Here is a 185,863-nt window from a genome sequence, read left to right as displayed (position 1 = left end):
ATGCCGACGCGGCGTTGCAGGAACTGGGGTCCGACCAGATCGGACAAGCCTTTGTCACAGCGACCATCACTGTCTGGGACCTGGATCCCAATGCGGCCGACGAAAAGCTCCGCCTGGTCGAGAAGGTCATTCAAGGCCGCGATTTCACCTGCATGATCGAGACGGTGAATGCCGTCGAAGCCTGGCTCGGTGGTTTGCCGGGCCATGTGTACGCTAATGTGCGGCAGCCACGCACAATATCGCGCAGCGCGTCGGCATCCCACTGCCCCGACCCAGGATCGCCTGCTGGCGCCACGGGCTGGATCGCCGGCCGCTTCCGCCCGCATCCAACCCGTCTTGCGCGGCTCGTTGCCCCACAGTCCGTCGAGAAACTGTCCCGCCGCGGCCGCGACCCGCTCCTGCGTAAACAGCGGACGGATGCGTTGCTTGGCATCGCGCAACGACGAAGCCCACGGCGTCAGCGTATCTGGCGTGCGACGCCGCATGAGGCCTTGCCCTGTTTCAAAAAGCCGGTCTCATCGATGACCAGAACCGCGTCCTCATCGCCGAGCGTTTCCAGCGCGTATTCACGCACAATATCGCGCAGCGCGTCGGCTCGTTGCCCCACAGTCCGTCGAGAAACTGTCCCGCCGCGGCCGCGACCCGCTCCTGCGTAAACAGCGGACGGATGCGTTGCTTGGCATCGCGCAACGACGAAGCCCACGGCGTCAGCGTATCTAGCTCACCGCCGGCCAGCAGGTGCAGGACCAGTTCACGGTCACCAGCCAGGACGGCACCGCGAGCGGCACGGTGACGGTGACCATCACCGGCACCAACGACACTGCCACGGTCTCTTCGGACTCGAAGTCCGTCACGGAAGGTGACACTGCCGCCGCATTGAACGCCTCCGGTCAGCTGACGATTGTGGATCCCGACACGGGTCAGGCCCATGTCGTAGCGCAGAGCAATGTTCCCGGGACCTACGGCGACTTCACGATCGATGCCAACGGCGCCTGGAGCTACACCGGCAATGGCGCCCCGTTCTGGCCCACGACGAGGACCAGAGCATGAAGCGTAGCCGCTTTACGGAAGAGCAGATTATCGGGATCTTGAAGGAGCACGAGGCCGGGGTGTCGGTCGCCGATCTATGCCGCAAGCACGGCGTGAGCGACGCCAGCATCTACAAATGGAAGGCCAAGTACGGCGGGATGGACGTCTCCGAGGCCAAGCGGCTGAGGACGCTGGAGGAGGACGAGAACACGAAGCTGAAGCGGCTCCTGGCTGACGCCATGCTGGACAATGCGGCGTTGAAGGACCTTTTGGGAAAGAAGTGGTGACGCCCGCGGCCAAGCGGAAGGCTGTCGCGCATCTCGAGATGCTGTCCAGGATGCCGAAGGCACCGGCAAAGCCGGCGCGCAGCGTCCTGGACTGCATCGAGCACGGCGCTACCATATTGCCCTATAAGGACGTTCCCCTTGACCAAGGGTAGGAGGTCCTACGAGACTGTGAATCTTTTGTACCGCGCGTCAGACGAATGTGATTCTCTGGGCAGACTGATCTGCTGGAGAGGATGATGGCTGACGACGGACTTTTTGGTGAATTGCCGGAGCAGTCGGCACGAACCGAAGCGGTGCCGCAAGGCGCACCTCGGCTGCGCGAGCCTGTGCGCAATCAGGTCGAATTGCGAGCGGTCGATATCGACAGCCTACTCCGGATTGCCCCGGTCTTCGGCTTCTTCGAGGCGAAGGAGGGCGGGTTCACCCAGCTCAAGGCGCATCCGCTGCCGTGGCTCGTCGAGATTCTCAATGGCGTCGAGCACGCCAATTTCTTCGAGGGGCGCGCCACGGAGTACTCCAAGGCGGCGAGCCGCGGCAGCTGGGACGGCGAAGACGGGGTGTGGGCGACTTTCGGCCGTATTCTAAACGACTGAGGCGGAATCGCATTCGTCGTTGTGGACGTTTTGGGATTGCAGGGTTTTGATGCTTCGGGCATCGGAACCTTGCAAATTCATTTTCGGGATTCCGTCGAATCGCCATTCCGTGGTCGCGTAACACCGCGCGCACCTGTGCGCGCTCCCCCAGCACGGTGATCCGCGAAACCTTGGTCAGGTCGATCCCGGTCGGCACGTCGCCAATGCTGCGCTGGGTGTCGAGCAGGCTGCGTAATGCACTGTGCGACACCGGTTCCAGGTCGATCTCGTCGGCGGTGTCGTTGACTCGCAGCGTAGTAGCCAGCGGTACCGTGTGCCGGCCGGCCCGCAACACCAAAAAGTCGGGGTCGTGCGGGTCACGCTCCCATTGGCGACGTGACCCCGGCACCGACGCCAACGCCGTCGGGTCAGGATGAGACCACAACGCGCTGGCCCGCTGCTCGGCGGCCTGGGCCCGAATGTTGTCCCGCACCACCGATAGGTAACGTAGGTAGTGAACGGTGTCGACGCCGGGGCGTGGACGTGCGCCTGGTAAGCCGCGACCGTGCTGTCGCGCGCATCATCCACGCCTGCGGATACGGCGACGTGCTGCCCGTACACCCGACCACGGAGTCCGCGCTGTCAGCGACATAAGTGGCGGCCTGCCCCAAACGCACTTTTGCTTTTCCGGCAAGCTGGTAGGGCACGTTGATAACCTGGTTGCGTTGCCTGGCGAATTGGTCTGCGCACGTTGACCCGTTTGCTACATCGGTCCGTAGGAGGGACGGCCAAATGGCGGCCGAAATGGACTGGGACAAAACGGTCGGTGCGGCCGAGGATGTACGACGCATTTTCGAGCACATCCCTGCGATTCTGGTTGGCCTCGAGGGGCCTGACCATCGCTATCTGTACCGGGCCGTCGACAGCCGGGGCCGCACTGTCGATTTTTATCTCTCCTCCCGTCGTAACAGCAAAGCTGCATACCGGTTTCTGGGTAAAATCCTCAACAACGTGAAGAAGTGGCAGATCCCGCGATTCATCAACACGGATAAAGCGCCCGCCTATGGTCGCGCGCTTGCTCTGCTCAAACGCGAAGGCCGGTGCCCGTCTGACGTTGAACACCGACAGATTAAGTACCGGAACAACGTGATTGAATGCGATCATGGCAAACTGAAACGGATAATCGGCGCCACGCTGGGATTTAAATCCATGAAGACGGCTTACGCCACCATCAAAGGTATTGAGGTGATGCGTGCACTACGCAAAGGCCAGGCCTCAGCATTTTATTATGGCTTTTACCGAAAACGGAATCCGGCTGCAATCCGGACGCGAATTGGCGGCCGACATCAGCATCACTGCCACCGGCCTCAATCTGTTGGCCTTCGGTGGCATCAACCTCTCGGTCGACGGAGTCGCCGTGGACGTTGCCGAGAAGGTGGCATTCAAGGGTTTCCTGCTCAGCGACGTGTCCAACTTCGCCGGCCCACATGGACGCACCCGGGCACACCATCTGCTGTCCGCAGCTGCCCGCAGCCATGCCGACCCGGCCGCTGCAGGGCGCCGAAGCCCCCTGGCGGACCTCAAGGTGTTGCGCGAGGGCCCGGTCGACGACGATCACCTGCGCTTTACGACGTCGGCTTCGGCGAGCCGGCTGACGGTGAAGCGCATCACCAGGAGCACGCGCGTGCTGCAGGTCGTCCACGTAGCGCAGCGCCATCCACGCGGCCGTGCCGAAGGCGGGGATGTTGATCAACGCCAGGTAGCGCCACATGGGCTGCGCCGCGACGATGCCCAGGCCCACGCTCAGGCCCATGAAGAGCACGCCCGCGCCCAGGCCTCCCCAGAAGAATCGGTTCTCCGTGAGCGGCGGAACCTTCAGCGACGCATCGTCCTGCTCCGGCTCGCGGTCCGTCTCCAGCCGCGCCAACGCCTCGTCCCGCCGCGCCACTGCCTTCGGGTAGCGCTTCACTCGCGAGAGGATGTCCAGCGGCAGCCCCATCGACTCCGGCGAGGGCGCCGCGCGCCAGGCGGCCTCCGCGCGCGAGATGGCCTCCTTGAGGCCCTCGCCGCCCTTGGTTCTGGCCGTACCCAGCTATCAAACTCGGCTTCGCTAAGATACCCCAGCGCAAGGGCCGCAGCTTTTAAGGTCAGCCCTTCTTTATGCGCTTTTTTGGCGATCTCCGCGGCTTTGTCATAACCAATGTGGGTGTTAAGCGCAGTCACCAGCATCAGCGATTCATTGAGTAATTGATTGATTCGCTCACGATTCGGTTCAATACCCACTGCGCAGTGTTTGTTAAAACGTTCCATGCCATCTGCCAGCAAGCGCACCGATTGCAGGAAATTGTGGATCACCATTGGACGGAAGACGTTCAGTTCAAAGTTACCGGAAGCGCCCCCCATGTTGATCGCCACGTCGTTCCCCATCACCTGACAGCAGAGCATGGTTAATGCCTCACACTGTGTTGGATCGTTAGGTTCCGCCGTACAGGTATTGGTTTTGCTGGCAATGGGACTGGTGATTTATTTAGCCACCAGTAAATACGGCAATATTCGTCTTGGCGAAGGAAAACCGGAATACAGCACGCTCTCCTGGCTGTTTATGTTTATTTGTGCCGGTTTAGGTTCTTCTACGCTTTATTGGGGGGTTGCTGAATGGGCCTATTATTATCAAACGCCTGGATTAAATATCGCACCGCGTTCACAACAGGCACTCGAATTTAGCGTCCCTTACTCCTTCTTCCACTGGGGCATCAGCGCCTGGGCAACTTATACGCTGGCCTCATTAATCATGGCTTATCACTTTCATGTGCGTAAAAACAAAGGTCTGAGTCTTTCCGGCATTATTGCCGCGATTACCGGCGTTCGCCCGCAAGGCCCAGCAATTGTACCCATTCCTTTTTTTGACGTGGTAGTAGATTTGGGAATTTTGTCACAGCTTATTCCCGATATTAATTCCCGTTTTGGTTTAGCGCCTGAACATGTCAGTGTCTATGATCCAAAAACAAAAACAATTCATTGGGATGAATTACGAAAACGCGGCTTTCAATTTTCAGGCTTTGTGGTCGCTCGCACTACCGTTAAAAAAACCTTTAACGGTTTCTTTGGAAAGATTGTTACCAAACAAGTGACAAAATTCGTTCCGCTAGGTGGGCAACTTGTTGCAGCAAGTTTAGGCTATTTTATGATGAAAAAAATAGCCCAAACTCATCTAAATGACAGCTACAACCTTGCTAAACGTATTCAACAAAAAAGTCGTGGCACGGTTGTAAACTAAAATCCAACTTATGGCTGAGAGTTTAATCCCAGCCGTGTCGGTCACAGGGATCGACGCCGTGATTGGGCCGTCAGTCAGCCCGGACAGATCAACCGCGCTAGAGCCATCGCCGCCAGGTCCACGAACAACATCGTGGAGAGGATTGCCATCCGAGAACCTCACCATCGCAACCGCATCAGGATCAACACCCACAATCGTGAAACCAACTGCCGCCTTCTCTGCATCGCTGATGAAGCCGTCACCGTCGTTGATCGTCACAGACGCTGTTGGCGATGCATCCGCCGTCGTGTCCTTCGTGGAGGTATCGCCGGTGCCAGCAGCCGTATTGCCAGCCGTGTCGGTCACAGAGATCGACGCCGTGATTGGGCCGTCAGTCAGCCCGGACAGATCAACCGCGCTAGAGCCATCGCCGCCAGGTCCACGAACAACATCGTGGAGAGGATTGCCATCCGAGAGGTCAGGCCGGGGCTCGACTCGGCCATCTTGGTCAGCCCGAGGTTGATCGCATCACCGAGGATTGCGGACAGCAGCAACGTCCTGTCTTTGGCCTCGGCCCCGTCCTTCAAGTGGGTGAAGTGGCGGCTGAAGCCCGTCCAGTCGTCCACGTCCATCAGCAGTTCGGTGATCTTGATGCGCGGCAGTAACTGGCTGGTTTGGTCGATCAGCGCCTGCGCCCGATCCGGCACCGCCGCATCCAGCGGGGTGATTTTCAGCCCTGACTCGGTGAGGATGGCATCGGGCAGCTCGTTGTCCTTGGCCAGGCGGGTGACGGTGGCCAACTGCTCGTCCAGCAGCTGCAAACGCTCTTCCAGGTACTGGTCGCTGTTCGGGTTGATCGCCAGGGGCAGGGCCTGCTCGCGCTTGAGTGCGGCGAACTTCTCGGCTGACCTTGCCCCCAGATTTTATCCAGTTCTGAGTTCGCTCAAGCCATTGGATTTGCCCAGTTGGGCGGTGGTAGCGACGGGAGCTGGCGCGGAGCCATCGGCATAGCGCAGCGCCAGATCCCGGCGCGGGTGGCAGGTGAAGGCGAACTCGGAGGGTGTCTTCCATCCGAGCTGTGAGTGCGGTCGTGTGTAGTTATAATCGGCGCGCCAGCATCCGAGCGCGACGCAGGTCTGAGCCAGCGACGTGAACAGCGTCTCGTTCAGCAATTCATCCCGGAGCCGACCGTTGAAGCTTTCGATGAAGCCATGCTGCATGGGCTTGCCCGGAGCGATATAATGCCAGGCGACGCGGCTCCGATCGGCCCAGGTCAGGATGGCGTTGCTGGTAAGTTCGGTGCCGTTGTCGCTGACCACCATCTTTGGCTTGCCGCGCTCCGCGGCGCGGAAGAGCTCGACGGGACCTGCGTAGGGGCCGGCGGGGATGTAGCCGCGGTTGGCTTCACCGAGCCGTTCGTGGACGGCGAAGAGGCGCTCAATCTGTCCCGGCTCCAGTCCGCCCGCGGCGGGCAGGTTGCGCAGCAGATGGATCATCCGCGAGAGCAACGCTTCGCCATGGAGGCTTTCCAGTTGCTCGAGTTCAGAGGCGGGGACTTCATGGACGGGGAGCCCGACCATCTTGCCGAACGCGGCCAGTCGGATGAGCGGCGGCGGCTCCGGATCCGGTTCGCCCGAGGGCGCGATGCTGTCGAGCAGCGCCAGGAACTCCACCTGTTCGCCCAGGGCCTGGAACTGTCGCGCCATCTCGTAGACCACGAGGCCGCCGAAGGACCAGCCCACGAGCCGGTAGGGGCCGTGGGGCTGCACGCCGCGCACCTGCTCTTCATATATTATGTTGGAGATATACTCCGCTGGTATCATTGGATGCATCTGTTTGTTCTTTGCTCCTTTCGGTTGATGACGGCTGTTGTCGCGTATGGCAATGTCTGCTGTGCCGGTTTGGTCTTCAGCTAGATCAGTGCAAGGTTGTGCTGTTTTGGGCCTCGGCGAGCCGACACGCCTCGGCGTTCTCAGCTAAGCGCTGCCTAAACCATGCCTAACCCGGTGACGATGCTCTATGGCCGGAAAGCTGATCTGGTGATACTGCCTCATGTGCTGGCGGAGGAGCGGCCTCATCCCTATTCGACACCGGGTCGGAAGCGGGGGGCTCAAATAGCGTTGACCACCGGGATCGATGCCTTAGCGTCCTTTGCGCCACAAATCGTGAATCCCCGACACGGACTTAGCCGCGTTGTCCAATGCCTGGGGGGTTGTGAAAATAAAAGACGGACAGTCGACTTGGCTTCCTTGGGGCCAGTCGAACGATCGGTGACAGTCTCGCGCTGCTTCCACTTCGCGACAGCCTTCTGGTTGATCCCGTAGCGCTTGGCGAGACCTCTCAGGCTCTCTTGACTGTTTTGTATTGCTCGACGGACTGCCTCCGTCGTGGTGGCGCAGCCGTGTAAAATCTGTCCCATAGCGCTTCCTTCGAATCGTGCGACAAGGATGCACCATCAAAGTCTGGGACTAAACACCTAGCATTACAGTTGCATTGTCTTGAAGGTTCTGAATCCATGGGCTGGGACCATGATTCGGGATCTGATGATTGGTGGCGCGTCGGTTGAAGATACGCTGACGCCGTGGGCTTCGTCGTTGCGCGATGCCAAGCAACGCATCCGTCCGCTGTTTACGCAGGAGCGGGTCGCGGCCGCGGCGGGACAGTTTCTCGACGGACTGTGGGGCAACGAGCCGGGGTGAGACTTCTAATTACCCTGCGGCCCTCAGGGTCCACTCATGGACACTCCCTTCAAACAGACGCAGGACGGCGGCGCGGCGGGTGACCCCTTCGCCCAGGTGGTTGACGGACTTCGGGCGGGACAGCGCGTCCGGACGCAGGGGCTCAAGGGGGCCGCGCGCGGGCATGTGCTCGCCCGCCTGCATGGCGCGCTGAAAGCGCCGCTCGTCTGCGTGGCGGTGGACGAGGAAGCCGCCGACGCGCTCGCGGCCGACCTGTCCTTCTTCCTGGGCGGCCAGGGCAGCCTGCTGGCGCCGCGCGTGCTGCGGCTGCCCGCGGACGAGGTGCTGCCCTACGACGAGGTGTCTCCCGACGCGGCGGCCGTCACGGAGCGGCTGGGCGCCCTCTTCCACCTGGGCCAGGGCACGCGCTTCCCCGCGCTGGTGCTGTCGGTGCGCGCGCTGCACCGCAGGGTGCTGCCGGGCTAGCGCCAGCCGTTGACCTGCCGCCAGGTAGAGCGTGTTTTCACTGCCCTGCATTTGATAACCCTGCAACAGAACGATCGGCTGTTTGCCACTGGCATCAACGACGGTGAGATCGGTACCAGGATTCACGGTAGCCAGCTCGCCTATGCGAGAAGTTTTGAAAGGATAAATATGTGCGCCATTAGTCACTGAAGTAGCGGCCTGACTTTCCAGCTCATGCGCCGCGTTGTCATCCATTTTTATTTCTGGCGGAAAATGGGCAATGCCTTTATGACAATCGATACAGGTTTCGCCGCCCTTTTGTGCTTTGTTATGCATTTTCTGCGCAGATTCACTTTGCGAGGCAATATCCATGGCATCAAAAGAATGGCAACTACGGCACGTTGCAGAGTCAGTTGCTTTTAATTCTTTCCATACTGTTTCGGCCATTTCCTGGCGATGAGTTTCGAACTTATCGTCACTGTCTATTTTCGATCGCACCAGCAAGTTCGCGTTCGTGCAACTGGCCAGGAAGACCGGAAGGACCTCGGCCGCGGCCTTCCTCGAAGCCCTTATTGCGGCCGTCCCCTACAAGATCCACACGGTTCTCACCGACAATCGGATCCAGTTCACCTTCCCACCGCGCTATGCGGACGGCCCGACAGCAAGATACGCCACGCATATGTTCGACATGCGCTGCCGGGAGAACGGGATCGAGCATCGGCTGATTAAGATCAAGCATCCCTGGACCAATGGCCCACTTAGGATCAGTCTTGGGAGCTTCATGGAAGCTGTCCGGTGCCTCAGGATAAATGACATTCCACGTGAGGTGGTCACCGAACTCCGCCATGCGTATCATACGCGCGATCCTTGCCGGCGAGCGCGATCCCGAGGCGTTGGCGTGCTTGCGCCACTACAGTTGCCACTCCAGTGCCGAGACGATTGCGAAGGCGCTCACCGGGAGCTACCGCGCCGACACCTCAATGATCGCTTCGTCTTCGAGGTAGCCGGCAATCGCGGAGCCGAGCGCGCTACGCAGCATTCGCGCACCGCGCGAACTCGTCTCCGATTGAATGGAATGGATTGCCACCGCTCGCCCCCACCGAGTGAGAGCGTCCACAGACAGCCCTCAGATGGGGATGATTAAGAAAGGCACCAACGGACTTGGTGCAACAATCGCTTTCAGTGGTCGTAGATTAGCGTAGAAAAAGAAAGACAAAGAACTGATCTCTGAGGCCTGCTCAATCGTAATGCGAGTTACTGCTCACCAGTCAGCATTATCATCCGCGGGTATGAGGACCACCGAATTCTCATACGAGCGCATCCAGGACGCTCGTCAGGATTCGTCGGCCGATTCCTGGCGACGGATATCTTCCGGAATCTCGCGCAGAAAGCTTTGCCCCTTTTGCAAGCGGCGCCCGAGTGCCTCAACAAATCCTTCAAACCGCTCCCGACCCTTTGCCTGCGCGGCCGCCTGCGCGTCGTTGGGTAGGGGCGGCGTAATCGTCAGCCAAAACCCCCCGGAACTTCGCCGTCCGCTGGAACGAGCCGTCCTTGTTCAGGATGATTCCCTCGTCGACCAGGGCTGCCCAGGGCAGGAAGTCGGCGAGCCGCGCGTTGGAATGGCGATATTCGGCAAGGTTCAACATGACCGATAACTCAGAGGTTGAGATGGCCGGGAATGCGCAGATGTCGGCGCACCACATCGACGAACGCGGGATCGCGCTTGGCCGCCCAGACGGCGGCCATGTGGCCGATCAACCAGAGGACGAGACCCGCGATCCAGAGCCGCAGTCCGAGTCCAAGGGCTGCCGCCAGCGTGCCGTTGACGATCGCGACCGACCGCGGCGCGCCCCCCATCAGGATCGGCTCAGTGAGTGCGCGATGAACGGGCACGAAAAAGTTTGCCACCTGATCATCCATCAGATCACCACACCGCCGCCGAACGAGAAGAACGACAGGAAGAAGCTCGAGGCGGCAAACGCGATCGACAGACCGAACACGATCTGGATCAGCCTGCGGAAACCACCTGACGAGTCCCCGAAAGCGAGCGTGAGTCCGGTCACAACGATGATGATGACGGCGATGATCTTGGCGACCGGCCCTTCCACTGACTGCAAAATCTGATTGAGCGGCTGCTCCCACGGCATGTTCGAGCCAGCCGCCCATGCGGGCTGAATTGCCAAAAACATGGTGCCGTAGGCGGCCAACGATGTACCTCCTGCATGGGCTTGCCCGGAGCGATATAATGCCAGGCGACGCGGCTCCGATCGGCCCAGGTCAGGATGGCGTTGCTGGTAAGTTCGGTGCCGTTGTCGCTGACCACCATCTTTGGCTTGCCGCGCTCCATGACCAGCCGATCCAACTCCCGCGCCACCCGGGCCCCGGAGAGCGAGGTATCGGCCACCAGCGCCAAGCACTCGCGGGTACAGTCATCGACCACGGTCAAGATGCGGAAGCGGCGGCCATCCGTGAGCTGATCGGAGACGAAGTCCAGTGACCAGCGGTCGTTCGGTGCCATCGGCACCGTCATCGGCGCCCGGGTCCCGATCGCCCGCTTGCGGCCGCCACGGCGGCGCACCACCAACTTCTCTTCCCGGTACAGCCGGAATAGCTTCTTGTGGTTGATCGCAAAGCCCTCCCGCTTGAGCAGAACATGCAGGCGCCGATAGCCGAAGCGGCGGCGCTCCTGGGCGATCGCCTTCATGCGCTGGCGAACGCCGGCATCATCCGCTCGGGTCGTCCGATATCTCATGGTCATGCGGCAGCAGCCGATGGCTTTACACGCCCGCCGTTCGCTCATCCCGTGGGCATCCACGAGATGCGCGACAGCCTTCCGCTTGGCCGCGGGCGTCACCACTTCTTTCCCAAAAGGTCCTTCAACGCCGCATTGTCCAGCATGGCGTCAGCCAGGAGCCGCTTCAGCTTCGTGTTCTCGTCCTCCGTCAGGCCCATGTCGTAGCGCAGAGCAATGTTCCCGGGACCTACGGCGACTTCACGATCGATGCCAACGGCGCCTGGAGCTACACCGGCAATGGCGCCCATAACGAGCTCACCGCCGGCCAGCAGGTGCAGGACCAGTTCACGGTCACCAGCCAGGACGGCACCGCGAGCGGCACCGTGACGGTGACCATCACCGGGACCAACGACGCTGCGACCGTGAGCTCCGACTCCAAGGCGGTGACGGAGGGCGACATTGCGTCCGCGCTGAACACCTCCGGGCAGCTGACGATTGTGGATCCCGACACCGGCGAAGCCCATGTCGTCGCCCAGACCAACGTCCACGGGACCTATGGGGACTTCACGATCGATGCCAACGGGGGCTGGAGCTACACCGGCAACGGTGCCCACGATGAGCTCACCGCCGGCCAGCAGGTCCAGGACCAATTCACGGTAACAAGCCAGGACGGCACCGCGAGCGGTACCGTGATGGTGACCATCACCGGGACCAACGACGCCGCGACCGTCAGCTCGGACTCGAAGGCGGTCACCGAGGGCGATACGGCGGCGGCGCTCAACACCAGCGGTCAGCTCAGCATCACCGACCCGGATACGGGCGAAGCCCATGTCGTGGCGCAGAGCAACGTCCACGGCACCTACGGCGACTTCGCGGTCGATGCCAATGGCGCCTGGAGCTATACCGGCAACGGTGCGCACAATGAGCTCACCGCCGGCCAGCAGGGCCGACGCGCTGCGCGATATTGTGCGTGAATACGCGCTGGAAACGCTCGGCGATGAGGACGCGGTTCTGGTCATCGATGAGACCGGCTTTTTGAAACAGGGCAAGGCCTCATGCGGCGTCGCACGCCAGTACACCGGCTCGGCGGGCAAGATCACCAATTGCCAGATCGGAGTGTTCGCCGCCTACGTGTCGCGGCATGGCCATGCCTTCATCGACCGGGCACTCTACCTGCCAAAGGACTGGACGGACGACCGCTCGCCTGAAGGCCGCGCATGTCCCGAGCGATGCGGGCTTTGCCACGAAGCCCAAGATCGCGCGTCACATGATCGCTCGCGCGATCGCCGCCAAGGTGCCATTCTCGTTCGTGGCGACGGGCGAGATCGAAACCCAACTGCGCAAGGCGGGCAAGGGCTATGTTCTCGGTGTTGCTTCCAATCATGTGTTCCGATCCTGGGGCAAGCCGCAGCCTGTCGCCGGCACCGCCGCCACGATCGCGCAAAACCTTCCCAAGAAGGCCTGGCGCCGCCTGTCATCCGGCGGAGGAACCAAAGGTCCGCGCTGGCACGACTGGGCCTATCTCGAATTGGCCGATCTCGAAGCCAGGGAATACAACGATGACCTTGCCGGGGAATGGACGCGGGGTCTTCTGGTCCGCCGCAATATCGCTGACGGCAGCTTGGCCTTCTTCTCCACATGGTGCCCCAAAGGCACGTCCATCCAGAAGCTGGTGTCGGTGGAAGGCCATCGCTGGGCCATCGAGGACAGCTTCGAAACCGCCAAGAACGAGCTCGGTCTTGACCACAACGAAACTCGCTCCTGGCTACTGATCTTTCCCGCCATAGACGCCACCGAACCAATTCGATGGCACCGACCCAATCATCGGCGAGAAGTTGTCCAGTAACATTCTGGGTGAGGCAATGCGGGGTCAAATTTGCAAGCCGATTGACACGATTGAGCTAGAATCGCATTTGTCGTTGTGGACTGTTTTGCGTTTGCAGGGGTTTGATGCTTCGGGCGTCGGAACCTTGCAATTTCATTTTCAGGATTCCGTCGAATCGCCAACCATGATTCCGTCATCGCATCGGAGGTGGCGATGCGACCGAAGAAGCACAGGACGACGGGATCGGGCGATCTGTTCCGGGCCAGGCTGGACCAAATCATCAATATGAAGCACGAGCTGGTTCAGCTCGCCGGCAAGGTCGATTGGGACTGGATCGACGGCGAGATCGCGCCGCTCTATAGCGAGAATGGTCGGCCCGGGATCGCGAGCCGCTTCATGATCGGGCTGTTGCTGCTCAAGCACATTTACGGGCTGTCCGATGAGGGGGTGTGCGAGCGCTGGGTCCACGACCCATATTTCCAGTACTTCACCGGCGAAGAGTTCTTCCAGCACGCATTCCCGCGCGAGCGCTCGGACCTGAGCCACTGGCGCAAGCGGCTCGGCGACAAGCTGGAGCTGTTGCTGGCCGAGAGCTTGCGGGTGGCACACGAGGCCGGCGCGTTACGCAGCCAGGACATCAAGCGGGTCACAGTCGATACCACCGTGCAGCCGAAGGCGATCACCTTCCCGACCGATGCCAAGCTCTTGCACGCGGCGATCAAGGGACTCAACCGTCTGGCGAGGAAGCACGGGGTCAAGCTGCGGCAGTCCTATCTGCGCATAGAGGCCGAGGTCGCGCCTGCGGCCAAAGCCCCATTCGATGCCGCCGCCATCCTTCACGACGCCGGTCACAAGCTGGCCGAGTCTCTTTTCGAGGTCGCGCGACCAGGGCACGAGCTGGAAGCCGAGCCCGTTGTCGATCATGGCGAAGCGTCCCGAGGCGAGCGTCAGCCGCTGGCGATACGTGCCCGCCACATGCTCCGCAGGGGCGGCGTTCACATGAGGCAAGCCGGTGTCGGCTGAGACTTTTGCGGCCGCCTCGTCCAGTTCGCGCCGGCGCAACGTGTTCAGGAGGTCGCGCTGCAGGATAATGCGCTGGCCCTGCCGCCGCGCCAGACCCTGCTGGATCAGATGCTCGGTACGGGCTTCCATGGCGTCGCGGGTCTCGCGGCCGAATCCACCCATGGCGAGCGGCATGGGGTCGCGTTCGACGAGCCTGTGGTCGAGCCAGGTGGCCCCTTTTGCAGTGACCTGCCCACCGAGATCGAGATCGGAACGGGTGGCGAGCACCACGGTGGGGCGCGGATCGCCGGGTGAACCCAAGCGTCGAACCTCGACGATGCCGCCGACCGGCGGTGCATGTTCGAGGGCCTCAAGGCCTCGAAAGCGCACATGGTGCGCCCGTCCATCTGTTCCGTCGATCAGGGCATAGGCCTCGCCAGTCAGTTCGTCATGCAGTCCCCGGTCGACCAGCCGTCCGACAAGCTGGGATGTCGGCTGGCCGCCCTCGATGACGAAGTCGGCAACGCTGCGCGCTTCCCCCCGCTCGGTAAAGGCGCGGTGCATGGTTTTGATGATGTCGCCGCGCATGCCGAGATCGCGCAAGCTACGCTCGGTCTCAAGCCCGACCATCCATTCGCCCGGTGCAGCGGAGGTGGCAAGGCCCATCGTTTCCAGATGCTGAAGGCGACCGACCATAAGGCGACGGATCTCGGGATCGGACTTGCCGGGATTCTCGGGGCGAAGATCGATATAGCCGGTCTCATAACTGCTCGCCGGCGCACCAGCCTCCCCACCTCCGCCGAGTGCGGCGGCTGCACGACGCAACGGGCTCATGGCGGCCGAGGCGCCAGCCTCCGCAACGCCAGCCATGCCTCCGCTTCGATAGGCGGCCGATGCTCCGCTTATGACAGCGCCGCCACCGCGCGCGGCGCCTGCAATCGCACCGCCAGCGAGACCGGCACCGCCAGCGGCAAGTCCCGCGCCCGCCGCAACAATGCCACCGGCAGCAAGGCCTGTTCCAACCACGGCACCCGCGCCGAGTTGGGGTCCGCCAGAGACCAAACCGTTTGCGATTCCGGGACCAAAGATACCGAGGCCCAGCAAGGAGAGCGCAGCAAGGACCAGCGTCATCGCGTCTTCTATGGTCGGCTGATTGCCACCAAAGCCAGCGGTGAACTGCGAGAACAGGGTCGATCCAATGCCGACGATGACGGCCAAGACCAAGACCTTGATTCCGGAGGATATGACATTGCCCAGAACCCGCTCTGCCGCAAAGGCGGTCTTGCCAAACAAGCCAAAGGGAATGAGCACGAAGCCGGCCAGCGTCGTGAGCTTGAACTCGATCAGGGTGACGAAGAGCTGGATCGCCAAGATGAAGAAAGCAAGCAGCACCACGACCCACGCGAACAGCAGAACGACGATCTGGATGAAATTCTCGAAGAAACTGATGTAGCCCATCAGGTTGGAGATCGAGTCGAGCAACGGCCGGCCGGCATCAACCCCGACTTGAGCAATCTTTCCAGGTCTCAGGAAATCGGATGCGGTCAGGCTTGCGCCCGATGCTTTTAGCCCAAGACCGGCGAAGCTCTCGAAGACGATGCGCGCCAGGCTATTCCAGTTACCGATGAGGTAGGCGAAGCCCCCCACGAAGAGCGTCTTCTTGACGAGGCGCGCGATGATGTCCTCGTCCGTTCCCCAACTCCAGAACAACGCTGCGAGCGTAATGTCGATCGCAGCAAGGGTCGTTGCGAGGTATCCGACCTCGCTCCCCAGCAATCCGAATCAACTGCTCGCCGGCGCACCAGCCTCCCCACCTCCGCCGAGTGCGGCGGCTGCACGACGCAACGGGCTCATGGCGGCCGAGGCGCCAGCCTCCGCAACGCCAGCCATGCCTCCGCTTCGATAGGCGGCAGACGCACCGCTCAAGACGGCCCCCCCACCGCGCGCGGCACCTGCAATCGCACCACCAGCGAGACCGGCGCCCCCGGCGGCGAGGCCTGCCCCCGCCGCAACGATGCCGCCAGCAGCAAGGCCTGTTCCGATCGCGGCACCGGCGCCGAGTTGCGGTCCGCCCGACACCAGGCCATTTGCGATTCCGGGACCAAATATACCAAGGCCCAGCAAGGAGAGTGCAGCAAGGACGAGCGTCATCGCGTCTTCGATGGTCGGCTGAGCGCCGCCGAAGCCAGCGGTGAACTGCGAGAACAGAGTCGAGCCGATGCCGACGATAACGGCCAGAACCAAAACCTTGATCCCTGAAGACATGACGTTGCCCAGAACCCGCTCTGCCGCGAAGGCGGTCTTGCCAAACAAGCCAAATGGAATGAGCACGAAGCCGGCAAGCGTCGTAAGCTTGAACTCGATCAGGGTGACGAAGAGCTGGATCGCCAGAATGAAGAAGGCGAGCAGCACCACGACCCACGCGAACAGCAGAACGACGATCTGGATGAAATTCTCGAAGAAACTGATGTAGCCCATCAGGTTGGAGATCGAGTCGAGCAACGGCCGGCCGGCATCAAGCCCGACTTGAGCAATCTTTCCAGGTCTCAGGAAATCCGATGCGGAGAGGCTTGCGCCTGATGCTTTCACGCCAAGACCGGCAAAGCTTTCGAAGACGATGCGCGCCAGGCTGTTCCAGTTGCGGATGAGGTAGGCAAAGACCCCTACGAAGAGCGTTTTCTTGACGAGGCGCGCGATGATGTCCTCGTCCGTTCCCCAACTCCAGAACAACGCTGCGAGCGTAATGTCGATCGCAGCAAGGGTCGTTGCGAGGTATCCGACCTCGCTCCCCAGCAATCCGAATCTGAACCTTGCCGAATATCGCCATTCCAACGCGCGGCTCGCCGACTTCCTGCCCTGGGCAGCCCTGGTCGACGAGGGAATCATCCTGAACAAGGACGGCTCGTTCCAGCGGACGGCGAAGTTCCGGGGGCCTGACCTCGACAGCGCAGTGCCGGCTGAACTTGTCGCCGTCGTCGGTCGCTTGAATAACGCCTTGCGTCGCCTCGGATCCGGCTGGGCCGTGTTCGTTGAGGCGCAGCGGCACTTTGCAGGAGCCTATCCTCCGAGCACCTTTCCGGATGTCGCATCCGCGCTGGTCGACGCGGAGCGCAGAGCTCAGTTTGAAGAGGCGAGCACCCACTATGAGTCCAGCTATTTCCTGACCTTCCTCTATTTGCCGCCGGAGGTGGGGGCTGCCAAGGCAGAACGACTTCTCTATGAGGGCCGGGATCGCACGGTTGGAGCAGACGCGCGTGAGGTTCTCCGCGGATTTATCGACCAAACCAACCGCGTGCTTCAACTCGTCGAAGGGTTCATGCCGGAATGCGCCTGGCTCGATGATCAGGACACGCTGACCTATCTGCACTCGACGATCTCGACCAAGCGCCATCGCGTTCGAGTACCCGAAATTCCGATGTACATCGATGCGCTGTTGGCCGACCAGCCGCTGACCGGAGGCCTCGAGCCGATGTTGGGCCCAGCCAACCTCCGGGTTCTGACGATTGTCGGCTTTCCGGGCGCCACGACCCCGGGAATCCTGGACGACCTGAATCGTCTGGCATTCTCGTATCGCTGGTCGACGCGCGCGATCATGCTCGACAAGACCGACGCCACCAAGCTGCTGACCAAGATTCGGCGGCAGTGGTTCGCGAAGAGAAAATCCATCGGGGCCATCCTCAAGGAGGTCATGACTAATGAGGCGTCGACGCTGCTTGATACCGACGCCCACAACAAGGCGCTTGATGCCGACGCGGCGTTGCAGGAACTGGGGTCCGACCAGATCGGACAAGCCTTTGTCACAGCGACCATCACTGTCTGGGACCTGGATCCCAATGCGGCCGACGAAAAGCTCCGCCTGGTCGAGAAGGTCGTGCCGCCCTGCAGATAGACCGTCGAGTTGCCGTTGCCGTCGGTGAGGACGTTACCGCTGGCACCATAACCGGTCGGAACGCTCGGAGCACCGGTCGAGCCCGGGATCGGCGCGTTCTTGAAGGAGATGACGTGGCCGTTGACGTTCAGCGTCGAGCCGTCGGTGATCGTCGCACCGAGCGAGGTTGAGCTCGTGGTCCGGTTGACGCTCACGGTGGCGTTGCCGCCGCCCACCGAGGTGGTCAGGCCGAGCGCCTTGAGCAGGTCGGCCTTGCCGGTGACGCTCAGGTCCGCACCCGTCGAGCTCTTCAGCGTGACGGCGCCCGCACCAACGCTCGAAGCGGTCTGGTTGACGCTGGTCGCGATCGTCGCAGCACCCGAGCTGATGGACACCGTCTTGACGCCGCTGGCCAGATCGACCGCGGTCAAGAGATCGCTGACGGTCGCAGCCGGCGTGCCGGCGGTGCCGAGATAGACCGTGGTGTTGCCATTGCCGTCGGTGACGAGGTTGCCGCTGACGCCCGAGCCGGTCGGAACGGCGGTCGAGGCCGGAGCAGAGCCGCTGCGGAAGGTGATGGTCTTGCCGTTGACGGTCAGCGTGTCGCCGTCGGCGGGCTGGGCGTTGCTGGCGAGGCCCGTTGCAGTCGTGCCGTTGGTGGCGATCAGGGTGATGGCGCCGGTCAAGGCCGTGGTGCCGTCGCCGGCCGTTCCCGCCGTACCCGTGAACGAGCCGATGGTGGCACCGAGCGTCGTGGTGCCGGTCGCCGCGGTGGTGCCGCCGGCCGCGCCGCTATACACGACGTTGCTGCTCGCCGTGGCGCTCGCATAGGAGGTCGTGCCACGCAGGTCGGCCGCTGTCGCACCGGAGATGGTGGTGGAGACGTTCGACTTGGTGGAATAACCCACCGTGGTCTGCAGCGCCTGGTTGGCGATCGACTTCGCGGAGTCGATCAGCTTCTGCAGCGAGGTGATGCCGGTGTTGGCAGCCTGCAGCACCTGCACGCCGTTGGCGATGCCGTCGAGCAGGTTGTTGATGTCGCTGGCGCGGTTGTCGAGCGACTGGGCGGTGAAGAAGTTGGTGGGATTGTCCAGGGCCGAGTTGACGCTCTTGCCGGTCGACAGACGGCGACCGGCCCTTCCACTGACTGCAAAATCTGATTGAGCGGCTGCTCCCACGGCATGTTCGAGCCAGCCGCCCATGCGGGCTGAATTGCCAAAAACATGGTGCCGTAGGCGGCCAACGATGTACCTCGAAGAAAGCGAAATTGCTGACGCATGTCAGTCTCCTGCTGTTGAAAGGCTGTAGTCACCGGTGGCATCCAGCCCTGAGACGGCGGCGAGTTCAGCGAGGCGGCGGTCAGCGCCGCGGCCTGCAAGCACGGCGACGAGGTTGATGGTTTCGGCGATCAGAGCACGCGGAACCGTGATGACGGCTTCTTGGATGAGTTGCTCGAGCCGCCGCAGCGCGCCGAGCGCAGTGCCAGCATGGATGGTACCAATGCCACCGGGATGGCCGGTGCCCCAGGCCTTGAGAAGGTCGAGTGCTTCAGCGCCGCGGACTTCGCCGATCGGGATGCGGTCAGGACGCAGTCGGAGGGACGAGCGGACGAGATCCGACAGCGTCGCCACACCGTCCTTGGTCCGCAGCGCAACAAGATTGGGCGCCCTGCACTGTAGCTCGCGGGTGTCTTCGATCAGCACGACCCGATCGGAGGTCTTCGCCACCTCGGCCAGAAGTGCGTTCGTCAACGTGGTCTTGCCCGTCGATGTCCCGCCAGCGACAAGGATGTTCTTCCGAGAGGCGACCGCGTTCTGCAGGGTCTTGGCCTGCTCCGAAGTCATGATGCGCCTGGCGACGTAGTCGTCGAGCGTAAACACGGCGACGGCGGGCTTGCGGATAGCAAAGGCCGGTGCTGCAACGACCGGAGGCAACAGACCTTCGAAGCGTTCGCCTGTCCCGGGCAGTTCGGCCGAAACCCGTGGCGCGCCGGCGTGCACCTCGGCGCCGACATGATGCGCAACCAGGCGAACGATGCGTTCGCCATCCGCGGCCGACAGAGTTTCGCCTGTGTCGATCAGGCCGTTCGACAACCGGTCGATCCACAGCCGCCCATCCGGATTGAGCATCACCTCAATGATCGCTTCGTCTTCGAGGTAGCCGGCAATCGCGGAGCCGAGCGCGCTACGCAGCATTCGCGCACCGCGCGAACTCGTCTCCGATTGAATGGAATGGATTGCCACCGCTCGCCCCCACACGGACAGATGAAGCGAGCAAGGTTCACGGAAGAGCAGATTATCGCGGTATTGAAGGAGCATGAGGCTGGGGCGAAGACAGCCGACCTGGCTCGCAAGCACGGTGTTTCCGAGGCGACGATCTACAATTGGAAGGCCAAATTCGGCGGCATGGACGTTTCCGAAGCGAAGCGGCTGAGGGCCTTGGAAGAGGAGAACGCGAAGCTGAAGAAGCTTCTGGCCGAGCAGATGCTCGATGCGGCCGCGCTTCGCGAGCTCCTTTCAAAAAAATGGTAGGGCCCGCCGCCAAGCGCGCTGCGATCGCGCATCTGCAGGCCGTCATGAGCCTGTCGGAACGGCGGGCCTGCTCGATTGTGGGGGCGGATCGGAAGATAATCCGCTATCGCTCCAGCCGCCCGCCGGACGCAGTTCTGCGTGGCCGATTGCGCGATCTCGCCAACGAGCGGCGGCGTTTCGGCTATCGCCGGTTGTTCGTCTTGCTGCGGCGGGAGGGCGAGCCATCGGGGATCAACCGGATCTACCGGCTTTACCGCGAGGAAGGGCTCACCGTCCGCAAACGGCGGGCTCGCCGCAAGGCCGTGGGGACCCGTGCCCCGATCCTGGTCGAGGCGAGGCCGAACGCGCGCTGGTCGCTGGACTTCGTCCACGACCAGTTCGCCAATGGCCGACGCTTCCGCATCCTCAACATCGTCGACGACGTCACCAAGGAATGCCTGGGCGCCATTCCGGAGACGTCGATCTCGGGGCGGCGCGTAGCCCGCGAACTGACGGCAATCGTCCAGCGACGCGGCAAGCCAGGAATGATCGTGTCCGACCATGGCACCGAATTCACCTGCAACGCCATGCTCGCTTGGTGCAAGGACGCAGCCATCGATTGGCACTTCATTGCGCCGGGAAAGCCGATGCAGAACGGCTTCGTCGAGAGTTTCAATGGCCGGATGCGCGATGAGCTACTCAACGAGACCCTGTTCTTCGATCTCGATGACGCCCGCGCCAAGATCGCCAACTGGGTCGCCGACTACAATCTCCAGCGTCCCCACTCGTCGCTGAAATACCTGACCCCCGCGGCCTACGCCGCCCACCTCACCGCAACGGACGATCGGCTGCGCAACCCCGACCAGCTCCGCCGATCGTCCGTTGCTCCATCAGAGCTGGCTCCGGAAATCTGGACAGGGCGATAAGTGGAGTTTCTGCCTGATGGCGGGCAAGATTGACCCGCGAATCAGGAGAGACGATGAGCAGACGAACCCGTCGGCACCACGCACCGGCATTCAAGGCGAAGGTGGCGTTAGCCGCGATTAAGGGCGAGATGACGCTGGCCCAGCTGGCTGAGCATTTCGACGTGCACCCGAACCAGATCACGCAGTGGAAGGCCCAGCTTCAGGAAGCGGCGGCCAATGTGTTCGGTCCTGGCGGAGGCAACCGGATGAGCGAGCCCGCGGTGGACGTGAAAGCGCTGCACGCCAAGATCGGGGAGCTGACCCTGGAGAACGATTCCTAAGAAACGGCATCGCCGACGTTCGGCTCGAACGGCTGGAGAACGAAGCCGAATGCCTTGGCACGCCGATGCAAATTGTTGACCACTCGCGTCCGGTAGCGCGTCTCGTATGACGAGGCCCCGGGATCGACATAGTCCATTCCGTATCGCACAGCATTGTAGAACAGAACTGCGATCTTGCGGGCCGTGGCGGTCACTGCTTTGGCCTTGCCGACGCGCGATGAAAGTCGCCTGTAAAAGGCGCCGAGCGCAGTATCGGTGCGTCCGACGGTGACGGCAGCAAGGCGCAGAAGCGCCGCCGCCCGGCCGCCGGATCGGCGTGTTCGGGACGAGAGCCTTTTGCCGCCGGAGACCTTGTTGCTCGGCGCCAGTCCCAGCCAGGAGGTAAAATGCTTTGCACTTGGCCACGAGGAGAGGTCGTCACCGCATTCAGCGATCAGCTTCAGCGAGAGGTAAGGACCGAGGCCGTCGATGGTGGTGATGTCTTTTCCCAGCAACGCGAACAGCGCCTCGCGGACGTCGAAAGCTAGAGCGTTCGACTGAATCGGTTCGATTCCGACGCAGCGATGCCCGCGGTGCTGGTCCATGGCCACGACCGCGATGGTTACTCAGTTCCTTCAACACGGCTTCGATCCGGGCGTCGCAGGCAGATGCCTTCTCGTGGTAGGTGTCGTAAAGCGCAAGTGCCTGCTCGAGCGCAAACAGATGCTCGGCGCGGTAGCTCCCGGTGAGCGCCTTCGCAATCGTCTCGGCACTGGAGTGGCAACTGTAGTGGCGCAAGCACGCCAACGCCTCGGGATCGCGCTCGCCGGCAAGGATCGCGCGTATGATACGCACCACGCCGTTCCGGCAATGTGCCGCAGCCGGGCCGCCGCTAAGTTGAGACAGGATTGACCGTCGGGGAAGGCGCCGACGACACGGGTTCGTCGCCGGATCTCCTTCATGATGCGCTCGAGCGGATTGTTCGTTCGAATCTTCCGCCAATGGATGTCCGGAAAGGCATAGTAGGCGAGCGTCTCGTGAACCGCCTGCTCGACGAGATCAGCAGCTTTGGCCATACGGCTGGCCCGCAGATCCGCGATGACGGTCCTGGCTTTCTCGTCGGCCGCGGCGCGGCTCTCCTGGGCATGAATGGCCTTGAGCATGTGGCTCACCTCGCGGACCCGGGTCGACGGCACGTGGCTGAAGACATTGCGATAAAAATGCACCATGCAGCGTTGATAGCGTGCCTCCGGCAGATAATCCGCAACGCTTTCGACAAGACCTCGGCACGCGTCGGAAATCACCAGCTGCACGCCCTTGAGACCGCGATCGACGAGATGCCGCAGAAACGAGGACCAGCCGGATTTGTCCTCCTTGGCGCCTTCACAGATGCCGAGGATCTCCCGGAACCCCTCAGCATTGACCGCCGAGGCCACCAGCAGCGACACGTTGCGAACCTCACCAGCCCAGCTGCGCTTCATCACGATGCCGTCGAGGTAGAGATACGGATGCTCGCCTTCGATCCTGCGATTCCGCCACGCCTCGATCTTGGTATAGATCTTTCTTGTTCAGGTTCGACACTGTGCTCGGGCTGACCTGGGTGCCCCACAGCGCCTCCGTGATGTCTTCGACCCGCCGAACCGAAATCCCGGCCAGATACATCTCGATCAGCGCCTCCTCAACCGAGCTCTCCCGCCTCCGGTAGCGCTCGATAATCGCCGTCTCGAAGGTTTGCCGCCGTAGCTTCGGAACCTTCAGATTGACGTCGCCCGCCTTGGTCTGCAGCGTTCGCTCGTAGCTGCCTGCCCGCGTGTCCTGCCGCGCCGGGCTGCGCTCATACCGCCCAGCACCGCACAGCTGGTCCGCTTCGGCCTCCAGCATCGCGTTCAGTGTCTCTTCCACTGTCCCGCGGACCATCTCGCCCAGGTGATCTCGAATCCGGGCCTCATCAATTTGGATCACCTGACCCATGGCATTCCCATCGTTCATTCAAAGCTCCTTCATTCTAGAAGAAGCCGTCAATCCTGAAAGTGCGAAAGACTCTGTACGTTATCCCGCGGTCTGGGCCGCCAAGCGCGACCCCGCTTTTGTCGATGTGGTGCGCCGACATCTGCGCATCCCCGGTCATCTCAACGCTTGAGCTCTCAGTCATGATGAACCTTGCCGAATATCGCCATTCCAGTGCACGCCTCGCCGACTTCCTGCCTTGGGCAGCCCTTGTCGACGAAGGAATCATCCTGAACAAGGACGGCTCGTTCCAGCGGACGGCAAAGTTCCGGGGACCTGACCTGGATAGCGCAGTGCCCGCTGAACTTGTCGCCGTCGCCGGCCGTCTGAACAACGCGGTCCGTCGCCTCGGATCCGGGTGGGCCGTATTCGTTGAGGCGCAGCGTCATTTCGCTGGGGCCTATCCTCCGAGTACATTTCCGGATGTCGCGTCCGCGCTGGTCGACGCGGAGCGCAGAGCTCAGTTTGAAGAGGCGGGCACCCATTATGAGTCCAGCTATTTCCTGACCTTCCTCTTTCTGCCATCGGAGGAGGGGTCTGCCAAGGCAGAACGACTTCTCTATGAGGGCCGAGATCGCAGCGTTGGAGCAGACGCGCGCGAGGTTCTCCGCGGATTTATCGACCAAACCAACCGCGTGCTTCAACTCGTCGAAGGATTCATGCCGGAATGCGCCTGGCTCGATGATCAGGACACGCTGACCTATCTGCACTCGACGATCTCGACCAAGCGTCATCGCGTTCGAGTACCCGAGATTCCGATGTACATCGATGCGCTGTTGGCCGACCAGCCATTGACCGGCGGGCTGGAGCCAATGCTGGGCTCAGCGAATCTTCGGGTCCTGACGATTGTCGGCTTTCCGGGCGCCACGACCCCGGGGATCCTGGACGATCTGAATCGCCTGCCATTCTCTTATCGATGGTCAACCCGCGCGATCATGCTCGACAAGACGGATGCCACCAAGTTGCTGACCAAGATTCGTCGTCAGTGGTTCGCAAAGAGAAAGTCCATTGGCGCGATCCTCAAGGAAGTCATGACGAACGAGCCGTCGACGTTGCTCGATACCGACGCCCACAACAAGGTGCTTGATGCCGACGCGGCGTTGCAGGAATTGGGGTCCGATCAGATCGGACAAGCCTTTGTCACGGCGACCATTACCGTCTGGGACCGAGATCCCAATGCTGCCGATGAAAAGCTCCGCCTGGTCGAGAAGGTCATTCAAGGCCGCGATTTCACCTGCATGATCGAGACGGTGAATGCCGTCGAAGCCTGGCTCGGTGGTTTGCCGGGCCATGTGTACGCTAATGTGCGGCAGCACGACGGACTTTTTGGTGAATTGCCGGAGCAGTCGGCACGAACCGAAGCGGTGCCGCAAGGCGCACCTCGGCTGCGCGAGCCTGTGCGCAATCAGGTCGAATTGCGAGCGGTCGATATCGACAGCCTGATCGGGCAGGATCATCCAGCGCGGGTGATCTGGGCTTATGTCGAAGGGCTGGACCTGAGCGAGCTGGAAGATCGCGTCAAGGCACGGGAAAACAGGCCGGGCCATCCGGCGCCATCGCCACGGTTGTTGCTGGCGCTTTGGCTGTACGCCGCGAGCGATGCCGTTGGCAGCGCGCGGGCGCTGGACCGGCTCTGCGACAGCCACGACGTCTACCGCTGGCTCTGCGGTGGCGTGTCGTTGAACCATCACGGGCTGTCGGACTTCCGGGTCGGCTGTGCCGACTTGCTCGACCGTTTGCTGGTTGAACATCTGGTGGCCCTGAACGAGGCAGGGCTGGTCGATCTGGAGAAGCTGACCCAGGACGGGGTGCGAATACGAGCGAATGCCGGGACCGGATCTTTCCGGCGGGAGGCGACGCTGGATCGGCAGATGGCGCAGGCCGAGGCCATTGTGGAAGAGCTCAAGCGCGAGGTCGATGCGGACCCGGAAGCCAGCAATCGGCGGATCCGGGCCGCCAAAGAGCGGGCGGCGCGCGAACGCAGCGAGCGGGTGCAAGCCGCGCAGGCCGCGCTGGCCGAGATCAAGCGCAAGCGAAAACAGCTCGACGACAAGGGCGGCAATGGCAAGAAGCCGAAGGAGCCTCGGGCCTCCACCACCGACCCGCAGGCCAGGGTGATGAAGATGGCCGATGCCGGCTTCCGTCCGGCCTATAATGTGCAGGTGGCTAGCGCGGCTGGCGAACTGATCGTGGTCGCGATCGATGTCGACAACAGCGGCTCAGATCGTGGCTTGATGCGCCCGATGCTGGAGCGAACGCGCGCTCGGCTGAAGCGCTTGCCACGCCGCTACCTCGCCGATGGCGGGTTCTGCACTGGCGACGACATCGAATGGGCGCATGGCGAGGGCATCGAGGTTTACTGTCCACCGCCCCAATCCAGGAGCGGTGTCGATCCCTTCTTACCCCGGAGCAGCGACGGTCCTGGCATAGCGGCCTGGCGTGCTCGCATGGCCAGCGAAGCCGGCAAGGCACAGTACCAGGCCCGTACCATCTGCGAATGCATCCATGCCCGCTGGCGCAACTGGGACCTCAGGCAACTGACCGTGCGCGGCATCGAGAAGGTCCGTGCCGTCGTGCTCTGGTACGCTCTCACCAACAACATCCTGCAAGGGCATCGTCTCGCAAAAGCATAGATAACCAACAGCCTGACGCCGCCGGCTTCCCCCATCAAGGGGCGATACCACCCCTTGATGCCGAAGCCGAAACAAAACGAATTGGCTCACAGGCTCTACGGCCGCCTATCGAAGCGGAGGCATGGCTGGCGTTGCGGAGGCTGGCGCCTCGGCCGCCATGAGCCCGTTGCGTCGTGCAGCCGCCGCACTCGGCGGAGGTGGGGAGGCTGGTGCGCCGGCGAGCAGTTCGGCCGAAGGGCAGCCAGATTGGGCGCGGCGCATGAAGCGTGCCGAAACTATTCGGCACGGTGCATCGGCAGCCGGCCATGCGGTCCGCTCAGGCGATCACGGAGGCAGCGGCTCATCCGTCGATTTGTCCGAAGGAGAGCGCTGACACAGTACTGCGCTTTTCGCCACGCGCTAGCGCCTCAACCGGATACCGCACGACTCAAAGCCGATCACTTGATCTCAGGGGCAACCATCGATGTTCAAACGACCATCAGTTCACTATGGGCGCATGCCCGAGCCGATCACGCCTTATCAAAAGGCCGCGCAGGTCTGGGACGAACGCATTGGATCAGCGCGCGTGCAAGCCAAGAACTGGCGCCTGATGGCGTTCGGCTGCTTGTTGCTGTCGTCCGGTCTTGCTGGCGGCCTTGTCCGGCAGTCGAGCCAAGGCTCGATCACGCCCTGGGTGGTCGAAGTCGATCATCGCGGTCAGGTCCAAAGGGTCGCGCCCGCCAATATTGACTATCAGCCTACAGACGCTCAGATCGCCTACCATCTGGCGCGCTTCATCGAGGATGTCAGAGGTCTGCCAGCGGACGGCATTGTTCTGCGCCAAAATTGGCTCCGGGCCTATGATTTCACGACTGATCGCGGCGCCGCTGCGCTCAACGACTACGCGCGCAACAATGATCCTTTTGCCAGACTGGGCAAGGCGCAAATCTCCGTCGACGTATCGAGCGTCATACGCGCATCGTCGGAAAGTTTTCGGGTCGCGTGGGCTCAACGCACCTACGACAACGGCTCGTTGAGCTCGACTGAGCGCTGGACCGCAATTCTCACGATCGTGATTGAGACACCGCGCGATGCCGAACGCCTGCGCAAGAATCCCCTTGGCGTCTACGTCCGCGCCATCAACTGGTCAAAGGAGTTGAGTCAGTGACCAAGACGCCGTTTGACGTTCGATCGAAGCATCCAGCCGCGCAGAGTAGGGTCAATTCAGCTTGGACCGAGTTCGTGAGCTCGAAGCGTGCACTTCTGTCCGCTCTTCTGCTTTGTTCGTCTGCGCTCGGTGGGTGCGCGACCTACATTCCGCCGGAGATCAGCTATGACGCTGAAGTTCCTCCGCCACCGCCGACGCCAGTGGCTCTCGACGACAGATCGCGACCGCTTCACGTTCCGCCCCTGTGGAAGCCGGCTCTCGGCGGCAAGTCAGGCGGGAAAGAAGACACCGAGCCGGTGAGCCGGGTTGAGACCGCAAACAGCGCTGCGCGAGTAGAGCCTCGCAAGAGGGGATATTTCAATGCGGCGCAGATCTACTAAACGACTGAGGCGGAATCGCATTCGTCGTTGTGGACGTTTTGGGATTGCAGGGTTTTGATGCTTCGGGCATCGGAACCTTGCAAATTCATTTTCGGGATTCCGTCGAATCGCCATTCCGTGGTCGCATCGGAGGTGGCGATGCGACCGAAGAGGCACAGGACGACGGGATCGGGCGATCTGTTACGGGCGAGGCTGGACCAGATCATCAACATGAAGCACGAGCTGGTTCAGCTTGCCGGCAAGGTGGACTGGGACTGGATCGACGTTGAGATCGCACCACTCTACAGCGGGAACGGCCGGCCCGGCATCACGACCCGCTTCATGATCGGGCTGCTGCTCAAGCACATTTACGGCCTGTCCGATGAGGGGGTGTGCGAGCGCTGGGTCCACGACCCGTATTTCCGGCGAAGAGTTCTTCCAGCACGCCTTTCCGCACGAGCGTTCGGACCTGAGCCACTGGCGCAAGCGGCTCGGCGACAAGCTGGAGCTGCTGCTGGCCGAGAGCCTGCGGGTGGAGCACGAGGCCGGCGCGTTACGCGGCCAAGACCTCAAGCGGGTCACCGTCGATACCACGGTGCAGCCAAAGGCCATCACCTTCCCGACCGATGCCAAGCTGCTGCACGCGGCGATCAAAGGGCTCAACCGTCTGGCGAGGACGCACGGGATCAGGCTGCGGCAGTCCTATCTTCGCATTGCCAAGACCGCGGCCATGATGGCGGGGCGCTACGCTCATGCCAAGCAATTCAAACGGCATCAGCGGCAGTTGCGCATCCTGCGCAGCCGCTTGAGCCGGATCATCCGCGATATCCGCCGCAAGATCAAGGTCAGGCCGTGCTCGAGAACGCCTTCGCCCTCCCGCTCGGCCGGGCCTCCCAGATCCGCTCGCAGCAGCAACGCCAGCGCGGCTGCAAGCTGTATTCCTTCCATGCTCCGGAGGTCGAGTGCATCGGCAAGGGCAAAGCAGCCGCGCCTTACGAGTTCGGTGTCAAAGCTTCCATCGTCACCAACAACAGCCGTGCTCCCGACGGGCTGTTCGTGCTGCACGCCAGGGCGCTACCCGATAACCCGTACGACGGTCACACCTTGCGGGACATCATCGACCGCACCGAGACACTCACCGGCTGTGCGATCGAGCGGGCCTATGTCGACAAGGGATACCGTGGCCATGACGCGCAGAACCCGCGCCGTGTCTTCATCTCCGGCCAGAAGCGCGGGGGTCTTCGGCGTCATCAAGCGCGAGCTGCGCCGCCGCTCTGCCATCGAACCCATCATCGGACACCTGAAGGCCGATGGTCACCTCGGCCGCTGCTACCTCAAAGGACGCGCCGGTGATGCGGCCAACGTCATCCTCTCTGCCGTCGGTCACAACTTCCGCCGTATGCTCGCTTGGCTGAGAGCTCTTTGGTGCCTCTTCCTGGCCACCCTCATCGCAGCCGCCAGCGACCCCTTACCGCTGAAATCAGTTTCTTAACGGACGACTCGTAGGACCTCCTACCCTTGGTCAAGGGGAACGTCCTTATAGGGCAATATGGTAGCGCCGTGCTCGATGCAGTCCAGGACGCTGCGCGCCGGCTTTGCCGGTGCCTTCGGCATCCTGGACAGCATCTGCGGGCGGCGCTCTGGCGCTCGGCAGGTCGGGACGAAGGAATGGTCGCCCGGCCGAACAAAGGAATGGGGCTCACCCGTTCGCGGAGTTCTTTGTGCCGTTATGGTCCGCATCGTATGGGGTCTGTCGCTTGAGCGTCGTGCACAGGGCAAAAAGCAAGCGATCTCCCACGCTGCGCAGAGCCCGCGCGTGACCGTGTCCTTTTCTGCGCAAGGCATCATACCGTCGCCTGCTGGCAGCGTCGTGTTGGATGGCGACACGCGACCAGTGATGGACGGCGCTCTGTAGCCGCCTGTTGCAGGCGAGGCGGCGGATCACGAAGCGTTGTTTGCCGCTTTGCCGCGTCACCGGCGCAGCCCCTGCCAAGGCGCGCAGAGCATGGTAATCTCGTCTGCGCAGGGGCTCTGCGGCCTCGGCGAGCAGTGTGGCGAGATTGATCCTGCCGATTCCTGGCCAGGAGCGTAGGATCGTCACGTCGCACTGCTCCGAGCTCTGCCCCGACGGCTTCTCCTCTCCTTCGAACTCGGCACATAGCCGGTCCAGGTTCTGATGAGCCTCTTTGATCTGCCGATTGACCAGGTGCAGACGTGCCGCCAGGCTGCGGATGTGAGCGCAGGCTGCCTCCGTCGTGCCGGGGGCTACGAACAGCGGTGCCTCGCGCAAAGTCCCGAGCACCGTCGCCGCATTGAGACGGCGGATACGATAGTCCCTGAGAACACCTGCGATGGCCTTCTCGCTGGCCTTGACCGCACTGGCGGGGGTCGGCACCTTCTGCCAAAGCGCCAGGAACCATTCGTCGGCGACATCGTCGGTCAACTTGGTGGCCTGGGGATAATATCGCCACAACTGCTGACGCAAGCGGTTGGCAAGCCGCGTGCGTTCCTGCTGCAGTTCGTCCGCCAGGCGCGACCACTCCCGTAGCTCAATCATCGCCGCATCGTCTGCCACAAGCCGACGGAAAGCAGCACGGTCAGTGCGCAGCGAGGCGCCGAGCACATGAGCATCGCGGCGGTCGTCCTTGGCACCGGCCACCGTGAAGCGATCGCGGAAGCGATCCAGTTGCTTGGGATTGATGGCAAACACCGCAAACCCGTGCTCGAGCAGCATCTCCACCACCGGGCCGTGCGGCATCTCGATCGCCACGGCGATCTGTCCCGGTGCGGCCTTGGTCTTCTCCAGCAGCCAGTCACGCAACTCCGTCAGCCCGGCGCCGCCATGGTCGAACTCGTGCTGCGCAACCTGTCTTCCCGCGGCATCCAGCAGGCAAACGCTATGGCTCCGCGTTGCCCAGTCGATCCCGACGAACCAGCGTACATCTTCGATCATTGTTGAGACCTCCTTGCTCGCAAGGCGGGCCACCACGATCCTGATCAGTCCCTGTACCGGCGCTCTTGGCGCGACCTCCTACCGGATCTCGATCGCGGTCGCTCCGCCGGGGCGCGGTTCCTACGTCGGTGCTCGAGGCACAGGTGGACAAGGCTGCTCCCGGCGGATCGGCCCGGACGGCCAGTCTACATCCGAAGGCCGCCACGAACCCCACAAGGGTACAGGGTGGCTCCTTCAAGAACGCGCCGATCCCGGGCTCGACCGGTGCTCCGAGCGTTCCGACCGGTTATGGTGCCAGCGGTAACGTCCTCACCGACGGCAACGGCAACTCGACGGTCTATCTGCAGGGCGGCACGATCAATGACGTCTTGAAGGCGATCGACCTCGCTACCGGCGTGCAGACCGCGACGGTCAATGCCAACGGCACCGCGACGCTCGCGACGGCCTCCGGCCAGACCAACTCGTCGATCAACGCCTCCGGCCTGCTCAAGATCTCGACCGGCGTCAATGCCGACCTGTCGATCACCGGCACCGGCAACGCGCTGAACGCGCTCGGTCTCGCCGGCAACACCGGCACGGCGACCGCCTTCACGGCGGCGCGCACCTCCGGCATCGGCGGCATCACCGGCAAGACCTTGACCTTCTCCTCCTTCAACGGCGGCACGGCGGTCAACGTCACCTTCGGCGACGGCACCAACGGCACGGTCAAGACGCTCGATCAGCTCAACACCAAGCTGCAGGCCAACAACCTGACGGCGACGATCGACGCCAACGGCCTGCTGACGATCTCGACCACCAACGACTACGCGTCCTCGACCATCGGTTCGAGCGCCGCAGGTGGTGCGATCGGCGGCACGCTGACCTCGTCGCTCACGTTCTCGACGGCTTCCACCCCCGTCCAGGATACGGTTGCCCAGACGGCGCGTGCGAACCTGGTCAATCAGTACAACAACATCCTGAACCAGATCGACACGACCGCGCAGGACTCCTCGTTCAACGGCGTCAACCTCTTGAACGGCGACCAGCTCAAGCTGGTGTTCGACGAGACCGGCAAGTCGAACCTCAGCATCACCGGCGTGACCTACAACTCCAAGGGTCTTGGCCTCGCCGCGCTGACCAGCGGTGTCGACTTCATCGACAACGCTGCCACCAACAAGGTGCTGACCAACCTGAACGCCGCGTCGAGCACGCTGCGCTCGGAAGCCTCGAGCCTCGGCTCGAACCTCTCGGTGGTGCAGGTCCGTCAGGACTTCAACAAGAGCCTGATCAACGTGCTGCAGACCGGCTCGTCCAACCTGACCCTGGCCGACACCAACACCGAGGCGGCCAACAGCCAGGCGCTGTCGACCCGCCAGTCCATCGCGGTCTCCGCGCTGTCGCTGGCCAACCAGTCGCAGCAGAGCGTGCTGCAGCTGCTCCGCTAACAAAGCGGACGACATCGCAAGCAAGATCCGGCGGCGGGGCTTCGGCCCCGCCGCTTTCTTTTTGCGCCGGCATCTAAAGTGCTGCCCGGCGGGGTCGAAAGGGTGCATTCGATGCAGTCAATCGCTCACTCTCAGTTATGGTTGACAAGTAGCAAACGCTTCACCGGTGCATGAAAAACATCATCCGATCATGATGATAGGGGCCGAGCCCATCTGGCTGCATCGCTCTTATGGTGAATCCGGACGAGGACTGCCGCGACACGCTTCATGCTTTGTTAGCCCACAACGTTCACCGTCCCGAGCATCGATTAATCCTAATCGAAGTTTGTTGCGTTGCGTACCAGAAGGGTAACACTCAATGTCCGGTATTGTTCTCTCCGCATCGGTTCGTCAGAACCTGCTCTCCCTCCAGTCCACCGCTGATCTACTCGCCACCACCCAAAGTCGTCTGTCGACCGGCAAGAGCGTCAACTCGGCCCTGGACAATCCCACCAACTTCTTCACCGCCCAGTCGCTCGACAACCGCGCCAGCGACATCAACAACCTGCTCGACGGCATCGCCAACGGCGTGCCGCATTGCCTCACCCAGAATGTTACTGGACAACTTCTCGCCGATGATTGGGTCGGTGCCATCGAATTGGTTCGGTGGCGTCTATGGCGGGAAAGATCAGTATGGGCGCGCGGCGCGAGGTGGTGTCGGCGGTAACGGAGCGTTACCGGTCGGCCAAACGAGCGGAGAAGGGACGGATCCTCGACGAGCTGTGCGCGACGACTGGCTGGCATCGCAAGCATGCGGTGCGCGCGCTCCGGCGACGCGAGGCGGTTGGACCGGGCGTGGTCGAGGCAACAAGAAAGCGACGACGCAGATATGGCGCGACGATCAAGGACGCACTGACGGCGCTGTGGGAGGCGTCGGATCGGGTGTGCGGCAAGCGGCTCAAGGTGATGATCCCGACCTTGCTGCCGGCCCTTGAGCAACATGGCCGATTGCAGCTTGGCCAGTCGGACCGTGATCGTGTTCTGGCTATCAGCGCCGCCACCATCGATCGCCTGCTCGTCGATGTGAAGATCGCGGCGAGCGGTGGCAGGCGGCGCCGTGCCGGGTTCTATTCGGCAATCCGGCGCGAGGTCCCGATCCGCACGTTCAATGACTGGAACAGCCCGGTGCCCGGCTTCTGCGAGGTCGACATGGTCGCCCATGGCGGCACGTCGGTGGCTGGCTCGTTCATCCAAACCCTCACGATGGTCGATGTCGCGACCGGCTGGACGGAGTGCCTGCCGTTGCTGACGCGGGAAGGTTCGCTCGTCGTCGAGGCGATCAACCGCGCACAGAGCCTGTTCCCCTGGCTGTTGCGCGGCGTGGACTTCGACAACGATAGCGCCTTCATGAACGATGTCGTCGTGCCATGGTGTCGCGAACAGAAGCTCGAAGTCACTCGCTCGCGCGCCTATAAAAAGAACGATCAGGCGTTTGTCGAGCAGAAGAATGGTGCCGTCGTCCGCCGCCTCATGGGCTATGGCCGCTTCGATGGCGTCGAGACGGCGCGTATGATGGGCCGCCTCTATGCGGCGGCACGGCTCTACGTCAACTTCTTCCAGCCGTCGTTCAAGCTGAAGGAGAAGTGTCGCGAAGGGGCTAAAGTGATCAAGCGCTATCATCTCCCATCGACGCCCTATGAGCGTGCCTTGGCGCATCCCAAGGTGACCGCGGCCGTGAAGAAACGGCTACGCGATCAGTATCGCTCGCTCGATCCGGTTGCGCTGTTGGCGCAGATTCGCGCGACCCAAGAGGAATTAGGCAATCGCGTCGATCGTCGTGCCGGACAGGCGCGCGGCCTGCAACCCGCTCACACTAGCATCCTGCCAGTGACCGCGGCGACGTTCGCGAAGACGCTCGGCAAGACCGCGACGGTCGGCGAGCCGCGTGCTACGCACCGGCGAACTCGTCGGCCCTATAAGACCAGAGTTCGCATGCCGTCCAAGCTCGACCCGCATATTGCCGCGATCGAAGCCTGGCTCGCAGAGCAGCCGCAGCTGACGGCGCTCGCAATTGTCGGCCGGCTGCGCGAGAAATACCCCGAGGAGTTCGGAATGAGACAGCATTCGATTGTGCAACGTCGGCTGAGGGCGCTCAGACAGAGGGCTGCCGAACGGTCGGTCGCCCAGGGCCCGCTCGACGACGCCACGACCGCTGCCCCATTGCCCGGGGTTGTGGACGGCTCGGGCTATGTAGGGCCCGACCCGACCACAGCCCCTCTCGTCGAGCAAGCCGGGAAAGCCATCTGGCGCGACCGATTAATCGACATCGGATCGTCATCGGCAATGGCGCCATCACGGTAACATTCGCAGATGCGGCAACACCTCAATGATCGCTTCGTCTTCGAGGTAGCCGGCAATCGCGGAGCCGAGCGCGCTACGCAGCATTCGCGCACCGCGCGAACTCGTCTCCGATTGAATGGAATGGATTGCCACCGCTCGCCCCCACGAATGAGGACGCCCAAAGTGCGTCCTCAGATGGGGATGATTAGAAAAGGCACCAATGGACTTGGCGCAACAAGCGCTTTCGGTGATCGTAGACTGGCGTAGAAAAAGAAAGAGTGAGAACTAATATTAGAGGGCCTACTCGATCGAGTGGTTACTCACCACTCCGCATCGTCATGCACGGGCAGAAGGATGATCGAATCCTCATACAAGCCAGCCGGCTCAACGGCGTAGGAAACATCGGCCGGCTTGAAGACGAGGATTGAACTCATCCAGGAAACGATGGATAGGCGCCAAGGCAGCACGAACCAGACCAAAGCCGCGATCTGCAATGCTACGTTGACGCCGAACGCGACTTGATAGGCTTGGACGGTCCTATGGCCATCATTCGGAGACAATTGCTCCAGGATCAGTCCTGTCGCGTATTGCGCCAGAAATGCCCAACCAAAGTGCAAGACGTTCAGAGCGCCATTGGCACGACCGGCAAGCTCCGGCGGAAAGTAATCCGCTATCACCGCGAAGCTGACCACGGTTGCCGTTCCTACAATTGCGACAATGGACCAGGGCAAGAAGGAGGGCAGAGGCGCTCGCAGGACTAAGGCTAACTCGGCCGCGATGAACAGCATTGCAACCAAGGCCAATATTGCCTCCGCCCCGATTCCTCTTCGTTTGATGTGATGGACGGCCATACCGAACATCCAGGCACCCCCGCTAAGTACAATCGCCATTATGAGGAGCAGTCTGACGAGGCTTGGGCGATCAAGCCCCTCTACGTCTGTTAGCCACGGGGATGCCCACAACCCCTGTAGCGACCAGGACGATCCAACGCAAGTCGCTGACAACGGAGCAATTCGCCAGAAGCGCGAATCGCGAAAAACGGAGCTAAGGGTGGCGCGCGCTATTGATGGGATAGTGCCTCGTTCGGGCACCACCACATAGATGAGAACGGCTGTACCAGCGGTAGCGGCCGCCAGGATCTCAAAGAGCTGCCGCCAGCCCATCCTAGCGAGCAGGTGTTCGACGGGAGCAGTAGCGGTCACCGCTCCTAGCGAGCCCAGCATGACCATGTAGCCGTTCAGCAAAGCGACCCGCTCCCTGGGGAACCAAAGGACGATAGACTTCAGTCCTGCCGTCAGCGCCGCCGCCACGCCAAGCCCGATCATTGCGCGCGCTATCAAAAGTAACAGGAATCCGGTCGATACCGCGAACAGTGCGGCGCCTGCGGCGGCGACCAAAAGCAGAGCACTCTGAACGCGACGCGGACCAAAGCGGTCCAACAATATGCCGACGGGCATCTGAGCCGCCGCGAATACCAGGAAATACGCTGAAGTAAGCAACCCGAGGTCGGCATTCCCAATGCCCAGTATCCGAGCTGAGATGACTGGCGATCAAAGCGTTGATGGTTCGAAACAGGTACGAAAGATAGTAACCAGCAGCAAACGGGAGAAATACGCGCGCGGTGAGACGCCATGCCCCTGAAACTTGCATGCTGGCCCTTCTTGCTCCTCAACTCATTGGAGCCGATAGCGTGTCCAGCTTTTTGTCAGTTCGGCTAAATCGCTGCGGTCGTAGGCTGGCGTAGAAAAAGAAGGGACGTCGCGATAGCGCATCAAGACAATCAGTCAAGTTTCGCCTGCCGGTTCCTGATGGCGGATATCTTCTGGAATCTCGCGGAGGAAGCTTTGCCCCTTTTGCAAGCGGCGCCCGAGTGCCTCAACAAATCCTTCAAACCGCTCCCGACCCTTTGCCTGCGCGGCCGCCTGCGCGTCGTTGGGTAGGGGCGGCGTAATCGTCAGCCAAAACCGACCACGGAATGGCGATTCGACGGAATCCCGAAAATGAATTTGCAAGGTTCCGATGCCCGAAGCATCAAAACCCTGCAATCCCAAAACGTCCACAACGACGAATGCGATTCCGCCTCAGTCGTTTAGCAGCTCTTCACGGACGACTGCTTAGAGTCTCGCCGGTCGGCGACGTCCTTCCTCCAGCGCTACGCTTTCAGAATAGCGTGATGTGCGACAGTAGAACGTTGGCGGCTTCAAACAATTCTGTACGCACATCTCGTCGCTGCCCAGCGGAATCCTGCCCATGATGTCCTTTTCTCCCGATTGGTATATCTTTGGCGTGAGCCCAAACAGCGCGCCTGCCTCTTTGCCCACTTGTAGGCCTGGCACTCGCGCCCGGATAACTCAGTCGCTGCGCCCAGAGGAGAGGCGAAATTTTAGCATCGGCATGGCTGTCAACGGGCGCGAAGCTTCACGCCCTGCTCTCTGCTGGCCATGCGCGCGAGATCGACTCGTTCGTACGGGGCGTTAGATGCCATCATCAACCTGACCATGGAAACGTGACGAGGAGAGACAGGCAGCATCAGTTTGTCACGACGGCCCCTTCCGAACGGCTGTCAAGTCGCTGGAAGAGCAGCTACTTCGCCAAACGATACTAATTCCTATTGGCGACCGCCGCCTACATGCGATGCTGATGGCCCAGGCGCCTCTATCTCCAGTCAGTTTTGCCGGTCTCGGCAGCCTTCAGCTGTTGACTCTTCGCACGATGATAGTGCCTCCTGGCTCTTTGGCTGGCCAATAGATGGGTCATTCCAATTAGGCGGCGTCTGTCTGAGGATATTCAAAACGAAAAAATCGAGGAGCTTGAGCAGACTGTAAGACCCGGGCGTTCCGTGATCCGCACCTGGCACCACAAGCATGTCGAAGTATTTTCCTGCTCGAATAAGCCGGTCAGCTAGTTGAAATGTAGAGGATGGATCGACATTGCGGTCCAATTAGCCCACGATGAGCAGCAACTTACCTTGCAATCTATGAGCGTTGTCGACCGAGGAAGACTGCGAATATTCAATACCGACCGGCCATCCCATCCACTGTTCGTTCCACCAGATCTTGTCCATACGATTATCGTAGCAACCGCTGTTGGCGACGGCCACCTTATAGAAATCGGAATGAAAGAGCAGTGCGCTCACCGCGTTTTGACCGCCGGCCGAGCCACCAAAAATGCCGACATTCGAGACGTCGTACCACGAAAACTCCGCGCTCGCCGCCTTGTGCCAAAGGATTCGGTCGGGAAAGCCAGCATCTCTCAGGTTTTTCCAGGCAACGTCGTGAAACGCACGCGACCGATTGTTCGTGCCCATTCCATCGATTTGAACGACGACAAATCCAAGCTGTGTGAGCGGCTCCACGACAGGCGAGAAAGACTTCGGAACGAAAGAACCGGTCGGGCCGGCGTAAATCTTTTCAATGCCGGATATCGGCGGCTTCGGTCGAAGTTGATCGGGAGATGAATAATCCCCCATATTTCGGTCTCGCCGTCCCGGCCCTTTGTATGGAACGTCAGTGGCGGCTGCCAGCCAGCGGCTACGAGCGCGGAAATATCGGCGCTCTCGACCAGCACGAGCTCCGAATTGTCAATGGTTCGGTACAACATTAGGCGTGGCGGGAGATCGCTGCGTGAGCATAAGTCTAGGTAGTAGCGGCCGTCTGGCGAGAACTGGACGTGATGATTCGCCCTTTCGGGCGTTAGCGACGTCAGTCCCGTGCCATCGAAGTTGATGCGGTAGGCGTGGACGAAATACGGATCTTCCCCTTTATTCATTCCGCTTGCACTGAACCAAATCTGGCGCTCGATAGGATCTACGTAGTGGACGGAACGGACTACCCAAGCTCCACGCGTGATCTGGTTTTTAAGCTCGCCAGTGTATCCATCGAACAGGTACAGATGCTCGTATCCATCGCGTTCTGAGGCCCAGATGATCTCCCGCCCGTCCTCAACGTCGTTGACCTTGCCCCCAGATTTTATCCAGTTCTGAGTTCGCTCAAGCCATTGGATTTGCCCAGTTGGGCGGTGGTAGCGACGGGAGCTGGCGCGGAGCCATCGGCATAGCGCAGCGCCAGATCCCGGCGCATGGACGGCCTCACCCTGGCGATCAGCCAGGGCTCGTTGCGGCGCGGCTCGGCGGCGGTCTATCTTGATATCCACCATCCCGAGATCGAGGAGTTCCTCGAGATCCGCAAGGCGTCTGGCGACTTCAACCGCAAGAGCCTCAACCTGCATCACGGCATCAACGTCACCGACGAGTTCATGCGTGCCGTGGGTGCCGGCACCGCAGTCGCTCTGCGCAGCCCGAACACTAACGAGGTTGTCCGCGAGATCGATGCCCGCCAGCTGTGGCAACGCATCCTTGAGAACCGGCTGCAAACCGGCGAGCCTTATCTCTTGTTCATCGACACCGTGAACCGCGCGCTCCCCAAGCACCAGCGCGAGCTAGGCCTCAAGGTCTCGACCTCCAACCTGTGCAGCGAGATTACCCTGCCGACCGGCATCGATCATCGCGGCGAGGAGCGCACAGCGGTGTGCTGCCTGTCGTCGCTCAACCTCGAGACCTGGGACCAGTGGAATAAGGAGCCCGGCTTCATCGAGGACGTCATGCGCTTCCTAGACAACGTGCTCACCCACTTCATCACGGTGGCGCCGGACGGAATGAAGCGTGCCCGCTACGCCGCCCTGCGCGAGCGCTCCGTTGGCCTCGGCGTCATGGGCTTCCACTCGTTTCTCCAGGCCAAGGGCATTCCAATGGAGGGTGCCTTGGCCAAGTCATTCAATCTGAACATCTTCCGAAAACTTCGTCGCGATGCCGATGCGGCATCCGTGGCGCTCGCTCGCGAGCGTGGCCCGTGCCCGGATGCCCTGGAACGCGGCGTGATGGCGCGCTTCAGCCACAAGATCGCGATCGCGCCGACCGCCTCGATCAGCATCATCTGCGGCGGCACCAGCGCCTGCACCGAGCCGATTCCGGCCAACATCTACATCCACAAGACGCTATCCGGCGCCATCTCGGTGCGCAATCCGCACCTCGCCAAGGTGCTGGCCGCGAAAGGCGCCGACACCTCGGCGACCTGGCAGTCGATCATCGCGCACGAGGGGTCGGTCGCCCATCTCGACGTCCTGTCGGAGCACGAGAAAGCGATCTTTCGCACCGCCTTCGAGATCGACCAGCGCTGGATCGTCGAGCTTGCCGCCGACCGCGCCGCGTTGATTTGCCAGAGCCAGTCGATCAACCTCTATCTGCCGGCCGACGTCGATAAGTGGGACCTCCACATGCTGCACTGGACAGCGTGGAAGCGTGGGGTGAAGAGCCTCTACTACTGTCGATCAAAGTCGATCTCGCGCGCGGCGTTCGCCGGCAAGATTGCCGAGGATGCAACGCCGACGCAGCAGCGGGGGCGGCAGCGCACGGACTATGAGGAGTGCCTCGCATGTCAGTGATCGATCTGTCGCGCTTCGATCCGCGCACGTTAATCGGCAAGGGGCGCGTCGGGCTCCTTGACTCCACCGGCAGCTATGACGTCGATCGCTATGCCTGGGCTTACGAGTTCTGGAAGCGCCAGCAGCAGACCCACTGGATGGGTGAGGAGGTGCCGCTCGGCGCCGACCTCAGGGACTGGGCGTCGGATCGCGTCACGGTCAGCGAGCGTGCGCTGCTTACCCAGATTTTCCGCTTTTTCACTCAATCGGACATCGAAGTCGGCGACAACTATTTCAAGCGGTACATTCCGATCTTCCAGCCACTCACCGTCCAGATGATGATGGCCGCTTTCACTAACATGGAGACGGTTCATATCGACGCCTATGCCCTGCTGCTCAAGACGCTCGGTATGCCCAAGACCGAGTTCGAGGCATTCCGCGGCTATGCGCAGATGCGCGCCAAGGCGGACTACATGCATGAGTTCGGCGTCGACAGCGTGGCGGATGTCGCCCGCACCCTGGCGATGTTCGGCGCCTTCACCGAAGGCATGGCCTTGTTCGCCAGCTTCGCCATGCTGCTGAACTTCCCACGCCACAACAAGATGAACGGCATGGGACAGATCGTAAGCTGGTCAGTGCGCGACGAGAGTCTCCACTGCGAGGGCATCATCAAGCTATTTCACGAATGGCACCGCGAAACCGGCGCGGTGACGCGCTCCGTCCGCGACGACATTGTCGACGTCGCCAAGACCATGGTGAAGCTGGAGGAGAACTTCGTCGAGCTCGCCTTCGGTCTTGGCAAGATCGAGGGCATGCTGCCTGAGCATATCCACGCCTACGTCCGCTACGTCGCCGACTGGCGACTGGCCCAACTCCGGATTGCCCCGGTCTTCGGCTTCTTCGAGGCGAAGGAGGGCGGGTTCACCCAGCTCAAGGCGCATCCGCTGCCGTGGCTCGTCGAGATTCTCAATGGCGTCGAGCACGCCAATTTCTTCGAGTGAAGTCGCCAGACGCCTTGCGGATCTCGAGGAACTCCTCGATCTCGGGATGGTGGATATCAAGATAGACCGCCGCCGAGCCGCGCCGCAACGAGCCCTGGCTGATCGCCAGGGTGAGGCCGTCCATAACGTGGATGTTGGAGCTTCAGTACGACGGCTCTTTTCCTCGCGTCGAAGTCGACGCGGTGTGGTACCCAAGATGGGAATGCCGTCATGCGCGTTTGCGCAAACAAGGGGTGGCAGCGTCAGTCACGACCCGTCGGTTGAGCTCTTGAGACTGGACGAGGCCACAGCAGCTAACATCACGAACGTTGGCTCTGCCGCTCCTCGCCCCGGCTACCGCAGAAACGATCGCGTCATGGCTCAGATCGTCTGCCGACTATAAGCGACAATCGCACTGCGGCAACGGTCGCGCAGAATTACGCTGTTTGTTTGTAGGGCCTGCGGGCATCCATTAGGACCAGGGCGAAAGCAGCTTTGCGATTACCGCCGCGGTCAGCAGCGTAGCGTGACCGTCGGGCGCAATGGCGTAAATGATCGCGCGCCGGGTAAAGGCGGCGGGATCGCTCTCGATCTCGCGGGCGGCTTGCATCGCGGCGATGACGGTCGATCGCTTCTCGATGCGGTACTTGCCGCGCCCGAGGAAGATGGATGCGGTGAAATGATCCGCCTTGCGGATCGCCATGCTGCGCGCTTCATTAGGGCAACGAGCCGACCTGTGTGGCGCAAGTTGAACCGAAATCCCGCAGTGATAGTGGGGCGCGCACCACTACGTCTTGGCTGACGCGCGAAATTTTTCAGCATTCTCAGCGGCCACAGCTAAGGATCTAGATAACTCACGTGCCTGCCCCGGCGTCACTTGGAGGTGAACGCCGACGACGCCCGCAATGGCAATGGAGATTTCATCATCCATCTGCTCAACTAAGATGGCAGCCGACTTGTCGATCTCGATCTCGGCAATACGTCCAATGACAACATCCTGTTCATTCGCCATCACGAGACGCCCATTTATGATCGGTTCGGCTGGAGCTGGAGCGGCGGGACCCTATCCGTAGAATCGAATCAAAAAGCGGATAGCAAAGAACGCGCCCGCGGCTACCACTGCCGTGGTGGCTATCGCGAAAACTATTCTAGCGGCTTGGATGGCGGTCTCTTGCCGTTGATTTGAGGCTAGCGATCTTGGTGGGCAGTTTCACATGCTTCCTCCCTTACGAGCGACGGTCCCTATGAGGCATTATCCCCGAAGGCGAACTGCGGCGCACCTACCAGGATGGTGGGGTCTTATGAAGATTTACCGGCCTTGCTGTGGCAATACCATTCGGCTCAATCCTGCTTTTTGACAAACTGAAGGACCACACCGGCAGGACTTTTGTCCTTACACGATCGTCTTTAGACAACGCCTCCACCCCAGCCACGACAATGCTTTCTGCGGCGAGCGGCCACAGGCCTGCCATAGTCGTTGCACCATTGTCGTCTCTCCACAGGTGAGGCCAGCAGTGCCATCCAATGCCCGGAAAACTACGGGTCCAACCGCGAAATCACGATTGCCACAAACGGTAGTCGTCCGGAATTCCCTCAACCTGAGGATCGCTCTACAGAAGTTATCGCGATGGTTGTTGAGTTTCGGATCATGTGGGAAGCGCCAACCAGAATAACGGAGAATGAGGGACATGAGCCTGGAGCGCCAGTACCGAGAGCTAAAGGATTTGCAAGAAAAGGTCCGTCAACGGGAAGGGAAGAATTGGTCCCGGCGGTCCCTCGAAAGGCAGTCGGAGTGGCGAGAGGTTCTTCTCTCAATTCCAGGACACATCACCTCCGAGCCATGCCTGGTGCGTGATCTATCCAGTAGAGGGGCTGGCATTCAGCTTAACGGACTCACGCTTCTGCCTATGGAGTTTTCGATTTCTTTCGATAGGTTTCGCACCTCCTATCCTTGTCGCCTCATCTGGCGACAGGGAGACTTCATCGGGGTGGCGTTCCAAAACATTGACCGTTATTCAGCCCTCGTGGAACCAAATACGAAGCCTGCTTTGCGGTAGAGCTGCATAGGAAATCGAACCCTGATTTGTGAGCTTTGGTTTGAGCTTGGAAATGGAAGAAAAGACCAGAAGTAGAGCCAAGAATCGGAGCTTTCAATCGTACTCAAGTTAGCCGGGATTAGTCAGCCTTTATCGCTTTTTGGGCAACCCGTGGGCAACCACGTACGTATTACTAGCAAGAACGGTACGGCAAAAGTGATGGAGCATAACGCAAAAGCCGCCATGTGGCGGCTTTTGCATTGGAGGGTGTGACCTTGCCCCCAGATTTTATCCAGTTCTGAGTTCGCTCAAGCCATTGGATTTGCCCAGTTGGGCGGTGGTAGCGACGGGAGCTGGCGCGGAGCCATCGGCATAGCGCAGCGCCAGATCCCGGCGCAAGCTTTGCCCCTTTTGCAAGCGGCGCCCGAGTGCCTCAACAAATCCTTCAAACCGCTCCCGACCCTTTGCCTGCGCGGCCGCCTGCGCGTCGTTGGGTAGGGGCGGCGTAATCGTCAGCCAAAACCGTATGAAGAGTGCCAAGCTTTCGGCCGTCAAACCCACGTCACGCTCCAGCCTCTGCATCTGACGCGACAGCCGATCGAGGCGCCGGGCGAACGCTGCCTCCCGCCTGTCCGCGCCGTCCGGTGACAAAAACGAAGCGACAGCCGCTTCCACGATCGCAGACCGGGAAAGCTTCTTGCGATCGGCGAGCTCTGTTTCAGAAGCTCTGGTGGGAAGTAGACGTTCATCCGGTCGCGCATATTGCCTCAGAGCTCTATCCCGTCATTCGGGTCCATGGCGACTTGACGGGTGACACCGCGCATCTGTTGGCGTATGAGCCGGGACTGGCGGACAGCATCCTCGTCATCGTCAAGAACGGCGGCAAATTCCTCTGCCGGTGTCGATTCGATTGTTTCCCTGACGATAGCGACGTGATCGGGGAGTTCGGGTTCACGACGGAGCCCGCTGTTCGCCGTGTCTTCCTCGGCCTCCGCGGCTTTGTCGGTTGGACCTCCCGTCGGCTCCAGCGCTCCGAGCGCTGACCATCCGTCCGTTCGCGAGGATCGACCGGCCCTCGCCGAATCCGGCGGCGGCAAAACCCGCTCAGTGAATCGCCGATCCTCGTAGTAGCGGACCTTCTTCGCCCGTATCGGCGCCGTCCCTGCCACCATGACGATCTCGTCCATCGGCGGAAGCTGCATGACCTCACCCGGCGTCAGCAGCGGCCTCGCAGTCTCCTGCCGTGAGACCATCAGGTGCCCAAGCCATGGGTTCAACCTGTGCCCGGCGTAGTTCTTCATCGCGCGCATCTCGGTCGCCGTGCCCAGCGCGTCGGACACCCGCTTGGCGGTCCGCTCGTCGTTGGTCGCGAAGCTGACGCGGACGTGACAATTGTCGAGAATGGCGTTGTTAGGCCCGTAGGCCTTTTCGATCTGATTGAGCGACTGAGCGATCAGGAAACTCTTGATGCCGTACCCGGCCATGAAGGCGAGCGCGGACTCGAAGAAATCAAGCCGCCCGAGCGCCGGGAATTCGTCGAGCATCATCAGGACTCGATGAAGGCGGTCGCGGGCGTGCAGATCTTCGGTCAGGCGCCGGCCGATCTGATTCAGCACCAGGCGGATCAGCGGCTTGGTCCGGGAGATATCCGAAGGTGGCACCACAAGGTACAGCGTTGCAGGGCGGCTATCTGCGATCAGATCGGCTATCCGCCAGTCGCAACGGCGGGTCACCTGGGCCACCACGGGATCGCGATAAAGTCCGAGGAACGACATCGCGGTGGACAGGACGCCGGAGCGTTCATTCTCGGACTTGTTGAGGAGTTCGCGCGCGGTCGAGGCGACAACGGGATGGGCGCCCTGCTCGCCAAGATGCGCGGTTGTCATCATCGCCTTCAGCGTCGCCTCGATCGGCCGCTTCGGGTCGGACAGAAAGGCCGCCACGCCGGCCAAAGTCTTGTCCGCCTCGGCATAGAGGACATGAAGGATGGCGCCGACCAGGAGGGAATGACTGGTCTTCTCCCAATGGTTTCGCTTGTCGAGCGAGCCTTCGGGGTCGACCAGGACGTCGGCAACGTTCTGCACATCGCGAACCTCCCATTCCCCGCGCCGAACCTCGAGCAGCGGATTGTAGGCCGACGACTTTGGGTTGGTCGGGTCGAACAACAGGACGCGGCCATGCCGCGAGCGAAAGCCGGCCGTCAGTTGCCAGTTCTCTCCCTTGATGTCGTGCACGATGGCCGAGCCGGGCCAAGCCAACAATGAGGGAACGACGAGTCCGACACCCTTGCCGGAACGCGTGGGAGCAAAACACAACACGTGCTCCGGCCCATCATGGCGGAGGTAGTCGCGATCGAGCTTGCCCAGCACCACACCATCCGGACCGAGAAGTCCGGCCGCTCGAACCTCCTCCAGACCAGCCCAGCGCGCCGAACCATAGGTCTCGACATTCTTGGCTTCGCGCGCCCGCCAGACCGACATGCCGATCGCCACCGCGATCGAAACGAAGGTCCCTGACGCTGCGATGAAGGCGCCCTCTACAAAAACCTGCGGCGCATAGGCATCGTAGACGAACCACCAAAAGAAGAAGACTGGCGGGTAATAGATCTTGAAGCCCACCAGCTCGAACCACGGTCGCCCAAGCTCCGGTTGATAGGCGAGCCGCCACGCCGTCCACTCGGTTGCTCCCCAGATGGCCAGCAAGACGATCAGGCAAACAACGATCACTTGCCCCCAGAGTATTTTGGTTCCGGACATTCCGAGCGTCCTTCCGCAACTGAATTGGCGAGATTGCTAGAGGCCGAGGTCGCGCCTGCGGCCAAAGCCCCATTCGATGCCGCCGCCATCCTTCACGACGCCGGTCACAAGCTGGCCGAGTCTCTTTTCGAGGTCGCGCGACCAGGGCACGAGCTGGAAGCCGAGTTCTTGACGAGGCGCGCGATGATGTCCTCGTCCGTTCCCCAACTCCAGAACAACGCTGCGAGCGTAATGTCGATCGCAGCAAGGGTCGTTGCGAGGTATCCGACCTCGCTCCCCAGCAATCCGAATCCGTTGTCGATATAACGCGTGAACGTTTCAAGGAACTGGTCGATGATCCCCGTACCGGTCATGGCTTGCTCGCCTCAGGGGTTGCCAAGTTCGGATATCCCTGAGGGATCCGGCTTTGATCCTTTGGAGCGAGCGCCACGCCGGCGGCGGATTCGTCGCGGCCTGGAGCTGCGGCACCGTCTATCTTGCCAAAGAAGCGACGGCGGTTTTCGGCCCAAACCTGCTTGCAACGCTCATAACCCTCTGTTTGCTCCGCAGTGACGCTGCGGCAGCGCGCGAGGTCTGAGCTCGTTGCGTCTGTCGTCTGCTCCGCTTTCGGCGGCGGAGGACCGTCTCCGCCACGAAGCTGAATCGTGCAGGCCGTGACGACCAACACGCCAATTGTCGTAAGCAGCGATAACGCCTTGAATGCCCGGATGTCGGTCATCAGTGGAACATCTGCACGTTGGATGATTGATAGCCCTGCCCTGGGTTGAGAAACCGCCGGAGCTGTTCGCGGCCCTGGTCCTGGGCCGCCGCGCGTTGCGCGGCGTCAAGGCCTTGCGCCCTGCCCTGCGCCGTCACTACCGCGGTGAGGTCGGCGAGCTGCTGCGCATTCAGTGCGAGAATCTGATTGCCGGCCTGTGTTGCCTGCAAGGCGCCGCTAGCGCCCTGGCTAGATATGACGAGCGCGGAGGTCTGGGCACGGTTGGTGTCGAGGTTGCCAACGATGCCGGCCTGGACACGAAGCGCGTCTTGCGTTGCGGCATACGAATTCTGCCAACGCGATTGAGCGTTTGAGATCAGTAACTGGTTCGATTGGCTGCTGGTCGCTGGCGCGTAGCTGGTCGAGAACGCGCGATCGATCTGATCGACGTCGTAGGCGATCCGCTGGGCCTGGGCCAGCAATTGCTGAGTCCGCTGGATGGAAGATTGCAGTTGCTGTAGCGACGAGTAAGGCAGGTTTGCCAGGTTCTTCGCCTGGTTGATCAACATCTGCGCCTCGTTCTGTAACGACGTGATCTGATTGTTGATCTGCTGCAGCTCACGGGCGGCAGTCAGGACGCTCTGGACGTAGTTGTTGGGATCGAAGACAATCCACTGCGCCCGCGCGGGCACCGTGAGGTCGAGCGTCAGCGCGACCACGCCAGCGGCCGCCAATAGGCCAAGACGCCTCATAGCGATTTCTCCAGATTGACGAGATTGGGGATCAGGTCGAGGGCCCAGGCGACGCCACGGTGCTGTAGCCAGGCCGGCAGGAAGCCGTCAGGTCCATGTTCGGCGAGGAGTTGCGAGATGGCTGCCTGGTCTGTCTTGGAAGAGGCTGCGGTAAAGGCCAGAGCGACCTCGCCAAGGCCAAGTTCGAACATCCGGTTGCCGCGGCGAGATTGGCAGTAGTAGTCGCGCTTGGGCGTAGCGCGGCTCAGAAGCTCGATCTGGCGGTCATTGAGGCCAAAGCGGCGATAGATCGCTGTGATTTGCGGCTCGATCGCCCGCTCGTTCGGCAGCAACAGCCGGGTTGGGCAGCTTTCGATGATCGCCGGCGCGATCACGGACCCGTCAATATCCGAAAGCGATTGGGTGGCAAAGATGACGGACGCATTCTTCTTGCGAAGCGTCTTCAGCCATTCCCGGAGCTGGCCGGCAAAATCTTCGTCATCGAGGGCAAGCCAGCCTTCATCGACAATCAAGAGTGTCGGCCGGCCGTCGAGGCGGTCCCCGATGCGATGGAAGAGATACGCCAGCACGGCCGGCGCAGCACTCGTTCCGATCAAGCCCTCGGTCTCAAATGCCTGGACCGACGCCTCGCCGAGGCGCTCGAATTCGGCATCGAGCAAGCGTCCAGAGGGACCACCCAGGCAATAGGGTTGCAGGGCTCTCTTCAGGGAATTGGATTGCAGCAAGACCGAGAGGCCTGTGAGGGTGCGCTCCTCCCTCGGCGCCGAAGCAAGAGAGGTGAGCGCCGACCACAGATGATCCTTGACCTCCGGCGTGATTTCGACCTTTTCCCGGGCCAGGATCGCGCCAATCCATTCCGTGGCCCATCCGCGCTCTGAGGGATCATCGATCCAGGCCAATGGTTGCAGAGCGACAGGGTTCTCGTCCCCGTCAGACAGTCCACCGCCGAGATCATGCCAGTCGCCGCCCATAGCAAGCGCGGCCGCCCGGATCGAACCGCCGAAATCGAACGCAAAGACCTGCGAGTTCGGGTAGCGCCTGAATTGTAACGCCATCAGCGCAAGCAGGACCGACTTGCCGGCACCTGTCGGCCCCACCACGAGCGTGTGGCCGACGTCGCCGACGTGGAGGGAGAATCGGAACGGCGTTGATCCCTCGGTCTTCCCAAACAGGAGCGGCGGACCCTTGAAGTGCAAATCCCTCGCCTCGCCGGCCCACACGGCCGACATCGGAATCATGTGGGCGAGGTTGAGGGTCGACACCGGTGGCTGCCGCACATTAGCGTACACATGGCCCGGCAAACCACCGAGCCAGGCTTCGACGGCATTCACCGTCTCGATCATGCAGGTGAAATCGCGGCCTTGAATGACCTTCTCGACCAGGCGGAGCTTTTCGTAACCGGCATGAGCTCCCACGTCTGCAGTGATCAGCGCGCGCGAGCGTAGCGGGTCGGCATCCAGTACTGGCGCATGGCCTCGACGACGTCCGGAATGTCGGTATGGGCGTTGCGCAGGAATTCCTCGGTCTCGCGGCCTTTCCTTGGTGGTCCAAGCAGTGGACGCCCCTGATCGTCGACGCAATGCAGCAGGATGGGCAGGAGCAAGCCGTGGTTTATGTTGCGGATGTCGAGCAGCGGGGTCCATGCCGTTAGTCTCAGTCGCATGGCGGCATGGAATCCCTGGCACCATGGCCGCGCATCAACGTCGCCATTCGGCTTGCGGGCATGGGTGGGCGCGAACCGATGTGGCGCGGTGGAAAGAACGTTACTAATGTCGTTGTGGCGCAGCGCGACGGCCGAAATCGCAGCGAACTCAGGCGTGCCGCCATGGTTGAACGCATCGGCGTCGATGGCGAGTAACGGACAGATCCAGTCGGGCGGACTTATCGACACCGGCCCGGCCACGATCGCGGCGACATAGCCGTCGAGCATAGGAAGACTCGTGGCGATGGGATGCTGCGCGGCGCGAGCCTGCAGCCAAGGCTCAAGTTCGTCGAGCGGCATCGCGGCTGCCGCCATCGATGATGAAGATGATGATGAATGGCGGCGCCGGCTCATGCAGCCTCCCGTGCGCTGAGCTCGCGCGCCGCCTTCCAGTTCCAGGCGAGAAGTTCGTGCAACTGGTGGCTCTTGGTCTGGCCGGAGATGATGCGCTCCAGCACATCGGCCAGATAGACCTGCGGATCGAGTTCATGGAGCTTTGCCGTATTGACCAGCGATGCGAGGATTGCCCAGCTCTCAGCACCGCTCTCGCTGCCGCTGAATAATGAGTTCCGCCTTCCCATCGCAATCGGGCGCATTGAACGCTCGACAGTGTTGCTGTCGACCTCAACGCGGCCGTCGCGGAGAAACAGCGTCAGCCCATCCCAGTGATTGAGCGTATAGTTGATAGCCTCCGCCAGCTTCGACTGGGAGAACAGCTGGTCGAGCATCGAGCTCAGTCGCGCCTTCAGCACCTCCATCAGCGGTGCGGCCCTGGTGCGGCGGGCGGCAAGCCGCTGTTCGGCGCTCGAGCCGCGGATCTCGGCCTCGATGGCGTAGACCGCTTGCAGGCGCTCGATCACTTCGTGAGCGAACGGCGACTGCATCGTCTTGTACACTTCGACGAATTTGCGTCGGGCATGGGCGAGACAAAAAGCGAGCTGGATCGCGCCGCCATGACCGCGGGCAAGCGCTTTGTAGGCGGCATAGCCATCCACCTGCAGAATGCCGGAGAAGCCGGTCAATTGCCCGGCGATCTCCTCGGTGCCGCGGCCATCGGCAAACACATAGGCGACCGCCGGCGGCGATGGGCCGCCCCATGGGCGATCATCCATCGCATGCGCCCAGAACTGGCAGATACGAGTGCGATGTCGTCCGGGATCGAGCACCGGCATCGGCGTCTCGTCGCAGAACAGCCGCGGCGAAGCCTGGATCGTCCGCAGCTGAAGCTCATAAAAGCTCTTGAGCCACCATGCCGCACGCTTCACCCAGCCGGCGAGCGTTGCGCGGTCGAGATGAATGCCCTGGCCAGCCAGGATCTGCACTTGGCGGTACAGCGGCAGATACCAGGCGAACTTCGAGACCACCACGTGAGCCACGAGTGCCGTCGATGCCATTCCGCCTTCAACCAAACGCGGCAGCACCTTCGCCTGGACCACGCCGTCGGTGCAACCGCGGCAGGCGTATTTGGGACGAACCGTGCGTAGTACCCGCAGGATCGCCGGGATCACGTCCAGCACCTCGCTCACATCCTCGCCGATCCTGTGCAGAGCGCCCTGACAGCACGGGCACGCTGTCGTGTCCGGCTCGAGCACCTGCTCGCAGCGCGGCAAATGCTTGGGCAACGCACCGATGTTGCGCCTCGCCTTCTTGCGCGGCTTCCCAGCCGGCTTCGTCGCAGGTAGATCGTCGTTGGCTGACGCAGGTGGTGTGACGCCGGTCGCGAGATCGTCCAGTTCGAGCGCGAGCTGCTCGGCCACGATCGCCACCAGCCGCTCCGAGCGCTTGCCGAAGATCATCTCCTTCAGCGTCTGCATCGCCACACGCAGCTTCTCGTTCTCGGCGTCAAGCGCGAGCACCATCTCGGTCAGAGCCGCTGCGTCGGTCGGAAGAGCTTCGGGGCGAATCGCCATGATCGAACGATATATCCGCGCATCACAGGCTCCAGCAAAATCTTCGCCTCTCAGCCGACAACGGCCGGCTGCTTCACAGGCTTGGGTGAGACACGCGTCCACTCCAGCCCGTCGAGCAGCATCGCGAGCTGCGTCGCACTGAGATGCACCGCGCCATCGCGGATCGGCGGCCAGGTGAAGCGCCCCTGGTGCAGCCACTTCGTCACCAGCACCATGCCGCTGCCGTCCCACGCCAGAAGCTTCACTCGGTCCATGCGCTTGCTGCGGAACACAAAGACGTCGCCGCAATACGGGTTCGCACGCAGCGCTTCGCTAACCAGCGCCGACAGCGTGTGCACCGACTTGCGAAAGTCGACCGGCTGTGCCGCCAGCACCACCTTGAGGTCAGACCGTAATGCAATCAACGGATGCCCCGAAGCGCCGATAGCACTGTCGAAAGCGTCGCCAGCTCCACTCCGGGCTCGACCCGGATGCGTGCCCCGCCCACCTCGATCTCAATCATCCCGCCAAGCTTGCCTGGGGGCGATGCCATCTGCGGCAGCACCTTATGCGCGGACGCGAACCGGTCCGGTTCGTCTGCCGTCGCCGGACCGCTCTCGGAAGCAATCCGGACCGGCACGAAGCCTGGCGCCTGAAAGCTCGCTGCCGTCGCGAACTTGCGCCGCCACACCGTCAGCAGCCCACGGACAACGCCATGGCGCCGAGCGACCTCGGAAATATTGGCCCCTTCCTCGAAGCTCTCCGCCACGATCTGGGCCTTCTCTTCCGCCGTCCAGTGCCGTCGCCGACGCTGCCCCGTGATCACCTCGATCCGACGATAGGAGCCGCCTTCCTGCCTGGCATCAAGCATGGCTTCATGCATGGCATCTGCCATAGCCCACCTCCAAAAAAACAGGTCATACCAGGCTGTATCGCAGCTCATTCGCGCGATGCCCAGGTGGGGGCTTTACTTCGACACTCTCGTTCCATTAGCCCGAACACACGGTCAGCCGAAATTAGACTTCGCAACACCGGGAATGGGTGGAGTTGATTTGATCGCGTTGATCAGTTGTCGCGCGGGCTTGTCCGGGCCAATCGACAGCTTGTCGGCAACGGCATGGGCCAGTCCAATGAAGTCTTTCAGCCCAGCTTTGGCCCGCGAGACACCCGCGCCACAAAAGAGAACAACTCGCCCCTCGTCGCGAGCGACGAGCAATTCATCGGCGAAGTTTGGGCCATCTTTCGTAAAGCGCAAGTGCGTTGTTCCTTCGACTACGCTAGAACGCGCTTCCGAAGAAGCTCGTAGCGGAACTCCAGAGAGCAGCTTGAAGTCCGGCCAATCTATATTATCGAGCAATCGCTCAACGCTCCGCTTCGCGAGCGGCAATAAATGGCTGGCGGGGACAGCGCCTGACACCGCGCAGCCGAACGGCGCCGAGTTGCGCCCGCACTACCGGCGATCTGGGATGGACAAGCATCACGGACACTCAGCGAGTGAAAGAAGATTGTCTGGCTGAATGCCGTCGGCCGTCGTCTTGATGTACTTGTGCCCTTCGTGTTTGGCCACGATCAAACCAGCAGTGAGCCCGTCTTCCTGGACATAGAATTCCCACGCGCCGCTTTCGATGTCTCTGATCGTCTGAACGACAGATTGCTTCCAGTGACTTCCGTTCGAATATACCCCGCCGATGCTGCTAATTCTCTCGTGTGGATTCGTGCTGTCGGTCTTACTGACGCAACGAACGCGTGCGAGTCTGGCCACGGGGTCTCTTCTTCCGCATGCAAAAGGAGCAACAAGGTTAGCGTTCAGTGGCGGACCGTGCCGCCGACCAATTCAGGTAGGTGCCTCGGTTACTTGTCTGCGCCATGATCTGGTGGCGCCTCGGGAATATGTCTCTGGAGCAAAGGTGGCCAACCACAGTCTTCATAGAGGGGGCTCGGCCACCGGCGCTTAGGCGCTTGCGAAGCGTACCCTAAGGGTAGCTACAGGCCAACGGATGCACATATTCGAGCGGTACATCACGTCCCTACGCTCACAGGCGCTTGCGGTGCTTGCAGCCAATCAGGCCCGCGCGGCCGATCAGTCTTTGAGCCTGGCAGATCGCCAAGTCGCGACGTTCGATGCCGAGGACGCTCAGGAAATGCTAGGCATCCTCGATTGCGTGAAACTCGACCCCGGGCCGGAGGAGGCACGGAAGATCGCTGCGCGCATACGCACGCTTCTAGAAGGGAAGAAGTGAGCCGCCAAGTTGACGGCGCGAAGGCTACGTCCATCCGGCGTCGTAGCTGCCGGCGCGCGTGTCCTGCCGGGCCGGGCTGCGCTCATAACGCCCAGCACCGCACAGCTGGTCCGCTTCGGCTCCAGGATGGCGTTCAGTGTCTCTTCCACCGTCCCGCGGACCATCTCGCCCAGGTGATCTCGAATCCGGGCCTCATCAATTTGGATCACCATGACCCATGGCATTCCCATCGTTCATTCAAAGCTCCTTCGTTCTAGAAGAAGCCATCAATCCTGAAGGAGTGTCCGTCGTCAGATAATTTGAGACTGGTCAGGCTTTTTGAGAACGGAGGCTCTGGCTCATCAGGGTTAGAGTTTAAGCGGCCTGCAGTTGATGCTGCAAGCGGCGGTTTGGTGTCGCGCTTGATGCGGTTTCGTTCTGCGAGGATCGCCTCAGCCCTGCCGAAGTAGACATCGGCTGGCGTGAGGTTGTCGATGCTCTCATGATAGCGGACGTGATTATAGTATTCGACGAAGACTCCTACTTGACGCTCGAGATCACCGGGTAGGTAATAGTTGTCGAGCAGGATACGGTTCTTCAGCGTCTGATGCCAGCGCTCGATCTTTCCTGAGCAGCCTTGGCCGGTGCGCGACGGCGATGTGGTCAAGCGAACGGCCAGCGTCCATAGAAGCAAGAACACCACCTTCGCATCAAGCGCCGCGCGAGACGATACGCGCCACAGAAGCTTATTGCCGACGGTCGCCGGAGATTCGTTTCCGTGCCTTGACCAGACCAGATCCTCCCTGACCGCCGCTGGAAATGGAACTATCTACCAAGTTGTGAAGCGATTTCTGCAGCTAGGGAGGGAGCTGTGGCCCACGTTGAAAATTGGGTGATGCTGCAAGAGCAAGAACCGGCCGAACAAGAGAAGATGTCTGAGGAAGCCCATCGGCAAGCCACAGAACGGATCAAGGCGTACGAGGAGCAGATTGTCACCGTCCTCAAAGGTCGCGTCGTCGGAGAGTTCTCGACCAACTACGCGATCCTCATCGGCAGACTGATCAAGTTGAGCGCCGCCGGCAACGACGATCCGCTGATCAGGTTCGCCGGCATGTTCGCTGCGGCCGACCCGTCCGACCGACTTCAACGCGGTGGCCAAACGCGCCAGAGGAGTGTCGATGATCATCGGAAGCGGACGACCACTCGTCCACGCGAGGCCCCGTAGGTGATGCGCTCCGGAACGTTGTCATGACCAAGAGTCACACCGTAGAAGAACCTCAACGCGCAGACGATTTGTTCCGCGAACCTAGTACCCACTTTTCTTGGATCGTGAGTCGTGATTCAAGATCGGGATGACACCCTAAGCAAGAGAGGTCCACCTTTCCATTCAAAACGCCGTCGCCGTGTCGAGTTTCTCGACTTCATGAACAGCGTCACCGTGGCTTTTCCGGACCGGAAGCTTCACGTCATCCTCGACAACCTCAACACCCACAAAAAGGTGCGTCCTGGCTCAACCAGGTCGAGGTGTGGTTCTCAATCTTGCGGGGGGGGCAGTCGCTCAGCGGCACCTCCTTCACAAGCCCCAAGCAGCTTCAGGAACACATCGATGCCTACGTCAACGCGTACAATGACAAAGCTGAGCCCTTCGTCTGGACCAAGAAAAAGATCCGTCAACGCCATTTCAAAGGGCGCCGTATCACTCAGCTCTGATTCCGGGTACTAGATCAATCCGCTCGAGCGCATCATGAAGGAGATCCGGCGACGAACCCGTGTCGTCGGCGCCTTCCCCGACGGTCAATCCTGTCTCAACTTAGCGGCGGCCCGGCTGCGGCACATTGCCGGAACGGCGTGGCCGACCAAATGCTACATGAACATGCGACCGCTCTATCAGCCACAACTCTCTGAAACCGGAGCCGTCGCCTGATCAAAAGTGCGAAAGATTCTGGACAGTACCGCCCATCTCGCTCCCGGAATATATGCAGGGGTGGGACTGTCATACATTCATAACCCGACAAGCATCACGCACACTCCCCAGACTAAAGACGCGCTCAATCTGTTGCTATCTACGTTGATATTCTTCTGATCGTCGCAACCGCCATTCTGCTACGACCTCCTCGTGACCCAAGGGACTTGAGCTCTTTGAAAGGATCCGCCGCATCTGCGCTAGCCAAGCATTGTTGCTCGGCTAGACGGGAAGTCGCTGACCCCACGGTGACGTGCGCGAGTTCAGCGGGGACGCTAATAGCAACAGACTCGTTAAAGCATTAGAGTATCTACGGACCTTTCGCTCGACGGGGGGATCGTCGTGCCCATCGTGCGTCCAAGGCGCACTCGCGCTAATCTCAATCCTTCCCCCACAGAACCGGACTCAATCCCGAAGACGCCATACCGACGGACACGCATCGATGGCTCCCCTGTGCAGGACCGCGCGCCGCACGAGGCTAATCGGCTGGAGGAGCATCAGGGTGGGCAGGATAATACGCCCGCACCGTCGGCTCTCCACGAAGGACAGGTCCTTGTCGGTCCAGAGCAGCTTCTTAAGAGCAGCTTCGCTGCCTACTGGATCATCTGAACCAACAATCCATACCCTTGCCATGTGGCGTCCCTTCAAAGGAGCTTCAGCAGCTCGAAAGGACTTACGTGACGAGGTTCAACGGCAATGGGAGAATCCCCTGGCTCTCATTTTTCGTTGATCCGGGTTTATTGTTGACGAGGAGCAGTTCTCGAGGGGAGCTCGACGCAGAGCAGAGCTCTCGGGAGGAACCCTCGGGTAAGTGTTGCAGGGGACCCTATCGATCGGGGTACACACGGCGTTGTCGAGAGACAGTCGTCTTCGAAACCAACCTCGTGTCTGAGTAGGAGCACTGGAGTTGTAGCACGATAAACCGACCGCCAGCACCATCGCCGACGTCACGCCTCACCTCTGCAATCTACATCGACTGGATCCATGGCCCATCAAGCGCGACGTGAGCGAAGGCCGCGCGCGAACTGCCCGACGAGCATTTGGAAGCAGTCAAGTTTGGTTCTTCAGCCACGTTCGGGATAGACGCGAACGCGGCGGCGTCCCTCGCTTTCGACCAACTCGCCCCTATAAGGCACTCCACGGATCTCGAAATAGGTCGGGCGCCCGACTTCGGGCATGATGCGCTGGCCTTCAAGGACGCGGACAAGGTAATCGGGCAAGAATCGCTCCCGGTGCTCCCATCCGCCCCGAATCAAGTACCCAAGATCGACTGTACCTTGGTCGGGTCGCGCGGCCCTGACGATCTGCGGGGGACGATAGAGGGGCTGCGATGGGCCAGCTTCGTTGGTCCCGCCAGCCCGCGGGTGATGGATCAGGCGAACATCCATGGGGCCTTCCGGCCCGACAGTCGCGGAATAGTGCTCCCCATTGATCGCGAACTGACTTGGCCCGAACTGGTTTGGCAGCAGATTGATGTTGCTCAATACGTCGATCAACACGTCTGAAGCCGCCTTGGAGCCGTGGCGCCAGTCGGCGCCAACGATCGGTCCGATATCCCGCAGCTCCGGAGCCAGCCCCGGCGGTCCTGCGAACCACGAGGTGGCTGCAAATTCAGGTGCTGGCGCAGAGCGCGCATCGTCACGCAAGTCGTGCGGCGTGGGTGGATCCAGATCAACGAAGGAGTCGAGACCGCCATAGATGTTTGACGATCGGGGCCTCACCGATGACGGCGGTGCGGGTTCTTGCATTTGCTGCCCAAGCCAGGCCCAGGCTCCCTGGCTGGGGGTGGCCGGAGTAGCAGGAAGCTCGAGCGGCGGATGAGCTTGCGCGGCCCAGTGCGGCGCTGGCACTGGTGAGGCGGGTTCGTGGATTTGCTCGCCAAGCCAATCCCGGGCTGCCGCGCTCGGCGTTGCCGGGGTTTCGGGAAGCTGTTGCGACGAACCGGCCTGCCAATCGCTGGGCGCTCGCATCGATGTTGTGGGCCCGTGGATCTGCTCGCCAAGCCAATCCCAGGCTCCCGCGCTCGGGGTAGCTGGCGTTGCAGGAGGCGCCTGCAGTGAGTGCCTCTGTCGAGCGGCTTCCCAAGAACGCTGGCCCGGATCCTCAGGAGGCAGCAATGCAAGTGCCCTGTTCGCCTCCCGGATTTGCTGGTATTGGCCAAGCTTGACTAGATCAGCCTTGATCTTGCCGTCCTTGGTTTCCCGCCTGTACTTCTCGACATCCTGCTCAAGGGCTGGGGTGGAAAGTCTGCCAGCCATTGGCGGCCGATCATGCGTTTGCAGCCACTCACTGAGCCTATACATGCGGCGAGCTTGCCTGTCGATCGTCTCCGGCTCGATCCTGTGCACTGCCTTTTCCGCCGCCGACCACATGTCGATGAGGGTTGCGTCCGCGCGGTGGGGGGCCAGTCGGCGGAGATCAGCCGCCAGAGCGTTTCCGGCACTGACCTCACGGAGCTTCTTCAACGCCGCCTTGATGCGTCTGCTTCTGTCCTGTGCGTAGGTATCGACATCCTCATCCAGCTCAGCTTCCAGCTGATGGTTTTCCACCTCCGGGTTGTCCTGCTGCGCGTTTTCTGATTCCCGTTGAATTCGATCGGCAATTGAGGGCCTGCCAGCGGTGCTCAGGCGCGCGCTCAAATGGCGCAAATCGGCTGCGGCATTCTTGATCGTGCCGTCGGTGAGGTTACCCGCCGCCTTGTTTCTGAAATCTCTTATTAGCGCCTCGTCCTCCTCTGGGACAGCGCGCGTCCGGCCCGGCTGCCGAGCATAGTCAATGCGAAGATTCGTGGAAAAGGCATCCCCCTGCCCCGCGTTGCGCGAGTACTTTTCGCTGCTGCTCCCGCCAAAAGCCTTGCCGATTCCCGACTTGAAGCGTGACCATAATCCGCCGCCTTTTCCGCTCTTGGCCGACGCGGCAGACTCTGCCTCCGGAAAGCTGTAGCGCGCGCTGCTGAACAGATCATCTCGCAAGCTGGACTGCGGCACTTGCGCCGAAGCGGGAAGCTTGAAGCTGGGAATGTCTACGCTCCGCCGCGTGCCGCCCAGCGCACTCTCCCTAAAAGTGGAGTCCGGCGGCACCCGCATCGAACCGCCGAAATCCTCCCGCCGGACTGCTCGACGTCCTGCGGGAGCCGGATTGGACGAATTTGAGTTGCTTTCATCTGACGGATCGAGACTCAAATCCTCCAGCTGCCGTTCGAAACCGCCGTGCTCCCTTCGGTTGTCTCCTCGCTGCGCGGCCCGCTCTTGCAGGGCAGCGTACTCCCGCATCCAGGCTCCTGAATCGAAGAATGGGTCAACCGGATCCACCCTGCTCTCCTCATGTTTGTATAGGCCCGACAGCAATCGGTACGTCTAGCAAGAAACAGATTGTGGATTGTTGTAGCCGCAACCTTTCGAAAAGCTGACGAGATTAGGACATTGCTGCGCGATTGACGGCCTCGCATCGGCCGCCGCCTGGCGACAGCCGCTCCAATCTTTCGCACCTCTTCGCCTAGCCTGTTCCAGTCGAGGAATTCGTAAAGCGATGATACCAATGGGTGGTCCTGACGATCGTGCGAGGAATTCAAGCATCAGGCCGGAATTCCTCGGCCGCTAACAAAGGTCATGCGTGACGAGCATCTTCTCCGCAACTTTGGCGCTCAGCTTATCCTGCTTCAATGACGGACAGCGACCTCTCCTTGACGCAGACCGGGAGGCGTTCTGGTGACCTGGGCTTCCATTTGTTGGTTTCGACTACGCTTATGAAGGACCGAATTGGCCTACTGCGGTTTACCAGGTCCGGCGCATTCGCTCGGATGCAGAACGTCCCTTTTGGGGGCTTACCGCGCATCCGCCGTTTCCGGGAAAACGTGGATCACATAGGGCTGCCCATGAGGGAGCGTAGTCGCCTAGACGAGAGGAACAGCGCGTTCAGACATGAAATCGCCCAGACAGCTTTTTCAAAATGATGTGCAGGTTGTCCTGAGTTCTCGGTAGTCATCCCGAGCGCCTCTCGGCGCTCGGGATCGGACAGGCAGCGCGCAGTTCGAGGATGAGCTTGGCTGTCATTCGGCCTGCAATATTGACCCCCGTGTTGCCGCATCTGCGAATGTTACCGTGATGGCGCCATTGCCGATGACGATCCGATGTCGATTAATCGGTCGCGCCAGATGGCTTTCCCGGCTTGCTCGACGAGAGGGGCTGTGGTCGGGTCGGGCCCTAGGGCCCGACCCGACCACAGCCCCTCTCGTCGAGCAAGCCGGGAAAGCCATCTGGCGCGACCGATTAATCGACATCGGATCGTCATCGGCAATGGCGCCATCACGGTAACATTCGCAGATGCGGCAATACGGACGGTGATAATTTGAAGCTTATCGCCTGGGCGCCGGCGCGGGAGAAATTCCAATGCTTCGCGCGGCCGTGCGGTGGCTAGATACCCGCGCAACTCATGAATCTGGCCCAAGGTATAAGATCGGCGTCCGCCAAGGCCCGTCCCTGGGGTCGGTCCAAGTCCGTCGAGAGAGAGCTGCCGAAGGTACCCATCCGACACACCCGCAATTCGCGCAACCTCCCCTGAGGTGAACGACCGGAGCTATTTGCTTGCTGAAGGCGGGAACAGTGTCTTGGCGAGCGAGCGAAGCTGGCCGGAAAGGATGCCGGCATGCCGTGAGATCCGCGCAGACGCAGTCTCGCTCATCGTAACCGAATCTTCCGCTAAGATCGCCATTTGCCTTCCCGAGACGGTTTCTGCGCGTCAGACGCCTGACCTCCGTTTTGAGAGATGGCCACGATTCTATGATTGGTGCAAGAAATAAAGGGTTAACGAGTTCTTAACGCCACATGGCGGACCCAACAGCAAGCAGCGGCTTGTTGGGCGCATCGCCTTGCTGTTGTCAGCTGACAACAATGCCCCCCAACCGGTGGAGCGAGTCCCTACTATAGCGTGAGTCAGCTAGGCTGTGCGGATTCCCAAACCTCATTCTGTACCAAGCTACCTGCCGCTCCGATCGGTGTTGCTACCGTGCGGAGCGCCGGCGCCTCCTTCGATGCGCAGCAACCCTCGCTTCTTGGTGTCGAGCCAGCGGAGTCGTTGCGTGTGGTGCCGCGTCTGCACTGTACGCATACGACATACGACGGAGGCCGCCTGATAGACGCATGCGCGCGGGCCTGGCGAGCTGTATGACAGCGTTGGGTGAAGGATCAGGCGGCTTGCTGATCGTCGGGGTTGCCCACTTGGCGCAGAAGCTTCCATTCCCAGGGCAGCAGTTCCTGCAGACGCGATGCAGGAAGATCGGCGATACGGGCTAGGACGTCGGCGAGCCAGGCCTTGGGATCGACGTCGTTCAGGCGACAGGTCGTGATCATCGTCAGCATGATGGCGGCGCGGTCAGCGCCGCGCAGGCTGCCGGCGAAGGTCCAGTTGCGCCTTCCCAAGGCAATGCCGCGTAGCGCTCTTTCAGCGGCGTTATTGCTGAGGCAGATCCTGCCATCGTCGAGGAATCGGGCAAAGTCGGCCCAGCGCCTGAGCATGTAGTTGATGGGCTTCAGGACCTCGGAGGAGCGCGAGAGGGTTTCTCGCTCGAGCAGCAGCCACGCGTGCATGTCGTCGAGCAGCGGCTTGCTTCGCTCCTGGCGCACGGCACGGCGCTCGTCGGCGCTGCGGCCGTTGATGGCACGCCCTCGATCTCGAACAACGCATCGAGGCGTCTAACCGCCTCCCGCGCGATCGGAGAGACCGGTTTGCCCTTGCTGCCTTCCCTGGCGTTCTCCTCGATGTCGGCCAGCTCGAAGAAGCCCCGCCGCGCATGGGCGAAGCAGAATGCCGGCGTGATCGGCATCGCTTTCCTTTGCGGGTCGACGTCGCCAGCAATTGTGGACCGATGCCATGGAACGGTGCTGGCGGCTGGCTGATCTTCTCGCAATCGCGGCAGGTGAACTTTTCCCGTACCGTCTCGATGACCTTGAACCGGCGCGGGATCTCCTCCAGGGTCTCGGTCACATCCTCGCCCAGCTTCGCAAGGCGCGCCCCACCGCAGCAGGCGCAGATCGTTGGAGCCTCAATAACGACGCGCTCGCGTTCGATATCATCCGGCCAGGGCTTGCGCGCCGGCCGCCTGCGCATGAAGGCGCGCACGCTCTGGACTTTCGCCGCCGCGGCCCGCGCGGCCAGTTCATCCTCGCTCGCCGTGGTGACGAGTTCTTCGAGCTCCAATTCCAGCTGCTCGAGCAGCCGTGAGTTGCGCTCGGAGCGCTGCCCGTACAGTTCGCGCTTGAGCTTGTCGATCCGCAACTCGAGATGCGCGATCAGCGCCGCGTTATCCGACAGCTCAGCTCTCGCGCTGGCAGCCATCGCCTCGGCTCGCAGCCGCGCCTCACGCTCAGCCTGCAACGCTGCCAGGGCGCTTGCAAGGTCCGATGGAAGATCGTCCGGCCTCGATATCATGAGGTCATTGAGTCAGATCAAGCCGCAGATTCCAACCACAAAACGCTATCCGACCCGCGTTGGACGCTGAGTTTCTTGTGGGTTGCGCCAATCGATCCCGGACAGCAAATAGCTCAACTGCGCCGGCGAGATCGTTACTGTTTCACCGGCAATCGATGGCCAAATGAACCTTCCTCTCTCGAGCCTTTTGGTAAACAGGCATGCTCCCTGGCCATCGTGCCAGATCATCTTCACAAGATCGCTGCGGCGACCACGGAAGACGAACAGATGACCGTTGAGCGGATCTTTGTGCAGCACCTCCTGCACTTGGAGTGCCAACGAGGGAAAGCCTCTGCGCATATCGGTGTAGCCTGTCGCGAGCCACACTCGCGCGCCTGTCGGAACCGGGATCATCGGCGCACCAGGGCATCGACAACGCGACGCAGCGCGTCTCCATCAACGTCGCCATCGACCCGGATGCGGTGTCCGCTACCCAGATCAATCTCGATGATGCCCTGGCTCCTCCGCCGACGCGCCGGCGCCGTCGTCAACGGCGCCTCGGTCAGATCCCGCGGCGGCACAGACGGTCCAATCTCGACCGGCACGAACGGAGCTATACTCGTCTCACTGTACTTGCAAATCTCTTTGCGCCACCTGAACAGCTGACTCACATGAAGGCCGGCCATGCGAGCCACCTCGGAAACAGTGGCTCCGGGCTCGAGCGATGCTGCAACTAGCCGTTCCTTCTCATCTCGCGACCACCGGCGTCGCCGCTCGACCGATGTGATCACCTCTGCCCGCGAAATCGTCATAGCGCTTCTCCTAGGATTCCCCCTAGGACCTGCCGCGCTCGCCTTCGTCAAACAAGACGGTCCTCAATGGAGGGATACTCTGCATTCAGCGATTACTCGCACTCTTTTCCTGACTTGTTGAACGTAAACGTGTTCTTTGAAGGCGACGGAATAGAGAAGACGATTCAAAGCATGTCGGACGACGATATAACAAAACTCAATCTAACATCTGATTGGAAGCAGCGGAAAAAGGAGTACTACACGAAGATCAACAACGAACTGCAGGAGCTAGGAATACCGTTCAAGTTCCGTGATGCCCCAGGGCAAACATCGGCAACCGGGCAGTTAAGATTTCGAACCCAACCCAGACAGCGGCAATGTGTTTCGCTAGCCAAATGAGCAGATGCTCAGTCGTGAGCACCGTCATATCGTGGTCGGATCGAAATCGCGAGGTGTCCATTCCTCGCCGGGTTCTAGGTCAGCTAGTTCAATTACATGACCCGTCCCTTTAACCGGCCACCCTCCCATCTTGGCTGCCCCGTCGTAGGTGGCCATGCGCCGGGAGATAACCACTTCATCTGTAGCGATGTTGTAGAGCTTTACTTTGTAAACGGTCGTCCTGGCCATCTCTATTTCAATTTCCTCTTGATCTGCGTCGTGGGCGTATCCCCGCACATGAATCACCGCTAAGTTGCCCCGCCAGGGCAGCGGCGCAAGCTTGTCGAGGATGTACTGCGGGGCTCCTTCTTTGATTTCTACGCCGTATGCGTAAACCAGCCCATCGTCGTTGGCGATCTCGTTTATCGTATACTCGATTTGATTCAATTCATCGAGCGTGAGGTCAAGTGCCGCGGCAATCGCCTCGGCTTCCTCGGCGTCGCACTCATCTTTAAGCTGTCTGCTGCTCATTGTACACAACTCATCATCCCGACTGCCATTCCTAAAGATCAACTTCGTCTGCATCGGCTATCAGCATATTGCTCCAACGCCTTTTGCATAATGAGTGAGCGGTGAGATTCGATCGAGTATCCTGGGCGGCGCTCGCGACTGAGGCGTTTGGCAAGGCTCCATATTCTCAGCGAGCGCGGATCAGTTCACGTCTCGAAGGTAATTCAGCATACTGTTGCACGCATTCTCGGCCTCAGCGAAGCTTTGGAGCGGCCAGCCGAGAATCCTGATCGAGCCACGGCTCTGGTCAAGCGGACGCCACGAGGCGACGTAGCCCGACCTTCCGCGGAAGCCACGACCAGTCGGGCTCTGGAAGCTGATCACGAACGAATAGCCGTCGCTGTTCGCACTCCATATTTCCATGTCTTCGGCAGCGCGATGGAATTGCAGGAGCATCAGGCTCCGTTCGCCTAGTCAACCCGAGAACGAAATGCTTCGGTCGAACGTCGTAACGGGTCAATACACGGCAGCTCTCGCCGGCAAATTGCGTTCCCTCGTCAAGCCATGGCATGCATCTGGAATCACCAGCGCTCGGCTTGTCCGTCCAGCCACCCGCCTCGATCCCGCGCTTGAAAACTACAGATGTGAAGGTGTTTAGCGACGCGGAAACGCATTCCTTGGCATCGATTTGTCCTATGTTTGTCGCTTCGATCAACTGCCTAAGCAGGTAGTTGACTGTGACACGAGATGCGCTTGATGACCAGCGAGTTCTGGCAAATGGTCCGACACCCCAGTTTGGGAGTTTAAATCACAGGCGTTCGTCAAAATGCAACGCCCCCCCCCGACCGCCGACCCTCTGGTTGGGTGTGACCTTGCCCCCAGATTTTATCCAGTTCTGAGTTCGCTCAAGCCATTGGATTTGCCCAGTTGGGCGGTGGTAGCGACGGGAGCTGGCGCGGAGCCATCGGCATAGCGCAGCGCCAGATCCCGGCGCACAATCTCCAGCGTCCCCACTCGTCGCTGAAATACCTGACCCCCGCGGCCTACGCCGCCCACCTCACCGCAACGGACGATCGGCTGCGCAACCCCGACCAGCTCCGCCGATCGTCCGTTGCTCCATCCGCGCCACTTGGCGTACAAAACCCCGAGACTCTAACTGCCGCTGGATGAAAATGCAGTGGCAGGTCACGATCGTTCCGTCTTCTTCCTGACGTGCAGTTGATACTCTCGCGTAGATGGCAACTGGCGTTGTGACATTTGTCGATTGCGGTACGTTCATAGTTCCATACATATACATAAAGTCTAACTCTTGGGACTTGTACCTGTCGAATCGGGTTCCGCGGCCAAGTTGCGATCAAATTGTACGAAGGGCCGGACCCGTTACGACATGCTCAAAGAGAACATCAAATGCGGCGTCGAGACACCGTCGATGTTCGGGCCCCAATTGCTCCAGCGTGCAGTAACGAATTTCCATTCGGCCATCGTGCGCCGTTGGTAATCCCGCGAACAGGGAGTAAAAGTTGAGCAGGTGGCACCGATTAGACGCTCATCGCGCCTCTCGAACTGCGCAGGGGCGCGGCGTCGGCTGGCGGATAGGACCAGCGGTGCAACTCGAACCACATCCGCGTTGGGAGTCGACGAGGACAGTAGAACTTTGAATGGTGAAGGTGCCAAGTGGGCACAAGACTTGTGGCGCGAGCTACAAACCGAAGACGGCCAGCACATCTTGCAAAATACTTCAACCTCACTCCTGCCGATGTCTACTTCGGCAGGGCTGAGGCGATCACTCGCCGAACGAAGACTCATCAAACGCAACACCATCGCAAACCGCCGCTTGCAGCATCAAGTGCAAGCAGCTTAATTCTAACCCCTGATCAGCCAGAGCCTCTCCTTCTCGAAAAGCTGATCAGTTTCAAATTATCTGACGACGGACAATCCTAGTCCTCAGCGAGAACGCGAGCAGCCGCCTCCAGGACGAGCCCACAATCCCGGATCGCAACACCAGTACGCTCCGCGTGGATTTCCGCCACACCGGCCACTCCTAATTCCTTCAGTGATCATCGCGACGCGACGCTCATATTCCTGCTGCTGGCGTTGTTGTTCAGCGCGCCGCATTTGCTCTTCAAGGTGGCGTCGCTGTTCGACTTTCCGCCGTTCTTCGTCCTGCTACTGTTCCCTCTGTCGACGGACAATTTCAATACGACGCTGTTCTTCCAGTCTGGCTTCAACATTCGTCGAACGATTATCCCACAGATACCACACGACTATTCCTATCAGGGCGAGCACTGCGAAACCAACTCTTCTCCAGAAGAGATTTTGAGTACGTGTGTGCTCATCGATGGTCTTTGTTTGTGGCTCATTTTCTCTCGCGGAGTACCTCGCTTCGTCTCGGGTCTGCATCTGGGAGTTCTCGCGAACGAACCAACGTGCAAGCTGACGGGCACTCTCAAGTGCCTTTCGCGCATCTTTACGCGTAGGTGTTTTGTTTTCGTCGTCGTGCGCTCCCTTGTTGCCCAGCTTGTTGACGGCGTAGAAATGCTCGATGGTTTCCCGGGGAAGAATTGATTTGAGTTCTCCCAACAAATCCGAGGTCGACTTGAGTTCATCGCCAAAATCATCATCCACGGTTAAGCTGATGTCGTATCTCTCGGCAGTCAACCTGGTCAGACGCTCGCCGATTGTTGATGGCCTGGAATGATTGTCTTTCCGCGGTGAGAAAGCGTTCGCGCAGGGTTGCACAATATTGTCTGCCAACTGCACGAGCGGGCGGTATGACCCCGACACATTTCGCTATCGTCAAAACTTGTCGTCAAAACTTCTATTAGGGCGCTACTCATTCGCCGAACGTGAGGAGGTCGCCACATCGAGTGGACGCCAAGGACCATGTTTCGCTCGACGGATGAGCGGGGATTCCCTCCGGTCGTCATCGATTTCCAAAAAACCGAGTTGGTATTGGCAGCAGATTCCCATCGGTAACTTTCTGGGTCGCCCAACCGTGGCTTCGGCGTAAAAGTTCCCGTTCGGTAACCTTTTTGCCTCTTTATGTCGGAACTGCGTAGAAAATCCCGCTCGGTAACTTTTCGCTGGACATTCTCCGTTCCAGCTCATAAAGTTCCCCATCGGTAACTTTGTGACGAGGGGAGCTATGAACACGCCTCCAAAGGGTACTCCCCCCTCATGGCGAAAGGACGCTCCTGGCGAGACCGGTGTCGCGCGCCAAGCCGCCGAGTTCGCTGCAGCATTCGGTCGCCTCATCCAGGAAGAACGCAAACGCCAGGGCCTCCGGCAGGACGAGCTGGCCATGGTGAGTGGGACAGGAAAGCGCTTCATCGTCGACCTCGAGGCCGGAAAAAGCACCTGTCAGCTCGGGCGCAGCCTGCACGTGGCAAACGTGCTCGGGCTGCGCATCGAGGATGTTCTCAAGGACGCCCAAGCCCGCCGCGCGAACACTTCCGAGACACCGGACATTCCCGAGAGCGACGAGGAGGAGCCTGATGGACCGTCTTCCGGTCTACTTTGAGACGCGAGAGGTCGGCTGGATCACGACCGCTGACGAAGCGTCAGGCTTCACCTATGCCGAATCCTGGCGCGGGCTGACCGGCGCCTTCCCTGTGTCGCTCACCATGCCGCTCTCGCGGGCGTCCCACGATGCCTCGGCAATTCTGCCATGGGCGGCAAATCTGCTGCCGGAAAACGCAACTCTCGGGATCGTAGGTCATATGCTCGGCAAGTCGCCGGCCGATGTCATCGGTCTTCTTGCCGAGATGGGCCGCGACACCGCCGGCGCGCTCTCCGTCGGACAGCCTGGCACCGGGCTGATCGCCGGAAAATGGCGAGAGATCCCCGACAAGGCCGCGCTCGAGCGCATCCTCAATGAGCTACCCCACAAGCCCTTCCTCGTCGGCGAAGATGGCGTGTCGATGTCGCTTGCCGGTGTGCAGACGAAGCTCGCCGTCGCTCTGAATGGCGACACCCTGTACATACCGATCGACGGCGCGCCATCGACCCACATCATCAAGCCCGATGGCGAGCACTTACCTGGCGCCGTCCAGAACGAGGCATTCTGCCTGACGCTCGCGCGCATGATCGGAATCCCGACGCCGAAGGTGACGACCGGAACGGCAGGCGAACGTAGCTACCTGCTGGTTGAGCGCTATGACCGCCGTCATGACGGCAAGAGGTGGCGGCGGCTGCATCAGGAGGACTTCTGCCAAGCCCTCGGCCGACCGCCAGCTGCCAAGTACCAGAACAACGATAGAGGCCTAAAAGGACCATCATTGGCCGACATGGTCGGCGTGACCCAGCGCCACATGACAGCACATGAGACCGCCCGCTTCGTCGACCTTGCCATCTTCAATCCAATGGTGTGGAACACGGATTCCCACGCCAAAAATTACTCGCTGATGCTATCGGCGCGCGGCGCCGCCATGGCGCCAAGCTACGACATCGTCTGTGCGGCGCCATATCCGAAGATCACACGCAACATGGCGCAGAAGATCGGCGGGCAGAAGCAGGCTGATCAGCTTGGACGCAACCACTGGGAGCGCTTCGCCATCGACTGCAAGCTCTCTCCAACACAGACGATCCGCCGCGTCTCCGAGATTGCTCAGGCCGTGACACACCATGCAATGGTGGCCAAGGCCGAGGTCGAAGCCATGCCTGCCCGCGGCGATCCCGTCCTGGACACTGTCGTGGAGGCGGTGATTTCGCGCGCGCGCGGCTACCTAGAGCGCCTGAAGCAAACGGAGCCAGCGCCGAAAGGCGCAGCAGCCCTATGGCCCTAGCATTACAGTTGCTATTTTCGGTGAGTTCTGAATCCACGGGTGGGACCATGTTCGGAATCTGATGATTGGCGGCACGTCGGTTGAAGATACGCTGACGCTGTGAGCTTCCTCGTTGCGAGATGCCAAGCAACGCATCCGTCCGCTGTTTACGCAGGAGCGGGTGGCGGCCTCGGCGTGGCGGTTTCTCGACGTACTGTTGGGTAACGAGCCGCGCAAGACGGGTTGGATGCGGGCTGAAGCGGCCGGCGATCCAGGCCCGTGGCGCCAGCAGGCGATCCTGGGTCGGGGGCAGTGGGATGCCGACGCGTTGCGCGACATTGTACGTGAGTACGCGCTGGAAACGCTTGCCGATGAGGACGCGGTTCTGGTTATCGATGAGACCGGGTTTTTAAAACAGGACAAGGTATCGTGCGACGTCGCACGCCAGTACACTGGCTCGGCGGGCAAGATCACCAATTGCCAGATCGGAGTGTTCGCCTCCAATGTGTCGCGGCATGGCCATGCCTTTATCGATCGCACGCTCTACCTGCCGGAGGAATGGACGGACGCCCCCGCTCGCCTGAAGGCACCGCATGTACCGAGCAATGTGGACTTTGCGACCAAGCCCAAGATCGCGCGTCGAATGATCGCTCGTGCGATCGCCGCAAAGGCGCCGTTCTCGTTCGTCGCGGCGGACAGCCTGTATGGCACGGGCGAGATCGAAATCCTGCTGCGCGAGGCGGGCAAAGGCTATGTTCTAGGTGTTGCTTCCAATCATGTGTTCCGTTCCTGGGGCAAGCCGCAGCCTGCCGCCGGCACCGCCTCCGCGATCGCGCAGAGCCTTCCCAAGAAGGCCTGGCGCCGCCTGTCATCCGGCGGAGGGACCAAAGGTCCGGCTGGCACGACTGGCCTATCTCGAGTTGGGCCGATCTCGACGTCAGTTGACCTGCCACTGCATTTTCATCCAGCGGCAGTTAGAGTCTCGGGGTTTTGTACGCCAAGTGGCGCGGATGGAGCAACGGACGATCGGCGGAGCTGGTCGGGGTTGCGCAGCCGATCGTCCGTTGCGGTGAGGTGGGCGGCGTAGGCCGCGGGGGTCAGGTATTTCAGCGACGAGTGGGGACGCTGGAGATTGTACACCACCTCGCGCCGCGCGCCCATACTGATCTTTCCCGCCATAGACGCCACCGAACCAATTCGATGGCACCGACCCAATCATCGGCGAGAAGTTGTCCAGTAACATTCTGGGTGAGGCAATGCGCCGTCGCGAACTTCAAAGACGGCTCCGCCAAGACGACGAGGGCATTGTATCTTTCGCAATCCCTCGCCCTGGCCGGCTTTCGGGTCCTCGCGATTGACCTCGATCCGCAAGCTTCGTTGTCAGCAATGTTGGGTATCAACCCGAGTTCGACATCGCGGCGAACGAAACTCTCTACGGCGCCATTCGATACGACGAACACCGGCGGCCAATGCGGAAAGTTGTCCAACCGACTTATTTTGACGGGTTAGTGCTCGTTCTGGAATGCTGTAATCGGAAGTCTTGCGGCCGTAGGCGTCAGCGTGGAACGCGAAGTTGTCGGCGCCTGCATCGACCAGCAGACCGCCTTCGACACCGCGGTCGACTGAGCTGAACGCTGTGCGCGTCTCGACCGTAGTGCAAGATGCTTCCGGCATGGCAAGAGGTGTGGGCTTGCCGTAGCTTTGGAACGGCAGTGTCGCACAAATCGGCAGTGCGTCGGGGATTCGGTTGTTGGTCGCGCTCACGACTCCACCGATCGAGGTCGACCCGTAGCGCAACGCGGCGGGCCCCCGTACCACTTCGATCTGGTTGATCGCGAAGGGGTCGATCGGGACGAAGTGATCTTCACCAAGGTCCGACGCTCCGCCGCCGTTGATGCCATTCTCGGTGACGCCGACACGGTTGACGTCAAGGCCCCGGATGATCGGTCGGCTAGAGGCGCCCGGCGCGAAGCTCGAGCCGGTGATGCCGGGTCTGGAGAATAGGAGATCACCCAGCTGACCGCCGCCTCCGATGCGGATTTCCTCGTTCGGCAGTACCGTGACTGTTGCAAACTGGTTGGCCACGATTGGCAGCACGCCTTGCTGAGTCACCACAGGGGAAGGCGTAGACGCGACGTCCGGACCTCGACTGCGATTGTGTGCGGCTCCGCGCGCGTTTCTTGATGTAGTGCGTGTGGGAGAAGACTGCCGCCGCACGATGGGGCTGGGCGCGGTTACGGTGACCGCTGGTAGTTCCGTCCGCGGCTTGTCCTGCGCCATCGCTTGTGTGCTCGAGATGCCGAGCAGAAGCCAGCTAGCGCCAGTCACATGCGGTGTGAGAAGTACACGAAGTCGGCTCGTTTCCAAACAGGGGACAAGGGGCCACCCGCCGTCGCGATGCGACGGAGTTTGAGTTCGACTGTTGCCGGGGATCGTCCGCGGGCGAATGCATGACGAGCCGAGCGTTAATCAACCGTTGGAAATCAGAAGGCGGGTGGCGCGCGCGGCTGAAACGTGGTGCACGCCAATCTCAAACCGACGAGACAGACATGGCCCAGCGCCTTGACGAGACAGTGGTCCGGTGGGGCTGAACCAAACAGCTACAGCACGAAACATGCGAGCCAAGTGCCGCACTTAGTGCTCGACCAAAACCACTTCATCTAGAAACGCGCCCCGCCTCACCGCGGAACAAAATGTTCCAGCGATGTAACCCGGTTCGTGTCAAGGTGCGATAGGCAGGAATCGCATCTCGAAAAAAACAGCGCGAAATCGATTGACTACATCGCAAACTTGCAATTACATGCCTGAAATCGATCATTATAAATCGCACAGCGATAAATGGCAGAACAAGCTTACGATCCACTAGTCGATGATTATCCAGCCCCAAGCGTGCTGGATCCAGAAACCTATTGGGCGTCCGTCGCGGGCCCACCACCCCAAGACGACGGAGCCATTCAAGAAGGTGTGGAAGTCGACGTCGCGGTAATAGGAGGCGGCTATGCCGGGCTGAGCGCAGCCCTGTCACTTGCGCGCGACTACGGCATTAGAGCGATCGTCCTTGAAGCCCGTTCAGTCGCTTGGGGCTGCAGTGGGCGCAACGGTAGCTTCGCGCGCATTTCGGGCGGACGCATGCCTATTGCGAAGTTGATCAAAGTCTACGGAGAAGAAGTCGGCAAGGCCTACTTCAACGAGATGCTTCAAGCACTGAATGGGGTACGAGCGATAATCCGTGAAGGCGAAATTGATTGCGACGTGCAGCCTGACGGCGTCTACAAGGTCGCGGCGTTTAACGCTCACGTTGAGGCGCTAAAGCGCGAAACGGAACTCTACAACGATCTCGTTGGATATCCAGCTCGTTTTGTGCCCAAACAGGGTTTAGCCGGAATTCATCATGGCGCGGAAGCGCATGGCGCCATGTACTTCCCTGACGGCTTCTCAATGAACCCGCTTAAGCTGGCGCGCGGCATTTGCCGACTCGCTCGTCGTTATGGTGCACGCGTTCACCCAAACTCCCCGGTGATTGGTTGGCAGCGCTACGGTGGAGTGCACCATCTGAGGACGCCAAGCGGTCTAGTCAAGGCACGCAAAGTCATCGTTGCAACCAACGGCTATACATCCTCGCGCCTTAATCCGTCGCTCGCTGCCCGCATTCTTCCCGTGCATTCGCAGATTATCGTTTCGGCGCCGATGGACGAAAAGCAGATTGCGGGAAGTTTACCTTCAGGCAACTGCATGTTCGATACCCGCGGACTCCTATTTTACTATCGACGCTTGCCCGACGGACGAATGATGTTTGGTGGGCGAAGCGCGATCACGGGCAAGGATGCCGAAAACCCAAGACACAAGGCCTACATGATTGATGCGATGCGGCGAAAGTTTCCGGCATTGTCGCAGGCAACCGTAGATTACTGGTGGGGTGGATGGGTTGCTGTGTCGATGAATTCGCTGCCGTTCGTTTACGCCGTTCCCGGCCAAGACCAGGTATTCTGCGGTGGCGGCTATGCTGGAAGTGGCGTGTCATTCTCCGTTCATGTCGGCAGTAAGCTCGCCATGATGGCCGCTGGTCGGACATTTGCGACTGGGGCGTCATTTCTAACACGTGAGCCGCGCAAATATCCATTCCCAGCCTTCATGAGATTGGGCCAGCGCATCGCCTATCGAGTGATGCAACGAAAAGACACGCGCGAGTCCTCAAAGAGAGCCTGTCATTGTTCAACATCAAATGAAGCGAGGTAATGAGTATGCCTAAGATTGCTGCGATTCTCTGGCTCGGCGCGTCACTCGTTCTCAACGGTACGGCATGGGCTGCGGAAAAGATAAAGGTTGGCGTCACGACCACGGGCATACCGTTTACATTTGTCGACCCCGAGAACCATGAAATCAAGGGTGCCATGGTCGACCTTGCAAAGGCGATCGCGGCCGACAACGGATGGGAAGTGTCGTTCGAAATCGTAGCATTTTCCGCGCTGATTCCGAGCCTCAATACCGGCAAGATAGATCTGATCTCCGCCGGCATGTTGGTCACCGACCAACGCAAGGAGGCTGTCAGCTTCGCCGATCCCGTCTTCGCCTATGGCGAGGCTATGTTTGTCGCGGCTGACGATAGGAAAAACTATACGCTGGAAGCGCTGAAGGCTCAGCCTGTAGGAGCCCAGATAGGCAGTGCTTTCGTAGAGCCACTGAAGGGACTCGGTCTGTTCAGCGACGTCAAGCTTTACGATGGCATAGCCGACATCATGCGCGAAGTTAAGCTTGGTCGTGTCAAGGCAGGCTTTGGCGACCAGCCGATCGTTGCCTATCAGATTGTCCATAACCCGGCGCTCGGTGTGCGCCTTGTAGAAGGCTACAAGCCGCTGAAGAGTAGCGACGTTGCTCCAGCCGTTGCGAAACAGAATGTCGACTTGTTGCGGAGGGTCAACGCATCGATCGGTAAGTTGAAGGCAAGCGGCGAACTGGCGCGCATCTTCGCAAAATACAACCTCTAAGTCCGCGGTGTCGAGGCGTCAGCGTCCTTTTCACTGCTTCGGCGAGGGACGTGTATCCACAATGGAGGGTGCTTCAAGTGAATACCTTTCTCTCCCGGTTTGCCGACTACTTGCCCTTCCTGATAAAGGGCTTATGGCTAACGATTGCTGTAACGTTAGCAGCTCTAGCGCTCTCTACTCTGCTGGGGCTGCTTTGGGCGCTGCTTCGTACTTCTGGCGTACGCTACCTCTCCGGCCCCACGCGAATCTTTGTTGAATTGATGCGCGGCGTCCCAATCTTGGTCGTCTTGTTCTATCTCTATTTTGTCATGCCTGATCTCGGAGTTGATCTCACAGCGTTTCAAGCAGGTGTCTTGGGACTTTCGCTCACGTACTCCTGCTATATCGGCGAGACGTTTCGTGCCGGTATCGAGGCGATCGACCGCGGACAAACCGAGGCGGCCAAATCGATTGGCATGAAGCATAGCTTAATGATGCGGCGGGTAGTGCTCCCACAAGCGGCGCGTGTTGTAATGCCGCCCTATGCCAACAACATGGTCATGCTGCTAAAGGACTCCTCCCAGGTGTCTGTGATCTCGGTAACCGAACTGACGATGCAGGGAAAAATGCTTGCGTCGTCGAATTTCGACAATCTTACTGTCTTCAGCCTGGTGGCAATTCTCTACCTATGTCTTGTGGTTCCTCTTAATCTGACAATGCGGCGTGTCGAGCAAAAACTGAGGCTGGCCTGATGATCCGCTTTCAAGCAGTTCACAAGTCCTACGGAACTGCGCAAGTGCTGCGAGGTGTCGACGTAGACATTGCGAAGGGTAAGGTGGTTTGTCTCATCGGACCTTCAGGGTCTGGCAAATCAACTATGTTGCGCTGTATCAATGGGCTTGAGAGCTATCAGTCTGGCAGCATCTTTATCAATAATATGGAAGTTGATGCCCGATCGTCTAAGATTCATGAGGTTCGTGCTCGCGTTTCAATGGTGTTTCAGCGCTTCAATCTTTTCCCACACAGAACGGCGCTTGAGAACGTCATGGAGGGACCGCTTTACGTGCTCAAGCAAGGCAGAAAGGAAGTCATCGACCGCGCCGAGGAGCTACTCGTGCGTGTCGGACTCGCGAGCAAACTCGAATCATATCCAGCATCGCTGTCAGGTGGCCAGCAGCAGCGTGTGGCGATCGCACGGGCCCTGGCGATGCAGCCCGACGCCATTTTGTTTGACGAGCCGACCTCCGCCCTCGACCCCGAAATGGTTGGCGAGGTTCTGCAGGTCATGCGCAGTTTGGCGGAAGGGCATATGACCATGCTAGTGGTTACACATGAAATTCACTTCGCACGGGAAGTTGCCGATCAGGTCCTATTCCTCGATCGTGGACAAATATTGGAGCAAGGATCCGCCCAAGACATCTTGCGTGAACCTAGCCACGAGCGCACGAGGGACTTTCTGCGGCGGGTCACACATCCGGTCTGATAGTGACGGCGGAAAGTGACGTGAGTTCAATCGGAACCGAGCAATGACTACAGCGACCAACGAGAAAGAATCGCCATTGTTTATTACTTCGTTCGCGAAGGGATTGATGCTTCTTTCATCCTTTCGTGGCGAGTATTCCAGCCTGAGCCTTGTCGACATGGCCGAAATTACCGGCATGAACAAGAGCACGGTGCAACGTCTGGCGTTCACGCTCGAAACACTAGGCTATTTCGCCAAAGATCCCCAAACTCGTCGGTATCGATTGACACCCAAATCACTCGAAATCGGTACGGGGTATCTCCAGACCAGTGAATTGGTCGAGCGAGCTAACCCTTATCTCCATGAGCTCAATGGGACGACCGGAGAGAGTTGCAATCTCTTGGAGCCGTGCGAAACGGACATGATCTATGTGTCTCGATTTGCCGGACATAAGCAAATCTCGGTGCCGATCGCGCTAGGCCAACGTCTGCCGATGTATTGCTCCTCGGCAGGACGGGCGTTTCTTGCCGCGCTGTCCCCTCCAGCCAGCGATGCAATCCTTGCGCAATCGAAATTACAAGCGTTCACACATAAAACAGAAATCGATCCACAAGCTCTCCGCGCCGTCATCCAGGAAGCGCGTGCAGCGGGCTACGCAACCTCGAACGAGCAATACTACATCGGAGATATCGCCGTGGCGGCCCCGATCGTTAACGCTCAGGGCGATCCGCTAGCCGCGGTCAATGTCGCCGTTCCATTCAGTCGCTGGACCCTCGATTCCGTGATTGAGCAACTGGCGCCGCAAGTCGTCAATACTGCTCGGGCGATTTCGAACGCTGCGCGATCGTTACATCCGCTCACTGACCAGTATTGTTAAACAACACAAAGAGTGTAAACCTTGAATATTCAACGCTACGACGCCAATGGCAAACGTCTCTCTCACGTCCTCGTTTACAACGGAATTGCCTTCATCACCGGGCAGACCGCCGTCGACCGCAAGAAGGACGTAGTCGGCCAAACGACTGAAGTGCTGAACAGGATCGACAATCTGTTGGCAAAGGCCGGCAGCGACAAGTCTCGTATCCTGTTTGCGCAGATCTGGTTGAAGAATGTCGTGAAGGACTTTGGCGCACTGAATAGTGTGTGGGAAGGGTGGATTCCTTCGAACGCGTTGCCAGCGCGTGCCACGGTCGAAGCTAATCTCGCAGCCGAGGACATCCTGGTCGAGATCGCCCTTCAGGCCGCAGTTAACTAGTATTTTGAGAAAGCCTGAACAGTCTACGATCACGACTGCATCACAAATTGTCAGTCTAGGGTGAAGCTGGGAACGTCCATCTTGCTCGATGGCAAGTTTCGAGTTTTGCGCGGAGCGATCATCCCGTACGAAGCTGTTGAGCACAGGGCAATTACGTGGACAGCATTAAGGCGTGGAGGCTCGTGCTGGGATCTGTCGAACGTAATCGACGTGACGCAAAAGTTGCGGGAATCGGAAGCAACTATCTAGTGGTCAAGCCCGCGTCGCCCGGAGGGCCGACTGGAGTGGGCTATGGCCGATGACCTTGCCCCCGGGGCTTAATCCAGTTTGAAGTTCGTTCTGGCCCACGACGAGGACCAGAGCATGAAGCGTAGCCGCTTTACGGAAGAGCAGATTATCGGGATCTTGAAGGAGCACGAGGTCGGACCAATGGCCAGGTCGAACGAATGAACCGCACGATCAAGGAAGCGACCGTCCAACGCTATTACTACGATCGACACGATCAGCTCGAAGCTCACCTTGCCGACTTCATCAATGCCTACAACTATGCTCGGCGGCTGAAGACCCTGAATGGCCTCACACCCTACGAATACATTTGCAAATGCTGGACTTCCCAGCCAGAACGATTCAAACTCAACCCGCTCCAGCAAATGCCGGGACTAAACACCTAGTGGATGCGAGCTTAGGGACGCGCGGCTCGGCGACAGATTCCGTAAACTGCTCACGCAGATTGGAAGCGCCATGGGACAAGGCATTCCGCTCGCCTGCCACGATTAGGCGAATACCAAGGCAGCCTACCGCTTCCTCTCTAATGACCGGTCAGCGAAGCGGACATTCTGGCCGGCCATTTCCAATTGACAAGTGATCGCGCCGCAGCCACTGAAGGCGCACGCCCGACGAGGTTTACTTCGGCACGCAAGCTATGGTGATGGCGGCATGACTGTCGCCGACGATATTGTCGTCGCTCTGGTCGGGCTACGCCCGACGCAACAACAATATCGTAAAGCCCCGCGTTCATCATAACCCGGCAGGAATCCACTTAAATTCAACGGGCGCTGTCCAAACCAACGGGGCCAGCTCTAGGTAAGCCGGCGGGTTCTCGTCCAAAGTTTCGCCATCCAGGCCGCTGCAGCACTTTTCCGTGACGTCGGCCGCAGCCTTTGAAGAAAGAGCCGAGAAGTCCCTTAGACTCGCTTGCATACGACTGCGGGGTCTTGTCGTGATGGTACTGTCCAGAATTTTTCGCACTTTTGATCAGGCGACGGCTCCGGTTTCAGAGAGTTGTGGCTGATAGAGCGGTCGCATGTTCATGTAGCATTTGGTCGACCACGCCGTTCCGGCAATGTGCGGCAGCCGGGCCGCCGCCAAGTTGAGACAGGATTGACCATCGGGGAAGGCGCCGACGACATGGGTTCGTCGCCGGATCTCCTTCATGATGCGCTCGAGCGGATTGTTCGTTCGACTCTTCCGCCAATGAATGTCCGGAAAGGCGCAGTAGGTGAGCGTCTCGTGAACCGCCTGCTCGACGAGATCAGCAGCTGGCCATACGGCTGGCCCGCAGATCCGCGATGACGGTCCTGGCTTTCTCGTCGGCCGCGGCGCGGCTCTCCTGGGCATGAATGGCCTTGAGCATGTGGCTCACCTCTCGGATACGGGTCGACGGCACGTGGCTGAAGACATTGCGATAAAAATGCATTATGCAGCGTTGATAGCGCGGCTCCGGCAGATAATCCGCAACGCTTTCGACAAGACCTCGGCACGCATTGCAAACCACCAGCTGCACGCCCTTGAGACCGCGATCGACGAGATGCCGCAGAAACGATGACCAGCCGGATTTGTCCTCCTTGGCGCCTTCACAGATGCCGAGGATCTCCCGGAACCCCTCGGCATTGATCGCCGAGGTCACCAGCAGCGACACGTTGCGAACCTCACCAGCTCAGCTGCGCTTCATCACGATGCCACCGAGGTAGAGATACGGATGCTCGCCTTCGATCCTGCGATTCCGCCACGCCTCGACCTTGGCATAGATCTTCTTGTTCAGGTTCGACACTGTGCTCAGGCTGACTCGGGTGCCCACAGCGCCTCGGTGATGTCTTCGACCCACCGAACCGAAATCCCGGCCAGATACATCTCGATCAGCGCCTCCTCAACCGAGCTCTCCCGCCTCCAGTAGCGCTCGATAATCGCCGTCTCGAAGGTTTGCCGCCGTAGCTTCGGGACCTTCAGATTGACGTCGCCGGCCTTGGTCTGCAGCGTTCGCTCGTAGCTGCCGGCCCGCGTGTCCTGCCGGCCCGGGCTGCGCTCATAACGCCCAGCACCGCACAGCTGGTCTGCTTCGGCCTCCAGCATCGCGTTCAGTGTCTCTTCCACCGTCCCGCGGACCATCTCGCCGAGGTGATCCCGAATCCGGGCCTCATCAATCTGGATCACCTGACCCATGGCATTCCCATCGTTCATTCAAAGCTCCTTCATTCTAGAAGAAGCCGTCAATCCTGAAAGTGCGAAAGAATCTGTACTTTATCGCCGAGATCGGTAATCCGCTTGATGTGTCACTCGCGGTTTGGAGCGTGCACAGTGAAGGGCCCGATCTTCGCACACGGGGGGCCCTGATGGTGATGCCGCGCTTGGCTGCGATCTTCTCCATCTCGACAACGTAAGGATGCATATCGCGCATCTTCTTGATCAGCGCCTGGCGCATGCACGCGCCGACGTAATCCTAGGGCGGTTCATCCAGAGGTCGAAGAACGTGAGATCATCGTCTTCGAGTACCTTGGTTAGGCGAACACGTGATTGTTGTCAGCATGTGAACTCCGCAAACTCGCGGAAGCCGAGGGCGTGATCACTGCCATTGTGCACCACACGGACAAAGCGCCGCTGCCGGGTCACGCGGAAGCTACGCGCTGTTTGCCGAGGTTGATTTTGAGTTGGAGCTGATGACGTTCGACACGGCGCAGAAGAAAAAGCTGGGCATCGAAATCAAACCGAACCATATCGCGATCCTCTCGAACAAGATGCGCATGGCGCTAAGTGCGCATCTGTTCGAGTTAGAGGTAGGCGAGCTAGGGTTGAATAAATGGGGTAACATGGCGACATGAGTTGATCTGTGTGCCAGGCGAGCCCTCTTGAGTCGGTGAGGCGTTCGGTGATGTATTTTCAGACGCGGCCAATGATCCCGTCATGTCATGGCGGCCTGCGACACGTTGGGAGATTACATTGTCGAGCACATCGGTAGGACGGTTGCAGGCGCGCGCGATGCGAAGGCGGTCCCCACATTTCTCTCTGGCGATCTGCGCGAAGCGCTCTCGGAGGGCACTAGACCACTTCGCCCCAGCCTCGGAGCTAAAATGAAGGAATCTGCGCGGCCTAGAGGCGCGGCGCAAACAGCTTGGTCGGGGCGGCAAAGCATCCTGCGCTTCGTATGGCGAGAGACGTATCGGGCTGAGACGCATTGCGAGACGGTGAGGCTGTAGGGCGGTCCAAACAGGCCGCCCTTTTGCTTTGGCGGCTCGCCAGAACGACTGAAAGCCTCCACGCCGGTACATTTGGAGCCGCGCTTGGCGCGGCGGCGATCTGACCTTGTCGGGCGTCGAGGCTTTCAGTCGTTCGGGCGTTCAGGCGTGGAGCCTTCAGGCGGGAGGGGGATAATGTGCTCCGGAGTGCCATCTGGAGAGAATGGAGGGTCATTTGTCCGGGTCACGTCCGGGTGGAAATTCCGAAACGTCCGCGTTACCCCAGTTGAAAAGAGATGAAAAAGGCAAGCCCAGACGGGCCGGGACTTTTGTCCGGGTCATGCCCAAACCCTTGAACGTCCCGCCACAAGCGTTCTACTCTGGGGCGGATAGGATGGCGGATGAGGAGGAAAATTATCTTATCGCCTGTCCGACCTGAAAGTCTGATCGAATGAGGGTGGGGTTACCCCCGCACCGGAGTGTCGCGGTCGGTGCTTTTCACGAGTTCGATGACCGCAAGGCAATCGGCTCTGTTGTGATAGCCCTCGCCAGACTCAGCGATCTTGCGCATATTTCCAGCGAGTAGCGTCCAACGCCACTCATCGCGCGTGTCGCGGTAAATTTGAAAGTACACGGCCTACCTCCTGCGTGGGTGTCCCCGATGCCCGGCAGGGTACTGCTAAAAGCTTGCAGTAGTACCTACCGGGGCTGGTGGGGGGGAGCCTCACGTTAGTGGTCCCCGCCCGGTTCTCTCGGAAAACCTGGGCAGACAGAGCACCGTGGGTTGAGGGGCTGACAGAGCCCGTTGTTCTCCAACGAGACATTTTGGCGAACGGGACTGCGAGCGAGTGTTTCGTAGGGCGAACACCCGTTACTCAAGCCGTCGGTCAAAGGCGGGGCTAGAAGTGCTCCGCGTCTCGTGCGCTGTGGCTTAAAGCTTTATCAGATCAGTGGCTTAGGGACGGGTTCCGGCCGGTGCGCGATTCTCAACGTCGCATCGCCAGTAGATCGGGCCGCATTCCGCGGGGGGTGGGCGTCCTTTTTCGGTGGCTGGCCGAGCCTGTCAACCCCGTCTACACACGAAAGACCTGCCAGCATGATCACCGACGACAAGGCGCCGGCCTTGGAGGACGCTTTGCGCAATCAACCATTGTTCACGACCCGATCGCTAGCCGACGCAGCCGATGCGCTCGCGGGCGCCGCTGGACCGCTGCTCATCCTTGGGCTGCGAAACGCCAAGGCCGCTGAGCACACCGCGACGCGACCGAACGGCTCGCGAACTCTATCGAGACGATTACCGCACTTTTCGCGTCCTGCAACGGACGCGGTGATGCGTGCCTGCGCGATACAGAGAAGGCCCCGCTTGTGGTGCGCAGATGTCGCACGCTTGTCGTGCCAGGAAGCGACGGCTTGCCGGTCGCCCCACGCCTGTTTGTCGGTCATTGTTCGTCATTCATTTAGTGGGCAGGCGCCGTGTAAGGCAGCCCGTCAGCCAATAGCTGTTTCTGGATCTCCTGCGGCATGCGCGCAGCGAGCTGGGCGTTCGCCTCTTTCTCTCACCCCTCACGCGCTGCGGCGCCATCTTGCCCCATCGCTGAGCCCGGATGCTCCGCGTACAGGGCCTTGATCGGGAGTCGCGAGTGATTCTTTCTATATGCGACGTAGGTGTGCCGCCTTGCGCAGTGCGAACAAGGAATGCATTCTTGATCTGCAACGAAGCAGAGCCGTCGCCAGTCAATCGATGCGTGCTCGCGGTAGGTCCGCCGGCGCCCACTTTCGCGCCGCTAGTGGTGAGAATGCCCACGCGAACCGTCGAGGCCGTGAACGACGCTACAAGTCGCCCTGCGTCGTGCGCATGAGCTTGGTCACGCCCGGCCTGGGTCTCGCAACCGGGACACCGATGTCTTTCCCGATGATATCGAGCGCGACCTTACGCGCGGCTGTTGCTGACTTATCGACGGCGCGACGGATAGCGTTCTTAAGGCCGCACGTGGACAACACAGTCGCCCATTGTTCTAGCGTACTTCCGTCCAGATCAACTTTGAGCACACGACATGTGTTGTCCCTCTGTTACAGGTTTACTTCAACGGCCCGCTCGGCACGTCAATGCACGGACCTGGCGACAACTCGGTGAAGTCCACTCAAGGGCCGCCGACAGGGTCACAAGAATCGCGGCCATAGAAAAAACATGGGCGAGCCCGTTGAACCTTCTCCGAATGAGTGGGCACCTGTAGTAGGCTCATCGAGCCCGGAGGTGTCGAATGGAACGTCAACGTCGGTCATTTACCGACTACAAGCGCCAAGCCGTTGAGTTGGCTTTGAGTCGGGTCTGTTGCCAAGGAACTCAGTCTGCATGACTCGGTGCTGCGGCGCTGGGTTGACAAGCTCCGGCAGGAGCCGACATCGGCGGCGTGGCGCCCCACCACGCAGGCGACGCCGATGTCGGCGGACCAGGCTCGGAGATCGCTCGTCTGCGCCCGGAGAACGAACGGCTGCGCATGGAGCGCGACATCTTAACAAAGTCGATCGCGATCTTCGCCGGAACCCGGACATGAGCTTCCGCTTCATCGAAGACCATCGCGACGCCGATCCGGTGCGGCTGATCTGTGCCGTGCTCGAGGTCTCGCCGGCCGGCTATTACGCCTGGCGTGATCGCCCGGTCAGTGAGCGGACCAAATCCAATGCCAGCCTCCTGGCCGCGATCCGGCAAGTCCATCAGAGAGTTGTGGCTGATAGAGCGACGCATGTTCATGTAGCATTTGGTCGACCACGCCGTTCCGGCAATGTGCCGCAGCCGGGCCGCCGCCAAGTTGAGACAGGATTGACCATCGGCGAAGGCGCCCACGACAGCGAGGGTGTTCCGCAAGGTGGCGTGCTGTCACCGCTCTTGTCCAACATCATGCTCCATGAGTTTGATGCGTGGCTGGAGGCGAAATACCTGAGCGACAAGGCTCGCAAGGACCGCTGGGCATGGAACTTCGGCATCAAGCTGGGCCGCCCTATTGCGCTTCGAGAGAACCGGCAATGGAAGCCGGCGGTTGCTTATTGCCGATACGCTGACGACTTTGTCGTCATCGTAAAAGGGACCAAAGCTCAAGCAGAGGAAATCCACCAAGAATGCCGCGCCTTCTGGAAGGCAAGCTGAAATTGACGCGACGCTGAATTTGGAGAAAACCCATATCACCCACGTCATGACGGCTTCGTCTTTCTAGGGCACAGATCATTCGCAAGCGAGGGTCGCACGGGCGCATGTCCGTCGTCACAACGATCCCCAAGGAAAAGGCGAAGGGTTTGTTCGCAGGCTCACTGAAGCCCTTTTCCGGAAATCATAGTGTCAGCACGGTCGACATGATCGCTGGCCTGAACCGTCAACTGGCGGGATGGGCAGCGTTCTACAAGTTCACCGACTTCACCGCGCACGTATTCCGGCGCATCGACCACGTCGTATTCTGGAAAATCGCGCATTCGCGGGGGCACAAATACCGATCTCGCATCAAACCTTTGATGCGGAAATGGTACCGAGCCCCGGAGCCGGGCAAGGCGAAAACCTGGTTCGTGTTTGGTCGGAATGAACGCGGCGGGCCGCACGGAAAAGCACTTCACCGGCTTGTCTCAAGTCCGAAGGCGCAGTTCCGGTGGCGCAATCCGAGGATAATCCATACATCTTCCGAAAAGAAGCCCGCAGCACTGTCACCTCGCATTATGAGGACGTTGCTATGGCCATGGGCCAAGCTTGAACAGAGAGCCGTATGCGCTGAAAGGTGCACGTACGGTTCGGGGAGGAGAAGCGCGCTCGCGCTTTTTACTCCACTCCCGACCGCGGAGGGCTGGCAGTATCTGGCGGCCGTCATGTGATCTGTTCAGCCGAAAGATCGTCGGCTGGGCCATGCAAGACCATATGCAGGTCGAACTCGCGTCCGCGGCGCTGACTATAACCATCCAGCAGCAACGGCCGCAAACTGGATTGATCCACCACTCCGATCGCGGCGTGCAGTATGCCTCACACGCCTATCGCAAGGTCCTCACCGGAGCCGGCATCATGGCATCAATGAGCCGCAAGGCCGATTGCTCCGACAATGCCCCGATGGAGAGGCTTCTTCCATACCTTGAAAACCGAGCTGGTCCATCATCGCGACTACAACACCCGTGCCGAGGCCAGCGCGATATCTTCGCCTTCATCCAGGGCTTCTACAACCGAACCCGCCTCCATTCCGCGATCGGATATGTCGCCTCGATGGAAATGGAGCTAAAAGCCGCTTAACCCGTCCACTTTTTCGGGGGAAGATCACTTTGCCCTGGCCGCGGATGCAGGGCTATCGCATCACGCACGGGTGAAGCCTTTTGAGATGACCGACATTAAGTCACATAGCGTCGCGCGTACCGAAATCAACGTCGTAAGGCTTGGCAGGGGTGTAGAGTGATCTGGGTAGCAAAGCTACAGTTCGCGCCGCGCACTGCCCATCTCGAAACTGATTGTTCCGATGTCCTGGCTCACGCGCTCGCGAAGCTGAGGCGATGCGGGGGCGATGCGATCAACGACCTGCGTCTGACGAGGAGCTGCCTAAAATCGTGTGGCCGTTCCTTGCTTGGGCGTCTTTACGACGGCAGGACATTCCGGCTCGCGCCATCAGGGTCGTGATGAAATGCTGCGGTGAGCCGATGGTTGAGAGGGCGCTCGGTATCCATCGCTTGCGGCAACTGAAACAGAGATATGGGGAGGTCAGCGCAACGTTCGCGTCGGCCTGATCGTTCTGAAGACTGACAGGCTGAGCGGCGTTAAGTCGCTCAGTCGTCTGCTCTGCATAAACACCAATCCTGGTAGGTCACTTAAGGCCGCTCCCTCGCTAAAGTCACTGCCGGGGTTAGCGGCACGTGAAGGGACAGCGCCTTCCTTCCTCCAGCGGAATGCGCCGAGTCATGCGCCGCTAACTTCACCCGCAGTGCGGATGCGGCTGGGGATAGCGCCTTTCAAGACCCGCCGATGTAGGCGCCGAGTCGCATCCGCCTGTTCTGAGCCGACGAGGAAAGCGTATGTTCAAGCGACAAACGACGGCATCAAGGGCTAAGCCATTAAGACATTTGCGCGCGCGGAAACTGATCCCGACAGCGCGGGACCTTGCTGAAGCGTTCAATTTCGCAACGCGCGTATTCTACAAAAGAGTGCCGGCAACGGGCGTGTGGTTCGAGATAAGAGATCGTATGGTCAGAACAGCCGAAGGGCAGTTCTATCTTATCGAAGATCATCCCATTAAGCTTGGCGGCCATGAAGTCGCACGGCCTTACAGTCTAGCGAGCGTCTTTGCGTGGCTGCAGGATTCCCCACAACAGATTGAGCGCACTGTCGTCAAAGGCGGCTAAGCTTTGAACAGCCCACGCGACCTTTTTTTCGTTTCGTGGATGCCGCGCAGGTCTCGTCGGCCTTTCGTCAGCCAGCGCGGATACGGAGCCCTTGGGTTAGCGACACGCGCCAGGGACAGCGCAATGGCACCAGAGACCTCGAGCACGGCACAGATCAGCCGCACCGGATCGGCGTCGCGATGGTCTTCGATGAAGCGGAAGCTCATGTCCGGTTCCGGCGAAGATCGCGATCGACTTTTTTAAGATGTCGCGCTCCATGCGCAGCCGTTCGTTCTCCTGGCGCGGAGGGCTGGCTATACTTGGCGGCCGTCATGTGATCTGTTCAGCCGAAAGATCGTCGGCTGGGCCATGCAAGACGATATGCAGGTCGAACTCGCATCCGCGGCACTGACTATGACCATCCAGCAGCAACGGCCGCAGACCGGATTGATCCACCACTCCGATCGCGGCGTGCAATATGCCTCACAGCCTATCGCAAGGTCCTCACCGGAGCCGGCATCATGGCATCAATGAGCCGCAAGGCCGATCGCTACGACAATGCCCCGATGGAGAGGCTTCTTCCATACCTTGAAAACCGAGCTGGTCCATCATCGCGACTACAACACCCGTGCCGAGGTCCAGCGCGATATCTTTGCCTTCATCGAGGCCTTCTACAACCGAACCCGCCTCCATTCCGCGATCGGATATGTCGCGCCGATGGAAATGGAGCTAAAAGCCGCTTAACCCGTTCACTTTTTCGGGGGAAGATCAGTCTCCCATTTCGGCAAGCTGTCGGACCAGCTTAGAGAGTGTCTGAAGACGTGGGGCCGACCGATTCTGGTAGTTGTGCCGCAGCTTTTTCCGATGGATGTATCCCACGTCAGCTTCTTCCGCCGCTGAGGCTGGCTGTGTGGGAGTTAGCGGCTCGTGGTAGGGACAGCGCTTCTTCTCTCTCATCGAGCGCCGAGCCACGTGCCCGCTAGCTTCAACCATAGGGCCAACGGATGCACATATTCGAGCCGCGTCACTGCGGTCGCAAGCGCTTGCGGTGCTTGCAGCCAATCAGGCCCGTGCGGCCGATCAGTCTTTGAGCCCGGCAGATCACCAAATCCCGACATTTTATGCCGAGGAGGCTCAGGAATTGTTAGGCATACTCGATTGCGTGAAACTCGAGCCCGCATGACTTAAACGCATGGTAGATGTGACCTTGCCCCCAGATTTTATCCAGTTCTGAGTTCGTTCAAGCCATTGGATTTGCCCAGTTGGGCGGTGGTGGCGACGGGAGCTGGCGCGGAGCCATCGGCATAGCGCAGCGCCAGATCCCGGCGCGGGTGGCAGGTGAAGGCGAACTCGGAGGGTGTCTTCCATCCGAGCTGTGAGTGCGGTCGTGTGTAGTTATAATCCCGACCTCGTGCTCCTTCAAGATCCCGATAATCTGCTCTTCCGTAAAGCGGCTACGCTTCATGCTCTGGTCCTCGTCGTGGGCCAGAACGAACTTCAAACTGGATTAAGCCCCGGGGGCAAGGTCACCATTCTTTGTGAACTCCGGGGATGGTGAGCACGCGCCCCTCTCGCCATGCTCGCTGCAGCCTTGAACTGCAAAACTGACCGCCCTCGCTTCCCGTGGGCGAAGTCCAGCCCACAGGATGCCGCCGAGTTGTATCGGCGAAAAGTCTCCCCGGCACCTACCTGGATTGGTTGGGCCGCCTGGGCCTCAAGGCTGACGTCGAAGCTGCCCGCGTCGCGCATTCTATTTCTTCGACGGCGTTATGTAGTCCCGGTGAAGGACGGTTGACCATATCACGGCGATCAGCATTTTTATGGCTGCTCGTTCCGCTTCGAAGCCGAGCAACTTCGCAAAGATGGAACGCAGTTGCTGAAACATCGAGGAATGATCGCGCGCCCAAAGTCCTCTGAAGGTCTCATCAACGCCGAGTATCGCAACAACCACATGCTTCTCGAACGAAAAAACGAGGGTGCGCAGCTCAGCCGTCGATGCTCCGGTCTGCCGTGTTCGGCCTGTCCGCCTTACGACATGCATGTCGTGAACCCAACCTGTGCGTGCGGTCGCCGACCTGCTGAAAAGCAGGCATACGAGCGCTTTCACATCAACGAACGAGCGTCGCGCTTTTCAACCAGCAGCTTGATGAGTTTTGTGGTGGCACGCTTATTGCTGCAAATATGGCGAGGCCCAAATGGCCTGGGATCGATACACGATCAAGGGCAAATTGCCTTCGTTATAGCTCGAAAGGAGTGAAAGATGTCGAGCTTTCTCATCAAGTACGCGAGCGACCCAAACTTCGTGCTCGGAGTGGAGGAGAAGCATGAAAATGCCCGTGTTGTACTTCGCAAGGTGACCTCCAGCCTTAAATATATCCTTTGGGACATCAACTTTGACAACGGTGCCATCAGGTTGAATTCAGGAGGACAACTAGCAATCGCGCCAAAGGACGGCAAAATTGCACAAGAGGTTCCGCTCTTGCTCAAGTTCTACAACGCTTCAGATGCTACCCAACATTGGGAAATTTCCGGCAACACAGGCCTTATTCTCGCCGCGCTAAACGAGCGGTTCTGCATCGACAACCATGGGGGTGTGAAGAAAGAAGGCAACACAATTCAGCTATATCCGAAACACGGCGGAGACAATCAGCAGTGGCAGCTTGTAGCCCTATCTGACCTTAAGGTTACTCTGGAATCAGCGGCGGGTGCGTAAACTTGTCTCGATTGAAGAGGTGGCTGTCGCGTGCGGCGGCGCTTGCTGCGCACGTCGGCAGTTCGTTACAAGTGACGCGAGGAGTAGCCCAGCAGCAGAAAGGCGCGGTATTTGTCCCCAACGACGCAGCGCCACCTTTTCACGTACAGCAGCGCGCAATTAAGGACGTAGCCAACCTACTCTAGGCGCGATCACAGCTTCGAGAAAGGCCGAGGCCCTTCCCATTTCTTTTCTTGTTCGGAGTTCGTGGCGCCCAACTCGATGCGGCGGTGATTCTGAAGCGAGATCGCTCGCTCGCACAGCAGAATTAGCGTCTCACGCGCGCTAAATGGCTGGCGCCCTACAAGCTTTGGCAGGCGCCGCAACTGTTTCAAAAGCGAAGTCGCACCCGAACGACTCGAAGAGCTTGGACGCATATGTGCCGATCGCGGCAGACCGTGCCGCGTCTGGCGCGCTCCGCCTCTCACCCGTTCTTCAGTGCTCGGTCAATGATCATCCGAACGCGTCGGACTGCGAGGAGTCCAAGCCTCGTTTGGACCGTACCGGACTTTACCTTGTTGGCGAACGAGAATGAGTAATTCCAGCGGTCGATGCTTTCGCGTTCGAGGGTGTAAGAGGCGCCGCGGTGAAAACCGCTAAAGCTGGTTGATAAACTTGCGTCAGGCATGCGCAGAGCCGAAAATACAATCGAGCGAGAAATCGCCGCAGAATACTCAGTAAACGTGCTCACGCCGAGCTCAGCCTCGGCTTGTCTGCATTAGGGCCTCAGAGGCGGGGCCATCGTCTTGATGTGCTCGTGCCCGTTGTGCGCGGGCCACACCATCGACCCTGCGGCCGTTTTCTTCGATATAGAACTCTCATTCGTCGCTTTCGATATACGCCGCCGACACTTCTAACCCTCTCGTGGGGATTCGTCCTTTCGGTCTTGTTGATGCAACGAATGCGTGCGAGTCTGGCCACTCTGGTCTCTCCCACATACATCCATACGGCCTGAGTGACCAGTTAGACGTCGGCTGTGGTTTAACTGCCCACCATTACTGGTAGGTGCTCGGCTTTCGTTCTCAGCGATACAACTTAGCGTCGTTCGCTTGTGGCAGGCTGACCACCGAAGCTAGTGGCGCGTGGCAGCACGCGATGATTTCGAGAGCTGCGCCTTTGCGATCTGAGCGAGCATCTCACCGAACTGTGGGCGGCCAGGTTCTTTGGCGCTGAACGACTCTTCGTAAACCCCAACAACTTCGCTGTCAGAGTTGTCGCCGAATGTTCGCTTCAACGTCGTCAACTGCGATTCGATTGACGCGACCTGCCGAGCGGGGCTTGCGGCCCCCTTCTTGGGAAGGGACCTTTCATAGACTTGCGCTCGGACGGAACGACCGGCGCCAAAACTCGTCGCCAAAGAAGTCCTCGAACAAGCGATCCACCTCGTTGCGCAATGCCTCGAACGGACGCCATGCTTCCTGGAACTAAGAGAAGTCAACCGTGTATAACATTCACTCTGAAATCACCCGGATGTTGTAGGCTCTCGGCCATGGCAAACAGCATAATCGTCCCACAAAGAGTTCGCTGGGTTCCCGTTGATGGAGGCCCGGCAGGCATCCGCGTATTAGATGAGGACGAGGCTGAGGTAGACTTCATAGCTTGGTCTGTCTTGGAGCGCGAACTCAACCAGAGACTCATGCCGCAACTGTTCTCCTACCCACCAGCCTTTAGGTTTGAGATGCGCGATCACCACGGCAAAACGGATTGGCTCGTGCAGCTTGTCAATGATCAGGACGATCGGTTTTGCGATGTGTGGTTTGGCGTCAATCCTGGCGACGGCTGGGCCTTTGATGGATCAGTGCAATTTGGAGACCCCGATGCCGATCCGCTCGTTTGGCACCGGCTGCCTTCATTTGCGTCCAGCCTCGATCAGTTCAAGCAAGCGACTAAGGGGTCATGACAATCAGTCCCATGCTATACTTCCGATATGACGAAGAAGGAGTCCGATTTCGACAAGCTGCCCGACTTATCAAAGAAGAGGGTGAGGATATTCGGGCAGAGATTCGTAACGAGATAAGGAGATTGACCACGCACTCGAGAGAATCGCGGCGATAGAAAAACATCTCGGAATTGGCAAGAAGTTGGTTGCCTAGGCCCGATCCTCATCAAAGCCGCTCGTACTTCTGGCTCGCTCGGCTGAGCGTCGATAAGATCCTGGCAACATTGAAGCGTCAATGAATGCGAGGGGATATATCCAGCGTGGCATAATCCCAGTCTATGAATCATGAGCGGCCTCGAGAAGATACCGGCATGCACCCTCTGGCCACAGGGTCTCACCCGACCGCATCGAAGGACTTCGACGCATATACAAGGAGGTCTCGGGAGAAGAGGTCACGAGAGCGGAGGCGAGTGAAATGGCACATCGTCTCCTCGCGCTCTATCGTCTCTCTTTCCCAACCTTTGCTCAGCGAACACCAGAAGCTTCCTCCTTCGCCCCCCGCTCACGAAGAACTCTGATATTGTGCAAAATGTGCTGGCCGTCTTCGGTTTGCAGGTCACGCAGCATTTCTTGTGCCTACTGGGCACCTTTACCTTGCAAAGTTCGAACGTCCTCGTTCAACTCCCATCCTGGAGTCTTCTGAACTGCTCTGGCTCGAAGTGTCACCGAAGAAGTTTGATGTTGTGCTCAACGCAGCGGTTGTATAGTTGATTCGACCTATTCTGGGAGCACTAAATCGACCGCGCCTCAACGGGGCAATCGCAGTTCGGGAAATTCGCTTCGACAAGGTAGAACTCGTTCTAAGGTAACATCCGTATCCGTGCGACCCCAGCGTGAGGTAGTAGTTCGCGTTGTCGTGCCTCTTATAGACGATCCTTCTCCGGTAAGCTTACGTGATTGGCTTCTTCGCTCGAGGCCCGAGATGCTCGCCGTATGCAAGAGATAGTTGAGTTTTCGCTCGTCGGGGATCTCGACTCTCGTCTGTACCTTTTTGAGCGGAGCTTCACAGCGATGTGAGTTCATAAAGTTCTGAATATTTTCAGAATAGAGCCCGGCTGGAAATAGTGTTTGTGCATCAAACCACTGAGCACTCCCGCCAGCGGTTGGGCATCGTTTGTCCCTGTTGGTCGTGCGTGAACGGCTCCCTCAAGTGAGGCAATCTCATTGTAGATTAGGAACACATGGCCCGATCGCTGCTCCATCATCTCAGCGAGTTGGCGCATAAACGTCGATGAGTAGCGACCACGAACCATTTGAAGATCAAGCCAACCTCGAACCTCTTCCTCGTACTCCGCCCTGCCCAAGCTATATGTCCTATATTGCCAATATCGAATCCAAGTAACAAACCAATCCACGTGGTCCCACAGATTGCGGAGCTATGGCGGAATCTGGGTGATGACGGTGTGAGGAAGGCGGCGTATCGAGGCGGGTGACGAGCCTGCCAGAACCTCTTGAGGAGAGCGATACGCCATGACCGAGATTACCAATGTTCTTGCTTTCCGTCAGCCGTCCGCGGTGATGATCCACTGACCGATATCGTTCGAGCCGGCGCGCGGGACCTGCTTGCTAGGGCGATCGAGATCGAGGTTGGCGCGTTTCTGGCCAGCACGGCCAATCTGACGCTGCCCGACGGTCGGGCGCGCCTGGTCCGACATGGGCACGGTCCGGTGCGCGAGATTGCGACCGGCATCGGTCCGGTGGAGGTCCGCTCGCGCTGCTTCCAGTTTGCGCGAGCGCCGGGGTTTTGGACTGTCTAGGATGGACAAGCATCACGGACACTCAGCGAGTGAAAGAAGATTGTCTGGCTGAATGCCGTCTGCCGCGTCTTGATGTACTTGTGCCCTTCGTGTTTGGCCACGATCAAACCAGCAGTGAGCCCGTCGTCCTGGACATAGAATTCCCACGCGCCGCTTTCGATGTCTCTGATCGTCTGAACGACAGATTGCTTCCAGTGACTTCCGTTCGAATATACCCCGCCGATGCTGCTAATTCTCTCGTGTGGATTCGTCCTGTTGGTTTTACTGACGCAACGAACGCGTGCGAGTCTGGCCACGGGGTCTCTTCTTCCGCATGCAAAAGGAGCAACAAGGTTTAGCGTTCAGTGGCGCACCATGCCGCCGACCAATTCAGGTAGGTGCCCCGGTTATAGCTAGAGACACCATGAGTTTTATCGTATGAAAACGTCTTCTCTCGGACCGATTGCATTGGTGAATTCAAACCGTGTCGCTGTCTATAAAGCTATCGGATGTAGTCTGGCTTCGGCCGCCCTTTTTACCATTATGGTGGCGCTTATCAAAGGAATGGGTTCACAGTATCCAATTGGACAGATTTTGTTCGTTCGTAGCTTGTTCGCTATGGTCCCAACGTTGTGGTTGGCATATCGGCTGAGCGGATGGCAGGAGCTGCGCACTAGGCGGATTAGCGCTCATCTCTATCGCTCGGGTGCTGGCATATGCTCGATGTTCTTCACTTTCACCGCTCTCAGCATGATTCCGTTAGCAACAGTCATGGCGCTAAGCTATGTTGCACCGTTATTCGTTACGATCCTAGCTATTCTCATGCTTGGCGAAACCGTACCGCTCCATCGCTGGGCCGGCGTGATCATCGGCTTTGCTGGCGTTCTTTTGGTCGTTCATCCAGATGTTAGCGGCATCTCGCTCGGCGCTGTTCTGTCGCTGGCCGGCGCGTTGACTGCCGCCCTCGCGATGATTTTTATCCGCAGGATGGCTGATACCGAGTCAAGCACTGCGACCGCTTTCTATTTCACACTGGCGGGAGTCGTCGTTGGCGCAGCCACCTTGCCCTTTGCAAATGTTTGGCCAGAACTCGCTGATATACCGATTTTGATTGCTATCGGGCTCGTCGGCGGCATCGGGCAGATCCTCGTAACGATGGCTTACCAGTTGGGGGCTGCTTCGATGGTCGCGCCCTTCGGTTATGTCTCGTTAGTTTTCTCACTTGGTATCGGTTTTATTATCTGGGGTGAACTTCCTACCATGATCGAATTATTTGGTATCGTTGTTATAACTATCTCCGGCTTTGTCACTGCTTTCTACGAGCGACAACGATGAACTTTGCACTTCACAACGGGCTTTGCGGAGATCAAGAATGCCGACGGAACTCACCACGTAACCCTGACATCATTGCTGAGAGGAATGCGCTGCAGGCCATAGATTGCGCGGCTTTCAACAGCGTTCGCCGATCCTTCGGCTATGCAGCCGCCCGCCCAGCAGACGAATCTCTGTCACTACGCTCGCGAGATCCGCTTTGGGGCACTATCCTCTAAAATCATAAATAGAACTCTACGCCATGAAAGAGGATATCATATGGGCAATCATAGGTGGAGGACATGGTGGTCAATCCATGGCTGGTCATCTAGCCATCATGGGATGTCGCGTTAGATTGTACAATAGAACGGCGAGAACAATTGAAGAGATAAACAAACTTGGTGGGATTAATATTGACGGCGCTCTCCAAGGTTTTGGCGGACTTGAACTCGCGACTACGGACATCGGCGAAGCGCTCGCAGGGGCCCACGTTGTGGTGGTGGTCACCCCAGCAACCGCGCATGCTGAGGTAGCAACCAAGTGCGCTTCGCACTTGGTTGACGGGCAGATCGTTTTCCTTCATCCGGGTGCGATGTGCGGCGCTATAGAATTCCGCGAGATTCTCCGAAATGCGGGTTGCACCGCAAATATCCCCGTTGCGGAAAGCAATCATCTTCTCTACGCGTGCAGAAGTTCAAAACCTGGTTACGCCGAAATCCTTGCCATCAAGAAGGATGGATTACTTGCCACGTTGCCGGCAAACAAGAATCACGAAATCCTGGAATTGCTCAACGAGGTCTTCCCGCAGATTCGGGGTGGAAGAAATGTCCTGGAAACAGGCCTGTCCAATGGCGCTGTCATAATGCATCCGGCCCCCACGATCTTTAACCTCTCCATGATCGAATCTCAGCACGACTGGCTCTACTATTCAGAAGGTATCACCCCGACCATTGGAGCCTTTGCGGAAGATATCGACCAGGAACGCGTAGCTCTTGGCAAGTCGTTCGGCTTTGACTTGCCCTCTGTGCGCGAGCTGTACCGATTAATTTACGGCGTGCAGGGCGAAAGCCTTTCCGAAATTTGTCGCAAGACCCCGGCCTACGAGAAGATTAGGGGGCAGAAAGACCTGCGGACGAGATATATTCTTGAAGATATCCCGTTCGGCCTCGTTCCCATGATCGAATTGGGCAGGATGCAAGGATTGTCGATGAGCCGAATGAAGTTGATCGCAGAACTTGGCCAACATCTGCTAAGAGACAATTCATTCTTGTCACATGGGCGTACCCTGGCGAACCTGGGCCTCGGCAACATGACATCTGAAGAGTTTGCCATGTTCGTTCAAACGGGTGAGCGACCCGCTCCAACTCGGCCGCTATGGCTCTCAACCCGTTCAAGGAATTGTCCGCGGAGCGGGGATTGAGTGCTGAAAATGGCGATTAATCGCTCAACAGCGCTACAGAACGGTCGAGCTGCGCAGTGCGCAGGAGTAGTCAATAACAAGCCAGAGAAGATTGTTTTTGTCAGTTCTTTGGGCAACCCGCGGACAACGAATCTTGGTCGCTTGGCCACGAAATTACTGGCAAAGAGCAGTGCAGGAGAGAATTGATGAAGCGATACACAAATGCCGCCCAAAAGGGCGGCATTTGTTGCGACCTCCCCTCGCACGCAGAGGGTCATCTTAGCCCGCACCGAGAAGGGGAGGATCATCTCCTCTGCGCCGCAGCCTACGGCAAACGGATTACACTCGTGAGGCGGCGCAAGAGAACGTCTCCATTTTTACTATTCATTTCACCACAGCGTTTGTTGCTTGAGTGGCTTACGCGCCTCCCCGGTTCACCCCTTTTCCGAACTATCGAGAGTGTCTACGTTCAGGCACAAAAGAGCATGGACCGAATCAGACGTCTCCATTTCTTGCATAGGCAAGCTGCCTGATTTCTCCGCGCGCTCTCTTTCCGCTTCTGGTTACCAGAGTGTCTGTTGTTTGAGTGGCCGGCGCTCCGCCCGCATCTCGCGCCCATCAGGCTGATCGGCTGGATGAGCTGCTAACGGCGCGCATCCTTTCGCTTCGACTTTCACATTGGTTTGGAACGAACGCTATGTAAAGTTCATGCTCGCGGCCGAGCGTACGGTGTTACCCATACCTATTTTGCACTTGTATACTCTGCAGCGGACTTGCATCTAACTCTCGAGGACGCGGACGACAATTCCGTCATGCAGGAGATGATTTTATTGTCGCGTGAGACCGCTTTGTCACTGAATTGGTTCATGATCGGCTTCGCGAAAGCAGATCTACTCCCATGCTGAGGCCCCCGTTCAGCACCACCCGAAGATGCTTCGCGGCGGGACACGCCAAGTGACGGGCATCGGGGGAACTCGGAACTGTCTTTTGGCGACGCTGCCGCCAGCCGACTTCGATCTGCTGGCGCCATCATTGGAGACTGTTGCGCTCGCTCAGGACGAGGTGATTTCGCGAGAGGGTGACCGAGTCGACTATATCTTGTTCCCTCATAGTGGTGCCATCTCGCTGATGGTCGACTTTGCGGACGGCGAGACCGCTGCTACCGCTATAGTTGGGCGCGAAGGAGCAATAGGCACTCTTTCAGTGTTCGGACCAGCGCCTTGTGCGCTCACCGCAATCGTCCGTGCGGGAGGCATCGCCTCGCGAATCCCGGCACCGCGATTTCATGCCGCATTCGGCCGCAGCCCCGCAATCCGGCAAGCGATCCAGATCCACGTCAGGGCGATGCTGGCCCAGCTTCAACGCGGCGGAGCCTGCAATGCCCGGCATCCGGTGCAGGCACGGATGGCGCGTTGGCTTCTCCACATTCGCGACCGCATCGATGACGATGTGCTCCCGCTCACTCAGGAGGCGCTGTCGCAAATACTCGGCGTGCGACGAACGACGGTAACGTTACTGATGCGCCGTCTACGCGCGTTCGGAGCGATTAGATCCGAGCGACGAGGGCATATAGAGATAGATCGACTGAAGCTCGTCGCAGCGGCCTGCGAATGCCACGGCACCATGCGTCGCGAAGTTGAGGCGATCTTCTCGATGAAGGCGGCCTGTCCGTCCGCCGCGGTTCCGTCGTTCGGCGCAGGTGTGAACGATTAGCAACTCGGAGAATACTGACGCTTCGCGGACGGCTTATCTTAGATCGCGATCAGAAGGGTTGAATCCGAACAACTTCGGGCGCAAACCAAGACGCGCTCCATACCAAATCGCGGGGCGGCACTTTTTAAGTATTCTTTCGGCGTAGGCCGCAGCGTCACCGCGCGCGCCCTCTCTTTCCGCTTGCCCTGACCTCGCCCCCGGGGCTTAATCCAGTTTGAAGTTCGTTCTGGCCCACGACGAGGACCAGAGCATGAAGCGTAGCCGCTTTACGGAAGAGCAGATTATCGGGATCTTGAAGGAGCACGAGGCCGGGGTGTCGGTCGCCGATCTATGCCGCAAGCACGGCGTGAGGGCCCGACCCGACCACAGCCCCTCTCGTCGAGCAAGCCGGGAAAGCCATCTGGCGCGACCGATTAATCGACATCGGATCGTCATCGGCAATGGCGCCATCACGGTAACATTCGCAGATGCGGCAATACGGGGGGTCAATATTGCAGGCCGAATGACACTGATTCCCCCACTTTCAACCTGAAACACGTGACGGTGCTGCTCCAGCGGGGCCCGAAGGGCACCTTCACCAGCGCGCAATACCGCGCGATGGCTCAACTAGTGCGCGTGGCCTTGCAACAATATGGATTTGCCAGAATCGTATTCGACCTAGGAGCGTCGCCTTGGGCGCCCGACTGTTTGCCGGGTTATGACGAGCACCAGACGACGGTGACCGAGGCCATGCGCATACGTCCAACAAAGTGCGCGAAGATAATGGTGCGCAAGAAGCCTTTGCACCCGGTCATCAGGCAGAGGCGAACTGAGTTGCGGCAAGGACTTCAATGAGCGTTTTTCGTACCCTTTTCCGATTTGCTTTTCCCTCAGCGAGGCAGTTGCTGCGGTGGTACGACCCATTCCTGCCCACTGAACCGAAGTGGCTTGAACCTGCTCTGTGGGTCACGCTTTCGGCTTTGCCCCTGGCGCTGTACGCCATCATCCTCCTCTAGTTCGTCGTACATCCTATCAAGAGTGATGTCTGCCACGGGTTAGCACCGCAAAACGGCTGCACGGGCCAGCCATGCGCTTGGAGCCTGCAGAGCGTGGTAGCTTGACGGTGCCGCGAGGCGAATGGCCGCTACGTTGATCAACAAAAAGAAGGCGAGAACCATGAACCTCCGTGGCACGCTCGCTTTATGGCTGGGCTGGCTGAGGATCTATCTCTCAGTTCGGATCAGTCAATAAAGCAACAGGGGCCGTTACAGCGGCCCCTGTGTTCGTTGATCAACAATCAGGCGATACACGCAGCATGAGTCATACTGCAGCTCTCGTCAACTCGTAATGGAAGCTTAGCCGTCGGTAAGAGCGCTTCGTCCGCGCTGGATTTCAGAACGCTGACTCGCGCATTATGAGAACGAACAAAGCGGAATGGTCACGGCCTGTTCGCGGTTTGAGTCGGGTTTGGTCAGGGTGTGTGGGCAAGCAATAAAACTGTTGGGCCGCGCGGCTTCGCGTTTTGTTCCAGTGAAGCTATTGCCGTGAGTTGCGACGACAGTTTGCATACATTCGGAGTCGGCCAGTGGCGCCTGGCGAGCGATGAAGCTACAGTCACCGCTTCTGTGACAAAAATGGATTTGATGCGCCACCGCGCAGTAGATGACGATAGCCAGTTTCGGTCATCCATTGCGCGCGGAGCAGATGCGATTCCCATGCCCGTCGAGCCCGATGAGGTTCGGCATCCGGATCAATATGGAGCACCATTCTGGCTACTTCTTTCCAATCTGCTTCCTCAGCATTGGCATCAAGCAGTCGCAGGTACGTGATTATGTGCTCCTCATCGTAAACGGTGAGTTCTTCACATTCCGGGGCCTTATCGGCAACGTCGGGATGACGCGGCGGTCTTTGCATGAAATGCTTCCGTGAGGTAACTCATTTCCCACGAAAATAGCGGCCATTCTGAGGTGCGGAAGTCCCCAAGAAGGCATCGCGTGATGCGTCAAAGTACCAAATGGCCCTTGATGCGGACACGCCGGGATTCATTAGGCCCCAGCTCGCTACGCTCAGGAGCAAGGCGCCGCAGGGCGAGCAGCCGAAGACTCCTGAAGATGAAGCTGCAAAATCTGGGTTGGGCCCGGCAGTTGGCCGTCGCAGCTTCTGGCTGTTGACTCACCTAACGCTTCTGTTTCGGATTTTTCGCCATCTCGCTGACTTCTCGGGCAGTCATCATCTTCGGGGGCATTTTCGGGGACACGAGGCCCCCCTTTCTCCAGTCCGTGATCACTTCACCGTGCGTGTCGTCTCTTGTGTACACGATCTGACCCGCCCCGTATTCCTTTGGGTTTGCCGATATCGCTAGCTCGCAACTATCGCTCATGACGCTATCGAGGAAGTCATCGCGCGACTTCGATTGGTATCGCTTCTGGGAACGCAATAGGGCGAGCATCCCCGAGACGTAGGCGGTTGCTGGAGAAGTACCAAAACACTTCCCCTTCGGCCCAGTTCCGACGCATTCGGTCACCGACTTTTCGCGCAACTCGCCGCCTGGGGCCATCAGATACCACTTATGTTGAACGGTGCCGTAGTTGCTGAATGTGGAGCGCTCACCCGCGCTGTTGACCGATCCGACGGCGACAATGTCTGGATGGGCGGCGGGAAAGTTGAACGCAGTGGTGCGGCGCTCATTCCCTGTAGCGGCTACATAGATTGGAGGACCATCGGCAGCGGAGAAAGGCGCTTGAGCAATCCCTTCCAGCATTTTTCGAAAAGCGACCATCCTGGTCTTGAAGGTGGCCCCACAGCCGGGGCACTCCAACGGGATATCACGCAGGCCAAGGCTCAAGTTGATGATGTGCGCCCGACAATCGTACGCGGCCATCGGAATAGCGGCGAGCAAGTCCCACAGGGTTACGTTGCCCCATTTGCCGGTTGCCCGAACCGCCTGAATCACCGCATTCGGCGCGACTGCATTGATAAGTGTTGCCATCGCGGTGCCGTGCCCGTCGTCATCGCCGGGTACAGGGTACGGTCCTGCTTCGAGGTAGCTCGCCTGAGCGATTCCGGCTCTCGGGCACAGACCGCTATCGATGATGGCAATCCGAATGCCCGCACCGGTATCGTCAGCGGATCTCTGGTCAAGCTTCATTTGCCTGAGATACTGCGCGTGTTTGCCGTCAAGCTTGAGTGGAACACCGATGCCCGATAGCGTGAAAATCTCATTTGGCTCTGCGCCAATGACAAGGCCGTGCTCCTCGGACTCGCCGTTGTGCCGATCCAGGATGCGATTGGCGACCGCCATTTCGTCTCCTCTACGAACCGATACTAGATGATAGCCGTATCGATGCCTCGAAAGCCGCTCGCGACTTGCTGGACCGAGCCGATCGATCAGGGCGCCGACATAACTGCAGCCGAGATTGGCCGGTCCGCTGCTACTCAGTTGCTGGATCGCTCTCTCTCCGCGCACATCACAATTAGGAATTGTAAGGACGAGAGTCGCTTTCGCACGCACATGGACGACAACGATGGCGATGCCAATTGCCGCAGTGGCAAGAAATAGCCATAACGCGGCGGAACCTAACCCTGCCGTCTTGTCCCCGATCACGAATAGCACGAGGACCGGAATGGCCGCGGAGATAAGGACGACCGCCGCCGCCGTCAGTAAAACGATGGTCCGATTGCGGCCGCAGAGCATTCGAACCTCGCCCTGATTTCAGAATGCGATCCGATACAATGCACCAGTCTCCGGATAGTCTTTGCGGATGAGAACGTTCTCTTTGACGAGGTTGGACAGAAGATCGCCCAAGCCCACCGGCGGGAATTGCGGAGGCTCTCTCTCTCTGAAATAAGCCTCAATATCTTGCTCACCAACCCCGTCCTTGTGATCGCGCTGTTTTTCTGCAATCGCGGTGCACACTAGCCGCTCTGCTGGACCCAGGCGATGCACGTTAGCCGCCAGCTTTTCCAAAGTTTCGATCGCCGAGTCAGCGGCGATGGCCCAGGTAATCCCTGTAGCGTCATGCGCGGCAATGACGAGCTTCACGGTACATACGGCAAGCGGCCAGATCGTCCCTTTGACGTTGAGTGATATCCCGAGCACGACAACGTGTGTCTCACCCTGTTCGTCTTTGGAGACCGTGTCTTTGGACGCGGTGCTGGCAATCCTTTCGATCTGTCCAGCAACCTTTTTCCGGATGCCAGCGATTTGATCGGCGTTGGCGCCTTTCGTTTGGAGCAGGGCCTGAAGCCCGCTCTCCTCCATGAAACGATCGACCGGATCTGATGGGCTGTTTGGCGGGTTCATTTGAATCCCCCTTAACTGATTGAAACCCAAATTTCCTACTGTCGAAGCACGGCACAACAAAAAAGGGCCCGCATTGACGGCACCGCATCTAAGGCGGCGCGAGAGAGGCACCACTTCGGGCGGCTCGCTGGGCGCGAGTATGGTTGCGCCAATGCGCGTTCCAGTCAATGACAAAACGAGGTGTAATGCCGCGGCGGCTATCGGCACGTCCACCCGGCTCGTTCGATTGGTAAGCAAGAACCGCACTGGCGGTGCGCTGATGCGTTGCGGTCGCTCCGGTCACGACGACTGCGGTAAATTGGCGCCTTGTCTGCCAGATAATTTCAAGTTGTAGTCGAGGAATATTCGCTCCTCGACGGTACTACGACAGGTGTGCTTACGCATCACTTGATCGCCCTTGGGATTTACTGAGGTCGCAATTTTAAGGGAGCGCGCGCTGCGCGTATCGGGCGGGTGAGCGCCGAAGGGGCGCTTGCACCCCTCAGAAGGCAAAGGACTTCATCTGACCTGGAGGGAGGATTGGTTATGAAGCATCTTTCGGCTGCGTTTCTCGTCGCGGTTTGCTTTGCTCCAACGGCTGCTAAGGCTGTCTGCGATCCCATAGAGTTTCAGGTTCAGGACTATGAGCATTTGACACGGGACGATGTTTTCGCAGCTTCATTTTTCTCACATTTATCGCAGAGTCAGTTCGACACTGTGAAAAAGAACTTCGCGACCTCAGGCAAGTACGCAAAGCTGTTCGAAGGCGATGTCAACTATGACGAGTATAAGCGCCGAGTTGAGCGCATGATCTCTACGCAAGACATCCGCATAAATTCTTCTTCTGCACTGAATTATGTCTCTCAGAGGCTATCGCCTGTCGCTCAGGAATCATATTCGCTTTGCCTCGAACGCGACCCGGGTGTTTTGGGGCTGAATATATGGCTGAGCAAGCCCCGCCAGGGATCATACTACACGCTCAAAGCCAGATGGGTCGGCGGCGAAAATGACGCCGGAACGCTGACCAGCAAGGTAGAGGACGGCACAAAGATCATTTCCGAACTACCGCAGAGTTGGTCGCGCGCATACACCTATGAAATCACCGTCAAGAAGGAAAGTTGCGCTTCGGACGGTGCACTCATATTGAGAGTAAATAATGATTCGAAGAATTACGTCTTGCTTGGTGACGCCCCAACACCTCAATTCGCGACAGAAACAATAAGATATACCAAAATTGCGGGAACGGCCTCCGGTGGAAACTGGGCGCCCGATAAAGCCGTCGATACACAGTGCATTTCGCCGACTAAGCCGGGAGCTCGACTCGATCCGAGCAGCGCATATTTTGTCGACGTGAAACGCAGTGAGGAGGGGCGGACCTCGGTTAAGTGGACATCGCAAACTCCTGATAGCGTTTGCTGGGAGGTTAGCGCGTGGACAGGCGCGAAGGAACACGCAGTGACAGTGTCGGCAGGCGCGGCGGTTAATCAGTTGGTGCCTCTTGGTCCGAGGGCATGCGACAAGCTGCAGTAACCTTTGCGAAGCACTAATGGCCGATCACTAGCCCGTGAATATCTGCACCGCGCTAAGTGGAAGAATACATTAATACCGGAATGCACGAGACTGCTTGGCTTGTTCAGGGAGTGTGCTCATGCATTGTTTCACACGAGGAATACGGATCACACTCTTAGTCGTGGTCGCACTCCTATCATCCGTACTGACCGCGACAAGCAGCATAGCAGCCAATGGGGCAGCCGAATTAGCTAGGAGGACGGACTACTGGCGCACACGGTTGCCATTCTGTAACTGGCCGGGTGTCGCTCCATATCCATCGAAGTACGAAGCCGATGTATTGTTTGACGATCCGGATCCTTTGAACGGACAGTGCAACGACGGTGATGGTGTAATCTTCAACGGTGTGCTGTGCGCATCGGGCGATGATCGAGGATGCGACGCAGTCCGGCGCTCACAAGCTGCGAACGGTCAATTTTGGAGATCGCCGAGAAAGGTAGGTGGGGCGCTCTCTGGGGACGAGACGGGCTTCAGTCCCGACCATGTCCTAGGCGTGTGGGCATACATTGCCCACAAAAAAGATGTTACTGCGTTCCGAAATTGGATCAACTGGATCGATGGCCAGCCACGGCCACGCGTCTGCGAAGATGACAAATGCACGTTTGTCCCAAGCACTTGTCCAATGTTGGACTTACTGGCGCTACTTCTCCTCGAATCCAATAAGGTTTGCGATCCTCAGCATAAACTCATGGACGCATCGTATAAAGGGGTCGCCGATATTCAACAGCGGTTCCACGATGCTGTAACGCGGCTTTATGGGTTGCCTGGGGCCGATGCCCTTCGGCCTGTAGTTGAGCCGATAAAGGCCTCTTTTGACACGAGCATCGACGCTTTAATCAAAGCAAACGCGAAAGCGGAAGAAATACGTATCCAGGTCGCTACGTATGCACGTGCTATGGCAGGATCTGCTAGCTTGGTCGTTACAATCAACGCGTTGGTAAACGATCCCGGGCCGCCTCAATGGGACGCCGCTGTCGAGGTTCTTCTCTTAAAGAAATTCGTCGGCCTGAATGTTCCGGGATTCTCAGAAGCTGCCACGGCTCTCACTCTTAAGCAGCCTCAAAATCCGTTCTTTGAATACGCCGCACACGGACCAACTGATCGTATGCTTGGTCAGATTCTTTCAAAGTGTCCTGCTCCAGAAAATGATCCCCCTCATCCGCGCTTCCAATGGGCATGGGAGCGTACCGATGATGAGAAGCCTCCTCCGTGGGAGAGCACAATGTACTGGGACTGCTTGGCCGTGGCAAACTTTTACAAGAACGGGCCCGTAGATGCTCGTGGACTGAGCGCGCCCGACCTCAGCGATCCGGTCAAACAGGCCAGTGCTGCGGTGGCAAATGCCGGTGCCGCCGCTAATTCGATAGTTAAGTCGATCGATGATTTGATCAAAGAGTGTCAGAAGCTTTCGGGGAAATGTGCGGTCGCACTCCTGACAGCGCCACTTAAAAAAATGCAGCAGGAGGCGGAGCACGCCCTCGACCAAATCTCGAAAGGGCAAGTTCCGACTCCAATTGCGGCGCCGACGATTGCCCTGCCGTCCGTTAAAGGTGTGCCAAAGGTGGTGCCAACCCCAAGTATGGACCCCCGGCCGCCAGTACCTGGGTGCCCATGTTCCGGGCGACGGTTCTGTCCGTGCAGGTGAAGCGACCGAACTTCTGCAAGAAGCGAGCGGCTAAACTCCCCAATGGATAGCCCCCTGCGCTGCATCGTCGGTCTACGAGGACCGGGGTTAGAATTGGATGCGGTCGGCATGTCGCTTGATGTTATCGACAAGGCCATCGCTAGTTGGACATTGAGCGGGGTTTAAAATGGCTGTCTCGACACGTTCCACGTAGGGCGGAAGGTAGTCCTCAAGCTTCGCTGACGGCGGCGCTATTATATCTTTCTCGGTCCGCCATCTAACTAACGCTTCCCGTCTTTCGACTCTGAGCCGATGCACGATACCAATGCCGTTGCTAATGTCACACTGGTAATCATCCAGGAGCATTTTCTCAACTACCCGTGCTCGTTGCTCGTTTTTGAAATCTCTTACCACTCCCTTTGAATTGGGGAAGCGCTCCAACGAAGGACTCCCATCTGGCGATCGTGTAGAAATGTGGTCCACCAAGGCGTTATCGGTCTTGACGATCTCGAACGCATAAATGCCTGCACCTTCGATCTTCCCGATCTTCTCAAATATCTTCTCAGCAGCCGCCCTGTCTGCAGGACCGATTTTCTCCAGTAACTTCGCCTTAGTTTCCTCGTACATTAAGTGCGAGCTGATTCCGCGGAGATCGGCCGCTTCGAAGGACGTTTCCCTGTCTGAAACTATGCCAAATAGGCTGACAAATCGGAGACGCGCCGCACGAAACATAGCTTGCGAAATATCTGCACCATCGAGTGATGCAGAGTCTAGCAGGCCTGTATCAAACCGAGACCGACTTAGGCGCGCCCCCTGCAACTGCACCCCACGCAAATCAGCAGCGTCCAGTGCCGCAAACTCTAGATTTACCCCAATCGCAATCGCATTTTCAGCGAACACTCCATACATGTCTGACCAGGACAGATCTGCCCCGACCAACTTCGCATCTCGCAAAGTTGAAGAGTCGAATTCCGCTCCAACCCCGCGCGCCCCGCTTAAATCGGCATCCATGAGATTTGACGCAAGGAAAGATGCGTGCGTGATATCCGACCGCGATAGATTTGCGCCACGGAGATTGGCATACTTGAAGACGGTACGGCACGTATTCTTGGGCACGACTTGAACGTACCCGTGACGCGTTCCCTCCGAGGCCAACTCGCCCGCACACCCATCAGCGGAATTCTGCGGAAGGCCGGACGCGTTGGCGAAGGATAAGTCCGCGCCCGGCAGCCAGGCACCCGTTAAGTTTGCGCCGCGGAGACTTGCCCCTCTCAAATCGGTTCCGCGCAAGTCGGCGTATCTAAGATCACGAGCGGTGAGATCAACGCCTGTGCCATACCGCTTCCAGGCGTCGACAGCGCCTAGGGCTTTCTCCTGTGATTCTGTGGGCGCCGACCGCAACAACTTAGCTCCGCTAAGGCGGAGATTTCTGTGCATTCCCACGATCGACAGCGGAGATTCAAACAGCGCGTACGTCGGCAGAAACACGTCACGATTTCTTCCCTCCAGTGGCAATCCAAACAGGTAAGACTCTGCCGTTGGCACCTCAGTTGGCACGCGCATGGACGAGGGCACGTGCCTCAGCACGAATTTCTCGGTGAATTCGTGCGGAACAGTCGCCACAAACGTAGAAAAGACGATGAACGGAATTCCAACGACGAAAGATGTCGCTATCCAGACTGAAGGATGCATCTTCCGAAAGGTCATTCTTAAGAAAAATGCAACGAGGCCGACATCGAGCAGGAGGATTAAACGCTGGCACCAAGTTGCCGACACCGAATGGAACGGTAGGAATCTGCACTGCATTACTGTGAGCACAAACAGCGGCATGATAGCGACGGTAGCGACTAGACCAGTCCGCGCCATCGCCCATTGGGAGAACCGCCGACTCCTCGTTGCTTCCACAAGCGGTCCGCTTGGTCCCAACAATCGTTGAAACTCGCGCTCTGATTGCGGAGCGGCCAGATGATCAATCATATCGTCAAGGAATGCAATGCGCCGACTAAGAGCAACGAGAGTCAGCAACAGATAGGCGTGAAGAAAAAGTAGCAATATGGGAGCGAGGATATAAAACCCCACAAGGCCAACATTGATGTTTATCAGCGGCAGCGCGATCGATCTGTCCAAGATGAACTGCTCGTCTGTCGTTCCTTCGACAATGACAAGCAGATACGCAGCAAACGTCGCAAATCCAACGATCGAAAGCCATGCCCTTGAATTTATTCCTTCGGACGCGCTCCGCAATTGAGTAAGTCGTTCGATTGAATCTGACATAATTATCGCCCCAAACCACCGGAACCCGTCACCGACCACATGCAGGCTTGCGCCCCACACTAGGCAGACGAACTCTCCTGCTCGCGCGTATCACGTAGCACTTCAAGGAATTCACCCCATTCTTCGAGCGAAGCAGAACTCTTAGCCAAGTTGCAGCCGACGTGAGTTAGGTGAACATTATCGGAGTTATAAGCCTTATTCATGCTGTCGACCCGGTCCGCGGACACTCGCAGCAAGGGATTCTCCTCACCTGGCACGATACGCCCGCTGCATAGACAGCATGTACCTTGCTGCCGCCGCCACAGCTCATTGAGGAGTTTGAACAGGTCCGAGAAGCTCAGCGAGCTGCGCTCTGGGTAGACGCCCGTGCGCTCGGTGCCTGCACGCGCCACCGAATTCACGATGTTGCCTACGAGCCGAGTTAGGTCTTGGTTCAAGAGCTGATCTTCAGGAATCGTATGCAGTCGTCGCTCGATGAAGGGCGGAATGTCTACGGCGGTTAGTTCAAGTGCCAATAACGTCTCACGATCGGCGTCCTCGACTGCCATAGGTCTTCCCCGTGTCGTGGGGTTAGCGAACCTTCGATACGTTGCCGCCATGCATGCCTTTGCCTCCGGGAAGCCGGAGAATGTCCAACAGCGGATAATCGGCATCGACAACTTCCATCGACCGGGATGCGTCTGTTGCGCACGTTTCCAGGTCTCCGGTTCGACCAATTCTCCGGTGGCTACGATGATGTTTGGCGCCACGTCCACAATCGACATGAGCCGTCGTCGATGTGCCGGATCTAACGTGTCTTTGGGATTGCCGGTGCCGACCGTGATCACAAGGTCTCTGCCGCGGGTATAGACGCTGCCGAACCTGTTCGCCACGCCGGGCTGTGAAAACGACAGGGCCGGCCACAACGGCCCAGCCGGTCCCCACTCACTCTTAGCGTAAAGGCGGGTGTCAGGCCCGATAATGTCTTTCAGAACCATCGAAGTGCGCCTGTCGTCAAATTAAGGGGGCAAAATGGCCCCAAATGAAATCCAGAAAATTGAGCCCGGCGAACAGTGCATGCTAAGATAGCATCATGGCACAACCCGACGAGCTTTCCTTCGACTTTCTGACGGGCCGTGAGGGCGACTTTCATGGAAACTACCACACGCTAAGAGCTCCGTCCGCGTCGTCCATCAAGGGTCGAGACGAGCGGCAAAGCCGCCCTTGACGCACGACGCGCCCGGCGCGTGTTGCTCGGCATCACCAATGCCGGAGACCCGGCATGGGCGCCGCAGGCTTTCGCGGGCCTCTCGTCATCCACGCGAGGCAGGTGTTAAGGCAAACGCAGCGAAAGCGTGGTACCCGCGCTCATGGCGGTCCTGCCACACTGGAAGGCACAAATCCCCGCCGACCGGATGGTTCTTGGGCAACGCTGACAGTTAAGCGTGAAATGGAGAATTACTTGCACCCAGACGCTATTAAAGAGGCCACCGGTCACGACATTTCCTTCACCGATGATTGCGATGTGCCGTCTTTGCTTGCGGAAGCTGTTCATACGGCAAGTGAATCGTAACCGGCATGAGCTCCCACGTCTGCAGTGATCAGCGCGCGCGAGCGTAGCGGGTCGGCATCCAGTACTGGCGCATGGCCTCGACGACGTCCGGAATGTCGGTATGGGCGTTGCGCAGGAATTCCTTTGTAGATCGTCGCCTCGGAAACACCGTGCTTGCGAGCCAGGTCGGCTGTCTTCGCCCCAGCCTCATGCTCCTTCAATACCGCGATAATCTGCTCTTCCGTGAACCTTGCTCGCTTCATCTGTCCGTCCTTCTTCGGGCCGGACTCTAACTCCTTCTGGAGGAAATACGCAGTGGCAGGTCAGGACCTCTTCAATACTGCTGCACGCAAACCTCCACCGACCTCTCCGACGCAAGCGGAATGGGTGGGACCTGGGCAACTCGCCCCCGCTCCCGCGGCCAGCATTGCGTCTATCGGTGGAGACGCACCGCAAGTGCCGGTTCCTAACCGAGGGTACCGCGAAGGTGAAAAAGACCGCACGGCGGCGCATGGGCAAAGATAGCACCGCCAGTTTAAACGAGAGCGGGACCGCGCGGCCCAGGAGAGCCGAATCCTTGATGCGGGCGCGGAGTTGCTGCGCTCCGCACCGGCCGCGCCTTCTCAGCCGCCTCACGCCGAGGTTAAGGTAGCTGATCCTACGTCCGATCTTGTTCCGGACACCGCTGTCATGTCGGCGGCCCCTATCTCTGCGCAGGCCCATCGGCCCACGCCCAGCCAGGTCGATGTTGAGCAACTTCTCGCGGCCGCGCCGGCAAACGATGTGACGACTTCGTACGAACCTCCGAGCATGCCGATCGGCTTACGCTCGCGGAGGCTGATAACGAGGCGGCGAGCCGGACGGCAACTTCTGCTGATGATGCTGGCGATTCTCCATCTTAAGCTCGAGCCGCTCGCTTCGCCACGCGGTGAGATTGCGATGCTGAAGCGCGCTACACTGGGCAGGATACCTGACGCGCCGTGTGACGGAAAGAGTCCAGGCGACGGTATAGCCAAGTGGCCACACGTACAAAGGTTCCGCGCGTCTGCGCTTACTTTAGGCGCTGCTTTACACCAACATTCGACTAGGATGGCAGGCTCCTTTGGGATGGGACTGTCATCATGCGGTACAGAGTGCTCGTGGTGGACATCAGCAGGCGAGTGATATGCGCCGCGAAGCTCGACTGCGTCGACGAGGAGGCTGCGAGATGTCGGGCCGAGCAAATGTATGGCGAGCACGACGTTGAGCTTTGGGAAGGGGATCGGCTCGTTGCCGTTTTCCCAAGTACAACGCCGAATGAAGATCGAAGCGACCGCTTGTCCTGATTAGAGGGTCCGCCACGCCGCCGAGTTTAGGTGTGTACTCATTGCGCGGCCGAACGATGACGCCCGATTACCCAAAAAACCGTCCAATCAATCTCGTAATTGCGGTTAATGGACGTCTCGGTCCAACCCTCGCAACAATCGATGCAGGAAGTCGCTGGCGTGGTTGTATTGTGCGCCGCCGTTCAGGATCTGATGAGCCAGTGGTGACATTATGTTGCCAACGGCCTCAGGGCCAATCAGCTCGGTCCGTGACGACCACAACTCCAGCAGCCCGTCCGGAATGTGGTCGCTCGATCCAAATAGCTGCAGGAGCCGGGCTTCGGCGACACCGTTGTGATCATGGTGGGCCTTGGCCGCATAAAAGGCGAACAAGCTACGAAAGGCGTCACGGGAAACGGAAGGCTTAGCCATCGCAATGTCCCCCACAGAATCCTTCAAATGAATTTGCTTAATCCGGAGCTGAACGGAAGCTATTCCCTCGAAATCTTCACAGGAAGAAGATTCTACAACAGACCGGGAAAAAGCGGCAAGCCCTTAATCCATGTTAGACAGGACGTATTGAAACCAGGCTTTGTTCGTCTTGTAGAAAAGTTACCGTTGTTAGCGTGCGGTTCACACTCAACAAAACGTCTGCTTTCATGGGACGGTACTCTCGGCGGCTCCGCCGCGGTGTGCCGCTCAGCCGTCCGAAGCCGGTCGTCCCTGGCCCGTTCCCGCTTTCCGCCGGAATAGCGCCCCTAGACGACCATGACCATTCCACCGAGCGCATAAGACATCACGAAGGGAGGCCGACTCCAGCGCAGTCAGGTCCCGCAATGCGAGGCAATGGTCTGAGGAAGCCAGAAGAGCGTTCCAGAACTTTCGCAGACCAGGAAGAACAAGAATGCAGAAATCAGCAGCGCTTTGCTGTCGGTTATTCCTCAACAAACGAGGCGGGACCATAGATTGGGTCTGCGCGACTGCTCTTCGCCAGCAGCTCGCCAAGATGCGCTTCGCTTCGGGTCGAGGGCTTCGGAGAGTGCGTTGCCGTCGCCGGTCAGGTTCATCATCTCCAGGTCGGTAGTGGTAAGTACTCGAGACCAACCTTACGCCCGCGCGAGACTCCAGCAATACTCAGGCTCATGGATCCTGGTCCCGGTCGGCCGATATACGCCGTGCAGCTTAACCGCTTACTTCACGCCGTCGACGATCCAGTTTCAGCCTTCCCGTTTTCTTTCTTTCCGCGGAATCGCGATAGCTTCCTCGCTCAGATGATACCAAGCCGTGGTGTCGGAATTGTCTCGCCCGTCGATCGTCGTTTCCGGAGCGGGCTTGCTGTCGAGCTGGAGCACCAGGGCTTGTTCGTGCGGCTGTAGCGTGAGCTGGTGCGTTCCCTGATTGGGAGGCGCAGCACTTCCCATGCGGAGGTGATGACGCCAGAGCGCGATGCTCCGCGGCCCCCGCTTCAAGCCCGCAGCTTTCCGGGAGGTGTTCGAGCGGTCGATGAGCGCTGCCCAACACCGACGAGCCGGGATCATCTGTGAGGCTCGCATCGTAAGAACCTGGCCAGCGGAGAGCGAGTTGAGGCCCGTCCATGAGGAGCGCAAACACGAGATTGGGCCCGAAGGATCGGATCAGCGACCGCGCATGGGCGACGCGAGCCAAGTCTTCACAGATCGGCTGTCAAAGCGGACCGGTTGCGGAAAACGTCCATGGGATGATGCGATGGCCGATCTCCGGATATTCCCACCAAACGCATTTCGTGGACAGCTCGTCTTGTAAGCCGTAGGATTCGATTTGTTGGCCTCGAGCTGCCAACGATGATGCTTTCACCTGGAATGAGTTGCCGCAACTCTCTCGCCGAAGCTGTTGGCATAGAGAGTCGAGACCGCAACGAAGTTCCGAGAAGGCCGTTACAGTCCCTCGACGCACCGGAGATCACGAACTCAATCGAAAGATGGTGATCGCGGACGTGCCTGACCAGAGCATCATGCGTGCTCCAGTCGAGCGCGTATTCCGGCAGAACGATCCCGTTCGCAGGCTTTCGCTTTCGACGCGCCTCTGCGAGCAGCCGATCGATGAAGAAGACGAAATCACGTCACCCTCTTCAGTGCTCCATGCCTCATCGGTGGCGCTCGGTGTGCCTCCTCCAGTCGGAGCCACTTTTGTCGACGCGAAAACGTCACCAACGATTCTTATTTCCCTTCTTGTCGCGATTCACTCGGCCACGGAAGCAACCTGCAGGGATGGCGTAGGGAAAGGGCACCAGGAGCACATTTGAGCCTGGTCTGATCGCTGCCGTAGTTCGCTTCGGGTTGGTACCAATATGCGTTCGTGTAGCCTCTCGGCGGTAGGAGCGTCAGATTATGACCGAGCGTCCGGATCTAGCAGCCCAACTCCGTTGTCCTGCTTTTTAAGGCTGCCGGTTATAGCCTATTGTTTTCGAAATGAGTGAAATCGGATGGCAATTCGGGTACGGAGCAATGCCACAGGCGGGCCCTGTTCGGTTTCGATGGAGCACGCCTCGGCACACGGAATGGCAACTGATAGCCCCACAGGGAACATCGAGAGCGTCTGCCGGATTTGACGCAAATTGACCCGGACAAGCCAGGTTTTGTCGGCGAGAATGAAAGGTGTTCCCAGGGCTGGCGCCCGGACCTGTGGCAGCTCCCGTGCGTGTCCGGAATGTGAGGGCCATATCAGGCGCGGCGAGTCCCAGGACGCGATCATGACGCATCGCATTCGTGGTTTCTGGACGCGGCCGCAAAGTTCGCTACGCTGGCACCCCCGCGTGCAGGCCACGATGAGAACTGCGAGATTGCAGGCGTGCGCGCTTCTTTTGGAGCCATCTACCGAAATCGGTCCGCACAAACGTTTGTATGTATTGGACAGGCGCTTCGAGGAGCTAAGTTGAAACGCCGAAAGAGGGCGCTGGCAGCGGACAGGCTTCCTGGGCTTGACGACTTGTTCGCCCTCGTTTGGGACAAGGCAATGGCTTCCTTCGACCCCTCGGGTCGGAGATGATCTCGATGGGCACTTCAATGAGTACTTTGATTCGCCTCCGCTACAACACAATGGCCGATGAAAGCCCGGGCGGCGAATGGAGATGGCGCGTGATCATGGAGAGAGATGGCGGTTATGAGGAAGTTCTCGTAAAAGAGCTCTCGATCAACGTGCCGTCATTCTCCCAGGCAGACGAGATGCCTGTTGTTGGGCGCAAGTACCATATTGCCTGCCACGGCACACTCACGGTGAAAGACGGTGTCGGTACCATCAGGTGAACCGAATGAGGCCGCCTCGATTGGGCTGACTCATCCTCACGCTCTAGCCATCTGTCGTGGACTTAAACGGGCGACTGAAGCGATGATCCCGCCAGGCGCCTCGTCCGCAAGGCTGATTGAAGTTCTATTAGCCGCCCTCTCCGGTTGCCGCCTTCGGCCCCCGTTTTTGTAAGCCTCACACCCACCAGGATTGAGCGGGTTGAAATCATGCGCGTCCACTTTTTCGCATCGTCTGCTCACGGCTGCATCATATCAAGGGGCGTAATTCGCCAATCTTAACGCAGTCATGAAACGCCACAACGATTCGTAGCTGAAACCTTTTGCGAAGGGATAACCAAGGAGCGATTCGTTCGCTGCCTTCATAGTCTCAAATTGATCATCCATGCGTCTTTGGTGTTGTTGATCAAGCATCAAGAGGCCCCTGCGAACATTTCAAGCGATCACGCTTTTGGTTGGCGTAACATGGGGAAGAACGGTGGAGAACCGCCGACCTGGACTTCCGTCAAAACACTCCAACCTTGTTGAGCATAAAGTCGCATCGCGTGCGGACTGGTCGCCTCCAAGTGCACAGGTCTCCGCGCGGCATCTGAGATCTTGGTTGCGTGCCGAAGAAGATGCCCTGCGAGCCCTGATCGCTGATGTATGGGATCAATGGCTACCATAGTGACATACCAATGCGGCTGATGCGGATGGTACTTACCGAACGTTTCAAACACTCTTTCGGTTTCGGAACGACGGTGCGCAGGAACGCTCCTTAGAAGGAATTCCATCATGCTGGTGTTGTCGCGCTTTTCGCCAGCTGTGTCCCATAAGATGGCTCCCTTGTCGCCGTGGTTAAGGTATGCGCCGCTCGAATATGGACTGCCGCAGTAATGCTTAATAACTCCGTTAAAATGCTGCAGGTACTCCCGCGGTTCAGGGTACAGCCACCTCAACAAAGGACACATCGTAAATCCGGTTGTTAGGATCGCAAGGACTCTCGAGTAGTCCTGAAGATCGATAGCCTTGATCGATAGTGCGTCCCCATTGGCGGATTGCATAGTGCCTCCTTGCGCTGCCAGTGCCGAACTGTGGCCCTACCGTTCTAGCGCTTTGAATGCACCGACCGCGTGGCCAAAAAACTGCGGTAGCAAAAGCCAGGCCAAAGAATTGTGCGGCTCGTCTTGCTTCTTGGAGTGGAATGTCGTCTTCGAGGGACGGGGACGCGGTTGCCGTCGGGGAGCTAGCGCTTGCGAAAGCGCTAGCCTGGGCTGGCTGATGCGCAACAGCCACCCGAAGGTAAATATCCGCACAACGTTGAGTGAGATGATTCACTCTTCAGACGCCCGGCATTTACCCCACGAGGGTTTCAACGTTCCTTCGCTCTCCTGCCGCCGCGGACCCCCGCGAACTGCCGGTGAGGTGCGGGAGCCGCTCCGCGGGGTGATCCTGTTCAGCTGGGCGGATCGCTGGCCGGGCAGAACAGCCGCCGAAGCCGGCGATCCCTACGAATCTCTCCGAGCCTTCGCGGCCCACAGGAACGCTCGGCCCATACCGTGTCAAAAATCTTACGGCAAGCGATTATCGAAGACGTGAAGCCACCTCGCGGGCGATTGCAGAGGGCGCTTAGCGATTTCACCCGACGTTGGTATGGAATTTGCTGTCTCCGCTCGCGCAGCCACGCGCAATTGCGCCATCGCCACTGATGCCTACGCAACGCGCGCGATCGCAGTGCTCTGCATCAATCAAAGCGTAAGTTTTCTAACATGAAGCCGCTCGTCAAGGCTAAGTCTGAGCCCGGACTCTGTTTACGCGACGAACCCGTGCCCATGATCGGACCGACTGATCTCTTGATCAGGCTCAAGAAGACCGGGATTTGCGGTACGGATTCATATTTTCCGCTGGGATGAGTGGGCTCGCAAAACCGTGCCTGTGCCCATGGTGGTGGGCCACGAGTTCGCGGGCGAAAGAGTTGATCTCGGCTCGGCCTTTCAAGGCCTTGCATGCGGCCAGCGTGTGACGGGAGAAGGCCATGTGATCGCAATGCACGGTCTGGCCTAGGCCGCCCGGACCGCATTTTTGAAGGCACGTAAATTGCTGGATAACAGCAGGAGCTGGCGCAAAGAACGCAGGCCGCAGCGACTATCTCGGAATTCTAATGAGGCTGATCCGATCCATCTTGTTCCACCTGACTTTGATGCTGCTTGCACCTGAACTTTCAGACGCAACGAGTGCTGCCGCTGGCGCAAGTCCTTCGAGCGTCAAAGCTGTGGCGACATTCAAGCAGAATAGTCGCCGAGAGGTGCTACTAAGCTTCAGCAGTCGCGGCCCCTACGACAGCCAAACGACGCTAGCCGCACTCGGTCAACCGGCGAACAACTTCCGGCCGGTCAAGCTGCCTGGCAGTTCCGCGGCGCTGAAACTCAGCCTTATATGTATGATCCGCACGCCCCAACGCCTGACAGTCAATATCCTCGATGGCGCTGATAGGCTTAACATCCCCCTGGTGACGTACGGGATGTGCAATCCTGCGGCCCCGCCTTTTAATCTCCTAGCTGCAGAGACGCCGCGATCAAGCAATACAGCTATCCTCCTCGGAGTTCTGATTGTCGCCTTTCTGACTGTTCTTGTCGTTCTTGTTGTAGAAGTAAACGGCCCAGGTGCGGGCACGTGAGCGAGCAGAGCTGGGCTATATCGCAGTCGCCGTTCAGCTGATCTCCCGCAACTCTTCGCTGGTTGCAATTCAGCGTTCACGCCAAGGGACTCACGGGAATCTGTCCGTCCTCCAGGGTGCGGCAAGACCACACTCCTACACTGCATTACCCGGATGCAGCGTCTGACCAGCGGAGTCTGCTCGGTCGACGGTGATTTGGTAGGATGAGACGATGTCTCAGCCGCACTCATCTACGTCCCATCGGGGGTGTACTTCAGCGGCCGATCTTTTCTTATTTGTCTATCAAAGCGTACTCTCCTGTAGAGCCGGTCAAAACCGAAGACGGCACTGATCGACTTTGACGGTGTGGTCGAACCACTAGTCTTGGGGCACTGCCTGACGATGGGCCTGTCACATCTTTCTCGGGCGCAGCAATGTAGCGCGCTGTTGATCCCAACTCGGCTAATTTTAGTGGCGACCCGCTCATTTGGACTCAACTGCACCGCCAAGAGCAAGCTCTGCCATGTCTTTAAGGCGTGGCTAGCTTGGCACTGTTTTCTGCACCCATCAGGACAGCCGCGGAGACGTCGCTTCGCGTCCGGTCCGAGCGCGCGTGCGTCACTCACGCTGCTTGATCCGCTATCCAGCGAAGGCGGCCTCACCGGGGCCATCACCGGAGCAGTACTTTCTTGCGGCCTTCCCTAAAGTCCTTTGGCCTTTCGCGTGATGCGCTCACCCGTTCGAAGCCGATAAAGGCAAGATCATTGTTGCAGCCTTTGTACGCGCGCGTCCCAAGATTTGCTGGGGCGGTTCTGCGCGATACCCTCGTGCGGCGCTTGAGCGACAATCCTTTACGCATCTTCGCGAAATACACTGCGCAGCATTTCTCGCTCTCATGAATCCAGGACCAAAAGTGATTGGCCCTCTTCGCCGGCAGGGAACTCAGAGCGCCGCGCGGGGCGCGTCCTGGCCAGCACCGATCTACGCCAACCTCGTCTCGGGCGCGGGGCTCCGCGGTTCGGCTACAGCGTCGCGCGTCCTCTTCGGCTTCGCCCCACTGGACAAATATTCCCCTTTTGCCTTCCTTCTTGAAAAAGTCGAGCACAGCTTATCTGCATTGCACCGAAGCAACCGCAATTGCGGCCGCAGAGCAGTTGGCAGCAGACCTCATCAGCTCCCCACGGCCTCTCCTTAACGAGAGACGCGCCCTTCACATGGCTGCGAGAAGAATGAGGCACAGAACTGTCAAGACAAGCTAGATGATCTCGAAGTATCTCCGACGTTCAAAGTCGGTCACTCGATTTTGAACGGCGTCCCATTCCCAACGGCGCGAGCAAGAAAATGCTTCAACAAACCTTTCTCCGAAAATCTCGTTCGCCGCTGCTGACTGTGCGAAACGAGAAGTTGCCTCTGATAGGCTTTGAGGTAGTCTCGCAGTCATTTCCACACTTGCATCACCGGCGATCGACGCGGGTAGTGCCACACCTGTCTCGACTCCCAATATTCCGGAACCAATGGCACATGCGAGCGCAAGATATGGGTTCACGTCTGCGCCAGCCAGCCGATATTCCAGACGATGGACGGATGGCTCCCCCAAGATAGCGCGAACCGCGCAGGAGCGGTTGTCAACTCCCCAGCTTGGACAGATTGGTGCCCAGTAGCCAGGCACCAACCTCTTGTAGCTATTGAAGTTCGGCGCAGCGAGCACACAAAACTCGTTCATGTAGTTCAATTGTCCGGCGATGAATTGCCTCATAAGTTTTGAGAGGTTGCCGGCCGCATTGCTGTCGTGAAACGCATTCTGACCATCCGAGGACATCGAAATGTGAATATGGCCGGACTGGCCCGGCCAATCCTCGGAAACCTTGGCCATGAATGTAGCCATCATGCCTCGCCGTTGCGCCCATGCTTTTATGATCGATTTGAATATGGTTGCTCGATCGGCAGCTTCCAACGCATCACAATGACGAAGTGACGCTTCGACCACGCCCGGTCCCGTTTCGAAGTGCAGTCCGCTGAGAGGTATTCTAGCTTTCTCACAAAGCGCCAATATCTCATCGAACAGCTCATGTTGAGAAACGGAGCGCATAATCGAGTAGCCGAACGGGCCGCGTGTTAAAGGAGCCCATTCACTGAACGGCTTATCCTCAATTGTATCGGCGCTCTCCTTGAACAACATAAATTCAAACTCGAACCCAACAGCGCATCTGTATCCGAGGTCAGCAGCCCTTCTCAGGACCTTACGCAGAACACCCCGCGGGCAGATGTTCTCATGTGCGCCCGCGAACTCGGCGAGGTAGAGATGTTGATTGCCGAGATCAGACACCGAACGGCCGGTGGCAGACAGAATACGCAGGTCAGCATCGCCAAATGCTGATAACGGCTGCTGCGTGAAACTGATTGGGATGACCCGATCCGAACAATCCCACGCCAGCACCGCTTCAGAGAACTTGATGACTTTATCTTGACCCGAGAGATCTTCACCTAAGACATGTTTGCCTCGCAGCACACCGTCGAAGTCGCTTACGCCAATCATCGCTACGCGGGCTGGAGTGGCTCCGGTCAAGGTTGCTTCAGTTGCCATCACTGGCTATCCCGCGCCACGAATTCGAACACCTGATCCATCCGCATTTCTCGCAACTTGTGATAGTCATCATTAAGCTGATTCATGTCGCTATTCACGAGATAGACGATGCCCGGTGTCGACGCCAGATCGATAGTCGGAACCAGCTCTTCACCAATTGGAACGAATGCAATGGCATCCGCAAAGCTCGGGAGTTTGCGGATTGCTTGAAGTCCCGGGTAGCCGGCAACGACACCGCCCCTGTCGGAGATCAGGGAGACACAGAGTGCGTGCGCGTTCCGCTTGTACGGCCCGCGCATCCTCATGTACTCACCAAAGCCCTCGGGATCTGCGTAGCGCCAAGCGGTCAGCGTGACATGGTTATGCCCCAACGCCATCGTTCGTGCTTTTGCCGACATAGTCCCTTGAAGCCTCGCCCCGAAGTCCACCAGAACGGGCCCCCGATGATCGACAATGATCTCGGCATGAGCCGGTCCCTCGAGGATCTGAAGTGCCTGCAACGCACGTTTCAGGTAGTCGGAGAGCTCCTGAACGATTGGTTCGCTGCCGTCCAACAATCTTTCGAGTGAGCAGACGGATGATGCCCCCTCGATAGGAACGGTGTCATAGGTCCAGGCCTCCGTTACCAAGGCATCTCCGTGGATCGAGACGGCGTTTACTGTGTATTGTTGACCGTTTATTTTTTCCTGCCCAAGAGCAAAACGATTCAATGCTCCGACACGGTTCGTCTTCCCAACAATCGCGCTTAGAGCACGCTGAATATCGGACTCTGTCGAGCAAAAGAATACATCCTCGGTGCCCGTGCTGTTCAGAGGTTTGATCACGATCTCGTCGAACTTCGCTTCGCGCCTCCAGCTTGCGATCTCTGCAGCATTGTCAGACACGACTTGTCTGATCGATCGCACACCGGCATAGGTCAGCGCGCAAGACAATCGTGCTTTGTCACGCCGAGCAGCCGATAGGGCGGTCCCGTTTGAAGGTAAGCCCAGCCGCTCGGACAACGAATCGGCGAGTTCGACTCCAGACTCGCAACCCGCGATAACGAACTCAACTTCTCTGCCCTGCAGAGCCTGAAGATGATATTCAACGATTTCATCATACCCCATGCGCTCGCCGGGGCGAATGAGTTCATCGTACAGATCCGCATTGAAATGCGCTTGGAATATGGGTGGAATCCGTGCGGCCGACATCGCATGCACGGTCCGAATTCCATAGCGCTTGAATTCTTCGGGTAGGTAGCGGCCGGTAGAGTATGCGTCCACGACTACACATTTCCGTTCTTTCATGCGGATCTCCGATACTGCAAGTAGATGTTGCTAACAGCGATAGCCGTAATGAGGACATTTCCAACGAACGTATGTGACGAAGGCACGATGCGAGAATCGAAGTACTGGAACAGGAAGGTGACGATGGGGGCGGTGGACAGGACCATGTTGACGGTGAAGGGCTCTACGCGGCGAATGCCCTGCTGAATCAACAGCAAAGGCAAAACGATCGTCGACAGCCCAATTGCTGCGATCGCAAACCAATGCTGCGAGATCTCGGGCACGATAGATGAATGGTCGACCAGCCCCAGCAGCAACAGAATGGTTCCATAAAAACGATGCGCCAGGACCTGTCGGCCGGAAAACCCGCGGTCGAACAGCACCTTGACAAGTATATTCGTGAGGGCGAGCGATAGGCCGGCCACGATGGCCAAGACGATGCCAAAGGACGATCGGGCCCCCCACTCCACGCCCGCATTGCCGCTGGCCGAGATCCAAATCATGTAAGTCCCGATCGTCGCAATCGCGGCGCTCACGACAATATCGGATGTTGGCGGGGCGCCCCTGCGCCTGATCAGGGCGTTCAACCACACTGTTGCGGCAGGCCCCAACGCCACCATGAAAGCGGCCACGATCGCAGGTTCAGCGTATTTCAGTCCTATAAATAGGCCGATCCAGCTGATCGCAGTCACGACGTTGAGTGCGGCAAAGACCAGGAGCGACCATTTTCCGGCTCGTGCTTCGCCTCGCTCATGGCGAGCCAACAAGTTGAACGTTATACAAACCACCGCGAAAGACAGCAGGAGCGCCACGAACACATCCGCTTTCTGAAAATACGATGCCGCATAAACCTCCCCTGCCGCGCTCAGAACGACATAAAGCGCCACAAAGAACACTCCTAGAGCGAAGCCACTCGTCAATCGTCCACCCTTTTTGTCCCCGCCAAGCCGGGCGGAGCTCTCAGAAGCCCCGGCGCGCGCGTCGGATTCGGAGGACGGACCTTTCGGCTCGCGCGGGCCACGTTTAGTTTGCAAGATCACGATCTGCCTCTAACCCTTCTTAGTCCGGCAGTACCCAACACACGCCTCTCCAAATGCTTTGAACAGTTGCTTGCTGAGGAAGTCGGTTGAGACGTGCCATTCGGGGTGCCATTGCACACCGATTTGCAGCGTCGGAGCGCCAATCACTGACGCTGCCTCGACCAGACCGTCAGGCGCCCACGCCTCGCGCCTCAGCGCTGGGGCAAGCACCTCGATGCCTTGATTGTGCAGCGAGTTGACCTGCGCTTCGATCGTTCGCGCGATTGGCAAGAGTGCGCCATCGGATGATATCCTGACGCGGTGCGCGGCATCGTACTGACGGTCCCTGGGACGATCTGGCTTCTCGGCATGCATGGCGCCGCTTTCTCGGCTCCACTCCGTAAGCGATGGGCGGAGTGTTCCGCCGAAATAGACGTTGAGTTCCTGAAGCCCACGGCAGATGCCCAGAATAGGCATTCCGAGGACGATGGCGCTCTCTATGGCCACGGCAGAGAGCCTGTCCCGGGGACGGTCAAGGATCCCAGGCTCAACATCCTGCCGATCAGGATCCAAGGACGCGGGCGCTGACAGGACTGCGGGGTCCACGTTCGATTCATCGCCTGTCAAGACCAGACCGTCCAGCCGGCGCATGATGGCCGGGAAGACCCCCTCCATAGCATCTTCCGCGTCGACGGTCGGCAATATGACACAAGCCACTCCCGCATGACGATGGAGTGCCTGCACGTACTTGCGCCGTAACCAGTCGCGATGCACACCATCGACCAGAAGACGGTTCGAAGTGACGGCGACAACGGCTTGGGTGCGCTCGGGCTGTTGCAACCTCACGCCACCGTGCCTCGCGTGCGAACCTCGGCAACGGACTGCTCATACAGCCGCCGATTACGCTCTTTCAACTGAGTTATGACGCTAGGCTGACCTTGAGGTCCCTTGACAAAGAGCCCGCCCCAGGTGGCGGCGACCTTCGCGTAGCTTGGATCCTGCATTCGGATTTTCTGCGCCTTACGCAACAGCCAAAACGGGATACCGGGTGAAAGGTGATGCTCAAGGTGGTACTCATCCAGATTCTGTCCCAGAATGGCTCGTTCGACGAAGCTTCCTTTCCGATTCCTCGTAAGATAGACGTTCTGCGTCTCTGTTTCGCACATGGGTGAATGCTCAGCGAGTTCGATAAACCAGCCGAGGACCTGAAACGTGGTGAGATAGGGCACGATCCAAAACAGGACGACGATATGTAGCAGACCAAGAGCATATGACCCGGCCAGGATGCTGAACCAGAACAGATAGAAGCCATACCTGTCGACAAGTATGCCTGAGCGGCTCTGATCTTCGGTCTCTTCGATCGAAAACCGATTAGTCCAAAGATATTTCAGATACGCTACTGTCGCGCCGCCGAAGATCGGCTTCCAGATGATGTTGAAAGTATATCTCTCTGGAGGCTGCACATCGTAGACGCCGCTGGCCAGGAAAAACTTCAGGTCTGGATCCTTGTCCGGGTCACCGAGATAGGGATGATGCAAGTAGACATGTGAGATCCGGTAGGCCCAGTGGCGCTGGAACAAGGGATAGGAAGCGAACAGAATACCCAGGACATAATTCCAAGTCGTGTTCTTCGCGAGCGTGCGGTGAGCCGCATCGTGAGCGATGGTTGTCAATCCGCGTTGATAGGCACCGATCAGGAGAACGGCCAGCGGGTAGAACCACCACGAGACAGACACGGTCGCAAGCGTGCACGCTGTGATGACAGCGTAATCTTTCACGATGTAGGCGGCCCCAGTGATGTTGTCCGGCCTTAGCTCCGAAAGCTGCTTATTGATCTCCCGACTGAATTGAACGGCCTCATAGCGTGATGACCTCAGTTTCCAAGCGTCTGCCTGATTCATGAGAACCTCTTCCTGATCGCCTTGCAGGTTGTCAGATTGCGGAAAGCGCCTTGTCCAGATCGCGCACGATGTCGTTAACATCTTCGATGCCGACACAAAGCCGGATTGAGCCCCCAAATATGCCGGCGGCTTCGCGCTTTTCCCGCGGGACAGTGGTGTGGGTCGTCGAGACAGGATGAGTCACGAGCGTGCGGGCATCTCCCACATTGGAAACGTGATACATCAAGTCAACGTTCTGGATGAACTTGCGCCCGGCCAGTTCGTCTTCCACTTCGAACATGACCATCGCCCCATGTCCGTATGCGGTGTTGAGTGTCTGATCGACGATTTCCCGATCGGCGCCCTCAAAGAGGCCCGGGTAGAAGACGCGACGCACTTTAGGATGCTCCTTTAGAACGCCGGCGACGATCCTGGCATTCGCGCAGTGCTGCTTCATGCGAACCGGCAGCGTTTCAAGCCCTTGGATCAGTTGAAAGCTCGCAAACGGGGCGATGGCTGCACCCGTATCGCGCAACCAGGTCATGCGAGCCTTGAGGAGAAACTCGCTCTTTCCTAGATCATCGACATCGCGCACAGCGTTCTGCCAGACAATTCCGCCATGCGCTTCGTCGGGACCGTTGAACAAGGGAAAGCGGGAGGCTCCCCGATAGCTAAATTTGCCGCTGTCAACGATTAGTCCGCCGAGCGTCGTGCCATGACCGGATATATATTTTGTTGCAGAGTACGTCGTAATTGCAGCGCCCAGGTCTGACGGCCGACATACCAGCGGCGTCGTCGTATTGTCTACGACCAGAGGCACGCCGTACCTTCGGCCGATTTCCGCCAGCTGTTTGACGGGGAGCGGAATCAGACAGGGATTCGAAATTACCTCTCCGAACAGGCAAATCGTGCGATCATCAATGGCACGTTCGAACGTCTCGGGCCTTCGAGGATCTGCTGTCCTCACGCTGATTCCCAAACGCTTTAAGGTGTTGTGGAGCAGGTTCCAGGTATTGCCATATAGATAAGGAGAGGCAACGATATTGTCCCCTACTTCGCCACTTGAAAGGTTGACGATTGCAAGGAACGTTGCCGCTTGACCTGACGCAACGGCGAGCGAGTCGCTGCCCATATCGACCGCGGCGTAGCGCTTCTCCAGCGCGCGAGTCGTCGGATTGATAATCCTCGTGTAGGTGAACCCATCCGCTTTGACGTTGTAGACGTCAGCGATGTGATTTAGATCGCCATCGAGTTCATAAGCTGTGTTCTGGTAAATCGGCACTGCGACGGCTTTTGTCACCGGGTCGCGTCGATAGCCCGCATGCAGAACAGCGGTCTCGGCGGAATGCCGCAGCTGCCGGTCCCCAGCTGCTTGAGCCGGCATCTTTACGCGCGCCCCATATGCCTCTTGGCCCGACGCCGGCCTTGCTGACCGAGCCTGACCGGAGCGGAAATATGTACGAAAGGCGCATCCCAACTGCTCAATCCAGCTGGATTGGATTTCCCCAATGCAACCGACCCGAAAGCTCCGCGTCGCAAGATGCAGCTTCGAGTAGACGTAAAGGTTATGGGCCGCCAAGTGGCGATACAGCCCATCGAATCCTGGCTGGTCCACTATTCCGGGCGGCGCACTGAACGCAACACAGACCGGGGACTGCAACTCGGGGGACAACAACGGAGCCACTATCCCTTCGAGTTCCTTGATGAGGTCGTTTCTGACCTTCTCGTACCTGAAGCGCCTGGCATCGATGCCTTCCTCGTGCAGAATCTTCAAAGCCATTGTCGTTGCCTGAACGACGTGGGTTGGAGGGGTCGACCGCCACTCACCCGTGCGCTCGAGCGAGCGCCATTGATCTCTCACATCGAGCACAAACGATCTCGGTTCTTGAGTCACATTCTCCAGTAGCTCGCGCGAGGCGATGACGAACGCTACTCCCGGGGGCCCTTCTATGCACTTGTTGCTCGACGTGACCAGTACGTCAGGTCCACGCTGGCTCAGATCGATATTGAGGGCGCCGAACGAACTCATCCCATCGATGATAGTCTTTACGCCACGTTGCCTCGCCACCTCCACGATCTCGTCCAGCGGATTGACGATTCCGGTTGTCGTCTCACAATGCACGAAACACAGGTGCGTAATGCCAGGATTTCGGCTCAGATACTCGCTGATCTCTTCCGGATCCAACGGATCCGTCGCGCGCTTAACGAGCTTCAGTGCTTCGATACCCCACAGCCGCAAAATTTGAAGAATGCGCTCGCCATAGATGCCGTTCACGCAAACGAGCGGCCTGTGGGCTCGGGACACAAATGAGGAGAGGGCCGCCTCCATTGCAAAGGAGCCGCCTCCTTGAATAGGCACCACCGAATATTCCTCACTGTTTCCCAGCAAGTTGAGCATCAGCCGCCTCATGCAGGCGGTCACCTCCTTGAACTCGTCATCGCGAGACGCGAGATCAAGCTGCATCTGGCTCCTGACCGCCAGCGATAATGATAATGGACCAGGCGTCAGCAACGACCGCTGTCTTGTCAAACCATTCCTCCTAACATTGTATTGGTCGATGACCTTGAGTACGCACAGTAGGGAGCGCCGTGGCGTTCGTCCCATTCCTCATCAACAGCTTCGAATGAAGCGACATGTACCGTGGACGCGTTTCGCGTCGGCATCCGAAAAGGCTCTCGGATGACAACCTCCATATCTCATCGCGGATGGAGAGCGATTTTTCACAAAGCTCCTCATTGAGGCCTTCAGACCTCCCAAGTAGCCTTTGGCACTAAGCACTCGGGCGCAACCGGCGCGAACGTACGCTCTCATCCACTGTCACGCATGGCAAGCTTGAGCGCGATCGCCCTCTTGCAGCTATGAAGCGCCAGCCTGCGAACAATTTACGTGTGAGCCTGTCCGGTCAGGCACGCTTTACGGAAGCAAGGCGCTGCAGCCAGGACTCGACGTGCCCGGATTATCGATGCCTGGCACACTCGATGATGGTGGTTCGCAGCGGGAGCCTAATGCGTTCCCTTGGACTTGATACATTTGCACTCCGTCGCTGGTGGAGGACTAGGACGACGATGACTGTCCATTTCGGAGATCGTACAACTTGACGTTACGGGCGGTTCAACCCTCTCCGGGGATTTTCTCACGTAAATTTTCCCGACGTGCTCTCATTTGGCGGCGACAAGCTGACGTAAGGAGCAGAGGACAGAGGATTCATAGTGCGGTTTTCGGCGAGCGGCCGTACGACAGAGCACGTTGTCCTGATTTGGTGGGAGTGCGCGGAGCCGAGTCCGGATGAGTGGCGGGTTCATCATTTAAATTGATCGGTTGATCGGCAGCATCCATTGTTCGCTACCACACGCCGCTCGCTGCGAGACATCTCACCAGCCGATCGTCCGGTGAAGGTAGTCGTCCGTTAAGAAGGCGAATTGAGCGGGGCGGGACGGCCGAACGTGCGCCATAGCTGGAGCAGGATGAGGCACAAGAGTTCTCTGAGCCAGGCGAGGATGCGGCGGAAGTTGTGGCCGACGGCTGAGAGGATGACGTTAGCCGCATCGCCGGCGCGGCCTTTGAGGTAGCAGCGGCCGAGGTGACCATCGGCCTTCAGGTGTCCGATGATGGGTTCGATGGCGGAGCGGCGGCGCAGCTCGCGCTTTGTAGATCGTCGCCTCGGAAACACCGTGCTTGCGAGCCAGGTCGGCTGTCTTCGCCCCAGCCTCATGCTCCTTCAATACCGCGATAATCTGCTCTTCCGTGAACCTTGCTCGCTTCATCTGTCCGTTCTTCTTCGGGCCGGACTCTAACTCCTTCTGGAGGAAATACGCAGTGGCAGGTCACAGTGAATACAACGACGACCTTGCCAGGGAATGGACGCGGGGTCTTCGGATCCGCCGCAACATCGCCTACGGCAGCTTGGCCTTCTTCTCCAGTTGGTGCCCCAAGGGCACCTCCATGCAGAAGCTGGTGTCGGTAGAAGGCCATCGCTAGCCCATCGAGGACAGCTTCGAAACCGCCAAGAACGAGCTCGGCCTTGATCACAACGAAAGCCGCTCCTGGCATGGCTGGCATCGCCATGTCTCACTCGTCATGCTGGCCTTCGCCATGATGGCCGTCATCCGTCATCGGGCCAATGCTGAGCCAGCGCTCAAAAAAACGCGACGACGGCGCACCAAACATCGTTCCTGATCCGCTGGTCGATCCAGGAAATCCGTCGCATCGCTATCAAGCTCGCTCAACGGCGCATCTCGATCGACCGTGTTCTCGCATCCTCTGGAGGCGAGCTCACCAGGCCGACGCTCGCCGCGCTCACCTCAGAGACGAAAAATGCAACTGTAATGCTAACTTAGATGAGCCCAGAGCCTCTCTTCGCGAAAAGCCTAATCAGTCTCAAATTATCTGACGTCGGACAGGTTGCCAACTGTGCTGTTCAACAAGGACCTACAGAATGCAGGCGTGAGCTTGCCGCGGTGGATCACGACGTTTTCGTGCCCCATCGCGGCTCGCGCGCTCTGCCAGTGCCGATTGTAGCCGCGCTGTTCATTGGATTTCACATGGCAAGCGGCGAATTCGGCGTCAACCGTCGTCGCCAACTGCCACGCATGTACCGGCCGCTTCGTATGGATGTGCACCCACATCGGATTCGCCGCCGCACCGTTGCGCAGCGCCTTGGGCCGCAGCTTAATCTCGAACAGCGTCCCCGGATCGCCGCTCAACGCGCGCGGAGGATCCGGAGGCTCCAACTCCCCGGCCGCCCGCAACTGTTCAAGGTAGTTCTGCGAGGGAAAGCCATAGCTCTTCATGCAATCGATCATGATCGCGGCTCTTTGCCTCTTCAATGAGTTTGCCTGTCCCTGCACCTCGGAATACATCGTCTTGAGCCGGACTATCTTGTCGTGCACTTCGGGCACTTGCGCGGGCGTGAGCAAGCCACTTCGACGAGGCTCTTCCACCGCGGCCCCACAGGCTTCGATCTCGGCGGCCTGTCTGTGGAGGCGCTCGACGACGATATTTAGGACGTGGTCGGCGTCCTCGGGTTTCATCTGACGCGCTTGCGAGACGGCGCTTTGCTGAGCGGGCAGATCAAACTGCAAAAGTTCGTCCAATCGCTTGAGCATTCCCGTCAGCGCTTCTCTGGAGGGCGGAGCCTGCCACATCAGCAGGTTTCCGCTCGCCGACGATGACGCCCGCGCGCGGGCCTCCTCCGCGCTCGTGAGTTTCTTTGTACCCAGATCCGAGAGTACGATAACCTTGCGTGTTGAGCCCGTGCCAGCGTCGGACCCGGCGAGCTGCGGCTCAGCGCCCCCAGCTGTCGAACTCCCCTCGCCTGCGGCCGCTGCGCGCCTGCCTTTGCCCTTCCTGCGCGCTGCAGTGCCTTCGCCCACCCCGGCAGTATGTTCCGGCAGCACAGCCCAAGCCGGCGGTTCAATCGTGGCTGGCGTCTTTGGCTGAAGTGCCAGCAGCCGCATGACTTCGTCCGCTGTAAGCCACGCACCTTCCACTATCTGATCCAGCAATTTTAACGGAAGATCGGCTCCCGCGCCGGCGTCCGTCAGGCTGGCAACCATGCCGCTCACTCCTGACGCAAATTCCGAAAGCCGCTCCATGACTCCTTCCAGAACGTCACGGTGCTCAGCGTCAAGCGGCGCTCCGTTGCCGTTCATCACGGCCTCGGCCGTCGAGGCGAATGCCGGAACAACATCCTCGATGAAGGTCCCGAGCAGACGCACCCGGCCGTCTCCATCGATAAGGGCGTCTCGCACGGCTGGTCCCAACCTGCTCGCTAGGGAGAGCTGCGCGAGAGTGATCTGCGATTCCAGATACTTGTACTTCGTATTGAGTGCATAGCCGGTATGCAGTCGTAGCGCGGCCTCTTCGGACTTCCGCAACTCGGGCGTGCTGCTTGGTAGGTCGGCAGTAGCCGCGCAGACGGACTGCATCCGCTCCGAGCGCAATGCCCTCTTTCTCCACCACTCCATGCAGTGCTCATAGTAGGGCTCCACGCCTGAAAGCACGCGGTTCAGCTGGTCAGGCGAAGCGGTGCGGATGATCCTGCCGAGCAGGGCTGCCGCTTTGTGTCTGCTCTTCTCCAGGTCATCGAAAATCGTAGCAGCCACGGCGTTACCTTCGTCGGCCGCGCCCAGCGTCTCATCGCGGAGCTGGCGAGCCCGATCGTCGGGCAGAATGCGCCTCGCCAAACCTGGTGGCAGAGCAGCGTAGTAGTCCAGAACTGCTGAGCCTGCCTTGACAACTTGATCGATCAGCTCTTGCCTCTCGGACAAGGTCCGGCCGCCCCTGGCTGCCCTACGACAAGTGTTAAAGTCCTCAAGCAGGCTGCCCAACGTTCGCTTTGCTGCCTTAACCTCATCTCTTGTTGGCGCCGCCACATCCGAAGTTGGTTGCCGGTTCACGAGCGGCGCGGTTCTATCTTGAGGCCCGGAGCGCATCCGCTCCACGACGGCGTCGAAAGATTGACTGCGTTCCCCAGGGACGAGGCCGAACTCCAGGCTCGAACTGCTCGATACCCCAGTGCTGTCGGCTCCTGCAGCTCCAACGTACGATTTGCCAGCTCGGCCGATGCCCGTCATATTTTATCTCCGATAGAAGAGTCGAGAATGCGCAGCCTTCCTGGCTAAATCGCTTCGCTGACGAGTAGCTGACCAAGAGCGTTTTTCCCGATGCACAAGCCCATGTCGCCTCGGGTCCACCTTTCATCGCAGCTGCTGTGCTGCTGAAGAGAGCGGATGCCGGGATAACCGCCTCAGCTGCGGGATCATCACCTGCAGTACATGAGCGCAGCCTGAATCGCGAATTTTCGCGAGCGCGCTGGGGGCAGCACACCGTCACTCGAAAGCCTTGCATTGGGGGTTCATTTTCCTCTGGAAATTGCACGCGATCGGCGCAGCAATGGGCGCGCGGACGTTTCGGGCGAAAATCCGTACGCGGGACATCGCGCATAATCTAGTGTCCTAAACCACAAGTTCATGGCGTTTTAGGCCTTGGCTGATTGTGAGCGCAGAAGCGTTCGATGGAGGCTGAGAATTTCGTCAGCTGATTTGGTCCATCGGAATGGGCTCGGGTCGGCGTTGTGCTGTTCGATGAAGGACGTGATCTCAGCACGTAGCTCCGCCACGCTGCGGTAGATGCCGCGCCTGATTTTCCGCTCGGTGATGAGGGCAACGAAACGTTCGACCTGATTGAGCCAGGATGAGCTGGTTGGCGTCAGGTGGACGTGCCAGCGCGGTCTCTTGGCCAGCCATTTACGGATCAGCGGCGTCTTATGGGTTGCCTAATTGTCCTTGACGAGATGGAGGTTCAGATCATCCGGCACGGGACTTCGATCTCATCAGAAACTTGCGGAATTCCGTGGCCCGTGGTGCCCGTAACACTTGCCGATGACCCGGCCGGTTGCGATGTCGAGAGCGGCAAATGCGATGTCGTGCCATGGCGCTTGTAGTCGTGACTGCGGCGTTCCACCTGACCAACGAGCACAGCTAGCTCTGTCGAGTCCACCATGCGTTCGACGCTCTGGACGAGCTGGCTCCATGAAGCTTCATTGGCCTCACGATAGCCCAGCGACCTGGCAATCGACAGACCAGACGCCGAGAGCCCCATTGAATCCTGAGCGCTGGGCGATTGTGGCGGCCGACCTAGATTGCCACCAACGTCGTTGCTCATATTGTTTCGGCGTGATGCCGCTCAATGAACAGCATTGGTAGTTTATTGGGACCGCAAAGGCTTGCATGATCGCCATAGGAGGCGCGCCGAACACATAGCTTTCGCTATGGGTTGATTGGCCTCGCGCCTAAGGCTGGAAAGAAGGGCTTTGGATGCAAAATGAATGACTTGGGTTCGCGAGCCCGTGCTACGCCTTGAGAGAGAATTCCAACACTCCTTCGGGGGAGGAGTGCTTAGGGAAAGGGCGATATCCGGCTCACATAGATTTAGACGCTATTATCGACAGCCACGGTTGTCGTAATGCTGCCGTCGGATTGACGACAATGTCGAAAGCTCGTCGATAGGGCTACAGCAGGATGGCAGCCTCGTGCGAATGGAGCGGCAATCGCCGAAGAACTTGTCCTGCCTCGCCGACAGTTTGCTGGCGCCACTGAGTGGTATGGCATTTGCTGATGCTTTCCTGTTCTCTGGACTACAGGAGAAATTCATGGCGGATAGGCGAGAGGTTGTGCTGTCGGAACGGGAAAGACAGTGTTTGCGATGGGTCGAGGAAGGGAAGTCATCCTGGGCTATCGGAGTGATCCTGAAAGTGAGCCTGAACACCGTCAATTTTCATGTCAAGAATGCGATGCGAAAGTTGGAAACGACCAGCCGGACGCAGTGCGTCGTCAAGGCGCGGCGTTTGGGTCTTCTTTGAGCCGCGGTTTCGGTGGCGCTGTGGCGAAATACAAGAAAACGTCACGTGGCAAGTGTACAGCGATGATAGAGGTGCTGATACTATGAACAGTGCGTACTTCCATGTCATCCCTGATTGCTACGGTGAGGCGCAACGCGGACAGGGTAATTAAGCTGACGGCGCACGCGCATCACACTCTTGAAAGTTGGACGGTCGGTCGAATCCCAATGTCCGTCGTCCCCTTGCTGGCGTGGCGGTTCGATATGTGTCGGAAGCTGAAATCCGGTGATCATAGCGGCTGACGTGCTGAGATTGTGATCACCGAAACGCGGCTCGGACGGCGCGAGCCGGACCTTAAGTCCGCAATGATGGTCGGCAGACGCATTTCCAAAACACGCTGCTGGTACACGCACGAACTAGGTTAACCAAGTTCGGGTGTTTCTCGCGAAACGTTGCTGGCTTAGTAACCGACACTTCGCGGACCATCAATGCAGACGTCGTGCTTTTGGATTATTGGGGCGTGTTCGATGCGTGCAACTCTCTTGTGAACCGTTCGCCGCAGCAACTGAAGCGAAGGTCAAATCGTCATCCGGATGCACAGGAATGGAAGCGAAGTGCGGTCGCGTCAGGGGCTTTCTATCGTTTGCATATTAGGCGACAGCTAGGCGATCCGACAGAAAAATGAGACGAGACCTTCGCATCTATGCCGTGATGTTTTTTGCCGCTGCTCTTGATGGCCGGAAGACTCTTCGCTAGATCACAAAGGTTCACTAAGGAGGTGCCGACGTGGCAATGGGTATTGTGAAGTGGTTCAATCCAACCAAGGGTTATGGATTCATTAGGCCCGAGGATGGAGGCCCCGATGTCTTCGTGCACGTCAGTGCCGTGGAAAAGGCCGGTTACACCACTCTCGAAGAGGGGGCCCGCGTAAGTTATCAGCCCAAGGCTGGGCGTACGGGCAAGATCTCAGCTGAAGATCTTCGGGTTGGCTGATCCGAGCGCCGGATGACGTCTTGGACGAGAGCGGGGTCTCTGTCTCGGGTTGATGAGGATAGTTGTCAGGTAATGGTGAGGTCTTGTTGACGTGACCAGCTCCCCTTCTCAGCTGAAGCAACATAGCCGAGGCGTGCGCCGTCCCGGCATTTGAGATTGCGACACCGGTGAAGCGCTGTTGGCGCAGAGCCGTCAGTCCCGTGACAAAAAGTTCTCGGTGCGGGCTGGTAGTAATTGTGGTTCGAGTGCGGTGATTGTTTCACTACGAGAGCCGAGCTAGAAGAGCGCGTTAGCATGGCGCCGCACCGTGCTCTGGCGCGGAGTTTGGCGTGTCTGCTCTGCCTGAACTGCCTGCTGAAGATGGTCCGGAATTTATTGCCTGGCATGCGCCGCCTGAGGCACGAACTCGTCTTGGACCTCCATCAAAGCCGTCGGGCTCGACGCGGAGGATTGTCCCGAAAATGAAAGTCAATGACTTGGGTCAAGAACATGCGGCTTGATTTAAAGAAGCCAATCGATAACGCAAGCGCCAAGGAGGGCGGAGAGACATCGAGAATGATGGGGCTAAGGCGCCCATGAACTCATTCTGGTGCTTTGCGTTACGACACGGATTTGCGCCTGCAGCATGATCGTACCATACGCTACCTTGCGGGTAATCAGCGGAATCCGGTTTATGCGCGCCGCATCGTCGCCCCTCTTGAGGCAGTCACTCTGCAACCCGTCCATTCGGGGTACAAAATTCCACTGCTGAGCAACTGACCCTTTGAACTGGTAGAGCCAAGTAGGATTGCCATCTTTCGTGACGCGGCTTTTGTTGTCGATGCACAGCTTAGCGTCGGCGACACTCAGAATAGCAATTCCCATCGCTGCTTGGGATCGGCAGGGTTGTAGACTGCGAGCGTCAGCGCTACTTCCAGCGATGCGATCGCCTTCCTGTGCGATTGCGAGCTTACCTGCACTTGAGTTCAACGCTGATACGCGAATGTCGGGTTGCAAACATTTTGCGTCCTGATGGACATGGAGACAGAACAAAATAGGATACACTTCACAAGTATACACAGCCCAAGCAAGGTACAGCAGCCTTTTGGAAGAAAGGCACGGTGCTTGCTTGGGTGCAGTGAGCGTCACCGGTCTTGCAGGGGCTGTGATGCTGGGGCGGGCCTGACATGTTCAAGACCATTTCGGGTCCGTCCCGTTACTGATCGCGAGGCAACATGAAGCAACGTATTCGAGCGGCTTCAGCGGCTAACGCATTCGCTTATGCGCTCGGTCGCGAAGTCCCCGGCGTATACGAACAAGGAGGCCGCAGGTACAACAGAATCACAGTCCGCGTAACCGGGAGCATAACAAACGGTTACGACTTCGAAAGTGAATGCCACATCGCAGGTCGCTACCGAGTATATATCACTTCGGAGCGGAGTCGCATTGGCTACTGAGGCCCAAGTGCCCAGGAGTCTATAGCGGTCTTGATTATTGCACCTCAACCTCCTTCTCCGTGAGAGTGACGGACAATGGTGTCCAGATAGTCGATTGGCGGAGGAATTCCTTCACATACAACGTCTGGTCGGGTGGTCCGCGCAATAGGAAGCCGACGATGGAAATTGTGCTAGCAATTGGCGCTGTACTCGTTTTCACCGCAATCACGGTCGCTTGCCTGTGGGCGCTTGGAGCCTGGCGTGGCTGAGTATCTTGGTGAATGAGCCGATGGAGAAAGCGTTGTTACCATGCCGCTCCTTCTCGTTGATTTTCTGTGCCATCCGGATTGGCCCGATTGAAGGTGAGACAGTTCGTTCCGAGCGGCGCAGGTGCGTAGCATCGCGACGTAGGGTGCAAGCGGGCCACGAACTGATCTTCGACCAGGCTGGGCCAAACGCGGTTTCGGAATTTAAGCGTGAGATCAGTATCGTGAACAGCCGTGGCATCAGATTGCGAGGAGCCTCCAACGCTCTTCTGCATTGCGGATCGACTGCCGATCTCGCACAGCACCGTCAGTCTGGCGTTAACGCCCGCCACTGCGGCTCACGCCACAACGTCCTCGCAAAAATGGTGGGAGCACTCTGGCCGACGGTTGCCGTAGCGAGCGCTGCTACAGACTCGTGGTTTCGGCTTTCGCTGTCTTGCTCAACACATCGGTTGTTTCAGTCGCGACAAATAGAGCTGCCGGCAGCCAGATGGCGCGAGAAAAACTACAGGATTCTGTCTATGAAAATGCTCGAGGGCATTGGCATGTCGGTTGCTTGAATGTGTGACGGCACCAATTTGGTCATGATATTCCTTCAGCACCCGATCCAGGTATTCAAATGAAACGTGCCCACTTCATCAATGGCTGAGGTCTCTTGATGCACTTTTCAAAACGCGTGCCAGCATCGCGAACTCTGCTACCTTCGGATTGCCGTTTGCTTTGCCAGCCAGAATCCGACGGTCCTACAACGGGCTCGCGACCAATGGCGGTCCTCAACAAGATGGTGCACACCGGGGTTAAGACGTTACGCTTCTGGACGATCGTTTGTGCCACCTTTAACCCGTGGCTCAAGCGCCCGTATCGGCGAGATGCCAAGCCTGGGTTCTTGGAGCTAAGCGCCGGCCTTGCATCGGTGGCCACACATGGTCAATGAGCTGTTGCAGGACGATTGGGATCCTGAGAAAATAGTCAGGCAGATGGACGAGCTCAAGGTCAAGCTGCTTCGGGCCCAATCGGTCGTCGCCGAATGTAAGGCAGGATTGGCGGATTTGGAGCTGAGGCTTGAGCGTCGAGCAATCTCATTGCCGATCGATGAACGCCACCGCAATTCTGCGCCAAACAATTCAATACGTGACGCTACCGCGCGAACCGCGAAGCATCGATGATCCTGCTCACCAGGAAGCTGCCGTGGCGTTTTCCAGGCGATCATGAGACCATTGAAAGCTGCCGTAACCCAAGTTAACGGCGAGAGTACCGACCGGCTTGCGAGGCGTCATTTTTACGGACCGGGCGGGCGAACTGGAGGCCTGCCGTTATGCCGAGCGGTTTGGTGGTCGCGGTGCGTTGGGCCGGCGGATGGGGCGCGGAGTAACACCACATGCGGGACGTCTCCCCGCGGTGTTGACTAAAGCCTCCTGTCTGGAGGGCTGCTCACGCACATGTCAGGATTGAACGTCAAGAGCTGTCCCCCTTACTCAGGGCCAGTTCGGTCGTTTTATCCGTCTTCCCGGCCGTAACCTCGTCAGCTTTTCGAAAGCTTCTCCGAATACGGATAAACCCATCGATCCTGGACGGGAGGCGGGCGTGCACTCGCACAATTTCGACCTATCTAGTGCTGCCCCTCCACCATCGGTACAGCACGCCTGACTAAACGATCAGCAGCCGAGACTGGCGAAAGAAGATGCCTTTGAGCCGCAACTGAATACAGCGCCCGTGGCAGGCCTTGACTCGATGCCGCGGTCGCAATCCGCCGTCGAATGTCTCGCGCGCGGATCATGATTACATTCACGAGATGGTGAGCGGTCCAAGTACTCGTCGGAAACTCTCAACATCTACGGCTGAGAAGTATCTTCAGATGCTTTAAAGGGGCGGATTTCCCCGGTGAGGGCAGCCAGTCGCTCCAGGCCAGTGATGACAGTACACTAAACCAGCTCGTCAACACGGTGTTCAAGGAGAACAAGCACGCAGGTGTGGCTTCCCAAACGCTTCAAGAACAGCGCGGAGCTTCAGCAGCAGCAGTCGAGGTCAGGCGCGGGTGAGTGCCGCGGCTTCGGCGGGTACTGGGCGTACACCAATTGCTCCCAGTGAGGCTGATGCGCCGCTTATCGAAATCGTTATCAAGAGCAAGCACTGGGCACCGACGACTTTGTAGATGCAAAAAAGCCGAATCCGGCGACCCGCTTGATTGGCGCGAGAAGGCCGACCATTGACGAAGCTGTCGGATTTTGAACCATCGCATGACGCTTCGTGTTTTTTGCGCATCTGCAAAGTGCTGCTGCGCAGGTACACGGTCCGGGCTGCTGCGTCTTATAAATATCATCTTGCGCGCGCCAGCGACGCGCGCGGCGGCAAGATCTAGCCAGCGGCTCCATACCGATGGGGCGTGGATGCCCGACAAAGCACGAGGAGGTCGATGACAAAGCTCTTTCGCAACTTGGCCCTATTGTTCATACTGACCTCCATCGTTGTCTTCCCCGGCGCGAAAGCGCAAGACCGCCGGACTATCACCGAGCCTGTTGCACCTCATACGGTGTGCGAACGCCTCGTGCCGTCTGGCAAGCAAGATACGACCACGTTGCAAAATGCCATCGACCAATGTCCTTCCGGGGCCGCCGTGTATTTAGGGCGTGGCGAGTTCCGGTCGGGCCCACTCGAGATGAAATCGGGTGTGACGTTATGGGTCGGACGCGGGGCGACGCTGATCGCCATCCCCGACCCTGCTGCTTACGACAAGGGCCTCGGACAATGTGGTCGTATTGCGGAAAAGGGCGGCGGATGCCGGCCATTCATCAGCTTTTCCAAAACGAGCGGCGGTGGCATCTACGGAGAAGGCATCATCGATGGTCAGGGGGGCGCAATAATTGGCGGCGGCGCGGAAACCTGGTGGCAGCTAGCGCGCCGCGCTCAAGCCCAGGGCGGCAACCAGAACGCCCCGCGCTTGATCCAGATCGATCATGCGCAGGACATCACTTTCTCTGGTGTCACCTTGCGCAACGCTCCCAACTTTCATGTCGCGATGAACCGGGTCCAAGGTGCCACGTTTTGGGGCCTCATAATCGATTCACCGGCGGATGCGCGCAACACCGATGGCATCGATGTTGCCGCGAGTCAGGATGTGACCATTACCCGCAGCTTGATCCGTACGGGTGACGACAACGTCGCAATCAAGGCCGGCGACAATGGCTCAAGCAGCCATATCTCGATCATTGATAACTATTTCGGCTGGGGGCATGGCATGTCGATCGGCAGTGAGGTGAATTCCGGGGCCAGAGACATATTGGTGCATAATCTGACGCTGGATGGTACGACGTCCGGCCTGCGCATCAAGAGCGATGTTAGCCGAGGCGGTCTGGTCGAGAGCGTGACTTATGAGTACGTGTGCCTGAGGGGCAACCGGTGGCCGCTAGCTTTCGATGCAAAATATGATCCGCGCGCACAAGGCACGAGAATTCCGGTCTATCGGCGAATCGTTCTCCGTCATGTGCATGGCGACACCGGTGTGTTGCTGATCCGCGGCGTAGACGAGGAGCATGCACTTGACGTGACACTCGAAGATGTCCGATTTGCCGACTCCGCCATTTGGCAAGTTGAACATGCGAACGTCACCGCAAAACACTCTGACGTATCACCGCCGCTGCCCGGACAAGCTGCAAAACCGCTGCTGCGCGGCTCGGAGGTATGTTCCAGGGCGTTCCGCAACAGCAATCGGTAAGCACTACATCCGGCGCCGAACTCGGGTGGTGAGTTCAGCATCTGGGCCAAGATTACTGGTGCTGACGAAGGTCGGCCTCATGTCCGGACTTGTTTGCAATTGTCTGACGGTTTGCAGGGCCGGGAATGCGAAGGTGACGTGGAGGTTCTGATTTGGCGCGAAAAATGTGTTGCCCATGCGCTGCGGCTATCCCGCAGAGATAGGCTCTGTCGACTGCGTCGAGGTGCCGCTGACTCAACGAAGTGTAGGATCATGCGTATTTTCGTTCACCCTGCTGCACTTCTGACGGGATGTTTCTGCATGTCGTCAGCATACGCTCAGCCACTGTTGGTGTCGCATGCCGAGAATGCAGCCTATCACTCCGTGCAGCAAGCTATCGACGCATTGCCGGCGGAAGGCGGAGATGTTCGGATCGCGCCCGGTATCTATCGTGAGAAGGTCAAAATCTCCAAATCCGGTGTTCATCTCTCAGGCACTGGTAGCAAGCCGGAAAATACCGTCATTGTGTATGGCGATGGCGCGATCAATGTAGGAGGAACCGCCCGGTCGGCGACGCTGGATGCCAATGGCGATGACTTCCGGCTCGAGAATTTGACCATCCAGAACGACTACGCCCTCAACCCGGCCAATCCACCCTCCCAGGCGGTTGCACTATCCCTTACCGGAGACAGGGACGTCGTTACGCGCGTCCGCCTGCTCGGCGCCCAGGACACGCTGCTTGCCGGCAAGGGTCCAAACGGCAGAATGTCACGTCAATACTTCTCGAACTGCTACATCGAAGGGCATGTCGATTTCGTATTTGGCAACGCCAAGGCCTGGTTCCGGAAATGTGAGTTGCACGGCATCGCCAATCAAGCGGTCGTCTTTACCGCTCAGAGCAAGGCAGCACCGGACGAGGACAGCGGCTATGTTTTTGATCATTGCACTCTAAGCGCCGACCCTGCCGCGCGCGATATCGCGCTTGGCCGCCCCTGGCGGCCGTATGCCACAGTGGTCTTTCTGTCGACAAAGATAGATGCACAGGTCATTCCGGAGGGCTGGCGCGAATGGGATAGGGGCAAGACCAACAACTTGAGCACGAGCTATTATGCCGAATATAGATCCTTCGGGGTCGGGGCTAACCCCTTAGGCCGCGAATCTTACTCCCATCAACTGACAGATGGGGAATCCGCGAAATGGTCGCTGACCGCGTTCTTCGCGGGTGCCACAGATTGGCTGCCTGCGGAACCATATCGATGGAAGACAAAACAACGCTGACGGTGAGGGAACAACGGCGATCCTCGGATGAATGACGGAGAGAGCGGACATGATGGAGAGTGGTGTCCAGCAACCAAACTGCCGGGGGCGTGAGAGGGGCAGCGCTTCGGCTGTCACTCCACGGTTAGAGGAGCTCGTTAAGACGCTCCATCGCTCGCGGCGGGATGCGATCATCCGCTTATCCCACGCTTATTGGCAGCCTGTCCAACTACCCGTCGAAGATTGGCGAAATCGAATGCACAAGCGAGCGCAGAAGGTCATTCTTCAGGCTCAGATGCAGGCAAAGTCGGCTTAAATTACCTGTCAGGCGCCGGCGGTCGGCATTCAAGATACTACCGTCAACGGACTCCTTCTCATGTCAAGTGCCGCGCAACATTTCCAAGTGTGCCGATCAAGGAGAGCCCTGATGCAAGAGCATGCGTTAGGGTAGCAGACCTGCATGGCGCCGCCGGGGCGAGCCGCGGGTAACGGCTGCCGACAACAGGTACTCCATGGCGTCCAAAGCGCCACTTGCGAGGAAAGACAGCACTTGGATCGGGATGATGGTCGTTTTTCATCGTTCCCGAAGTCAAAACAAAATGGGAGAACGCAAAAGTGCGCGACAGCTCCGAACATTGATCGACGACATGCGCTTCTATGCGTCTGGTCTCAGTAGAGAGCTAGCAGCCAGTCTACTCCAAGCATCGACCTGACCTACATCAAGCGGCAGCATGATAGACAGCAGCAACGCCGGTTTCTCGATCGCCACTCCGCTGCACTCGCTGTGCATTACGCGCCTCTGGGCCACCAACCGGCGCACCAGAGGAACGGCAGCAAAATTAGCAGCATCCTACGGCAAACGCGGCTTCAGAGCGCGAGGCCGTGCTCATTGAGCACCTTATCTCTTAGAGCGCCCTTGATCTCACGGGCGATCTCTTTGCGAACTGCGGGACCCAACACTCGCTTGGCATCTTCGACGAGGCCAGCTTCAGCTCCGGTCAGCCCTTGATCGGCGAGCTGTTGCTCCATTCGGCTGTCGAACTCCTTTCCCATTGCACCAATGAGCTGGTCCTGCGTCTTGGCATGCTCTTCAGGTGCGATGCGGCGAATCACATCGTCCCACGGCTGCCAATCCATTGCCAAATAGTCGGAAAATTCGGCCGCCTCCCTCTCCCGAACGGATGTCTCTGCCCTGTCAACGTCGGAGTTGTTAACGCCGGCGACCTCAAAGAAGCGCATGTTCGGCGCGACGTGTTGTAGTTCCAGCCGCTCGCGCAGCTTGTTCTGGTAGGCAAGAAAGACTTCAACGGCGTCGATGTCTTCTACGTTGTCAATCGAGGCGAGCGAGTGAGCCTTGTCGCGCGCGATCGCCTCGAGTGCGTCCATGCGGAACATGACGCGCCCCAATTCGACGAGCTTGGCAAGCCGTTCCTTGTTGTCATAGAGGCCGTTCTCGACTTCCGCGATGAGGCGCGCGGTCTGCATGCCGTTCCAGGTTAATGTTCTGCGATCCTCGCAGCTCTGGTTGGCGTCCCATGCCAATTGAAAGTACTGGGCACGCAATTGGGGGTTTTTTGCCGCCTGACGCAGATCATTGGCCACCGATTGCCGAAACCCTTCATTGCCGGAGTTGACGGACTCGAACAGCTTTCCGAGGAAAAGTCCGTATTCTCGAGCGCCCGGCTCTTCTGCAAAATTCTGCCAAGCGGCAAGCACCTCCCGATCGCCCTCCTGTGGATTGCCCTTCAGCCATTCTGCAACTGTTTCAGCGAGAGCGTCCGCCTGCTCATCGTCTGTCCCGGACGATTCACTTTCGTCGTCGTGCGAAAGGTGGACAGTCGGGCCGACATAACCCTCCGCGCCGAGGATTGTACTCAGGTTCGCCAGCACCTGCTCAGATAGTGGATTTTCAGTGAGAACTAGGGTGCCATCGTCGCCCAAGGCCGTCAGCAGGTCCTCTGGCAGACTGGTCAAATGGTTTTGGCTTACGTCGAGAAACCGGAGCGAAGCTGGAAGAGCCGGCGGCAGATCCGTCAGTTGATTTTGGCTTACGTCGAGAAACTCGAGCATAGCAGGAAGCTCCACCGGTAGACTCGTCAGCTGATTGTGGCTGATGTGGAGAAATTGGAGCGAAGCAGGGAAGGCGTCGGGTAGGTTCAGCAGCCGATTGTAGTTGGCGGAAAGAAATTGGAGTCCGGCAGGTAGGACGGCAGGTAGGCTCTCCAGCCGGTTCGAGTTCACGTCGAGGCCTCTCAGCCCGGCTGGGAGCGGAGGCAGGCTGCTCAGCTGATTGCCACTAACATCAAGACGCTGGAGCGAAGCCGGAAGTTCGTCAGGCAGATTGGTAAGCCGGTTGAAGGGCACATCGAGCACGACGATTTCGCTTGGAAGTCTGGGCAGACTGGTAAGGGACAGCGACTGGAGATCCAGCATGGCGTCTTCACCGAGAGCATTGACCCGCCTTGCCGCTTCGTCCCGGTCCTCGAGGGGACCCACGTGCTGTTCAGAAGCCCAATTCTCAAGCGTCTCGTCTGCTTCGGTCGCCGTATGGGTTGAATGCCCGGAGTTTGCTGCGAAACCCGTCACGAATGCATCCCATTGTGCCGCCCCCCGCCCGTCTTCCGCCCCCTCTTGTTGGGAAGATGCAGAAGGAATGCCTCCGCCGGGCGGAATCTGTCCTGTCTCAAAAGGATCCATTTCAACTCCCTTACCAAACCGGGCCAACTCAGCCCGTGACGGCGCCATCTAGGACCTAGGACACTTCGCTTTCGGCAAGCTGACGGCCTTATCGCAGTTACCGCAGCGATGGCATCGAAGCAGGCATAATTTCGGTGCAACGATTTGGAACTGTGAATCCCTGGCCGCCCGTTATCTCCGCCTACACGTTTCCGCACCGACGCGGCAGCGGCTTAAACATCGAGCCCGGGGCGCGGCACGGTGCGTTACCTCAATGGCAGGCAGGGATTCCTTTTCGGCCGAGTCCGTGAAAAACGAAGAGCGGCAGGCGCTCGAACGCTCACCTCCGCGGCCGTCCTTTCACTTGCCAAGGCAATCGGTGCAACGCTGGTCTTTGCGAGTGATTGGGGGTTTTGCAGCGAGACTCGTCAGCTGATCGACAGGTGGCCGTGCTAGCGGCAGAACGCTTTCACGTTAGCGTCCTCCGGGTCTGTCGGCCAACGGAATGGCAGCAAACGTTGCAGCAGCAGCGATCCATTCGCCGCCTCCAAATCGTGTGAAGCTGAACCGCCTTCGACCAGGGCGGGCCGCGCGGGCGCACGTGCGCTCGCTCGAATGATTATTGCGCCAGCGCGCAAACTCCTGCTCCGCGGCTTTGCGCAGCGGCACGCGGATTTCTTAGTTTATGACGGGGGAGATAAGATAATGGACACAGGACAGGCAGAGCGGAGCGCAGGTTCTGCCCCGGATACTTTTGAAGAAGGGGAGCGGGAAAGCTACCTCGGCGGCTTCAACCGTGCCTTGGCCAATTTGGTCGAAAGCTTGACAGGGTATCGGACCCCCAGCTCCGCGCGCGCGCGGATCCTGGACGAGTGGGTTGGCGAAGAGGGGCAGGGCTCAGCGGAAAACCGCGGACAGGGGCGCTCGCGAATCAGGGCTGCGGACAACATGCGCTCGCACTTGGTCGATTTGTCATCCCTGTCCTTAACCGCTTTGCCCGACGCCCTGCCGCCGAGACTGCTGAACCTCCGCGCCATGCACAACGAGCTAGGCAGCCTGCCCGCTAGCCTCCCACCTGGTCTCCACGAACTTTTTATTAGCGACAACCGGTTGACCAGTTTGCCGGACGCTCTTCCGGCGAGCCTCTATCGCTTAGAGGTCAGCGATAACAGGTTGACGAGTCTCCCAGATAGCCTTCCGGCGGAGCTGGGGATCCTGAACGCAAACAACAATCGACTGAGCAGGTTGCCCGACGCTCTTCCGAGCAGCCTCACCTCGCTCGCGGTCAGTGGCAATCAGCTGACCGAACTCCCCGAGTCCCTCCCATGGGGTCTCGTTGAACTCGATGTCAGCAGCAATCAATTGGCCAATCTCCCCGAAACCCTTCCGAGCTGGCTTGAATCGATCGATGTCAGCGGTAACCGGCTGACCAGCCTGCCTGAGGATCTGCTACCGGGGAGTTTGGGCCGTCCGCTGCAGAACGTCGAGTTCGGTGATAACCCATTCCCGGACGAAGTCCGCGCTCACCTCGCGGCACCCCATCTTGAGCAGCTGCCTCTGGACGAGGCTGCCGCGCACTGGCTCGGGGACGATCCGACGGCGCTAGCCGAGTGGCAGCACTTTGCGGATGAGCCTGGCGCCCAAGACTACGCCCGGTTCCTAGAAAGGCTACGTGGGACCGTCAATTATGGCAATCACGAGTTTCGGCAGGCCATGGCGGATGATCTGCGGCAGGCGGCGACCAATCCGAGATTGCGCGAACAGTTTTTCACACAGGCTTCTGAAGCCAACGCGAGTTGCGAGGATCGTGTCACTCTGCACTGGAACGGTATGCGGACCGCGCGCCTTAATTCTGACGTCGAGGAGGGGGTGTATGATAATAGGCTCGGCCAACTGATCCAGCGCGGCCGCGTTGCGTTCCGCCTGGACGCGCTGGAAGGGATTGCGCGCGACAGGGTCAACTCGCTCCTCACTCTCCACCCGAACTCAGACGATGTCGAAGTCTACTTGGCCTATCAAAATCTTCTTCGCGAGCCGCTGGAGCTGATTCACGTCGCCCCTGACATGCGCTTTCTGACGGTTTCTCACGTGACATCCGATGATGCGGCGCGCGCGCTGCAGTCGGTTCGCGAGCAAGAAGCGAACCAGTTTACTGACTACATGGCAACCCGCTGGCAACCGTGGGAGACGGTGCTGAGGCGAATCGCTCCTGATGAATATGAAGCGATGCAAGACCGGCTCGTCGAAGCCATGGGCGAGGAGTTTCAAACCCGCTTGGATCAGCGACTGGCCGAGCACGGTCTTCTAGGCGATCCGGATGCCGAGCGGGTGCTCGGAGCCCAAGTCCGAAACGAGCTCGCCGGTGAGATCAAACGCGAAGTCATGCACCGTGTGCTGGCCGAGCGTGGCGGCCTCGAACTCTGAGGTTTCATCACGCCGGAGATATATCTATCAATGCTCTATAGCGGGGCCAAAAATCGATCGTCAAAGCCTCGCCAATTGCCGCGAAGGTGCTTTTGCACTTCGGGAAAATGGGGGCCTTCTTCCGATCGATGAAGGCGCGCAAGGCGAGGCATATCTTCGTCAGCTCAACAGCTCCTCGGGATCAGAGCTCCACTGGTCGAAAGTTGTTGAGCAGACCAGACAGGGCGCTGCCGCGGCTAACCAGCTGGTTTGACTTTGAGTTAGCTGTTCGTCAGATCTAGTTGAGTTCGAGTCCTTCCAGCGAGATCATCTCGGCAAGCAAGTGTTGGAGTACCGTAGCGATGGCCAATCCGGCATGCGGGAGTCGTGCACGCACTTGATCGAGGCGTTCGAGGCTGCACGACAAGCCTTGCGGTTCCGCAGTCAAGGGCTGAGGCAGACTGAAGCGAACGAATGAAGTCTGCCGGATCTTCATTTGCCGAGCTCGCTTGCCAAGCTCTGTCAATCGGCTTGCAAATTTGACCCCGCATTGCCTCACCCAGAATGTTACTGGACAACTTCTCGCCGATGATTGGGTCGGTGCCATCGAATTGGTTCGGTGGCGTCTATGGCGGGAAAGATCAGTATGGGCGCGCGGCGCGAGGTGGTGTCGTGAAGTCGCCAGACGCCTTGCGGATCTCGAGGAACTCCTCGATCTCGGGATGGTGGATATCAAGATAGACCGCCGCCGAGCCGCGCCGCAACGAGCCCTGGCTGATCGCCAGGGTGAGGCCGTCCATGACGTGGATGAACGGGATGATGCCCGAGGTGACGCCGCCCCTCGCCTCCTCGCCGATCGAGCGAACATTGCCCCAGTAGGTGCCGATGCCGCCGCCGTTGGAAGCAAGCCAGACGTTCTCGTTCCAGGTGCCGACGATGCCTTCGAGCGAGTCCGGCACTGAGTTAAGGAAGCACGAGATCGGAAGGCCGCGCGTGGTGCCGCCATTGGAGAGCACCGGTGTGGCCGGCATGAACCACAGCCGAGACATCGCATCATATAGACGTTGAGCATGCGCAACATCGTCCGCGAAGGCGCAAGACACTCGGGCGAACATGTCCTGGATGCCTTCGCCGGGAAGCAGATAACGGTCGGTCAGCGTCAACTTACCGAACGACGTCACCAGGTCGTCCCGCGACCAATCGAGGGTGATGTCAGACGGCGTGGGCGATGGCGCCAGGGGCTTCGGCAGGGGAGCCGGCGATGCTGGGGGCCGCACAAGACACGGCTCAGGCTTGGTAGGCTTTGCCTGCGAACGGGGTTGCCGCACACTCGGCAGCTCAATGAGATGACCATACTGATCGAAGTTGTAAGACGGCGACACCGGCACCCCCGCGATATTTTGGGGCCTGGACCGTGCGGACGATTTGCGAGGAGACTGGGCAAATGTCCCCTGCAGCAAGCGATCCACCGGGGCACCCGGCCCGAGGACATGTGTTCTGTCGCGGCGATCTCCTGGCTAGCGGGTCGCTGCGGCTGTCGGCCTTCCCGGCGCTATCGCAATGGCCGCTGCCGACGCATTGGGTTCCCTTCTAGCCTCCATTCTACCATATATGGGAATAAAATACCGTTACGGCACCACATATATGCGCAGCTACGGGAGTCGTCAAGGCGGCACCATCAAGTTAACGAGTTGGTGTCGAGGTTCGAAATTCGCCGAGCGCCTGTCCTGAAGGGCCTCACTCAAAAAGCATAGCGTCTCATGGAATGGCCAATCGGCGAGTTAGGAGCCTCAGAATGGGGGACGAGCAGCCAAGCGAGCTCGGCGGGGGCGGAACCTTCGAAGTCTTTGCAGAGGCGCGGACATCTGCCGAGCCGTGCAAAGGTGCGCTCGACCGCCCTGCGCCTGGGCAGGAGTGGAAGCCTTGGACGCGGGGCGGTCGCTCGACGATCTCGATCGTCCACGGCCCGCAGTGGGAGAGTGCTTGACGAGCTGTTTGCCGCGATAGATCCGATCGGCAAAGATGTGCTCAAGCCGCGGCCTCGCAAATTCTGCAACAGGGGAGCAGCACCATGGACATCCTGAATGTTGGCATCGATCGGTTCGCGGTCCGTGAATTGAGTTGGGCCGGATCGGGTTTCGGTTGCCACACGCGTCTCGCCATTCATCGCTTTCTGTGGCCAAATTGTCTGGAGCGCGACCAGCAATCGATGCAGCCGCCCGTGGCAATGTCCCACGCTTAGTGGATTTGACGCCTTCGCAGGCCGGGCGAGCCGCCCCACGTGCTCAGTTGTCTGGCCTCGAACATAAGCCGTCCTCAACCGAACGCGGTCATGTCAGGTTATCTCCGTTCTCCGCACCCAGCGTCTCCGTCATCTCGGCTTCGAGTATCTTCCTGCCGATCAGCGGCTTCAGGAACTCCTTGTCCGACCTCAACAACTCTTTGACTGCAGAGACATCCGTCTTAATCGTCGTCACGGTCAAGGCGGGTCCAAGCTCCTCTACGAGCGGTGATCTTCGCAACCACCGGACTTGCCATGACCGCTTCAGCCGCTCAGCTTCTGCAGAACTTCCCGCAGGCTACCTCATAAACCTCATAAAAGTGTGCTCGATACTCCGCTCTGAGTTAGGACCCCGTGGGCTCCGCCGCTGCTGCTCGGTGCCGATCTTTTGGAGCATGGCCATCACCTGGGTGATGCCCGGCTCCCGCCGCGCGGGACGGGCATGGCCGGCGGGCTTACCGCGAGCGCTGGCGGCGAGGCCACGTTCTGCTATCTGAATGACGTCCGGCGGACCGCACCGCATCGACGCAAAGTCTTAAAGGGTGGAAAGTGGTCTTCAGATTCGAGCCAGAAGCTGACGCGAAAAGGCGCTCTTGCCGGTTCGCTTTGACCTGGACCCTCGAGCTGACTACTGTCTCCGTACGTTTTTGGAGGTTGGTGCAACCGGATTACCGCCAGTCCGATGAGCTGCAAGCGAGAATGCCAATCGCGCGCAGCGCGGCAGCCGCCTTCGCGAGTGGAGTAATCGTCTCGACGGTTCCGATTTCGTTGCTGGGCATGGTGTCGATTCGTCGCAGCAGTCGCGCGAAGCTGCTGACTTGTCTGTCCAGAAGAGCGACGTCGACGTAGTCGCCCGGTTCAATACTTAGTAGGTACTGCGGCACGGTGACGAGCGCGATGTTTGGGATGCCTTTTAGGTAGAGCGGCTGGCCTTCGCCCAACTGAATGAGCGCGTTTGGGGCCGACACTCTCGGCGGGTGCCCGGTTGTTCGCCACTCTGATTCGATGAGCGCCGTCAGCTGCGGGGTGGAGGCGTAGAGCAGTTCGGGTTCGGGGTTGCCTGTCGGGCCGTAGGTGTTTTTGAGGGGATCGTCCCGGTATTCCCGAGCGCCGAGGTGCTCGATCACCAGGCCCGCCACTGCGTGGCGATTTCCCGGGCCACCAACCCACCATTGTGGGTGATCCCGCAACCAGCGCGAAGTGGCTTGGCCATCGTCAGTGACCGCCGGGATTCGAAGGTGTCCAGCTGTTAACACGAAGATTGCTGTGCGTGCCAACGGTCGAGCGGCAGTCTGGCGCGCGAGTTCGACCAAACCGATGTGACCGTTCTCCTCGACAATGTTTGTACCGTCGCTGTGGCTTACCACGAGGACAGTCTCGTGGGCTGCGCTGTTACCTTCCACGGCCCCCCATATTGTTCGCATAGTGCTGTCTCGCTCGATCACGGCGTCGACGACGAGCGTCGCCCGCCTGGCCCGTGAGGCGGCGTCCAACACAAAGTCGGCGTCGTCTCCGGCCACGAAGACCGCTGGAATGTTCTGGTAGGGCAACGTGAACGGTAAGTACTGTCCTTTGGCGTTGAAAATGCTTATGCCACGCCAGGCGAAGATCACCGCCTCAACGCCAGCTCGTCGAGCACGCGCCAGACCGAGGCCGGCGAACGTGGCAGGAAGCAGCGGCATAGTGGTCTTGCCCCATGCACGCGCCCGATCCCAAGTCTTGACCGCCGCATCAAACGGGAACTCTCGATTTCGGACCTCGACGACCGCAATTCCTCGGCGCGCTTTGATCCATCGCGGTATTGGACCGCGCAATCTGTACAACTGCTTCTCGGTCCCTAGGGGGCCGGTGGTCCCGGAGTAGGGAAAGACCGAAGAGATCGCTATGTCGCGCCGGTCGATCTTAAGACGCAGACCGTCGGGATTTTCTGCAGCCATGCTCCAGCGATCGAAATGCAAGACGTCCTCGTGAACTCGCATACCGAAGTCGGCCCACTGCTGTTTAACATGCTCTACAAGTTGATCGTGGCTCTTTGAGCCCGAGATTCGGGAGCCAAGGGACTCCAAGTACATCAGCTCGGCGCGGATGGTATCGTGGTCCACGGCGAAGAACTCCATTCCGCGGATTTCGGCAGGGAGAAAGTGCCCCAACAACTAATATCTCTGCTCGGTCCGGAGGAAGTCGCCAGATTCGACGACTTCAGCGCGGCCGGTTCTTATCTGCAAAGGGAACGCATCGGCATCTGCTCGCTTCTTTCGTCAAGCCAATTCTTGAATTTCGAGCCCTCCGTTACCATCAGCGCTCAGGATCCGGAACACACAATAGGCGCGCGTCGAACATGTTTGGCCGCTCCAGCCGCAAGCGTCAGAGTACAACGTGCAGGACGAACTGGCTTCATCCTGTGCCAACTACGAGGCGCATCGGCATTGCCCTCAGTTGCCACGCCTGACGCTCAAGCCGATGGTCATCATCCTTTAAGCCAAGCATCGATGCTTTACTCAGCCTTCATTTGCGCCAACGGATTTTCGGTAACATCGCCGGTGATTGGCGGCTGCTCAAGCACCTGAGCAAACCGCCCTAGGAGGTCGATCGTCTTCGGCGACATTTCCGCGATGGGGCCGGGTACATAGCGTGCGACCAGGTAGGCGCGGCGGCGCTCCTCAGAGTCATCCAGCAGCAATGGCAGGGTCTCGATTGCTTGCTCCCGTTCCAAAGTGACGATGATGGTCTGTTGGCGAGTGATTGTAGTCAGACGGTCAGAAGCGACCGAGCGGAACGGCTCGTTCTGCGTCAGGACGCGTGACCAGCGATCGAGACGGTCGCGGCGGATACCGCCGCGATCGCTCACAAGCAGCGCCATCATGCGGATGACGGCCTCGATAAAGCCGCCGGTCGCGATCATCTTAAGCGCACACTGAACGTCCGGGCGCGACCTCAATTCTTCTGGCGTCATTTGCCTCGCCTGCACTTCGTAGCGATCACCAAAATAGTGCTGCAAAGGAGTGTTCCACATGCTGTGGAACGTCAGCTCATACATCATGTCGCGCAGGTCGCGCCAGTAGATCATCGCCTGTGCGATATGCTGCACATACAAGGCTTCCGCCAGCAGGAATGGATTATCTACTCTGGCCTTGGCTCGAGACTGGCGAACCTGCTCGCTTATGGACTTGAAGCCAGCCAGCATCAGATTTCGCGAAGAAATTAGCGCTCGCGACAGGCGCTCCGGGTGAACACTACGGCAAGCTTGGGCCGTGAAGGTTGTGACTGCAGCTCTGACGAAGGGGCGGGCGATTGTGTGATAGATCTGTGCCTGAAGTTCAGACGCCCGGTCAACCGCACGGAAAGGGAATTCATCGCGATAGTTGTCATTCAATGCCCGGATGTCCTTGAAGGTGCGTTCGACTAGTTCAACACTGAAGCTTTTTCGTCCATCATGTTCCTGAACATCTTTGACGCACATTTCGTAGAGGCCGGGCATCAACGCTTCGATTGCCTCAAGCGTGGTTGCAACTTGCCGGAACTCCCTATTGACAACGTTTGAAGAGACGAAGATGCCGAGGTGCCCGATGTCGTCATGCACCATATAGATAATGTGTTGGCCGCGAACGCGGATCTCCTCCTCGTCCTCGTAAACATCTGTGATCCAATTCAGAGCCTGCTGGGGCGGCGTCACTTTGTCGCCATGGCTGGCAAACACGATGATCGGCGCCCGGATCTGCTTGAGATCCACGTGCTGACGCTCCGATCCCAGGTAGGCCATGTTTTTGCCGAGCCGGTTGCCGATGAACAAGTTTTCGAGAATCCAGCAGATCTCGTTTTCGTGCAGCAAGCAGAAGCTGCTCCACCACTTCTCGGTGGCAAGAAAGCTTTCGCGCGTCGTATCCACGTCGCGGAAAAGCTCGGCGTACTTGAGGAACAGCCGGCGCTCGGGATTGAGCATCTCGAAATTATGTATGAGATTGGCTCCATCAAACATGCCCTGGCCAAGGTCGCACAGAAACATCGGGATCCAGACTCCGCCGAATATGCCGGCAATGTAGCGGAGAGTGTTGTCGCCGATGTTTCCCGACACAGCCGTCACCGGTGATCCATTGATGACGACGGGTCCTGTCAAGTCAGGGTTTGTTGCGGCCATAACGAGGGTCGCCCAGCCTGCTTGGCAGTTGCCGATAATGGCCGGCAGAGGCGCGCGCGGATGCCGGCGGATCACTTCTCGAACAAACGCCGCTTCCGCATAGGCCACATCAGAGAGTTGCTGATCCTGCTCCGGCTGGCGACGGAAGCTCACCAGATAAACTGGGTGACCTTCGCGCAAGGCAACGCCGAGCTGACTATCGTGCTCGTGGGCTCCCACACCCGCAGCGTGTCCCGCACGTGGAGGGATGATAACAAAGGGCCGACGACGGGAGTAATCGACCGTAACATCTTGCGACGGGATGATGCGCAGCAATACGAAGTTGGACTTTACGGGAAGATCCCTTCCGTCCATGATCTTATCGTACTCGTAGAAAAGAACCGGCTGACAGCCTGCCGCCTCATGTTCAAGGAAGAGGTCGCCGCTCTCCCGGAGAAGATCGATTAGCAATATAGCGCGCTCGCCCGCGTCGCGGGTGTATTCACGCCAGGAAATGCCAAGCTGTCCATCGTCACGCAGGTTCCGCAGATCTTTGGCCAGACGTTCGCCGCTTGCCAAGAGCTCGGGCAGGCGCATAAAGACCATTTCGCAGCCGCGCTTGACCCGCAGTATCCAGGCAACTTGTAGAATGTTGATGGTCTTCGCGCCCTGTTGGACCATGCGATCAGCGTGGAGTCTGAATGGGCTGCGGGTGAGCGCGTGCTCGAGTTCTGCATGTTGCGCTTCCATTGACTGGGCCAAGTTGGAGCGCTGGAACGAGTCAGACATGGCCTGACCTCCTCTGTTCTAGAGTCGATGCCGCCCCGTAGTGCTGATTCACGCTGTGGTGCCGGATTGCCTGTCTACGGCGTCTTTCATCCGGCAAACTGCTCGCAAGCGAGGTCAGTGTGACCAAGAAAGCGTAACCTCAAGAGGACGGCGAGCAGGGGTGACTTTCCACGACGTTCCCGAATCGCTCTATGCAAAGTCGATGCCAGGCATCTTGTTGCTGCCGAGACGAAGTATGGCCAAGCAACTTCCGTCTTCCTGTTCTGCTGCACAGGTTTTGTCTGATCGAAAACCAACACTGGCAGAAATCAGACACTGCAGATCACCTTTGTTAGATAGCGGACGTCTGTACATTCCTTGCTGGCGTTTACACGAGCGTCGCGAGCCCGTGTAGCTGACACCCAAGCGAGAATGCAATTGCTCGGCGTTGTGATTGGGAACAAACGTCAGAGACCTTAAGCTGCCAACCATCAATTTGGAAGCGTCGCGGATGCGGTCGCCTACGGTTTTCAGCACTGGCGGTGCTGCGCCTCGCCTGGGCAGTCGCAGGAATCGCCGTGGGATTTGGGTTGCGCGCGAACAGAACGGCTGTTTTTCGCGGTCTCTTCCTGAACCGCACCCGAGCGTTTAAGTACGCGTTGTCCAAGAATGGACATCATCCAGAAACCATCGTCGAGGTGTCGCGCGAGATGGAATTCGATGTTCCCGCTCATTTGCAGATCGTCGGCACGAGCTCCGCCAACTAATACATCGACCCCAATTGAGAACAGGAGGCGAAATTCAATGCGCGCCAGCGGCCTCCTTCAATCTTGAAAATGAAATTGCAAGCTTCCCGGCCTTCAGACCCCAAAAGCTAGCAATCAAACCTTGCTCCGCTCCAAAATTGACTCCCGCTCAATGGGTTGGGCGGTTCTTCACGGCCGACTGTTTAGTTTTGTGGCGCCCAGTGCTGACCTGGATTGCAGGCTGGCAGCGGCGCTGTGCCTCGCCTGAGGCTAGCGTAAAGCCTATGTTTCCAGTGTGAAAGTCTCCTCGCGCGTCGCGCCGATCGACTGGAGGCGCCGCACGGCGCCTTCATTGCGTTGCCGCGCCGCGTATTGATACGAATTGATCGCTGCGTCCCGATCTCGTGCGGTGCCTCGGCCTGACATCAACGCGTCGCCCAGAGCAACCTGCGCTTCCGCCACGCCTCGCTCGGCGGCTCTCTGAAACCATTCCGTCGCCTTCGTCACGTCAGCCTCGCGCCCCTGTCCCCTCCCGAGCATGACGGCGAGGTTGTACTGCGCAACAGTATGCCCCTGCTCTGCAGCGGCCTCATACCAGTTCACACCCTCTGCAAGATCCAGGCGCACTCCATACCCCGTGCAGTACATAACGGCGAGCTGGAACTGTGCGGCTGCATGCCCCGCGCGCGCGGCCTTGGTCATCCACGATGATGCTGCCTGAGCATTCCCCACGCCGCTCTTCTGGTCCAGATGGAGAAGTCCAAGCATGTACTGCGCCTGGACATAACCGGCTTCCCCGCCCGTGTGAGCCATAGATTGCGCCTAATATATCGGCGGCCCCTCCGAACTTACCCATCTTCAGCGCGCCCAGTTGAAACGTCGCCGGAGGATGACCAGCCTCCGCGGCCTCTCCCAACAAAGAGTGCGCGTGTGCAACGTTATCAGCAGACGCATCCTGATGAACCAGGAAGACCGCATAGGCGGTCTTGGCGTCAGGATCTCCGCTACTGGCGGCCTGCTCAACCATTCCGACGCATTTCCTGATCTTTGGGAACGCCAGCACCGGTCGAATAGGGCTTTCCGAGTTGCACCTGTGCGGCGCTGACGCCGCCATCGGAGGCACGTTCGAAACCATTTTATCGCGGCCTCCAAGTTGCGCTGAACGCCGGAGCCGTTTAGATAGAAGATTGCACCATTGAACGCCGCAGTGGCATGGCCATTTTCGGCCGCGCGCTCGAACCACTTCGCGGCATGACGAATGTTGGGCGATGCACCGACACCAGTCGCATAGAACCGCCCTACGAAGAATTGCGCCTGCACATCGCCCCGCTCGGCCGCCTTCTCATACCAAATCGCCGCCTCCCGCAAATCGAGCTCGGCATCGGCTCCGCTCGAATAGAAATCGCGAGTGCCTGAATTACCGGAAGATAATCCTTCCGCACCGCCTTGCGCAGCGCGGTCTCGGCGCGATCGAGGTCTTTGGCGACGCCCTTGCCGCTGAGCCGTAACAGGCCGATGTTGTAGAGTGCGGTCGGATCATCATGCGTGGCGGCACTCTGGAATAGGCGAGCAGCCTCAGTCGGGCTCTCGGGCAAGCCCCCACCCTTCAGCGTCATGAATGCGAGCCCAATCTGCGCCCTCACGTGATCCTGCGCGGCGGCCTTGCCATACCAGATCGCAGCCCGGGCGAAATCGACGGGTACGCCGCGTCCCTGATAATAGACATCGCCGAGCGCGAACTCGGCAGGTGCAAACTTCTGATCGGCCGCCGCGTGATATCAACGAAGTGCAGCAGCGAAGTCCTTCGTGCACCCCTGCCCTTCGCTGTAGAGAGATGGAGTGCCCGACCGCATTGAAGCCGGAAGGCCCTCCTTGATGAATAGGCTCGGCGCGATGCAATTGACGTTTCCGCGATGGCTTCCAAGGATAACAGCTTCTCTCACTAACGCGAAAAGTACAGGGCTCAAGCGTGGTCGCACTGAAGGGAAGTGAAGGAGTACCATCAATCCGAAGAGTACCATCAATCAGAAGAGTACCATCAATCATCAGCTTTAAGTAGACGATAGTTGGACAGCTGCAAACAGATCGGCTTCATCAAATCGGCCTTGAACTTTCCGCGCCAGGTATGTCGCACCGTCTGAATCAACCCTAAAGAATATGATCGTACCGGCGTTTCCGAGAACGGCGTGACGCACCTCTGGTTCAAGCTGATGGAGGTATTGGTGGGCGACTGTAAAGCCGACCCGATACTTGCGAAGCTCTGAGAACATATTCGCGATGGCGAGCGTCGTAAAGTGTTGAGACTCGTCGACGTAGACAAAGAACGGACGCCGTTCATACTCGGGTAGGTCGGCGCGGCTAAACGCAGCAAGCTCGAGCGTAGTGACGAGCAATCCGCCCAGGTGTACGAGCTGTCCTCACCGATTTGCCCTTTGGCCAGGTTCACCAGTAGTACTTTGCCCTCATCCATGATTTGCCGCACATGGAGACCCTGCTGGGGAGCGGTTAGAAGTCTGTTGAGTATCGGATCTGAAAGGAAGGCGCCCACTTTGTTCTGGATCGGCGCCGTGCCGTCGGCACGGTAGCCAAACGAGAACCGCTTCAAACTCTTTTATGAAGAACGTCCGAACCGACTCGTTTTTCAATTGTCGCGCAATCTCGGCGCGGAATTTCCGGTCCGATAGGATGCGCATCGTGGCGTGCCGTTGCTCCTGCAGCGGCATCAAAACGTTGCGAAAATGTGCTCATGCGAACGCCCCATGCATCCGGCCACATTTTCTTGAATACTTCGATGAAGCCAGAAGCAGCGAGCGCGATCCGATCTTCACGGACATGCCGCTCCGGTACAGTCTTGCCAATGATGTAAAGGTGCGAGAAGCGGTCTTCGTCCTTGATCGCAAAAGGGCAATTGCCGTTGCGGTAATCGGTGCTAGCGAAACGTGTTACTCCGGGTGACATGAGCCACATTGTCTCGCTCCGCGCGCACTTAAAGAGAGGCTTTAACGCCTTACCAGGTCACGTCGGGCTCGTGACCCACGAGCACGATTTCGCCCCTCCACTCAATTGGCGTCAGTCGCGAAATCGTTGCAGACTTGATCTTTCGACGTTCCACCCCGCCATCCGGGACCAGCCATGCATGTCCGGGTCTCGGTGGCGAGGCGGAGGCATCGCGACGAGCGCCCATACGGTCGATTGAGCATTTTATCTAACTTCGCTCAGTAGTGGGAGCTATGCGGGAAGCTGGGTGATGACGGCCTGAGATAGCGGCGTATCGAGGCGGGTGTCGAGCCTGCCAGAACGTCTCAAGGAGAGCGATACGCCATGAATGAGACATTGTGCCGCTTCGTCAGCCCGACGAGATCAACGATCCACTGACGGATATCCTGCGAGCGGGCGCGCAGCAGCTTTTGGCGCAGGCAATCGAGGTCGAAGTCGCGACGTTTCTTGCCACGATCAAGGACTTGAAGCCGGCCGACGGGCGCGCCCGCGTGGTGCGGCACGGTCGCGGGGCCCGGCGCGAACGATCCAGACCGGCATCGGCCCCGTCGAAGTCGCACGGGCGAAGATTCGGGACCGCGGCGCGGCCGGGGATGGCGAGCGGATCCAGTTCAGCTCGGCGATTCTGCCGCTGTGGGCGCGACGGACCAGGAGTTTGGACGCGCTGTTGCCGGTGCTCTACCTGCGCGGCATCTCGACCGGCGACTTCCAGGAGGCGCTGACGGCCCTGCTGGGTAAGGACGCACCGAACCTGTCGCCAGCGGTGATTTCCCGGCTGACGGCCGAATGGCAAGGCGAGTACGAGCGTTGGCAGAAGCGCGATCTGTCGGCGCGGCGCTACGTGTATGTGTGGGCCGATGAGGGTCTTCCTGCAGGCGCGCATGGAAGACCACGGCGAATGCATGCTGGTGCTGATCGGCGCAACGCCGGAAGGCAAGAAGGAACTGATCGGCTTTCAGGTCGGCGTGCGGGAGAGCACGCAGAGCTGGCGCGAGCTCCTGATCGACGTCATGCAGCGCGGATTGCAGATCGCCCCGGAAATCGTCGGCGACGGCGCGCTCGGCTTCTGGAAGGCGCTCGATGAGGCTTGTCCTGGCACCCGGCACCAGCGATGCTGGGTGCACAAGACAGTGAATGTCCTGGACAAGGTCCCGCTCTCGGTGCAGGCCAACATGAAGACGGACCTGCGCGAGATCTACCGGGCGCCGAACCGGGCGGCCGCCGAAGCGGCGATCGATGTCTTTGCCGAGAAATACCGCGCCAAGTATGGCCGGGCGGTCGAATGCCTCACCAAGGACCGCGACGCGCTGCTGACCTTCTACGACTTCCCCGCCGAGCATTGGGACCATCTGCGCACGACGGATGAGATGGACAAGCGATTTCTTCGTCGCCGAGACGACGACTGCGGAGATCGCTGTAAGTCCATTCTTTTGTTCGGCTGCGCTGCGGGCCATTCTTCCGTCCCGGCCACCGATCTCGCAGCCGCCGCGCGCCGGGGCGGTCAAGGCTGGCCGCATCTGCGACCACCGGAAGGCTTGGCCTTGACCGACCCGAGCACGGCGGCACACTGGCAGTGGAACGGGACTGCATTCCTGGCTAGAACTTGCCATCAGCCGCGATTATGGTTGTTGGGCGCGGGCGACCTCGTGGCGAAGCGTGACGCGTCGGCTGCAAGCGTCACCGGACTGTCTATTTTGTCCTGCCGAACTGAGGCGCTCGCGAGCCACTTTTTGGGTGCCGCGACTTCCATTGCGACATGAATCGTTCGTAGCTTTGCTCGGCCTGGGCGGCAATCAACATCTCGCGGTCGCGCAGCGGCTTGATGTTGTAGGCATAGGCTGGTCCACGGCGGCTCCCTTTCTGTTGTGGATGTCCGGCCTGAAGTTGCATCGCGCGGGTCTTGTTGGCGACTAGCGCCGGGCGCGCCCACAGGTAATCCCCGCCCTTTGTCAGCAAGTGCCAGCAGAGCACAGTGAGCTTCCGAGCCACGGCCACCGCGGCGATCTGATGGCCGCGCCGCGCGCGGATCCGCACGAAAAAAGCATGCAGTGGACCGGGCGCCTTGCCCGCTGCCCAGGCCGCTTCGACCAGCATGGCGCGCGCATGACTGCGGCCCATCTTGCTGATACGGCCGTGGTGGGCTGCTCCCAACCCGGACTGCCGCACCCGCGGGTTCAGCCCGAAATAGCTCACCAGCTTCTGCGGGCTGTTGAACCGGCTGATGTCGCCGATCGCCGCCACGATGCCGGCGGCGACCACCAGGTTCACGCCGGTGATCGTCATCAATCTGTTGACCGCGGAATCCTCGATTGCGTCCCGCGCGATCTCGCGGTTGAGCAGGACCAGGTCTTCCGCCAGCCGGTCAAGCTCACGGACATGTCGGTCGATGGCCGCTCGCTCATCGTCCGGCAACTGTTGAGCGGCCAACCATGCCCGGCCGCGGGCGTTGAAAAGATCGGCATGCGGGCACTTCGGGATCAGGTGCGCGTGCAGGATCGAATGCACCTCGTTCTTGAGCCGCGTGCAATGCCGCACGACCTGGTAACGCCGCGCCACCAGCCTACGCTTGCGCTCTGTCTCCGCGTCAGGCGTCCAGATCTGCCGCAGGTATCCCGCCGCCTGCAGACTGGCGAGCGTGCCGGCATCGACCTTGTCGGTCTTGACGTGAGCCTGGGCGATCGCCTTCACCTGCAACGGATTGGCGATGATCACCCGCGCCACGAATGGCGCCAGAACCCGCGACACCGCGCAGGCGGTTACCAGTCGCTTCGAGCACCACCTCATCATCGGCCAGCAGGGTTTTGCCAAATCCCTCCAGCGCAGTCCGCGTCATATCAATGCGACCCGCATGTCGAAGCCTGCCGTTCTCCCAAAATACCACCTCCCCGAAGGTTCGGTGAACATCAATGCCATTATCCGTCGCATTCGCACCTCCTCTGCCGAACACATGACGGGAGCTGCGGGCGACACGACAACTACGGATTCGCGCTCGCGGCGCAACCGGGCGAGTCGCAGAGGCGGCCAGCTACTAACTCGAGCTCTCGGCTTATCGTGTGCATCGGCCTGCCCGCACTTCGTGCTCCACAGAGGAGAACGATCCTCATGGCGAGCACGGCTTCGGAAGCTTCGACTTGGTGGGTCAAAAGGTCTTCTGGAAGATCGACTACGACACAGGAAGATGCAGCAAGGCTCCGAAGATCCAAGCGACTCGGAAAGGACATTGCGTGTCCTCAGGCTGATGTTGGCAAGCGAGTACTGAACAGAACAAGAAATGGTTCGCCTCCTATCCAGACGCTGCGGAAGAATGCTCCAGCAGGACGAAGCACCGTGGCGGGGAACATCGGAAGCCCTGCCGAACCCTCAGGGTTAAGCGCGCGATCAGTGCGCACATTTGCCTCGGACACTGCTTGTCCAGCCCTCGCCACGGCGAGGGCTTTGTATGGATCCTGAATGGTGGTAAGTAGGCTGCTCTAGCATTCGTTCAGATCACATGACTCCGAGGCGCATTTGTCTAGCGCGCGATATGGAGATGACACCGAACAGATCTCTTTTTCCGCGGAGGCGGAGTGGCGCAAATGGGATCTGCATGTGCATAGCCCAGCGTCAAACAATTTCAGTGGCGATTGGCCGGCATTTGTCATTCAGCTCGGAACCTCCGACCGGCGTTACTAGGGTCCCCGGTATCGTATGTCCGAACACAAACGCGGAGCCTTGCTTACCATCGAGGTGGCGTTCTCGGCTCTTACGCTATCGCTACCGCTCACCAAAAACTCGTTCAGTAAGTGCTGTTTGATTGTCGCGGCCTCCCGCTCTCCCTGTGAGGCAGGCCAAAGAATGCGCTCCGCGATCTCCAGCGCAGAGCGGTGCTCCTGCCCGATGAACGTGGAGCTAGCAAGTACTTCATCAAGGACGTTGCGGAGCATCTGCACCGTAGCAGCGTCGTAAACCATGCGCGAATACCCATCCCGACAAATCAATGAGCAAAAAACACTGCGCGTCACTCCGACCAGCAGCGGCAAGTTGTCGGACCAAACTACGTAGCACGCTTTGATTGCAGGTTTATGACCAAGCGTTTCCTCGTGACACAACGCGCCTCTCTCTGCACTGACAGGGTATACCCGTCCTACCGTCGGGATTGGGACATCGATGTCTTGGAGATGACGTAGTTTAAATTGTCTAGCGGCTCTTGCCCGAGTGAGAACTTCGAGTGTCCGTGTCAGATAATTTGAGACTGGCCAGGCTTTTCGAGAAGGGGGGCTCCTAGGCTTAATCGAGTTTGACGCTCTTTCTGGCCCAGGCGAGGACCGGGGCAATCATGAATCCGCTGCCATTAGCAGCCACAGGTTCCGCTGTTTGCGCTGGCACAGACCTTGCACCCACTTCGAACGAGGTTGGCAGTATAGGAAGCCCATCGGGTGCGCATCTGCGGTGACCTGCCACTGCATTTTCAGCCAGCGGCAGTTAGAGTCTCGGGGTTTGTACGCCAAGTGGCGCGGGTGGAGCAACGGACGATCGGCGGAGCTGGTCGGGGTTGCGCAGCCGATCGTCCGTTGCGGTGAGTTGGGCGGCGTAGGCCGCGGGGGTCGGGTATTTCAGCGACGAGTGGGGGACGCTGGAGATTGTAGTCGGCGACCCAATTGCCGACCTTGGCGCGGGCGTCATCGAGATCGAAGAACAGGGTCTCGTTGAGTAGCTCATCGCGCATCCGGCCATTGAAACTCTTGACGAAGCCGTTCTGCATCGGCTTTCTCGGTGCGATGAAGTGCCAATCGATGGCTGCGTCCTTGCACTAAGCGAGCATGGCGTTGCAGGTGAATTCGGTGCCATGGTCGGACACGATCATTCCTGGCTTGCCGCATCGCTGGACGATCGCCGTCGGTTCGCGGGCCACGCGCCGCCCCGAGATTGAGGTCTCCGGAATGGTGCTCAGGCATTCCTTGGTGACGTCGTCGACGATGCGGAAGCGTCGGCCATTGGCGAACTGGTTGTGGACGAAGTCCAGCGACCGGCGCGCGTTCGGCCTCGCCTCGACCAGGATCGGGGCACGGGTTCCTACAGCTTTGCGGCGAGCCCGCCGCTTGCGGACGGTGAGCCCTTCCTCGCGATAAAGCCGGTAGCGGATCATCTTCCGAATCCGCCCCCACGATCGAGCGGGCCCGCCGTTCCGACAGGCTCATGACAGCCTGCAGATGCGCGATCGAAGCGCGCTTTGCGGCGGGCCCTACCATTTTTTTGAAAGGAGCTCGCGAAGTGCGGGCGCATCGAGCATCTGCTCGGCCAGAAGCTTCTTCAGCTTCGCGTTCTCCTCTTCCAAGGCCTCAGCCGCTTCGCTTGGGAAACGTCCATGCCGCCGAATTTGGCCTTCCAATTGTAGATCGCCGCCTCGGAAACACCGTGCTTGCGAGCCAGATCGGCTGTCTTCGCCCCAGCCCCATGCTCATTCAATACCGCGATAATCTGCTCTTCCGTGAACCTTGCTCGCTTCATCTGTCCGTCCTTCTTCGGGCCGGACTCTAACTCCTTCTGGAGGAAATACGCATTGGCAGGTCACAATCGGTACAGGCGGCCGGCTTCGCTCGGAATCCACGGCCGACTTCGTCGGAATGCGCACCCCTGCCAGGAACGACAAACTTGAAGCAGTTTGGTCTACCTCCTCGTGAACAAGTCACGCCCCGTCATTTTATGAAACTGCCAGTCCGATCCCACGTAATATAGTGTCCACCCAGCTGGAATCTTATTAGTAGCTACACGACCATTCCAAATCGTGATTGTTTTGCAGTCTGGGGCCGCGGGTGCCGTCCAATTGACGTAGAAATCTATTCTGTTTGCCGTGACGACGCCTGCGACAGGGTAAGGCTGTCCGCGGCACGAAAATCCAGTCGCGTTGTTGACATACGTTCCCGCGAAATTCCCTGTTGACGGGTCTAGCATCTGGATCGAGAGAAACGAGCCCCTTTGATTCACCCATGTGGAGGGGACGGGCAACTGCGCGTGAGCAGATACCGATATGACGGCAAAGAGCAGAAGCACAAACAAGCGTATCATGGTATTCCCCTAGGCATTAGGCAACTGCACAACGCTGCCGGATATAGATTCGCTCTCATGATGCGGCCATGCAATTCGCTTCCACAATCAACCCAGAAGCGCACCTCGTCCACGAAAAGTTCTCGCTTTGTAGTTTCGCCAGGTTCTCCAGAGGTGGATTTGCCGACGGCCTTATTTCGAGCGACGTTGGGTATCGACCTCTTGAGAATGCTCAAAGAGCGAACGAAGCAGTGGGTCACAGCGTCTTGAGGTATTCGAGCAGCGCCTTTTTGTCTTGTTCGCTCAAATTCGTCCCGTACTCGTGGCCGCATCGGCTGTTTCCAGAATTGATGTCATTACAATCCGTGACGGATAGTGAGTCACTTTGAGGCTCCTGAGCGGCGGCAAGACCAACGTTTTCGATGTCGTACTTCCGTCCAATGCTAAACTGCGATTTGCGCTGCCCGGATGGTTTGAGCAATTCCGCTAGGGTAGGAACCGAGCCGTTATGAAGATAAGGTGCGGCGGCCCAAATGCCCTGCAGAACGCGGGCCTCGTAGGCGCCCCATTGAGGGAGTCGACTGCGCGATGCTTTTTCCGCCCCCTTCCGCTTGGCTTTTTTGATCTCTTCCGAAGTGCTGACAGCGTCGAACGCCGTTACCAGATCCTGCAGGGTCGGCGGTAGTCGTACCAACCCCAGAGACTCCGGGGTCTCCGACGACCCCGGATCTGGTGACGCCGCGACCCGTGCGTTGGTGGAAGGGGCACCACCGGCTAGCAGGTGTTCTGCGATCGAACCAATGACCGAGGTCGCGAGAATGTTAAGAACCTGATCCCTTTCCTTAAGAGGAGCGGTTGCGAAGGGAATGTACGCTCCGTTCAGGACGCCTGTCTTCGCTTTCCAGGCGAGAACATCGTACTCACGTGTATCGGTACCGACGTTCTGGACCACGGTTCTCCACGTTTTGATGAATGGAAAGCGCTGCTCGCCGTCTTCAATCCCATGACAACCGCTGCATCCCCCTTCATCCGAACCTCTTTCGAAAATCATCTTACCCCGGATGGCTAAGGCAGCGTCAATCTTCCAGGGCCATTTCGGAGGGCCGATTCGCTTCACGAGGTTTTCAAGCTCGCTAAGGCCGTCGAAATTGGTGGAATTGCCATTGAGGAAATTGATGACCGCTCCCTGACGCTTCGGCTCGAACGTAGCGAACACCCCTAAAACCTCGCCAACGTTCCGGGCCAGCCCCAAGATGTCACTTCCGTTCTTTGCAAATCCCGGCCATTGCGTCTTGTCCTGCCGCGGCGCATTCCAAAGGAATGGGTATCTCACGGGAGCGTCAGCGGTTTTTATGTTTTTCGGGATCATGAAAGCGGGTGGCGGACCGATGTCCAGTCCGGATAACCGGTTGAAGATCATCCCGACAGCATCCAGACGGCCTACTCCCCAGCCGCTTTTGGGCAGGGCTCGCACCACAAGCGTGTGAAACCGCAAGTACCACCTGTCTACCTGCCGGCGAAGATCCTCAAGATCAGCCGTATCGGGATTTGCGGACTGCAGAACAGCTGCAGCAAACGGAGCAAACGAGTCATCGCTAGCAAGCACATCGCCGACAGCCTTGTCCAAATCACCAAGCAGCGTGTAGAAGTCCACGAGTCCGGGACCGCCATCGACACGATACACATTGCCTTCCACTTCGATCTGGCGCGTATGACATGCGGAGCAGGTCATTCCGACAATTTGGAAACCTTCAGGACCGGAGGCATGAAAGCCGACGGGAAGACTGGCCTTGTTGCCAGGATTGGGGAGATAGCCGTACCGCGACAAACCATCGGCGAGGAACGGTTGTCCGTTCCTTTGCTTTATAGCCTGCATCCAGGAGAGCGCGATCAAACGCGAGCCCTGATCGCGCACATAGAAGTCCGCTCTCGCCGTCGCGGTCCACTCTGCACCTTGGTCAACGTAGAATGGAATAGCGCCCGCGCCCTGTGCGCTCGATCTTGTCGTGGTAGCAACGGTTGAGCCGATCAGAAAGAGGACACGGAGCATCGTATAGCCCACCGTCTTTTAAACTCGCCCGAAGAGTTGTTCGCGGCCTAAGGCCCCTCTCGCCGTTGCGGCAAGTTGATCTCAGTCCTCTAGCCTAGCCTCAGACGGCAGTCTAGCATCAGAGGGCAGGTCGCTTGATGATTTGGTATTAAAGACCCATCAAGTTCAACCTACCAAGTTTTGTCGTGATGTCGGCTGCCTCTGCATCGCCCACCAATGGAAATCTCAGAACCTGCGCCTTTATCCGAGGGCTCGCGCATGGCCTCATGCGTCGCATCCAGACCCACACAGCCGTCAGCCCGCCCTTGGCCTGCACCGCTGCATCGCGCCGGTCGGTTTTTACTCGATCCCCGGCCTTCATCGGGATCAGCGAGGGATCCACGACGTGGCATTCGTGCCCCAGTCCGTTCAGTTGTCGCGATGCAGGCCATATCTGCAGAGTCCGGCGGGCTCAATACGGTGCGCCTTCGAGCACCCGGCGAGCCAAATCGTTCTGCAGGACTACATTCATGCCGTGACCGACGCTGAGGTCCGTGTGGACTGTTTGTCCAAGCGATCGGGGAGCTGGCGCCACAATGGTCGATCACGCCATTTGTAGAGGCCCTGCAGGCCATGCGTTCTGGCCCACGACGAGGACCAGAGCATGAAGCGTAGCCGCTTTACGGAAGAGCAGATTATCGGGATCTTGAAGGAGCACGAGGCCGGGGTGTCGGTCGCCGATCTATGCCGCAAGCACGGCGTGAGCGACGCCAGCATCTACAAATGGAAGGCCAAGTACGGCGGGATGGACGTCTCCGAGGCCAAGCGGCTGAGGACGCTGGAGGAGGACGAGAACACGAAGCTGAAGCGGCTCCTGGCTGACGCCATGCTGGACAATGCGGCGTTGAAGGACCTTTTGGGAAAGAAGTGGTGACGCCCGCGGCCAAGCGGAAGGCTGTCGCGCATCTCGCGACACCACCTCGCGCCGCGCGCCCATACTGATCTTTCCCGCCATAGACGCCACCGAACCAATTCGATGGCACCGACCCAATCATCGGCGAGAAGTTGTCCAGTAACATTCTGGGTGAGGCAATGCGCCCCCTCCAGTTAGGTCTGTTGCGCTGCCTGCTTTGGAATGAAGCAGGTGGTTGGGGATGCTGGTCGTGGAGACGATTGCGCGGATAGACAGGAATGAACCGGTTATAGCGGGTGATCTCTGGTGTCATCAGGGAGAGGTGCACCGGCAGTGGCTTCCTGCGAAGCTGTTTGGAAAACAGCTATCGAACAACGACTATTGCAGGAAGATTGTCTAACTATCCTAGTGGCGGTGCATTGGGGATTCCAGTGGACAGGTATGTGCACCGAAACAAAAAGAGTGAGTCGCAGCGACCCGCGTTTCGCACCTTCGACCAAAGACTCTTGCGCAACGCGGCAAAGCAAGCTCGGAGTCCCGAGACCGGTTAACAACGGCACCCGGGAACGCATCAGTGATAGCGGTGCCGAAGGCAGATGCTTTCCCGGGTGCCTCCGGCGAGGGACACAAGTTTCTGGGCTCAAGACCGATCAGGACGCAACAGTCGACGAGCACGCTCCTGAAGTGCCAACGCCGCAGGCACTTGCTTGGCCACCAGAGCGTCAATGATGGCGAGGAACGTCGAGCGGGCGGCCGGGGTGCCAGAAAGTATTGAAATATCCTCGGCTAGAATGACGTCGAGCAAATTGACCAGTGAGTCCAGTGCAGTGGACCGCCAGCCGATATAGACCGGATCATTTCCGACAAGCACGGCGTGAATCCAGCTCAGGCCGTCCAGGCGAAGCAGCTTGCCAGTCGAGGAGCTCAAGAACGAGCAAATAGCCTTTACGTTGTCGTCATCTTTTCGTAGATGCCGCGAGGCCCAAACTTGGTAGAGCGGCTTGAACCCCAGCACGATTGTTTGAAACGCGGGATTAGCATCCAGGGAGTCGGTGGCGTAGCAGCCAAACACTTGAGTGAGAATCCTCTGACCGTAGTACCAAGGATTGCCGTCGCCCCAGGTCGGAGATCCCAACGCATATTCAATCATTGGCCGCCAGCGCGTTCCAAACTCTACCGGATCGGCTTTTTGCGCTTGGGCAAACCAAGATTGCAAGAACTGACCCACCGCATAGTGTGCAGGCGCACCCAAGACGAGGACCGGTTCCCACATTTGCATGGCGGATTGTGAAGGCTCCTGCATTGCGCGCTTCGCGAGTTGATCGAGCAGGCTGTAACCGATTTGGGTTGGGCCCGGATCGTCATTGCGCTCGTCAACAGAACGGTGGCGAAGCCACACCTCATACGACCAAAGGGACAGAAGGAGTCTGCGTTCTTCTGCCGAATCTGCTGAGGCACCCAGCGGCGCCTTCTGACCGTCAGAAGGCGTGAGCCAAGCAAATGCGGTTTCCAGGAATGACCAGTCGAGACCCTCTGAACGTCGTTCTTCGGGTGGCATACGACTGTGCCAATCCTGTTTGTCAAACTCGCGGTTCCAGCGCGCGCGTTCAAGCTTCTCGACACGATTGGCAATATCTACCGCTTCGATCCTCTTAGGAGATGAGGAATAGCCATTCAGGCGCCAGGCGCGGAACCGTCTGAGCCAATTATTCCAAGCGACCGCTTCCTCATCAAAGCCCGGCCGAAGAATTGAGAGCCCCGCCCACAGAAGGCCAAGGTCTACCAGCCTCGCCCATCTGCCTCCCAGCTCTTGGCGGTGCTGATGTGCTAGACCGAAAAGCAAAGTCTCCGCACCCCGATTCCCGCTGGTCATGAGTCTCATGACGGCAGCGTCGGTCTCGGAACTGGGGTTCTTGAGCCATTGGTGAAATAGGGCATACGTCAGAAACGACAGATCGTCGCGCCAATCGTGCCGAGCGCTACGCAGGGCCTCGGCAGTATGACCAATAGCCATAACTTCTGCGGCGATGATGCCATCGACAACCCTTTTTGTTTCCTCGTGCTGTTGGAGCCACTCCGGGGCCTTGGCTATCAAGGTGCTTGCGACGGCAATTCTTGCCCGTTCCTTGAAATGATCTTCGAGTTCCGTCTCGTTGTCGATAACCGTGAAACAACCCGCAAGCCGATCGGCATCCTCGCCCTGCAGTGAGTGAGGTTGGCCCAAGACCCTAAGGCAGTAGTCAGGGAGCAGCACTATCGTCTGGCCAGCAGCCTTTGACTGCTGAAATGCGTCTATGTCGACGAGCAGTCGCTCGGGATATTTAAACTCCCGTTTCTCTGCATTGGTGCTGGTATCGACCGTGACGGAATAATTATTGCTATCAAGTCGTGCGGATAGGATTCGTTGCTCTAATGCAGCTTTTTCATCAGTGGAGGTCTTCCACGCGGTGCAGGCACTCCTCACAAACTCGGCAAAGCTTTGATTTGCGCCGATAAGGTCTATGACGGTGTCGGTCATGGAGACTTTATGCTGAGGAGCAAAGTGCCAGTCCCGAGCGATACCGAAGATTAGTTCACCAAGTCGAGCCAGCTGCATCCCGTCGAAATACATCGGCAACGATTTGACGAGGTTTTCATCCCAACGATAGAGGTGTTCGCTTGCGGCCAGAGGCTTAAGAACTCCGAGAAAAAGCTCCGGCTTTAGCTTTCCGATATTTGCCAGCACCGCCAGTACGGCAACCGAGTTTGTACTTGTAAGTATTCGCTCCAGGAGCAGGTCGACATCTTCTCCTGCTGATACCAGCAGCGACAACCAACGTTCAAGAGCGGCCAGTCCGCTGCTAAGCTGACCGGCAAAGCTGGAACTTGATAGGCACCAATCATAGACCCGACTGTTGCCAAAAAATTCCTTTTCGGTACCGTCGTTCAAAATCAGCTTGATGCTCGGATAGCGCCCCTCTGAATGTCTCTTAACCTCGTGTATCCACCGATCAGTACAAAAGTTGATGAGCTTCGTAAGGGCATCAAGAGCTGCGTCTCGATCAATCTGCAGGAAGGAGAAGAAGGGACTTTTCCAGAACCCAGTGGGGTACGACTGATGGTCATACTGTAGTCCGACGTTGTCACGGAATCGAGATGTCCCGTACTCCTCTTCAGGCTCACCTTCGATGACAATCGCCAACAATAATTCGGCTGCAATCGACGACCGAACCCTCATCAGGGGGATAAGTGCTGCGCCGTTTGCGCAGGCATCCCGGAAGTGATGGTCAACGCGCCCCTGCGGTCCGAGAGACCATGGAGGTAGCTTCCGGCCCGATCGAGTATATGGCACATGGGCGGACTGGCGACGCTCATGCCTCTTCCGATACTCCTCATCCGTCCGGAGTTTCTCTTCATGCTCGATTGCTTGTTTGCGTCTATGCTCGGCCACCGCTGCCGCGAGAGTCGCGTCTAGCGGGCGACGTCGGGCCATTTCGAGAGCCCATTGTGACACTTGGTCCGGAAGGTCGGGAGCTCCTGCAAGCGCCGCCGTGCAGATGTCCTTCACGGAATCATCCGCAAAGATTGTTCCTTTTCTCTGCTCCAATTGAACGGCACGCGCAGTGGCCAATGCCAGTTCCGCGAACTGGGTCCGGAGAAGAAACGGAGTGCCCGCGTGCATCGCTGGGAATCCGCTTAACCACCTCTCGCAGACTTTAGCCACTGTGGACGAGTAGAGGGCAGCTATTTTGCCTTGATGCGTCCGGAGGAAGCGGGCCAACGCAACCCAGCGCCCTGGAATTGGCGTACGAAACTGGGCCTCCAAATAAAGAGAAAAAGACGGATCGGCGTAGAGAACGTCGCCGAGCAGCTTGGACGGCCCTCCTGGTACGGTCGCCACATGCAGAAAGCGGCGGAGCAAACGCATAAGTAGTTTGCCGTGGTCTCGGAGGAGAAGGTCGACGCGTTCTGTCAAGAACACCTCGGCATTCGGATCTAAGCAAAGAGCGTCCAGTAGGACATCGGCAGCGGTCGCATTTTCGGCCTTGCTTGTCACTGCTTCGAAGGCGACATCCCAGGCAGTTTGACCATCAGATGTCTGCTCCCGTAGAAGGAACCCTCCAAGCATGCGAAGAGCGCCCAACCAGAGCGGGTTGCTGGCTAGCTGTGCCCAGCTCCCCGTTTCGGAAGCAATTTCCTTAAGCCGTTGGAATCGAATCCAATCTGCCGCCAGGTCGTGCTCAAACTCAAAGCGATTGTACTTGTTGCGGCGAAGCGGAAGTTGAGGCGGCTTGTTTTCGATGGCCTGAACATCGCCCGGATCGAGCTTGCTCAGTTCGAAGCTATGCTCAAAGTTGGCTTCTCGCTCCGCCAGTACCATCAGAGTGCGCTGAAGCGTCAGCTTGTCGGCGGTCCAATACCGCCATAGGTGGTCAGCAATCGCAATGTGAGATGCGAGCGATGAAATATTCCCACCTTCGAACTGGGCCGCGGCCTGCACCACCCACGCAAGCGTGCGAGGATTGGTGAGAGCGAGCACAATTTCATCCCGAGCCGCAGCCCACCTCAACTGTGGGGCTGACTGCAATCCCTCCCGTACCTCGTCGAGAGAAAGTGGTTTTACTTCGTAGTGCTGCGGAAGCGTAGAGTTTCCGATCCGCTGAAGTTTGCCTTGCGACCAGCCATCTATTTGGCCGATTATCACAATGCGCCAACTCAATGAGGCGCTCTTGTTATGTTCGATGAGCGCCGAGACAAGGGATTGTGCCTTTGCAACGAGCTCATCGGAAAAGCGCTCAGCTGCGTCCAGCACAAGTACGTTGTCGGCATACGGGCTGAAGCGAAAAACCTCGTCCAGTGCGTGATCGAGGCCGATAGACTGACGACGAGCCGCGGAAAGAGCCCCGCCGAGGTCATCCATGGTGAGCCAGATCTGCTTCCAGCTTGGATAGCGTTGGTCTAGTGTTTGCTTCACGAGCGCTGATTTGCCGCTACCGGAGTCTCCAAATACGACGAGGACCGGATCTGCAGAGAAACGCTCCACCAAGACGTCACTCTCAAACTTGCGATCGAGAGAGAAGCCTGTTGGTAGTGCAGTTTGCACACCCGCCTTGTTGTCCGCAGTTATCGCGTCGAGCACGTTCCAGGAACGGTCATAGTTTAGATGGGGCTTCAATCTGAAGCGCTTGGTCAGCTTCGGCCAAAGCAGGTTTAGCTTGATCAAGCCATGAGATACCCGCGCGGCCTCGGCCTCGCTCACCAAAGCGTTCCACAGTTCGACTGCTTCTGGTTGGCTTCCGCTGACCAGCAACTTGCGGCACTGAACGATTGAATCGGCTCGATTCTGAGAGTTTGGCAGGTCGAAGTCGGTTGCCAACACTTCCAAGCGGGAGAGGAGGGCTATAACATCCTCGTCAGAAACGCTCTTGTCGACCGTTTGAATTGCAGACTTCGTGTTCTTGAAGATTCTACCGTGGGCAGCGGTCTGCTTTGCTCGTGCAAGAGCCAGCGGATTGTCTGGATGAGAGCACCAGGTCTTAATATCCGCCCAGAGTGGCTCGAACGCCTGATGCTTGCCGCGCGTGACAAGCATCAGCTTGTCTTTTGATTGATCGAAGGGGCTGGGTGGCCGTGGGGCTTTCCATTGCTGCCAAGCAGCGATCACAAAGCTATCTGGGAGACCAGTACCCGTAACCTGCATGTTGCTCTTGCAGGATAACGCTAGCTTAGAGCCAGCGGATTCGCTTACGGCAAGCAAATCATCAATCGTCCATCCCAGCGAACTGGTCTGCATTTGAAGGAGGTTGCCAAGTCCCTCGTCCCCAAGGCCTGGTATCGGTTCGCCGGATAGCATCTTGACGAGAAGGAAGGCAGCAATTTGGTCCTCAAAGACGAACCCGCCTCCACCGGTCGACCGCGTCGTCACCGATGATTTGCGCTTTTTGGTGGGGCTCGCTTTCTTGGATCTCTTCGCCATCATGCAAGATAGTATTTACTATCGCGTGGGTTGCCAAGGAATCTCATTCGGAGGTGGTGTCCATGTGTGGAGAGTGAGGTGCCTGGGAGTCCGTTGGTTGCTCGCTGCCTACGGTCAGTGAAGCGTACGTCGCATAACTGCAAACGTGGTGTCGGCTATGATTGCCTCGCATGCGTCCTGGGGCTGCGCCGTGACACTACGTAAGATCGGGAGATCACTACGGCGACCAACGTGCATCAATGCGGCCGAGACGACACGCAGCCCGTCGAGCGAAGCTTTTGAGGTTAACCAGCTAGAGATCTCGCCGACAAGTTGGTCAACGGTCGCTCCCGCCGCAAGGCAATCATCAAGCCAATGATTCATCCAAACAAGCCGATCTTTCTCAAGGAACTCATCAAGGGCTTTTCGGGTGCCGTCTCCTCCCAGCTGTTCCGCATAGTGGGGATGGGACACTAGCGGATCCAAATGCTTGCGTCGAAACTCGAACCATCCATGTGTATTGCAGCACTTCCAGAATTGATCGATAGAAAGCTCATCGAACAAACCGAAGTATGGGACTAAGGATTCAACCTGGGCCAAGCGATTCAAGCCCGAAGCGCCCCTTGCATTTAGGTTGTAGTGTGAGTCAATGAACCTCATGAAATTCTTGGGGTCAGGGCATTCGGACATCGTCTTTGCAACGAGGGACCGAAGCTCGGGCGTGGCCGTGTACAGTGCCGCCTGCACAAAGTATGGGACAAAGCGCAAGTGGTCCCAATGTTTGATGAGAAGCCGCTCTGCCACCTTCTCGGGCAGCCGCAAAATGTTCTCGGACGTCATCCAATCCGATTGACGTTCCGGCTTATCCCACCCCCGCACTGCCTTTTTTCCTCGCCGTGTGAGGGACTCATCAAGAGCTTCGGTCATTTCGTCGGACCATAGATAACGTCCTACTTGCCACCAGTAGTCGTCCCGGTTTGTCTTAAATTTGGGGAGTACATAAGGGATGGCTTGTTGATCTCCGCGCTTAAGTCGTTGAAATAAAGCCCTGTCGAATAGCTCGTCTTCGCGATCAATAGAACGGAGGATGTCCAAATCTCCTTCGGATTCTGATGCTGCCCACAGGCGAAACGCCTGTTCGCGGAGATACTTTTCTGCGTTGGTAGTCGTCCAGAGAGCAAGCAACCGCGATTTCGATGCAACCGACATCGGACCGAGCCCACGGCGACGATCAGGATCCCATCGGTCTATCGCGCTCATCGTAAAATGCGAAAAGCCGCCTGAGGCCGCCGCCCGTCGCGCTTTGTGTGCAAGCTCATGGGCGACAAATTCGAGTGTGTCGGGGTGATCCATTTCATGCAACAAATACAGGATCGGCCAATTCAGCTCTGCGTCTTTGGCCCGCTGAATTAGGTACTGCAAAGCGTGTATCGGCGGCCGCCTACAAAACGCAAACCTAACATTATTGGCAGCCATGTCATCTCGGGGGGATGGAAGTTTTCCATCCGTACTCGAGGGCAGCTTTGCCCAGGCGTTACAGACGGGCTCAAGAAGCTTTTGCGGGTCTGCGCCGCAACATTGCGCGCCAGCCCACAGGTAATCTTCGAGATGATTCTGACGTTCTACGTCCCGTGTCCAGCTGACGGCGATGGCGTTTGACAAGTCAGCATCCGCACAGTGACCAGCAAGCCGTAGTGCGCCAATACGGGAAGCTGTATCAAGGTTATCTCTTTCCAGCACTTCCGCCAGTTTAGAGATCAGATTCTTCCCAAAGCGCATCTTCGCATGCTCTAGCTGTGTGTCGCGCCATGGGGCATTAGTTCCAGGCTCAAGGCGATGACAGAGTTCAATCCCTCCGGAAACGTCACCGTTGCGTAAGCGGGCAAACCAAGCGTTCCAGCCTCGTTCCCGAAAGCGCCTGGCCAGGTCGACTACATGGGGCGCGTCGGTCTGCGCTAACACCCAAAGTGCTTGCCATCGAAGGTGCTGGTGAGCGCTAGCGTGGGCTTCCGTTCGATCCAGCCAAGAATTGACCTCTTTCAAGAGTAAAGCGGAATCCGTGGCATTCGAGCTGCCAATTCGACGAAGCGCGTAGAATAGCGCCAGCGGATTGATAGTGGCCACTCGATTGGCAAAGGGCACCATCGTGGTCGCGTCTGCTAATGCGCCTCCAATTATTTCAGCGAAAAACGGGTCTGACAGTATCGATTCGTCGACGGTTCCATCCCGCATCATCGAGGCGAGGCAGGAACTCAACAGGGATTCCCTCACTCGGTCATGACGAAATCGTAAGCGCCCGTGACCCAAATTAGAAGCAAGCCGGACGATCTCGCCGTGCTTGAGCAGTCGGCGAAGTATGTTCGTGACTGCTCCTGAGAGACCGAACCACGACGTAACATCATCCCATCCTGGCTCAAGCACCCGATGGGTCAGCATTGCCTCCGCAAGCGCTGATAGGCCGGACCGATAGTCCGGCGCAGTATATTCGGGCTGCGCGGAGGCTGCACGGGACAAACTAGAGGAAATAAAGTCCTCTAAGATACGATAGGGGTTGGGCACTTTGTTTGGGGCATGAAGGGCAATAAGCAGTGGGTCATGGCCAAGCACGCTGGAAATGGCATCGGCATCCATGTCGCTAAGAACGCGGCCTCCGAGCGCGGCACGACGTTGCACCGCTTGCCTGCTCTCAGCAATCGTGAGGGGGGCGCAGGTAACGGAGAGCGCTTCGATGCGCTTGCGGGCCTGATCCGTAAGAGAGAGAAGTACTTCAGGCCAAACTGGACATAGGACTTGCCACTGATCTGGAGCATCAGATTCGTCCTTGGTCGTTTCACTACGCCCGCTCCAGTTCGCAAGCTTTTCTAGAAGCTGAACGGGATTTCTGGAACGATTGATGTCCTCGACGACCAAAAGAAGCGAATGATGCCCCTCACATACTGCGCGGACATCGTCTTCAACACTCGATGCCAGTTGCGGATGAAGCTGCCGCAACGTCTGGCCTACCGCTTGATCGAGGTTAAGTGCGTTTTCCAGAATCTCGTGTGGAAGAAAGAGTCCATAACCTCCCTGATCAATGTGCTTTACCAATTTCTTGTAACAGGCAACAGACTTTCCGAAGCCGGATTCGGCTACAATAAAGGCGATGTCGTTGCGCGTAACATCCAGAATGCAATCGAGAGAGCGATCCACCCAGGCATCATTTTGATCGTCTGCGGGCCTGAAGTTTCGTGCGCTATCACGCGATAGCTTACTCAGAAGCTCACGCGACAGATGTTGGGGCTCGATACCAAGGAAAGTATGGCGCAACCATTGGCCTTGCGGTTTGTCAAGAAAATGCGCGAGGCGCGATCGCGGCCAAAGGTCGATTGTAATGCCGTGTTTCTTTGCCTCACCGTGCAGGTCTCGAACAAGCTCGACGGAAGGCTCTTGGTTGGTCGTCAGGACCAGTGTCGCTTCAAGTTGAGGATTTATAGCACGTTCCTCGGCGACTATTTTCGCAGTTTTGATGAGATCGCCTGCCGGTGCCGTGGGTCGACCCCCGCGACGAGGTTTCACCGTTGCTGGATCGTGCAACCACTTGGATTTTAGATCTGACGCTTTGGTCGTTGTGTGGTGAACAGCGACAAGCTGTGCAGGGAGGCCTCCCGAGACGTATGTAATGCCGTCGACAGGCGCTTTGACCGTTTTGCCATCAGCGTTCACGCCAGGGTGGACAAGCGACGAATACCGGCTATCTGCTTCACGCAGCACTGCAGTCGCGAGGCGTTCGAAGTGCCCTTCATCTGACATTTCTGCTAGCAATTTCGCGGTGCTGCTTGTCATGTCACTTTTGCTATTGATTCCATTGCTAGGGCCGATGGTCTCACAACCCTGAGCTAGTCACTAGGGTTTTGAAGCAAATGCGAGTCGGAGCGGAGCAATGCAAGTGAGGAATTAGAGCGCCTTCGCGCGAAAGGCGAGCCGCTACCGGCTCGTAGAGCGGGCCCTTCGGCCCGGTGCGGGACGGCTCCGATCAGCGATCTCCGCTTTTCCGTCCCGTTAAGATACAGATGAAAATTTGGTTGCGGGGAAGGGATTCGAACCCCTGACCTCAAGGTTATGAGCCTTGCGAGCTGCCAGGCTGCTCCACCCCGCGACATTGCGCGGACAATCTGTCGGAGCAGGAATCCTTGTCAAGAAATTTCTATCTAAAGTTGTTCTCTGGTTTCGGCGTCAACAGCAGACTCATAGATTTCCTGCAAGGGCCGCTCGGTCTTCGGCTTCGCCCTTCGCGCTTTCGACCGCATCACATTGATCGCTGAAGCATCCAGCATGTTCTTGATGTGAGCCGCATAGAACTTCTCGATCATCTCGACGCTGGTGCGGCAGGCGGTCGCGATAACCACTCACCCACTTGGGGCTGCGCTGCCCCTCGGTGATGACCTCGTACTCCTTCAAGAACTGGTCAGCTGCCTGCTCGAAGGTCTTTTCATTCGTGAGCAGGCCCGCCCGCGATTTCCCCCGCAGCTCCAGATACCAGTCCTCGGCGAACTGCTTGGCGTGGGCGAGGCTTTCTTCCTTGGTGCTCACCCGGCGGTTCTTGCCGTTCAAAAAGGTGGAGCACTGCCAGTAGCGCGAGTTCTCGCGCTTGTAGACGTGGAGTTTACCGCCCATGAGCTCATGGGTAATCACGACTGCCCCCTTTCCGGCGTTTCTGTGTAACACCTGTGTAAGGGGATTCTAGCACGAAAAAGGGGTTATGGAATCACCATAACCCCTTGAGAATATTGGTTGCGGGGATAGGATTTGAACCTATGACCTTCAGGTTATGAGCCTGCAAACGGAAAGGACTGGACTGGCAGAGGTCGCATGCGCTCAATTTAAGGCCCTTGAATTATTCCCAAGACCGAGCCATGCCCCTTAGACTCTACCAGCGAGACGGGTCCCCAAATTGGTATCTTCGAGGCACTCTGCGCGGCATCTTAGTCCGCGAAAGCTGCCAAACCGATGACCGCAAAATCGCCCAAGAAATCAAGGCAAAGCGCGAATGGGAAATCCTGCAACGTAGTGTCTATGGCGTTAAAGCATCGGGCACGTTCCTCGGCGCCGCTGCAATCTACTTAGAGAACGACGGCGACGCTCGGTTTCTGCAACCGCTGATCGATCACTTTGGTTCGATGGCGATCGCCAAGATTGATCAAGCCGCTGCCGATGCCGCCGCTAAGGCGATCTATCCCGGCCTCGCACCGGCGACAATCAACCGTCAGCTTTACACGCCTTTGTCGGCCGTCATCAACATGGCGGCCTCGAAGGGCTATGGGTCACCGGTCAAATTCACCCGACCGAAATTGCCTAAAGGCCGCGTGCGTTGGATCACGCATGCCGAGGCGTTTACCCTGATCGAAGCGTGCGCGCCGCATCTCAAGCCGCTCGTCGCCTTCCTGTTCTACACCGGCGCGCGCGTCGGCGAGGCCCTTTGGCTCGATTGGCGCAATGTCGATTTAAGTCGCGCTCAGGTCCAATTTCTCGACACCAAGAACGGCCGCGATCGCGGTGTGCCGTTGCATCCCGACCTCGTGGCGATCCTCGCCAACCTGCCACACCGGGAGGGCGAGGTGTTTCGGAAGCAAGGCCGAATAATCCGAAAGTTTGTGCCGGCACGCAGCAACTCGGGCGAGCCAATCGAGGTGATCGAGGACGTCCTTGGCGATCCCTATGCGCCGCTGGATCCGGATGACCCGCGTGACGTGTCGGCGGGATCTCGGATCAAGAAGGGTTTTAAGGCAGCGGTGACGCGCGCCAAGATCAAGGATTTCCACCCACACGATTGCAGGCACACCTGGGCGACGTGGCATTACCAAGAGAACCGCGATCTCAACATGCTGATGCACCTCGGCGGTTGGTCGAGCCTATCGATGGTGCTGCGCTATGCGCACGTCAACGTCGCCCACGCCGCCCCCTCGATCCAGAAAATGCCCTCGATCGGCCCGGCGCCGCCCAAGGCGGCAAAGTTGACCCCGGTCAAAGCAAGGTCGCGCAAGCGCGCATCATGAGCGACCGCGCTGGGATGGCATTTGTTGCCATTACGGGGGGCGTGTGTGCGGTGGCGGCGCTGGGTGCTGCCTGGGCAGGGAACACGTTGCCTGTGCCGATGGATGGCTGTACTTTGACCCGTGGTCGGATTCTCGAGCGACGGTCTTAGGACCAATAACCGCCTAGAATGGCAGCCGTACGGCCAGGCGCAGGTCTCGAAGCATTCGCTCTGATCAACACCATCAACCATTGCGGTGCGTCGGCCTGCGGCGATTGATCATGAAAGCGCCTCGCCCAAATTCCGCCCAATGCGATTGCTAAAACCGGAAAATACAAACTATATCAATACGATATAGAAGGATGTGATTTCCCTTCACACGGGAGAGGTCCAAGGTTCGATCCCTTGTGCGCCCACCACGTCGTCGTTGATTTCTTGCACTTTTTACGCGCTTGGCCGGGTTTGCTCGGCAACTCGGTGCAGAACGAAACGCGAAGACGACACTTCAATCCGTGGAAAATCCGTGGACTTTGTTCGTCCGATGTTCTGGGCGGCGCCACCCCGAGCTGCGACACTTTCGAATATGCGTATGATCAGTCAATTGACTATGTCTTCGCACCAGCCTCCCTCAGCGTAAACGAAGCTGACGAAGGATTGGGACAAGTTATTGGATGAGCGACACTACGCACGAGAATTCTTTGATAGGTGGGACGACGGTGCTTGCCCGGTCTGCAATCTTACCTACGTCGAGAGCGAGCCCGACGATCAACGCACTCACCTCCGTTGCCATCGCGCCGTCGTTAATGTTTTCGAACCGAAGCCGTACCCGCGCATCGCCAAGCTTTTCGCTGCACACGGACGTTTCATCCCGGTGACCATCATCTCTTCCCTTGCGCTTCGCCGCCGCGTCTTCCGGATTGGACGAGCCTTCCTAAGAGAGTTCGGAACCGACAGCCTCCAGTACGATGAGAAAGGCGACGGGGCGCAAGCTTTCATTATTGCCGACGCTGAGGGACGCTCACTCGGAGCATATGTTGTCGATGGCAGGAATATACCAACGCACCACCCCGTTGGGTCCTAATGTGGATCTGGATAGCTCCGGCGTTCCGTCGGCAAGGATCTCAGAGCGGCATGGGAGCACGCCCGAAAGCAGTTTCCAGATATCGAGCCAGAGCGGCCCCTCTCACCGGCTGCCGCAAGGTTCTTTGCCAAACGCGATGACGTTCGTCCCGAAATACGGGCCTACGCTCAGCGGCAGCTCGAAGTAAAGAGCTAGTCCGTACAGGTACTCTGCGCCCTGCTTCGGGGTCACGCTGTCGTGCTACGCACAGAGCCCTCTGGTCCTTCTGCTTCCATCCTTCGCGCCAATCCTCGTCAGTCCACTGGTTCCGAGTGCCCCGAAGGGTTCAGCACCGCTACATGCCGGGTAGGATTGTCCCGTTTAGCAGCCAAAGCTACCACACGGGCAGCCCCCCTATCGGCGAAGGGTCCACGCCTTTCGGTGTGTACTGATACCCACCAGTGCTCCGGCTTCCGGGTATCATCTGGCATCATTCGTTCCCATTGCTGCACCACCTATTATTCGTGCTTCAACATAGCGTTCGCCTCCTCTAATTCTATGTTGAGGATAGAAGCGCAAGTCGCTCGGCCTTCCTGTGGGTAGATACCAGCAGTCCGTCTCTCTCGCCTATTCACTGCACGCTAGTCAGCGGAGTAGAAAATGCCGAATCGGCACTTTCTGGCGATTTTTCACACCACCGCATAGGCGGCGCTGGCACGCGACTCCTGGTCACAATCCGGAACTGAAATCGGCATGTGGAAATCGGGAATAGTTCGCCCAGAAGCTTCCTGTCGGACGCCAGTACGCTAGCCTCCGTTGTGCGATTCGCTTCGTGCACCCAACGAGTGGGGAATGACAGACGTTTCCACAGACGGGAAGTGCCGGGTTTTGAGCCTCGATGGCGGGGGAGCCAAGGGCTTCTATACCCTTGGTGTGCTCAAAGAGATCGAGGCGCTCGTCGGCGTGCCGTTGTGTAAAACGTTCGACCTCATATACGGGACGAGCACCGGGGCGATCATTGCGGCCCTCCTGGGACTGGCAAAGTCGGTAGACGAGATCGAATCGCTCTATAGGCTCCGGGTGGTTGAAGTGATGGGCGAGTTCTTACCCACCAAGAAGACTGCCGCGCTTGAAGCACTCGCCAAAGAGGTCTTCGGAGAAGCTCGGTTCGACACATTCAAGACGAACATGGGCATTGTGGGCACGTCGGCGTGGGTGAATACCCGCCACCAACACTTCCGACAACCAGCGCGCGGAAGTGGCTGAGCAAAATTCCGACCGTGAAGTTCTCGCAAAAGTTACTGGAGATCAACACACAGTCGATGGACCAGCTCTGTCGCGTACTGTTCCCCGATGTCGATGTCATCCGCATCAATACGAAATATACCCAACCCGAGATGGCGACCGACATGCTTGAGTCCAACATGGAAAAGCTCGGCAAGCTCTGGAGCCGTGGACGAGACTCAGCGCGTGAGCAGGAGGCACAGCTCAGGACATTTCTTGCTCTAGGAGAGGCCAGTGGGAATCTCGGAAAGCCAGCTTGAGACGTGGTCACATCAAGGCCAAACGGCACAGTTCACGGCGACCTATCAGACTATCAAGGCGATTCTTGATGACTCGCGGGCGCCTTATGCCAATCGCGATGCCGATACGTTCCTGCAGGGCTCGTACAAGAACGAAACGAACATCCACGCGGATAGCGACGGGGACATCGTACTGCGGACTAAGGCGGTCTATTACTCCGACACCAGCAATCTGCAGCCGGACGAAAAAGCCCGGTTTGATAAGGGATGGTCGCGCGCCACATACCAGCTCTCGGATTTCAAGAACGAAGTCGTTTCGTGGCTCCGGCAGCACTTTGGAAACTCCGTCGTTATAGGGAAAAAGGCGATCACGATCAAAGGCAACGGAACCTCCCGGCGCGATGCTGACGTGTTGGTGTGCGCTGAGTTCCGTCGTTATCACTCCTAGCCGAATGACTACAATCCGGGATACGTCGAGGGCATCTGCTTCTTCCTACCCGGTGACGTGCGCATTGAAAACTTCCCAGAACAGCATCACGACAACGCCACGACGAAGCATCAAGCGACGCAGCGCCTCTTCAAGCCTACTGTCCGGGTCTACAAAAACCTGCGCAACAAGCTGAGCCAGGAAGGCCGCCTGGCCGATGGGGTCGCGCCGTCCTATTTTCTGGAAGGCATGTTGTACAATGTTCCGCCGGATCGGTTCGGCGGCACGCATACAGCCAACTTCGTCGATACCTTAAACTGGATCATTGATGCGGACAGAACGAAGTTCGTGTGCGCGAATGAGCAATTCTATTTGCTTTGGGAGAATGACCCCGTGTGCTGGACTGCCGCCAAGTGCAACGCGTTCCTCAACGCGGCGGTGAAGTATTGCGATGAGTGATCGACATGGCCGACCAATTAGAACGGCCTGCCGATCTTGGCCTCGCGATCAAGATTATAAAAGAGCCGATCTCAAGACGACGATGCACGCAACCTAGCTAAGCGGTTCTCATAGCCGAGCCCATAGCCGACGTCTCGCCGCCGAGCCGTGACCACATACGCAGTCGCCCCCGCGAAGGAAGAGTTCGGAAATTGGTGCCGATTGACGTACATTGGAGATACCGGCGAACCGCGCTAAAGTAGGATTGGGCACGAATCTCCCTCTTTCCGGTACGAAGGCTCCATCGAATTCACACGATGGCGCGCGCCCAAAGTCGAGGGAGTCGCTGGGGCTGGCAGGAAAAATACATGGCGCTGAAAAAATCTGAACTGTACAGCTCGCTCTGGTCTGGCTGCGACGAACTTCGCGGAGGGATGGATGCGAGCCAATACAAGGATTACGTCCTTTCGTTTCTCTTCATCAAATATGTTACCGACAAATACGCGGGTGTGCCCTATGCCCCGATCAAGATTCCGAAGGGCGCAGATTTCTCCGCTATGGTCGCCCTGAAGGGCAAGAGCGACATTGGAGACCAAATTAACAAAAAGATCATCGCGCCACTTGCCGCCGCGAACGACCAGTTAAACCAAGCCGATTTCCCGGACTTCAACGACGCGACAAAGCTCGGCGACGGTAAGGAAAAGGCAGAAAAACTCACCAACCTGATCGCCATTTTCGAAAACCCGGCGCTCGATTTTTCAAAGAACCGCGCCGAGGGCGACGACATCTTGGGCGATGCGTATGAATATCTCATGCGCCACTTCGCCACCGAAAGCGGCAAGAGCAAGGGCCAGTTCTATACTCCCGCTGAAGTCAGCCGCGTCATGGCTCAGATCATCGGCATTCGTCAGGCCCATACGACCACCAACACAACCGTTTATGACCCTACCTGTGGCTCCGGCTCACTGCTGCTGAAAGTCGGCGACGAGGCCAGCGCCAAGGTTTCGCTCTACGGACAGGAGAAGGACTCAGCCACGAGCGGTCTTGCCCGCATGAACATGATCCTGCACGACAACCCGACGGCGCAGATCGTGCAGGGCAACACGATTGCCGATCCAAAATTTAAGGACGGTGACGCCATAAAGCAGTTCGATTTCGTCGTCGCCAATCCGCCGTTTAGCGACAAACGCTGGAGCACCGGCCTCGATCCCCTGCACGACCCGCACGACCGCTTCAAGGGCTTTGGCGTGCCGCCCACTAAACAGGGCGATTACGCCTATCTTCTGCACATTGTCCGGTCGCTGAAAAGCACGGGTTCTGGCGCGTGCATCCTCCCACACGGCGTCCTCTTCCGAGGTAACGCCGAGGCCGATATTCGCCGCGCCCTTGTGCGCAAGGGCTACATCAAGGGCATCATCGGCCTGCCTGCTAACCTGTTTTACGGCACGGGCATTCCCGCCTGCATCGTCGTGGTGGACAAGAAAGGGGCGCAGGCCCGCAAGGGCGTTTTCATGATCGACGCGAGCCAAGGCTTCATGAGGGATGGCCCGAAGAACCGGCTTCGGGCGCAGGACATCCACAAGATTGTCGATGCATTCACCAAGGCGCTCGACATTCCCGGTTATTCCCGTAGCGTCTCCTTCGCAGAGATCGAGAAAAACGACCACAACCTCAATCTCCCCCGCTATATCGACAGCCAGAAGGCGGAAGACCGGCAAAACATCGAGGGACACTTGCGCGGCGGCATCCCGCAGGCTGACATCGACGCGCTCAAAGCCTATTGGGACGTTTGCCCCAATCTGAAAGCGGCGCTCTTCAGTGAATGCCGTCCCGGTTTTATCGAGCTAGCTGTCGATAAGTCCGCAATCAAATTGGCGATCTTCGAGCATCCCGAGTTTGTCGCCTTCACGGGAGAGATGGCCAAGCACTTCGATACGTGGCGAAACAAGAGCGCCGAATCGCTGAAGGCACTGAAAACCGGAGTCCACCCCAATGACGTGATTGCGGCACTCTCCGAAGCATTGCTCGCACACTACGCGGGCGAGCCGCTGATCGACAAATACGACGTATATCAGCACCTCATGGATTATTGGGCAGAAACGATGCAGGACGATTGCTATGTCATCGCCCTCGACGGCTGGAGGGCGGAACCCCAACGCGTTGTCGAAAAAGATAAGAAAGGCAAGGAAAAGGACAAAGGCTGGACCTGTGACCTGATCCCGAAACCCTATATCGTGGCCCGGTTCTTTGCGAAGGAGCAGGCGGAGATCGACCAGTTGAGCGCGCAACAGGAGGCGGCCAGCGCCGTCCTGGCCGAGCTGGAAGAAGAGTACGGCGGCGACGAAGGCGCCTTTTCCGAACTCGACAAGGTGAACAGGGGGGCGATCAATGCTCGCCTCAAGGAAATCAAGGGCGACAAGGACGCCGCCGACGAGGCGGCCGCCCTTAGGAAGTGGCTGGAACTGTCGGATGAGGAGGCCGACCTCAAGAAGGCGCTCAAAGCCGCGGAAGCCGACCTCGATGCCAAGGCTTACGCCAAATATCCTAAGCTGACCGAGGCCGAGATCAAGACGCTGGTGGTCGATGATAAATGGATGGCCCGCATCGAGGCGGACATTCACGGCGAGATAGATCGAATCAGTCAGGCTCTAACCCAGCGGGTGCGCACGCTCGCCGACCGGTATGAAGTGCGGATGCCTGACCTCGCGAAACGCGTGGCCAATCTCGATACAAAAGTCGAGCGGCACCTCAGGGCGATGGGGTTTGCGTGGGCATGACTAGCGCAATCGCGGCTCCGTCAATTAAAGCGGAAGCGCCGAGCAATTTCCGCGAAACTGATCTCGGCCCGCTCCCTGCCGATTGGGTCATTCGTCGCGTCGATCATGTTTGCTCCTTGGTCAACGGAAGGGGCTTCAAGCCTTACGAGTGGCGCGACCGGGGCCTGCCGATCATCCGCATACAAAATCTTAACGGATCGAATGAGTTCAACTATTTCGATGGTGCGTATCACCGCAAGATCGAAGTTGCACCGGGCCAGTTGCTCTTTGCTTGGTCCGGCAGTCGAGGAACCTCCTTTGGACCGCACATTTGGGCTGGCCCCTTGGGTGTCCTCAACTATCACACCTGGAAGGTGGTCGTTGATGAAAAGTCAGTGTCGGCGGACTTCTTCTTTCACGCGCTGAAAGGCTTAACAGAATACATCGAGGATCAGGCACACGGCGCGTCTGCTTTGGTGCATGTCCAAAAATGGCAGATGGAAGGCTTTCAGATTGCCCTTCCTCCTACTGTCGCCGAACAACACGGCATCGCCGAGGCGCTTTCGGATGCGGATGCACTGATCGATGCGTTGGAAAGCCTCATCGCCAAAAAACGCGCCGTGAAGCAGGGCGCAATGCAGGAGCTTCTTTCCGGGCGGCGGCGGTTGGCGGGGTTCAGCGGTGAGTGGCAGGAGAAGTCTATCGGCGAACTCGCTAGCATCGATCCTGAGAACCTCGGCTCACAGACCTCGCTCGACTATGCGTTCAACTATATTGCGCTTGAGGACGTGCGAGAAGGTTCTCTTTGTGGCTTTTCCGAGCGAGTATTCCATTCCGCCCCTTCCCGAGCGCGTAGAAGGCTACGAAACGGTGACGTTCTGGTTGCGACCGTTAGACCCAACCTAAGATCACATCTGCTTTTCACAATCGAAGGCGGCGAATGGGTTTGTTCGACCGGGTTTTCTGTTCTGCGCTGCCATCCAGAAGTCGCTGCTGCTGGCTTTATCTTCGCGCACCTGTTTGGTGACGTTATCGCCCGACAAATCGAAATGAGATGTAGCCGCCCTTCGTATTCCATGCCCACCGCTAGAGGAGCAGGCCGCAATATCCGCAGTGCTATCCGACATGGACGACGAGCTAGGGGCGCTGACCGAGCGCCTCGCCAAAGCCCGCCAGATCAAACAGGGGATGATGCAGGAATTGCTGACGGGCAAAGTGAGGCTGGTATGAACGATTTTGTCGGCAAGCCCGAAAAAGCCACTCAGACGCGCGTCATCGGCCTCTTCAAGGGAGAATTGGCCTGGCGCTATTTAGGCGACTGGAGCGACCGGACGGACAACAGCAATATCGAGGAGAGCTTGCTTGCCACTTATCTCAAGGGCGCCGGTTATTCCGCTGCCCATATCAGCGCCGCACTCCATAAGCTGCGCTCTGAGGCGCATAACACGCACCGGAGCCTCTACGACAACAACGCAGCCGTGTATGGGCTGTTGCGCTACGGCGTCGATGTGCAGCTACACGCGGGTAAGCCGACCGACAACATAAAGCTGATTAACTGGAAGGAGCCAGAAAAGAACGACTTCGCAATGGCGGAAGAGGTCACCCTCAGGGGCGGGCTGGAACGCCGTCCTGACCTCGTTCTCTACGTCAATGGTATCGCCATCGGCGTGATCGAACTGAAAAATAGCAGGGTCACCATCGGCGACGGTATCCGTCAGCTTCTCTCAAACCAGAAGCCTGAATTCAACGCCTGGTTCTTTTCTACCATGCAGATCGTCTTTGCCGGGAACGATTCCGAAGGGCTGCAATACGGCACCATCGGAACGCCGGAAAAAATGTTCCTCAAATGGAAGGAGGACGAACAGGACAACACCGGGTTCAAGCTCGACAAATACCTGCGCAAACTCTGTCGCAAGGACCGGCTGATCGAACTGCTGCACGATTTCGTTCTCTTCGACGGCGGCGTGAAAAAACTGCCGCGGGTGCATCAATATTTCTCCATCAGGGCCGCCCAACAAAACGTGCGCGAGCACAAGGGCGGTATCATCTGGCACACCCAAGGCTCGGGCAAAAGCATCGTCATGGTGCTGTTGGCCAAATGGATCCTAGAGAACAACCCCAACGCACGCGTGGCGATCATCACCGACCGCGACGAACTGGACAAGCAGATCAAGCGCGTTTTCACCGAGGTAGGCGAGACTATCCATCGCACCAGCAGCGGGCGCGACCTTATGGCCAAGCTCGGTGAGGCCAAGCCGCGACTCCTTTGCTCGCTGGTTCACAAGTTTGGCCGTCAGGGCGGCGACGATTTCGACGCGTTCATCAAGGAAATCGAATCCCAAGCGGCTAAAACCATAGGCGAAATTTTCGTATTCGTCGATGAGTGCCACCGCACTCAGAACGGTAAGCTCCACCGCGCCATGAAGGCGCTGATGCCCAGCGCCGTCTTCATCGGGTTCACCGGCACGCCGCTGCTTAAGAAAGATAAGCAAACGAGCCTTGAGGTGTTCGGTGGCTATATCCATACTTACAAATTCGGCGAAGCCGTCGAGGACGAGGTTGTCCTTGACCTGATCTACGAGGCGCGCGACATCGATCAGCGCCTTGGCTCCGAAGACAAGATCGAGGCGTGGTTTGAGGCCAAGACCAAAGGTCTCAACCACTGGCAGAAGGACGAACTGAAAAAGAAGTGGGGCACGATGCAAAGCGTGCTCAGTTCCCGCTCGCGCATGGAGCGCGTCGTGCAGGACATTATATTCGATTTCAGCGTGAAACCCCGGCTATCCAGCCAGCGCGGTAACGCCATTCTGGTCGCCTCCAGCATCTACGAGGCTTGCAAATACTACGAGGCATTACAAAAAACCGAATTGAAAGGCCGCTGTGCGCTTGTCACCTCCTACAATCCTAACACTCAGGACGTGACCAAAGAGGAAACGGGGGCCAATTCCGAAACCGACAAGCAATTCATTTACAACATTTATACCGAATTGCTCAAAGCCGTTCAGGCCAAGCCCGGCCTGTCCAAGACCGAGACCCACGAAGAGGACGCTAAGGACCGCTTCATCAAGCAGCCCGCCAACATGAAGCTCCTTATTTTAGTGGACAAGCTGCTGACTGGCTTCGACGCACCGTCATGCACTTATCTCTATGTCGACAAGTCCATGCAAGACCACGGCCTGTTTCAGGCAATTTGCCGGACCAACCGGCTCGACGGCGAGGACAAAGATTTCGGCTACATCGTAGACTACATGAGCCTTCTCAAAAAGGTCGAAAAGGCCATCGCTGTCTATACGTCCGAGATCGACACCAGCGCGGGCGGGGCCGACCCCAGTGTGTTGATGAAGGACCGCCTGGACAAGGGCCGCCAGCGTCTCGACGAGACGCTTGAGGCCGTCGCCCTTATTTGCGAGCCGGTCCAGCCGCCCCAGGGCGAATTGGAGCATATCCACTATTTCTGCGGCAACACCGAGATCGCAACCGACCTGACCGAGCACGAACCGCAGCGCGCGGCACTGTACAAAGTCGTCGCCTCGCTTGTGCGAACCTATGCAGGCATCGCCGACGAACTGGAGGAAGCGGGCTATAGCGCCAGCGACATCGCGCGGATCAAGCAGAAGGTCGGGCAAGCCATCGCCATCCGCGAGATGGTGCGCCAAGCCAGCGGCGAAGTCCTCGACCTCAAAGCCTACGAGGCCGACATGCGACATCTCATCGACACCTATATAGAGGCGGACGAGCCGCGTAAGATTTCTCCGTTCGACAATGTGAGCCTGCTCGACCTGATCGTGAAGTCCGGCATTGCCGATGCAATTGGCCAGCAACTCGGCGCCATCAAGGACAAGGAAGCCATCGCTGAGACGATTGAGAACAACGTTCGGAGCAAGATCGTCAAGGAACACCTGAACGATCCGGTCTATTACGAGCGCATTTCGGCTCTTCTGGACGAGATCATCAAAGCGCGGAAGGCCAAGGCGCTTGATTACGAGGCATATCTCAAGCATGTGGGAGACCTGATAAAGAATCTCGTCGCGGGAAAGAGCGATACGACCCCACCCCGCCTCGACACGCCGGGCAAGCGCGCTCTGTACAACAATCTTGGCGAGAACGAGGAACTTGCGCTGAAAATCGACTTCTTAGTCAAGGCCCATCGCCCCGACGGATGGCGCGGCGTCGAAACCAAGGAACGGACGATCAAGGCCGCGATTTATAAGGTGCTCAATGACGAAGACGCGGTCGAGCGTATCTTTCCCATCATCAAGTCGCAGACGGAATATTGATGCAAGCCGAACTCAACGTCGGTGGAATTGCCGTCGATGTCCTCTTCAAGGACATTAAGAACGTGCATCTGAGTGTCTATCCGCCGACCGGCCGGGTCCGTATTTCTGCACCGCAGCGGATGAGCCTTGAGAATGTCCGGCTCTTCGCCATCTCAAAAATCGGCTGGATCAAACGGCACCAAGGGAAGATCACCCGCCAGCCCAGAGAAACGCCGCGCGAATATCTTGAGCGCGAAAGTCACTACGTTTGGGGACGGCGCTATCTCCTGACCATTAAGAAAGGAGGCTCTAGACCGGTTGTCGCGCTTAGCCACAAAACCCTCGCATTGACCTTGCCAGAGGGTACGTCTGCAAGCCAGTGCGAAGACGCGCTGGCTGAATGGTATCGGACAGAGCTACGCGAACGCGCCGCGCCTCTGCTGGCGAAATGGGCGAGATTGCTCAACGTCGAGCTTGAACGCTTCTATATCCAGCGAATGAAAACCAAATGGGGCAGTAGCAGCCCGGCTCGCAAAACCGTGCGGCTAAACCTCGAATTGGCGAAATTTTCACCCGAGTGCCTGGATTATGTGGCACTCCACGAAATTGCGCATTTTGTGGTGCCAAATCACACCGATAAATTCGTCGCGCTGCTCAATCGTCACATGCCCGGCTGGCCAACGATACGGGATCGCCTAAACGAGGGGCCACTCCCCGCTATCACGGGATGACGCCAGAGATTTTGAGTAGCGCAACCAGGGCCATGCCGCGGCATTATCTGTTCATTCATCAGCGAATCACTTGCAGCAGTGGCCTTAGCTGTTTGACAGCAGAGTTCTCTGCAGTCACGTCGCGGAAGATAGGACTGGCGCGTTAGCTTCTCGACGCGCCGCTATTTGCTCTAGTTCGCAAAACAGCCGCTCTTCGAACAGTTCACTCTCAAATGAGCAAAAAACATGGCCAAATCTAACAGGAAAAATACGTCGCCGAACATCGTAAAACGAACAGTTGTGCCGATTCGGCGTAAGAACGCTGAACTTCGTACACGAGAGTATCTGACCGATGACGGGTACTGTCCAGAATCTTTCGCACTTTTGATCAGGCGACGGCTCCGGTTTCAGAGAGTTGTGGCTGATAGAGCGGTCGCATGTTCATGTAGCATTGGTCGACCACGCCGTTCCGGCAATGTGCCGCAGCCGGGCCGCCGCTAAGTTGAGACAGGATTGACCGTCGGGGAAGGCGCCGACGACACGGGTTCGTCGCCGGATCTCCTTCATGATGCGCTCGAGCGGATTGCCCCGGAACTTCGCCGTCCGCTGGAACGAGCCGTCCTTGTTCAGGATGATTCCCTCGTCGACCAGGGCTGCCCAGGGCAGGAAGTCGGCGAGCCGCGCGTTGGAATGGCGATATTCGGCAAGGTTCATCATGACTGAGAGCTCAAGCGTTGAGATGACCGGGGATGCGCAGATGTCGGCGCACCACATCGACAAAAGCGGGGTCGCGCTTGGCGGCCCAGACCGCGGCCATATGGCCGATGAACCAGAGGACCAGACCCGCGATCCAGAGCCGCAGCCCCAGACCCAAGGCTGCGGCAAGCGTGCCGTTGACGATCGCAACCGACCGCGGCGCGCCGCCCATCAGGATTGGCTCAGTGAGTGCGCGATGAACGGGCACGACAAAGCCTGCGACAGGTTCATCCATCAGATCACCACGCCACCGCCGAAGGAGAAGAACGACAGGAAGAAGCTTGAGGCCGCAAACGCGATCGACAGACCGAACACGATCTGGATCAGTCTGCGGAAGCCGCCCGAGGAATCCCCGAATGCGAGCGTTAGGCCGGTCACGACGATGATGATGACCGCGATGATCTTTGCGACCGGCCCTTCCACTGACTGCAAAATCTGATTGAGCGGCTGCTCCCACGGCATGTTCGAGCCAGCCGCCCATGCGGGCTGAATTGCCAAAAACATGGTGCCGTAGGCGGCCAACGATGTACCTCGAAGAAAGCGAAATTGCTGACGCATGTCAGTCTCCTGCTGTTGAAAGGCTGTAGTCACCGGTGGCATCCAGCCCTGAGACGGCGGCGAGTTCAGCGAGGCGGCGGTCAGCGCCGCGTCCCATCAGCACGGCGATGAGGTTGATGGTCTCGGCGATCAGGGCGCGCGGAACCGTGACGACGGCTTCCTGGATGAGCTGCTCGAGCCGACGCAGCGCGCCGAGCGCAGTGCCAGCATGGATGGTACCAATGGCCACCGGGATGGCCGGTGCCCCAGGCCTTGAGAAGGTCGAGTGCTTCGGCACCTCGGACTTCGCCGATCGGGATGCGATCAGGACGCAGTCGGAGGGACGAGCGCACAAGATCCGACAGCGTCGCCACACCATCCTTGGTCCGCAAAGCGACGAGATTGGGCGCTCTGCACTGTAGCTCGCGGGTGTCTTCGATCAGCACG

At 58.7% G+C, this 185,863-nt stretch carries 117 protein-coding genes, 1 tRNA gene and 74 pseudogenes (1 of these 192 running past the window's edge); 86 read left to right on the top strand and 106 right to left on the bottom strand.

Annotation, left to right across the window (positions count from 1 at the left end; genetic code table 11):
* Positions 1 to 230: pseudogene (locus tag DCG74_RS38810) on the top strand (hypothetical protein); the annotation flags it as partial.
* Here DCG74_RS38810 and DCG74_RS38805 read toward each other — a convergent pair.
* Both DCG74_RS38805 and DCG74_RS38800 read right to left on the bottom strand, forming a co-directional pair.
* Positions 230 to 485: pseudogene (locus DCG74_RS38805) on the bottom strand (IS701 family transposase); the annotation flags it as partial. The pseudogenes DCG74_RS38810 and DCG74_RS38805 overlap by 1 nt on opposite strands.
* A pseudogene (locus DCG74_RS38800) lies at positions 467 to 750 on the bottom strand (transposase); the annotation flags it as partial. The pseudogenes DCG74_RS38805 and DCG74_RS38800, both read right to left, overlap by 19 nt.
* Between DCG74_RS38800 and DCG74_RS38795 the strand changes: the two are divergent.
* The 3 genes and pseudogenes from DCG74_RS38795 to DCG74_RS38785 form a co-directional block, all read left to right on the top strand.
* Positions 739 to 1,050 carry a VCBS domain-containing protein gene (locus tag DCG74_RS38795; RefSeq protein ID WP_257187607.1) on the top strand — a complete coding sequence of 104 codons (312 nt, stop codon included), beginning with the start codon at positions 739 to 741 and terminating at the stop codon, positions 1,048 to 1,050. The pseudogene DCG74_RS38800 and the gene DCG74_RS38795 overlap by 12 nt on opposite strands.
* A pseudogene (locus DCG74_RS38790) lies at positions 1,047 to 1,354 on the top strand (transposase); the annotation flags it as partial. The gene DCG74_RS38795 and the pseudogene DCG74_RS38790, both read left to right, overlap by 4 nt.
* A gap of 195 nt (positions 1,355 to 1,549) precedes the next feature.
* Positions 1,550 to 1,690, top strand: a pseudogene (locus tag DCG74_RS38785) (IS5/IS1182 family transposase); the annotation flags it as partial.
* A 334-nt stretch (positions 1,691 to 2,024) separates the two neighbouring features.
* Here DCG74_RS38785 and DCG74_RS38780 read toward each other — a convergent pair.
* Positions 2,025 to 2,402, bottom strand: a pseudogene (locus tag DCG74_RS38780) (hypothetical protein); the annotation flags it as partial.
* Between DCG74_RS38780 and rsfA the strand changes: the two are divergent.
* Both rsfA and DCG74_RS38770 read left to right on the top strand, forming a co-directional pair.
* A pseudogene (rsfA, locus tag DCG74_RS38775) lies at positions 2,402 to 2,542 on the top strand (anti-sigma-F factor antagonist RsfA); the annotation flags it as partial. The pseudogenes DCG74_RS38780 and rsfA sit on opposite strands and share 1 nt — an antisense overlap.
* A gap of 249 nt (positions 2,543 to 2,791) precedes the next feature.
* Positions 2,792 to 3,181, top strand: a pseudogene (locus DCG74_RS38770) (IS6-like element IS26 family transposase); the annotation flags it as partial.
* On the opposite strand, the gene DCG74_RS38765 reads toward DCG74_RS38770, so the two are convergent.
* Both DCG74_RS38765 and DCG74_RS38760 read right to left on the bottom strand, forming a co-directional pair.
* Positions 3,120 to 3,887: a hypothetical protein gene (locus tag DCG74_RS38765; protein ID WP_257187614.1), complete on the bottom strand. Its 768-nt coding sequence runs from the start codon at positions 3,885 to 3,887 to the stop codon at positions 3,120 to 3,122. The pseudogene DCG74_RS38770 and the gene DCG74_RS38765 overlap by 62 nt on opposite strands.
* Positions 3,854 to 4,303 (bottom strand): hypothetical protein, encoded by a 450-nt coding sequence (locus DCG74_RS38760; protein WP_257187535.1) that lies wholly within the window; start codon positions 4,301 to 4,303, stop codon positions 3,854 to 3,856. Before DCG74_RS38760 ends, DCG74_RS38765 begins: the two co-directional genes overlap by 34 nt.
* A gap of 55 nt (positions 4,304 to 4,358) precedes the next feature.
* Here DCG74_RS38760 and DCG74_RS38755 point away from each other — a divergent pair.
* A pseudogene (locus DCG74_RS38755) lies at positions 4,359 to 4,823 on the top strand (BCCT family transporter); the annotation flags it as partial.
* A 276-nt stretch (positions 4,824 to 5,099) separates the two neighbouring features.
* Here the strand turns inward: DCG74_RS38755 and DCG74_RS38750 are convergent.
* The 5 genes and pseudogenes from DCG74_RS38750 to DCG74_RS38730 form a co-directional block, all read right to left on the bottom strand.
* A complete protein-coding gene (locus DCG74_RS38750; protein ID WP_257187534.1) occupies positions 5,100 to 5,510 on the bottom strand; it encodes a hypothetical protein in 411 nt (136 codons plus the stop codon).
* Between the two features lie 110 nt (positions 5,511 to 5,620).
* Positions 5,621 to 6,046 (bottom strand): annotated as a pseudogene (locus DCG74_RS38745) (Tn3 family transposase); the annotation flags it as partial.
* A gap of 21 nt (positions 6,047 to 6,067) precedes the next feature.
* A pseudogene (locus DCG74_RS38740) lies at positions 6,068 to 6,487 on the bottom strand (integrase core domain-containing protein); the annotation flags it as partial.
* 300 nt (positions 6,488 to 6,787) lie between these two features.
* Positions 6,788 to 6,967: pseudogene (locus DCG74_RS38735) on the bottom strand (thioesterase domain-containing protein); the annotation flags it as partial.
* A gap of 407 nt (positions 6,968 to 7,374) precedes the next feature.
* A pseudogene (locus DCG74_RS38730) lies at positions 7,375 to 7,563 on the bottom strand (IS481 family transposase); the annotation flags it as partial.
* A 109-nt stretch (positions 7,564 to 7,672) separates the two neighbouring features.
* Between DCG74_RS38730 and DCG74_RS38725 the strand changes: the two are divergent.
* Positions 7,673 to 7,834 (top strand): annotated as a pseudogene (locus DCG74_RS38725) (IS701 family transposase); the annotation flags it as partial.
* Positions 7,835 to 7,879: 45 nt separating this feature from the next.
* Entirely contained in the window at positions 7,880 to 8,308 is a 429-nt protein-coding gene (locus DCG74_RS38720; RefSeq protein WP_257187533.1) for a hypothetical protein, read from the top strand.
* Positions 8,309 to 8,608: 300 nt separating this feature from the next.
* Here DCG74_RS38720 and DCG74_RS39220 read toward each other — a convergent pair.
* A pseudogene (locus tag DCG74_RS39220) lies at positions 8,609 to 8,734 on the bottom strand (NapC/NirT family cytochrome c); the annotation flags it as partial.
* 43 nt (positions 8,735 to 8,777) lie between these two features.
* On the opposite strand from DCG74_RS39220, the pseudogene DCG74_RS38715 reads away from it, so the two are divergent.
* A pseudogene (locus tag DCG74_RS38715) lies at positions 8,778 to 9,041 on the top strand (IS481 family transposase); the annotation flags it as partial.
* A gap of 219 nt (positions 9,042 to 9,260) precedes the next feature.
* On the opposite strand, the pseudogene DCG74_RS38710 reads toward DCG74_RS38715, so the two are convergent.
* From DCG74_RS38710 to DCG74_RS38685, 6 genes and pseudogenes are all read right to left on the bottom strand, one after another.
* Positions 9,261 to 9,374 (bottom strand): annotated as a pseudogene (locus tag DCG74_RS38710) (P-type conjugative transfer ATPase TrbB); the annotation flags it as partial.
* Positions 9,375 to 9,620: 246 nt separating this feature from the next.
* Positions 9,621 to 9,800: pseudogene (locus DCG74_RS38705) on the bottom strand (CopG family transcriptional regulator); the annotation flags it as partial.
* Positions 9,724 to 9,933 (bottom strand): hypothetical protein, encoded by a 210-nt coding sequence (locus DCG74_RS38700; RefSeq protein ID WP_175421737.1) that lies wholly within the window; start codon positions 9,931 to 9,933, stop codon positions 9,724 to 9,726. The pseudogene DCG74_RS38705 and the gene DCG74_RS38700, both read right to left, overlap by 77 nt.
* 10 nt (positions 9,934 to 9,943) lie before the next feature.
* Positions 9,944 to 10,207 (bottom strand): VirB3 family type IV secretion system protein, encoded by a 264-nt coding sequence (locus DCG74_RS38695; RefSeq protein WP_172789777.1) that lies wholly within the window; start codon positions 10,205 to 10,207, stop codon positions 9,944 to 9,946.
* Positions 10,207 to 10,476: a TrbC/VirB2 family protein gene (locus DCG74_RS38690; protein WP_172789778.1), complete on the bottom strand. Its 270-nt coding sequence runs from the start codon at positions 10,474 to 10,476 to the stop codon at positions 10,207 to 10,209. The genes DCG74_RS38695 and DCG74_RS38690 overlap by 1 nt, the downstream gene beginning before the upstream one ends.
* A 29-nt stretch (positions 10,477 to 10,505) precedes the next feature.
* A pseudogene (locus DCG74_RS38685) lies at positions 10,506 to 11,227 on the bottom strand (IS3 family transposase); the annotation flags it as partial.
* Here DCG74_RS38685 and DCG74_RS38680 point away from each other — a divergent pair.
* The 3 genes and pseudogenes from DCG74_RS38680 to DCG74_RS38670 all read left to right on the top strand — a co-directional run.
* Positions 11,174 to 11,995, top strand: a complete 822-nt coding sequence (locus tag DCG74_RS38680; protein WP_306558290.1) for a VCBS domain-containing protein — start codon at positions 11,174 to 11,176, stop codon at positions 11,993 to 11,995. The pseudogene DCG74_RS38685 and the gene DCG74_RS38680 overlap by 54 nt on opposite strands.
* Positions 11,967 to 12,786: pseudogene (locus DCG74_RS38675) on the top strand (IS701 family transposase); the annotation flags it as partial. The gene DCG74_RS38680 and the pseudogene DCG74_RS38675, both read left to right, overlap by 29 nt.
* Before the next feature lie 273 nt (positions 12,787 to 13,059).
* Positions 13,060 to 13,653: pseudogene (locus DCG74_RS38670) on the top strand (transposase); the annotation flags it as partial.
* A gap of 42 nt (positions 13,654 to 13,695) precedes the next feature.
* On the opposite strand, the pseudogene DCG74_RS39215 reads toward DCG74_RS38670, so the two are convergent.
* The 6 genes and pseudogenes from DCG74_RS39215 to trbB (DCG74_RS38640) form a co-directional block, all read right to left on the bottom strand.
* Positions 13,696 to 14,079: pseudogene (locus DCG74_RS39215) on the bottom strand (DUF3363 domain-containing protein); the annotation flags it as partial.
* 102 nt (positions 14,080 to 14,181) lie between these two features.
* Positions 14,182 to 15,630, bottom strand: a pseudogene (trbL, locus tag DCG74_RS38935) (P-type conjugative transfer protein TrbL); the annotation flags it as partial.
* Positions 15,631 to 15,633: 3 nt separating this feature from the next.
* Positions 15,634 to 16,650: pseudogene (trbL, locus tag DCG74_RS38660) on the bottom strand (P-type conjugative transfer protein TrbL); the annotation flags it as partial.
* Between the two features lie 930 nt (positions 16,651 to 17,580).
* Positions 17,581 to 18,843, bottom strand: a pseudogene (locus DCG74_RS38650) (DUF1522 domain-containing protein); the annotation flags it as partial.
* A pseudogene (locus tag DCG74_RS38645) lies at positions 18,843 to 18,995 on the bottom strand (TrbC/VirB2 family protein); the annotation flags it as partial. The pseudogenes DCG74_RS38645 and DCG74_RS38650, both read right to left, overlap by 1 nt.
* 1 nt (position 18,996) lies before the next feature.
* Positions 18,997 to 19,911: a P-type conjugative transfer ATPase TrbB gene (gene trbB / locus DCG74_RS38640; protein ID WP_172789771.1), complete on the bottom strand. Its 915-nt coding sequence runs from the start codon at positions 19,909 to 19,911 to the stop codon at positions 18,997 to 18,999.
* A gap of 69 nt (positions 19,912 to 19,980) precedes the next feature.
* On the opposite strand from trbB (DCG74_RS38640), the gene DCG74_RS38635 reads away from it, so the two are divergent.
* Together DCG74_RS38635 and DCG74_RS38630 are read left to right on the top strand one after the other, a co-directional pair.
* A protein-coding gene (locus tag DCG74_RS38635; RefSeq protein WP_373569509.1) for an IS3 family transposase occupies positions 19,981 to 21,152 on the top strand; the annotation gives its coding sequence in 2 pieces (ribosomal slippage) (positions 19,981 to 20,233 and positions 20,233 to 21,152; 1,173 coding nt in all).
* 53 nt (positions 21,153 to 21,205) lie between these two features.
* Positions 21,206 to 21,466, top strand: a pseudogene (locus tag DCG74_RS38630) (transposase); the annotation flags it as partial.
* A gap of 2 nt (positions 21,467 to 21,468) precedes the next feature.
* On the opposite strand, the gene DCG74_RS38625 reads toward DCG74_RS38630, so the two are convergent.
* Entirely contained in the window at positions 21,469 to 22,056 is a 588-nt protein-coding gene (locus DCG74_RS38625; protein WP_306558037.1) for a transposase, read from the bottom strand.
* A gap of 249 nt (positions 22,057 to 22,305) precedes the next feature.
* Positions 22,306 to 23,422: pseudogene (locus DCG74_RS39210) on the bottom strand (IS256 family transposase); the annotation flags it as partial.
* Between the two features lie 85 nt (positions 23,423 to 23,507).
* On the opposite strand from DCG74_RS39210, the pseudogene DCG74_RS38610 reads away from it, so the two are divergent.
* The 7 genes and pseudogenes from DCG74_RS38610 to DCG74_RS38585 all read left to right on the top strand — a co-directional run.
* Positions 23,508 to 23,591 (top strand): annotated as a pseudogene (locus DCG74_RS38610) (conjugal transfer protein); the annotation flags it as partial.
* Positions 23,592 to 23,601: 10 nt separating this feature from the next.
* Positions 23,602 to 24,756: pseudogene (locus DCG74_RS38925) on the top strand (conjugal transfer protein TrbE); the annotation flags it as partial.
* Positions 24,757 to 24,762: 6 nt separating this feature from the next.
* Positions 24,763 to 26,091, top strand: coding sequence for an IS1182 family transposase (locus DCG74_RS38600; RefSeq protein ID WP_175421798.1), 1,329 nt, complete (start codon positions 24,763 to 24,765; stop codon positions 26,089 to 26,091).
* An 85-nt stretch (positions 26,092 to 26,176) separates the two neighbouring features.
* A pseudogene (locus DCG74_RS38920) lies at positions 26,177 to 26,464 on the top strand (P-type conjugative transfer protein TrbL); the annotation flags it as partial.
* Positions 26,465 to 26,554: 90 nt separating this feature from the next.
* Positions 26,555 to 27,238: a conjugal transfer protein TrbF gene (gene trbF / locus DCG74_RS38595; protein ID WP_172789766.1), complete on the top strand. Its 684-nt coding sequence runs from the start codon at positions 26,555 to 26,557 to the stop codon at positions 27,236 to 27,238.
* Positions 27,235 to 27,615 (top strand): annotated as a pseudogene (locus tag DCG74_RS38590) (P-type conjugative transfer protein TrbG); the annotation flags it as partial. The gene trbF and the pseudogene DCG74_RS38590, both read left to right, overlap by 4 nt.
* Positions 27,616 to 27,756: 141 nt before the next feature.
* Positions 27,757 to 29,089, top strand: a pseudogene (locus tag DCG74_RS38585) (IS5 family transposase).
* Between the two features lie 207 nt (positions 29,090 to 29,296).
* Here the strand turns inward: DCG74_RS38585 and DCG74_RS38580 are convergent.
* Positions 29,297 to 30,550: an IS110 family transposase gene (locus tag DCG74_RS38580; RefSeq protein ID WP_172789764.1), complete on the bottom strand. Its 1,254-nt coding sequence runs from the start codon at positions 30,548 to 30,550 to the stop codon at positions 29,297 to 29,299.
* A 65-nt stretch (positions 30,551 to 30,615) separates the two neighbouring features.
* On the opposite strand from DCG74_RS38580, the gene DCG74_RS38575 reads away from it, so the two are divergent.
* The 3 genes and pseudogenes from DCG74_RS38575 (at position 30,616) to DCG74_RS38565 (ending at position 34,314) form a co-directional block, all read left to right on the top strand.
* Positions 30,616 to 31,974 carry a DUF1522 domain-containing protein gene (locus DCG74_RS38575; RefSeq protein ID WP_373569508.1) on the top strand — a complete coding sequence of 453 codons (1,359 nt, stop codon included), beginning with the start codon at positions 30,616 to 30,618 and terminating at the stop codon, positions 31,972 to 31,974.
* A 358-nt stretch (positions 31,975 to 32,332) separates the two neighbouring features.
* Positions 32,333 to 32,545 (top strand): annotated as a pseudogene (locus DCG74_RS39205) (flagellar protein); the annotation flags it as partial.
* An 83-nt stretch (positions 32,546 to 32,628) separates the two neighbouring features.
* Positions 32,629 to 34,314, top strand: a complete 1,686-nt coding sequence (locus DCG74_RS38565; RefSeq protein ID WP_172789762.1) for a DDE-type integrase/transposase/recombinase — start codon at positions 32,629 to 32,631, stop codon at positions 34,312 to 34,314.
* A 15-nt stretch (positions 34,315 to 34,329) separates the two neighbouring features.
* Here the strand turns inward: DCG74_RS38565 and DCG74_RS38560 are convergent.
* The 5 pseudogenes from DCG74_RS38560 to DCG74_RS38545 form a co-directional block, all read right to left on the bottom strand.
* Positions 34,330 to 34,446 (bottom strand): annotated as a pseudogene (locus tag DCG74_RS38560) (P-type conjugative transfer ATPase TrbB); the annotation flags it as partial.
* Positions 34,447 to 34,613: 167 nt separating this feature from the next.
* Positions 34,614 to 35,943: pseudogene (locus DCG74_RS38555) on the bottom strand (MFS transporter).
* A 134-nt stretch (positions 35,944 to 36,077) separates the two neighbouring features.
* A pseudogene (locus DCG74_RS38550) lies at positions 36,078 to 36,260 on the bottom strand (CopG family transcriptional regulator); the annotation flags it as partial.
* 214 nt (positions 36,261 to 36,474) lie between these two features.
* Positions 36,475 to 36,599 (bottom strand): annotated as a pseudogene (locus DCG74_RS39200) (transposase); the annotation flags it as partial.
* Between the two features lie 359 nt (positions 36,600 to 36,958).
* Positions 36,959 to 38,241, bottom strand: a pseudogene (locus DCG74_RS38545) (prolyl oligopeptidase family serine peptidase); the annotation flags it as partial.
* A gap of 129 nt (positions 38,242 to 38,370) precedes the next feature.
* Here DCG74_RS38545 and DCG74_RS38540 point away from each other — a divergent pair.
* Positions 38,371 to 39,732: a ribonucleoside-diphosphate reductase subunit alpha gene (locus DCG74_RS38540; RefSeq protein WP_257187528.1), complete on the top strand. Its 1,362-nt coding sequence runs from the start codon at positions 38,371 to 38,373 to the stop codon at positions 39,730 to 39,732.
* Positions 39,723 to 40,712, top strand: coding sequence for a ribonucleotide-diphosphate reductase subunit beta (locus DCG74_RS38535; RefSeq protein ID WP_172789761.1), 990 nt, complete (start codon positions 39,723 to 39,725; stop codon positions 40,710 to 40,712). Before DCG74_RS38540 ends, DCG74_RS38535 begins: the two co-directional genes overlap by 10 nt.
* On the opposite strand, the gene DCG74_RS38530 is transcribed toward DCG74_RS38535, so the two are convergent.
* The 3 genes from DCG74_RS38530 to DCG74_RS38520 all read right to left on the bottom strand — a co-directional run bounded on the left by DCG74_RS38530 (position 40,678) and on the right by DCG74_RS38520 (position 41,703).
* Entirely contained in the window at positions 40,678 to 40,836 is a 159-nt protein-coding gene (locus tag DCG74_RS38530; RefSeq protein ID WP_257187527.1) for a hypothetical protein, read from the bottom strand. The genes DCG74_RS38535 and DCG74_RS38530 overlap by 35 nt on opposite strands.
* Positions 40,837 to 41,163: 327 nt before the next feature.
* A complete protein-coding gene (locus DCG74_RS38525; RefSeq protein ID WP_172789759.1) occupies positions 41,164 to 41,394 on the bottom strand; it encodes a hypothetical protein in 231 nt (76 codons plus the stop codon).
* Positions 41,395 to 41,478: 84 nt separating this feature from the next.
* Positions 41,479 to 41,703, bottom strand: a complete 225-nt coding sequence (locus tag DCG74_RS38520) for a hypothetical protein (RefSeq protein WP_172789758.1) — start codon at positions 41,701 to 41,703, stop codon at positions 41,479 to 41,481.
* A gap of 667 nt (positions 41,704 to 42,370) precedes the next feature.
* On the opposite strand from DCG74_RS38520, the gene DCG74_RS39195 reads away from it, so the two are divergent.
* A complete protein-coding gene (locus tag DCG74_RS39195) occupies positions 42,371 to 42,748 on the top strand; it encodes a PilZ domain-containing protein (RefSeq protein ID WP_373569507.1) in 378 nt (125 codons plus the stop codon).
* Between the two features lie 267 nt (positions 42,749 to 43,015).
* Here DCG74_RS39195 and DCG74_RS38515 read toward each other — a convergent pair.
* The 13 genes and pseudogenes from DCG74_RS38515 to DCG74_RS38455 form a co-directional block, all read right to left on the bottom strand.
* Positions 43,016 to 43,488: pseudogene (locus tag DCG74_RS38515) on the bottom strand (CopG family transcriptional regulator).
* A 6-nt stretch (positions 43,489 to 43,494) separates the two neighbouring features.
* A complete protein-coding gene (locus DCG74_RS38510) occupies positions 43,495 to 45,483 on the bottom strand; it encodes a conjugal transfer protein TraG (protein WP_172789757.1) in 1,989 nt (662 codons plus the stop codon).
* Positions 45,484 to 45,519: 36 nt separating this feature from the next.
* Positions 45,520 to 45,651 (bottom strand): annotated as a pseudogene (locus tag DCG74_RS38505) (DUF3363 domain-containing protein); the annotation flags it as partial.
* Positions 45,645 to 45,836: pseudogene (locus DCG74_RS38500) on the bottom strand (P-type conjugative transfer protein TrbL); the annotation flags it as partial. The pseudogenes DCG74_RS38505 and DCG74_RS38500, both read right to left, overlap by 7 nt.
* Entirely contained in the window at positions 45,833 to 46,201 is a 369-nt protein-coding gene (trbK-alt, locus tag DCG74_RS38495; RefSeq protein WP_172789755.1) for a putative entry exclusion protein TrbK-alt, read from the bottom strand. The pseudogene DCG74_RS38500 and the gene trbK-alt, both read right to left, overlap by 4 nt.
* Positions 46,201 to 46,932 (bottom strand): P-type conjugative transfer protein TrbJ, encoded by a 732-nt coding sequence (gene trbJ / locus DCG74_RS38490; RefSeq protein ID WP_172789754.1) that lies wholly within the window; start codon positions 46,930 to 46,932, stop codon positions 46,201 to 46,203. Before trbJ ends, trbK-alt begins: the two co-directional genes overlap by 1 nt.
* A pseudogene (locus DCG74_RS38485) lies at positions 46,929 to 48,329 on the bottom strand (conjugal transfer protein TrbE); the annotation flags it as partial. The gene trbJ and the pseudogene DCG74_RS38485, both read right to left, overlap by 4 nt.
* Positions 48,330 to 48,358: 29 nt before the next feature.
* A complete protein-coding gene (locus tag DCG74_RS38480; RefSeq protein WP_246709138.1) occupies positions 48,359 to 48,988 on the bottom strand; it encodes a UPF0149 family protein in 630 nt (209 codons plus the stop codon).
* Positions 48,985 to 50,544: an IS66 family transposase gene (locus DCG74_RS38475; protein WP_172789750.1), complete on the bottom strand. Its 1,560-nt coding sequence runs from the start codon at positions 50,542 to 50,544 to the stop codon at positions 48,985 to 48,987. The genes DCG74_RS38480 and DCG74_RS38475 overlap by 4 nt, the downstream gene beginning before the upstream one ends.
* A 50-nt stretch (positions 50,545 to 50,594) precedes the next feature.
* The gene (gene tnpB, locus DCG74_RS38470) at positions 50,595 to 50,948 is read right to left on the bottom strand and encodes an IS66 family insertion sequence element accessory protein TnpB (RefSeq protein ID WP_257187526.1); all 354 of its coding nucleotides are present in this window, start codon (positions 50,946 to 50,948) and stop codon (positions 50,595 to 50,597) included.
* Positions 50,945 to 51,418 (bottom strand): transposase, encoded by a 474-nt coding sequence (locus DCG74_RS38465; protein ID WP_026192332.1) that lies wholly within the window; start codon positions 51,416 to 51,418, stop codon positions 50,945 to 50,947. The genes tnpB (DCG74_RS38470) and DCG74_RS38465 overlap by 4 nt, the downstream gene beginning before the upstream one ends.
* 111 nt (positions 51,419 to 51,529) lie before the next feature.
* On the bottom strand, positions 51,530 to 51,778 hold the full coding sequence (locus DCG74_RS38460; RefSeq protein WP_172789749.1) for a hypothetical protein: 249 nt from the start codon (positions 51,776 to 51,778) through the stop codon (positions 51,530 to 51,532).
* 222 nt (positions 51,779 to 52,000) lie between these two features.
* Positions 52,001 to 52,285, bottom strand: coding sequence for a DUF3892 domain-containing protein (locus DCG74_RS38455; RefSeq protein WP_036032306.1), 285 nt, complete (start codon positions 52,283 to 52,285; stop codon positions 52,001 to 52,003).
* A gap of 235 nt (positions 52,286 to 52,520) precedes the next feature.
* Here DCG74_RS38455 and DCG74_RS38450 point away from each other — a divergent pair, with 235 nt between their 5' ends.
* Entirely contained in the window at positions 52,521 to 52,763 is a 243-nt protein-coding gene (locus DCG74_RS38450) for a hypothetical protein (protein WP_172789748.1), read from the top strand.
* 354 nt (positions 52,764 to 53,117) lie between these two features.
* Here DCG74_RS38450 and DCG74_RS38445 read toward each other — a convergent pair.
* Positions 53,118 to 53,370, bottom strand: a pseudogene (locus DCG74_RS38445) (integrase core domain-containing protein); the annotation flags it as partial.
* A gap of 243 nt (positions 53,371 to 53,613) precedes the next feature.
* On the opposite strand from DCG74_RS38445, the gene DCG74_RS38440 reads away from it, so the two are divergent.
* The 3 genes and pseudogenes from DCG74_RS38440 (at position 53,614) to DCG74_RS38430 (ending at position 54,666) form a co-directional block, all read left to right on the top strand.
* Entirely contained in the window at positions 53,614 to 53,967 is a 354-nt protein-coding gene (locus DCG74_RS38440; RefSeq protein ID WP_172789747.1) for a hypothetical protein, read from the top strand.
* A 159-nt stretch (positions 53,968 to 54,126) separates the two neighbouring features.
* A pseudogene (locus DCG74_RS38435) lies at positions 54,127 to 54,452 on the top strand (IS630 family transposase); the annotation flags it as partial.
* Positions 54,453 to 54,465: 13 nt separating this feature from the next.
* The gene (locus tag DCG74_RS38430) at positions 54,466 to 54,666 is read left to right on the top strand and encodes a transposase (RefSeq protein ID WP_373569544.1); all 201 of its coding nucleotides are present in this window, start codon (positions 54,466 to 54,468) and stop codon (positions 54,664 to 54,666) included.
* A 1,103-nt stretch (positions 54,667 to 55,769) separates the two neighbouring features.
* On the opposite strand, the gene DCG74_RS38425 is transcribed toward DCG74_RS38430, so the two are convergent.
* From DCG74_RS38425 to DCG74_RS38395, 7 genes and pseudogenes are all read right to left on the bottom strand, one after another.
* Entirely contained in the window at positions 55,770 to 58,016 is a 2,247-nt protein-coding gene (locus DCG74_RS38425; protein ID WP_257187525.1) for a hypothetical protein, read from the bottom strand.
* 1,009 nt (positions 58,017 to 59,025) lie between these two features.
* Positions 59,026 to 59,415: pseudogene (locus tag DCG74_RS38420) on the bottom strand (plasmid partitioning protein RepA); the annotation flags it as partial.
* 473 nt (positions 59,416 to 59,888) lie between these two features.
* Positions 59,889 to 61,131: pseudogene (locus tag DCG74_RS38415) on the bottom strand (IS66 family transposase).
* A gap of 45 nt (positions 61,132 to 61,176) precedes the next feature.
* Complete coding sequence (gene tnpB / locus DCG74_RS38410) at positions 61,177 to 61,524, bottom strand: IS66 family insertion sequence element accessory protein TnpB (RefSeq protein ID WP_172789742.1); 348 nt, start codon at positions 61,522 to 61,524, stop codon at positions 61,177 to 61,179.
* On the bottom strand, positions 61,521 to 61,922 hold the full coding sequence (locus tag DCG74_RS38405) for a transposase (protein ID WP_172789741.1): 402 nt from the start codon (positions 61,920 to 61,922) through the stop codon (positions 61,521 to 61,523). The genes tnpB (DCG74_RS38410) and DCG74_RS38405 overlap by 4 nt, the downstream gene beginning before the upstream one ends.
* Before the next feature lie 402 nt (positions 61,923 to 62,324).
* Positions 62,325 to 62,810 (bottom strand): hypothetical protein, encoded by a 486-nt coding sequence (locus tag DCG74_RS38400; protein WP_172789740.1) that lies wholly within the window; start codon positions 62,808 to 62,810, stop codon positions 62,325 to 62,327.
* Positions 62,811 to 62,990: 180 nt separating this feature from the next.
* Positions 62,991 to 63,245, bottom strand: coding sequence for a hypothetical protein (locus DCG74_RS38395; RefSeq protein WP_172789739.1), 255 nt, complete (start codon positions 63,243 to 63,245; stop codon positions 62,991 to 62,993).
* Between the two features lie 537 nt (positions 63,246 to 63,782).
* Here DCG74_RS38395 and DCG74_RS38390 point away from each other — a divergent pair.
* Positions 63,783 to 63,959: pseudogene (locus tag DCG74_RS38390) on the top strand (IS3 family transposase); the annotation flags it as partial.
* A gap of 996 nt (positions 63,960 to 64,955) precedes the next feature.
* Here the strand turns inward: DCG74_RS38390 and DCG74_RS38385 are convergent.
* The gene (locus DCG74_RS38385) at positions 64,956 to 65,447 is read right to left on the bottom strand and encodes a hypothetical protein (RefSeq protein WP_172789738.1); all 492 of its coding nucleotides are present in this window, start codon (positions 65,445 to 65,447) and stop codon (positions 64,956 to 64,958) included.
* 487 nt (positions 65,448 to 65,934) lie between these two features.
* Here DCG74_RS38385 and DCG74_RS38380 point away from each other — a divergent pair, with 487 nt between their 5' ends.
* The 3 genes and pseudogenes from DCG74_RS38380 to DCG74_RS38370 all read left to right on the top strand — a co-directional run.
* A complete protein-coding gene (locus DCG74_RS38380; protein WP_172789737.1) occupies positions 65,935 to 66,309 on the top strand; it encodes a helix-turn-helix domain-containing protein in 375 nt (124 codons plus the stop codon).
* Positions 66,203 to 67,573, top strand: a complete 1,371-nt coding sequence (locus DCG74_RS38375; RefSeq protein WP_306558288.1) for a type II toxin-antitoxin system HipA family toxin — start codon at positions 66,203 to 66,205, stop codon at positions 67,571 to 67,573. The genes DCG74_RS38380 and DCG74_RS38375 overlap by 107 nt, the downstream gene beginning before the upstream one ends.
* A gap of 112 nt (positions 67,574 to 67,685) precedes the next feature.
* Positions 67,686 to 68,488 (top strand): annotated as a pseudogene (locus tag DCG74_RS38370) (IS701 family transposase); the annotation flags it as partial.
* A 24-nt stretch (positions 68,489 to 68,512) separates the two neighbouring features.
* Here the strand turns inward: DCG74_RS38370 and DCG74_RS38365 are convergent.
* Positions 68,513 to 68,689, bottom strand: a pseudogene (locus DCG74_RS38365) (IS3 family transposase); the annotation flags it as partial.
* Positions 68,690 to 68,752: 63 nt separating this feature from the next.
* On the opposite strand from DCG74_RS38365, the gene DCG74_RS38360 reads away from it, so the two are divergent.
* Entirely contained in the window at positions 68,753 to 69,061 is a 309-nt protein-coding gene (locus DCG74_RS38360) for an AAA family ATPase (RefSeq protein WP_257187524.1), read from the top strand.
* Positions 69,062 to 69,070: 9 nt separating this feature from the next.
* Here DCG74_RS38360 and DCG74_RS38355 read toward each other — a convergent pair.
* Positions 69,071 to 69,832 (bottom strand): annotated as a pseudogene (locus tag DCG74_RS38355) (TonB-dependent receptor plug domain-containing protein); the annotation flags it as partial.
* A 558-nt stretch (positions 69,833 to 70,390) separates the two neighbouring features.
* On the opposite strand from DCG74_RS38355, the gene DCG74_RS38350 reads away from it, so the two are divergent.
* From DCG74_RS38350 to DCG74_RS38315, 8 genes and pseudogenes are all read left to right on the top strand, one after another.
* Complete coding sequence (locus tag DCG74_RS38350) at positions 70,391 to 71,788, top strand: FAD-binding oxidoreductase (protein WP_172789716.1); 1,398 nt, start codon at positions 70,391 to 70,393, stop codon at positions 71,786 to 71,788.
* Positions 71,789 to 71,793: 5 nt separating this feature from the next.
* On the top strand, positions 71,794 to 72,537 hold the full coding sequence (locus DCG74_RS38345; RefSeq protein ID WP_172789717.1) for an ABC transporter substrate-binding protein: 744 nt from the start codon (positions 71,794 to 71,796) through the stop codon (positions 72,535 to 72,537).
* A 77-nt stretch (positions 72,538 to 72,614) separates the two neighbouring features.
* Positions 72,615 to 73,268 (top strand): amino acid ABC transporter permease, encoded by a 654-nt coding sequence (locus DCG74_RS38340; protein ID WP_172789718.1) that lies wholly within the window; start codon positions 72,615 to 72,617, stop codon positions 73,266 to 73,268.
* Complete coding sequence (locus tag DCG74_RS38335; protein WP_172789719.1) at positions 73,268 to 73,999, top strand: amino acid ABC transporter ATP-binding protein; 732 nt, start codon at positions 73,268 to 73,270, stop codon at positions 73,997 to 73,999. Before DCG74_RS38340 ends, DCG74_RS38335 begins: the two co-directional genes overlap by 1 nt.
* A gap of 43 nt (positions 74,000 to 74,042) precedes the next feature.
* Positions 74,043 to 74,855, top strand: coding sequence for an IclR family transcriptional regulator (locus tag DCG74_RS38330; protein WP_172789720.1), 813 nt, complete (start codon positions 74,043 to 74,045; stop codon positions 74,853 to 74,855).
* A gap of 21 nt (positions 74,856 to 74,876) precedes the next feature.
* Positions 74,877 to 75,233 carry a RidA family protein gene (locus DCG74_RS38325; protein ID WP_172789721.1) on the top strand — a complete coding sequence of 119 codons (357 nt, stop codon included), beginning with the start codon at positions 74,877 to 74,879 and terminating at the stop codon, positions 75,231 to 75,233.
* Between the two features lie 425 nt (positions 75,234 to 75,658).
* Positions 75,659 to 75,904, top strand: a pseudogene (locus DCG74_RS38320) (integrase core domain-containing protein); the annotation flags it as partial.
* Positions 75,905 to 75,950: 46 nt separating this feature from the next.
* On the top strand, positions 75,951 to 76,010 hold the full coding sequence (locus DCG74_RS38315) for a hypothetical protein (RefSeq protein WP_246709132.1): 60 nt from the start codon (positions 75,951 to 75,953) through the stop codon (positions 76,008 to 76,010).
* Positions 76,011 to 76,487: 477 nt separating this feature from the next.
* On the opposite strand, the pseudogene DCG74_RS38310 reads toward DCG74_RS38315, so the two are convergent.
* A pseudogene (locus DCG74_RS38310) lies at positions 76,488 to 77,672 on the bottom strand (IS256 family transposase).
* Positions 77,673 to 78,166: 494 nt separating this feature from the next.
* Here DCG74_RS38310 and DCG74_RS38305 point away from each other — a divergent pair.
* Positions 78,167 to 78,328 (top strand): hypothetical protein, encoded by a 162-nt coding sequence (locus DCG74_RS38305; RefSeq protein WP_172789705.1) that lies wholly within the window; start codon positions 78,167 to 78,169, stop codon positions 78,326 to 78,328.
* An 817-nt stretch (positions 78,329 to 79,145) separates the two neighbouring features.
* Here the strand turns inward: DCG74_RS38305 and DCG74_RS38300 are convergent.
* Positions 79,146 to 79,316, bottom strand: a complete 171-nt coding sequence (locus DCG74_RS38300) for a DUF1508 domain-containing protein (protein ID WP_074448437.1) — start codon at positions 79,314 to 79,316, stop codon at positions 79,146 to 79,148.
* Positions 79,317 to 81,233: 1,917 nt separating this feature from the next.
* Here DCG74_RS38300 and DCG74_RS39190 point away from each other — a divergent pair.
* The 4 genes and pseudogenes from DCG74_RS39190 (at position 81,234) to DCG74_RS38280 (ending at position 84,040) form a co-directional block, all read left to right on the top strand.
* Positions 81,234 to 81,827, top strand: coding sequence for a reverse transcriptase domain-containing protein (locus DCG74_RS39190; RefSeq protein ID WP_370154587.1), 594 nt, complete (start codon positions 81,234 to 81,236; stop codon positions 81,825 to 81,827).
* Positions 81,828 to 81,931: 104 nt separating this feature from the next.
* A pseudogene (locus DCG74_RS38915) lies at positions 81,932 to 82,138 on the top strand (group II intron maturase-specific domain-containing protein); the annotation flags it as partial.
* Between the two features lie 336 nt (positions 82,139 to 82,474).
* Positions 82,475 to 82,943, top strand: a pseudogene (locus DCG74_RS38285) (IS3 family transposase); the annotation flags it as partial.
* Between the two features lie 770 nt (positions 82,944 to 83,713).
* The gene (locus DCG74_RS38280; RefSeq protein ID WP_172789703.1) at positions 83,714 to 84,040 is read left to right on the top strand and encodes a hypothetical protein; all 327 of its coding nucleotides are present in this window, start codon (positions 83,714 to 83,716) and stop codon (positions 84,038 to 84,040) included.
* Here DCG74_RS38280 and DCG74_RS38275 read toward each other — a convergent pair.
* Complete coding sequence (locus tag DCG74_RS38275; RefSeq protein ID WP_172789702.1) at positions 84,037 to 84,246, bottom strand: hypothetical protein; 210 nt, start codon at positions 84,244 to 84,246, stop codon at positions 84,037 to 84,039. The two genes, DCG74_RS38280 and DCG74_RS38275, sit on opposite strands and share 4 nt — an antisense overlap.
* Positions 84,247 to 84,315: 69 nt before the next feature.
* Between DCG74_RS38275 and DCG74_RS38270 the strand changes: the two are divergent.
* Positions 84,316 to 84,763 (top strand): annotated as a pseudogene (locus tag DCG74_RS38270) (IS3 family transposase); the annotation flags it as partial.
* Positions 84,764 to 85,239: 476 nt separating this feature from the next.
* On the opposite strand, the pseudogene DCG74_RS38265 reads toward DCG74_RS38270, so the two are convergent.
* Positions 85,240 to 85,422: pseudogene (locus tag DCG74_RS38265) on the bottom strand (IS3 family transposase); the annotation flags it as partial.
* 347 nt (positions 85,423 to 85,769) lie between these two features.
* On the bottom strand, positions 85,770 to 86,060 hold the full coding sequence (locus DCG74_RS38260) for a hypothetical protein (protein WP_172789699.1): 291 nt from the start codon (positions 86,058 to 86,060) through the stop codon (positions 85,770 to 85,772).
* A 219-nt stretch (positions 86,061 to 86,279) separates the two neighbouring features.
* Here DCG74_RS38260 and DCG74_RS38255 point away from each other — a divergent pair, with 219 nt between their 5' ends.
* The 3 genes and pseudogenes from DCG74_RS38255 to DCG74_RS38245 form a co-directional block, all read left to right on the top strand.
* Entirely contained in the window at positions 86,280 to 86,732 is a 453-nt protein-coding gene (locus DCG74_RS38255; RefSeq protein WP_172789698.1) for an RICIN domain-containing protein, read from the top strand.
* 1,528 nt (positions 86,733 to 88,260) lie between these two features.
* Entirely contained in the window at positions 88,261 to 88,671 is a 411-nt protein-coding gene (locus DCG74_RS38250; RefSeq protein WP_172789697.1) for a hypothetical protein, read from the top strand.
* A 1,509-nt stretch (positions 88,672 to 90,180) separates the two neighbouring features.
* A pseudogene (locus tag DCG74_RS38245) lies at positions 90,181 to 90,416 on the top strand (IS256 family transposase); the annotation flags it as partial.
* 47 nt (positions 90,417 to 90,463) lie between these two features.
* Here DCG74_RS38245 and DCG74_RS38240 read toward each other — a convergent pair.
* Positions 90,464 to 90,763, bottom strand: coding sequence for a DUF3892 domain-containing protein (locus tag DCG74_RS38240; RefSeq protein ID WP_257187523.1), 300 nt, complete (start codon positions 90,761 to 90,763; stop codon positions 90,464 to 90,466).
* Positions 90,764 to 90,884: 121 nt separating this feature from the next.
* Between DCG74_RS38240 and DCG74_RS38235 the strand changes: the two genes are divergently transcribed.
* The 4 genes and pseudogenes from DCG74_RS38235 to DCG74_RS39185 form a co-directional block, all read left to right on the top strand.
* On the top strand, positions 90,885 to 91,781 hold the full coding sequence (locus tag DCG74_RS38235) for a DMT family transporter (protein WP_172789695.1): 897 nt from the start codon (positions 90,885 to 90,887) through the stop codon (positions 91,779 to 91,781).
* Between the two features lie 238 nt (positions 91,782 to 92,019).
* Entirely contained in the window at positions 92,020 to 93,177 is a 1,158-nt protein-coding gene (locus DCG74_RS38230) for an NAD/NADP-dependent octopine/nopaline dehydrogenase family protein (protein ID WP_172789694.1), read from the top strand.
* Positions 93,178 to 94,086: 909 nt separating this feature from the next.
* Positions 94,087 to 94,869, top strand: a complete 783-nt coding sequence (locus DCG74_RS38225) for a Crp/Fnr family transcriptional regulator (RefSeq protein WP_172789693.1) — start codon at positions 94,087 to 94,089, stop codon at positions 94,867 to 94,869.
* Between the two features lie 250 nt (positions 94,870 to 95,119).
* Positions 95,120 to 95,218 (top strand): annotated as a pseudogene (locus DCG74_RS39185) (transposase); the annotation flags it as partial.
* A gap of 1,244 nt (positions 95,219 to 96,462) precedes the next feature.
* Here DCG74_RS39185 and DCG74_RS38215 read toward each other — a convergent pair.
* The 3 genes from DCG74_RS38215 to DCG74_RS38205 form a co-directional block, all read right to left on the bottom strand.
* Positions 96,463 to 96,762, bottom strand: a complete 300-nt coding sequence (locus DCG74_RS38215; protein WP_172789692.1) for a DNA -binding domain-containing protein — start codon at positions 96,760 to 96,762, stop codon at positions 96,463 to 96,465.
* A gap of 262 nt (positions 96,763 to 97,024) precedes the next feature.
* On the bottom strand, positions 97,025 to 98,542 hold the full coding sequence (locus DCG74_RS38210; RefSeq protein ID WP_172789691.1) for a S8/S53 family peptidase: 1,518 nt from the start codon (positions 98,540 to 98,542) through the stop codon (positions 97,025 to 97,027).
* Positions 98,543 to 98,560: 18 nt separating this feature from the next.
* A complete protein-coding gene (locus DCG74_RS38205; RefSeq protein ID WP_172789690.1) occupies positions 98,561 to 99,151 on the bottom strand; it encodes a hypothetical protein in 591 nt (196 codons plus the stop codon).
* A gap of 525 nt (positions 99,152 to 99,676) precedes the next feature.
* On the opposite strand from DCG74_RS38205, the gene DCG74_RS38200 reads away from it, so the two are divergent.
* Both DCG74_RS38200 and DCG74_RS38195 read left to right on the top strand, forming a co-directional pair.
* Positions 99,677 to 100,660, top strand: coding sequence for a hypothetical protein (locus DCG74_RS38200; protein ID WP_172789689.1), 984 nt, complete (start codon positions 99,677 to 99,679; stop codon positions 100,658 to 100,660).
* Positions 100,661 to 101,387: 727 nt separating this feature from the next.
* The gene (locus tag DCG74_RS38195) at positions 101,388 to 102,344 is read left to right on the top strand and encodes a hypothetical protein (RefSeq protein ID WP_172789688.1); all 957 of its coding nucleotides are present in this window, start codon (positions 101,388 to 101,390) and stop codon (positions 102,342 to 102,344) included.
* 87 nt (positions 102,345 to 102,431) lie between these two features.
* Here the strand turns inward: DCG74_RS38195 and DCG74_RS38190 are convergent, their stop codons facing one another.
* The 4 genes and pseudogenes from DCG74_RS38190 to DCG74_RS38175 form a co-directional block, all read right to left on the bottom strand.
* On the bottom strand, positions 102,432 to 104,597 hold the full coding sequence (locus DCG74_RS38190) for a pentapeptide repeat-containing protein (RefSeq protein ID WP_172789687.1): 2,166 nt from the start codon (positions 104,595 to 104,597) through the stop codon (positions 102,432 to 102,434).
* A gap of 59 nt (positions 104,598 to 104,656) precedes the next feature.
* Positions 104,657 to 105,574 (bottom strand): hypothetical protein, encoded by a 918-nt coding sequence (locus DCG74_RS38185; protein ID WP_172789686.1) that lies wholly within the window; start codon positions 105,572 to 105,574, stop codon positions 104,657 to 104,659.
* A 700-nt stretch (positions 105,575 to 106,274) separates the two neighbouring features.
* Positions 106,275 to 106,391: pseudogene (locus DCG74_RS38180) on the bottom strand (transposase); the annotation flags it as partial.
* A 1,167-nt stretch (positions 106,392 to 107,558) separates the two neighbouring features.
* On the bottom strand, positions 107,559 to 107,864 hold the full coding sequence (locus DCG74_RS38175; RefSeq protein WP_172789613.1) for a hypothetical protein: 306 nt from the start codon (positions 107,862 to 107,864) through the stop codon (positions 107,559 to 107,561).
* 1,525 nt (positions 107,865 to 109,389) lie between these two features.
* On the opposite strand from DCG74_RS38175, the gene DCG74_RS38170 reads away from it, so the two are divergent.
* Both DCG74_RS38170 and DCG74_RS38165 read left to right on the top strand, forming a co-directional pair.
* Positions 109,390 to 109,713, top strand: a complete 324-nt coding sequence (locus tag DCG74_RS38170; RefSeq protein WP_172789612.1) for a hypothetical protein — start codon at positions 109,390 to 109,392, stop codon at positions 109,711 to 109,713.
* A 748-nt stretch (positions 109,714 to 110,461) separates the two neighbouring features.
* Positions 110,462 to 110,713, top strand: coding sequence for a hypothetical protein (locus DCG74_RS38165; RefSeq protein WP_172789611.1), 252 nt, complete (start codon positions 110,462 to 110,464; stop codon positions 110,711 to 110,713).
* Between the two features lie 440 nt (positions 110,714 to 111,153).
* Here DCG74_RS38165 and DCG74_RS39180 read toward each other — a convergent pair whose 3' ends face one another.
* A complete protein-coding gene (locus tag DCG74_RS39180) occupies positions 111,154 to 111,483 on the bottom strand; it encodes a GNAT family N-acetyltransferase (RefSeq protein WP_373569543.1) in 330 nt (109 codons plus the stop codon).
* A gap of 975 nt (positions 111,484 to 112,458) precedes the next feature.
* Between DCG74_RS39180 and DCG74_RS38160 the strand changes: the two are divergent.
* Both DCG74_RS38160 and DCG74_RS38155 read left to right on the top strand, forming a co-directional pair.
* Positions 112,459 to 112,741, top strand: a pseudogene (locus DCG74_RS38160) (alcohol dehydrogenase catalytic domain-containing protein); the annotation flags it as partial.
* A gap of 109 nt (positions 112,742 to 112,850) precedes the next feature.
* Positions 112,851 to 113,366, top strand: coding sequence for a hypothetical protein (locus tag DCG74_RS38155; RefSeq protein WP_172789609.1), 516 nt, complete (start codon positions 112,851 to 112,853; stop codon positions 113,364 to 113,366).
* A 1,234-nt stretch (positions 113,367 to 114,600) separates the two neighbouring features.
* Here the strand turns inward: DCG74_RS38155 and DCG74_RS38150 are convergent.
* From DCG74_RS38150 to DCG74_RS38115, 8 genes and pseudogenes are all read right to left on the bottom strand, one after another.
* A complete protein-coding gene (locus tag DCG74_RS38150) occupies positions 114,601 to 115,929 on the bottom strand; it encodes a glutamine synthetase family protein (RefSeq protein ID WP_172789608.1) in 1,329 nt (442 codons plus the stop codon).
* The gene (locus DCG74_RS38145; RefSeq protein WP_172789607.1) at positions 115,929 to 117,215 is read right to left on the bottom strand and encodes an ATP-grasp domain-containing protein; all 1,287 of its coding nucleotides are present in this window, start codon (positions 117,213 to 117,215) and stop codon (positions 115,929 to 115,931) included. Before DCG74_RS38145 ends, DCG74_RS38150 begins: the two co-directional genes overlap by 1 nt.
* Positions 117,212 to 118,234: a DMT family transporter gene (locus DCG74_RS38140; RefSeq protein WP_257187522.1), complete on the bottom strand. Its 1,023-nt coding sequence runs from the start codon at positions 118,232 to 118,234 to the stop codon at positions 117,212 to 117,214. The genes DCG74_RS38145 and DCG74_RS38140 overlap by 4 nt, the downstream gene beginning before the upstream one ends.
* A gap of 9 nt (positions 118,235 to 118,243) precedes the next feature.
* Positions 118,244 to 119,059: a gamma-glutamyl-gamma-aminobutyrate hydrolase family protein gene (locus tag DCG74_RS38135; protein WP_172789606.1), complete on the bottom strand. Its 816-nt coding sequence runs from the start codon at positions 119,057 to 119,059 to the stop codon at positions 118,244 to 118,246.
* On the bottom strand, positions 119,056 to 120,114 hold the full coding sequence (rtxC, locus tag DCG74_RS38130; protein ID WP_172789605.1) for a dhydrorhizobitoxine desaturase: 1,059 nt from the start codon (positions 120,112 to 120,114) through the stop codon (positions 119,056 to 119,058). Before rtxC ends, DCG74_RS38135 begins: the two co-directional genes overlap by 4 nt.
* Positions 120,115 to 120,145: 31 nt before the next feature.
* Positions 120,146 to 122,557 carry a 2-aminoethylphosphonate--pyruvate transaminase gene (locus DCG74_RS38125; protein ID WP_210268590.1) on the bottom strand — a complete coding sequence of 804 codons (2,412 nt, stop codon included), beginning with the start codon at positions 122,555 to 122,557 and terminating at the stop codon, positions 120,146 to 120,148.
* A 943-nt stretch (positions 122,558 to 123,500) separates the two neighbouring features.
* A pseudogene (locus tag DCG74_RS38120) lies at positions 123,501 to 123,740 on the bottom strand (IS5/IS1182 family transposase); the annotation flags it as partial.
* Positions 123,730 to 123,858: pseudogene (locus DCG74_RS38115) on the bottom strand (transposase); the annotation flags it as partial. The pseudogenes DCG74_RS38120 and DCG74_RS38115, both read right to left, overlap by 11 nt.
* 91 nt (positions 123,859 to 123,949) lie before the next feature.
* Between DCG74_RS38115 and DCG74_RS38110 the strand changes: the two are divergent.
* Positions 123,950 to 124,270, top strand: a pseudogene (locus DCG74_RS38110) (IS701 family transposase); the annotation flags it as partial.
* Positions 124,271 to 124,476: 206 nt separating this feature from the next.
* Here the strand turns inward: DCG74_RS38110 and DCG74_RS38105 are convergent.
* Positions 124,477 to 126,669: a hypothetical protein gene (locus DCG74_RS38105; RefSeq protein WP_172789601.1), complete on the bottom strand. Its 2,193-nt coding sequence runs from the start codon at positions 126,667 to 126,669 to the stop codon at positions 124,477 to 124,479.
* Between the two features lie 895 nt (positions 126,670 to 127,564).
* Positions 127,565 to 127,775, bottom strand: a pseudogene (locus tag DCG74_RS38100) (isocitrate lyase/phosphoenolpyruvate mutase family protein); the annotation flags it as partial.
* Positions 127,776 to 128,261: 486 nt separating this feature from the next.
* Between DCG74_RS38100 and DCG74_RS38095 the strand changes: the two are divergent.
* Together DCG74_RS38095 and DCG74_RS38090 are read left to right on the top strand one after the other, a co-directional pair.
* Positions 128,262 to 128,456 (top strand): annotated as a pseudogene (locus DCG74_RS38095) (response regulator transcription factor); the annotation flags it as partial.
* Positions 128,457 to 129,221: 765 nt separating this feature from the next.
* Complete coding sequence (locus tag DCG74_RS38090; protein ID WP_036030656.1) at positions 129,222 to 129,428, top strand: cold-shock protein; 207 nt, start codon at positions 129,222 to 129,224, stop codon at positions 129,426 to 129,428.
* A gap of 564 nt (positions 129,429 to 129,992) precedes the next feature.
* Here the strand turns inward: DCG74_RS38090 and DCG74_RS38085 are convergent.
* Complete coding sequence (locus tag DCG74_RS38085; protein WP_172789600.1) at positions 129,993 to 130,292, bottom strand: hypothetical protein; 300 nt, start codon at positions 130,290 to 130,292, stop codon at positions 129,993 to 129,995.
* A 1,740-nt stretch (positions 130,293 to 132,032) separates the two neighbouring features.
* On the opposite strand from DCG74_RS38085, the gene DCG74_RS38080 reads away from it, so the two are divergent.
* From DCG74_RS38080 to DCG74_RS38065, 4 genes are all read left to right on the top strand, one after another.
* On the top strand, positions 132,033 to 132,275 hold the full coding sequence (locus tag DCG74_RS38080; RefSeq protein ID WP_246709118.1) for a hypothetical protein: 243 nt from the start codon (positions 132,033 to 132,035) through the stop codon (positions 132,273 to 132,275).
* Positions 132,276 to 133,315: 1,040 nt separating this feature from the next.
* The gene (locus DCG74_RS38075; protein WP_172789599.1) at positions 133,316 to 133,468 is read left to right on the top strand and encodes a hypothetical protein; all 153 of its coding nucleotides are present in this window, start codon (positions 133,316 to 133,318) and stop codon (positions 133,466 to 133,468) included.
* Positions 133,469 to 133,522: 54 nt separating this feature from the next.
* Positions 133,523 to 134,821: a glycoside hydrolase family 28 protein gene (locus DCG74_RS38070; RefSeq protein WP_172789598.1), complete on the top strand. Its 1,299-nt coding sequence runs from the start codon at positions 133,523 to 133,525 to the stop codon at positions 134,819 to 134,821.
* A 300-nt stretch (positions 134,822 to 135,121) separates the two neighbouring features.
* A complete protein-coding gene (locus DCG74_RS38065; RefSeq protein WP_246709117.1) occupies positions 135,122 to 136,078 on the top strand; it encodes a pectinesterase family protein in 957 nt (318 codons plus the stop codon).
* A gap of 846 nt (positions 136,079 to 136,924) precedes the next feature.
* Here DCG74_RS38065 and DCG74_RS38060 read toward each other — a convergent pair.
* Positions 136,925 to 138,754 carry an NEL-type E3 ubiquitin ligase domain-containing protein gene (locus DCG74_RS38060; RefSeq protein ID WP_172789596.1) on the bottom strand — a complete coding sequence of 610 codons (1,830 nt, stop codon included), beginning with the start codon at positions 138,752 to 138,754 and terminating at the stop codon, positions 136,925 to 136,927.
* 684 nt (positions 138,755 to 139,438) lie between these two features.
* Here DCG74_RS38060 and DCG74_RS38055 point away from each other — a divergent pair.
* The gene (locus tag DCG74_RS38055) at positions 139,439 to 141,157 is read left to right on the top strand and encodes an NEL-type E3 ubiquitin ligase domain-containing protein (protein WP_172789595.1); all 1,719 of its coding nucleotides are present in this window, start codon (positions 139,439 to 139,441) and stop codon (positions 141,155 to 141,157) included.
* Positions 141,158 to 141,777: 620 nt separating this feature from the next.
* On the opposite strand, the gene DCG74_RS38050 is transcribed toward DCG74_RS38055, so the two are convergent.
* Together DCG74_RS38050 and DCG74_RS38045 are read right to left on the bottom strand one after the other, a co-directional pair.
* Positions 141,778 to 142,317, bottom strand: coding sequence for a ribonucleotide reductase N-terminal alpha domain-containing protein (locus DCG74_RS38050; protein ID WP_257187521.1), 540 nt, complete (start codon positions 142,315 to 142,317; stop codon positions 141,778 to 141,780).
* Between the two features lie 577 nt (positions 142,318 to 142,894).
* Positions 142,895 to 143,228, bottom strand: a pseudogene (locus DCG74_RS38045) (transposase); the annotation flags it as partial.
* Here DCG74_RS38045 and DCG74_RS38040 point away from each other — a divergent pair.
* Complete coding sequence (locus DCG74_RS38040) at positions 143,208 to 143,378, top strand: hypothetical protein (protein ID WP_172789575.1); 171 nt, start codon at positions 143,208 to 143,210, stop codon at positions 143,376 to 143,378. The pseudogene DCG74_RS38045 and the gene DCG74_RS38040 overlap by 21 nt on opposite strands.
* Before the next feature lie 88 nt (positions 143,379 to 143,466).
* Here the strand turns inward: DCG74_RS38040 and DCG74_RS38035 are convergent, their stop codons facing one another.
* From DCG74_RS38035 to DCG74_RS38025, 3 genes are all read right to left on the bottom strand, one after another.
* Entirely contained in the window at positions 143,467 to 143,619 is a 153-nt protein-coding gene (locus tag DCG74_RS38035) for a hypothetical protein (RefSeq protein ID WP_172789576.1), read from the bottom strand.
* Between the two features lie 466 nt (positions 143,620 to 144,085).
* Entirely contained in the window at positions 144,086 to 145,534 is a 1,449-nt protein-coding gene (locus DCG74_RS38030; protein WP_172789577.1) for a hypothetical protein, read from the bottom strand.
* A gap of 377 nt (positions 145,535 to 145,911) precedes the next feature.
* Positions 145,912 to 148,320, bottom strand: coding sequence for a DUF3141 domain-containing protein (locus tag DCG74_RS38025; protein ID WP_172789578.1), 2,409 nt, complete (start codon positions 148,318 to 148,320; stop codon positions 145,912 to 145,914).
* Between the two features lie 521 nt (positions 148,321 to 148,841).
* On the opposite strand from DCG74_RS38025, the gene DCG74_RS38020 reads away from it, so the two are divergent.
* Positions 148,842 to 149,066, top strand: coding sequence for a hypothetical protein (locus tag DCG74_RS38020; RefSeq protein ID WP_306558030.1), 225 nt, complete (start codon positions 148,842 to 148,844; stop codon positions 149,064 to 149,066).
* 261 nt (positions 149,067 to 149,327) lie between these two features.
* Here the strand turns inward: DCG74_RS38020 and DCG74_RS38015 are convergent, their stop codons facing one another.
* From DCG74_RS38015 to DCG74_RS38000, 4 genes are all read right to left on the bottom strand, one after another.
* A complete protein-coding gene (locus tag DCG74_RS38015) occupies positions 149,328 to 149,858 on the bottom strand; it encodes a tetratricopeptide repeat protein (protein ID WP_246709112.1) in 531 nt (176 codons plus the stop codon).
* A 45-nt stretch (positions 149,859 to 149,903) separates the two neighbouring features.
* A complete protein-coding gene (locus tag DCG74_RS38010; protein ID WP_246709113.1) occupies positions 149,904 to 150,413 on the bottom strand; it encodes a tetratricopeptide repeat protein in 510 nt (169 codons plus the stop codon).
* Positions 150,344 to 150,661, bottom strand: coding sequence for a tetratricopeptide repeat protein (locus tag DCG74_RS38005; RefSeq protein ID WP_246709114.1), 318 nt, complete (start codon positions 150,659 to 150,661; stop codon positions 150,344 to 150,346). Before DCG74_RS38005 ends, DCG74_RS38010 begins: the two co-directional genes overlap by 70 nt.
* Positions 150,662 to 151,646: 985 nt before the next feature.
* On the bottom strand, positions 151,647 to 152,012 hold the full coding sequence (locus DCG74_RS38000; protein WP_172789580.1) for a hypothetical protein: 366 nt from the start codon (positions 152,010 to 152,012) through the stop codon (positions 151,647 to 151,649).
* A gap of 354 nt (positions 152,013 to 152,366) precedes the next feature.
* On the opposite strand from DCG74_RS38000, the pseudogene DCG74_RS37995 reads away from it, so the two are divergent.
* Positions 152,367 to 153,424: pseudogene (locus DCG74_RS37995) on the top strand (IS256 family transposase); the annotation flags it as partial.
* A gap of 307 nt (positions 153,425 to 153,731) precedes the next feature.
* On the opposite strand, the pseudogene DCG74_RS37990 reads toward DCG74_RS37995, so the two are convergent.
* A pseudogene (locus DCG74_RS37990) lies at positions 153,732 to 154,950 on the bottom strand (IS110 family transposase).
* A 145-nt stretch (positions 154,951 to 155,095) separates the two neighbouring features.
* Here DCG74_RS37990 and DCG74_RS37985 point away from each other — a divergent pair.
* Positions 155,096 to 155,281 (top strand): DUF3768 domain-containing protein, encoded by a 186-nt coding sequence (locus tag DCG74_RS37985; protein WP_257187520.1) that lies wholly within the window; start codon positions 155,096 to 155,098, stop codon positions 155,279 to 155,281.
* Positions 155,282 to 156,503: 1,222 nt separating this feature from the next.
* Here DCG74_RS37985 and DCG74_RS37980 read toward each other — a convergent pair.
* From DCG74_RS37980 to DCG74_RS37970, 4 genes and pseudogenes are all read right to left on the bottom strand, one after another.
* Positions 156,504 to 157,529, bottom strand: a pseudogene (locus DCG74_RS37980) (integrase core domain-containing protein).
* Positions 157,530 to 157,688: 159 nt separating this feature from the next.
* Positions 157,689 to 158,087, bottom strand: coding sequence for an avidin/streptavidin family protein (locus DCG74_RS39175; protein ID WP_172789581.1), 399 nt, complete (start codon positions 158,085 to 158,087; stop codon positions 157,689 to 157,691).
* Positions 158,088 to 158,322: 235 nt separating this feature from the next.
* A complete protein-coding gene (locus DCG74_RS37975) occupies positions 158,323 to 160,116 on the bottom strand; it encodes a di-heme-cytochrome C peroxidase (protein WP_172789582.1) in 1,794 nt (597 codons plus the stop codon).
* A 251-nt stretch (positions 160,117 to 160,367) separates the two neighbouring features.
* Positions 160,368 to 160,563: pseudogene (locus DCG74_RS37970) on the bottom strand (IS110 family transposase); the annotation flags it as partial.
* Between the two features lie 196 nt (positions 160,564 to 160,759).
* Between DCG74_RS37970 and DCG74_RS37965 the strand changes: the two are divergent.
* A pseudogene (locus tag DCG74_RS37965) lies at positions 160,760 to 161,064 on the top strand (transposase); the annotation flags it as partial.
* A 584-nt stretch (positions 161,065 to 161,648) separates the two neighbouring features.
* On the opposite strand, the gene DCG74_RS37960 reads toward DCG74_RS37965, so the two are convergent.
* From DCG74_RS37960 to DCG74_RS37945, 4 genes are all read right to left on the bottom strand, one after another.
* On the bottom strand, positions 161,649 to 166,967 hold the full coding sequence (locus DCG74_RS37960; RefSeq protein ID WP_172789548.1) for a hypothetical protein: 5,319 nt from the start codon (positions 166,965 to 166,967) through the stop codon (positions 161,649 to 161,651).
* Between the two features lie 111 nt (positions 166,968 to 167,078).
* Positions 167,079 to 170,765 (bottom strand): hypothetical protein, encoded by a 3,687-nt coding sequence (locus DCG74_RS37955; RefSeq protein ID WP_172789547.1) that lies wholly within the window; start codon positions 170,763 to 170,765, stop codon positions 167,079 to 167,081.
* A gap of 236 nt (positions 170,766 to 171,001) precedes the next feature.
* A tRNA-Met gene (locus tag DCG74_RS37950) sits at positions 171,002 to 171,078 on the bottom strand.
* Positions 171,079 to 171,167: 89 nt separating this feature from the next.
* Entirely contained in the window at positions 171,168 to 171,614 is a 447-nt protein-coding gene (locus DCG74_RS37945) for a hypothetical protein (protein ID WP_175421785.1), read from the bottom strand.
* 221 nt (positions 171,615 to 171,835) lie between these two features.
* On the opposite strand from DCG74_RS37945, the gene DCG74_RS37940 reads away from it, so the two are divergent.
* The 9 genes from DCG74_RS37940 to DCG74_RS37905 all read left to right on the top strand — a co-directional run bounded on the left by DCG74_RS37940 (position 171,836) and on the right by DCG74_RS37905 (position 184,144).
* Positions 171,836 to 172,975 carry a site-specific integrase gene (locus DCG74_RS37940; protein ID WP_172789546.1) on the top strand — a complete coding sequence of 380 codons (1,140 nt, stop codon included), beginning with the start codon at positions 171,836 to 171,838 and terminating at the stop codon, positions 172,973 to 172,975.
* A 645-nt stretch (positions 172,976 to 173,620) separates the two neighbouring features.
* Positions 173,621 to 174,034, top strand: a complete 414-nt coding sequence (locus DCG74_RS39170; RefSeq protein ID WP_172789545.1) for a hypothetical protein — start codon at positions 173,621 to 173,623, stop codon at positions 174,032 to 174,034.
* Positions 174,035 to 174,865: 831 nt separating this feature from the next.
* Positions 174,866 to 175,279 carry a patatin-like phospholipase family protein gene (locus DCG74_RS37935; RefSeq protein WP_246709108.1) on the top strand — a complete coding sequence of 138 codons (414 nt, stop codon included), beginning with the start codon at positions 174,866 to 174,868 and terminating at the stop codon, positions 175,277 to 175,279.
* 14 nt (positions 175,280 to 175,293) lie between these two features.
* Entirely contained in the window at positions 175,294 to 175,557 is a 264-nt protein-coding gene (locus DCG74_RS37930) for a hypothetical protein (RefSeq protein ID WP_246709107.1), read from the top strand.
* Positions 175,532 to 175,984, top strand: coding sequence for a nucleotidyltransferase (locus DCG74_RS37925; RefSeq protein WP_172789544.1), 453 nt, complete (start codon positions 175,532 to 175,534; stop codon positions 175,982 to 175,984). Before DCG74_RS37930 ends, DCG74_RS37925 begins: the two co-directional genes overlap by 26 nt.
* 57 nt (positions 175,985 to 176,041) lie before the next feature.
* On the top strand, positions 176,042 to 176,422 hold the full coding sequence (locus DCG74_RS37920; RefSeq protein ID WP_172789543.1) for a hypothetical protein: 381 nt from the start codon (positions 176,042 to 176,044) through the stop codon (positions 176,420 to 176,422).
* Between the two features lie 347 nt (positions 176,423 to 176,769).
* Positions 176,770 to 179,178 carry a type I restriction-modification system subunit M gene (locus DCG74_RS37915; protein ID WP_172789542.1) on the top strand — a complete coding sequence of 803 codons (2,409 nt, stop codon included), beginning with the start codon at positions 176,770 to 176,772 and terminating at the stop codon, positions 179,176 to 179,178.
* Positions 179,175 to 183,434: an HsdR family type I site-specific deoxyribonuclease gene (locus tag DCG74_RS37910; protein ID WP_172789541.1), complete on the top strand. Its 4,260-nt coding sequence runs from the start codon at positions 179,175 to 179,177 to the stop codon at positions 183,432 to 183,434. The genes DCG74_RS37915 and DCG74_RS37910 overlap by 4 nt, the downstream gene beginning before the upstream one ends.
* Positions 183,434 to 184,144: a M48 family metallopeptidase gene (locus DCG74_RS37905; RefSeq protein ID WP_172789540.1), complete on the top strand. Its 711-nt coding sequence runs from the start codon at positions 183,434 to 183,436 to the stop codon at positions 184,142 to 184,144. The genes DCG74_RS37910 and DCG74_RS37905 overlap by 1 nt, the downstream gene beginning before the upstream one ends.
* A 420-nt stretch (positions 184,145 to 184,564) precedes the next feature.
* Here DCG74_RS37905 and DCG74_RS37900 read toward each other — a convergent pair.
* The 4 genes and pseudogenes from DCG74_RS37900 to trbB (DCG74_RS37885) form a co-directional block, all read right to left on the bottom strand.
* A pseudogene (locus DCG74_RS37900) lies at positions 184,565 to 184,708 on the bottom strand (transposase); the annotation flags it as partial.
* A 142-nt stretch (positions 184,709 to 184,850) separates the two neighbouring features.
* Positions 184,851 to 185,114, bottom strand: coding sequence for a VirB3 family type IV secretion system protein (locus tag DCG74_RS37895; protein ID WP_172789584.1), 264 nt, complete (start codon positions 185,112 to 185,114; stop codon positions 184,851 to 184,853).
* Positions 185,114 to 185,437, bottom strand: coding sequence for a TrbC/VirB2 family protein (locus tag DCG74_RS37890; protein ID WP_172789585.1), 324 nt, complete (start codon positions 185,435 to 185,437; stop codon positions 185,114 to 185,116). Before DCG74_RS37890 ends, DCG74_RS37895 begins: the two co-directional genes overlap by 1 nt.
* 1 nt (position 185,438) lies before the next feature.
* Positions 185,439 to 185,863, bottom strand: a pseudogene (gene trbB / locus DCG74_RS37885) (P-type conjugative transfer ATPase TrbB) (it continues 491 nt past the right edge of the window).

Source organism: Bradyrhizobium sp. WBAH42, assembly GCF_024585265.1.
In the GTDB taxonomy this organism is placed as follows: domain Bacteria; phylum Pseudomonadota; class Alphaproteobacteria; order Rhizobiales; family Xanthobacteraceae; genus Bradyrhizobium.
This window is presented reverse-complemented; position numbering and strand designations above follow the sequence as displayed.

Coding starts and splice junctions, on each gene's coding strand:
- DCG74_RS38040 (WP_172789575.1), top strand. CDS start 143,208: ATGGACATCCTGAATGTTGGCATCGATCGGTTCGCGGTCCGTGAATTG.
- DCG74_RS38005 (WP_246709114.1), bottom strand. CDS start 150,661: ATGACGCTGAAGGGTGGGGGCTTGCCCGAGAGCCCGACTGAGGCTGCT.
- DCG74_RS38480 (WP_246709138.1), bottom strand. CDS start 48,988: ATGAGCCGGCGCCGCCATTCATCATCATCTTCATCATCGATGGCGGCA.
- DCG74_RS38695 (WP_172789777.1), bottom strand. CDS start 10,207: ATGGATGATCAGGTGGCAAACTTTTTCGTGCCCGTTCATCGCGCACTC.
- DCG74_RS38275 (WP_172789702.1), bottom strand. CDS start 84,246: ATGAGCTTCCGCTTCATCGAAGACCATCGCGACGCCGATCCGGTGCGG.
- DCG74_RS38765 (WP_257187614.1), bottom strand. CDS start 3,887: ATGGGGCTGCCGCTGGACATCCTCTCGCGAGTGAAGCGCTACCCGAAG.
- DCG74_RS38280 (WP_172789703.1), top strand. CDS start 83,714: ATGTTCAAGCGACAAACGACGGCATCAAGGGCTAAGCCATTAAGACAT.
- DCG74_RS37955 (WP_172789547.1), bottom strand. CDS start 170,765: ATGACAAGCAGCACCGCGAAATTGCTAGCAGAAATGTCAGATGAAGGG.
- DCG74_RS38105 (WP_172789601.1), bottom strand. CDS start 126,669: ATGACGGGCATCGGCCGAGCTGGCAAATCGTACGTTGGAGCTGCAGGA.
- DCG74_RS38400 (WP_172789740.1), bottom strand. CDS start 62,810: ATGAGCAGCAGACAGCTTAAAGATGAGTGCGACGCCGAGGAAGCCGAG.
- DCG74_RS38395 (WP_172789739.1), bottom strand. CDS start 63,245: ATGCTCCTGCAATTCCATCGCGCTGCCGAAGACATGGAAATATGGAGT.
- DCG74_RS37910 (WP_172789541.1), top strand. CDS start 179,175: ATGACTAGCGCAATCGCGGCTCCGTCAATTAAAGCGGAAGCGCCGAGC.
- DCG74_RS38000 (WP_172789580.1), bottom strand. CDS start 152,012: ATGTGGCTCATGTCACCCGGAGTAACACGTTTCGCTAGCACCGATTAC.
- DCG74_RS38235 (WP_172789695.1), top strand. CDS start 90,885: ATGAAAACGTCTTCTCTCGGACCGATTGCATTGGTGAATTCAAACCGT.
- DCG74_RS38580 (WP_172789764.1), bottom strand. CDS start 30,550: ATGATCGAAGATGTACGCTGGTTCGTCGGGATCGACTGGGCAACGCGG.
- DCG74_RS38475 (WP_172789750.1), bottom strand. CDS start 50,544: ATGGCGATTCGCCCCGAAGCTCTTCCGACCGACGCAGCGGCTCTGACC.
- DCG74_RS38345 (WP_172789717.1), top strand. CDS start 71,794: ATGCCTAAGATTGCTGCGATTCTCTGGCTCGGCGCGTCACTCGTTCTC.
- DCG74_RS37905 (WP_172789540.1), top strand. CDS start 183,434: ATGCAAGCCGAACTCAACGTCGGTGGAATTGCCGTCGATGTCCTCTTC.
- DCG74_RS38565 (WP_172789762.1), top strand. CDS start 32,629: ATGGCGGGAAAGATCAGTATGGGCGCGCGGCGCGAGGTGGTGTCGGCG.
- DCG74_RS38520 (WP_172789758.1), bottom strand. CDS start 41,703: ATGGCGAATGAACAGGATGTTGTCATTGGACGTATTGCCGAGATCGAG.
- DCG74_RS38260 (WP_172789699.1), bottom strand. CDS start 86,060: ATGCATGTCGTAAGGCGGACAGGCCGAACACGGCAGACCGGAGCATCG.
- DCG74_RS38065 (WP_246709117.1), top strand. CDS start 135,122: ATGTCGTCAGCATACGCTCAGCCACTGTTGGTGTCGCATGCCGAGAAT.
- DCG74_RS38215 (WP_172789692.1), bottom strand. CDS start 96,762: ATGCAAAGACCGCCGCGTCATCCCGACGTTGCCGATAAGGCCCCGGAA.
- DCG74_RS38405 (WP_172789741.1), bottom strand. CDS start 61,922: ATGACGATTTCGCGGGCAGAGGTGATCACATCGGTCGAGCGGCGACGC.
- DCG74_RS38015 (WP_246709112.1), bottom strand. CDS start 149,858: ATGGCTCACACGGGCGGGGAAGCCGGTTATGTCCAGGCGCAGTACATG.
- DCG74_RS38230 (WP_172789694.1), top strand. CDS start 92,020: ATGAAAGAGGATATCATATGGGCAATCATAGGTGGAGGACATGGTGGT.
- DCG74_RS38330 (WP_172789720.1), top strand. CDS start 74,043: ATGACTACAGCGACCAACGAGAAAGAATCGCCATTGTTTATTACTTCG.
- DCG74_RS38690 (WP_172789778.1), bottom strand. CDS start 10,476: ATGTTTTTGGCAATTCAGCCCGCATGGGCGGCTGGCTCGAACATGCCG.
- DCG74_RS38205 (WP_172789690.1), bottom strand. CDS start 99,151: ATGAACCCGCCAAACAGCCCATCAGATCCGGTCGATCGTTTCATGGAG.
- DCG74_RS38175 (WP_172789613.1), bottom strand. CDS start 107,864: ATGGCTAAGCCTTCCGTTTCCCGTGACGCCTTTCGTAGCTTGTTCGCC.
- DCG74_RS38080 (WP_246709118.1), top strand. CDS start 132,033: ATGGTCAATGAGCTGTTGCAGGACGATTGGGATCCTGAGAAAATAGTC.
- DCG74_RS38360 (WP_257187524.1), top strand. CDS start 68,753: ATGGCACCGACCCAATCATCGGCGAGAAGTTGTCCAGTAACATTCTGG.
- DCG74_RS38380 (WP_172789737.1), top strand. CDS start 65,935: ATGAACACGCCTCCAAAGGGTACTCCCCCCTCATGGCGAAAGGACGCT.
- DCG74_RS38200 (WP_172789689.1), top strand. CDS start 99,677: ATGAAGCATCTTTCGGCTGCGTTTCTCGTCGCGGTTTGCTTTGCTCCA.
- DCG74_RS38450 (WP_172789748.1), top strand. CDS start 52,521: ATGCACATATTCGAGCGGTACATCACGTCCCTACGCTCACAGGCGCTT.
- DCG74_RS38375 (WP_306558288.1), top strand. CDS start 66,203: ATGTTCTCAAGGACGCCCAAGCCCGCCGCGCGAACACTTCCGAGACAC.
- DCG74_RS38085 (WP_172789600.1), bottom strand. CDS start 130,292: ATGGGAATTGCTATTCTGAGTGTCGCCGACGCTAAGCTGTGCATCGAC.
- DCG74_RS38070 (WP_172789598.1), top strand. CDS start 133,523: ATGACAAAGCTCTTTCGCAACTTGGCCCTATTGTTCATACTGACCTCC.
- DCG74_RS38225 (WP_172789693.1), top strand. CDS start 94,087: ATGCTTCGCGGCGGGACACGCCAAGTGACGGGCATCGGGGGAACTCGG.
- tnpB (WP_172789742.1), bottom strand. CDS start 61,524: ATGATCCCGGTTCCGACAGGCGCGCGAGTGTGGCTCGCGACAGGCTAC.
- DCG74_RS37890 (WP_172789585.1), bottom strand. CDS start 185,437: ATGCGTCAGCAATTTCGCTTTCTTCGAGGTACATCGTTGGCCGCCTAC.
- DCG74_RS38305 (WP_172789705.1), top strand. CDS start 78,167: ATGACGTTCGACACGGCGCAGAAGAAAAAGCTGGGCATCGAAATCAAA.
- DCG74_RS38335 (WP_172789719.1), top strand. CDS start 73,268: ATGATCCGCTTTCAAGCAGTTCACAAGTCCTACGGAACTGCGCAAGTG.
- DCG74_RS38465 (WP_026192332.1), bottom strand. CDS start 51,418: ATGGCAGATGCCATGCATGAAGCCATGCTTGATGCCAGGCAGGAAGGC.
- DCG74_RS38510 (WP_172789757.1), bottom strand. CDS start 45,483: ATGTCCGGAACCAAAATACTCTGGGGGCAAGTGATCGTTGTTTGCCTG.
- DCG74_RS38150 (WP_172789608.1), bottom strand. CDS start 115,929: ATGGCAACTGAAGCAACCTTGACCGGAGCCACTCCAGCCCGCGTAGCG.
- DCG74_RS37975 (WP_172789582.1), bottom strand. CDS start 160,116: ATGCTCCGTGTCCTCTTTCTGATCGGCTCAACCGTTGCTACCACGACA.
- DCG74_RS39190 (WP_370154587.1), top strand. CDS start 81,234: ATGAGCTTCCGCTTCATCGAAGACCATCGCGACGCCGATCCGGTGCGG.
- DCG74_RS38625 (WP_306558037.1), bottom strand. CDS start 22,056: ATGGACCAGCACCGCGGGCATCGCTGCGTCGGAATCGAACCGATTCAG.
- trbB (WP_172789771.1), bottom strand. CDS start 19,911: ATGCTGCGTAGCGCGCTCGGCTCCGCGATTGCCGGCTACCTCGAAGAC.
- DCG74_RS38210 (WP_172789691.1), bottom strand. CDS start 98,542: ATGCTCTGCGGCCGCAATCGGACCATCGTTTTACTGACGGCGGCGGCG.
- DCG74_RS37940 (WP_172789546.1), top strand. CDS start 171,836: ATGCCCCTTAGACTCTACCAGCGAGACGGGTCCCCAAATTGGTATCTT.
- DCG74_RS39180 (WP_373569543.1), bottom strand. CDS start 111,483: ATGGAATTCCTTCTAAGGAGCGTTCCTGCGCACCGTCGTTCCGAAACC.
- DCG74_RS37895 (WP_172789584.1), bottom strand. CDS start 185,114: ATGGATGAACCTGTCGCAGGCTTTGTCGTGCCCGTTCATCGCGCACTC.
- DCG74_RS38030 (WP_172789577.1), bottom strand. CDS start 145,534: ATGGAGTTCTTCGCCGTGGACCACGATACCATCCGCGCCGAGCTGATG.
- DCG74_RS38025 (WP_172789578.1), bottom strand. CDS start 148,320: ATGTCTGACTCGTTCCAGCGCTCCAACTTGGCCCAGTCAATGGAAGCG.
- DCG74_RS38170 (WP_172789612.1), top strand. CDS start 109,390: ATGGTGATCGCGGACGTGCCTGACCAGAGCATCATGCGTGCTCCAGTC.
- trbF (WP_172789766.1), top strand. CDS start 26,555: ATGTTCAAACGACCATCAGTTCACTATGGGCGCATGCCCGAGCCGATC.
- DCG74_RS38540 (WP_257187528.1), top strand. CDS start 38,371: ATGGACGGCCTCACCCTGGCGATCAGCCAGGGCTCGTTGCGGCGCGGC.
- DCG74_RS38720 (WP_257187533.1), top strand. CDS start 7,880: ATGGACACTCCCTTCAAACAGACGCAGGACGGCGGCGCGGCGGGTGAC.
- DCG74_RS38255 (WP_172789698.1), top strand. CDS start 86,280: ATGTCGAGCTTTCTCATCAAGTACGCGAGCGACCCAAACTTCGTGCTC.
- DCG74_RS38525 (WP_172789759.1), bottom strand. CDS start 41,394: ATGGCGATCCGCAAGGCGGATCATTTCACCGCATCCATCTTCCTCGGG.
- DCG74_RS38350 (WP_172789716.1), top strand. CDS start 70,391: ATGGCAGAACAAGCTTACGATCCACTAGTCGATGATTATCCAGCCCCA.
- DCG74_RS39195 (WP_373569507.1), top strand. CDS start 42,371: ATGAGGGACATGAGCCTGGAGCGCCAGTACCGAGAGCTAAAGGATTTG.
- DCG74_RS37915 (WP_172789542.1), top strand. CDS start 176,770: ATGGCGCTGAAAAAATCTGAACTGTACAGCTCGCTCTGGTCTGGCTGC.
- DCG74_RS38185 (WP_172789686.1), bottom strand. CDS start 105,574: ATGGTTCTGAAAGACATTATCGGGCCTGACACCCGCCTTTACGCTAAG.
- DCG74_RS37935 (WP_246709108.1), top strand. CDS start 174,866: ATGACAGACGTTTCCACAGACGGGAAGTGCCGGGTTTTGAGCCTCGAT.
- DCG74_RS38145 (WP_172789607.1), bottom strand. CDS start 117,215: ATGAAAGAACGGAAATGTGTAGTCGTGGACGCATACTCTACCGGCCGC.
- DCG74_RS38190 (WP_172789687.1), bottom strand. CDS start 104,597: ATGTCAGATTCAATCGAACGACTTACTCAATTGCGGAGCGCGTCCGAA.
- trbJ (WP_172789754.1), bottom strand. CDS start 46,932: ATGAGGCGTCTTGGCCTATTGGCGGCCGCTGGCGTGGTCGCGCTGACG.
- rtxC (WP_172789605.1), bottom strand. CDS start 120,114: ATGAATCAGGCAGACGCTTGGAAACTGAGGTCATCACGCTATGAGGCC.
- DCG74_RS38195 (WP_172789688.1), top strand. CDS start 101,388: ATGGACGCATCGTATAAAGGGGTCGCCGATATTCAACAGCGGTTCCAC.
- DCG74_RS38165 (WP_172789611.1), top strand. CDS start 110,462: ATGGGCACTTCAATGAGTACTTTGATTCGCCTCCGCTACAACACAATG.
- DCG74_RS38060 (WP_172789596.1), bottom strand. CDS start 138,754: ATGGATCCTTTTGAGACAGGACAGATTCCGCCCGGCGGAGGCATTCCT.
- DCG74_RS38155 (WP_172789609.1), top strand. CDS start 112,851: ATGAGGCTGATCCGATCCATCTTGTTCCACCTGACTTTGATGCTGCTT.
- DCG74_RS39175 (WP_172789581.1), bottom strand. CDS start 158,087: ATGATACGCTTGTTTGTGCTTCTGCTCTTTGCCGTCATATCGGTATCT.
- DCG74_RS38535 (WP_172789761.1), top strand. CDS start 39,723: ATGTCAGTGATCGATCTGTCGCGCTTCGATCCGCGCACGTTAATCGGC.
- DCG74_RS38055 (WP_172789595.1), top strand. CDS start 139,439: ATGGACACAGGACAGGCAGAGCGGAGCGCAGGTTCTGCCCCGGATACT.
- DCG74_RS38700 (WP_175421737.1), bottom strand. CDS start 9,933: ATGTTGAACCTTGCCGAATATCGCCATTCCAACGCGCGGCTCGCCGAC.
- DCG74_RS38530 (WP_257187527.1), bottom strand. CDS start 40,836: ATGGACGGCCTCACCCTGGCGATCAGCCAGGGCTCGTTGCGGCGCGGC.
- trbK-alt (WP_172789755.1), bottom strand. CDS start 46,201: ATGACCGACATCCGGGCATTCAAGGCGTTATCGCTGCTTACGACAATT.
- DCG74_RS37960 (WP_172789548.1), bottom strand. CDS start 166,967: ATGATGGCGAAGAGATCCAAGAAAGCGAGCCCCACCAAAAAGCGCAAA.
- DCG74_RS38250 (WP_172789697.1), top strand. CDS start 88,261: ATGGCAAACAGCATAATCGTCCCACAAAGAGTTCGCTGGGTTCCCGTT.
- DCG74_RS38125 (WP_210268590.1), bottom strand. CDS start 122,557: ATGCAGCTTGATCTCGCGTCTCGCGATGACGAGTTCAAGGAGGTGACC.